Raw genomic sequence first — 164,878 nt, 5'->3', positions numbered from 1 at the left:
TCTGAGCCTCTCTTCGGCGTCTACTACATCCAGACTCAAGCAGAATTTCAGCGCCCAGAGGCTAAGGTGTTCGTCAACTGGCTTAAATCTCAGTCGCAAGTCGTATCGGCACACACGTCCAAAAGCTGATCTTGTTACAGTTGGAAACCTTCGATCCAAGCTAGGCTCGAGGCTGTCGCGTAGCTTATTTGTTCGAAGTAGAAATCAAGTGATCAACTACGTACTCCGCGTCCTCGCCCACGCCATAAAACAGGCCAGACCCTTGTGTATGCATCCAATGCAGTCCGCAGAAGTACAGGCCTGCTATATCCGTAGCACCTCGCTCATATAGCGGATAGCCAGTCTCATCGAAGACTGGCAAGTCGATCCATCCAAAATCGCGGTGAAACCCAGTTGCGTATATGACGGTTGAAACATTTGCTGCAGCCAAGTCGAAGAACGGTGGTTCAGGTTTGGGCTGCCAGTTGATCGGGACAACAATTTCCTTGGGATCATCGAGTCCATTCTCTGCAACAAACGTGTCGATGCTCTCCATTTCCGCGCGACACACATCGTCCACTGCCTTGAGCGTCTCTTCAAGTCCGCCCGCCAAAATCAGACACCCGTCTTGAACACCCTCAACCTTGCTGTGTAGTTTGACCCCGTCGAGCGCCATCTGGCGCAGATCATTAATACGACCACCCTCTCGCCCTGAGAGATGTGGATGGGCTTTGAACCGGATAGCTGTCCCTTTGGGATGGTCCTTTACCGCCATGTTCATGTACCCAGTCGCCAAGTCCCATTCAAAAATGTCGCGACCCCTATAGCGACGTGGGATGCGGCCAGCACTGCCCACTGCGAGATGTACGTCGCGCCCGGATAAGTGCAGGTCCTCAGCGACCTGACACCCTGACTGACCACTTCCAATAATGAATACCGCACCATCCGGTAGGCTCGCTGAGTTGCGATAGATACACGTATGTATGCCAGTAACCCTTTCGGGCAGATCGTAATGCCAACTTGGTATATTCGGGTGTTGATGCGTGCCGACGGTGACGATCAAGTTCTGCGCTCTGATTTCGCCATCTGATATGGTTAGTTTGAACCGACCCGGTCCTGCACTTGCCTCGATTCTAGCCACCTCGACGCCCCCTCGATAGGGCGGACCAAAACTGCTCGCATAGTCTTCGATGTACTTGACGATCTCATCGCGGAGCATGAAACCATCGGGATCATCCCCATCGTAATGGAAACCTGGAAGTCGGCAGAGTTTGTTAGGAGAGACAAGGCAGAACGAGTCCCAACGGTTACGCCATGTATCGCCAATCTGCCCGCGGTCCAAAACAACGTGATCAAGGCCAGCCTGCTTTAAGTGCCAGCTAACGGAAAGACCAGCTTGACCTCCGCCCACAACCACAGTGTCAATCAGGGTGTACATAACAGCAAACCTCTCTATGAAACTCTATCGGCGACAGCTAGTTGCTTCAATGTATCAATGTCCGCTCAGGGCTCGAACTAGACCTTCGATGCCGCTGGCGCAAATGGCGGCTTTGGGCCGTCCTCGGTGGTAGTATTATGTGAGGCGGGGTGCTTGCCGCACTTGCTCCGAGGTCTGCGATGAGCCGAGGCTGTGTGAAAACTCTGACCGGTTGGCGAAATATGTCGAAAATACCCTTTATGTGCGTTCTTCCGCGCTTCTGAGAGAGCAATTTACACAGGCGCTGAAAACGAGCTCGACAAGAGAGTTGGTGGGCCGGAGTTTTCACACAGCCTCAGCCCAAACTACCCAGATATCGCACTGCGGCGAATGTCCTGTTCTCAAACCGCAGCCAGATGTACTCCGCTTCTAGTCCGTGACGACGACCGCTATGCTGTTCGATATCGGAGGGAAGCGGTGTGACGCATCTTCAGAAACCCGTAACGGCTGATCGTACAGCTGTAGAGCGCGCGCAAGGACGGCTGACGCGTCGCAACGAAGACAGATTTGCCGAGGCAGAGCAGCAGGGTCTTTTGCTGGCCGCGAAGGTTCGAACCACAGCACTTTGTATTGTTTTGATCTGGGTTGCGATAGACACACAAAGCCGCGGTGCCAGCTTTCTCTACGATATTTCTCAGGTTGCAGTATTCGCGGTGCTTGGAATCTTGCAGTACTTTTCAGCCAAGCATAGCGCGAATGCCAGTGTAATGAACTATGTCTTCGTTGCCATCGACTGTGCTTTGCTGGCTTTCATCTCCAGCACTCCAAACCCTTTCGCTGAATACAATTTACCACCTGCGATCCTGATGAATGGAAGCCAGTTCACCTATTTCTATCTCTTCCTGATGCAGGCAGCATTCAGCTTTCGCCCAAGCCTGGTTCTCTGGTGCGGTTTTTGCATCGTTACAGCGCGCACAGGAATGCTGGTTTGGTTTGTGAGCCAACCTGGCGCCTATACCAACCTCGATCTTAGTGAGCGCACTGTGGAGGACTTTTTGATGGCGCGCTCTGATCCGAATTTCATCTTTCTGGGATTTTGGGCTCAAGAGATCATCGTTTGCTTGCTTGTTACTGCTGGCCTCGCCGCCTTGGTACGTCGCTCTCGGCGGCTTGTAGAAAGTCGAATTCGTACGGAGCGGTCACGCTCCAATCTTGCACGCTACTTTTCGCCAAACGTTGTGGACCGTCTCAGTAGTGCCGAGGACAGCTTTGGCGATGCGCGTGAACAAGACGTCGCTGTCATGTTTGTTGACATCATCGGGTTTACCTCCATGTGCGAGAACGACGCCCCTAGCGATGTCGTTGATTTCTTACGCGGGTATCATGACAGGTTGGGCAAGGCAGTTTTCGAGAACGGAGGCACACTGGACAAATATCTGGGCGACGGGCTGATGGCGACCTTCGGGACACCAGAGGCCAGTGAGAACGACGCCAGAAAGGCACTTCAATGCGCCTTTGACATGTTTGAGGCATTGAGCATCTGGAACCGTGACAGGAGTGCCGAAAGGCTTCCTCCGGTACGCATTGGGATTGGCATCCACTTCGGTCCCGTTATCTCAGGTGACATCGGAAACCAACGCCGTCTTGAATACAGTGTCATCGGCGATACCGTGAACGTCGCAAGCAGGCTTGAGCAGCTGTCCCGGAAACTAAAAGCCTCTTTGGTGGTTAGCGATTTATTGATCGAGGCAATAGATCCGACGGACAAGATCGGGCAATCTTTAATCAAAAGATTGGTTCCCGCCGGAGTGCAAGATTTGAGAGGAAGACGCGGAAAGATCGGCGTTTGGACCTACATACCGAAATAGTAAGTATTTGCTCATGGCTTTGCCATTCCCCTGAATTCAACTTTCGCAATCCATTCAGTCGGACCCACTCATTGAGCTTATCAACGCCTTCCATTTCCACATGTTCATGCAGCGTGTGATGATCGTAAAATAACTGGGATCTGGAAAGTCGACTCATCCACGACGCTAAATCGACGTGCGGCGCTTACCAGAAACCGGTTCAGCGGACCACATGGACAGAACAATTAGCGTGGTGAACGACCCGGTTCGCAGTCGACCCAATAAATATGTTCTCGATTCCCGGCTTGTGTGAGGCCAGCACTATGCAATCGATTTTGTTTTCATTTGCGAAATCAACGATCGCTCGGCCAGCGCTCCCCGAGATAAGCCGCGGTTTCGCGCCCGGTAGCTCTGCAGCGTTCCGATGTAAGCCTTCCTGAAGCTCTTTTCGCGTGTTTGCCATAACTTCCTCGGGTATCTGGGATGCCACATATGCAGGGATCGGTTCCTGCACATGGAGCACTGTGAATTCCGCATTTGCATTCGCCAGCAAACGAGCAGCTTCAAATGAGGCCTGTGTATCATGATCTTTGTCCAGCGCGACTGGTACCAGAATGTTTTTATACATATTAGCTACCTTCCATTGCTCCAGCTACGATCTTTCCGGCCTCCGCAGTGATGCGGCACACTAAACCGGTTCTGATTTCGAAGACTTACCCGCTTTCTTTGCTGTACTTGCGACATCATCTATTGTCTTTTCTACAGCTTCGGCTTCGGTTTCCGCTGCAAATGCTGCACATCGGGCAACTGTTTCGAACCATTCCTGAGCGTCAGCCACGAGGCGTTCGGCTGAATGCTTTTGCCACTCTGCTATGGATTGCAGTGCTTTCGCCGGATCAGTCGGGTCTGCAGCAGACGCCGAGCGCGCAGCTTCTAGCGCGGTTCGAACAGCCTCGTGGCGCCTCTCAAACCAATGTTGAGCAAAGGCCTCTGCCTCTTTCAGTGATTTCTCCTGCGTGTCCCAAAATTGCTCAAGCTGTGCGCCTAAAAACGGATTGGCCGTAGTAGTCGGCTGCATCTGCTTGAAAACATCAACAAGTGGGTTGGAGTAACTTGATTTTGGCTTCTCTTCAGGCATCGGAGATTCCTCCTCATCTTCCCAATGCTGAATGTTACCAAATCCCGTAGAAAATAACCTTAATGTAGATCAACCGGCGTCAACAAACGTGGGCAGTGGTCCTCTACAATCTAATGGCAGCATTTGTACCAACCTACTCGATTTGTATGGACTCAAGATAATAAATCACATTTGCCAACGGCACACCTGCGAACATTGGCTGGCCGTCAGGCATGGTCAGCGCAACTTTTTGGTCCGAATCCAAAGCTGGTCCAAAAATGGGCATTTCTCCGCCATGCGCGAGCAATGGTGCGCGACCATCAATTTGACGCGCCACCTCCTCAATCGGAAAAACACCGTCGTTTTGGGCCGCAAGCCTGGTCAGATCAGGCGTCCTTATTGCCAGCATCTCCGCCATTGGACCATCTCCAGTGGCCTCGAAACCATGGCATTGCCAGCAATAGGTTCTGTAGAGATTGTGCCCGTTTTGAAGGTCAATATCCTGCGCCAGTGCAGCACTTGCAGCAAATATTGACAAAAGAAGTCCGCGACAAACTAGCATCTGTTCCTCCTCCGAGATCAGCATTTCGAGTTGAAAATACGCGATATCGAATGAATGCTTCATTGATCTCGCTCATATTCAACCTTTGAGTACCAGCTGGGAAAAACCATCACGAAACGACGGTCGCAGCATTCGGATCCGCCTCTCTGATCAGTCTTAGCGCCTAATGATATAGATCAATGCCAAATAAAGAATTACATATCAAAGTATGAATGTTTCAGAAGGAGCTCGGCATGAGCGGTGATGAGCCCTTGGTTTATCATCGGGGTGCTTGTTTGCGGCACAGCTTCGGTAACCCGGCAATTGCCCATCAAGGAGTGAGGTGAATGCATACAGTTGATCCACCGTCCCCTAAACTCCGACGTTCTCTCACCACCCCGTTGCTTACATTATATGGGCTCGGTGTTACCGTCGGTGCGGGAATTTATGTGCTCGTCGGCGCAACCGCCGAGGCCGCGGGCCCTTATGCTGCAGTTTCGTTTCTTGTTGCAGCGCTCGTCGTTTCGCTGACGGCTTTGTCGTACGCCGAACTCGCGACACGCTATCCCGTAAGCGCGGGTGAAGCGGCATACGTTGAAGCGGGATTTCAAAGGGGCTGGATGGCGGTTCTAATCGGTCTTGCCGTTGCTGCGTCTGGGATTATTTCAGCCTCCGCTGTTGCGATTGGGGCGGCCTCATACCTTCACACCCTGACGGGGCTTGGCACCGCATTGCTTACGATCTGCGTTGTGTCGGTAATGGGGCTGATTGCACTCTGGGGCATTACACAATCGGTATTTGTGGCAGCCGTGATCACGGTCATCGAGATCGCGGGGCTTCTTTTTGTGATTGGCTGGGGCATGTCTGTGCAGGAACCGCAAGGCCATGAAATTAGTGAGATGATTCCGGGGCTCGAGCTCAGTACCTGGCGCGGTATTATGGCGGCATCTCTGCTGGCTTTTTTTGCCTTTGTCGGCTTTGAGGACATGGCAAACGTCGCGGAAGAGGTAAAAGACCCAACCCACACAATTCCAAAGGCTATCCTTTTGACGCTCGTTCTGGCGACGGGTTTGTATCTAGCGACCTCGATCACGGTCCTGCTCGTTGTTCCTATCGATACCTTGTCGACCTCGGCCGCCCCACTCACGCTGGTTTTCTTCGACGCACCCGAAGTAATCAAACAAGGGTTCGCCGCAGTCGCGGTTGTTGCAACAGTCAATGGCGTCTTGATCCAGATGATTATGGCGTCGCGGGTGATCTATGGTCTTGCCGACCGGGATCATCTTCCGAAAATACTGGCGACTGTCCCGCAGGTTACCCAAACACCGGTCGTCGCAACCCTGTTGGTAGTTGCGATAATCCTTCTGCTGACGCAAACTCTGCCAATCGGCATACTAGCGGAACGCACATCCCAGATCGTTTTGGGAGTGTTTGTTTTGGTCAACATCTCGCTGATATTGCTGAAGTCCCGGCCAGGGTCAACTCGGGAACATTTCCGCGTACCTCTTGTTGTGCCAATCCTTGGGGTGCTGACCAGCGCTCTGCTTTTTGGTGCCGGATTTCTCTGAGAGGAAAACCGACAGCACAGGGTCATCAGAACGGGGTCCGACTGACGCATGAACACTGACCGATCAACAATTGGAAGGCGGATTTCAGGCTGGTGGCACCGGACTTTCGTTGATCTGGTCGCACAATTGCAATGGTCTTACTTGCCACCATTGATGGTTTACTTTGCGGCCGGGGTTTCGGGACTAACATCCGTCGTCGGTGCGTTTTTTCTTAAAGACTATCTGAATCTATCCGCCGCCTCTGTTGCGGGATTGGCATTCTGGGCCGGGTTGCCGTGGATTCTAAAAATGCCGCTGGGTCATCTTGTTGATCTGTTCTGGCGCTGGAAATCCCTGCTGATTGTCGTTGGCGCATCCCTTATCACGACGTCATTGCTCATCATGTACAGGCTTGTGGCTGCGCCTGACCAAATGGCCGGCATTATGCCACTTGAGAATTGGTACGTCGTTGCCTTGATGTTGGCTCCTTCAGGTTATGCCATTCAGGATGTCGTTGCTGACGCCATGACAGTCGAAGCAGTGCCGCAATCGGACCGAGACGGACGCGCGTTTATTCAGGACGAAGTTCGTGCCCGGCACACCACCATGCAGACCCTCGGCAGGATTGCGATCATATCCGGGTTTGCAGGGGTCGCCGCGGTTAACATCTGGATTTTTTCGGGGGCGGAAAATCTGGAGCAAGCCGATCGTTTGGTTCTCTACGGTCGGGTCTATCTCATTGCCCTGGCTATCCCACTGTTGTCTGTCAGTGGAGTGGTTCTTCACGCTCTGATACAGCGTCGCCTCGTTCGTCGAGGACACCTTCTGCACAGACCAGATCAAACCACCGAAGTAAGGTGGCCGATACTGCTGGGCGGACTTGCGTTTGTTGTTCTCAGCATAGTGTTGGGAACCGCAAATTTTGCCTTCGCGCAAGAGACCGTTTTTGCGGTGTCGCTCACGGTCATTCTCTACCTCATGTCGCGTTTGCTGAGAGAGCTGGAGTGGAAACAGGCCAAAGTTCTGATCGGGACAGCAACTATCATTTTCGTTTTTCGAGCAGTTCCCTTGCCAGGACCGGGCCTGACCTGGTTCGAGATCGACGAGCTTGGGTTTGACGAACAGTTCCTGGCCATTCTAGCGCTTCTGACCTCACTACTTGCTCTGCTTGGCCTGATTATCCTCAGGCCGTTTATGGCAAGTCGTTCGATTGCGCAGGTTGTAGTGTTACTCACGATTGCCGCCGGAGTGCTGTCCCTGCCAAACCTTGCCTTGTACTACGGGGTGCATGAATGGACGGCCGCGCGCACAGGTGGGGTCGTGGATGCAAGGTTTATCGCCATTCTTGACACAGCCGTTGAGTCACCGCTGGGTCAGATCGCGATGGTCCCAATGTTGGCTTGGATCGCGCGCAACGCCCCAACACATCTGAAGGCTACCTTTTTTGCGGTCATGGCGTCGTTCACCAACATGGCATTGTCAGCAAGCAGTCTCGGTACAAAATACCTGAATCAGATCTTTACCGTTACCCGCGCGGTTACCGATCCCAGAACGGGTACCGTTGCCTCCGTCGCTGACTATAGCCACTTAGGGAACTTGCTGATTACCGTGGGCTTGATCTCTGTCATCATCCCACTGGCTGTGGTTTTTCTTGTGCAAAACTCGCCTTATCAGACGCGCGATTGAATATGCGGATCAATCGCTTTCATCGAGAAGTATCTTGAGGTGTGACACCGGAACGCCAATATTCGAGCCGCCAAATTCCGGTAAGATCGCGGCATTGATAGCAACCACCTCGCCGTTTCGGTTCAGGGCAGGTCCGCCGCTTCCGCCGGTTGTGGTTTCCGCATCATAAACGACCGCACCGGGGCTCGTCTGGGCGACGATCCCCCGGCTGGCCAGAGGCCTGATCTTGTTCTGCTCTGAAAGGTTTTTGGCAATCGACCAGAAATCGACGGTGCCATCGCTCTCAAGCGTTTTCAGAAAATCCGGACCGGCCTGCACAATCAAGGCCTTAAGGCCAGTCGGAAATCCAAGCAGGAAGACTTCTTCACCTGCCCGCGGCGGGTCAGGTGCCAGCGAAAGCCCAAGTCCTTGAACCCGGCTCGCATCAACAGACAGAAGCGCCAGATCGGCCGTTTTGCTTGCCCTAAGCAATACCGCTTCCATTGGCTTGGATTGCTCTGGCAGATAAGCCAGCAGACTAAGTATCTCGGCCTCAAGCCCTGCGGCCTTCAGGGCCTGCGCCCGATCCCCGGTCGTCCAGGGCAAGGCGACATGACGGTTGGTCACCAAAAGAGAGGTGTCATGCAGCAGAAACCCGGTTCCGGAGAACTGAAACTCTGCCGGCGCGCCTGTTGCATCCGGTTCAATCCATGGTTTCCCGAATGGAGTTTTTAGTTTCTCCCCGTCCGGGCCAAGCACATGCCGCAGCAATTTACCGCTTTCGGTTTGTCGCAATCCGTAGGCCCCTTGGATAAAGGCAATGGATCTCGTCGAGGCCGTGACTACCCGCCTGGACGCACCTGCACGGTCTTCCAATGTCCCAAGGCGCTGCTCGGTGGAAATTACCTGGTTGTCAAACGCCTCTCTGAGCGCGACCAGATCATCCGCCGTCAATGCATCTTCTCGTGTCTGTGCGAGCATCACGGCAACCGCCTCGATCTTGAGAGATTCCTGTTTAAGGCTGTCCGCCAGCTTCCGGTCGTTCTGAAAAAGCAAATAGCCAAAGGCAAAGATTAGAAGAAGTACACCAATAACGGTAACCCTGAACAAAACCGTGGTTTGTGAGGCCAGCCGACGCCCGCCTTCGCGCAGCGCACCGGACATTTTTCTGGCCAAGGGTCGTCGGCTGGAGCGCGTATACACATAAGCGTCACTTATTATGTCTTCGACCGTGTGATGTGCAGGGAATGAGTGGTCACACACCCTGTAGCGCGACATGGGGCCCTCTTCACCGAATTCAATCATGTCGCCATGCCCAAGAATTGTTGAAGCGGTTTTTTGACCGTTGACCCAGATTTCCCGGCCGGGCAACGCGTTTAGCGTGAAACCGCCTTGCGACCACTGAATGGTCGCCACGTCTTCGTCATGCGGGGGCAAATCCTCTTTCCGCCTGAACTTCAGGATACGATCAGGACCCACCGAAGCAGCCAAAGCGTTGCCGACAAGCCAGGTAACGGTTCCGCGGGACGGCCCCGTCAAGCTCTCCAGAAATGCACGGACATCGCCAGTTTCACTTTCCACATCGCTTTTGTCAGGCGTCCGCATCGTCCATCTCAGTTCTCTAGCGCTATTGGCACATTATCATGCCCAGCAGTGAAACCGCTATGGTGGGCAATAATGTGCTCGTTTTAAGAACACCAAGGGTCCGCGCATGCTGCCCGGACCATGATGGTTGCGCGTGCGCCTCCATTGCGCCTATTTCGATGAGACCTTAATCTTCCGGCTGGGATCCTGAGGTTCGGTTTTCGGCATCGTGACGTGCAGGACACCTTTGTCGAACGCAGCGGAAATCTCCTCGAGATCGACTGCATCAGGCAGCGTCATTGTCCGGGTGAAACTGCCAAAGCTTCTCTCGCTAACGCGCAGATCGCCCGTGTCATCATGTGTGACCTTCTTCTGGCCTCGCAGGGTCAATCTGCGGCCTTTGATTTCGACTTCGACGTCGTCTTCTTCGAGACCCGGCAATTCAGCCGTGAGAACGATCGCTGTATCCGTTTCGTGGATGTCAATCGCCGGCGAAATCGCACCCGTCATGTCCAACGACGGGAATCCCGTGCGTTGCGCGGCTGTTTCCAGCGGCAGGAATGGCGCTGCGCCCCCGAAAAAGCGCGACATCATGGATTCCATTTCGCGTCGAAAATTATCAGAGAGCGGATGTGTTCCAGCAAACAGTTGTGGTTTTTTGTCTTCAAGCATTTTCTGATCCTCCTCCTTTGGTGCGATTGGGGGGAGGCTGCATTATGGCAAAAGATGCATCTAGTTGCCTTGATCTTGCGCAACCAAGTGTCCTCGGTATCGCGTCAAGAGACATCCCGACCGTATCGGCATTCTGAAATGAAACAAGGCGTATTACCAGTCATACGTCCAGGCCAAGGGGCAAAATGATCTAACTCTATTGCGCCACCGAGCGTCTGAAAAGCATCAGGCTTGACGCCAGAAGGATTGCGCCGAGTAACGCCATCCATAAGAGCTCTGGCCAGACCGTCTCAATCCCCACACCCTTGAAGATAATGGATTGGCTGGCGGACATGTAATGGCGGGACGGGAGGACCGATGTTCCGATCTGAAGCCAGTCGGGCTGACCCTCGATCGGTGTCTCTCCCCCTGACAGCATCAGCATCGGAAGGACTGTCAGCATTACCAAAAGTGCAAATTGCGCCATTGAGCGTGCAATCGTTGCAAGAAATACCCCAAGTGCGGTCGCCGTGAAAAGAAACAGGGCGGTGCCAAAAAGAAACAACCCTTTTGAACCGGCGATGCTGATCCCCAGGGCACCCTGCATTACAAAGGTCAAGGACAAGGCTGCGGCAACCAGAACCACAGCAGCGTTTGCCCAAATCTTGGCCATCGCAATGTCAAACGGTGTAAGCGGCATCGCAAGCAGGTGTTCGATTGTTCCATGTTCACGCTCGCGGATCATTGCGGCACCGGTAAGGATCGTGGTCAGCCACATGATCTGGCCGATGAGAGCCACGATGCCGGCAAAACGAACAGTATCACGGTTGGGATTGAACGCACTGCGCATGATGATATCGACGGGCAATGACTCAGCCAGGTCCGCACCAATGGCAAAGCGACGGATCTCGGCGCTGAGGATATTGATGATATAGTTTGCGCCAATCCCGGCCTGTTCCATCGCCGTCGCATCAATCAGAACCTGAATTTCCGGCGTGCGCCCGGCGCGAACATCTTTCTCGAACCCTGGTGGCACCGCAACCACAAACAGGAAATACCCGGCATCCATCTTTTCGGCTCCGGTACCCGGTGCAATCTGGACAACGGGTTGAAACTCCGGAGGGAAGAACGCCGTGGCAAGAGACCGTGAAAGGGGCGAGCCATCCTCATCGGCAAATGCAATGGAGGCATTGTTGACCGAGTTCGAAACCCCCGTCGCCTCCATCACGGGTGCCAGGGTGAATGACCAGACCAGCAGCGCCATCATCACCCAGTCACGTCGAAGGCTCATCATTTCTTTCAAGCCAAGCCAGAAGATGCAGGACAACCGTTGCATTCACTTCTCCTGCGCTCGAAGCAAAAGGGCCGCGATCAACGTCAGCACCGGCCCGAAACAGGCCAGGGCGAGAAGATCGGGGGCAAGCGCACTCCAGCCCAGCCCTTTGGTGAAGGCACCGACATTCAGGTGCAGGAAATAGGATGACGGCCAGAGCGATCCGATTGTCTGCGCACCGCCTTCAAGCGTTGAAACCGGCTGCAGCAGGCCCGAGAACTGAATGGTCGGTACGACCGAGGCGATGGCGGTAGCGAAGGTAGCGGCCACCTGGCTCGAGGTCATGGTCGCAATGAGCAGCCCATAAGATGTGGTCGCCCAGACATACAGCAACGCGCCAATCGCCAGGGGAACCGGGTTGCCTTTGAGCGGTACATCAAAAACAAGGACCGTCATTCCGGCCAAGAGCAGGAAATTGGCGAACGCGATTGCGATATAGGGGATTTGTTTGCCAATCAGAAACTCAAGACGCGTCGTTGGCGTCGCATAGAAATTGGTGATGGTTCCCAACTCTTTCTCACGCGCGACGCTGACCGCCATCAGAACTGCCGGTAACATTATCAAAAGGATCGCTGGCATGGCCGGGGCCATTGCGGCAATACTCTCGAAACTCTGATTGTACCTGAAGCGTGGTTCGATACGGGCGATCTCGACCGGATGCACACCTTTTTGGCGGGCCATTGCCGCCAAAAAGGTATTGTGGAGCCCCGCCACATAACCTTCCACGGTCTCGCCCTTGAATGGAATTGCGCCGTCCACAATTGCAAGCACGTCCGTTGCTTCGCCAGAGCGGATCTTGCGCCCGAAATCAGGTGGGAGTTCGACAACCAGCGAGGCATCTCCTCGGGCCAGCCGTTCATGGCCCTCACCGATACTCGTCAGTGGCTGCGTTGGGTTGAAGTAGCGCGATCCTGAAATCTCTGCAATGTAGGCGCGGCTTTCTGGGCCCTGTGACAAATCCAGTACCGCGAAATCCAGTTCTTCGATGTCCAGCGTAATCCCATAGCAAAAGACCAGCATCAGGATCACCGAGCCCAGGAACGCAAACGCCAAACGCACGCGGTCGCGCAAAATCTCGATGGTTTCACGCCTCGTATATGCCAGTGCGCGCCTGATACCCCCGCCAGCGCTGTCATCAAGGGCATGAACCGATGCCTCAGGAGCTTTCACCGGTGCCGGAGGGTCAGCTGCCTTCAATACCGTGACAAATGCTTCTTCCAGACTGTCTACCTGTGCCCCGGCGATCAACTCATCCGGTGTTCCCTCAGCCAGAACACGGCCCGCGTGCATGAACGACACCCGATCACAGCGCTCTGCTTCGGCCATGAAATGGGTCGAGACGAAAATCGTCACTTCTTCATGTCTCGAAAGCTCAATCAGCAACGCCCAAAACGAGTCGCGCGCCTCAGGGTCCACCCCCGAAGTTGGTTCATCCAGGATCAGTACGCGAGGTCGGTGGATCACAGCGACCGCCAGGGAAAGACGTTGCTTGATGCCAAGTGGCAGCGCCGTGGCCAGCGTGTCCATATGTGCAATCAGGCCGAAGCGTTCCGCCAGTTCGTCGATACGCCTATCGCGGTCCGTGATCGCAAAGATGCGGGCGTGAAGCTGAAGGTTCTGCCGAACGGTCAACTCGCCATAAAGCGAGAATGCCTGACTCATATAGCCAATCTCGCGACGCATCCTCAGGTCGCGTGCATCAACCGGTCTTCCGAACAGTAGCGCCTCACCGTCACTTGCGGGCAGAAGACCTGTCAGCATTTTCATGGTGGTCGACTTGCCGCAGCCGTTCGACCCGAGGAAGCCGAAAATCTCACCACGGTTGATCGAGAATTCGACGTTATTGACTGCCGTGAAATCGCCAAAGCGCCGCGTCAATCCGCGTGCCGTGATCACTGGGTCTGCCTCACGGTGATGTGTGGGCGCTTTCCTTGGTGCGATCAGGGGATCTCCGTGCGCCTGCAACCGCCGGTAGGACGTTTCAAGATCGCTGGCTTCCCCCTTCAATTCTGCCGGAGAACCATGGAAGAGTACGCGCCCGGCATCCATCGCGACGATAAAGTCGAATTGTTCGGCTTCTTCCATATAAGCTGTCGAAACCAGTATGGAGAGGTCGGGTGAAGCCTCTCGGACCGCGTCGATCAGCGCCCAGAACTGACGCCGCGACAGTGGGTCGATGCCGGTGGTCGGCTCATCCAGAACCAAAAGCTTAGGATCATGGATCAGTGCACAACACAGCCCGAGCTTTTGCTTCATGCCGCCCGAGAGTTTTCCCATCAGCCGATCAGAGAAAGGCGCAAGCCCGGTTGCCGAAAGCAATGCTGCGATCCGGATGTCACGCTCCTGCTGCCCTTGTCCGAAGAGACGCGAAAAGAACTCAAGGTTTTCGCGCACCGACAATTCTGCATAGAGATTACGGCCCAATCCCTGCGGCATAAATGCGATCGCAGGGCAGATATGGTGACGATGGGCGCGGTCGTCGATTGGGCCTCCGAGAACATTGATTGTGCCGGATTGAAGCTTCTTCGCGCCGGTGATCAAACCCAAAAGCGTTGATTTGCCAACCCCGTCAGGCCCGATCAGTCCAATAAGCTGACCAATCGGCAGATCAAGCGACAGGTTATCCAGTGCAATGCGCTGGCGATACTTATGCGTGACACCGCTGATGCAGAAACCAGATGGGCCCGCCTGGGAATTCATTCGAACAGTTCGGGTGGAATCCGCCTTTCCAGATATTCCGGCCATACACTGTCAGAAGAAAGCCTGATCACAGTGATACCGCGAAGGCCGGTTTTCACATGTTCGATCCGTTCTGTGATCAGATCCTCAGGAATGCGAACCCGAACGCGAAAGACCAACTGTTCACGCTCGCTCAATGTCTCTACCTGCTTCGGAGTGAACTGGGCTTCGGGGGATACAAAAGTGACGGTTGCAGGAACGGCAAAATCCGGCAAGGCATCAAGTACGATGCGCGCCTCAGCCCCGATGGGCATCAACCCCGCTTCGCGTGCGGGCAGGTACACGTCCATATAGACGTTTTCTAAACTGAGAAGCGTAAGAATCGGCTCACCCGCGCCAACAACTTCACCGGGCTCAGCCAGTCTGTAAAGAATGCGCCCTGGCATAGGGGCAACAAGCGAAGCATCCTCGATCTGAGCAGTGATCCGGCGCACTTCGGCTTCGGCAGCCGCGATCTGGCTGTCCGAGGTTGCAACCCGGGCCTTGGCGGCACCCAGAACGGCGTCGGCAACCTGAAATGCGGTTTCGCGATCTTCAAAGACTGTCATCGAAATGTTTTGACCGGCCAACAGTGCCCTTGCCCGTTCCAGTTCCTGCGCCGCGCGACGCCGTTGGCTTTCTCGTTGGACAACAACAGCCTCGGCTTCGGCCTTGGCTTGACGCGCCAATGCTACTTCGGCTTTGGCGCGATCAAGCGCTGCAGACAGTTCATCAGTGTCCATCTCGACCAACAGTTCACCCACAACAACCAAGTTGCCTTCTGCCGCCAAAACCTTTGCAACCCGCCCTGCGAAGGTGGGGGCAATTTCCACTTGTTCGGCCTCTATCCGTCCATTGCCCTGTACAAATCCAACTGGCAATTCGCTGCTGTCTTCTGAAACGAATATGTACAACGCCGCACCTGCCAGGAGGAGCATTACGATGATCAGTATTGCGCGCACATTCTTTTTCATGATCTGGCGTACCGCGGTTAGAGCTACTAGGTGACGCTATCTCAAACCCCGCAAAATGCTTTGTTTTGGATCAAACAGAGCCCTTTAGAGGGTTGTTCAAGCTAAACTTGGGTAGAAAACCGGCGCAGCAGTCTGATTGTTAACCCGAATCTATGGCTCAATGCGGATTTCACGGCGTGACTTTCGATTTCGGTTGCGCCGAACTGACGGAATTGTTGCGCATGGGCAAGCATCACGCGGTCGAGACAAATGCCCAATTGTCCATCCATGGAGTCAAAGCACTTACAAGTCACGCTTCCAGCGTGCGGATGAAACCAACACTGCGTCAGTATTGCGGGTTGCCGCTCCTACTTCGGCAACATGAAGAACTCTTCCAGTACAATCTTTCTTTCTGCTACCGAATAAACTGCAATCTCGCTCAAGGCGATACGTTGTCCAGTTTCCTTCTGCTTTACGTCAGCCTTATATCGCACACTGAAGCGGTTTGGGGGATGAACATAGGGGCCATCGACGTCGAATTCGATGATTTCATGAGTTGCCAGCCAATCCTCTCTTTTCCCTTTGATAGCATCACGGCCTTTGGTGATGCGAAACTGTCGAACCGGAGGCACAACCGCTTCTATGGATTGAGCGTTCTCGGCATACATTTCATCAACATTTGTAAGGCCCCTGCGATCACGCATCGCCTGAACAAATGTTCTTCCAATATCGACTAATTCTTCCATGACAGCCCTCATTTTAGGCATCAACTGTATCACATCTTGCCTTTTCCAATCTTGACGAGGATCAATGAATTTAGATGTTGGCGAAGAATCCAGTTCGGGAACGAGAGGGCAATTAGTGCAGTGGTAAAGAACGGCCCAATTCCCGGCACCGTCATCAGCCAATGCGCCATCTCCTTGCCTCGTGGTCGGTGAGTCACCTCCGCATCCAACTCTCATATCTGACTGATCAACCGACTCGCATCCCGGTCAGCGGACTTAGGCAAGCCTGTGCCGCTTCCCCTTGTGTTGCATTATCATGCGACAACCGATATCGACCACGAAGACAACCATGCTCCTGGCATCTAGACTATTGAGTGCAGGAAAAGCTTGTTCTGGGCTGCACAATTAGACAACGCCTTGAAAACCAACTGAAACCGATCGTTTTGTTCTGGCGGGCGCAGTGATCGAAGAAGTGGGTCTTACCCTTTAGTAGCGCCAAGGTAAGCAAACCAGTAGGCCAAGGCGACTCCTCCCGCCCCGCCGACAATGTTGCCCAGAGTAACCCACAATAGATTGGTCGCCACTGAGAAAACCGGCACAGTTGCCCCCGCCGCCCAACCCTGCGGAAAGAAAAACATGTTCGCAATCGAATGCTCGAGCCCCAGCAACACAAAAGCAGTGACGGGCCACAAAACGGCCAGAACCTTGCCGGCGACGCTGCGGGCGGCAAAGGACAGCCAAACAGCAAGGCATACCAACCCGTTGCACAGTGCGCCACGGGCGAAGGCCTCCATCGGTTCCAACCCCGCTTTGGCATCGGCTATCACCACGGCGGTATTGCCCATCGGCCCCTCGAGCAGGCCGGTCAGAGAGAAGGCCAATGCAAGCCCGAGGGCGCCCGCGAAGTTTCCGGCATAGACGATGCCCCAGCTTCGAAACAGCAGTCGCAGCGGTATCTTGCGGTCGACCGCTGCGATCACCATCAAAACATTTCCGGTGAACAATTCTGCACCACCTGCGATCACCAGGATAAGGCCCAGGGAAAACACCGCGCCACCCAGAACGCGGATCGGCCCCGCAGCGCTGTCTGCCCCAGTAACCGCCATCGTATAAGCCGCTGCGCCAAACCCTATGAATGCCCCGGCCAGCATCGCAAGAACGAACATGGGTGCCATTGGCAACTTTGCCTTTGTGACCCCGGCAGTCTCAACTAACGTCGCAATTTCAGAGGGTTTATGAGCGTCGAACTGGGACGGGGTGTTCATGTCGGGCTCCAAAGTTTACACGGATCTACGTAGCAGGAAATTTACAGCCTATCTTCTGACCTCGAACCAATGCACAAATAAAAGGGGAAGTTCATCTGTTCCACCACAGTTCGGGTAGTTTCGCCTAACACAGTTTGGTCTCCGGTCATCGCCACAGGCACCCATGACCTCTGTTTCAGCCTCCGTTTTCTGCCACCGTCATGAAGCAGTGGATATCTGACTCCATTTTCACGGTCGGGAGTTCAGCGTCACGGAGTAGCCATCGAACCTTAGTTCTGTCACGAGGCTTCAATGCAAAGCTTATTGATCGTCATCGTTTTTGTGCCGATTGGGACCAAGTTTGATATTTAGGCAACGGTCAAAACCGCACAAGTGGCATTCCGACTGATGCCTTGAGAGGTGCTCCCTTGAATCAGGCTACCAATGCTTCCCAATCCGCGGCGGCCCGTCACAATCAGGTCTGCTGTGCATTGCTTGGCGCATGCGATGATCTCGTCGACCGGATCACCGCGTTGGGTATGTGTTTGCGAAACCGTCTGATTGTATTCTTTGGCAATCTCTTTACCCGCGGAAATGATCTTGTCTGCAGCCTGCTGAACCTCTTCGTCTGAAGGCATTGTCGTGACGGCGTGATAGCCAGCAACCGCGCCCATTGCGAAAGCCACGGTTTGCGGCTGAGGTGTATGGACAAGGTGAATTTGAGAGCCATATTTGCTTGAGATATCACAGGCAACGCGTAGTGCTGATTCTGACGCCTCCGATCCATCCAAGCCAACCACGATTTTATTGAACATGTCGCACTCCCTCCTTTGTGAAGGGTCACTATGGGCGAACTTGCGGCAACTGGCATTGACTCAAATCAACACTCTTCGCTGCAAATTCGAGCGTAGTCGTCCGTCCATTTCCAGAAGATTCACGGTAACCGAACCAACTTTAAGAATCGTTGGAATTGCAAACGGGTCAACCCAAAGAGGCAACAGCACATATTTATTGCGAAAAACCTTCCGCAGACGCTGCTTTTTCCAATGGGTATCAATTTAAGCCCAATGATAAAGATCAAGGGTAATGGCGAGAAGAATTGCAATTATGGACGTGCGTTACAGTTCGTTTGGTGAGGACGGCGGATTGCTTACGACACGAAATTCAATCTTATTCCAGAGGAAAACAACGATGCCCTCGTCTCCGTCTTGGGTTCGCCCAGTTGCAGTAGCCGCTGCACTCTTTGGTCTCCTTACCATTTTCTCAGGGGGAACGGCTCTATTTGGGGGTGCTGCTGCCAAAGCTGCAGTCGGAGATGCAGTTCCATTCGTGCTTTGGTTCAATTTTCTGGCTGGATTTGTCTATTTGATTGGCGCATTCGCAATCTACAAATCCACATTCTGGGTACAACGCATTGCCTGGTTGATTGGCTTATCTACACTATTGGTGTTTGCTGTTCTAATATTAGTGGCTCTTAGTGGCACGCCATTTGAATGGCGAACCGTCGGTGCAATGACCATACGCACTGGATTTTGGCTTGCCATAGCTTTTGTGCTTTCCAGAACAGTATGAGCCAGTCATTTCGACGTCGCGCCTTTACCCAGATTGCTTAGAGAGACCGGCATTTTTGATTGAAATCAAAGGCCGTGGCGAAGAGTTTCGGCATAGTAAGTTCGCTGTTTAGACCGGTTTGCGGGAGCGTCATTATGACAGTACTTATTGCCTACGGAACTATTGAAGGTCAGACCGCCAAGATTTCGCGCTTCATCAACAAAGTCACGTTAGGGGCAGGATACGAAACTAGGCTGATCGATATCGACCAACTGGCAGGTCCAGTGTCTTTGGAAGATGTAGACCACGTTATCCTTGCGGCTCCCGTCCATGAACGCCGGCACCCCAAGCCGTTCGAGGAGTTTTTAGAAAGGCACCATGACGCATTATCCTCGCGAAAATCACTTTTGCTTTCCGTCAGTCTAAAAGCTGCTTTTCAGAAAGGTCAGGAGGACGCGCGGGACTATCTTACCGAAATGCTGATGCGGACAAAATTCGAACCAGACGCGACCGCCTTGGTCGCTGGTGCCGTACGGCCTGATAATTACGGGTATTTTGAAAGAGAGATCGTCCAACACGTTGTCATGCTAGGCCAGAAGATTGATCCACGAGATGGCTTGAGAGAATTCACTGATTGGGATGCGTTGAAAACAACAGTAACAGCATTCCTGGACGATTAGGTCTGCCGTCACCTCGGAGAGCATCGAACCAATGACAGAGTTCGGCCGGCCTTTCACTGACTCGGATGAGGGCGCTGGGGTTATCCTTATATCGAGTGTCAACGCCAGATCAGGTGTACGATTGCCCAACTGCGTTTAACCTATGCCTCAACTCCGCCACAGTTTTCCCCGCGCCCCTATATCAGTTCCCCGCCATTCCCTACCGGGGAGTCGAGACTGGTTATTCGGCCAGGTCGCAGGGTGCCTGACGGCGAATCTAAGAAAATCTCGGGGAGCGCCGGGGAAGCATGGGGAGCCATTCGGGGACCGTTTTGAGGAGGTGACAACAGGGCATTTATTATTAGTATCAATAACTTAAATATAGTTATAAATTTATGGGGAGACTTGGGGATACCCTATAGCGCAGAATGTGAAAAAACGCAGAAATACACTTTTCTAGAATGCTCTAAGGAATCCCCCTCCCCCGCTCCCCGCACTTTGAAAACAGTGCACAACACCGCTGCGTTCATTGCGAAGAATCCGACGGTGTTTGTTCGCCTTCCCTCCCACGTAGTCATCAAAACCGAGCCAAGAACTCATACATTGGTCCACCGAAGAAAATCGCGGGTCCTTCCATGGCATTGTTACGTGGGTTTATTCGCGCCGTGTTCTATTGGCCGGTGCGAAAAAACTCAAAAGTGGGTTTTTGGGTTGGGGTTGTTGTCTTCGGAACAGATTTGCAAGCTTCATCATACCTAGATAGTAACCGCATAGGTTGAAGCTGGAACCAGAAGACGCCCGAGAGCGGCACCCTAGTAGTCAATTTTATAGTTCATGTCGGAAAGTCTTCGATGCGATATCAACAAAACTAGCTAGGTTTCGAATGCCCAAAGAAGATTTTGCGAGTTTCATTGCCAAGCATCGCTTTAAACCACACGATCTTTTTGCATCCGTCTCAAAGGGTGTTACCACACAGGAGTTTCAATTAGCGAAGTGTTTCTCTCAAGTCGACCTACTGAGATGGGACTTTGGAGACGGTCAGTTCGCCGAGTTAAACCGAGCGCTGACGGTCGCATCATATACTTCAGAAAGCAGCACGGATCATCCAGAGGGTTTCGCCGCATACACTTCAAAGCTGCAAGAGGAATCGTGGAATTACGCATTGCGCTTTTCCCCTTACCATAAAGTTCATACCGCACTGGAGAACTTAGAAAGGGTGCATGCCGCAATGCTGGAAGCAAGCCTTGGTTTGAATGCGGCTACGGCAGGGATGGACACCGTTCTTGAGTTCAAGCGCTCAGATAACTCTGCGTATGCTCGAGAACAATCTAAGGCAACATCCAATCTTTTAACATTCTCTGCGCTTTATGCTTCATACGTAGATGTTTGCAGACGTATCCGAAAATACTCCAAGCTGGAAAACAGTGAATCTTACACCCGGGGAATTGGAAGGGTAATCGGGAAGAACTCCGGCGCGCATAGTTTTGCCATGGGTCTAAGGAACTTTATTCTACATCATCATTTGGTGGAGCCTGGCATAACCATTTCGATGGGGGAAAGTCGCACGGTGCGACTGCTACTCGATTCAAACGCTTTGCTTTTCGCAGGTTTCAAGTGCAAAGCGGACGCTCGAGAATACATCCGTTCGGACAAAAAGCTGGATGTACTGAAAACGACCACCACTGTAGTCAAAGACGTTGCTAGACTTGTAAGGTTCCATCGGAAGATCGCAGAGAAACGACTACCGGAGGAAAAGTTCGCTCACGACACTTACCTTCACGAACGAACCAGGTTTTGACACCTCCAGAACGCGACGTTCGATCCGGGAGCAATTGTCTAACGGCGCTCAACTGTTTTAGCACGCGTTGTAAGCCCCAGCATTATGTCGGTGGCTCTAGACAGCTCCATTCCGGATGAAGAATTACGTATACTACTGACTACTCTGGCAAACCGGCATCAGAATCTTTCAAATGACAAAATGGCAGTTGTTGCCGACGAAATCGTGCAGCTATTGAAGCAGCGTTCAAGGTATCCGAACACCGGCTCATATCTTGACGGGCGGAAGGTCGAGTGACGGCGCATTCAGGCTGCGACGCGCCTGAAAGCAATCAGCGTTGCTGTGATCATTGCACCAAAATCCACTTGAACCAAAAATCGAGCATCATCCTTGATGGCGTTAAGCCAATGAACAATTTCAACCAACAATCCCGCAACATTCGCAAGCCCACGTACCGATAAAATCTCACTAAACAATTGTTATTTATCAAGAAATTTAATTCCTTTACGCAAGTTCGAAATTGGTACTCGCCTCCACTTCTTTTTCAAACACTTAGCTTTCTGCGCTGCTTTCGCAAATTCGGGCGTATACACTTGGGTATCATGTTCCTACTGGCTTCTGGAACAGCATAACCGTCGCCGTTGATGTCCGGGGTTAAATGTCGAAGCGGTTTGAAAGTAATGCCACACGTGCCAAATCTTTTCCCGCGAACAAACGGCGCGACGCACAATGCGACAGTGGTAGAGGGATGTGCTTTGTCTTTGTCGCGCCTTTGCCCGCTTCCTTAATATTGCCCAAAGGTTCGCACAGAACGCGATTGCCCAAGGCGCGCCTGTTGCGATTGCCGGTCCAGCGATTCCGTTTGCACAACCGCACTACCTGATTGCCAAGCCCGGAAGCGCTCAATCATCCGCGGCTGCGGGGCTGTTTTGCTCCTGGCTTCGTGATCGGATCGCATCGGATGCCGCTGACTGACTTCGGCTGGTCGCTTTTCTGACTTAACCGGTTTTCAATCCTCAGTCGTGCTTGACAAGCCCCCTGCCCGTGCCGCATGTCGCATGCGTTGGTGTCCATCCTCGGATGGATGAAAAGGGAATGTGCCAGCGATGTCATCGCCAAGCACAGCCGCCCCCGCGACCGTGACCGGAGAGGGTGCCCAAAGCCACTGGCCCAATAGGCCGGGAAGGCGGGACATCCGACAGGGCAAACGCTCTGACATCCGCAAGCCGGGAGACCTGCCAGCACCCGAAGTTGAAACCGGGCGGGGTGTTCCGGTGTCGGGTCCATGTCGCACACGTGGCCCGCATGAAACCCCGTCCCCCGTACAAAGGATTAGGGGGATGAGAGACGTGACCGAGACCGCACCAGTCGAATTGCTGGTCTGCACGACATGCCGCCGTGGGTTGCCCATCGAAGATGACGCTCAGCGACCCGGCACTTTGCTGCACACAGCGCTTGAACAGGCGGGTTTGCCTGACGGCGTGGACCTGAAGCCGGTGGAATGCCTGTCGAACTGTGATCAGGGATGTTCGATCGTTTTGCGTGGTGGCCCGTCCCGATGGACCTTCGTCTATGAAAACCTCGACGAGGCCGACCATGTCGAGACCATCGTCGAAGGCGTCACCAAATATCTGGCCGCTGAAGACGGTCTGGTGAAATGGCGTGAGCGCCCCGAACATTTCCGCAAAAACTGTGCGGCCCGCATTCCCCCGATTGGAGCCCTGAAATGAGCAATCTTGAAAAACTTCCCGTCACCGTGATCACCGGCTTTCTGGGCTCGGGCAAGACCACGCTGGTCAAGCACCTGATGCAGAACCCGCAGGGCAAGCGTCTGGCTGTGGTCGTCAATGAATTTGGCGATGTTGGCGTCGATGGCGATATCCTGAAATCCTGCGCCATTCCGGATTGCCCGGCGGAAAACATCATGGAACTGGCCAATGGCTGCATCTGCTGCACCGTAGCCGATGACTTCATTCCGACCATCGAGGCACTGATGGCGCTGGAGCCGCGCCCCGATCACATTCTGATTGAAACCTCTGGTCTGGCGCTGCCGAAGCCGCTGCTGAAGGCGTTCGACTGGCCGGATATCCGTTCTAAGATCACCGTTGACGGTGTGATCGCTCTGGCCGATGCCGAGGCCGTCGCCGCCGGGCGCTTCGCTCCGAGTGTCGAAGCCGTGGACGCCCAGCGCCTGGCTGACGACTCGATCGACCACGAAACGCCCCTGTCAGAGGTGTTCGAGGATCAGATCTCGTGCGCCGACATCATCCTGCTGACAAAACCCGATCTGGCGGGCGCCGAAGGTGTGGCGAAAGCCAAAGAAGTCATCGCCGCCGAAGCTCCGCGTCCGCTGCCAGTGGTCGAAGTCGCCGAAGGTGCCGTAGACGTGCGCGTCGTGCTGGGGCTGGAAGCGGCCGCCGAGGATGACATGGATGCCCGTCCGTCGCATCACGATGGCCATCACGACCACGAACACGACGATTTCGAAAGCATCATCGTCGAGTTACCTGAACAGACCGACCCGGCCCAACTGGTCGCCAATATCGAACGTCTGGCCAATGAGCTGAACATCCTGCGCGTCAAAGGCTATGCCGCCGTTCAGGGCAAACCCATGCGTCTGCTGGTGCAGGCCGTTGGTGCCCGCGTACGTCACCAGTATGACCGCCCGTGGGAACCCGGTGAAGAGCGCCGTTCGCGTCTGGTGGTCATCGCCGAACACGACGACATCAAAGAGGCCACGATCCGCGATATCCTCGTGGGCGTGACCGAGGCCGCCGAGTAAGCCATGCACGTCGTCTTCCGCGAAAGCCACGGGCTCGAGGAAACCGAGACCCCGACCGATCTGGGCCAAAGTCCGGCGGATCTGGTGGTGCTGTCCTTTTCGGACAGTGACCTTGGTGCTTTCGCGGCGGGCTGGCATCGCGGTGGCGGGGCCGAAGGGCGAATGCCGACAATGCGGCTGGCCAACCTGACAGCACTGAAACACCCGTTGTCCGTCGACACTTATGTCGAGCAAACGCTCGAGGGCGCCAAGGGCATTCTGATCCGTTTGATCGGCGGCGTGCCTTACTGGTCCTATGGCTTGCAGCAAGTTCTGGCGCTGGCGCAATCCAAGGGGATCGCACTGGCCGTCCTACCTGCCGATGGGCGTGAGGATACGCGGCTGGATGATTACTCCACCCTGCCCGTCTCAACCCTGCGGCGGCTTGCGCATCTGTGTGACACCGGTGGCGAAGTCGCGGCGCAAGCGGCCTTGGCTCAAATGGCGCTTGCGGCGGGGCTTTATGCCGGGCCGGTGATGGGCGCTAAGACCTTGCCAGAGTGCGGCGCGTGGTGCCCGGATCGTGGCGTAGTCCCGGTCGAAACAGCATTCTCGAGCGGCGCGAAGCGTATTCTGGTGACTTTCTATCGTGCTTATCTGACATCTGCAGACACCGCCCCGGTCGCAGCCCTGATCCGCCGATTGCGGGAACGCGGCATCGAAGCTGTAGGCATGTTCGCTCCCTCGCTGAAAGCACCTGCAGCCGCCGATTGGCTGCGCGAGAACATCGCCTCCCTTGAACCGTCGGCCATCATCAACGCCACCGCGTTTTCGGGCAAAGGCGCATCCGGCACCTCTCCACTGGACGCCGCCAATGTGCCGGTGTTTCAGGTTGCTCTCGCTACGTCCCGCCGCAAAGCCTGGGCCGAGGCGGAACGCGGTCTTTCGCCCGCTGATTTGGCTATGCACGTTGTCCTGCCTGAAGTGGACGGGCGAATTTCTGCAGGCATTGCTTCGTTCAAGGAACCGGGCAAGCGTGACCCGCATCTGGAGTATTCACGTTTTGCCCACCGGGCTGAACCGGAACGGATCGAGGCCATCATCGACCGTGTCGTCGGCTGGCTGAACCTGAACGACAAGCCCAAAGGGGATCAGGTGCCCGCCTTGGTGCTGTCCACCTATCCCGGCAAGGATTGGCAGATGGCCCATGCGGTAGGCCTTGATGCTTTGGCCTCGGCCGAGGCGATGCTGTCTGACCTGCTGGGCGAAGGGTATGACACCGCTCCTGCCCAGCCGATTTCTGATACGTTGTTGGACGCGCGGATTACGTGGTCGCTTGGCGAATATCTGACTGCGCTAGCAGAATTGCCGGAACAACTGCGCGCAGACCTCGAAATCGTCTGGGGCAAGCCCGAGGATGATCCGGCCTTTGCAGATGGCGCGTTCCACTTCACCGCCCTGCGCCGCGGCAAGGCGCTGGTCGCGTTGCAACCTGAACGCGGCACGCCCGAGTTGCGTGATGACGATTATCATGACCTGTCGCGTACCCCGCGCCACAGCTACGTGGCCTTCTACCTTTGGCTGCGCAAAGGTCTTAGTGCGGATGCGCTGATCCATATCGGCGCGCACGGCACGCTGGAATGGCTGCCCGGCAAGTCGGTCGCGCTGTCCAACGAATGCTGGCCCGAAGCGCTGATCGGCGACCTGCCTGTCATTTACCCCTTCATCGTCAACGACCCTGGCGAGGCCGCGCAGGCCAAGCGCCGGATCGGGGCGGTCACGCTGGGTCATATCCCACCGCCGATGAGAGAAAGCGGTACCCCGGATCGGATGGTTCGGCTGGAATCGCTGCTGGACGAATTCTCGAACGCTGATGGCTTGGACCCCAAACGTCGCGACCGCCTGCAAGAAGATATCCGGGACGAAGCGCAAGCCATCGGGCTGGAGAGCGACCTTGGCCTCGATCAGGCCACCTGCATCGCCGAGGCGATCACTCGCATCGACCGTTTCGTCTGTGACATCAAAGAAAGCCAGTTCGGCGACGGGTTGCATATCTTTGGACGTGTGCCCGAAGCCACCGCCAATTTTGACACGGCTCCTTCTGCCCATGCCGAACGCCGGGCATTGATCGACGCGCTGGCTGGCAAACGGATCGAGGCAGGCCCGTCCGGGTCCCCCTACCGCGGACGGTCAGACGTGCTGCCCACCGGGCGCAATCTGTATACCACCGATCCGCGCTCAGTCCCCACCCGTGCAGCCTATACCCAAGGCGTCAAGCTGGCAGAAGAATTGGTGCGGCGACACCTGCAGGAAGAGGGCGATTATCCCAAGGGGCTGATCGTTGATCTCTGGGGTTCAGCCACGATGCGCACGGCGGGCGAAGAGTTTGCCATGGCGCTGCACTTGCTGGGCGTCAAACCCGTTTGGGACAAAGGGTCCGAGCGGGTGTCGGGCATCGAAGTGCTGCCCATCACTGACCTCAGCCGCCCGCGTCTGGACGTGACGTTGCGTGTCTCAGGCTTGTTCCGCGATGTGTTCCCGACCCTTTCGGCGCTTTATGGTCAAGCTGTTCGCGCGTTGTCGGAACGCGATGAAGCGCCAGACTGGAACCCATATGCCGGGCAGGCCCCGGCAGCGCGCGTCTTTGGCCCGGCACCGGGCAGCTATGGCGTGAACATGACCCAGCTGTCCGAAATCTATACGGATGAGGCCCGCGCGCAGGCGGGTAAGGCATGGCTTGAGGCCAGTTCTTTCGCTTTGGAAGGCGAACACATCACACAGGATATGGACGGCATTACCCAACGGGTCACGAATGCCGACAGTTTCGTGCACCTGCAGGATCTGACCGAAACCGATCTGCTGTTGGCCAACGACTATGCCACGCACGAGGCTGGTTTCGCCGCCGCCAAGAAAGTCACTGGTGGTACGGCGCAGCTATACCATCTGGACAACACCAACCCGGATAGCCCGCGCGCCCGAACGTTGCCTGAAGAAATCAGCCGTGTGGTTCATGCGCGTGCCGCCAACCCGAACTGGATTGCAGGCATGCAAAGGCATGGCTTCCGAGGCGCTGCCGAAATTGCGGCGACACTGGATCACATGGCCTCTTTCGCCCATCTGTCAGGCACGGTCGCGCCGCATCTGTTCGACCTCTATCACGACGCCACTTTGGGCGACGCCGAGGTCGACGCGTTTTTGCAAGAGGCCAACCCGCGCGCGTATCAGGCCATGCAGGACAGGTTCCGCGCGTTGTTGGACGCGGGCCTTTGGAACACCCGCCGCAACTCAATCCGGGCCGATCTGGAGGGGCTGGGATGAGCGCCCCGGTCGTTCAGGGTTGGTGCCCCGGTGCGCATCGGCCGATGATGTCGGGCGATGGTCTGGTGGTTCGGGCGCGCCCGCGTCTGGCCCGTTTGAGCGCGGAACAAACACGTGGTCTTTGTGAGTTGGCCGAGCAATTTGGCAATGGCACGATCGACCTGACCAACCGCGCCAATTTACAGCTGCGCGGGGTAAAAGAAGACGATCATCAAGCATTGCTGGCCGAGCTGGCCGCGCTGAACCTTTTGGATGCTGAGCCCGGTATTGAAATGCGCCGCAATATCCTGGTGTCGCCCCTATACCGATCAAGTGATCGAACCGCACATCTGACACAGGAACTGATCGACCGGTTGGAGGAATTGCCGACTCTGCCCGCCAAATTCGGCTTTGCCATCGACACTGGCCCCAAGCGCCTGTTGGCGGCGGATTCGGCCGATATCCGGGTCGAGGCAGGCACTGATGGCCTCATCCTGCGCGCCGACGGGGCCAAGACTGGCTGCCGGGTCACAGAAACCAACGCAATTGACCGGCTTATCGCCTTGGCCGGATGGTTTTCCGAACGTTTCACGCCAGAAACCCGCCGCATGGCGCGGGTGGCCGCGACGCAGGATTTGCCAGCGGAGTGGCAAGGCAGCGCGCCCGGTGACATCGGCACACCGCCGCAGCCCGGCGTCTGCGATCTGGGTGTGTTGTATGGCGCGGTGTTCGGACAATTGCCGGCGCGACAGCTCTCTGACCTCATTGCAGACAGCGGGGCGTCTGCCTTGCGGGTCACCCCATGGCGGCTGATTCTGCTGGAAGGCGGGGCGGCGATACAAGCACCGGACTTTGTCATAGATGGCACCGACCCGCTGATGACAACCGATGCCTGCCCCGGCGCACCGTTCTGCCCGCAAGCTCAGGTGGAAACCCGCGAAGTTGCCCGCGTCTTGGCCGCCCAAATCCCAGGAAGTTTGCATGTATCCGGTTGCGCCAAAGGCTGTGCCCGTATGGGTCCGGCAAATGTTACACTGGTCGGCAACGACGGACGATTTGATCTTGTCAAAAACGGTCGCGCGGGGGATGAGCCGTCCCAACGCGGGCTGACACCCGAAACACTTATGACTATGGACCTCACCTGATGCCCTATGAATACGAAACCGACGGCGCAGCGATCTATAAGCAAAGCTTTGCCACAATCCGGTCCGAGGCCAATCTGGCGCGTTTTGACGCTGATGAAGAGCAGGTTGCGGTTCGCATGATCCACGCCGCCGGAATGGTCGGTCTGGAAGAATTCGTACATTTTTCGCCCGGTTTCGTGCCAGCCGCAAGGACCGCGTTAGAGAATGGCGCACCTATACTGTGCGATGCGCGAATGGTCAGCGAGGGTGTGACCCGCTTCCGCCTGCCGGCCGATAATGAGGTGATCTGCACTCTGCATGACGAACGCGTGCGCCCACTGGCGGCTGAGATGAGCAACACCCGATCCGCTGCTGCTCTGGAGCTGTGGCGTCCGCATCTGGAAGGCGCTCTGGTCGCGATCGGTAATGCGCCGACCGCTCTGTTCCACCTACTGAATATGCTGGAAGACCCCGATTGCCCACGCCCGGCCGCCATCATCGGGTGCCCGGTGGGCTTTGTCGGTGCCGTCGAATCCAAGGACGCATTGTGGGAGGCGCAGCCCGTGCCCTCTTGCATCATCAAGGGCCGTCTGGGCGGCAGCGCCATCACCGTAGCCGCAATCAACGCCATTGCGAGCCGCGCCGAATGAGCGGCGGCAAGATATACGGCGTGGGCCTTGGTCCCGGTGACCCGGACCTGATGAGCGTGCGGGCCTACCGCCTGCTGCGCAATGCGCGCCACGTGGCGTTCTTTCGCAAGCCCGGTCGCAGCGGTCAGGCGCGCAAGATCGTCAATGGGATGATCCCGGACAGCGCTGTTGAGTTTCCCATGGAATACCCTGTCACGACTGAAATTCCACTGGATGATCCGCGCTATAACGAATTGCTCTCGGCCTTTTACAAGGACTGTGCCGCGCATCTCAAAGCTCTGTCGGATCAGGGCGAGGACGTGGTGGTTTTGTGCGAGGGCGACCCGTTTTTCTATGGATCTTTCATGCATCTTTACAGCCGCTTGCGCGATCAGGCTGATGTTGAGGTCGTGCCAGCCATCACCGGAATGTCCGGCGCGTGGACCGCAACGGGTAATCCGATCACTTGGGGCGATGATGTGCTGACGGTACTGGTCGGTACCCTGCCTGAAGAAGATCTGGCAATTCGCATGGCGCAGACTGATGCTTTGGTTGTCATGAAAATCGGACGCAATATAGACAAGGTAAAGCGCGCGCTGAAAACAGCCGGTTTGTATGACCGCGCATGGATTGTCGAGTTTGCGCAGATGCCGAACCAGGTGGTGACGAAACTGTCCGAGGCATGCGAAAAGGTGACGCCCTATTTCTCGATCATCATCGTGCATGGTCAAGGACGGCGGCCATGAGCGGTTGGGTCAAGATTGCGGGTCTGGGGCCTGGTAACGAAGATCTTGTAACCCCCGAGGTTTCAGCTGCGTTGATGGATGCCACGGACGTGGTCGGCTATATCCCCTATGTCGCACGCGTGGCGGAACGCCCCGGGTTGACGCTGCATGCTAGCGACAACCGGGTCGAGATCGACCGATCCCAACACGCGTTGCAGATGGCGGCTGAGGGCAAGCGCGTGGTCGTTGTGTCCTCGGGTGATCCCGGGGTCTTCGCGATGGCCGCCGCAGTATTTGAGGCGCTGGAAAATGGCCCCGCTAAGTGGCGCAAAATTCCCATCGAAGTGCTGCCGGGGATCACCGCGATGCTAGCGGCATCCGCGCGAGCCGGGGCACCACTGGGACATGATTTTTGCGCCATCAACCTCAGCGACAATCTGAAACCCTGGTCGCTGGTTGAAAAACGTCTTCGACTTGCGGCGCAGGCGGATTTCGCGATGGCGTTTTATAACCCACGCTCGAAATCCCGCCCGGAAGGCTTTGTGAAAACACTGGAAATCCTACGCGAAGAATGTGAGCCCGAACGCTTGATCCTGTTCGCGCGCGCCGTATCCCGCGTTGATGAGGCGATCCGGATTTCGACACTGGCCGAGGCGACACCTGACATGGCCGACATGCAAACCGTCGTCATTGTCGGGTCATCCCTGACGCGCGTCATCAACCGTGACAGCGCGCCGATCGTCTATACCCCGAGGTTCACCCCGGAATGAGCCAACCAGTCCAGAACCTGCGTCACGTTCGACAATTCGGTCCTTTGCGGAAGGGGCGGCCTGTCGATCATCAACACCGGTACGCCCAGAGCGCGCGCGGCATCCAGCTTGGCGCGTGCACCGGTACCGCCAGAGTTCTTGGACACAACCAGTTCAATGCCATGCTGCAGCATCAACGCCCGGTCCCCTGCTTCGGTGAAAGGTCCGCGCGACACGATCGCCTCGCAATCGGGCAGCGGCAGTGCATCCGGTTCATCCACCAGCCTCAGCAAGAAGTGATGTTGGGACTGAGCCGCGAAATCTTCAAGATGCAGGCGGCCAACGGCCAGAAAAACACGCCGCTTAGGACCTCTCAAAGCGGCAACTGCCGCGTCAATGTCAGAAACGTGCTGCCAACGATCTCCGTCTTGCGCGCGCCATGCCGGACGGGTCAAAGCGGCCATGGGCACCCCGGCCTCGCGACACGCGGAAATGGCGTTGGTACTCATTTGCGCGGCAAAGGGATGGGTGGCATCGACTACATGAGTGATCGCGTGGTCCGTCAGGTAACGGGCCAGGCCGTCGACGCCGCCGAACCCTCCAACACGCACTGGCAGGGGCTGCGGCCTTGGATTGTCTACCCGACCGGCATAGGAATAGGTTGCCGGGATGCCCTGATCGGCCAAGGTTTTGGCCAGTGCATTGGCCTCGGTCGTGCCACCAAGGATCAGGAGGTTGGTCATGCATGAAGCTCCGTGGCTAAGCGTTTTGGGCTTGGGCGAAGATGGACTGGATGGCCTGTCACCCGCAAGTCGTCAAGTACTGGAGCGTGCCGAAATCATTATGGGCCCGCCGCGCCATTTGTCACTGATCCCCGACACAGGCGCCAAGCGCGTAGATTGGCCCGTGCCTTTTTCCGACGGCCTGCCGATCCTGACCGGGTTTCGCGGACGCCCAACAGTTGTTCTGGCCTCGGGCGATCCGTTCTGGTTCGGCGCGGGCTCGGTAATCGCGCGCAACTTCGACGCCGGAGAATGGACAGCCCATCCGGGTCAGTCCACGTTCTCGCTCGCTGCGGCACGTCTGGGCTGGCCGTTAGAAAGTACGCAGACATTTGGTCTGCACGCCGCCCCGCTGACCCGTCTGCGCCCGCATCTTTCGCCTGGATTGCGCGCCATTCTGTTGCTGCGCAACGGCGCTGCGGTGGCCGAGCTTGCGACATATCTGAACGAAACAGGGTTTGCCGATACGCAGTTGCACGTGATGGAGGCCCTTGGCGGCCCCCGCGAACGGTCGCGCAGCGTGTCGCTGACCGAAGCCCTGCTGGGCGGGTTCGACCATCCAGTCTGCGTTGGGCTTGAAGTTGCGGGTGAAGGACAGGCGCTGCCCAAGGCCTCGGGTAAGCCGGATGATATCTTCGAAAATGATGGCCAGATCACCAAACGCCCCGTGCGGGCGCTGACTCTGTCGGCGCTGGCCCCCAAGCGCGGCGAGCATCTGTGGGATATCGGCGGCGGCACCGGCTCGATCAGCATCGAGTGGCTGATGTGCGACCCGACCCTGACCGCAACCACGATCGAACCCCGCGAGGATCGCGCGGACCGCATTCGCCGAAATGCCGACACGCTGGGGCAAGACCGGCTGCAAGTTGTGCATGGCACCGCGCCAACCGCGTTGGACGGCCTTGGGTTTCCGGATGTGGTATTCATCGGCGGCGGCCTGAGTACCGAATTGCTGACCTGGTTACACACCGCCCTGCCCGCCGGCACCAGGCTGGTCGCCAATGCTGTGACGCTGGAAAGCGAAGCCTTACTGGCGCAATGGCACGAAAAACTGGGCGGAGAACTTTTGCGTATCGAACTGGCGCAGGCTTCGGCACTGGGACCTCGGCGCGGCTGGAAATCCGCATATCCGGTGGTGCAGTGGAGCGTAATCCTATGATCATCGCAGGGTTAGGGTTTTCATCAACGGCGACCGTGGACAGCCTGCGCGCCGTATTTAAGCGGGCCAGCGTTGGACGAAAGGTTGACGCGCTTGCCACTGTTGCCGACAAGGAAGGTCACGCCGCGCTGTCGGAGTTTGCCGCAGAGACCGCCCTGCCCCTGCATTTCATCGCTGCTGCCGATCTGGCGGGACAGCGCACTCTCACCTGCTCGAACCGCAGCCGTGCCACATATGGCACCGGCAGCGTAGCCGAAGCATCCGCCCTTGCCGCTGCCGGAACAGGCGCGCGGCTGACCTCACCCAGACAGATTTCGGACGACCGGCTTGCAACCTGCGCCGTCGCCATCGGAGGACAAACATGACCGTTCATTTCATCGGTGCCGGGCCCGGCGCTGCCGACCTTCTGACCCTGCGGGGGCGTGATATCATCGCGTCGTGCCCGGTGTGCCTGTATGCAGGATCGCTGGTGCCCGAGGAAATTCTGGCCCACTGCCCCGAGGGCGCAAAGATCATCAACACCGCGCCGATGGATCTGGACCAGATCATGGTCGAAATCGAGACCGCACATAAGGCAGGTCAGGACGTCGCTCGGCTGCATTCCGGAGACCTGTCCGTCTGGTCGGCTATGGGCGAACAGATCCGGAGGCTGAAAGAAATGGGCATTCCCGTCAGTGTCACACCGGGCGTGCCGTCCTTTGCGGCCGCCGCGGCCTCGTTGGGAACGGAACTAACCCTGCCCGGACTTGCACAGTCTGTCGTTTTGACCCGGACACCCGGCCGTGCATCCTCGATGCCTGAAGGCGAAACGCTTGAGAACTTTGCCCGCACTGGTGCAACTTTGGCCATTCATCTGTCGATCGGAAATCTGGACAAGGTGATCGCGGATCTGACCCCGGCCTATGGAGCAGACTGCCCGGTGGCAGTGGTATATCGCGCCAGCTGGCCAGACGAACGGATCATTCGGGCCACGTTGGCGACCCTGAAAGACGCGCTGGACGAAAGTATTTCCCGGACCGCTCTGATCATGGTTGGCCCGGCACTTGCCGGCGAAGGTTTTGACGAAAGCTGTCTCTATTCAAAAGATTACGACCGCCGGTACCGCCCGCAAAGCGCGGACAGCCCGTGGTCAAGCTGGAGCCCCGAGAATGAATGACGGGATGACCAACCCTCCGGGACTACTGATTTCTGCGCCGTCTTCCGGGACGGGCAAAACCACCGTCATGCTGGGTCTTCTGCGTGCGCTTGCCGAGGACGGCCTGACGGTGCAACCGTTCAAGAGCGGACCGGACTATATCGATCCAGCCTTTCACCGTGCTGCGGCCGGACGCGCCTCGTTCAACCTGGACAGCTGGGCGATGGCCGATCCGCTGCTGAACGCGATTTCTGCCCAGGCCGAGGGCGCGGATATCGTCGTGGCCGAAGGTTCGATGGGCCTGTTCGACGGCGTTGCCAAGCCCGGAGAGCTTGGGCACGGATCAAGCGCCGAAACCGCACAGCGTATGGGATGGCCTGTGGTCCTGGTGCTGGATGTGGGCGGTCAGGCGCAATCTGCGGCGGCCACTGCGCTGGGATTTCGGATGTACAATCCAGACCTGGCCTTTGCCGGTGTGATCCTGAACCGCTGCGCCAGCCCACGCCACGAACGCCTGACCCGGTTGGGTATGGAGCGAGCAGGATTGCCGGTTCTGGGCGTGTTGCCCCGGCGTGGAGATCTGACCTTGCCCGAGCGGCATCTTGGGTTGATTCAGGCGGTCGAGCACCCGGATCTGGAAAGCGCGATTGCCGGATACGCCACATTCCTGCGCGAGCATGTGGATCTTGAGGCGATCAAGGCGGCGGCTTCCTCAGGCCCCAAGGGGCCATCGTCAGCCGCGCTGCCGCGGCCTCCGGCACAGCGGATCGCGCTTGCACGGGATGCGGCGTTTTCGTTCACCTACCCACATTTGCTGGAAGGCTGGCGCGCAGCAGGGGCGGAAATCCTGTCGTTTTCACCGCTGGCCGACGAATCCCCGGCTGCGGATGCCGATATGGTCTGGTTGCCCGGTGGCTATCCTGAATTGCACGCGGGCACTTTGGCTGCTGCCGACACATTCCTGAGCGGTCTGCGCAAACATGCGGAGACAAAACCCGTTCATGGTGAGTGCGGTGGGTACATGGCCTTGGGCGAAGCTCTGGTCGACAAGGAAGGAGTCCGACATCAAATGGCAGGTCTGCTTGGGCTCGTGACCTCCTATGAGAAGCGAAAGTTCAATCTTGGGTATCGCAAGGCGCAATTGTTGGCCCCAATGGCAGGGTACGCCGCTGAAGCGACATTGCGTGGCCATGAGTTTCATTATTCTTCGATCCTCGAGCAACCCGACGCACCTTTGGCACGGGTGTTCGATGCTGAAGGGGTTGAAGGACCACAAACCGGATCAATTCGTGGCAACGTGACCGGAACATTCTTTCATCTGATCGCAGAGGCGCAGGCATGAGCGGTTTCGTTTCGTTCATTGGCTCTGGTCCCGGGGATCCGGAACTGCTGACGCTTAAGGCCGTGGACCGGATGCAAAAGGCAGACGCGGTGCTGTTCGATGACCTCAGCAGTGGCCCAATCCTGAACCATGCGCATCAGGACGCAGACCTTGTTGGGGTCGGCAAACGCGCCGGTCGCCCGTCACCGAAACAAGACCACGTCAGCCGCCTGTTGGTGGATTACGCAAAAACTGGCGCGCGCGTGGTGCGACTGAAATCCGGCGATGGCGGTCTGTTTGGACGTCTGGAAGAAGAACTGGTGGCGCTGCGCGAGGCCGGGATCGAATATGAGATCATTCCGGGTATCCCGTCTGCGGTCGCGGCTGCGGCAGCAGCTGGCATTCCGCTGACGCGGCGCCTCACAGCGCGTCGCGTACAATTTGTCACCGGCCATGACGTCAGCGGCAAACTGCCCGAAGACCTGAACCTTGCCGCGCTTGCCGATCCAGATGCCACCACGGTTGTGTTCATGGGCAAGCGGACATTCCCTTTGCTGGTAAAGACATTGAACGAACACGGATTGCCGCTGGATACACCGGCGCTGATGGCCGAAGCCGTCTCGACCCCGGATCAGGTGTTGCACCGATCCACGGTCGGTGAGTTGGCGGACAAGCTGGGTGCTGAGATCGGCACGGCCCCCGCCTTGATCCTTTACGGCCCGCTTGCAGAGACTGACGATGTTTGACCTGACCCTGATCGGTATTGGCACCGGCAATCCGGACCACCTGACGTTTCAAGGCGCTAGTGCCATTCGGGACGCAGACCTGATCCTGATCCCACGAAAAGGCAAAAACAAGGCCGATCTGGCCGGTTTGCGGGAAGAGATTATCGCGCAGGTGACCGACACCGCGCCACAGATCGCATATTTTGATATTCCCAAACGACGCGCCGATGATGGCTATCTGCGCGGTGTTGATGAATGGCACGACGCCATCGCTCTGCGGTGGCAAGAGGCGATCGCGGCGCACCCTGATGCAAAGCGGGTAGCTCTTTTGATCTGGGGCGATCCGTCGCTTTATGACAGTTCGCTGCGCATCGCCTCACGACTGAAGCCCCAACCGGAAACACGTGTGATCCCCGGCATCACTGCGCTGCAGGCATTGACGGCGGCGCATGCGATACCGATCAACGATCTGGGCGCGCCGTATGTCGTGACCACCGGTCGGCGCATTCGGGATGAAGGCTGGCCGCTAAACGCTTCAAAAGTGGCCGTTATGCTGGACGGCGAGTGTTCGTTTCAAAGCCTTGAGATGGCCGACTACGAAATCTGGTGGGGCGCTTATGTGGGGATGAAGGAAGAAATCCTGATCCACGGTCCTTTGGCTGATTTGGCGTCGCAGATTATCGAAACACGGGCAAAAGCGCGGGCAGATCATGGCTGGATCATGGACATTTATCTGCTGAAAAGGCGCCTGGACTGATCCGAAAGCATCCACTGCGGCTGCTACCCACGGGATTGTGACTGCGCGAAATACGAGTTTCTGGCATCAACTTCGCACCCGTACCCAAGAGGACAGCGCAATGAAGGCTATTTCGACCGTACTGTGTTTGCTGGCCTTTCCCGCGCTGGCGCAAGAAGCTCTACCAGGCTGGGCCATTCATTCGACCGCCAAAAGCTATCAAGCGTTGGTCGCGGATACGAAGGCCGCGGTCAAAGATAACGGTCTGATTGTTGTAACGCAGGCCGGGCCCACCAAGGCGGCAGCGGCCCGTGGCATCATCATTCCCGGAAACTTAGTGATCGGTGCCTTTAACAACGACTATGCAGTTCGGGTTCTGGAAACCTCGGTCAACGCAATGATCGAAGCGCCCATCCGGTTCTACGTGACCGAAAATGCGGACGGCACGGCGACTTTGTCCTACAAAACCCCAAGCCATGTCTTTGCGCCCTATGCCCAGCAAGGCGGTGAGCCACTGCAAGAAATTGCGACGGAACTGGATAAAAAGTTTCAGGCCGTGGCGGAATCCGCAGTCAATTAGTCACACTGCCGTGAACCTGCTTGCGTCCGGACGCGTCCTCCGCAATCTGCAATGACGTAGTATTTCGGAGCATAACTAATGCAGGACCTTTCGCCCCGCGCCGCGGACCTTTTTGCCCAAAGACTTTACGAGGCCGGATGCCGCCATGCCTTTGGTATGCCCGGTGGCGAGATTCTGACGTTGGTGGATGCGCTGGAACAGGCGGGGATCACCTTTCACCTGACCAAGCACGAAAACGCCGCCGGTTTCATGGCCGAAGCCGTGCATCACCGCGACGGTGCACCTGCCATTCTGGTGGCGACGCTTGGCCCCGGCGCGATGAACGGGATCAACGTGGTCGCCAACGCCTTGCAAGACCGGGTGCCGATGATCGTGCTGACCGGTTGCGTCGATGCGAATGAAGCGCTGACTTATACCCATCAGGTTATGGATCACGCACAGGTCTATCGCTCGATCACCAAAGGAACCTTTAAACTGACGGCACAGGGCGCGGATATCGTGGCAGACAAGGCCGTATCGCTGGCCAACCAGTCGCGCCCCGGGCCGGTGCATATCGACGTTCCGATCTCGGTTGCGGATATGCGTGTGTCCGGCGTCAAGAAGCGGCGACTTGTCAGGGCTGCAGCCGTCGCGCCAGAGGGCAATTGCCTTGAAAAAGCGCGCCGTTGGGTGGCTGACGCGGAACGTCCCATTGCGATTGTGGGGCTGGACGTGCTGTATGACGGGTCGCGCAATATCGTGCAGGCGTTTCTGGAACATTTTGGCATCCCCTTTGTCACGACTTACAAAGCCAAGGGAGTTGTGGCTGAAGATCACCCCCTGTGCCTTGGCGGGGCCGGATTGTCACCGCTGGCCGACAAACACCTTTTGCCGCTGGTCGAACAAGCCGATCTAGTCTTGTGCCTTGGCTACGACCCTATTGAGATGCGCCCAGGCTGGCGCGAGGTCTGGGACCCCGAAGAAAAGCGCGTTATCGACATCTCGGCTGTGATCAATGACCACTATATGCATCAGGCCAGCCTGAATATGGTCGCCGATACGGGTGCTACGTTGGAGGCCATGGCAAAGGGCAACCCTGCCCGCGATACGTGGCCGGGCGGTGAACCCGCACAGGTCAAAGCCGCGCTGGCTCAGGCGTTCCCGACCGACGAGGAATGGGGTCCCGCCGCCGTCATCGCCGAAACCCGTGCAACCCTGCCTGCCGAAACGCTGGCTACGGCCGACAGCGGCGCGCATCGTATCTTGCTGAGTCAGATGTGGGATTGTTCCGAGGAACGCGGACTGATCCAGTCCTCGGCGCTGTGTACCATGGGCTGCGCCGTGCCAATGGCGATTGGTCTGAAACTGGCCGAACCAAACCGCCCGGTTATCAGTTTTTCGGGCGACGCCGGGTTCCTGATGGTCGCCGGAGAGCTGTCGACCGCCGCCGAAATGGGCGGAAACCCGATCTTTCTGGTCTTTGTCGATGCAAGCCTCGCGTTGATCGAGCTGAAACAACGTCAGCGCCAGATGGGCAACAGAGGTGTCGATTTCGACCGCCATGACTTTGCCGCCATGGGCCGGGCGTTTGGCGGCAACGGTCACACCGTTCGAAACCGCGAGGAACTGCGCAATGCCCTGAATGAGGCGTTGAAGGCCAACTCTTTCACCGTGATTGCCGCCGAAATTGATCGTGGAGGCTATGATGGCCGGATCTGAAGGACCGCTGAAGGGCGTCAAAGTCCTGGACCTCAGTCGCATTTTGGCCGGACCGACCTGCACGCAGTTGCTGGGCGATCTGGGGGCCAGCGTGATCAAGATCGAAAACCCCACGACCGGCGGGGATGACACCCGCCAATGGGGCCCTCCTTACGTCGAAGACGCGCAAGGCAACCGGTCCGATCTAAGCGCTTATTTCATGTCGGCCAACCGCAACAAGAAATCCGTGGCTATCGACATCACCACGACCGAGGGGCAATCTGAAATCAAACGGTTGGCCTCGCATGCGGACATTCTGATCGAGAACTTCAAACCCGGCGGATTGGCGAAATACGGTCTGGACTACGCCACGTTGTCGCAAGACTTTCCCAGCCTAGTCTATTGCTCGATATCGGGTTACGGCCAGACCGGGCCAAATGCGTCTAAGCCGGGTTATGACCTGATGGCGCAGGGGTACGGTGGGATCATGTCGCTGACAGGCGAACCCGATGGCGCGCCGATGAAGGTGGGCGTGGGCATCGCCGATGTTATGTGCGGAATGTACGCAAGTGTCGGCATTCTGGCCGCCCTGCGCCACCGCGATCAGACCGGCGAAGGCCAGCAGATTGATCTGGCGCTGGTGGATGCGCAGATTGCCTGGTTGATCAACGAAGGGGTGAACTACCTGACCTCGGGAAACGTGCCCCAAAGGCGCGGCAACGGACACCCAAATATCGTGCCCTATGACGTCTATGAAACCGCCGATGGCCACGTCATTCTGGCCGTTGGCAATGACAGTCAGTTCCGACGCTTCTGTGAATGCATCGAGCACCCCGATCTGGCTGATGACCCCCGTTTCGCCACCAACCCCGCCCGGCTGGAAAATCGTGACGCATTAAACGCCGTGCTGCGTCCGGTGGTGAAGACCCACGCGTCTGAGACCATGATTGCGCATCTCGAGGCCCGCAAAGTTCCGGTTGGCCCGGCACAGACTTTGGATCAGGTTTTTGCAACCGATCAGGTCGAAGCCCGCCAGATGCAGATCGCGATGCAGGCCGAACCGGGCGACGTTCAACTGATCGGGAATCCGCTGAAACTGTCGCGCACACCTGTAACATATCGGGCTGCCCCGCCCGTCTTTGGGGCCGATACGCAGGCCGTTTTACGCGCTAAAAACCCCTTTGACGATTGAAACACTGTGCCCGTTTCGGCGGCATGTTGCTGAAACATGCCCTTGAATCGGCAGTTTTTTTCAATTTTTGTCCACACGGCATTTCACCAATTCGAGAGCAGGGCCGATACTGATACGACCCGCCCACAGTCTCTGATACATCAAGTGCTGTAGATATTCTCGATTGGATCGGAACATGAACATGAAGCAAGACGTTTTCGGACAGATGAACACCCTCAGCCACCCGGCAAGTGCCGAGGCGTGGGATGGTGTTCTGCTTGGGTTCATGGCCCATGCCGCCGTTACGCCACAGCATCTTGGCAAGGTTCTTGAGCTTGAGCCCGATTTTGCCCTGGGTCACGCGATCAAAGGCTTGTTCATGGTCCTGCTGGGCCGCCGCGAGATGATGCCGGTCGCCGTCGAAGCAATGGCAGCCGCCAACAGCGCCATGGAACGTCAGCCGGTCTCGGCCCGTGAACGGCTCTATGTCGAAGCGCTGGGTCTGTATCTGGCCGACCTGCCCACGCAAGCCATCCAAAAGTTCGAAGAGATTCTGCGGGATCACCCACAAGACTCGCTGGCCATGAAACTCAGCCACGCGACAAGATTCGTACTTGGCGACTCGGAAGGGATGCGCCGGTCGATCGAGCGCGTTCTTCCCGCTTATGAACCCGATCATGCCGGCCGCGGTTACCTGCTGGGTTGTCATTCCTTTGCATTGGAAGAGACCGGTGCCTACGAAAAGGCCGAAATCGCCGGACGGCAGGCGCTGTGGATGGTCTCGGACGATGCCTGGGGTCTGCACGCCGTTGCACACGTGCATGAGATGACAGGCAACGCGCAGCTGGGCCTTGATTGGCTCGCGGGTCGCGAAGAGGCTTGGACCCACTGCAACAACTTTCGCTATCACGTCTGGTGGCACAAGGCGCTGATGCATCTGGATCTGGGTCAGGTCGATCAGGTGATGGAGCTGTATGACAACTACATCCGTCAGGACAAAACCGACGACTACCGCGATATCTCGAACGCCACGTCCCTGCTATCACGACTTGAGCTTGAGGGCGTCAATGTGGGCAACCGCTGGGAAGAACTGGCGGATCTCAGTGCGGCACGGACCGAAGATGGTTGCCTGATTTTTGCCGATCTTCACTATCTTCTGGCCCTGACCGGCGACAATCGCCCAGAGGCGACCAGCAAGATGTTGCAGCGTATTCAGAAAGATGCGCAGCGCAATCAGGGGGACACCCCGATCCGCATGTCCGATCCGGGCATTGCGGCCGCAAAAGGACTTGAGGCCTTTGGCGAAGGCCTTTACGGCGACGCCTTCGACTTTTTATCAAGCGCTCGAGCAGGTATGCAACTGGCAGGTGGAAGCCACGCCCAACGTGATGTATTCGAGCGCATCACAATTGATTCCGGCCTGCGCGCCGGCCGCCTGGATGCTGTCGAGCGCATTCTGGATGACCGTCGCGCCAAAAGAGCCGGGGGCGAAGACAATTACGCTCTTGCGCGCCGCACATTGATCGATGCGGCACGCGACAACGGAGACGCACAAAGCGTCCCGGCTGAATAACAAAAACTAAGACCAAGAAGGACAGAATACGTATGGCGACAGTTTCGCCCGCTTCTGATTTTGCGCCAGTGGCTGCCTCTGCGGCGGCGCCTGCCCGCACGCGCGACCCGCGCCTGGATTTCTATCGCGGTATCGCGATGTTCATCATCCTGATCGCCCATATCCCAAACGATCCATGGGCAAAGTGGATTCCCGCGCGGTTTGGATTCTCGGACGCGACCGAGATTTTCGTGTTCTGCTCGGGCATGGCGTCGGCGATTGCCTTTGGCGGAGCGTTCCTGCGCAAGGGTTGGTGGATGGGCACCGCCCGCGTCTCGTTCCGTATCTGGCAGGTCTACTGGGCGCATATCTGTCTGTTCTTCTTTGTCGCCATGTCAATGGCGGCGCTGGATCAATCGGGGCTGTTTGAAAAGACCTACGTGTCGTCTTTGAATTTGCAGCACTTCTTCAACGATCCTGCGCCTCAGATCGTGGGTTTGTTTACGCTGACCTATGTTCCGAACTATTTCGACATCCTGCCGATGTACTTGGTGGTTCTGGCGATGATGCCCATGTTTATGGGCCTCTACCGGATCGGGTTTTGGGCGGTCGCCGCAGCATCTGTCGCGATTTGGCTGGTCGCGCAGACCGACGTTCTGGACCTACCGGCCGAGCCGTGGTCTGAGCGGCAGTGGTTCTTCAATCCTTTTGGTTGGCAGCTGCTGTTTTTCACCGGCTTTGCATTCATGCGCGGCTGGATACCGGCCCCCCCGGTATCGAAAACCTTGATCTGGGCGGCAGCACTGTTCCTGATCTTCTCGATGCCTTTTGGTTCGTGGAAGGTGTTCACATGGATCAACGCAGTGGCCCCAGATCTGGCTGACGAAATCCGCAAGGTCTGGCCGGTCACAAAAGAGTTCCGCGACAAAACCGATTTTGGCCTGTTCCGCTATCTACATTTCCTGTCACTCGCCTATCTGGGCTGGGTTGTCGCCGGGGAACATGGACATCGCCTGATTGCAACCGGTCAGGGTACCGCGGCCAAGGTCTGGCAGTTCCTGCTGACCGTCATCACCAAAGTTGGTCAGCAATCATTGGCAGTGTTCGTATTTTCGATGGCTGCAGCACGACTTATCGGCGTCGGTCTGGACCTGAGTGGGCGGGATGTTGCCAGTGTTTTCGTCGCCAACATGATTGGCTTTGCGATGATCATCGGCGTGGCATACATGGCCGCTTGGTTTAAGTCACAACCTTGGAAGTCTAAGAAATGAATTTTACACGTCGCGCATTTCTGGTCTCAACGTCGGCGCTTGCATTTGCGCCCGCGACCTTCGCCACCGGCGGCGAGGTCCCATTTGACCGCAATGTCGTCATTGAGATGGCCCGCGATCTGGCCAGCCGACCTTATGCGGAACGCGAAATGGTGCCGCAGGAATGGCAGGATCTGACATACCAGCAATACCGATCGATCCGGTTCCGGCTGGACCGCGCGCTTTGGTATGAAACGGAAACGCCCTTCAACGTCGATTTCTTCACACCGGGCCTGTACTTCCCGCGCACTGTTAAAGTTGAAACCGTTGAAAATGGAATGGCTACTCCGGTCGCGTTTGATCTTGAGATGTTCGACAAATCCGAGGACGTCCCGAAACTGCCAATCGACGACACTCTGGGCTTCTCCGGCCTGCGTCTGCGCACCGAAATGCACCGCCCCGGCCAGACCGATGAGTTCTGCGTCTGGCAAGGAGCCAGCTATTTCCGCGCTATTGGCCTGCATGAGGTCTATGGCCTCTCCGCCCGTGGTCTGGCCCTGAAAACCGGCGACCCGGATGGAGAGGAATTCCCCGAATTCATCCGGTTTTGGCTGGAACGCCCAAAACCCGGCCAGCGCGATATGGTCGTCCACGCGCTGATGGACAGCCCCAGCGTGACTGGTGCGTATCGGTTCAATGTCACCGCCGGTGCGGATTGCGTCATGGATATCGAAGCCAAACTATTCCCACGCGAAGAGCTGACGCATGTGGGTATCGCCCCCGGCACGTCGATGTTCCTGTTCGATCAGACCAACCACAGCCGGTTTGACGACTTTCGCCCTGCCGTACACGACAGCGATGGTCTGTTGGTGCGCAACGGTGCTGGAGAGGTTCTGTGGCGGCCATTGGCGAACCCGACCCGCCTGCAGATTTCGTCGTTCGTCGACACCAACCCGCGCGGCTTTGGCCTGTTGCAGCGCAAGCGTGAGTTCTCGGATTACGCGGATCTTGAGGCAAATTATCACAAACGCCCCAGCCTGTGGGTCGAACCCGGTGCGGATTGGGGCAAAGGTGCGGTCACGCTGGTTGAAATTCCGGCGGATCAGGAAATCTACGATAACATCGTTGCCTACTGGCGCCCTGCCGAACCCTATACGGCTGGCAGCCAGGTCGACCTGTCCTATCGCCTGATCTGGGGGGATGAGCCCCAGCGCACACCGATGGCGCGCGTGATCAACACCGCGATGGGCGACAACACGTTTGGTGAAGGGCGTCTGGCCGTCATCGATTTTGAAGAAAGCGAGCTGTTCAACGACCCAGAGGCGATGACCATTTTCGTAGACTCGCCGCATGCCGAAACATCCGAAGGTGTGCTGCAACGCAACCCCGACACAGGCGGTTTGCGGCTGGCGTTTTCGTTCGAGCCCGGCGACCGCGACCATGTCGAATTGCGCGCGCAGTTGCTGAAAGACAAACAGCCAGCCTCTGAGGTCTGGCTATACCGTTGGACCTCATGACCAGAGATCTTCATATCATGCCGCCCGAGACGCCTCTGGCCATGCCCGCGCAGGATTTCAGCGCAGGGTTTCGGGATGCACAGGTTCCTGATGCCAAACGTCCCTCGGCCGGGTTCTGGCGTGCGCTGGCGTTTTCGCCCGCAATGGCGGCGACGCTGGGACTGTTATGGGTGATGACGGACTGGTTCGACGCCGAAGGCATCAACCTGATCGAGGCCATCCTTCTGACACTGATTTCATTCAACTTCTTCTGGATCTCCTTCACGGTCTGCACTGTGTTGCTGGGCATGGTCTCCCTGTCCCGGCAGGAGCGTCCCGTACGTCAGGGTCGCGCCCAGCCGTTGCGTGTCGCCCTTTTGATGCCGGTCTATAACGAGGTTCCCTGGAACGTGCTGGGCAATGCCCGGACCATGCTTGAAGATTTGCAGGCGCGCGGTGGGCAGCATCACTATGCCATGTTCATCCTCTCGGACACGCGCGACCCCGAGATCGCCGCACAGGAGCAAGCCAGTGTCGAGGCCTTGCGTACCACCCTCGCCCCCGGGCTGGAACTGTATTACCGCCGTCGCGAACAAAACACCGACCGCAAGGTTGGCAACATCGCCGACTGGGTCAGCCGCTGGGGTGCCGAGTGGGATGCGATGCTGGTTTTGGATGCCGACAGTCTGATGACCGGTCGCGCCATCGCCCGATTGACCGATGCGTTGGCGCGCGATCCGGGCGCAGGATTGATCCAAAGCTACCCTCAGCTGATCGGCGCGCAATCGGTCTTTGCGCGAATGCAGCAATTCGCCAATGGCGTTTATGGCATCGCCTTCGCCGAGGGGCTCGCGCGCTGGTGCGGTCAGGAAGGCAACTATTGGGGCCATAACGCCATTATCCGTACCAAGGCCTTCGCAAATTGCGCGGGGCTGCCAAAGCTTCGAGCCCTGAATGGTCAGGAAAAACTGATCATGAGCCATGACTTCGTCGAGGCCGGTCTGTTGCGTCGGGCCGGTTGGGGCGTGCGGTTCCTGCCCCGCATTCGCGGGTCTTATGAAGAAACACCGCCGACACTGATTGATCACGCCCTGCGCGATCGGCGCTGGTGTCAGGGCAATTTGCAGCACCTGAAGCTGTTGGGCTCAGCCGGATTTCAATCGGTTTCACGGTTCCACATGTTCCACGGCGCAGTCGGATATCTGATGTCGCCGCTTTGGTTTGCGCTGCTGGTGATGTGGGCTTTGATCGGTCAGGGTGAGGATGCCTCTGTCCTGCATTATTTCAGCCCAGACAATCCACTGTTCCCGCAATGGCCCGAGATGACGGAAACCCGCCATGTGCTGATCATTCTGGTCATGTATGCGATGCTGCTTGCGCCAAAGGTCTTGGGTGTTCTGGCCCTGCCACTCAGCGGAGTGCGCTATGCCGAATTCGGTGGCGGGCGCAAATTCCTGACCTCATTCCTGGCCGAGGTTGTTCTGTCGATCCTCTACGCCCCTATTCTGATGGTGCAACAGATGATCGCCGTCATTCGCACCACCTTTGGTATCCAAAAGGGCTGGTCCCCGCAGGCGCGGGATGGCGGCAGCTATGGTCTGCGCACGCTGATCCTCTGCCACACGGTCGAAACGATCAGCGGCGTGGCCCTTAGCGTGGGCATCCTGTCCGGTCTTGTATCAGTCTGGTTGGCCCCGATTGCGATCAGCCTTGCCTTTGCGATTCCTTTGTCCGCGCTCAGTGGCGTATCGGCCGGAGCAGCCCGCCGTATGGTTGGCATGAAAGAGGACTATAACGAGCCCGCCATCACACGCTCGGCCCGTCGCTACAGGGATGAGCTGAAGAAGGTGATCGAGGGTAAGGGCGTGATGACTCCGGCCGAGTGATCACCCACCCGGCAGACCTTCGTACCAATCAACCATCATGTTGGCCCAGCCGTTGGGCACCATGTGACCGCCGGGAAACAGCGCAAATTCCAGCGCGCTGCCGTCGTCACACCCGCTCCAATATCGGCGCATGAAAGAGCCGGTGGTCGAGAACCCGCTGGGCTTGGTATCGACACATCCATTTGCAACGCGCCAAATCTCAAGTCCGGCAAAGATATCGCCCTGATGAAATCGGCCACCGCCCAACAAGCGCCCTTCCAGCGGCACCACGTTGTCCGTCCAGCCATGAGTGTGGAACATCCGAACCGGGCCATCGCAAGATTCAGGATCAGGGCGCCAGAACCCACCTGAAACGGGCACATAGGCCGAGAACGTATCGGGCGCGGCGCAGGCAAGGTAGTAGACCATGAACGCGCCCGCCGAGAACCCGCCCAGAACGACCCGGTCCGTATCCACGCCAAACCGATCCGCGGCATCCTCAACCGCCTCGGTCAAAAAGGCGGTTTCATCGCGTCCTTCCCAACCCGGAAAGAAGTTCCAGCTTTGTCGCCCGTTGCGCTCCGACCCTTCTGGCGCCATTACAGCGTAGCCGCGCTCCAGCAGAGGTTCCACCATGCCTCGGTTTTTCAACGTACCGGTGGCGGTGCCACCATAGCCGTGTAGAAACACCACCAGCGGAGGGTTCTCATCTTCGGGCAGTTCGATGTGATATCCACCCGAGGTGGTCTCGCACATACCCTCCTGATCGGCACAGGCGGCCAGCCCCGACTGCCCGACCAGCGCCAAACCCGTTGCCAGTGTTAATTCCCGGATCATACTGCACTCCTGTCGTAGTCGCGAACCGGCAATCCGGCGCGCACCCATCCCGGCCCGGCGGCCGACCCCAACATGCCTTCGGGCACATCAATAATATTCGTAAATCCTGCCTCGGTCAGCCGGTTGCCCAACCGCGCCGAGCGCACACCCCGCGCACAGATCAATGCAATTGCCGCGCCCTTGTCACCTTTGACGAGCTGCGTCAGAGCGGGAATGAAATCATCACGGCGCATGTCCAAAGATTGGGCGCCCTCTCCGATCCCGGTGGACTGCCACTCTTTCGGGGTTCGAATGTCCAGCAACAATACGTCTCCGGCCTCGGCCTGCGTATGTGCATCCTGCACGCTAAGTTGCCGTCCCGCATAGTCAGGCGGAATAAGCCGGTATTCGCGTATCGCAAATCCCCCCGCCGCTGCGGCACCGCCTCCGATCAATATCCACCTGCGGGATCGGTTTATGTTTCGGGCCACGTCGCACCCTCCTGACCTGACACCAGGTTTCTATCACAGCGCAGAATTGGAATCCGCGCCGAATTTATCCTGGCAGTTCAAGTTCACGTCATTTTTGCAGGCAAAAGCCGCAGCCTCGCTGTGTTGGCGCGCGGCAAATGAGTTGTATTAGCTGGACAGTAAGAAAATTATCCTTACAAAATCAGTACTACTTGACCGCCCAGAACGGAGTATCGCACTTGTCCCTATTCCTCATCGCGGCCCTTCCTTTTCTCGGCGCTGTTTTTCCAGCTCTTCTGATCAGGGCAGGACGAAATGCAGCTGCTTCTGCTGCTGGGTTGACCACATTTCTGGCGCTGATGGGTCTATTGATCCACATCCCGTCTGTGATGCGAGGCGATGTTGTGACCGCCCGGTTCGAGTGGATACCAGCCCTTGGATTGAACGCAAATTTCATGCTGGATGGCTTGGGATTTTTGTTTGCCTTGCTGATACTAGGTATCGGGTTGCTTATCATCCTCTACGCACGATTTTACCTGTCGCGCGAGGACCCGATGGGGCAGTTCTACACCTATCTTCTGCTGTTTCAGGGCGCGATGGTCGGGATTGTTCTGTCCGACAACATACTGCTTTTGCTTATCTTTTGGGAACTCACGTCGCTTAGCTCCTTCCTGTTGATCGGATATTGGAAACACCTGCCCGAAGGACGTCAAGGTGCGCGGATGGCGCTTGCAGTGACCGGCTCTGGCGGGTTGGCGATGATCGCCGGGATGCTGATCCTGGGCAATATCGTCGGGTCTTATGACCTAAGCGTAATTTTGCAGAACAAAGAGCTGATCCAGGCGTCACCCTATTACCTGCCCGCGTTGATCCTGATCCTGCTAGGTTGCTTTACCAAGTCGGCGCAATTCCCATTCCATTTCTGGCTGCCCCACGCCATGGCGGCCCCGACACCGGTTTCTGCCTACCTGCACTCGGCCACCATGGTGAAGGCCGGGTTGTTCCTGATGGCCCGGATGTGGCCCGTTTTGGCCGGCACCGACGCTTGGTTCTACATTGTTGCCACAACTGGACTTATCACCATGCTGATGGGCGCGGTGATCGCTTTGTTCAAGGATGATCTGAAGGCCCTACTGGCATTTTCAACCGTGTCGCATCTGGGGCTGGTCACCATGCTTTTGGGCTTTGGTACCAAATTCGCCGCGGTCGCCGCGGTGTTCCACATCATCAACCACGCGACCTTCAAGGCGGCCTTGTTCATGACCGCCGGGATTGTGGATCACGAAACCGGCACCCGTGACATCAAGCGGCTGGGCGGACTGCGCCATCTGATGCCGATCACTTTTACGATTGGCACAATCGCTGCGCTGTCTATGGCCGGGATTCCGCCTCTCAACGGGTTCCTGTCAAAGGAAATGATGCTTGAGGAGACCGTCCACACAACCTGGCTGAACTCGCACTACCTTGTACCGGGGCTGGCTTTGCTGGCGGCGCTGTTTTCGGCGGCCTATTCTTTCCGTTTTGTCAGCCATGTGTTCATGGGCCCCGAGCGGCACGACTATCCGGCGCATCCTCATGACCCGCCAGTTGGTTTGTGGCTGGCCCCAGCATTCCTCGTGGTTCTGGTAGTCCTGATCGGGCTCTATTCCAAGGCTATCGTCGGGCCATTGGTTGCGGTGGTATCCAGCGCGGTCATCGGCGGCGAGAAACTGCCCTACTATTCACTGAAACTGTGGCACGGCTTCACGCCTGCCCTTTACATGTCCGTGGTCGCGACGCTGGGCGGCCTGTTCCTGCTGAGCTTGCACAAGCATGAAGAAAAAGTCTGGAACTCCCTGCCGCGTCCCGAAGCCAAGGCGATCTTTGACGCGGTGATTGCGATGCTGACAAAGATCAGCCAGGTGATCACTGATACGTTGCACAACGGTGTCCTCAGCCGCTATGCGATCATCATGATCGCCTTCACGGTTGGTCTTGGTTACTACGCTTATACGAGCGGTTCGATCGGCCCCGAAACGCGTGAGGCTTTGCCCATACAGATCATTCCGCTGATCGGCTGGATCTGCCTTGTCGGCGCGACGCTCGCGATCATGTGGTTCCACCGCAATCGCCTGTTGTCGCTGGTTCTGATTGGTGTTGTCGGCCTGATCGTTTCGATGGCGTTCAACTACTTGTCTGCACCGGATCTGGCACTGACACAAATCTCGGTCGAAGTGGTCACGATGATCCTGCTGCTGCTGTCACTGAACTTCCTACCCACGGATACGCCTTGGGACAGCAGCGCTGCACGGCGGTGGCGCGATGCAGCGATCTCAGTCGTGGCGGGCATTGGTTCGGGCGCGCTGATCTATGCGCTGCTGCTGCGGGATTTTGCCTTTCCGACGATTTCCGAATTCCATCTGGCGAATTCATACAAAGGTGGTGGCGGTACCAATGTTGTCAACGTCATCCTCGTGGACTTCCGGGGTTTTGATACCTTCGGCGAAATCATCGTTCTGGGCATCGCTGCGCTGATCATTTTTGCCCTGACCGAGTCGGTGCTGGGCACGAATGTCCGCAGCTACTTGCTGAACCGGAAACCGCATTGGCCGCAGTCCGGAGACTCGCACCCGTTGATGATGGTGGTCGTCACCCGGATGATGATGCCAATCGCGCTGATGGTCGGGGCTTACATCTTTTTCCGGGGCCACAATCAGCCGGGGGGCGGCTTTATCGCGGGTCTTGTCGTCGCCATTGCCTTCCTGATGCAATACATGGCCAGCGGCTATACCTGGGCTATCGAACGTCAGAGGTTCTACTACCACGGGTCTATCGGTTGGGGTGTGCTTATCGCTGCCGCCACCGGGCTGGGTGCTTGGTTTAACGAGCGTCCGTTCCTTACCAGCGATTTTGGCTATATCCATTGGCCACCATTGGAAGAGTTCGAATGGGCCACCGCCATCCTGTTCGACACCGGCGTCTTCCTGGCTGTACTGGGGGCCGTAATGCTGGCGCTAGACAGCCTGTCCCGATTTGCGTGGCAACCGGGTATGGCGCAAGAATTCCCGATGGATATCAACCCATTGCGGGACAATCCGCCGCAAGAAGAAGAAAACAAGGAGCAGGCCTGATGGAAGCGCTCGTAGCCTCTGCCGTTGGCGTCATGACTGCTGCCGGGATATTCCTGATCCTGCGCCGCCGGACCTTCCCTGTCATTCTGGGCCTGTCTCTGCTGACTTACGCCGTGAACGTGTTCCTGTTCGCAACGGGCCGGTTGGCTTTGGACGCGCCTGCCGTTTTGAACAAATACAAAGAGGTACCCTATACCGATCCTCTGCCGCAGGCTTTGGTGCTGACGGCCATCGTGATCTCGTTCGGGATGACCGCCGTAATCGTAATGATCGCGCTCAGCGCCTATTTGTCCTCGAAGGATGACCATATCGACATGAACGCCCATGACAGCGTTGACGCGCCGGGAGAAGACGCATGAACCATTGGATCGTTGCGCCAATCGTCCTGCCCGCGATTCTGGCCCCGTTCATTATCATGGTCCTGCGCTTTCACTTGGACCTGCAACGCATCTTTTCGGTCGCTGGTGTGGTGGCCCTGTTGGGGATTGCCCTGACCGTCACCGCACAGGCGGCAGGCGGCGATATTCAGGTTTATGAACTGGGCAACTGGCCCGCGCCCTTTGGCATCGTTCTGGTGCTGGACCGGCTATCGGCCATGATGGTGCTGCTGACGGCGCTGCTGGCTTTGCCGATCGTTCTTTATGCGATCGCGTCCGGTTGGGACGACAGGGGCAAACACTTCCATGCCCTATTCCACTTTCAGTTGATGGGCGTCTGCGGCGCATTTCTGACCGGCGATGCCTTTAACCTATTCGTTTTCTTCGAAGTTCTGCTGATCGCGTCCTATGGCCTGATGACGCATGGGGGCGGTGCAGTACGGCTGAAGGCTGGGGTGCAATATGTGGCCTATAACCTGCTTGGTTCGACCCTGTTCCTGTTTGCTTTAGGCACGCTTTATGCTGTCACCGGAACGTTGAACATGGCCGACTTGGCCGTGCGGGTGGCCGAATTGCCAGCGGATGACACCGCCCTGCTGCGGGTTGGTGCAGTTTTGCTGCTGTTGGTGTTCTGTATCAAGGCCGCTGTCTTGCCGCTGCATTTCTGGCTACCCGCGAGCTATGCCAGCGCGCCCATGCCAGTAGCCGCCCTGTTTGCGATCATGACCAAGGTTGGCGCCTACTCGATTCTGCGGATGTACACACTGGGCTTCGGCCCAGAGGTCGAGGCTACGCAGGGGCTTGTTGGTGCTTGGTTACAACCCGCCGCTTTGGTGACGCTGGCCGTTGGTGCCATCGGCATTCTGGGCACACAGCATATCGCGCGTATGGTGGCGTTCTGTGCCATCACATCGATGGGAACTTTGCTGATCGCGATCTCGCTGTTCACTGAGACGGCGACGGCAGCAGCGTTGTACTATGTCTATCACTCAACCCTGGCGACCGCGCTTATGTTCCTGGTCGCCGATCTGGTGATGGAGCGTCGGGGCGGCGCGATTGCCCCAACGGCTCCGATGCCGCAAACGGGTCTGATCTCGGCTCTGTTCTTCGTGGGGGCCATTGCGCTGGCGGGTATGCCACCGCTGTCGGGCTTTATCGGCAAACTGCTGGTTCTGGATGCCGCGCGCGACGCCCCGGATGCAAACGCTATCTGGGCCGTAATCCTAATCGGTTCCTTCGTCACAATCGTGGGTTTTGCCCGGGCAGGCTCATTGATCTTCTGGAAAAGCCATGATGCCCAGCACAACACCGAAATGAATCCGGAGAACGAAGAAGAAGCCCAGCCCGTACCTGCGCCCGAGCCGAACCCCGCCCTGACCTTCACGGCCGTGTTCGCAATGGCAATAGGCCTTGTTCTACTGACGGTGTTTGCCGGGCCTGCGCTGGAGTATACCAACAAGACGGCGGAACAATTGTTCACACCCGAAAACTACATCGCAGCCGTATTGGGAGGCGACGCATGATCAGACTTCTGCACCGGATTTTTCCGCACCCGCACCTGACATTCCTGCTGACCATCGTTTGGGTCCTGCTGGCCAACAACATGACCCTGAATTCGCTGGTCTTTGGCCTGATCCTGGGGATTATCATCCCCTTTATCACCCAACCATACTGGCCTGATCGCCCAAAGCTGCGCAACTGGCCTATGGTTGTTGAATACATCCTGGTCGTACTGTGGGACATCGTGGTCGCCAACGTCACTGTCGCCCGGATTATCCTGTTCAAACGCGACGCAGATCGTCAGCCGGCCTGGATCTGTGTCCCGCTGGAATTGCGCACCCCCGAGGCGATCACGGTGCTGGCAGGTACAATCACCATGACACCCGGCACCGTCAGCAGCGATCTGTCTGCGCAGGGGCATAACCTGCTCGTGCATTGTCTGGATGCACCCGACCCTGACGCCGTGCGAGATCAGATCAAAAGCCGCTATGAGCGTCGCCTGAAGGAGATTTTCGAATGATCGACATTGCAATCGCCTTTGCATTCGCCTGCTTCGGCGCGGCCATTATGATGTGCCTTTGGCGGATCATCACCGCAGACGGCGTCGGCACCCGCGTTCTTGCGCTGGATACGATGGTCATCAACACGATCGCTCTGTTGATCCTATATGGTCTGACTCTGGGAACAGAAGTGTTCTTCGAATCTGCCATGATCATTGCCATGCTGGGCTTTGTCTCAACGGTTGCCTACGCGCGCTTCATGCTGCGTGGCAATATCATTGAGTGAGGGTGGTATGAGTTTCATCATAGAACTTCTGATCGCCTTCTTCCTGGTCGTCTCGGGCATATTCGGCTTTGTCGGCTCATACGGGATGATCAAGCTGAAAGACCCGATGTCCCGCCTGCACGCACCCACCAAGGCGACGACCCTGGGTGTGGGTGGCGTGTTGCTGGCATCGATCTGCCACTCGGTTCTGATCGAACAGCACCTGTCGCTACACGAACTTCTGATCACATTGTTCCTGTTCCTGACCGCGCCGATCACAGCCCTGTTCATTGCCAAATGGCACATTCACCGCCATGAAAAGCCCAGCGATCTGCCAGATGCGGGCGAGGATGAACTTTGGGCTACGCACGCTGTTGAGCAGGTCGAAGACGTCCCTGATCACAGCAAGTCCTGAGTTTGATGCACCACCCACCGCTGCCCCTAACCCGCGATCTGGTTTTAATCGGCGGCGGTCACACTCATGCATTGTTGCTGCGCAAGTGGGGCATGAACCCCCTGGCTGGCGCACGGGTGACGGTGATCAACCCCGGTCCCACGGCGCCATATTCGGGGATGCTGCCGGGCTTTGTCGCCGGGCACTACGCACGTCAAGACCTGAACATAGATCTGGTCAGACTAGCCCGCTTTGCCGGCGCGCGGATCATTGTGGGCGCGGTTTCCGGCATCGACCCAGAACGGCGCGAGGTTCATGTGCCAGACCGTCCTCCGGTGGCGTTTGACGTGGCTTCAGTCAATGTCGGAATTACATCGGACATGCCCGCCGTGCCGGGTTTTGCCCAGCATGCGGTTCCGGCCAAACCGTTGGGCCCGTTTGCTGCCAGATGGGTAGAATATCTGGAAAGATCAGGTGAAGCCTCGGTCGCTGTGATCGGCGGCGGGGTGGCCGGTGCCGAGCTTATCATGGCTATGGCCTTTGCCTTGCGCACCAAGGGGCGCACCGCGCACCTGACCCTGATTGACAGCGCACATGCCCTGACGGCGACTCATCCCAAATCCGCGCAGACCATTCGCAAGGCAATGGCTGATCTGGGTATCGAAGTGGTCGAACAGGCATCTGTTTCGCACATCGCCAAGGATCACGTCGCACTGCAGGATGGCCGTCAAATCGCGGCCAGCTTTGTAACTGGTGCGGCCGGTGCAAAACCCTATGACTGGATCACGAATACAGGGCTGGATCTTCAGGACGGCTTCATCCGCGTCGACGGGCACCTGCAGTCCAGCGATACTGCGATTTTTGCTGCGGGCGACTGCGCACATCTGAGCGAAAATCCCCGCCCCAAAGCAGGTGTCTATGCAGTCCGCGAGGCCCCCGTTTTGTTCCAAAACCTAAGGGCCGCCTTGGGGTCAGGTGCCATGCGGCGGTATGAGCCGCAAAAGGATTACCTCAAGCTCATATCACTAGGCGGCAAGTCTGCATTGGGAGAACGGCTGGGGACCTCGTTCAGCGGGTCGTTGATGTGGAAATGGAAAAACCACATCGATCAAAGTTTTATGGACAAGTTTCGCAATCTGCCGCAGATGAAGCCTCCGGCCTTACCCCGCCATCACGCGGCTGGTTTAACCGAAGCCTTGGGCGACAAACCCATGTGCGGGGGCTGTGGTGCCAAGGTCGGACGCGGTGCGCTGCATACTGCGCTTGCCGATCTGCCCTCCCCTGTTCGTGCGGATGTGACTCCGCTGCCCGGCGATGATGCCGCCCTGTTGCAGACCGGGGGTGCTCGGCAGGTCATGACCTCGGACCATTTGCGCAGCTTCGTGGACGATCCCGCATTGATGACGCGCATTGCAGCGGTTCACGCGCTCGGGGATATCTGGGCTATGGGAGCCCGCCCACAAGCCGCCACGGCAACGATCATCCTGCCCCGCATGTCGCCAACCCTTCAGCATCGCACCATGGCCGAGATCATGGCAACGGCCAGCGACGTCATCCGTAACGCTGGGGCCGAGATTGTCGGCGGGCACAGCTCGATGGGTGACGAGATGACGATCGGGTTCACCCTGACTGGCCTGTGCGACGCCGACCCGATCACACTGTCCGGCGCGGCACCTGGTGATTCTTTGATCCTGACCAAACCATTGGGCAGCGGCGTTCTGATGGCCGCAGAGATGGCGGGCGCGGCAAAGGGTGAATGGGTTGCGGCCGCTCTTGCACATATGGTGCAACCACAAGGCAGGGCTTCGGAAGTACTGGTAGATGCACATGCGATGACCGATGTAACGGGATTTGGTCTGGCCGGGCACCTGCTGGGCATGACCGAGGCCGCGGGTTGCGGTGCCACCCTGGATCTAGAGGCAGTTCCGGTTATGGACGGCGCGCAAGAACTGGCCGCGCAGGGCATCCGGTCAACCTTGTTCAAAGACAATCGTGCGATTACGCCCGAACTACCGACGGGCGGCAAAGCTGACCTGCTGTATGATCCTCAGACGGCCGGAGGCTTACTGGCCGCGGTACCAGCAGATCAAGAACAGATGATCTGCGAAACTTTGCGCGAAGCGGGATATCCTGCCGTAATCATTGGGCACATGACCGATGCGCCGGGGCTTCGCGTTCAAAGCTGACCCAGAATGGCTTCGATCTGCGCTGCTGTTGCAGACAAGCCAGCATCATCCAGCGCTGACGCATGGATATTTGCGATAACGTCTGACCTGCGCACACGGCTGGACTTACTATATGCAGGATCATAATGCTGTTCGATCAACGCCTGAGTCAGTGCGCGTTTGTCACCAGCGTCAATCATGTCCAGCCAACCGTCCACCACGTCATGCCCGCGGTGAAACCGCAGCGGGGAAAGGCGGTCACGGAGGCGGTCAGAGTCCGACAGAACGTCATCATAGGCGGATACCAAGTAGTCCGAACGCGCCGGAACGGACGCTGTGATCTGGATTCGCGGGGCTTGGCGCAAAGCCGCCCAAAGCGTCGGCGGCAGGATCAGAGACCCGATTTTGGACGACTCCGCTTCAACTACCACGGGGCGCGACATGTCCAGACGGCACAGCGCAGACGACAGGGCAGACTCGAACCCCTTTTGGCTGGGTTGGCCGCCGAGCATTTCACCCAGCAAGGATCCGCGATGGTTAGCCAACCCTTCCAGATCCAGAACCTGAACGCCACGTACGGCAAGATGCGCCAACAATTCGGTCTTGGCCGTGCCAGTATAGCCGTCCAACGCGATCAAACGATGCGGCAGCGGGTCATCATAAAGATACCGCTTCACCAAGCGGCGATAGCTGCGATAGCCACCCTCGACCACTTCGGCTCGCCAGCCAATCTGTTGCAGCATCCAGGTGAATGACCCTGATCTTTGCCCGCCACGCCAGCAATAAACCAGCGGCCGCCACCCGCCTTCGTGATGAGACAGGCTGTTCTCGATGTGATTGGCCGCATTCCGAAACACCAGCGCGGCCCCCAGTTTGCGCGCCAAAAATGGGCTTTCCTGAACATAGATCGTGCCGACACGGGCGCGTTCCTCGTTGTCGAGAACAGGCAGGCTGATGGCGCCGGGAAGGTGGTCTTCGTCAAATTCCGCCGGGCTGCGCACGTCGATTACCGTGTCGAATTCATGCGCGTAAAGATCGGGCAAACTGTCGAATTTTAGAACCATGTCAGAGGTCTATCCCGCAAGGCTGCGAATGAAAAGGCAGCGCTAAGTTTCGATCGGTTCAATCAATTCCGGCCCGCTGGCGCGGTTCGAATTCACGGTCGGGTCGACGCGGTGATAGCTGAGGACATCTTCGGCCCCCGGTCGCATCAGACGCGCGGCCCCTTTGCCCGCCTCGCCCAGCCAAAGGGGCCAGTCATCAGGTTCCAAGATCAGAGGCATGCGGTGATGGATTGCGCTGAGGTGACGGTTGGCCAGTGTCGTGACGATGGCGCAGGTGCCCTGTCGCGCATCTTCAGGCCCCCAATCCTGCCAAACACCGGCAAAGGCAATCGGTGCGTTGTCCTGACGGAAAATGTACCACGGCAACCGGTCGCCTTGTTCTGTCTTGGTCCATTCATAGAACCCCGTCGCAGCGATCAGGCAGCGGCGTTCCCGGCATGCAGCGCGAAAGGCGGGCTTTTCGGCAAGCGTTTCCGCCCGCGCGTTGATCAACAGAGGTCCTGCGTTTTCCGCCTTGTACCAATGGGGCAAAAACCCCCAGCGCAGCGGATCAAGCGTGCGCCCAGTTTCCCCGGCGCGCACCACATGCACCTGATTGGTCGGGCAGACGTTGAAATTTGGCACCGCAGGCAAAGTGTTAGCCGGGCGCGCCGAAAAAAGCTGCGCCATTGCATCGTTGGGAAGTGTTACGGCAAACCGTCCGCACATAGGCTTTGTCCCTTTTTCAGAAATTGTAGGTTAATGTCGCCCGCACCGATACCGAGCGGAACACCATCAAGCCGTTTCTGACCATAAGACTGAAAAGGCCGCGTCAAACGCGGCCTTTTGGGTTGAATATCGAAACAGATTTACTTCTGCTTGATCCGCCCATCCAGATAGGGCGTGTAAGGCGCGTTTTCGGCCAGGTATTCCGCCGTTACATCTGCCAAATCGGGGCCAAAGTCATAGGCGTTCTTGTCGTCGCCCGAGAACATCTTGTAGCCGTCACCGCCATTGCGGACGTAGTTGTTGGTGACCACCAGATAAGTCGCGGCCGGATCGATGGGAACAAACCCGTCTCCGTCGGCAACCATGACCTCAGCGATACGTCCTTCGTTCGGCGCAACGGCCGGGTCCCAGGTGAAGGTCAGGCCAGCAACCTGCGGAAAGCGGCCTTTGACCTCTTCCACCTGGCTGACGCCGTTTTCCAGCGCATCGATGACGCCCTGGCCGCTGATCTCAAAGGTCGACAGCGTGTTCTGGAACGGCAGAACGGTCAGCACTTCGCCCATGGTCACGTCGCCCGGATCGATCGAAGCCCGCAGACCGCCCGAGTTGGCAATCGCAATCTTAACGCCCTGATCCGCGACGCGTGCCAACATTGCGTCGGCCACAAGGTTGCCCATCTGGCATTCCTGAACACGACAAACAGCGCGGTCGCCTTCGATGGCATCGGCAGAGTTTGCAACCACTTTGTTGCGGATTTCATCCAATGGCACGGCCAGCTCGGCAATACGATCCAGCGCGGCCTGATCCTCGGTGACGGTGTTGTCCATGATCAGCGGCTCACCAGCAGCCGAGACCACGTTGCCGTCATCGTCAAAGGTCACATTCAGCTCACCCAGGAATTTGCCATAGGCGTAGGCCTGAACAATCTGAACGCCGTTGACCACAGTCGGATACGGGCCAGCGGCCTTGTCCGACGTATTCGACAGATATGTGTTCGAGTGACCACCTACGATCACGTCAACTCCGGTGGTTTCCTGCGCAACGCGCTGATCCACACCGTAGCCCGAGTGGCTGAGAACGATGATCTTGTTAACCCCTTCACCGGTCAGCTTGTCCACCTCGGCCTGAACCGCAGGCACCGGGTCCGAGAACGAGATATTCGGACCGGGCGAGGCAAGCTCGTCAGTGTCGATTGGTGTCAGGCCGATCAGGCCGATCTTTTCGCCGCCAACTTCGATCACGGTCGATTTCTTGATTTTGTCGGTCAGCAACTCTTCGTCCGCGATATCCGCGTTGGACATCAGAACCGGGAAATCGACCGAGTCGATAAAGCCGCGCAGAACCTCGGGGCCGTCGTCGAATTCGTGGTTACCCACTGTCATCGCGTTGTAGCCCAGCTTATTCATAAACTCGGCCGCGACCTTACCCTTGTAGTAGGTGTAGAACAACGATCCCTGGAACTGGTCTCCACCATCCACCAGAATCGAGTTTTCGGCACGGCCACGTGCTTCTTCGACCGCAGTGACCAGGCGTGCGGAACCACCGAAACACTTGCCTTCGGCGTTGTCTTCATCACCGCAACCGCTGTCGTACTTGTTGATCGGCTCAAAACGCGAGTGGAAATCGTTGGTGTGCAGAATCGTCAGTTTGTACTCGGCAAATGCCATGCCTGCGGTCAGGCTGAGCACCGCAGCAGATGTCAAAAGACGGGTGAGCATAGTTTAACTCCCTATTGTTAATTGCGGAGATGTTGCGACGCGCAACGCCGAGAGTCAAAGGGGGAAATCCGGCTTGATTCTACCCGTGGCCCGGTGCATCACGACCGCATGCTGATTTACAAAATTTTTCGGGCCGATGAATGGGCCACGTTACAGGCGCAAGGCGCATCAGACGGGGCGCCTATTGATGTCTCTGACGGATATGTTCATTTCTCGACTGCCAAGCAGGCGACAGAAACAGCCGCCAAACATTTTGCCGGGGTCGAAGGGCTGACCCTGCTGGCATGTGACGCCGATGCGATGGGCGACGACCTGAAATGGGAAGTCTCACGCGGTGATGCGTTGTTCCCGCATCTCTACCGGCAGATTCGTATGAGCGATATCGTTTGGTCGCACGCCCTCCCTTTTGATGGAACGGTTCACCAATTTCCGAAGGAAATGAAATGACCGAATTTGTCGATCCGGAGCGTGCCCAGTTTGAGGCCTTCAAGGACCTCGATCGAAACCACCCGATCGAAATGCTGAACCTGGTTAAGTTTCGTACCGATGCTGCGTATCCCGCAGGGCACAAACTTGCCGATGCCGGCCTGACCGGCGCGCAGGCCTATCGCAACTACGGCTCGGAAACAGCACCGATCATTGCCCGCCTTGGTGCCTCGATCCTATGGCGCGGCGAGTTTGAAACGACGCTGATCGGCCCGCAGGACGAAGACTGGGACGCTGTGTTCATCGCCCGTTATCCCTCTGCGAACGCGTTCTTGGAAATGGTGACGGACCCTGCATATCAAAAAGCCGTGGTGCACCGGCAAGCCGCGGTCATGACCTCTCGGCTAATAAGATGCGCCCCTGCCCAAGTCGGAGAGGCATTCGGATGAAACTGACGGAAAAACTGGGCCTGGCAGCCCTGCACCGCTTGGATCCAGAGACTGCACACAGCCTGTCGATCAAGGCGCTAAAAGCCGGTTTAGCTCCTGCGCCGGGTCCAGTGACGTCGCCTCGGCTGCGCACTCAAGTTGCGGGATTGGATTTGCCAAACCCCGTGGGACTGGCCGCTGGGTTTGATAAGAACGGCGAGGTACTTAGGCCGATGTCCCGCGCCGGTTTCGGGTTTATTGAGGTTGGCGCCGTGACGCCGCGCCCACAGCCCGGTAATCCAAAACCCCGCCTGTTCCGCCTGACCGAAGACATGGCCGCCATCAACCGGTTCGGTTTCAATAACGAAGGCATGGAGGTCATGGCCCGCCGTTTGGCTGATCGTCCAAAGGACGCGGTGATCGGCCTGAACCTGGGTGCCAACAAGGACAGTGATGACCGCGCAGGTGATTTCGCAAAAGTTCTGGCTCATTGCGCCGCGCATTTGGATTTTGCAACGGTCAATGTCTCATCCCCGAATACGGAAAAGCTGCGGGATCTGCAGGGCAAGGCGGCACTTTCTGCCCTGTTAAGCGGCGTGATTGAAACCCGCAACGCTCTGCCCCGTCCGCTGCCGATCTTTCTGAAGATTGCCCCCGACCTGACCGAGACCGAATTGCAGGACATCGCCAAAGTGGCCCGCGAAACCGGCGTCGATGCAGTGATTGCAACCAACACCACCCTGTCACGAGATGGCCTGCGAAGTGCCCATAAGGGCCAAGCGGGCGGGCTGTCCGGCGCACCTGTGTTCCAGAAATCAACCCACGTGCTGGCGCAGCTCAGCCAACTGACCGACGGGAAAATCCCGCTGATCGGCGTTGGCGGGATCGGGTCAGCAAAGCAGGCATACGCCAAGATTTGCGCCGGGGCATCAGCCGTACAGTTCTATACAGCTATGGTCTACGGCGGCATTTCGCTGGCAGCAGAGATTGCCCAAGGTCTGGATGACCTGCTGAAGCAGGACGGTTTCACGTCGGTCGATCAGGCCGTTGGCAGCAAAAGAGAGGACTGGCTGTGATCAAATATTGGCACAACCCGCGCTGTTCGAAATCCCGCGCCGGACTTGCATTGCTGGAAGAAAACGGTGCGACGGTCGAAATTCGGAAGTATCTGGAGGATGCGCCGTCAGTCGAAGAGTTGCGCGCAGTGCTGTCCCAATTGGGAGTTCCGGCCATCGAGATGATACGGACGGGCGAAAAGCGCTTCAAAGAACTGGGGCTGACTAAAACGACACCAGACGATGACTTGATTCAAGCGATGATGGAAAACCCCATCCTGATCGAACGTCCTCTGGCCGTGGCCAGCAATAAGGCCGCGATCGGTCGTCCGCCCGAAAACCTGCTGTCGCTGCTTTAGGCGATCTGCGCTTCCAGCTTAGGGTAACGCCATCCCAACGTGACCCCGCGCACGATGTTCAGGACCATCAGCGCGGCCCAAAGCCCATGGTTGCCGAACGTCGGCACCAGCAGGAACAGGGCCACCACATAGATCGCGACGGACTGGATCATCGCCTGCCGCATGGCGCGGGTCCAGGTCGCCCCGATATAGATACCGTCGAACATCCAGCTGGCTACGCCGATCACCGGCGCAAGGGCCGCCCAGAGCAGAAACTCCCGCGCGGCAATCCGTACTTCCGGTGAGGTTGACATCAGATCAATCAGGGATGGTCCGGTTAGAAAGAACACAAGACCCAGGGCAAACGCACCTCCGACGCCCCATTGCGAGGCCATGATCGACGCGCGCCGTACCTGGGCCCGATCACGCGCGCCGACCGCACTGCCCACCAGCGCCTCGGCAGAGAAGGCGAAACCGTCCAAGGCAAAAGCCGTGATCTCAAGAAATTGCAGCAGCACCTGATTTGCCGCCAGATTGACGTCCCCCAGATCTGAACCAACAAACAAAAAAGTGGTAAACGCGCCGGTCAAAAGCACCGAACGCACCATGATGTCGCCGTTCACCTGCATCATTCGGCGCAGACGCGCTGGGTCAAAGATCCTGGGCCAGTCGCGCCACTGATTTCCAGCGAAAGCGTCGTGGCACAACCAGAGACCAAGCGCCAACCCGGTCCATTCGGCGATGAGCGTCGCGATGGCGACACCTTCGACGCCCCAGCCAAGGCCAAGAACAAACCAGAGATCCAGAACGATGTTCAGCCCGTTCATCCAGATCTGCAAAACGAACACACCCTTGGTGCGCTCTACCGCGATCAGCCAACCTGTCACGGCAAAAAGCGCGATCGTAGCCGGAGCCCCCCAGATACGGATCTCCAGATAGGCGCGGGTCAGAGATTCAACCTCTGGACTGGCTGGAGACAGGGCGAACGCCCCCCAGAACAACCAGACCTGCGTCAATATAAAGAACAGACCCGCCGCGCCGCCCAGCAACAGCCCGCGCATCAGCAAGGCTCCGGTTTCCGCCGTGTCCCCTGCACCACGTGCCTGGGCAGCAAGACCGGTTGTCCCCATACGTAGGAACCCGAACACCCAGTAGATGGTGGCCAGAATGACGGCACCCATGCCGACAGCGCCTATCGGGGCCGCCTGCCCCAACTGCCCCACAACACCAGTGTCCACCGCCCCCAGTATTGGCACCGTCGCATTGGACAATACGATCGGCGCTGCAATCCGGAGCACCCGCTTATGCGTAATGGGTGCCGAAGCGTCCTGCATAGCGTTCTATTTTTCGTCAGTAGTGGGCTGTGGCATCAGGAAATGCCCGGAAGCCTGTGCAAAGAGCTTCGCGTGATTGTCTTGCCAGGCCTCGACCCTGACAGAGGCATAGCGACGCCCGGCCCGGCTGATGAATGCGCGCGCATAGGCATCACGCGGCAGGCCTGACCGCAGATAGTCGACGGTGAAATCGACGGTCTTTGGGAAACGTACCGTTTCATAGTCGGCGATATCACTGGCATTCAGTTCCCCGCTTTCGATCTTGGGCAGCAAGAACTCCCAACTCAGCGTGATGACAGCCGTGACTTCTAGAAACGCCGCCGTGACGCCGCCATGTAATGCGGGCAGTAACGGGTTGCCGATCAGTTTCTGGTCGAAATTCAACACGCCAGTCAGTTCATCACCGCGGCGATCAAAGCCGATGTCGAGGAACCGGATGTAGGGCACACCTTCGACTATAGCGTTCAGCGCCGCATCCCGGCGTTGTTTTACGACCTGGACGGGTTCGGGGCGAGTACGCGCCATTACAAACCCTCCACCGTGAATGACCCTGCCGCTGTGGCCACCGGAAGACCTTCGTCTTCGTCCATCGCCGTCGCGCGCACAAAGGCGACGTTCCGTGTGATGTGGTAGCATGTCGCCTGGGTCGTTATCGTCTGTCCCGGTGTTGCCGCCCGCATGTAGTCGATCCTCAGGTCAATCGTCGCCGTACCCCCTGGGGCCGACGGATGGCTCATGACGGCGGCACCACAACAGGTATCCAATGCGGCAAAAACAGCGCCGCCATGAATCACCCCGGTGCGCGGATCGCCAACAAGTTCTTTGCTGTACGGCATTGTAATACCCGCTTCGCCATTTCCGATTGAGGTCAGCTTCAGACCCAACGCCCTTGCATGCGGGATCGCCTCGATGAACTGGCGCGCAATTGCGGCTTTGTCGACCATGTACTTGAATCCGTTCTTTTGGTTTATCCCTTTATGAGCCCGTGTCCGCCAAAAGAGCAAGCCCGCCGGTTGCGCTTGCCGCTGACAGAACATAGGCTGCGCCAGAGGAGATCAGGAATGTCCGACAACCGTTTGTCATTCAAAGAGATGTGCGCCGAGTACGATGTGACTCCACGTACCCTGCGCTACTATGAGTACATCGAATTGCTGCAACCCGATCGGGAAGGCAGATCGCGATATTATGGCCCGCGGGAATGCGCACGCATGACTTTGATCCTTCGCGGCCGCAAATATGGGTTTTCGCTGGAAGATATCCGGCAGTGGCTGCTGATCTATGAAAATGAAGGCAACGAGATCCAAATGCGTGCTTTTGTCAACGTCGCGGACAAGCAGATCGTCGAACTGAACCAGCAAAAACAGCAATTGGACGAGGCAATTGATGCCCTGACCGAGATGCGCGACCAGACTGCCAAATCGCTCGAGTGATTCCGTTGGCGCACCATCGCGCACTCAAAAAATGAAGCGACTCTCGCACACTTCGGCCATGCCTTAAGGTGTGTTGGGTCGCTCTGCGGGAAATGGCACCCACAAATTCCGTTACGTTAATTCCGAAAAAGTCGGAAATCCGCGACTTGACGCGCGCGGAAGTTACGTAAACTTCTGTTGTGACGCAGCGTTCACATTACGTGAACGTCATCTACATGTTGTAACGTGCGCATCGACTGCGCAACTGACTTTCATTGACGCCAGGGACGAGAGTGCTGAAGCCATGACCGAAGATCTGATGACCATCCGAGAAATGTGCGAGACATATGATGTCACGCCCCGCACGTTGCGGTTTTACGAGGCCAAAGAGCTTTTGTTTCCGATCCGTGAAGGTCAGAAACGGCTGTTCACCAAAAGTGATCGTGCCCGCCTGAAACTCATCCTGCGCGGCAAGCGCTTTGGGTTCAGCCTTGAAGAAATTCGCCAGCTTCTGGACCTTTACCATGTCGGCGACCAACAGATGACTCAGATATCGCGCACCTATGAAATTGCGTGCGAGCGTCTGGAAGACATGGAAGCGCGCCGTGAGGAACTGACCCAGGCGATCGACGACCTGAAAGAACAGTTGCGCTGGGGCGAGAAAGTCATCGCCTCGGTCAAACAAGACAAAAAGGCTGCCGAGTAACCCCCTCGCCTGCCTACCACCCGGACATATGAATTAAAGGGAGCTTCACATGCCCGTCTACAACGCGCCAACCAAAGATACGCAGTTCATTCTGCACGACGTACTGAAAATCTCGGACTCCGACGTTCCGGGGTACAACGAGCTTGAAGCCGAATTCACAGGCGCCGTTCTGGAAGAAGCAGGCAAAGTGGCCACCAATGTTCTGCACCCACTGAACGTGGTTGGGGACACCGAAGGATGCCGGTTGGAAAACGGTATCGTATACACGCCCACCGGGTTCAAAGACGCCTTTGAGCAGATGAAAGAAGGTGGCTGGACTGGCCTCGACATGCCGGAAGAGTATGGCGGTCAGAATATGCCATACGTCCTGGGCACCGCCGTTGGCGAGATGTTCTCGGCTGCGAACCAGGCATTCGTGATGTATCAGGGCCTGACGCACGGCGCGGCGTCAGCGATCCTGGCGCACGGAACCGACGAACAGAAAGACAAATACCTGCCCAATATGGTCAGCTGCGAATGGACCGGCACCATGAACCTGACGGAACCGCATTGCGGCACCGATCTGGGCCTGATGCGCACCAAGGCAGAACCGCAGGGCGACGGCAGCTATAAGATTTCGGGCCAGAAGATATTTATCTCGTCCGGCGATCACGACATGGCTGACAACATCATACACCTGGTGTTGGCCAAGATCCCCGGCGGTCCCGAAGGCATCAAGGGCGTCTCCCTGTTCATCGTGCCCAAGTTCATCGTCAATGAAGATGGTACGCCGGGCGAGCGTAACGGAGTTTCGGTCGGCAAGATCGAAGAGAAGATGGGTATCCACGGCAACTCGACCTGCGTCATGAACTATGACGAAGCCACCGGCTGGCTGCTGGGCGAAGAGCACAAAGGCATGCGTGCCATGTTCACCATGATGAACGAAGCGCGTCTGGGTGTGGGCATGCAAGGTCTGTCTCAGGCAGAGGCCGCGTACCAGAATGCCGTCGAATACGCCAAAGACCGCCTGCAGGGCCGTGACGTGACCGGTGTAAAGAACCCGGACGGCCCAGCTGATCCGCTGATCGTGCACCCGGACATCCGCCGCAACCTGATGGATCAGAAAAGCTTCACCGAAGGTGCGCGTGCGTTCATCCTGTGGGGCGCGACCATGATCGACAAGGCGCATCGATCTGACGACAAAGATGCGGACGGACTGATCTCGCTGCTGACACCGGTCATCAAAGGCTTTTTGACCGATCAGGGCTATGACATGACTGTTCAGGCACAGCAGGTCTATGGCGGTCATGGCTACATCGAAGAATGGGGCATGTCGCAATACACCCGCGACGCACGCATCGCGATGATCTACGAAGGCGCCAACGGCGTTCAGGCGTTGGACCTTGTCGGTCGTAAGCTGGCGCAAGACGGCGGCAAGCACGTCATGGCGTTCTTCGACATGGTCAAGACCTTCTGCAAAGACAACGCTGGTAAAGACGAAGCCTATGACAAGGCCTTCATCGAACCGCTGAAGGCTGCGTCCAAAGACCTGCAGGCCGCTGGCATGTACTTCATGCAGGAAGGCATGAAGAACCCCAACAATGCTCTGTCCGGTTCTTATGACTTCATGCACATGTTCGGACATGTTTGCCTGGGCTTGATGTGGGCGCAGATGGCCAAAGCCGCGCAAGATGCGCTGGATGGCGGCGCGTCGGACAAGGAGTTCTACGAGACCAAGATCAACACCGGGCGCTTCTACATGGCGCGCCGCCTGCCCGCCACAGGCATGCATTTGGCGCGCATCCAGACGGGCGCGGACACGGTCATGGCTCTGGACGCGGCGAACTTCTGATCTCAGTCTGGGTCCGGGCGATATTGCCCGGACCCAGCTTACCGGAGGAACCACATGCCAAAGCGTTTTCGACTAACCCGCCGCTTTCCCGTCGCAATGACCGAAGACGGGTATCGCAAGCTCAAAGCATTCGCGCGTGATGCTGGATTGGACGAAGGAGAGGCGCTGTCGTTTCTGTTCGAGAATTTCAACAGCGTGATCAACGAGGACAACCTGACCCACCGCCTGCGTATCTTCAATTCGGAGCTGGATGACCGCAAGCGGTAAAAACATCAGCCACCTTCAATCAGGTGGGCGTGTTTTCAGAAAGCCAAACCCCAATGGCGCTTAGCCTTATGGTTCGTCTTTCTCGAAATACGCGAAATTCGACTTCGCACCATGCGCCTTGGGAGGGGCGATCACATGACAATCATGCTTCATTGCTTCGGAGAAAGCGGAAACAGTTATAAGGCTGCGCTGGCGCTGGAAATGTCCGGGCTGGAGTGGGAACCGGTCTTTGTCGACTTTTTCAAAGGTGTAACTCGCACGCCCGAGTTTCGCGCCGAAGTGAATGAAATGGGCGAAGCACCTGTCCTGATCGACGGTGATTTCCGCACAAGCCAGTCTGGCGCCATTCAGACCTATGTGACTGAGAAGTCAGGTAAGTTCGGTGGCAAGAACCGGGAAGAGAATTACGATGTTCTGCGCTGGGTGCTGTGGGATAATCACAAACTCAGCTCGATGGCCGGCCTGACCCGCTTCCTGATCAATTTCCTCCCGGAACAGCACCGCAATCCCGATGTGATCGCTTTCAATCAAGGGCGCCTGAAGGCCGCTTACCAAGTGTTGAACGATCATCTGAACGGCCGCGCCTGGATTGTTGGCGACGATGTCACGAACGCCGATCTCAGCTGCTGCAGCTATCTCTATTACCCCGAACCATTCGGCTTTGACCGCGCCGACTGGCCCCATATCGACGCCTGGCTGTCTCGCTTGTCCGAGCAGCCTGGCTGGAAACACCCCTATGACCTGATGCCCGGCAACCCGTCGGATCGAGCTTGAGGAGAAGACCCATGACCGAAGCTTATATTTATGACGCCCTGCGCACCCCGCGCGGCAAGGGCCGCAAGGATGGCAGCCTGCACGAGGTAACCTCGGTGCGCCTGTCCGCCCTGACCCTGAACGCGATGAAAGAGCGTAACAACCTCGAAGGCCACGCCGTAGAAGACGTGATCTGGGGCAACGTCACGCAAGTGATGGAACAAGGCGGCTGTCTGGCACGCTCGGCGGTTCTGGCCTCTGATCTGGATCAGTCGATCCCCGGTCTGGCGATCAACCGTTTCTGCGCTTCCGGCATGGAAGCTGTGAACCTCGCGGCGAACCAGGTCAAAGGTGGCGCAGGTGAGGCTTACATCGCAGGTGGCGTCGAAATGATGGGCCGTGTGGCAATGGGCAGCGACGGTGCAGCGATCGCGGTTGACCCTTCGCTGGCGATGGAGACCTACTTCGTGCCGCAGGGTATCTCGGCCGACATTATCGCGACCGAATATGGCTTTAGCCGTGACGACGCCGACGCGTTGGCGATGGAATCGCAGCGCCGAGCCGCGGAAGCATGGGCAGACAACCGTTTTGATAAATCGGTTATCACCATCAAGGATCAGAACGGCCTGACCATTCTGGACCGCGACGAATACATGCGCCCCGGCACTGACATGCAAAGCCTTGGTGGCCTGAACCCGGCCTTCCAGATGATGGGCGAACAGATGCCCGGCTTCGACAAGGTGGCCATGCTGAAATACCCGCATCTGGAAAAGATCAACCACATCCACCACGCGGGCAACAGCTCGGGCATCGTGGATGGTGCTGCGGCGGTTCTCATCGGCAACAAGGAGTTCGGCGAGAAATACGGCCTCAAGCCGCGCGCTCGCATCAAGGCAACCGCCAAGATTGGCACCGACCCGACCATCATGCTGACTGGCCCGGTACCGGTGACCGAGAAGATTCTGGCCGACAACGGTATGAAGATCAGTGATCTGGACCTGTTCGAAGTCAACGAAGCCTTTGCCTCGGTCGTGCTGCGCTTCCAGCAGGCGTTTGATGTCGACCCCGGTTTGGTCAACGTCAACGGCGGCTCGATCGCTATGGGCCACCCGCTGGGCGCAACCGGTGCGATGATCATTGGAACTCTGCTGGATGAGTTGGAGCGTCAGGACAAGGAAACCGGTCTGGCGACGCTCTGCATTGCATCCGGCATGGGTGCAGCAACCATTATCGAGCGGGTCTGATGCCCAAGCTGGATCTCTCTCAGATTCCGTTCAAGGGCGGCTCGGCCTATCCCGGCAAGCTGGCTGAAGCGACCGCAGGTCGTTTCGTTCAGCGTGTGGGCGATGCAGGCGGGCTGTCCCAATACGGGGTCAACATCGTGCGGTTGGAACCGCAGGGCATGTCTTCGCTGCGCCATTACCACATGGAGCAGGACGAATTTGCCATCATGCTCAGCGGCACCTGCGTGCTGATTGATGACGATGGTGAGCATGAGATGCAGCCCGGCGACTGCGCCGCTTGGCCCGCAGGTGAGGCCAACGGCCATCACCTTGTGAACAAAACCGATGCGCCCGCGACCTTTCTGGTGGTGGGAACACGGACCCCGACCGAGACCGCATATTACAGCGACTTAGACATGATGGTGAAGGATGATGAGAACGGATTCTCCTTCACCCGCAAGGATGGCAGCCCGTTGACGGCTGACCAGATTGGAGATGACAATGACTGATTTCACTCTGAGCAAAGACGCAGACGGCGTCGCCACAATCACCTGGGATGTGCCCGGGAAAACCATGAACGTGATGTCCTTTGACGGGCTGGCACAGCTGAGCGATCTGGTCGATCAGGCGCTGGCTGATGACGACGTCAAAGGCATCATCATCACCTCGGGTAAGGAAGGGTCCTTCGCTGGTGGCATGGACCTGAACCTGTTGGCAGTGATGAAGGAACAGGCGGGCGACAACCCGGCAAAAGGCTTGTTCGAGGGCACAATGCAGATGCACGCACTGCTGCGTAAGATCGAGATGGCGGGCATGGACCCCAAGACCAAGAAGGGCGGCAAGCCGATTGCCACCGTTCTGCCCGGCACTGCCGCAGGCATTGGCATGGAACTGCCGCTGTCCACGCACCGCATCTTTGCGGCCGAAAACCCCAAGGCCAAATATGGCCTGCCCGAGATCATGGTCGGCATCTTCCCCGGCGCGGGTGGCACCACCCGGATGGTCCGCAAGGTTGGCGCGATTGCGGCGGCTCCGCTGCTGCTGGAAGGCAAAATGCTGGACGTCAAGAAAGCCAAGGGCGCGGGTTATATTGACGAAGTCGCAGCCGACCCGATGGCCGCAGCCAAGGAATGGGTGCTGAACGCCAAGGACGCAGACATCATCAAACCGTGGGATGCGAAGGGCTATAAGATGCCCGGCGGCGCGCCTTACCACCCTGCTGGTTTCATGAACTTCGTTGGTGCATCGGCGATGGTAAACGGCAAGACCCAAGGCGCCTTCCCTGCGACCAAGGCTCTGCTGAGCGCGGTTTACGAAGGTGCGCTGGTCGATTTCGACACCGCCCTGAAGATCGAGGCGCGTTGGTTCACCTCTGTCCTGATGAACCCCTCTTCGGGTGCGATGATCCGGTCGCTGTTCCTGAACAAGGAAGCGTTGGAAAAAGGTGCCGTGCGTCCTGCCGGTGTTCCCGATCAGTCGGTCAAGAAGATCGGCGTACTGGGCGCAGGCATGATGGGTGCCGGTATCGCGCTGGTGTCGGCCCAGGCTGGGATGGAAGTGGTTCTTGTGGACCGCGACCAGGAAGCTGCGGACAAAGGCAAAGCCTATACCGAGAGCTATCTCGACAAGGGCATGAAGCGCGGCAAAGTCACGGCTGAGAAGAAAGAGGCCATGCTGGCCCGCATCACCGCGACCCCGGATCTGGACAACCTCAAAGGATGCGATCTGATCATCGAAGCCGTCTTCGAAGACGTGGGCGTCAAGGCCGAGATGACCAAGAAGGTCGAGGCGATTATCCCCGAGGATTGCATCTTTGCCTCGAACACTTCGACCCTGCCGATCACCGATCTGGCCAAAGCATCCGTGCGCTCGGATCAGTTCATCGGTATTCACTTCTTCTCACCGGTCGAGAAGATGTTCCTAGTCGAGATTATCAAGGGTAAAGAAACCGGTGATCGCGCGGTTGCCAAGGCGCTGGACTATGTGCGCCAGATCCGCAAGACGCCGATCGTGGTCAACGATGCGCGTTTCTTCTACGCCAACCGTTGCATCATTCCCTATATCAACGAAGGTCTGCGCATGATCACCGAGGGCGTCAGCCCAGTGTTGATCGACAACGCCGCGCGTCAGTTGGGCTTCCCCGTTGGGCCGATCCAGCTGAACGATGAGACCTCGATTGATCTGGGCGCCAAAATTGCTCGCGCGACCAAAGCCGCGATGGGTAATGCCTATCCGGATAACCCCGGCGATGATCTGATCTTCTGGATGGAGGAAGAGGGTCGTCTGGGACGCAAGGCAAACGCAGGTTTCTTCGACTATGACGAAAAGGGCAAGCGCACTGAGTACTGGAAGGGTCTGCAGGAGAAATATCCGCATGCCGAGGACCAGCCTGACCTGATCGAAGTACAGGAACGTCTGATGTTCGCACAGGTTCTGGAAGCGGTCCGCGCGCTGGAAGAAGGCGTTCTGGAGGACATCCGCGAAGGCGACGTGGGCGCAATCCTTGGCTGGGGCTTTGCACCATGGTCGGGTGGTCCGCTCAGCTGGCTGGACATCATCGGCACGCCCTACGCGGCCGAGCGCTGCGACCAGTTGACGGCACAGTATGGCGAACGCTTCGCCTGCCCGCCGCTGCTGCGTGAGATGGCTGAGAAAGGCCAAAGCTTCTATGGTCGCTTTGACCCCGAAGCAAAAGCTGCCTAAAAAATTGACGCTGGTGCGGGTTACCGCGCCAGCGCCATTCTTTAATCAATAGCTTAACAAAAATTAGAATATCGGTGCAGGCCGCCCCGGCCGACCAGGACGTCGCGCACCCATGACAGGCCGCGCTGGAAAAATCGGGTTCTGCATGATCGGAGCCGGTAATGCGCCCAGTGAATTCGCAAGAACAGCAATGTCCCTGCTATGCGCGACCATGTCGATCAGGTCTTCGGTCCGATCAGCATCGACCACCTTGTACGAGGCGTTCGCGGGCCGGCTGTTCGACCCAAAGCGGCCCGCAGGACAAAAGGCGCGCAAACCACCCTCGATATAGATCACTTCGTCTTGCTCAAAGAACAACGAACAAACCTCAAACAGCAATGAGGGCGCGCTGGACGAAAGTCGAAACGTTCCACTGAGAACCCGCGCAGGCACCACAGGCATGCTGATCGGCAGCGTGATCGGACCCTGGCTCAGCTTGGTGTTGTCCAACGCCACGCCCTGCTCTGGCATCAACCAGACCGGATCGCCGTTATACAAAGTGTTCGATGGCACACGGACAGGTAAGTTTTCCGACCTGGACTCGCTGGCAGCGATTGCTATGCAATCCGTCGCAACCCGCGAGACTGCCCTGAACCCGTTGTCCATCGTGCGGATCAGATCGCCTGCTTGCAGTCCTTCAACAGGCTGCCAACCGCGATCCGTCGCAATCTTAGTTCCGTGGACAAAACCACCCCGACGCGCGTTCAGCGAAATCGCAGGATTGTCCTGCACTTCCCGGTTCGGAACGGCCTCATAACTCAAAACACTCTGTACATTTAACACGTGTCGCACCCATTTCTGACACAAAAACAACTACTCATAACGACTAGCACGACTTAACCATGGGCGACTTAATTCAGACACATTGCCGCCCAATTTGCGCTCTTAAAGCCGTGAAAAACAACAATTCTTTAAACAACACTGCGCAATTGGTAAAAATTGGCAGATTTTTGGAAACTATAATTTACACCAGCGGTCATCCGTGCCGCCGAATCTGTCTGAGCCCGTCGGCTGAAATCGGGCAGGTCGTGTTACACCCATCGGTATCCGGTCTGAATGATCCCCGATTGCCCACCCAAAACAAATGGCTGGCCTCAGGATAAGGCTAAACCGGTTCTGGCCGGGCAGCCTCGCGCCCTGCTCGCCATCCCAACAGGGCACCTGCGATTGCAATCAAGCCAATCCCGCCAATCTGCATCGGCCCGATCGCCTGCCCGAAAGCCGCAAAGGCAAAGAGCGGACCAAAAATCATGACCGAGTACTCAAAGACCGCGACATAGGACGGCTCGCCCACCTGATAGGCCTTGATCAACATGAAGACGGCAATCGTGGAACCAACCGCCTGTATTGCGATCCACGGCAATGCAGGTTGCATCTGCCAGACCCAACCCCGCGCGGCGAAGCCGGCGGGACCATCCGGCGCGGCCACCGGAAACAGCTCAAGTACCAGAAGGCCAATCGCCCCGGCCGATCCCAGCGTGATGATCATCGCAGCCAGCAGCGCCACGGTGCTTTCATCGGAACAATGGCTGCGCGTGATAACGGCACTCAGCGCGTAGAACAGACCCCCGGCGACCGGCAACAGGCTGCGAGTATCGAAATCGTAGGGGTCAAGCTGCAGCACGCACAGAATTCCCGCAAACCCCAGTAGAACCGCAACAATACGCCAAGGGCCAATCCGCTGCTTCATTGCCAGGGCCGAGATCAAAAGGACAAAAATCGGCGATGTGAACAACCCGGCCAGCGCCTGCGCAATCGGCATGACCGCAAGCGATGCGAAATAGAACAACATGGCCAGGGTGATCAGTACGCTGCGCAGAATCACCGGGCCAAATCGTTTCGGGCGCATACTGCCCAGCCCCAATAGCGATAGACCGAAGATCAGCGGCAACATTAGCAACGCGCGGCTCAGGTGGAATTGCCACAGGCCAACCGTTTCCGCCAACAGGATCACCACATTGTCGATCACCCCGATGATCGCCATGGCGCTGATCATCAGCACCGATGCCAGTATCGGTGAGGTCTGAGTGTCCGCCTGCATCTTTCGCCTCGGTAAAATGGTGGGGCACGACAGGACAACCCTGCACGTGTCGTTGTATCCAGCACATTTATCGCAGATGGCGCAACTGGTTTGCGCCCTTTGAATTTACCATGTTAAGCTGGGGCAAAATAATAACGAGCAAACCTCACCTTGATGACGGCTCTGAAACAGTACCAACGGATCGAAGCCACCGGTCTGTGGCGCCCCTCGCCCGACGTGCAGCGGCGCGAGGTTGTGGTGTCGATTGGCGAAGCAACGCTGACGATTTCTGATTTCAACGACCGGGCACTGACGCACTGGTCGCTGGCAGCTTTGGAGCGGCAGAATCCCGGAAGCTATCCAGCCATCTTCAACCCGGACGGCGACCCCGACGAAACGCTGGAGCTGGAAGAAACAGAGACCACGATGATCGCGGCGATCGACCGTTTGCAAAAGGCAATTGATCGGTCGCGACCGCATCCCGGACGGTTGCGTTGGCTTAGTGTTGCGGGTGTGATTGCTGCAGTTGCCGCATTATTGCTGCTTTGGGTTCCAGCCGCGCTGCAAAACCACGTCGTTTCTGTTGTCCCCGAGATTAAGCGATACGATATCGGGGATGCGATCCTGCACCGGATTGAACGGGTTTCTGGTGTCTCGTGCACCTCAGAGGATGCGCAGGCTGCGTTGGACCAACTGGCAGCCCGAACCGGCGTGCGAGAGGTCGTTATTCTGCCCGCGGGGGTACAATCAAGCCTCGGCCTACCTGGTGGGATCATTCTGCTGAACCGCTCATTGGTCGAAGATCACGAGGACCCATCCATCGCTGCCGGTTACATCATCGCCGAACGCGCGCGAGCCGCCGCACAAGACCCATTGGACGAGGTGCTGGATCGAACTGGCCCAACCACGGCGTTCCGCCTGCTGACAACCGGAGAGCTGACGCCCGAGATCGTTGACGCCTATACCGAACAGGTCTTGTCAGAACCGCGCCCAACTTTGCCCGATCAAGCTTTGCTAGAGGTTTTTGCCCAGGCGGCGCTGCCTTCAACGCCATATGCCTATGCTGTGGATGTCACGGGGGAAGACACTCTCGGCCTGATCGAGGCTGACCCGATGGCCGGGCGCCCGCTGCCGCAAGTACTGCCGGACCGCGATTGGGTCCGACTGCAGAATATCTGTGGCGAGTAAGCCGGTTACTTGGTGCCGAACATCCGGTCGCCGGCATCGCCCAACCCAGGCATGATATACCCTTTCGAGTTCAACTCGCGATCCAGCGACGCCGTGACGATGTTCACGTCAGGATGCGCCTCTTTCATGCGGGCGACGCCTTCGGGCGCGGCCAGCAGGCAGAGGAAACGGATATCGGTCGCCCCGGCTTCTTTCAGCAAATCAATCGCCGCAGCCGAGCTGTTGCCGGTTGCCAGCATCGGATCAACCGCGATGACCAGCCGATCCTTCAGACCTTCAGGCGCTTTGAAGTAGTATTGCACAGGCTTCAGGGTTTCTTCGTCGCGGTACAGCCCGACAAACCCGACACGGGCCGAGGGGACCAGTTCCAGCACCCCGTCCAACATTCCGTTTCCGGCACGCAGGATCGACACCAGAGCCAGTTTTTTACCGGCCAGAATGGGGGCGTCCATTTCCTCCATTGGTGTTTCAATGTGCCGGGTGGTCAGCTTCAGCTCACGCGTGACCTCATAGGCCAACAGCAGCGTGATCTCGCGCAACAGCTGGCGGAACACGGCGGTCGAGGTGCCCTTATCCCGCATGAGCGTCAGTTTGTGCTGCACCAGCGGGTGGTCAACGACGGTCAGGTGTTCGCTCATGTTCTCTCCAGTCTTTTCTTCACCCGTTCGCGGGTGTCATCATCGCAGAAGGCCGCGTTCAGGGCTGTGTCGTTCAGGGCCGCAAAATCCTCGGCGTCCCAGCCAAAGGCCTGATGCAGCATCTCATATTCGCGCCGCATTGTGGTATGGAAAAACGGCGGATCGTCGGTGGAAACTGTGACGTTTACACCCTGATCGCGCAACCGGGCAATCGGATGTGCCGCAAAATCTGGGAACAGGCCCAGAACCACGTTGGAACCGGGGCAGACTTCAAGCGTGACTTCGCGGTCAACAAGTTCCCGGATCAGATCGTCGTCCTCAATGGCCCGCACGCCGTGGCCGACCCGTTCGACACCGAGGTCCCGAACAGCATCGCGAACGCTTTCGGGGCCGCCGAACTCTCCGGCATGGGTGGTCAAGCGCAGCCCAGCTTCGCGGGCACATTCAAAGGCCCATTTGAAATCGCCCTGCGTCCCGACGCCCTCGTTTCCGCCCATTCCAAATCCGGTGATCCAATTACCAGCGGTTTCCGCCGCGCAAAAAGCGCTTTGTTTTGCCTGCTCGGGTCCGAAATGACGAACACAGGTGACAACGCCGCGCAGGGAGATATCGAACTTGCGCTCGGCCTCGTCCGCCGCGTCCTGAATGGCGTTCAGATAGTCACGCCAGGCGTGCACATCCCCGCCGCCGCAGAAATCTGGGCTGAGGAAGGTTTCCGAGTAGACCACCCCATTCGCAGCGCTTTCCTCTAGAATGGCCAAAGTCAGGCGACGGAAATCCTCGGGCGATTTAAGTACTTCGCAGGCGGCCTCGTAGACGCTGAGAAAGTGGGCGAAGTCGCGGAAGTCATAACTTCCGTCTGATTTAAAGATACCGCTCAGGTCTATGCGTTTTTCATGCGCAAGCTGGCGGATGAAATCAGGCGGCGCTGCACCTTCATGGTGCAGGTGCAACTCGATTTTTGGTAGGTCTGCGACGGTCATAGAAAACTCTTCCCCGGCCCTTGTGCCGGAATGTTCAGATGGTGTGCGATACTTGCGGCGACATCGGCAAAATCGACGGCCCCGATTTGGTCCGTGCCTTGCCCGGCGATCAGAACGGGCACCTGTTCGCGCGTGTGGTCGGTGCCGATCCAACTGGGATCGTTGCCGTGATCGGCGGTCAAAAGCATAAGATCGCCCGGGCGCAGTTTTTTCAGGATCACACCGATTTCGCGGTCGAACCGTTCTAGCGCGCGGGCATAGCCGCTGATATCGCGGCGGTGGCCATAGAGGCTGTCGAATTCAACAAAATTGGCAAAGGTCAGGCTACCCTCTTCGGCCACATCGACCAGATCAGACAGGTGACCCATCAACTCGGCATCCGACCCTTTTCGCAGCGTGTCGATTCCTTGCATCGAAAAGATGTCACCAATCTTGCCCACGGCATGAACCTGACGGCCTGCGTCTTGTGCCCAATTTGTCAGAACTGGCGCGGGGGGTAGGATCGCGAAATCCTTGCGGTTGGTGGTGCGGGTAAATCCCTCTTCAGGTGTACCAACAAACGGCCGTGCGATAACGCGGCCAACTTTCATCTCATGCAATCGCGGGGCGAGCGCTTTGCACATCTCCAGCAGACGGTCGAGGCCAAAGCTCTCTTCATGCGCGGCGATCTGAAACACGCTGTCGGCGGAAGTGTAGCAGATGGGCCAGCCGGTCCGTATATGCTCGGCCCCCAAATCGGCGATAATGGTCGTGCCCGAGGCGTGACAATCACCCAGAATACCGTCTGTTCCAGCCGCCTGTGCCGCAGCCCGGCTTAGGTCGGCAGGGAATGAAGGCGTGGTATCCGGGAAATAATGCCATTCCCACGGCACCGGCAGACCGGCCAGCTCCCAATGGCCCGAAGGTGTATCCTTGCCCAGTGAATGCTCTCTCGCGCACCCCCAGCGCCCAGACGGATCGACCTCCAACCCCGGCGTTTCAGCTCCTGATGCCAACCGCGTTGCCGCCCCCAACCCAAGCGCATCCAAGTTTGGCAGGTGCAGCGCGCCTGAGCGCCCGTCTTCTGCCAGTCCTTCGGCGCAAGCTTGTGCAATATGGGCAAGTGTGTTTGCACCCGTGTCCGGCACATCGCCATTGAAAAACCGATCAGCATCCGGCGCGCCGCCGATGCCAACCGAGTCCATTACCACAAGAAACGCGCGGGTCACGGCGTAATCCTTTCGTGGACAAGGATGGGCTCTGCCGGGGCATCGGCACCTATCGTGATCGCGCCGAGAACGGTCTCCGCGGCCTGCCGCGCGGCATCCTCCCGGGACGCGTGGATTACTGCTAACGGCGCACCCTTCTCGACTTTGTCGCCTAGCCGGACGATGTCAGACAGACCCACGGCCGGGTCGATGACGTCGTCTTCAACCTGCCGTCCACCGCCCAGTGCTACAACTGTCAGGCCCAGCGCCTCACCGTTAATCGCAGTGATGTGTCCGTTGGTCGGTGCCGGAACTTCAAGGATCACGCTGGCCTCTGGCAAGTACCGGGACCAGTTGTCAACAAACTGCAGCGGCGCGCCTACGGCTGCCATCATGCGCCCAAAGCGTTCAGCTGCACGACCATCGCGGATGACATCCGTGATCTTGTCGCGCCCTTCATCGGCAGTTGCGAACATTCCAGCATCGGCCAGCAATACTCCACCTAACTCGGCCGAGATTTCCGCCAGCGGGGCATAGGGGTCTTGCGTCATGACCTTCATCACCTCGGCCACTTCCAACGCATTGCCCAGCGCAGGCGCCAAAGGTTGGTGCATATCGGTGATAACCGCCGAGGTCCGGCAGCCTGCTGCATTCGCAGTTTCCGACAAGGCACGCGCCAGTTTGCGCGCATCCTCCAACGTTTTCATAAATGCACCGCTGCCGACCTTGACGTCCAGCACCAAGGCCTCGGGGCTGGCGGCCAGTTTCTTGGACAGGATCGACGCTGTGATCAGGTCCAGGCTTTCAACGGTCGCCGTCACATCACGGATCGCATAAAGGCGCTTGTCGGCCGGGGCGATCTGCCCCGTAGCCCCGACAATGGCCGCGCCGGTCTCATGCAAAATCTGCCTGAGGCGGTCCTGACTGATCTGGGTGCTGACACCGGGAATGGCCTCAAGCTTGTCCAGTGTTCCGCCGGTGTGACCCAACCCCCGACCCGAGATCATGGGGACATAGGCGCCCAATTCGGCCAGTGCAGGGGCGAGCACGAGGCTGACACTGTCCCCGACCCCACCAGTCGAGTGTTTGTCGATTACCGGGCCATCGAAATCCCAGCTGAGCACATCACCGCTGTCGCGCATTGCGATCGTCAGATCGGCGCGCCCTTTGGTACCCAATCCGCCCATGCAGACGGCCATGGCAAAAGCGCCCGCTTGGGCGTCGCTGACACCACCATCGGCCAGTCCTTGCGCGAACCAGTTCAGCTCATCTCCGGTCGGCACCTCGTTCCGGCGCAGTTTTGCAATGATCGAACGGGCGTCCATTGGATCAGACGTCCTCCATGTGCGAGGCGTCGAAAGCGCCCGGCAGCAATTGTCCAATCGTGGTTACAAACTCGGCGCCATCCACGGTCGCCAGCGTCACCTTGACGTCCCGCTTGCCAAATTCGGCCAGCTTTTGCCGGCAACCGCCACAGGGCGGAACCGGTTGCGGACTTGAGGCAACAACATAGACCTCGGACAATTCCTGTTCGCCCGCAGCGACCATCGCAGCGATTGCCCCGGCCTCGGCACAAGTGCCTTCGGGATAGGCCACGTTTTCCACGTTGCAACCCGCGTGGACCTCGCCGGATGCGGACCGGATCGCCGCCCCAACCTTGAAGTTGGAATAAGGCGCATAGGCTTTTTCCCGAACAGACAGTGCTGCATCTTTCAAAGTCATGGCGATTCCCCGTTTTTGATCAACTGGTCAGAAAATCATACCCTAAAGGAAAGAGCGCAGGGAGTTGAACCCCCGCGCGCAAGATTCCTGGGCTAAAATCCTCTTAGCCCAGCTTGGTATTGAAGATCCCCGGAAGCGTAACCTCAAGCAATTCGACATCATCGGAAGGATCGGACAGTTTGGTGCGCATACCGGGCGGGATCACGAACGCATCCCCTTGTTCCAAACGGAACGGATCGCGCCCTTCACCTTTCAGAGTTACCTCGCCCGTCATGACGAAGGTAAAATGGATATCCGTGTCATGCGTTGCCCAGATCGGTTCACCCTGCCCTTTTCGTACGACCTGCACGCCTGCAACACCTTTGGTATTCTCGGCAATCGTCGTGTCGCGACAGATGTATCCTGGCAGGCGAAATGGTCCCCACGCTGATTTCTCGGCTTTGTTATAAACAAAACGCTGCCCTTGCCATTCGCGGTCCGGGCGGAAATTCGGCGTAGGCAGGTCCATCTCGTGGTCGATTTCGGTGACATGTTCGGCGGGAACACCGATTTCGATCACCTGAACATTATTCGAGGCTTCAAGAACCCGGTGGCGGATTTCTGGGGGTTGGATAAAGCAATCCCCAGCTGTCAGGCGCATTTTGTCGCCCTGATCCTCGTAGACGACGTCGACCCAACCATGGATGCAGAAAATCAGTTGAAACCCGACCTTGTGGAAATGCACCATATCCGGCACCGGGCCCCCATCGGGTATACGGATATGGCTGGCGATGATCGATCCACCTAGCCGATCCGGCACAAGATCGCGGTAATGCATCCCTGCCCGCCCGATGATCCATGGGGCCTGATCCTTGAGCCTGCGCACCACGAAGGAATGCACCGTTTCGGGCATCACCATCGGAGGGTTCATTTCATCAATCTCAACCCGCGTGCCGTTGGGCGCGACCAAAGTACGCTGCCCATCAGCAAAACCGTCAGGATCGTCTGTCAGGATACGGATCGTACCAGCGGCCTCGGGCGCGTCCTTCTCGACCCGAAGGCGCAACCCGTGGCCGGAAAACACGGCAACACGCGGATCGTCGGCGGGATAGATCATATCCATCTTCATACCGAGCACTTTTGTGTAGAACGGGATGTCGTCGCGCAGCTCGCCTGTCGGCAGACGGATTTCAGCGCGTGTCTGGCAGTTGTTTCTGGTTGAGGTCATTCAGCGTCTCTTCGGCATCGGATTTTGGCCATCCGATCAGAACAGAAGCCAAAATGCCAATCGAAAAGAACATCTCAAGCGTTTCTTCCAAAACAAAGAGCCGTACTGTCATAAGTGTGGACAGATCTGCCTGGTAAATTCCGGAAACTTCCTCGAGCAGCTGAGCGGTTACCGCCAGCAATCCCGCCAGCACGAAAATCACGAAAAAAGGCGCCCGTCGCTTTACCGCCTGCCAAGCCGCCGGGGCTCCATGCCATAGGGCACCTCCGATCACGATGACGGCCAGAACCACCCGGATCAGCGTCATATCAAGCAAATTATCCAAACCGTTCAGGACCCAATATGGCAGGCTGTCAACTGGATAGATTTCCGCCTCAAGCTCTCTTTCCGCCAGCAACAGACAGACCAGTGCGATGTAAAGACGAGTTATGCCGGGATAGCGCCAGAGCGCAGCCAGGCCCGCGACAAACAGCGCAGCGGCCGAGATCGTTTCGAACAATCCGCCCTCTTCGTTCAGAGCAAGGGCTAGAACCGGCCAGATACCGACGGCGGCAAGGACAAGGATGGCGATCAGCAAAACCGATATGTAAACGGCGCGATCCGGACCAACAACAACCTGGTCCGCCGGGAAGGCGGTCCCGGCCTGAAATTCATCTTTATAGCTCATTTATGGCTTTCAGTGCTCGACAGGTCTAGGTTGGCTCCAAAGTTGCCCGAATGTAAAAGCAATACGACGCTTTTCAACGGGACGTCGGTGAACTTTAGCAAAACTGTTGCAAAATGACGTAGCGTAGCCAAAGCCGGGGAAATAGTTTAACACTAAATCAAATTTTCTGAGGAGTTGAGTCGCCGATGTCGGACACACCCAGCCTGCGGCAGGCCGCGCTTGAATATCACGCCCACCCAAAGCCCGGTAAGCTTGAAATCAAAGCGACCAAACCAATGGCAAACGGCCGCGATCTGGCACGCGCCTATTCACCCGGTGTGGCCGAAGCCAGCCTGGAAATCAAAGCGGATCCTGCAAACGCCGAGCTGTATACCGCACGCGGGAATCTGGTTGCGGTCGTCTCAAACGGGACAGCGGTTCTGGGGCTGGGAAACATTGGCGCGCTTGCATCCAAACCGGTGATGGAAGGCAAGGCCGTCTTGTTCAAGAAATTCGCCGGGATCGATTGTTTCGACATCGAGGTCGATCAACCCGACCCCGAGAAACTGGCGGATATCGTTTGTGCATTGGAGCCGACCTTTGGCGCGATCAACCTTGAAGACATCAAAGCGCCGGACTGTTTCATCGTCGAAAAGCTGTGCCGGGAACGAATGAACATCCCTGTCTTTCATGACGACCAGCACGGCACCGCCATTGTCGTGGGTGCCGCGGCCAAGAATGCGCTGTTCGTTGCGGGCAAGAATTTCGAAGACGTCAAAGTGGTCTCAACCGGTGGCGGCGCAGCGGGAATTGCCTGCCTGATGATGCTGGTCAAGCTGGGCGTCAAGCGCGAGAATATCTGGCTGTGCGACATTCACGGGCTTGTTTATGAAGGCCGTGAAGAGGACATGAATCCGCATAAGGACCAATTCGCGCAAAAAACGGACTTGCGGACACTGGACGATGTGATCGGGGATGCAGACTTGTTCCTTGGCCTCAGCGGGCCGAACGTCCTGAAGCCCGAGATGGTTGAGAAAATGGCCAAGCGCCCGATCATCTTCGCGCTGGCCAATCCGAGCCCGGAAATTTTGCCGCAAGCAGCACGTGAAGTCGCGCCGGACGCGATTATTGCCACGGGCCGCAGCGACTTCCCCAATCAGGTCAACAACGTTTTGTGTTTCCCTTTCATCTTCCGAGGCGCGCTGGACGTGGGGGCGACCGAAATCAACGATGAAATGCAGATCGCCTGCGTGGACGGGATCGCTGAGATGGCCCGGGCGACGACCAGCGCCGAGGCGGCAGCGGCCTATAAAGGTGAGCAACTGACTTTTGGCCCCGATTATCTGATCCCCAAACCCTTTGACCCGCGCCTTGTCGGCGTCGTGTCCTCGGCCGTTGCCAAAGCCGCGATGGAAAGCGGTGTGGCCAAGCGCCCGATCACGGACATCGAGGCATACAAAGAGCGGTTGAATCAGTCCGTATTCAAGTCTGCCCTGCTAATGCGCCCTGTCTTTGAGGCTGCGGCCGTGGCCTCGCGCCGGATCGTGTTTGCCGAGGGTGAGGACGAGCGCGTTCTGCGCGCAGCCCAGGCCATTCTCGAAGAAACAACCGAAACCCCGATCTTGATCGGCCGCCCCGAAGTGATCAACGCACGATGCGAGCGGCTGGGGCTGACGGTCCGTCCCGGCAAAGACTTCCAGATTGTGAACCCGCAAGACGACCCGCGTTATTACGACTACTGGAACTCGTATCACGAGATTATGCAGCGCCGCGGTGTCACGCCGGATCTGGCCAAGGCGATCATGCGCACAAACAACACCGCCATTGCGGCCATCATGGTGCAACGTGGTGAGGCAGACAGCATGATCTGCGGTACCTTCGGCGAGTATCGTTGGCACCTGAACTACGTAGAACAGGTTCTGGGCGATGGCGATCTTCACCCGCATGGCGCGCTGTCGCTGATGATCCTCGAGGACGGACCGCTGTTCATTGCCGATACCCATGTTCGGCAGCTGCCAACCCCAGAAGAGCTGGCCGAGTCGACCATTGGCGCCGCGCGTCATGTTCGGCGTTTCGGGATCGAGCCTAAAATCGCCTTCTGTTCTCAGTCGCAGTTTGGCAATCAGGCTGAAGGATCGGGCAAAAGGTTGCGGGCGGCACTGGATATCCTCGACGCCGAGCCGCGCGATTTCACATATGAAGGTGAAATGAATCTGGATCTGGCCCTCGACCCTGAACTGCGTTCGCGGATCTTCCCGAACTCACGCCTGAAAGGAACAGCAAACGTTCTGATCTTTGCCCATGCGGATGCGGCGAGCGGAGTGCGCAATATCCTGAAAATGAAGGCCGATGGCTTGGAGGTCGGCCCGATCCTGATGGGCATGGGCAACAAGGCGCATATCGTGACACCGTCGATCACAGCGCGCGGATTGCTGAATATGGCGGCGATCGCGGGTACACCCGTAGCGCATTACGGTTAATAAACCTGAGCACAGTATTCAGGGCGCCAGTATCGGCGCCCTGTTTGATTCACAGCAGGCAATAATTTGCACGCCAAAATATTCAACTTTGCAAAAGTGCATTATTGATCGCAAAAAGTCAGCAAAAAGGCGATGATTTGCAACAATTTGCAGGCCAGCCTGCGGATTCCTGCAAATTTTTTGCGATAAAGTGACGCTCCGTCACAGCGCTCGCTTGTGCGGTGCCCCCTGGCCACATAACACATTTCTCAAGGAGATTTAGGAGGAGTTCACTGTGGCATATCAGGACATTTACGAAGGTTGGAAATCGGATCCAGAGGCTTTTTGGATGAACGCTGCAAAGGCAATTGACTGGGTTCAACCGCCGACCAAAGCCCTGTTTGACGATAACGCCCCTTTGTATGAGTGGTTCAGCGATGCCAAAGTGAACACCTGCTGGAACGCGGTCGACCGGCATGTCGAAAATGGTCGCGGCGAACAGGCCGCAATCATCTATGACAGCCCGATCACGCACACCAAGCGCGAGATTTCATATGTCGAACTGCGCAATCGCGTGGCCAATCTGGCCGGGGCATTGCGTGCCAAGGGCGTGGAAAAGGGCGACCGGGTCATCATCTATATGCCAATGATCCCCGAAGCGCTGGAGGCCATGCTCGCCTGCGCCCGTCTGGGGGCCGTGCACTCGGTGGTATTCGGCGGCTTTGCCAGCAATGAGCTGGCTGTCCGGATCGACGACGCCAAACCCAAGGCGATCATCGCCGCATCCTGCGGGATGGAACCGGGTCGCGTCGTGCATTACAAACCCCTGCTGGACGGGGCCATCGACATGGCTAACCACAAGCCCGAATTCTGTGTGGTCTTCCAGCGCGAGCAGGAAGTGGCGCAATTAATTGAAGGGCGCGACTACAACTGGCACGGCTTCCAGTACGGAGTCGAACCGGCCGAATGCGTTCCGGTCGATGGCAATGATCCGGCATACATCCTGTACACCTCGGGCACGACCGGCGCGCCCAAGGGCGTTGTGCGTCCGACCGCAGGCCATTTGGTGGCGCTGAACTGGACGATGAAAAATATCTACGATGTCGATCCGGGCGATGTGTTCTGGGCAGCGTCGGATGTGGGCTGGGTCGTAGGACACTCCTACATTTGTTATGCTCCGTTGATTCACGGCAACACGACGATTGTGTTTGAAGGCAAGCCCGTTGGCACGCCCGACGCAGGCACGTTCTGGCGGGTGATTTCCGAGCATAAGGTCAAAAGCTTTTTCACCGCCCCAACCGCCATCCGCGCCGTCAAACGCGAAGATCCCAAGGGCGAGATGTTGGCGAAGTATGACCTCACCTGCCTGCGCGCCCTATATCTGGCCGGTGAGCGGGCTGATCCCGACACGATCGAATGGGCGCAGGACGCGCTGAAGGTGCCGGTGATCGATCATTGGTGGCAGACAGAAACAGGCTGGACCATCGCCGGCAACCCACTGGGGATCGAGGAACTGCCGGTCAAGCTGGGTTCACCCGCCAAACCGATGCCGGGCTATGACGTGCAGATATTGGACGAAGGCGGTCATCCGATGAAGCCAGGTGAGTTGGGCGCAATTGCGATCAAGCTCCCCCTGCCCCCGGGCACCTTGCCAACGCTGTGGAATGCCGAGGATCGGTTCAAAAGTTCCTACCTGAACCAATTCCCCGGTTATTACGAGACCGGCGATGCAGGTATGGTGGACGAGGATGGGTACCTTTACATCATGGCGCGCACCGATGACGTGATCAACGTCGCTGGCCACCGCTTGTCGACCGGCGGGATGGAAGAGGTTCTGGCCGCCCACCCCGACGTGGCCGAATGTGCAGTGATTGGTGTGACGGACCAGTTGAAGGGTCAAATGCCGGTGGGGTTCCTATGCCTGAATGCGGGCTGTGACCGCGACCATGGCGAGGTGGTTCAGGATGTGGTCAAACTGGTCCGCGAAAAGATCGGTCCGGTTGCCGCGTTCAAACTGGCCGTTGTGGTCGACCGCCTCCCCAAGACACGGTCAGGTAAGATTCTGCGTGGAACGATGGTGTCGATTGCAGACAGCAAGGACTACAAGATGCCAGCGACCATTGATGATCCCGCCATTCTGGATGAAATCACCGACGCGTTGAAAACCCTTGGCTACGCTCAGTAACAGACATGCGGGCGACGATCCGTCGCCCGCCGCCTGTCTTTCTCTTGCAACCTGAAACAAGCCCCCTACTGTCATCCCAAGACAGCGAGGGCCCATGACACAAACCGATATCTGGCGTCTGAACGCCACCGACCTGACCGCCTTGACCCGCAGCGGTGAGTTGAGCGCGCTGGAGGTCACTCAAAATGCAGTCGACCGAATGCATCAGGCCAACCCAGACCTGAACGCGGTGGTCAAAGACCTGAGCACCGAGGCGTTCGAGCGTGCGCGTGAACTGGATGCGGCCGTGGCAAGCGGTGCACCCGTGGGGCCTTTGCATGGCGTTCCCGTCACTATCAAGATCAACGTCGATCAAAAGGGGTACGCGACCTCGAACGGTGTTGTTGCCCTGAAGAATGTGATCGCGCCCGACGACGCGCCGGTTGTGCGCAATCTGCAGAATGCCGGGGCCATCGTGATCGGGCGGACTAATACGCCCGAATTCTCATTCCGCGCCGATACAGACAACCCGCTGCATGGCCGGACACATAACCCGTGGGGCCGCCATATCTCGCCCGGTGGGTCTTCGGGCGGGGCCGGTGCGGGCGTGATGGCTGGGATCGGCGCGCTGGCGCATGGCAACGACATCGGTGGCAGTCTGCGGTTTCCCGCGGCGGCCAATGGCGCGGTCACGGTCAAACCCGGGTTGGGGCGTGTCCCCGCTTGGAACCCCAGCCAACAAGCCGAACGCGGAATTCTGGCACAATCCATGTCGGTGCAGGGGCTGATTACCCGCTCTGCCGCCGACTTGCATCTGTCCATGCCCAGCTTGGTCGCCGCCGACCCGCGCGATCCGTTTCACGTTTCAATGCCGTGGCGCGGGGAAGCCTTGGAAGGCCCCATAAAAGTGGCCTTCACCAAAAACACCTTCGGCTATGCGCTGCACCCCGAGGTCGACAAGGCGCTGGACACGGCCCGCGATGCGTTGGTCGACGCTGGCTATCTGGTGGAAGAGATCGACCCGCCGGATGTATTCGAGTGCGGTCGGTCTGGGTATCGCGCCTTGATGGGCGAAGTTCTGACCCTGATGCAAAGCGACATCAAGGCAGCAGGATCTGAAACCATCCGCGAAATCTTTGATGTCTATTTCCAAGAGTTCCCACCCATCGTGGACACCGACCTGATCCGGATGCTGGCCAAGCGCAGCCACTACGCCCGCGAGTGGTCACTGTTTATGGAAGACTATGCTTTGGTCTTGTCGCCCTTCCTGCCGCAACCATTCTTCAAGCCGGATCGGGACACCGAAGGTGCCGAAGGGGTGCACGAGGTTCTTGGCTGCGCCGTTTATTCCTATGCGATGAACTTCCTTGGCCTGCCCGCCGCTTGCGTTCCGTCCCGGCTGGCGGATTTGCCCAGCGGCCCGCAGCCGATCAATGTCCAGATCGCTGCCCGCCGCTGGCGCGAAGATATGGCCGTGGATGCCGCCGCTGCAATTGAGGCGCGCGTCGGTCAGATGTGCTTGCCGTTGTGGGAGAAGATGGGCACGTAGTGCGACCCAAAACGAAAATAGACCCCGGGTTTTTGTGCCCGGGGTCCGCTTACTAAAATAAGCCCAGATATCATTAACGAGCGTAGCACCACCTACCCTCGCCAGCGCGTAAACTGCGCTATCGTTCGAAAACGTCGTTTGGTGGCCACTCACTCCCACCGAGACGTGTTCTCCGGGCAAGATCAGATTAGCGGAAAGTTAATGAAGCTCATGTGAACTGCTTCACACAACTTCTAAAAAATTCGTAAGTCCCAAAATTTAGGTGAATTGCTCGGATATCAGGCGCTCTTCCAACCCATGCCCTGGGTCGAATAAAATGCGGTGCTGGATTGCAGGTTCAGAGCGGATCTCAACCCAGTCGATATCAGCGAAAGACACCGAATCTGCATCCGCCATGACCGGGCGCTTGTCCGCATCCAGCACATCAAAACGCACCTTGGCGATCTTGGGCAACAGCGCGCCGCGCCACCGGCGTGGCCTGAATGCAGCAATAGCCGTCAGAGCAAGAACATCTGATCCAATTGGCAGAATCGGGCCGTGAGCCGAGTAGTTGTAGGCGGTCGATCCGGCGGGCGTAGACAGCAGTGCACCATCGCAGACCAGCTCATCCATACGAACACGGCCATCGACGCTTATCCTGAGGCGCGCAGCCTGTGGTCCGGCGCGCAGCAGCGACACCTCGTTGATCGCCAGCGCCTCGTGCATCTTACCTGACTGATCCATCGCACGCATGGCCAGTGGGTTGATGACTTCTTCCTCGGCTTCCCCCAGACGGGCCATAAGGTCCCCCTCGTGGAATTCGTTCATCAGAAAGCCGATTGTGCCGCGATTCATGCCATAAACCGGTGTATCCAGGTGCTGCATGCTGTGCAGCGTATGGAGCATGAACCCGTCACCGCCCAGTGCAACGACCACATCGGCATCCCGCGGTGCCGCGTTTCCATAACGTTTCACCAGCACGTCGCGGGCTGTTTGGGCCACTTTGACGTCGCTGGCGAGGAAAGCGATTCTCTGGATCATTTGTTGCGGTTTCCGGTCTTGCACATTTGGTTCCGAAACAACCATACCTTTCCCCGATAAGCCAGACTTGACGCCGCAGCGGGCCAATTCGTCGCTTTAAAGCTTTTGCGCATGTACCGTTTCCGATAGGAAATCCGCAAGATTCTTACCCAGCCATGTGGAGCCCCTATGAACGCCAATCTCCGTGATACCGGATTTTTCACCCAGTCCCTGTCTGACCGTGATCCCGAGCTGTTCGGCTCGATCACATCCGAGCTGGGTCGTCAGCGCGACGAGATCGAGTTGATCGCATCCGAAAACATCGTCTCTGCCGCCGTGATGGAAGCACAAGGCTCGGTGATGACCAACAAATACGCCGAAGGGTATCCCGGACGGCGTTACTATGGCGGCTGCCAATACGTGGACATCGCCGAAAATCTGGCCATCGACCGCGCCAAAGAACTGTTTGGCTGCGGCTTTGCCAACGTTCAGCCGAACTCGGGCTCTCAGGCCAATCAGGGCGTGTTCCAGGCATTGATCCAACCCGGCGACACCATTCTGGGCATGAGCCTGGACGCAGGCGGTCACCTGACACACGGCGCGCGCCCCAACCAGTCGGGCAAGTGGTTCAATGCGGTGCAGTATGGTGTCCGCAAAGAAGACAACATGCTGGACTATGATCAGGTCGAGGCGCTGGCAAAAGAACACCAACCCAAGCTGATCATCGCCGGTGGTTCCGCGATTCCGCGACAGATCGACTTTGCCCGCATGCGCGAGATCGCCGACATGGTCGGCGCCTACCTGCACGTCGACATGGCGCACTTCGCCGGTCTGGTGGCAGCGGGTGAGCACCCCAGCCCCTTCCCGCATGCGCATGTGGCGACCACCACCACGCACAAAACCCTGCGCGGTCCGCGTGGCGGCATGATCCTGACCAATGATGAAGATATCGCTAAGAAAGTGAATTCGGCCATCTTCCCCGGCATTCAGGGCGGCCCGCTGATGCATGTGATCGCAGCCAAGGCAGTCGCTTTTGGCGAGGCGCTGCAGCCTGCATTCAAGGACTACATCAGGCAGGTCGTCGTGAACGCACAGGCGCTGTCAGACCAGCTGATCAAAGGTGGTCTGGACACGGTGACCCACGGTACCGACACCCATGTGGTGCTGGTCGATCTGCGACCCAAAGGCGTGACCGGCAACATTGTCGACAAGGCTCTGGGCCGGGCGCATATCACCTGCAACAAGAACGGCGTGCCGTTTGACCCGGAAAAACCGACCATTACGTCGGGCATCCGTCTGGGCTCCCCCGCCGGCACCACCCGCGGCTTTGGCGAGATCGAGTTCCGCCAGATTGCAGATTGGATCATCGAAGTCGTCGACGGTCTGGCCGCCAACGGCGAAGACGGCAATGGCGCGGTTGAAGCCAAGGTCAAAGCCGAGGTTGCAGAGCTTTGCGCTAAATTCCCGATCTATCCAAACCTGTAATCCACACAGGGATCACAGATCAGAACGGCGTCCAATGGGCGCCGTTTTTTGTTGGGAATGCAGTCAGATGTAACCGCGCCAGCGCAGAACAAACACGGCCAAAGCCGCCAGTGCCAGAAACCCCAAAGCAACCGCCCCCAGAAAATTCAGGAACCAGCCCCAGCGGCGATCGGCCAGGTTTATACCGCTCAGATGGGTCTGAACTTCTTCCGATGCCTTGGCCAGTTTCGGAGCGTCCAAAACCAACCGTAACTTGGGGTGCGAGGCCATTTGCTCGGCACCCGCCAGCAACATTGCCTGCTTGTATACGCGGCGCGGCAATCGGCGCTTGGCCTTGCGGACCGAAGCCGTCAGCGTCTGGTCCTTTACACCCAGTTTTTCACGCAGCAATTGCACTGTCTGCGCGATCTGGCTTTGGATATCTGTGGTTTGCGACATGACGTTGCCTCCTGCCTGCGCAATCTAACCTCAGCCCGCAGGGGCGACAATGGGGGCTGGTCGTTTCAAACGCACGCAGGTATCAAACCAGAATGCTGAACACGATCATTCACGGTGAACCGACCTCAAACCCTCCTCTGCTGATTGCGCATGGGCTGTATGGATCAGCCCGAAACTGGGGGGTTATTGCGCGCCGACTATGTGACGAAAGGCAGGTCGTTGCAGTCGATATGCGTAACCACGCCTACAGCGAATGGACAGATCAGCACGGTTATCCCGATTTGGCCGAAGATCTGGCCGAGGTGATCCTGCACCTTGGCGGCAAAGCGGATGTTGTCGGGCATTCGATGGGTGGTAAGGCTGCGATGATGTTGGCGCTGAGCCACGGAGAATTGGTGCACAAGCTGGTTGTGGCGGACATTGCGCCCGTTACTTATTCGCACAGCCAAATCCAATTCATCGAAGCCATGCGAGCCGTGGATTTTTCAACGATTGAAAGACGCTCGGACGCCGAGGGACAGTTGGCAGCGCAGGGCGTCGAAAAAGCTTTGCAGAGCTTTTTCACGCAATCTTTGGACGTCAAAGGGAAGCGTTGGCTTCTAAACCTTGACACGCTGGCGGCCGAGATGCCCAAAATCATGGGCTTTCCGGAAATTGATGCATCCTGGAACGGCCCCGCCCTGTTTTTGTCCGGTGGCGATTCCGATTACGTCCTGCCCGAACATCGCAGCACCATCCGCGCGCATTTTCCCGCCGCACGATTTGCGAAAATCCCCGGCGCAGGCCATTGGCTGCACGCCGAGAAACCTCGTGAGTTTGAAGCCGCTGTCAGGACCTACCTGAACGCCTGATCAGGCTGTGTTCTGGTACAGTTTCTTCGCCACCAACCAGGACACTGGCAAGGCCGCCACACAGCCAGCCGCGGCTGCTGAAACGATTGCAACCGTAGACACCAATCCCGCGCAATAACGCCTGACCCCGCCAGAGCGGTTGCGATCAAAGTATACAGGATGGAGGCAAGGCGTAGCATCGTCAGTTGTCCTTTTGTCAGAAGCCCGATTATCGCTTTAGACAACTGGTCTGCTATACGCCTTGATCTGCGTCAGATTTCAACGGACAGAGGTCAGAAATCAGGCCACTTCGCCGCCACCGTTGACCCAGTCCGGCAACCCACCGATGTTGTAGACCTTTTCATACCCCATATCTTTCAACAGCTTGCCCGCCAGTGCCGCACGACCACCTGCCGCGCAATACAGCACGATTGCGCGGTCCTTGCGCAGCTCGGGGTCATGGGATTTCAGCGCGTCGTCAGCGCGGAATTCAAGCATACCGCGTGGGATATGATGCGCGCCTTGCGCACGGCCGGTTTGCTGCAGCTCGACCGCGTCGCGTACGTCCAGCAATAATGCACCCTGCCCCATCAATTTCTTTGCTGTGTTTGTGTCGATCCGTTCGACGGCAGCGTTTGCTGCCTCCATCATCTGGCCTACGGTTAATGGCATAAAGCGTCCCCTCTGGTGAATCTCACCAGAGGCTAACACGGTAAACCGGGAAAGAGCAGGTCTATAGAGCGATCAGTGCTCGCGGAAGGCGCGCGACATACTGTCTGTCACAGGCTTTGCAATATAGGCCGCAAAGGTGCGTTCCTCGGTCTGGATCATGATCTCGGCGGGCATTCCGGGTGTGGGAACAAATCCACGCACGCGGTCCATCTCATCGGGTTCCAGCGAAATGCGCGCCAGATAAACCTCTTGCGGAATTCCTCCAGAATCTTCCACCAGCGCGTCCGCCGAGACATAGTAGACCTCGCCGCTCAGCACAGGAGTGGTACGCTGGTTAAGCCCGACCAGTCGAACCGTTGCTTGCTGCCCCATCACGACGCTGTCGATTTCCGTTCGGGGGATCTGCGCCTCGATAATCAGGGGGGCATCCGAAGGCAGGATTTCCGCGATAGGCTCACCAGTTTCGATAACACCGCCAGCCGTATGATAGTGCAATCGCACTACGGTTCCCGTAACCGGGGCGCGCACAACCGCACGGTCCAGAACGCTTCGGGCCTGCCGGGATTTTTCGCGCACACTTTCCAGATCAGCCGCAATCACGCTCAATTCATCCAACGCAGCCTCGCGATAGGCTGATCGCGTGCGGGAAATCTGTTCTTCGTATTTCAGAAGCATCTGGTTGATTTCAGCCGTTTCAGCCGTCAACCGCGCCAGTTGGCCCTCGGCCTCGGCCTGCACGCGGCGGATCGTGTTGATGTCGCCCTTACGCACCAACCCTTTTTTGAACAGTGCTTGTTTGGTTTCGAACTCTTCCTGCAAAATTTCCGAACGCCGAACCATACTTTCCAACTGCGCCTCGAACCCGCTTGAGCGAATTTTCAACGCTTCCATGTTGCGTTCCAGCAAAGCGATGTCGTTTAGCAACGTCTTACGGGATACATCAAAGCTTATTTTTTGCCCGTCAAGGATCGCCATCACCTCGACATCGTTCGACGCTTCAATCAGTTCCGGCGAGAACTCAAGCCGATCGCGCTCATTGTTTTCAGCGGACAAGCGCTGGGACATGGCTTGCAGGCGAATTTTGCGGATGAACAGTTCGCGTTCGTTTGACTCGGCCGAAGTCTGGTCGAGGGTCATAAGAACTTGCCCTTTGATAACGGCTTGACCCTCGATGACTTTGATATCTTCGATGATCCCACCTTCGAGGTGCTGAACAATCTTATTGCGACCTGTGGCAACAAAGCTGCCCTGCGCAATGACCGCCGCGGCCAATGGCGCACTAAAGGACCAGATGCCAAACCCGCCAAAGCAGACAACCAGCAAGATCACACCGATGGTAACAAAGCGGTGGATCGACCGCGGCACCTCGGCATACCAAACTGCTGGATCCTTGGGGTCATTGTTTACGGGTACAACTTCGTTCATTTTGGCCCCCCCTGCTGCGACTGAATACCTGGTTTGTTCCCACGCGAGGCGTTCAACTGTTGCAGCACCTGTTCACGGTGACCAAACAGCGCCACACGACCATCTGTCAGCAGCATAATTTTGTCGACAACGCTCAACAGCGTCGGTTTCTGGGTGATCACCACGACGGTAATCTTGCTTTCCTTGGCCTGTTCAATCGCCCGCGACAGCGCCTGATCACCGGCAACGTCTAGGTTCGAGTTCGGCTCGTCCAGAACCACCATGCGCGGATTGCCAAAGAAAGCGCGGGCCAGTGCGATACGCTGCTTTTGCCCGCCCGACAGCGGTGAGCCATCTGCCGCAACCACAGTTTCATACCCTTGTGGCAACGTGGCAATCATGTTGTGCACATCAGCCAGAACAGCGGCGTCGTGGATTTGCTCATCTGTCGCGTCGGCACGCATCCGGCCGATATTGTCTTTGATCGTACCGGGGAACAGCTGAACATCCTGCGGCAAATAACCGATGCTCTCACCAAACTGACGTGGGTCCCAGTTGCGGATATCCATCAGATCCAGACGAACACTGCCGGAGGTCGGCAGGATCGACCCAACCAGCGTTTTGCCCAACGTGGTTTTTCCCGCCCCAGAATTGCCGATAACGGCAAGTGTTTCGCCGGGATTAAGCGAAAAACTGATGCCGTTCAGGACAACACGTTTGGTGCCACCCGGAACATAAAGAAGGCGCTCCACATCCATGCGCCCCTCGGGACGCGGCAGGCGCAACTTTTCAAATTGCAGGGCCGAATTGGACAAAAGGTTCTTGATGCGCCCAAAAGCGGCACGTGTCAGCAGGAATGCATTCCAGCCTTCGATCGACCCTTCGATAGGTGCAAATGCGCGCCCGGCGATGATCGAAGCGGCGATGACCATACCGCCAGTGATCTCGCCCTGCAGCGCCAGATAAGCGCCCCAGCCCAGAATGGCAATTTGTGTCAGCAGGCGTATCGCACGCGAGATGGCCGCGAAGATCACGTTCCTGTCCTGCGCCCGTACTTGCCATGTCAGAGATTGTGCCGTGTCGCGACCCCAGATGCGCACCGCCTCGGGGATCATCGCCAGAGCGTTGATGATCTGGCTGTTACGCGCCATCGAGTCGAGGTGCAGGTTCGCCATTGATTGGGATCTGTTCGCCTCGGCAAATGGCTTGGCAGTCATTTTCTGGTTAATCACCGCGATAATCATCAGCAACAGCGCGGTTACGATAACGATTGATCCCAGCTGCGGATGCACCAGGAAGATCATCAAGATGAACAGCGGCGCAAAGGGGACGTCGAGAAATGAGATCAATGTGCCTGACACCAGAAATCCGCGCACTTGCTGAAGATCGCCCAGCGTCTGGTATTCCCGGCCGTTGCCGTGCAGCGACGCATGTGCTGCCGCACTTAGAACGGGCGCGCCCAATCGCGCGGCAACCTCGACCGCTGTACGCATCAGAATAAAACGGCGCACCGCGTCAAATGCCGCCTGAAAGATCACAGCCCCTGCAACAATGGCGGTCAGCATGATCAGCGTATCCAAAGACCGGCTGGTCAGCACCCGGTCACTGATTTGAAACAGGTAGATCGGGATCGCAAGGATAAGGATGTTGGTCGCGCAGGTCAGAACCAGGACAAATGCCAGATTGCGCCAGATCGCCTTTAGAGAGGTGCGCAGAGTATTTTGGAAATCCTCTGGCGGCGTGCGTTTGTGGAATGTCTGGGGTGGCCCGTTGCCGTCACCTCCGCCCGTTTGTCGGAGTTGCATCGGCTCGTTCGCCTTGGCCTCGATAGTGGCACCTAAGTGTTCACCGCCCTTCGAGCGCGTTTGGGGGGTCACCCGCGCAGTCGTTTCTGTGGCGGTGTTAGGATCGGGGCTTTGGGCTTCTTCGGCCACCCCAGCGTCGCGGCCCTGGGCATTCTGATCTTGATCGGGCTGCGACTGTTCGCGCCGGGGCGAAGCCGCGGCACGAGTTGGTGGTTCCGACCTGGTTTTGGTCGCCTGCTTTTTGGGCTTCACAGCTTTTGCGGCAACCGCATCGTCCTTTTTCGCAGTCATCTTGGGACTGTCCTCTGGATCTGGTACACGCATTTCTTTGTTCAAACGCAAACTTGGCGTCTTAGCTGCTTTTGGTAGGGATTTATCGCTGCCATGCGGCTGCGTGGGCGTGCCAACGCCCTCAATATCAAGCGGGCTGGCATCAGAAGAACGACGCGACGAAAATACAATCGACATTTTATAACTTTCGGAACACTCGTAACAAATACAGTCATTACGCTAACACGAATTGACCAAATCAGGTAGAAATTTCACGCCAGCATCGTTTGCATCGCATCATCGTTGCTAGCATTTTCAGAAGGCGTAAGGTTCGATTGTGCCTGTGCGATAGCGTTTTCGCCAATCCCAGCCGTCTCTTCCATTATTATGGCAATGACTTCATTGGCCAACTCCGAAGCGTCTGGCACTTCGGGGATGTCAATCAGTGCTGCCTGATGCAACAGCAGGTCCGAATATTCGCCGCCCGCTGCCATAATGGTTGAGTCGACACCAGTCTTGGTGATGTTGGCTGCATTCAACAGGGCGTTTCCGGCTCCGTTGACCGCGGCATCAACAGCAGCTGCTGCTTCAAGCGAAATATCGTCTTGATCCTGCAACAATGTGACCTGTTCGACCGAATTGACCTGCAAAAGATCGCCGTCGATCTTCAGTACGCGAAGCAACTCCATGCCGGCGTAGTCCGGATTGGATGTCAAAGCGTCTTCAAAGGCCTCGCGATCAATCTGCTGCAACGGCATAGCCTCGGCATGGGCCATGTCCAATTCTTCCACCGTGTCCTCGCCGGTCGTCGTCAGATTGGCCTGGTTCATAACCAGATTGTCGTCACCCTCTTCCGGCTTGCCGGCGCCATAGACGTCATCGTCCAACAGCGCGATGGTCTGGTGCAGCATATCGACCGAAATCATGTTTCCACCGATCATGATCAGATCGTAGAAATTGCCCAGTTCAACGATGTTTGTAACATTGGTCAGAATGTTGTCACCCAATGTGAACAGGCTGGTCGAAGCCGTGACTTCCGTGTTGATCTTGTCGATATCTGTGGCGTCGATCACCTGCTTGATGAAGTTCGTGACCCACAAATCGCCTTGTATCCACGTGACCGAGACAATCGGATCCGCACCCGGCTCTGCTACATTGTCGTCCTGCCACCACTGTTCGCTGGCTTCGGTCCCGATAAATGACGCCTGAACCACATTGGTGTCACTTTGAACACCGGGTTCACCCTGATCGATGTCGGACACCACCGCCACCTGACTGATCACTGTCAGGTTAACGGACTTGCCGCCCACTGCGATGACGGGCGCGTCGACCCAGGCCACAGTGATGTTAACCTCGTTGACCGCAAGGTTTCCGCCCGCGATAACCGTATGGCCCTCGCCGAACTCATCATCATCCGAGCGATCCCATTCGTCCGGGGTCATGTCTGGCGTATCGTCTTCTTCCTCGTCTTCTGTCTGGTGATGCGCGGGCAGAAGATCGTCCCAATCCGGAATTTCTTCGACCATTTCGCCATTCACAATAACGCCCAGCGCGTCCTCGCCGTGGAACTGGTGAATGGTCACGCCTTCGATTTGAGATATCATCGGCGACTGCATCTGTTCAGCCAGACTTTCGAGGTATTCCAGCGACTTATAGTCTTCAATGTTCAGAGATGGCGTTGCAATTGCGTGCATCGACAACGCGACATCCAGCATCTGCTCGCCTTGCGCAATCTGGATTTCGATATCGCGAAAATCGCCGTGACCGATGACATCGTTGTCGTTCAGGACAATCGCCTGGAACGTGTAGGTCACGGCCGAGCCGATGATGAGTGGTGGGACTTGTGGATCCAGAATTAATACTGCTGTCTGCGCCGTCCCCAACTGAACATCCGGAATATAGGGATCGGGTCCGAAGCTGGGACCGACATATATCTCTGACAACGCAAGCGCCCCATCAGGCACGGGCGGCAAAGGAAGATCGGCAGGAGGAGGCAGAAGTTTATAAGGGAGTGGATCATATTCTCCTGGTGGGAGATCTAATTCAGTAGCGATCCGTATGGATATCGGATCGTCAAGTTCATCCAGTTCGACTTTGCGCCGAAGCGCCGTGAATTCTTCGTACTGATCTCTCAGCCGGGCCTGTTCAATCGTAAGCTCAAAGGTTCCAATAAAATGCGCTATCGTTTCTGTAATACTGTCGAGAGACATATCGGTTTCCTTTTCCCCGCCCCGGCCTAAAATTTCCGCTTTGGGTTTGTTGTGCCGAGGCCACTTGTCGCGGCCTCGGCGGTTTCGTCAGAAGGTCGGGGCCCGATAATTCGGGCCCTGACTGCGACTTACACGTCGGTGTCGTCGCTTGCGAAGCTCGAATTCATCGCACCGCCAACCATCGTGGTGTCGACCGAGTTGCCAAGAACATTGGCACCCATGACGATCGACTGGTTGAAGGCCGAAGTATCGACAACTGCGGCTGCAGATGCATACGACTCGCCGTTGATGATACCGTCGCCACCGTTGTTAGAGCCCCAGGTTCCTGCGTTTCCGCCAGCTCCGCCGTCGCCCGAGTATGCGCCGGCCGAGCTACCGCCCATGCTGTCACCACCCATGGAATCCCCGGACATAACGTCGACAGTGGCCTGGCCGCTTGAGCCGCCCGTTGCCGTTCCGGCACCGCCTGCACCGCCAGCACCGCTAGTAGCAGTACCCGTGGCTTCGTTCATAGCGGACGAATCCGAGTCATTATCGGATGCCGACGCGCCGCCGTACCCGGCGATTGCTTCAGCCAAGCTGTCTGCCGAACCATCGGCTTCGAACACGGAGTCGAGTGCACCTGCACCACCACCGCCGCCAACCGCGTCAGATTGTGCTGTACCGGCGCCATCAGCGTCAGCATCAGCCGCCGAAGAGCCTGTTCCACCTGCACCACCATCACCGTCAGCTGCTGAGCTACCGGTGCCAGTTCCATCGCCGGCACCGCTAGCTGTATTGGTTCCACCGTCGCCACCATCTGCATCCGCATCAGTAGCGTTATCGGCAGCACCAGCAACGTCGCCCGAGGTCTGGTCGACATCCGGGCCAGAAGCGGATTGATCGCCTACACCCTGGCCATCGACATCTGCAGCGGCGTCTCCAGCATTGCCATCACCACCGTTGCCATCACCGGCTGTCGACGAACCGCTACCAGAATCCGCTTGGGAATTACCGGTGTCGGCATCTGCGTCGCCTCTTCCGCTTTCCGAGATTTCCTGTTGGAGGCGCGCAATGGCTTCTTCTACGAGACGCGAGAAGCCGCCTTCTCCGTCACCGCCGGCCGCCGAGGTATCGTTGTCGGATTCACCACTGCCTGTACCGTCAGCAGTATTATCACCCGCATCATTGTCACTGGCGTCGGTGTTGTTGTCGCTGGCGTTGTCAGCAGAGCCGTCTGCATCTGCGTCACCATCGCCACCATCTGCTCCGGAGGCGTCACCATCGTTGTCGGTTTCGCCGTAGCCTTTGGCTTTGGACGCGGACTCGTTGTCACCACCATCGGCTTGTGCATTCGAGTCGCTGTCGGCATCAGCAGTCCCAACTCCCTCTGCGTAAGAGTCTACATAACCACCGTCACCGCCTGCATTGTCTGCATCGTTGTCAGCGTCGGTCGAGTTGTCAGCGTTCGAGTCGCTACCCGCTTCGCCACCATCGCCACCGCCGCTTTCACCATCCGCTTCTGAATTCGAACGCGCTTTACCGGTGTTTTCATTGTCGGCATCGCCAGTATGGCCACCATAACCGCCTTCTGCGTCTGCATCTGCGTTGCCGGTCTGACCGCCTTCGCCGTACGCATCGCTACCGATGGTTTTGCCACCATAGCCGTCGCCACCGCGGCTGTCGCCGCCCATGCCGGAGCTCGCGCCATTTGCTGCGGAACCGATACCTTCCTTAGCGTTGGCTTCACCGCCATTGGCATCGCCATTCTGCTGGAAGTCGCCGTAGTTTCCGACCTCAGCGTTGTCGAGGTCGTCATTGTCTTCAAGGCTTGCCAACTGATTGCTGACAAAAGACATATCGTTTCCTTCGCCATCCAACGAAATGTTGAGGTTCATGTCGTCGCCGGGATCATAGTCAAGATCGCGACCAGCAATTATTACGTCACCCATGCTGGCGTTGTCGCCCAGATCCAGGTCGACTTGATCGTCATCACGCGGGATCCACTCGCCACCACCAAAGTCAATGTTCACAGCATTGCTGTTCGAGTTGTCGTTGCTGTCGTCACCACCGTTTTCATTTGATTGCGACTGTGTTTGATCCTGGTCTTGACCCTGATCCTGATCCTGACCCTGTTCGTTTTCGACCTTGTTCTTTTGCTGTTGTTGCTGGTTCTGTTCGTTGTCGACGCTGTTGTCGTTGGTTTGCTCTTGCTCATTTAGATTTGCGTCAATCTGAGCTTCTTCGACTGTAATATCGGCATCGATATCAACATGGGCCTCTTCGACCTCAACTTCACCGATTGCAGTAATGTCGTTGTACGGTTGGTTGCGTCTACTCATAATAGTTCTCCACTTATGAAGCGCGCTGACCGTCACTCATCTCTAAAACGGTTACTGGCGCAGTTGAATAATAAGAGCCGCACTCATGCGCAAAACGCGCGTGTGCGGTTTCGTTCAGTGAATTTTACCCACCCTCCTTTCTCGGCTTAGCCGACGCCGTGTCTGCGGAAGTAGCTCGCGGAAATGCGCGATTCGCGGACACATCAGGAATTAAGGCTTCAGAATAGAAGCGGGATCATGGTTACAGGCAGAGCGCGTCGTGAATAGCTACCTTAAAGGACTAGAACGCCCAGGGCCTTGATTTCATTACTGTAATGCTCGTGTGATCGAATAGCAGTCGCAGCAATGGCCAATCGCGCGGGTCAAATCTCACAATTTGGGAAACCCATTGTTTTCCACCACTTACGCGAGAGGAAGTACTGCCGACCTAAACGAAAGCATTAGAACTGAATTTTCGGAACGGCGCACATCATTGATAAAACTTGTACTTTCAGCTATAGTCGTGCGCCAATAGCGTAAGTTACTTTAATTCTGTTCTACCAGTACTGGTTACAATTTCGCCGTTATTTTTCGCGGCGTGGGTTAATTAAAAGGGGGCGTGGCAATGGGCATTCCGATTCAGGAAGATGCTGTTCAAAACGATTACAATCCCGAAGAATTCTCGATCAATTTCGTCGGCAAAGAACTCTTCTATTCAAATCAAACGATCCATGGTGTCCGATCCGAATTTGGCGTGATCACGCGCCGGATCGAAACAATTGACGCGCTGTCTGCGCCCAGCGGCTCGGACGTTGGGGCCGGAAAGGTCGTCGTCGTCGACCAGATGATGCTGGACGACCTGTTGAACCGACCGCAGGCCTATATGGAAGTCGCGGGATCAGGCAGCTTGGCCTTTGCTTACCGCAAGGAAGAATCTGCCCGGCTTGCATTCGAAAAGTGGGATCGCAGCAAATTCGGCGACATCGGATACCTTCCGATGAACGTCGCGCCAGATGTATGGCGATCTATTTTGCGCCTGCTGTTGCATGAAGAACTGTACCTGCCATGTTTCCTTGCGGATTGCGTGGCACATTCACCTACGCCGTCGAATGGTGCGCCAGCAGCGACTTCAAAGCCCAGCGACCTCCACCCGACATACTCCAAGCTGACACGCCGAGAAAAGCAGGTGCTGAAACTGGTGTCGAAAGGTCAAAGCAACAAGATCATCGCATCGAACCTGGGCATCACCGAACACACGGTCAAACTTCATATGCACAACGTGGCGGGTAAGATCGGTGTCAGCAACCGGACTGCAGCCGCGCAATTCTATTTCGAGGTTGCGCCGGACGAAGCGCGAGAACTGCCGGTTGACTGACGATTTCGAAGCCCGATTTGACCGCCTGATCCTGCTGGTCGGCAAGTTGAACTACATGTGGACCAACACGGAAAGCCTGTTGATTCACCTAATCGCCGGGTTGACCCGCACCAACAAGGATACCTCGGTCATTATCTTTCTGACGCTGAACACGACCCGCGCCAGAATTGATCTGGTCGAGCGGCTGGCCAAGATGGAGGGCCGCCCGCCAGATATCCGTGACCCAATCCTTGAGCACACGAAACGTCTCAGCAAGCTTTCGGGAATTCGGAACAGATACAACCATTGCATCTATTCCTTCGACCCAGACAGCGGCAATCCGAAGACAATCCTGATGCGTATTGCGGACCGGAAGACGGACATCAAACTGGGCCGCCAGGATACGGTTGACGAAGGTGCGATGAAAGAAATCGAAAAGGTGGTCGACCAACTTTCAGTGGCGAACCGGGAAATGTGGAAACTGATCAACGATCTTGGGTTTCCAGCTTAGCAATGCGCTGGTGCGGGCGGTGGGACTCGAACCCACACGGGCATACGCCCTTCAGATTTTAAGTCTGATATGTCTACCATTCCATCACGCCCGCTCAGCGTGCCAAGCCTCTGTTGGACCTCAGGAACTCAGTAAGGCCATCAGATCACGAATTCAATGCGTTTCACCTGGGAAAATTCGGCATCAAAACGTCGCGGTATCCCCCGCATTTCCCCTGCCCGTCCATCGCCGCGGCACTTCAATCACATTCTCTTGGGTTGCATGACGTTTGCTTAACCTCCACTTGGAGTTAAACTATGCTGCAGAGCAGAAAAGCAATTGAGTTAAGTCGTGAGCACCGAGCAAAAGTCCTTTGAGGATCGTATCGCCCAAATCAATAAACGCACGGAAGAAACAGCCCGGAAAAATCCCAGACCCAAAACCGATAACATCTGGAAACGCCTCGCCTATCCAGGGGCATTCTTGGGCGCATTTACGCTTGGCTCCATGGTGGTTTTTCTGACCCGTTTCATTCAGTTTCAAATGGTGGGCGTGCCAGAAGCAGGCAAAGTGAACACGCAGGACTTTATCGGCATCGCGATGGCCAGTCTGGCGGGTATGGTCATTTCGATGTTTCTCAGGGACAAGCAAAAAGAGTTCGCAAGTGCCAACACAGTTGGGGTCTTGTTGACAACTTTCACGTTCCACAATCTGGTTTGGGCCTACCCCGTTCAATTCGAACGAATGTATAGTGAGGACTGGGTTGAGTTCATGCAAAAGATTACCGAGCCCTCTAGCCTATACATCTTTGGCATCACTATCGGATTAACCTAAATATCGGGGGCCGAGGGATCGCTGCCAGCTGCAGCGGAAAAGTGAGTCGTGCACCATTCGAAGCAGAATTTTGATATCGCCCAATCAGCCACCAAATAGCAGCTAGAGCAAGCGCGCAGATAGCGCCCCAATCTGACAGAGACAGAATCGATCTGTTCGTGCAGTCATTCCGGTACCTTACTGCATCTTAGATATTGGAGAGTTAGTGGTGCCCCCACACGGACTCGAACCGCGGACCTACTGATTACAAATCAGTTGCTCTACCAGCTGAGCTATAGGGGCGCTGGGTGTCGATTACTTTCTCTTTTGACGGACTGCAAGCCTCAATTTTCATCCAAACTTAGGGATTTTGAATTTTCCTTGTGACGTGACCGATCACCTTTAGGTGGGGGGCAATATTTGACTGTCCCCAGCACAGCCTGTAACTCGACAGGCAGGTTCAGGAATGCAAGGACAAGAACCAATCATGCAGGTTGCTATCCACGCAGGCGCAGCTTTTACCGATGAAGGGCGGCTGCTCAGATCGTTGCAAACCAATGGAGCCGCTCTGGCCCAAAATAGAGTTTCTTATTTTGGCCCTCGTCGTTACCGGCAAGTATTCAAACCGGCATTCCAAGCACTAAATACACGACCGCCGTTGCCAGATGAGATTGAACGCATCCGGAGCAATCTGCCGATCCAACCAGAGGTAGCGCGAGCCATTTTTTCCAGTGAGGGTTTCATTGGTGAGAAAGATTCGGTGCTCGCGGACGGGCAATTCTATCCCTTCGCGGGCAAACGAGTGTCTGTTCTGGAAGAGGCCTTTAGCGATTGTCAGTTAGAATTGTTTCTGGCGCTCAGGAACCCCGGCAGTTTTATCCCGAAATACCTGATGTCTTTACCGGAACAGGCGCGCGAGGACGTGATCCGCAACAATGATCTTAGTCACCTCAGCTGGGTTGAGATGATCGAAGATGTTCACGACTTTGCCCCCGGGGTGCAGATTACCCTGTGGTGCAATGAGGACATTCCGCTTCTGTGGGGGGACGTTGTGCGCAGCGTCGGCGGGCTTGCTGCGGACGTTGCGATCAAGGATGAATATGACCTGCTGATCTCTTTGCTGACCGAAGAAGGTCAATCACAAGCGCAGGCGATTCTGGACCAGGTTTCGACGCTTTCACAGGCTGAGACCCGTGACGTTCTTGCAGACATTCTGGCGAACCATGCTCAACCGGACAAAATGGAAGAAGAGCTGGACCTGCCCGGCTGGAGCGATGAGATCATCGACGCATTTTCCGAACTGTACGAGCAGGATCTGACCAGGTTGGAAACGATGGCCGGGGTGAAGGTTCTGAAACCCTGACCCCAGGCGCGGCTCACATGCCCAACGCTTCCTTATACATTTCGAGTACCGCCTCTTCTTCGGCGATATCGTCCTTGTCGCGTTTGCGCAGCGCGATGACCTTGCGCATCACTTTTGTGTCGTAACCGCGGGCTTTGGCTTCGGCCATGACCTCTTTCTGTTGTTCCGCCAGATCCTTTTTTTCGGCATCCAGGCGTTCAATCCGCTCCACGAACTGACGCAGCTCGCCCGCTGTCACACGGTAGTTGGCGGCGGCCTGATCTTCGGTCACGTCTTCCATATTTATCTCTCCAAAAGGCTGCGATCTGATGCATTAGCAACGGCAGTTAGCCGGATACATTGCCGCCGCGTGAGCTGCAAGCATCCAATCCTCGATGGGCTTGTGCGCGGTCGGTCGATCCGCTAAGCGCAACCAGGATTTGCGGAAAAATGTGGGGAACCATGTTCGAAATCATCACCTGGGGCGGTGCCGCCCTGTCACTTGCAGGCCTGCTGGGTCTGGTTTGGTGTATCCTGCGTGTGATGAAAGCGCGCAAATCCGGCCTGTCGGACGATGAATTGCGCGCCGCTGTTCAAGGCGTCCTGCCGTGGAATCTGGCGTCGCTTTTTCTTTCGGTGATTGGCCTGATGCTGGTGATCTTGGGAATCTCGTTCAGCTGACACTTCGCCTCAGACCGGCATATTGTCGAACTGCGCCTCGATGACATCTTCGCACAAAGCCGCATCCAGGTGTCGCAGGCGCGATGGCACGTGCATGCCTTCCTGACGCATCCGATCAATCACTTTGGTTACACTGGGCTGAAGCGCAAGCCGGGTCTCAAAACAGGCATTCTGCAGCTTTTGCTCCAGGTGTTCGGCTTCGGAATACAAACTTTTTGCAGACATTTTATTCCTCCCAATTTCTATCACTGTCGCCGATATAGGTAACGGTTTTAAGACCTGGTTATCCTGGCGAACAAACGCGCGGAAAACTGCCTGTCGCCCACCCGGTATCGGCAACCTAAGGCAGAATGATTAAATTCTAATCGGAATTGGATTAACTTGCCTTGACACGCATCAAATCAAAGATTGCCGGTTGCATCATATTCTGAAAAACATATATGATGAGTTGCGCGCTGACGGAGAGCCAAATGACACCAATTGTGAAAGCGTTTTTCGACCCTGACACCAATACGGTCTCGTACCTCGTACAAGAACCCGAGGGGACGGCCTGCGCAATCGTCGACAGCGTTCTGGACTTCGATCACGCCTCGGGCCGAACGAAGACCGACTCGGCGGATCAGATCGTCGCTTATGTTCGCGACAATGAGCTAAGGGTCGAGTGGATTCTGGAAAGCCATGTGCATGCCGACCACCTTTCGGCGGCACCCTATCTGCAACAGGAACTGGGCGGAAAGATCGGTATCGGTGAACAGATCGTGACGATCCAGGAAACTTTCGGGAAAATCTTCAACGAAGGGACCGAGTTTCAGCGCGACGGCAGTCAGTTTGATGCTTTGTTCCGCGATGGCGACAGCTTCCATGTTGGGCAGATGCGTGGCGATGTTTTCCACACGCCCGGCCATACGCCCGCCTGCATGACATATGTGATCGGAGACGCGGCTTTTGTCGGTGACACGCTGTTCATGCCGGATTTCGGCACCGCGCGGTGCGATTTTCCCGGCGGGTCTTCGGAAATGCTGTTCGAGTCGATCCAGAAGATCCTGGCACTACCGGATGAGACACGAATCTTTGTCGGCCATGACTACAAAGCTCCGGGGCGTGATGAATTTGCCTGGGAGACAACAGTCGGAGAGCAAAAAGCCCTGAACGTCCATATCGGCCAAGGCAAATCAATCGAGGAATTTGTCGAGATGCGCGATGCCCGCGACGCAACCCTGCCCATGCCTCGCCTGATCCTGCCGTCTTTGCAGGTTAACATGCGGGCCGGGCAGATGCCGCCTGCGGATGAACAGGGCGACGTGTTCCTGAAGGTGCCGATCAACAAGTTGTGACGCAGACCCATCGGGCGAACTGAGGATAGCGAATGTACATTGAATGGATTTGGGGGCTTGCCGGTGGCTTGCTGATCGGGCTGGGCGCTGCAGTCTACCTTCTGGGCAATGGGCGCATCATGGGCGCCAGTGGGATTCTTGGCGGGCTGGTTGATGGCAGTGACCGCACGTTAGAACGCCTAAGCTTCATCGCAGGCGTCATCGCGACGCCGCTTATTTTGAGCCCCCTGCTCTCTTCTACGCCCATGACCCATCTGACCGACAATTTCACAGTGATCGTCATCGCCGGCCTTTTGGTTGGCGCAGGAACGCGCATTGCCAATGGATGCACCTCGGGGCACGGGGTATGCGGTATCTCTCGATTCTCTGTCAGGGGCATCATCGCGACGTTGATCTATATCGGCGCAGGTGGGGCAACAATTGCCCTGATGCGCCATGTATGGGGACTGATTTGATGCGGGTTCTCATATCGATGCTGGCCGGATCTCTGTTTGGTGCCGGCCTTTTGATTTCGGGCATGACCGATACCACCAAGGTTCAGGGGTGGCTGGATGTGTTTGGAAACTGGGATCCCACTCTGGCATTTGTGATGGGCGGCGCGATCCTGCCGATGCTCATCGCCTGGAGAATGACTGCCCACCGCAGACCGCTGACCGGTGGTCAGTTTCCTAAGATGAGCCCGCCCGAGCTGGACCGCCGCCTGATTATCGGTTCCGTGATGTTTGGTATGGGCTGGGGCTTGTCCGGGCTGTGTCCCGGACCCGCTATCGCGTCCATCACCTATGGCGGCCTTGGCGGCGCTGTGTTTCTGGCTGCGATGATCACGGGAATGTTTGCGGCGCCCGGACTTGGTGCGCAACTGGACAGATCCGCAAACGCGGCCTAAGCAATTGCCATGGAGATTCGACCAATAACCCCCCGCTATGCCGTCTCGCCCCAAATCACGGTCGAGGACGTCCCAGCCATCGCCGCAGCAGGTTTCGTTAAGGTCATCTGCAACCGTCCGAATACGGAAGTTCCACCAACCATGCAGTCGGATGCAATCGGACAGGCTGTCCGGGCGGCCGGGATGGAATATGAGGTTCTGGAACTGACCCACCAAACCATGACGCCTGGCAATGTCGCCCTGCAACGAGAATTGGCTGAAAGCTGCTCTGGCCCCGTCTTAGCCTATTGCGCGTCGGGCACGCGCTGCTCAGTGGTTTGGGCTTTAGGTCAGTGCGACCACATGAGCGCGGACGAGATCCTCGAGGCCACAACCAAAGCCGGATATATGCTGGACAACCTGCGCCCCGCGCTGGAGCATATGCGCGGTTCTGACGGCTAAGGACGTTTGTCACTCAGGTTAGGTTGGGTCGGGAATGTCGTCCAATCCCGTCAGACCTGCCAGTTGCGAAATCTCGGCCGCCATCTGATCCGGGCTGCCTAAGCCCAGATCGCTATCCAATTCGTTTAATGCCACTTCATCTATCGGCACGACCTCATGTGCGGGATCGATTGGCATCGGATCTTTCAGAGTGTCCGGCACTGGCGTGCTGCTTCGTGCCTCCAGAAACTCGGGCATTTCAGCTTGCTCCAGCGCCGCAGCCGAAGCACATTCGTTCAACCGTACTGCGCGCATCCCACCGCATTGCCCCAAACGTCCAATTGCAGCCCGCGTTCGACCAATTGTCAGGATTTCCGCGCGGTCCAGCCGTGATCCGGTCAACGGTAGAACGTCCCCAACTGACAGCCCGGACAGGGTTGCCAATGGCACTGACATCCTGCCGATCACCGTATTCAATTCGGCCCGGACAACCCCCGACGCTTGCTCAAGCTTCGGGCCGGCAGCAACTTGAATTTCATCATCGGCCCCCTGCTCTGTCGGTGTATCGGGCAACAGAACTGTGATCTGCCCCTGTCGCAACCCACCGCCAAGTTCTACCGTCAAGTCAAACACGCGATATGCGTCTTCGACCATGGCCAGCGACAAAGAGCGCAGATCTGCCAACCGCGCCCGGAATTCATAACCGGCAAGACTGGATTGATCGGCGGCTGTATCGACCAGCGCGACAGCCCTGGCCAAAGCGTCTTCGACCAGCGGCGCCACCAATGCGGCATCCGTATCTGTGTACTCCCGTGCCGTTGGCGGGTTCGGCATAACTTCACCAATTGTCTGCACTTGCACGATCGCTGACACGACCCCCATATCCACGCAAATCGCCGCGGACATCCCGTCCGCGTTGCCAAGGCGCAGCAGCATCCAGTTCGCATCAACCTCCTCAGCCAGCGTGTCCTGAGCTTTGAGAGACTGCTTTGCCCCGATCACGGATAACGGCAGCTGGAACCGATCCCCTGCCGTTCGCGCAAAGGCCAGTCGCAGGGCACGAAGAACGGAACGCGGCTTTTCGCCTTGTTCCTCTTGTCCTGCGGAAAGTTTGCGCGCCAAAGCTGTGCTGACAGACTGCGTCATGCCCGATACCGATTTGAGTTTCTGAACCTGGTATCCGGTCTAACCCGAGGCGGGTTACCAATGTCTTTATGCTCGTATCATTGCGCAGCTTGCCGGTGCGCCAGCGGAAGGCGGACGCGAAAGGCCGCACCGCCCTGCCCAGGAAGATAACTGATCTCGCCGCCCAGACGCTGCATGATCTCGCGACAGATCGCCAGCCCCAAACCAGCGCCACCCGCCTTGTCCCCACCGACACGGGCAAACTTTTCGAACACCATCGATTGCGCTTCGGGTGGGATGCCACTGCCGTTATCGGTGAAATCAATGACGAGCTGCCCCCCGACATCATGGGCCGAAATGGTCAGAACGGGTTCATCCGCGTCGCAATATTTCTGCGCGTTCGAAATCAGATTGATAAAGACCTGCCCCAACCGATCAAGATCAGTGTTCAACGGAATACGCTCGGACGGTCGCGAGCGGCGAATCCTGAGTTTTGGATGTGACCCCGCCAATGCGCTTGAGACCGCCCGATCCAGGATCGAACCAAGGGTATCCCCACCCATATTCAGGCTCACACGACCACTTTCCAGAACGCTCAGGTCCAGCAAATCGTCCAGCAGGCGAGTCAGTCGTAGCGCCTCATCGTGGATAATCGCGGCATAGCGCGTTTGCTCTTCGGCACTCAGACCGTCCGTATCGCGCATGATCTCGGAAAAGGCTCGGATTGAGGTCATCGGCGTCCGAAGTTCATGGCTGACCTGACTAAGGAACCCGTCTTTTTGTTCCGAGATCTGTGTCAGCTTGGTATTCGCCTCCCGCAATTGGCGCGCGGTACGGCTGAGCTCGGCGGATTTGGCCTCAAGCTGGCTGGAATACTCCAACAGTTCCGCCGACTCGTCAGCCACCGCAAGCAAGTCCTCAACCGAAACGGACGATCCACCGACAATCTGCCCGATCATCGCATGGGCCGTGGCCGCGCCGACCGAGCCGCTGAGTTCACGTTCCAGTCTTTCCAAAAAACCCGGCGTGGGTTCCGGCAAGCTTGTCCGTCCACCCTGTGCTTCGGCCTCGTGCTGAAAGAACTCCTGCGCCGGGCCAGAGCCCAGAATGCGCTGTGTCATGATCATCAGGTCTTCGCTTTGCGCAACCGACCCGGTCCAACCAGCAGGTGAGACCGAGTGGTCAAAAACATTGACGAACTGCGCGCCCTGAAGACGCTCCAACGGGCTGGGAAAGCTCAACAATGACGCGGCGCAGAACGCAGCCGTATTCAATGCCAACGACCACATGACCGAGTGGACCATGGGGTCCATTCCTTCGATCCCGAAAAGGGCCCTTGGGCGCAGCCAGCCCCACCCGAAGGGACCGTTCTGCAACACCGAGTCGGGCATTATTGCCCCGCCCATCCCCGGTAGTAACAAGGTGTAAATCCACAGCACAAAACCAACCGTCAGCCCCACCAACGCCCCGGTTCGCGTGGCCCCGCGCCAGAACAACCCTCCTACCAGCGCTGGCAAGATCTGGGAAATGCCCGCGAAGGCCACCAGCCCGATCGACGCCAGTGCAGCCCCACCGCCCGACAAGCGGTAGTAATAGTAACCCAGCGCCATGATGACCGCGATGGACACGCGCCGCGCCATCAGCACCACGTTGCGCACATCACCCGAGACCGAACCCGCCCCCCCTTGCGTGCTTAGCCAGATCGGCATGACCAGATGGTTCGACACCATGGTCGACAACGCCATTGCCGTCACGATGACCATAGACGTGGCCGAGGAAAACCCGCCGATAAACGACAGCATCGCCAGCCAGTCGTTCCCCTGCGACAAGGGCACCGTCAGCACGAACAGGTCAGGGTTCGAGCCTTCGGGCATCAAATCCAGCCCCACGACGGCGATGGGCACGACAAACAGGCTCATCAACAGCAGATATAACGGGAAAGCCCAAGCAGCGGTTCTCAGATGCCCCTCATCCGCATTTTCAACGACCATCACCTGAAACATCCGCGGTAAACAGATGAAAGCGGCAGCCGAGAGGAAGATGAAGGTCGTCCAGCGTCCGGCATCCACATTCCATTGCCCGATTTCCGAGGCATCGATGCGATCCATCATCGGGCCGATCCCACCCGCAACCCCCCAAACCACGAAGACACCAACCGCAAGCAAGGCGAACAGTTTGACGACCGATTCCAACGCAATGGCGGTGACCACGCCGTGGTGACGCTCATTCGCGTCCAGATTTCGAGTGCCAAATAGGATAGCAAATACCGCCAGGCCCGCAGCTACCCAAAACACACTGGAACCTTCTCGGTAGAGGCCCGAGGGATCAGCCTCTGCAAAGATGGAAAAAGACAGTGTAATGGATTGCAGCTGCAACGCGATGTACGGCGTTCCACCCAAAACGGCCAGAATGGTCACGCAAATGGCCAGCGTGTTGGATTTTCCGTATCGCGAGGAAATCAAGTCTGCGATGGATGTTACCCGCTGGGTGCGTCCGACCCGAACGAGCTTGCGCAGACCCCACCACCAGCTGAGCATCACCAGCGTTGGCCCAAGGTAGATCGTAACAAATTCCAACCCGGACCGCGCAGCATTTCCGACCGCGCCGTAAAAGGTCCAAGCCGTGCAATAAATCGACAGCGACAAGGTATAAATCAGCGGAGACCGCAACCACGCCCCTCGGCCAGCGGCCGCCATCCGGTCAGCGGCAAAAGCCACCCCGAACAACAGAACGACATAGCCGAGGCAAACCAGGATCAGAACGTTTAGTGTGGCCATCAATCCGACTCTGCCTCGGCATCGTCACTTACAACCATTCGTCTGGCTGCAAATCCAAAGATCAGACTGATTATGATCAGCAAAGCCCAGCACGTGAAGATATACAGAACTGCTGAAGACAGCGGCACACCATCATCAGATGAGCCTTGGCTTGGCCAGAGCAGCGGAATGGCAACAAGAGCCGCCCCCAGAATGGGCAAAAGACGCGCGGCATCCATCAACCTGCGGCGGCGATAACTTTGACGCTCGAGAAATAGCGAAGGCCGGACCCCTTGGGGTTTGCGATCTTCGCCCGAGTTCATGACCGCGTTGCCTGCGCGTGCAGGTCTCGCACCGCTGTCAGCACTTCGGCGTTGGAAAACGGTTTGGTCATAAAGCGGCTGACCCCGGCATTTTCAGCCATTTCCCGGTCGCGCGATTGCCCGCGCGCTGTCAGCATCAAAACGGGCAAATGCTGCATGCCCTCAAGCTCGCGCAGGTTGCGCAAAATCTCCATCCCGCTTTTGCCGGGCAGCATAACGTCCAGAATGACCAGATCAGGGTTTGCGCCCTGAATGACTTCTATCGCATCCGACCCTTCTGCGTGCGTTTCAACGTGCCATCCCTCGCGGGTCAGCAAAAATCGAATGGCCTCAGCGATGTTGGGCTCATCCTCAATTAACAGAACCTTACGGCTCATATGTTCCATTCCTCCCCATGACAGGTTCTGTCCGTGAACCTGTCGGCGTCAGCTTAAGCCTTCTGTCAGGAAACTGTCAAAAACCTTCGCTCAAAATCGACGGCTCTCGGCGCGATGCACAGGCGTCATTCGGGCAAACCCGGCAGCTTGGGCCGACCCGGGTCACGGATTGCGCGCTCGGAGCCCCCTCTTCCACCGCTCGGACAAGCATGACTGAATGATAGGCGGGCGCATCGTCATATCCTGAAACCGCCTGCGGCCACGCGTAGGCATAGCAGTCGAACTCGGCCGCCGTTCGCCCCAATTGCACAACGCGTTTGCGGATCGGAACCAATGGTCTGTTCAGAGCCTGAAAGATGGGCCAGAACGGGCAGGCTTCGCCAAAGCGGGGCATGGCGAAGCCAGGCACGGATTTGCTGAACAGGATACTGCCCGACGCGTCACAGACCACCAACCCGGTCGGCCGCCCTAGATATCCTTCGGGCAATGTCGCCAGCCGCCGCAGGACTGTCGGGATATCTACTGAAAACCGTGCCGCCAGAGCCAGCGGATCAGGCTCGGCCTCGGTCAGAGCCTTCTGCACGTCGTCCAGAGGCATGGCTCTGACATCTGCGGCGTAGGTATCCAGATATCCCTTGGTCACAGTCCGCGCTGCTGCCGATTCAATCGCGCTCAGGTCAATGTCCGCACCGCTTCCGCCGGCTTCGATCTGCGGGAAATGGTGGCTGTTGGCCTGAAAAAAAGCCTCAGCATCCTCCGAGGGTACACCGCGACGGTCATCGGCCGCCTCAGAATCATCCAAATATGCCACCAGAGACTTGGAACTGTCAGCTAGCCTTTCAGCATCCTGGTGCAGGTTGCGGTGAAACCGATCGCGCCACTCGGGCTCGATTTCCTGCGTGTCGGCCAGAATCCCTGCCGTTGAACGAATGGCAGCGGCCGTTGACAGCACCTCGTGCATCGACGCGGCAAGATGTGGATCATGCGTCAGTCGGTCGGACAGGGTTTCAACCGTGCGCTCAAGCGAGACGACCCGGCGATGCATCTGCGCCAGAACTCCGGCCCACCCGGGAAACCGACCTGCGAACTCTTCCAGCGCGTCCACTTCGGCCTGTTGTCCAACCGCATCTGCAGCAGCCTCGCGCAGCGCCGAAATCAGCGTCGCCTCAATCCCTTGGGTCAGCAGCGAAGGCTCAACAGACAGCGCATTGGCGATATCCACCAGCAGCTTGCCCCCGATCCGACGGCGATTGTGTTCGATTAGATTCAAATAGGACGCCGAGATCCCAACCTGCCGCGCAAGCTCGGCCTGCCGCAGACCTGAGATTTGGCGTCGCTCGCGAATGCGGCTACCCGTCAGCGTGTCGCGCATGTTCCATCACCCAGTTTGCTCCAGCCTTTTCAAAACTCCCATTAAATTTCTATAGCTTAAAGGCCAATTTTCATAGTCCGTTTACAGCATTCACAGCTGTGATTACGGATGGCCCTTACCTTCCACCCCGGCAATCGGTGCCAAATCTGCATCCACCCTCTTCTAATTTTCCCGAATTCCTTGCACGATAGCCAGATGAGCGACCCAGCCTTCGAATATGCCCCCATCGGATTGGTCGAGTTGGAAAACCGCATCATCCGACGCTGCAATCTGCAATTCGCCCGCACCTTTGGCGGCGAGGAGGCAGAGTATCGCAATATGCCCCTGCTGCACCTCTACCCCTCGGTCGCGGACTGGGAGAGGATCGGACAGCGCGGCCTGAAAGCGATGCAGGACACAGGATATTATACCGACGAACGGGTCATGCGCCGACGCGACGGGGACTTGTTCTGGTGCCGTGCACGCGGGCGATCCCTGACACCGGACGACCCGTTTCGCCATGGCATCTGGAGCTTTTCCGACATCTCAGAAGACCGCCCGCTGGTCGAACTGACCACCCGCGAACGCGAAGTTGCGATCATGTCCTGCCGTGGCCTGTCCGCCAAGGAAATCGGCGTCGAGCTGGGGCTGAGCTATCGCACGATCGAGGCTTACCGCGCCCGTTTGCTAGAGAAGTTCGGCGCGCGCAAACTGCCGGAACTTGTGGCAAAACTCTCAGGCATGCCCCTTTAATCGGTTTCCCCCTCGAAATATTGGGCAAAACCCCCATCTGACATGCCGAGACTGCGCTTTTCATGACCGTGCGCATAGCTTATAACGCTGCGTAATCAGACCAAAGCCCGCGAGAACAGACGGGCCAAAGGGGAACCGTCGAGGACACTCATGACAGATACCAAACACGAAGCGGACGTGGCATTCATCAAGGCACTGGCCGAACTGCTGCGCGAAAATGACCTGACCGAACTGGAAGTCATGCGCGAATATGGTGACGACGACAGTTTGAATGTCCGCGTCAGCCGCATGTCGCAGGTCGCGCCCGCCCCTGTTCAGGTGGCCGTACCATCTGCCCCTGCGGCTGCACCCGCAGCAGCCGCTGCACCTGTCGAGGCCCCCGCTGCTCAGGAAGATCCGGCCAACCACCCGGGTGCCGTCACTTCGCCCATGGTTGGAACCGTGTATATGCAGCCCGAACCGGGCGCACCTTCCTTCATCAGCGTCGGTGCATCGGTGTCCGAAGGCGACACTCTGCTGATTGTCGAAGCGATGAAAACCATGAACCACATTCACGCGCCCAAATCCGGAACCATCAAACGCATTCTGGTCGGTGACGGTGATGCGGTGGAATTCGGCACCCCTCTGGTCATCGTTGAGTAAGGCGGTCCCATGTTCGACAAGATCCTGATTGCCAACCGAGGCGAGATCGCCCTGCGGGTCATCCGCGCTGCCCGCGAGATGGGGATTAAGACGGTCGCCGTCCATTCCACCGCCGATAGCGACGCGATGCATGTGCGCATGGCGGACGAATCGGTCTGCATCGGCCCTCCGCCCAGCCCGCAAAGCTACTTGTCGGTGCCCGCGATCATCTCGGCTTGTGAAATCACTGGGGCACAAGCGATCCACCCCGGCTATGGCTTCCTGTCCGAGAATGCCGAATTCGTGCAGATCGTCGAAGATCACGGCATCACCTTTATCGGCCCCACCGCCGAACACATCCGCGTCATGGGCGACAAGATCACCGCCAAGGACACGATGAAAGCGCTGGGTGTGCCTTGCGTTCCGGGTTCGGACGGCGGCGTGCCAGATCTGGAGACCGCCAAGAAAATCGGCGAGGAATTTGGTTATCCCGTCATCATCAAAGCCACCGCTGGCGGCGGCGGTCGCGGTATGAAAGTCGCGATGAGCGCGGATGAGATGGAAAGCGCATTTATGACCGCGCGCGCCGAGGGCAAAGCCGCCTTTGGCAATGACGAAGTCTATATCGAGAAATACCTGACCACGCCCCGCCATATCGAGATCCAGGTCTTTGGTGACGGCAAGGGCAAGGCTGTGCATCTGGGCGAACGCGACTGCTCGCTGCAGCGCCGCCACCAAAAGGTGTTTGAAGAGGCACCCGGCCCCAGCATCACCCCGGAAGAACGCGCCAAGATCGGTAAAGTCTGCGCGGACGCCGTGGCCAAGATCAACTATATTGGCGCCGGAACCATCGAGTTCTTGTATGAGAACGGCGAGTTCTACTTCATCGAGATGAACACCCGCCTGCAGGTGGAACACCCGGTGACCGAAGGCATCTTTGGCGTCGATCTGGTGCGCGAACAAATTCTCGTCGCAGCAGGAGAAGCGATGTCGTTTGGTCAGGACGATCTTGTGATCAACGGCCACGCCATCGAGGTCCGGATCAATGCAGAAAAGCTGCCGAACTTCTCACCCTGCCCGGGCAGAATCTCGGCCTTTCATGCCCCCGGCGGTCTGGGTGTGCGGATGGATTCGGCGCTGTATGATGGGTATTCGATTCCACCCTATTACGACTCGCTGATTGCCAAGCTGATCGTACATGGCCGCGACCGGGCCGAGGCGCTGGCACGACTAGATCGCGCATTGGGCGAACTGATCGTGGACGGTATCGATACAACCGTGCCGCTGTTCCATGCGTTGCTGCAAGAGCCGGAAATCCACAACGGTGATTACAACATTCACTGGCTGGAACACTGGCTTGCGGCGAATATGGCCCAATAAAACCACAGGACCAGAGGGCACTTGCGCTCTGGTCCCCAGGTATCGCGCATGAGCCTGACCCCGGAACTATTGCTACACGGCTATTCCATCGGAATTTTTCCGATGGCCGAGCACCGCGATGACCCGGAACTGTTCTGGGTCGATCCCAAGTTTCGTGGCGTTTTTCCGCTAGATGGCTTTCATATCTCGCGCAGCCTTGCACGCCGCATTCGAAAGTCCGGTTATGCTATCAGCATCAACCGCGATTTTGCCGGAGTGGTCGATGGCTGCGCTGATCGGGCAGACACCTGGATCAATGCAGAATTGCGCCACCTTTATCAGCAACTCCACCTCGCGGGCCGAGCCCATTCGCTGGAGGTCTGGGATGAGGACGCACTGGTCGGCGGCGTTTATGGCGTTACGCTGGGTGCGGCGTTTTTCGGCGAAAGCATGTTTTCCCGTCGAAAGGATGCCTCGAAAATAGCGCTGGCTTATCTCGTGGATCGCTTGCGCCAAACCGGATTTCTCTTGTTTGACACCCAGTTTCTGACCGCTCATCTGGCGTCTCTGGGAGCGATCGAGATTCCGCGCACGCAATATCGGCACGCGCTTGAAGAGGCGATCAATGCCAGTGCGGATTTCGAGGCAGCAGTGCCTCAGTCACCAGACGCAGTGATACAGCGCATCACCCAGACGTCATAACGCGCATGGTCCAGCGCGTTCAATGCGGGCGACGTGGCAATCATCCAACCGTCAAACAGTTGATCTGTCCCGCCTTTTTCCCAGATCGTCAGGTAGGCAAACGCATCACCGGTCGGGTTGTCCGCTGGATAGCGGCAATCGCCCAAGGCCACATCCAACCCAAAAACCGGCAGTGTCTGACCATTCCGCATTTCAACATCGACGGTCTGACCGCTGACCTTGTCCAGACCACGCAGCATTGCGCCAGGACCGGATTGGGCTTTTTGCTGGGCCGAGGCCCCCGTCGCGACCAGCAACGCTACAATCAGGGCAAATCGCTTCATTCGCTTCCGTCCCCGGCCACAAACTTGACCAGCAGGGAAATCAGACTGACGGCACCTTGCGTATCTTCGACTTGATCGCCCGCTTCAAAGTAGAAAGGCGAACCACCCGGCATAACCTCGACAAAGTTGCCGCCCAACAGCCCTTCGGATGAGATGACAATCGCGCTGTCGTCCGGCACCAGAATTCCGTCAGAGATCGAGAAGGTGGTATCGGCGCGATAGGTTTCGGGATTCAGGTCTACACCGGTTACAGTGCCGATCTTGACACCAGCAAGGCGTACGTCAGTGCCGACGCCTACCCCTTCTAAGGAACGGAAAGAGGCGCCCAGTTCATAGCCGCCACTGCTTTGCGACAGGCCGGTGGATTGGCTGGCGTAAACGCCAAATGCGACGGCACAGGCTAAGACGACCCCACCGACCAGAACTTCGGTTGCATTATAACTCGACATTGCTCGCCTCGTGTTATTCCGGGCTCCAGGCCTCGTAGTCCTTACGCTCGACCGGGTCCGGGCGGCGCAAAGAACCTGCTGGTGCATAAGCCAAAGCAGAGCCTGTCAGATTTTCCTGATGCGGTTTTTCCCAGGATTTGTGTTTCAGCGGTTTGTCCGTCGGCGGCTCATCCCAGGTGCGGTGCAGCCAGCCATGCCAATCGGGGTCAACTCGGCTTGCCTCGGCCTCACCATTGAAAATAACCCAGCGTCTGCTGTCGTCGGCATTGTGATAGAACACGTTGCCTTCGTCGTCTTCACCGACCTTGATACCCTTACGCGATGTGTAAATCTGCGTGTTCAATGTGGATCCGTTCCACCAGGTCACGGCCCGCAAAAGACTGTTTAGGATTCCCATCAGCTGCCTCCGGCATTTCTGTACCCGCAGATATGGACCAAAGGCGGGCTAAGGTCCAGTGTCACAAAAACCGCACCCTCTATTGCGGCAGAGCCGCGGTCACTTCGATTTCGATGCGGTCCTCGGGTGTTATGAGATTGCATTCGATCACCGTCGCTGCCGGTGGGTTGTCACCAAAAGCTTCTACCAACAACGGCCAGCAAAGTTCGAACTCATTCATGTCCGGCAAATAGTAATTGACCCGAACTACGTCCGCAAAACCGACTCCAGCCTCGGCCAGCGCTTTTCCAATCGCCTCCAAGGACGACTTGCACTGCCCTACAATGTCCTCCGGCACGTTGTCACCTTGGGCGCAAGTCCCGGCGACAAAGACGAAACCATTTGCAACCACAGCACGACAATAGCCGATTTTGGCCTCGAATTCTCCGCCAGATGAAATGCGCCTGATTTTCATGCTTCCCTCCAAAAGAAAACGGCGCGGTCAATCCCGCGCCGTCTTGGTAATTCTTGTTGTGCCTTACCCTGCCGAAGCTGATTCCGCGGCATCCGCATAGATGATCAGTGGTTGCTTGTCAGACGACACCGCTTCTTCGTTCACCACCACTTCGGTTACGTTCTTCATGCCCGGAAGTTCGAACATGGTGTCCAGAAGGATATCCTCGAGGATCGAGCGCAGCCCGCGCGCGCCGGTTTTGCGTTCGATGGCCTTCTTGGCGATCGACTTCAGCGCATCATCAGTAAAGGCCAGCTCGGCGTCTTCTAATTCGAACAGGCGCTGGTACTGCTTGACCAGAGCGTTCTTGGGTTTGGTCAGGATTGTGACCAGTGCATCTTCGTCCAGATCCTCCAGCGTTGCCAGAACCGGCAGACGACCAACGAATTCCGGAATCAGGCCGAACCGCAGCAAATCCTCGGGCTCGAGATCCTTGAAAATCTCACCCACGCCACGTTCATCATTGTCCCGCACGTCGGCACCAAAGCCCATGGCCGAGCCTTTGCCGCGTTGCGCGATGATCTTATCCAGACCTGCAAAAGCACCACCGCAGATGAAAAGGATGTTCGTGGTATCCACTTGCAGGAATTCCTGCTGCGGATGTTTGCGCCCGCCCTGCGGCGGTACACTGGCCACGGTGCCTTCCATCAGCTTCAGCAGCGCCTGCTGTACACCCTCGCCCGACACGTCACGCGTGATGGACGGGTTTTCGGATTTGCGGGTGATCTTGTCGACCTCGTCGATATAGACGATGCCGCGCTGCGCGCGTTCGACATTGTATTCGCTGGACTGCAGCAGCTTGAGGATGATGTTTTCAACATCCTCACCCACATACCCGGCTTCGGTCAGTGTGGTTGCGTCTGCCATGGTGAACGGCACATCCAGAATGCGCGCCAGCGTCTGCGCCAGCAGCGTCTTACCGCAGCCGGTCGGACCGATCAGCAGAATGTTGGACTTGGCCAGCTCAATATCGCTGCCTGCCTTTTGCGCGTGGTTCAGACGCTTGTAGTGGTTGTGCACCGCCACCGACAGAACCCGTTTAGCGGTGGCCTGACCGATTACGTAATCGTCCAGCACCTCACAAATGTCTTTGGGTGTTGGAACGCCATCGCTGGATTTCAGGCCGCTGGCCTTCGTCTCTTCGCGGATGATGTCCATACACAGCTCGACGCATTCATCACAGATGAAGACGGTGGGGCCGGCAATCAGCTTGCGCACCTCATGCTGGCTCTTGCCGCAGAAGCTGCAGTAGAGCGTGTTTTTGCCGTCACCGCCTGAATTCGTCGCCATGTTCTACCTTTCGGGCTTCGTCCCTGCGGTCTGTGTGGAACCGCGCATGCCACATGTTGGTGCAGCTTAGGCCACCACCGGGGCGGCTACAATCTCAAAAATGGTCCCCACGCCCAAGACGTGGGGAGATATTCTTAGGCCTCGTCACCATCCATTTTGGCGCGATTTTCGACGATTTCGTCGATGTGACCCCAGTCTTTCGCCTCTTCCGGGCTCATGAAGTTGTCACGATCCAGCGCTTTTTCAACCGCCTTTTTGGTCTGGCCGGTATGACGCACGTATATGTCATAAAGGCGATCCTTCAGTTTTTGCGTCTCGGCCGCGTGAATCATGATGTCGCTGGCCTGGCCCTGATAGCCGCCACTGGGCTGGTGCACCATGATCCGGCTGTTGGGCAGCGAGAAACGCATTCCCTTCTCGCCCCCGGCCAGCAAAACCGACCCCATCGAGGCCGCCTGACCGATCACCAATGTGGAACATTTCGGCTTGATATACTGCATTGTATCGTAAATCGACAAACCGCTGGTGACGACGCCACCGGGAGAGTTGATGTAGATCGAGATTTCTTTGTTCGGATTTTCCGCCTCAAGATGCAGCAATTGCGCGACGATCAGGTGGCTCATCCCGTCGTGGATCGGGCCGTTGATGAAAATGATCCGCTCTTTCAGAAGGCGCGAGAAAATATCATACGCGCGTTCACCCCGGCTGGTCTGCTCGACGACCATGGGAACGAGCGTATTCATATAGGTGTCAACGGGATCGAACATGAGAACCTGCCTGTTTTGCTATGGATCGGGACATTACCCGAAGAAACGTTACCCGAGTCTTAGTGTCGCCACGGGGGGGCTGCAAGGGGGGCACAACAGATCGCGCTCCAACCGCCCACAATAGGGGGATAGTCTGATGTCGAACGCACAGAAACAGCAGCGGTCAAGGCCTGGTTTGACGCGCTTGTTTGTAAGTTCCCCTTTTCGCATCACGTCATTTTGATCCATGCATATGGAAATTCATGCGCAGAACGTGTAGCAATGCGAACCGCTTTAGCGAAACACTCACAAAAGTTCCCCGACACCAGGGCTCAAAAGGAAAACACCAATGGCATTGCCTCAGATTTCACAGAATATGACGTCTGACGATTTCGATCGGATGGCGGGAAATGCGACCCGCGCATCGAATTTCCTCAAGGCGATCAGTCACGAAGGCCGATTGATGATCTTGTGCCATCTGGTCTCTGGCGAAAAATCCGTGACCGAGCTTGAGGATCTTCTTTGCGCGCGGCAGGCGGCTGTCTCGCAGCAGCTGTCCCGCCTTCGTCTGGAAGGCCTTGTGATTCCGCGACGCGAAGGCAAGGCTATTTACTACCGACTTGCTGACGACAGACCGCGCCGTATGCTTGAAGTGGTGTACGAGCTGTTCTGCGGCGACCAAAAGGACTGATTTCGTTTATCTTTCCACCGCACCAGACGCGTTGTTCCAGTCTTTCCGACCCGAACATTCTAACGTTGGTGCGGCCACACCCTGCCTTCGCAATCCATGCGGTCAATTTGGTCTGCAGCTTCGTGTTTCTATGCCCCGTGTCAGCGCGGTAAAATACTGGTTCCAGCAAATAAAAACTGCTAGGCCATGCTTAGAACATCAAATGGAGGTACTGATGATCCGAGCAATTCTGGTAGGGTTGGCACTGTTTTCTCTCGCCGCGTGCGAGACTGCCAAAGGTGCTGGCAAAGATATCGAAAAAGCAGGTGATGCCATTCAAGGCGCGGCAACTGACGTTCAGCAAAATATCTGACGCGGTTCAGGATATTGTGAAAGCACAACTTCTACATACAAGATATGGTTGAAGATTACAGCCAACCAAGTTACACTCCTTGGCACAGGTGCATAGACGCGGCATTGCATATCTGACACTTCGGGGTTCTTGTGCATCCACAAGAACCCCGTTCCCGTTTTGCAGGGGCAGAGTGGCAGCCTGGAAAAACCAGAGAAAAAGAAAAGGCGTCAGGTGCGCAGACGCGGTCCATGCATGTACCCTTGCGGATACTCCTGACGCCTTGCCGGGTCGATGCATCCGAGGGACGCCACGATCCAGTTGCCCAGACCCTGTTACAGGCCACGGCCGCTGCTCGGCATCCTAAGATGCTTTGCAGCACGCATCGACCTTCTGAGAGTCTGATCATCTGACCCGGGTCTGACACCCAATTCAACTGACCATCCACCGGTAAGCCTCTGCATATAAAAGCTAATCCTAAGACTTGCCCTTATTGCCTCGACCCCCTTTGGTCTTTGCGTCCCACCCTGGTTCCTAAGAACCGTTGCGGTAATAGAACTGTTACATCCGGGTCATGTTCCGACAAGAAAATAGCACTGCAGCATGAGAATTAGACGGGGATAAAGTGTTGATATCCGCCGGGAGAAAATTGTGGATAACTCCGGAAATCGAAACGCCGTGCGGTCTTGGCAATGGAAAACGCTGAATTCGACGAAATGACTCGATTTTCCTGACTTTCTGCACCCGCAAAGGCCATTTCGTTGCCGATTGCGGGTATTCACAGCCTCAGAGCATCGAATCAGACGGATCCGCGCTTACCATTGCCTGGCCAGAGATGTTCAGAGAAACTGGGGCCGGACGGCTCTCAGACCACAAGCTAAGCCGCGCTGAAGGTTCGCGAGACCCTAAACCACATATGCCGGGGAACGCCGCAATCCGGCACCGTGTGTTCAGGACCCTGTCGCTTGCAACCAAGATGCCGCCCGACCCGTCCCCCCTGAGGAGACGCTGTATCCGTATTTGAGAAACGTTCCGACCCGACCGAGATTACCTACTACGCGCTGCAACACGGTGCAGCCAGTACCCCCTACGGCCGGCCGGGCCGGAAACGCTTCAGTTCACCTGACGTTCGAGCACAACGCTGTACGTTGTCCCGCGACGCAGGCTACGGAAATCCGCGTAAATCTTGCCGTCCTGATAGCGCGCATCCACCAGCGCATTCACACCCACCTGCGGATCGGCCGAGCTTTCGACGATGCCGATGGTGCCCGACCCATCCAGACTGATGGTGCCGGTGGCGTCAAACACGCGCCAATCTGTGCCAGCATCCGGTCGCCACATGCTGGGCCCCCAGAACAGATTGTCCTGCTGCTGCTGGATATCCAGCACCCACTCTCCCTGATGAAAGCGCGGCGCATCTCCGGTGGCCACCCGAGACGGGGAGACCTTGGTATAAGTGCCCGTCCAGGCACCGCGCAGATCAGGTGTGGTTTCGGCCATCGAAGCCGTGGCAAGGCTGAGGCTTGTCGCCAGAGCGGCTGCTCCGGCAGTCATATATCTGGTCATGGGCTCTCCTCCAAAGTTCAGGGCCGTTGCTGGCCTGTTGTACAGATTGGAAGGGAGTGCGCAGGTTGCAACTTACCTAAGGGAAACTTCACAAACCGGTAATGTTTGCCTTATGCCCAGGCCAGCGCGGTACCGAGGATCACCAGACCGATGCCTGCCGCCTCGCGATACGAAAAGTTTTCGCCGAACAGAAAGAATGAGGCGATGGCGATCAGAACAACCTCGGCCCCCAGAATACCGGTATAGATGATGCCCAACCGTTCCTCGCGCAGCGCAGCAAGTTCCAGCGTTGCCCCGGCCAGCAGGGTTGCGACGATCAGCAGGCCAAGACCCACACCGGGGAGTTTCCACCAGAACTTCATCGAGATCATGGCCACGGAATAGAGACCCGCCGACCCGAGGGCGATAAGGGGGATCATGGATGTGGACATCTGCGCCTCCTGCCGAGGTTGCCGGTGGGTCAAGTGTAGCAGGAGGGGAAGGTTGAGGCTGTGAGGTGGGTCACAGCCTTCGGCTAGAACACAATCGCGATGAGTTCGGCCAGTCCTATCAGGCAGAGCAGTGCATTCGACGTCAGGACCAGCCCTTTCAAATTCCGCGCCTTTAGCCCACGACCGAAACTGCTGTTCGCAAAAGCGTCGTCCATGTCACCGCGCAGGTTTTCGACGTCTTCAAGCGCGGTCTTGCCCGCAAGAACACCATAGACCGTCACCGCAATCACCAACACGATCAACGGCAGAGCAAGCCCTTCGGGACCAAACCCGATGATCGCGGCAAGGCCGACAAATGCAAAGATCGAGGTGCGCATGATGTCGTAATAGTGGTCGAGACGACCCATCGAAATTTGAGAACGCAGCTGCGAGTCCATAACACTTCCCCCTATGAAAAACTTGTTTGGAATGAGGGGAGTGTATCACTTATTGCGGGATTTCAGAAATTTGGGGGTTGGGCAGAAGTGATGGTTGCTCTGGTCTGAGGGGGTGAGGCCCGTCTTGGAAACGGTCCAGTGGACCGTTTCGGGCCGAACGGGCGGAGCCCCGGGGAGCAAACGCGCCGCCCGTTTTGCCGGAGGCAAACCTTCGGTTTGACGGGGGCGGGTCGAAGCGGCCCAGCGGCGACGCCAGTCGGTTAGCGCATCTAGTAGAAACCGTCTCTGTAGCTGAAGCGGCAAACCAAAAAGAAAAACTCAATGCCGTTTCATCTCAATAATTCTATCAATTTCATAAAATCTCTCAAAGGATTTATAAATTTTTGCCAACTCTTTCCCAAAATCAGATTGAGCCTTTTCGGCTTTGTAAGCAAGGTAACCAGATACATCTGCGGCCTGACACCCAAGGTCATTCTTGAGCGCGAAAAAATGTCCAACGAGGCCTTGGTAGTTAACTGTCACATTCTCCCAAGAACTCGCTTTTGCCACTTGATAGTACATTGAAAGGTGTTGATCCAAAGTGTTGAAACCTGCCCGGATACCTTCCTTGTCGGCTTCAGCAATTATCATCCAAAGCGCCCTGCTTGGTGGGTTCTCAGCCGCTCGCACAAATGCGCTTACTACGCAGAAAGAAATCCTCGCATTTCTATTTTCTAGAAAAGGAACGGTATCGTCAAAATAGCCGACGCGCCTAAACCGCCCCCCAAAATTTGTGAAGTGCAATAACAACTCTGAAACAGCACGAATTTTTTTCTCATCGCTATATTCACGAAGCAAATCGGAACCGTGCAGGGCGGGCAATAAACTAAATTCACTCTCAAGCCTTTCGGGATGCAAAACGCCTGAAAGCGAACTATAAAATGTGGATCGAAACCTATCTACCTTCTCGGCCTCAATATGAGCAATGGTTACTGCGGTAAAACGGCGACCATCTCGTTCACCTTCTTGCTCATCTAAGTAGTAAACCCGCAGCGCACTAACCTCTTATTTGAATATCAACGTCGTAATCCCACAGTGTGTGTAAGAAGTTGGCTTTGCCAACCGTTTTCGCCCGCCGAAAAAAAATGGCCAGCTTTTAGCTGTCCATTTTTAAGGCGCTAATAAACGCTTCCTGTGGGATATCCACCTTCCCGAACTGGCGCATCTTCTTCTTACCCGCCTTCTGCTTGTCCAGCAGTTTGCGTTTCCGCGTGGCGTCGCCGCCATAACATTTGGCGGTCACGTCCTTGCGCAGCGCCGAGAGGGTCTCGCGCGCGATGACCTTGCCTCCGATGGCGGCCTGGATCGGGATTTTGAACATGTGGCGCGGGATCAAATCTTTCAGCTTTTCGCACATCGCGCGACCCCGCATCTCGGCCCGGTCGCGGTGAACCATGGTCGACAGCGCATCCACAGGCTCGTCATTCACCAGCACCGACATCTTGACCAGCGCGTCCTCGGTATAGCCGGTCATCTGATAATCAAACGAGGCATAGCCCTTGGTTACCGATTTCAGGCGGTCGTAGAAGTCAAACACGACCTCGTTCAGCGGCAGGTCATAGACGACCATGGCGCGGGAGCCCGCATAGGTCAGGTCCATCTGGATACCGCGGCGGTCCTGGCAGAGTTTCAGCACGTCGCCGAGGTATTCATCGGGCACCAGAATGGTCGCCTTGATGCGCGGTTCCTCGATATGGTCGACTTTGGATGGGTCGGGCATGTCGGCGGGGTTGTGCAGCTCAATCATCTCGCCGTCTTTCATGTAGACGTGGTAGATCACCGACGGCGCGGTGGTGATGAGCTCGATATCATATTCGCGTTCGATGCGGTCGCGGATGACCTCAAGGTGCAGAAGGCCAAGGAAACCGCAGCGGAAGCCAAAGCCAAGTGCTGCCGAGGTTTCCATTTCAAAGCTGAAGCTGGCGTCGTTGAGGGCCAGCTTGTCGATCGCATCACGCAGGTCCTCGAATTCGGAACTGTCCACGGGGAAGAGGCCACAGAAGACCACCGGCTGCGCGGGTTTGAAGCCTGTCAGAGCCTCTTCGGTCCCGTTGCGGTCATTCGTGATGGTGTCGCCAACGCGAGTGTCGCGGACCTGTTTGATTGATGCGGTGAGAAAGCCGATCTCACCGGGGCCGAGGCTGTCGACCATCTCCATCTCAGGGCGGAACACGCCAACGCGGTCCACATGGTGCAGGGTGTTGTTCGACATGAACTTGACCCGCATGCCCTTTTTCAGCGTGCCGTCCATAATGCGGACCAGAACGATGACGCCGAGATAGGCGTCATACCAACTGTCGACCAGCATGGCCTTGAGCGGCGCGTCCAGATTGCCCTGCGGTGCAGGCAAGTGGGTGACGATAGATTCCAGCGTTTCGTGGATGCCCTGCCCGGTCTTGGCCGAAACCTGAATCGCCTCGGACGCGTCGATGCCGATCACATCCTCGATCTGTTCGGCCACGCGGTCACAGTCGGACGCAGGCAGGTCGATCTTGTTGAGTACCGGCACGATCTCATGATCTGCATCGATGGCTTGGTACACATTCGCCAACGTCTGCGCCTCGACCCCTTGGGTCGAGTCCACAACCAGCAGCGATCCTTCGACCGCGCGCATGGACCGCGAGACCTCATAGGCAAAGTCCACGTGGCCGGGTGTGTCGATCAGGTTTAGCACGTATTGCTCGCCATTGTCGGCGGTATAGTCGATGCGGACGGTGTTGGCCTTGATGGTGATGCCGCGCTCGCGCTCGATATCCATGCTGTCGAGCAGCTGTTCCTTCATGTCACGATCCTTGACCGTTCCGGTCTCTTGGATGAGCCGGTCAGCAAGGGTGGATTTGCCATGGTCGATATGCGCGACGATGGAGAAATTGCGGATATGAGCGAGGTCTGTCATGGGTTGGGGATATGCGTCGGAATTGGGCTGTGGTCAAGGTGGGACGACATGCGGGGAAACCCTTTGTTCCCAAGCTCTCGGCCCAGTCAGACCAAACCGTTTTTGACCAGCGCTGCATTCATCCAATGCGTCTCGCTTTGCACATGGCCCTCACGTACGTATTTAGCAAGGTGTATGGGCATGTCTTCTTCCTTGAAGGCCCCAGTGGTGCGAACGACAAACCCCTCTTGTTTTTCGAGATCGAGACCCGCAATTACATCCTTTGCGATCTGTGCCGAAAACCGCCCGCGATAAAGTTCAGGAACCGCTGTGACCCCAAGTTCGACAAAGCGCGAAAGCGTCGCGTCTCAAGGTTGAACTTCCTCAGCCTTGATCCAAGCAAATCCCAGAAAATATGTCGGCAGCTCTGAATAAGTGATGGAATGACGCGCGAACAAATACTCGCCCACAATTCGTTCACCCTCGGCAAGTAGAGGCGCTATACCGGCTGCAAATGCCTTCATCCAATCTCGCGACGGATGATATCTCGCGTCGAGGCTGCGGGGGTGACAGCCTAGGCTATGGATCGTGGTATTCTCACCGTCCATCTTTTCAGTGAACACCACTTCGTCAGCCATCTCTAACACGGCAACGCTAGACATGATTTTGTCATCACTCGTGGCGCCAGGAGATTGCGGCAAGTGAAATGTGCGTCCGTATTTCTTAAGCATAGTGGTCTCATGAGGGGTTTCTAAGCAAAGTCGGGTTAGACAACGCGACATTCGCAAACCGTGCAATCACTTTTTCTCAACGTTTGATTGATCCCCTTCCCCGTTTGATTCATACTCCTGCGAAGACCGAGAGGGGCATAAGACCCCTCCGGGCAGGCAAACATGAGGCATGAGCATGAAAAAGTTCCTCTTAATCGCATTCTGTGCCACGTCGCTGACAGCGGTGGCTCCGGTAGTGGACGCAGCACAGATCAAACGCGCCTGTTTGGCGTCGGATCGCTCAGCTGCGACGCGGGATCGGTGCAGTTGCATTCAACGGGTGGCCAACCAGGCGTTGACCCGCAGCGATCAGAAGACCGTTGCCAAGTGGTTCCGCGACCCGCATCAGGCGCAAGAGCTCAAGATGTCGAAGACCCAGCGCGACGATGCGCTGTGGGACCGGTATCGGAACTTCGGTCAGATGGCGCAGGCGATCTGCAACTAGGCTGATCAATCCTTGACCTGACCTGAACTGCGCCCCAGAAAGGCGCAGCGAAAGGGATATCTGATGGTTATGAAAGGGCTGACCCTGCGCGGCCTCGAAGTATTCGAGGCGCTGGCGCGGACGGGATCGGTGGCGCAGGCTGCCGAAATCACGGGGCTCAGCCAGCCGTCGGTGTCCCAGCAATTGCGCAATCTGGAAAAGGCAGTGGGCACCGATCTGGTGGATCACACACGGCGCCCGATGCGCCTGACCCAGGCAGGGCGCAGCTTTCTGGCCCGCGCGCAGGCGGTTCTGGCCGAGTTGCAAATCGCCCAAAGCGAGCTGACCGTGATGGATTTGGGTCACCTTGCAACCCTGTCCATCGGCCTGATTGACGATTTCGACAATGACCTGACCCCGCGACTGGCCACTCTGTTGGCCGAAAGTCTGACGCGGTCAAAGTTCAAACTGATCACACTGCCTAGCCTCGACCTGTTCGAAGAACTTGAGGCGCAGCGCCTGCAGCTTGTGGTGTCAGCCCATAGCGGCGAGGTGCTGGAAGGCGTGGTCGAATACCCATTGGTTCGCGATCCCTTCATTCTGGTGACGCCCAAAGGGGCCGAAAACGCCATGCAGGATCTGCCCTTCCTGCGCTATGCCCGCGAGCAGTTGATCAGCCGCCAGATTGAGGCCCATCTGGCGCGCCAGCAGCTGGAATTTGAAGAACGGTTCGAAATCGGTTCTCATCTGGCGCTGATGGCGATGGTCGCGCGCGGCCTCGGCTGGGCGATTACGACGCCGCTGGGCTATATGCGGGCGGCGAGATTCCATGACGGTCTTGAGGCGCACCCTGCCCCGATCGGAGACGTTTCGCGGACGATTTCCTTGTTCACCCGCACCGACTGGTCAGGTCAGGTTCCGCAAGAGGTCGCAGGCATGATGCGCCGCCTAATGGGCAGCCAGATTGTTGACCCGGCCCTTGCGCAATTGCCATGGCTGAACACTCGCCTAAAGTTGATGAGCTAGCCGCGTAGATGCGCGTCGAGACCTTCGACCGCTGCCTCGATTAGATCCAATGCTCCATCGAAGTCACGTGTATAGTATGGGTCCGGGACGTGGTCTGTGCCGATATGTGGCACAAAATCCGTCAGCAGACGCACCGGGGTTTCGTTCCCGGCTGGTCGCAGTGCCTCGATATTCGCGATGTTGTCGGCATCCATCCCGATGATCAGATCGAACCTGTCGAAATCCCTGGCCGTGAATTGCCGCGCCCGTAAATCATCCAGTTTAATGCCGCGCGACTGAGCTGCCTTTTGCATCGGCCCATAAGGTGGGTCACCGATGTGCCAGCCCGACGTCCCCGCACTATCGGTAGTATGATGCGGCGCGCGGGTGCGAAAGACACCTTCGGCGGCGGGAGAACGGCAGATATTGCCCAGACAGACGAACAAGATACGGTGGGTCATGAACCACTGTGTAACGCGAAGGGCCAAGATGGAAAAGATCGTCATTCTGACAGGGGCCGGGATTTCCGCCGAAAGCGGTTTGGGCACGTTCCGCGACGAGGGCGGTTTGTGGGCGCAGCATCGAATTGAGGACGTCGCCACGCCCGAGGGGTTCGCGCGTGATCCCGCGCTGGTGCACGAGTTTTATAATGCCCGCCGCGCACAGGCCGCCGAGGCGCAACCTAACGCGGCCCACGATGCACTTGCCCGACTACAGCGGGACTGGCCCGGCGAGGTTGTGATCGTCACACAAAACGTCGACAGCCTGCACGAGGCCGGTGGCGCGCAAGGCGTGATCCACATGCACGGAACGCTGGCCGGGGCGCTTTGCGCGGCCTGTGGCCACCGCTGGGCGGCACCGCCCGAGATGGCCGTGGGCGAGCCCTGCCCTGCCTGCGCAGCCCCCACCGCGCGCCCGGATGTGGTGTGGTTTGGTGAGATGCCTTATCACATGGACGCCATCTATGATCATCTGGCAGACGCAAGTATCTTCGCCGCCATTGGCACTTCGGGTCAGGTCTATCCCGCCGCGGCCTTCGTGCACGAGGCCATGATGTCCGGGGCAAGAACTGTCGAACTGAATCTCGAGCCGTCGACCGGCGCATCCAGTTTCGACGATGTCATACTGGGCCCCGCAACAGAAACCATTCCGCGCTGGGTCGATCAGATCCTGAACGCGCAATAGGGCGAAACCCGCAGACAAGTGGCGAATTTCCTTGCTATACTAGTGCCCTAACAACCCGAGAGGTCCCCATGACAGACCCCAAAAACCAACAAGGTGAAATCCTTGACGATGACAGGCTCGATACGCGTGGCGCCCTTGGTGATCAGCTAACGAACCTGTGGTGGACATTCTTGCTGCGCGGAATTCTGGCCGGGGCGCTTGGGATCGCAGCGCTATTCTGGCCGACGGGCAGCATCTCATTGCTGATCCGTCTGGTGGGCGTTCTGCTGGTCCTTGATGGCGGCCTGACACTGCTGGGGTTTGGCCGGCGTGGCCTGATTGGCGGTTTCGGCATCGGGGCACTTCTGATCGGACTGATCCTGCTGATCTGGCCGGAAGGCGTCGCGCGCCTCGCGTTCTTTTTGCTCGGCGCCTGGGCTTTGATTGTCGGGATAGGCTCGCTGATGGCGTGGCGGCAATTGCCCGATGCACATCCTGATGCATCCACCATGCGCAACTCCGGCATTGTCGCGCTGTTGATCGGCCTTGTTTTGTTGTTCTGGCCGGGCAGTGGCATGGTGGCGCTGGGCTGGGCGATTGCTTTCTCGGCGCTGGCCTTTGCCGCAGTAATGCTCTGGCTGGCCATGCGCTTCAAGCGCGCCCATGACCGCCTGGCGATGCGGGTGGTCAACCGCTGAACCTTTTCCACAACGACAAAAGGCCGGGAATATCCCGGCCTGACGCATGGATGACGGCCGCAGCGCGGCCCGAATTCAGGCGCAGCTCTAGTTCGAATGCGAACCGTGACCGCCGGTGTCCTTACGCTCCAAATCCACCGGAATTTCGATCTCGACTTCGCCTGCTGTCTCGAAGATCAGCGTAACGGGAACCATTGCATCCTGCTCAAACGGGGCTGTCAGGCCCATGAACATCACGTGGTCGGCACCGCGCTTCAGCATGTGCGTTTCACCCGCCGGGATGGCAATGCCCTCTTCGACATGGGTCATTTTGGCAACGCCATTTTCGTCGACAATATGGGTGTGCAGCTCGACCCGAGCCGCAGCGTCGGATTCCACGCCGATCAAACGGTCATCGGTCGCGCCGGTGTTCTGGATCATCATGAAGGCCGCGCCAGCTTTGGCCGTTTTACCCGATGATCGGGCATAAGCGTCATCGACGGTGATCGTGTCCTGCGCAAAAGCAGCCGTAGCAATAGTTGCGGCGGCAAGGGTGGTCAGCAGTCTGGATGTGAGGGACATAGCGCCTCTCCTGTAGTTTGGTGTTTGATAAGAATTGATAATGAATCAAACACTTGCAGGAGGTGCCCGGGCTGGCTGAAACGGTATAGGCAGAGCGATCAGATTCTCCGCGATACGCGATGGCATGGGTCGATCGGTGTCCGGGGCAACTGGCAGGGACGGTTCCGCAATGCTCACCGCGCCCAACAGGTTCAACGCATAATCCGGACAGAAGTGCGGGGCCTTTGTCGGCTGCCCTTCGGCATCCATATAGACCACGACCGGACCAGATCCGGTACACAGCACCATATGCCCCACCGCCCGGTCCACACCGCGCGATGCAGCAACGCCCTGCCCGGTCAAAACGACCAGCAGCGACAGCACAAACGGCAGAACTTTGTTCAGAACGGGTTTCATCCTGTCCCCGATATAGGCCAGAGACAAAACGGGCTTCAAGCGCAATCAGACACGCTTGAAGCCCAGGGCCGGGAGGACAATGTCAGCGATCCGGTTCCGGGCGCTTGACGGACCCTTTTGTCAGGCTCGTATGCAGCCGATTCACCCGACGCTGCATCCGCAGACATGCCCCAAACGTTTTGCCGAAAAAGTCGGCCAGTAGGGAGAAAGAAGGTAATGATTTGAACGACATGAGGTTGAACTCCGCCAGATGAATATGCCTAAACATAATACGGGTAGAGCAAACGGTATGTGAACAATTTCACCCAACGCGGAAATTTAATTCCAAATTGAGAACAGCACTCTGCACAAAACGAAAAAACCCTGCACCAAAAGGTACAGGGCCTGAATTCTCGCAGGAAAAAGGTCTTAGGCCGAAGCTTGCGCCTTGGCGATTTCCTTTTTCACTTTCAATGCGTTGTTGGACAGCTCATCGTCCTTGGCTTTCGCCAGGAACGCGTCCAGACCACCACGGTGGTCCACCGAACGCAGGGCAGCCGCCGAGATGCGCAGCTTGACGCCACGGCCCAGCGTTTCCGACTGCAGCGTAACGTCGTTCAGGTTGGGCAGAAAACGACGACGAGTTCTGTTTTTGGCATGGCTGACATTGTTGCCAGTCATCGGGCCTTTTCCGGTCAGTTCGCAACGGCGCGACATGGTTTCTTCCTTTGTTTCTGGAGGCCAGGCATTACACCCTCGGCCAAATCACAAGGGGCACAACCCGAAGTCGCGCCCGAAAACTGGTTGGATGCATGTAGTGGGAATCACAGACGGGGTCAAGCCATATGCCAAGGATTCACAGCACCAAGTTTTCATTTAATTCTCCCAGCCGTTTCAGGGCGTGATTTTCCAATTCAGGACGACCTGTTTTTGCCGCTGCGGCCGCCAGACGCGCCCAGTACCGGGGGCTTTTTAGTCGCGCAGCACGATGCACACGGACCATTCTTTCCGGTGACAACCGCTGACGAAGCAGCATTTTCTGTAGCCTGCCATATCCACCGGTTTGCCTTATAACTTTTGTCGCAGGATGACCAGTGAAGCAAAGCCTTACGATATTCATTGTGGGAAAGGCGTCTTGGACCATGCGGGCATTCAATAAATCGGCACGGTTGAACGGATCAATCAGAATGAGGCCGCGCACAGGATAAGAGCGACTCGGCAGCGCCCCAAGATCAGGATCGAAGTCTGTCGCCCACTTTTTGAAACGCGGGTCAAATGGCACGTGATGTTCAGAAATTGAGAACTGCGGTGAAACAGCAAGAAGATATTTCAAGTTTAGCTCTCGCGCCAAGCGGAGACCGGCGTAACCACGCATTAAAAAGCCCATCGCCGCGAAGTGTTCCATTCTCTGGGTCAGCCGCGACAGGCAGGCCTCAAGTTCAGGTGTTTCAGAGTTTACATACCAATCATTCAGCCGAGCCTGCACATGCAAATGCGCATATCCCGCCTGTATGAAGGTTGCCGCTGGCCGCGGTTCCGGAAACCGCCCCGGATCAGACACCCGGTGGCGAAAGGTGACATACAAGCGAGGCTGACCTGGATTGAAAAGCGTGGCACGCAGTCGATTTCCATCAAAAATCCGACATTGCTACATTCTTCAACTGCGCTTTTTTTGACCAGTATCGCCTGCCTGATCGGGCTATTTCATTCAATCACGTATTCAGGGCGGGTTCTACATAACTGCTTTTTTGGGGATTTAAACATCCGTGGGGCGTTCCCCTATACGTTATAGCCCTGCAGCAGTGGTTTTTCATTCTTTAGGTGCCGAGCCACGAGGCGCGCTTGTTGGGGGCCTTTAGGGATGTACCGGGCCGGGTTGGGATTGTGGTTCACATCCGCCAATTCCGGAAAGATATCGAATATTTCACGTCGGGCTTCCAGGCTAAGGGTCATGAGCGCCTCAGGCCCGGTAAACAGGCTTTCGCTTGGGGCGTTTTCGGCAAAGATAACCTCGTGACGGTCAAAAAGCAGGTGGTAATATTCGACGCTGTCCACCGTAGCATCAACGAATATCCCTGGCAGCGCGGTCAGTTTTATCGCCGGAATCAGAACTTCGGGCTCGCCAAACATTCGTTCTGCGATTTTCGACTGCACCAGCATTCTGTGCTGCCGTGATACCAACAGATCCCGTTTGGGCAACCCATTGCCCAAGGCGCCTGCCAATATGCGGACGGGGCGACGTTTCGGGTCGCCCGCCAATGCCACCGAGTCAAATTTACGGCGCCCGATCCAGCGGATCGGTTGCATCCCGTTGCCCCGCGTTGGGATCATATCCCCCTGTCGGAGATCCTGAATAAGGACCGGACCACGTTGTGCCTGAATTACTGTATCGCGGGTAAAGCACAAAAACCCTGTGCCGGATTCAAACCCGCTATAGTTGACCACGATCCCTGAGGGCAATTCGAAGCTGCCGCTGGAAAGCGAATAGGATTGCCCGACAACAACGGTGAACGTTCCGAAATTTGCGTCGGTTACAACTGTGCCCACCGGAAGGTTCAGCGCGTCCTGCCCGCCGCCGCCCTGAACATCCCCGGTGACTTGGGTTCGGATAAAGTTCAGGGTGTCATTGCCCTGCCCCAAACGGATATTGCCGACGCCTACGTCAAAAACCGTGACGGTATCCGCATCGCGACCCGCATTGATCTGCCCATCGATCTGGGCGTTGAACACGGTGATTTCATCGTTTCCGGCGTTGCCGCGTACACTCCCGGAAATAGTACTGCTTACAATCGTGATCTCATCGTCACCGCCACGGGCGCGAATATCATCAATGGGCGTGCCCTGGGGCGTACCGTTCAGCGTACCTTCGTCGCCGGTGACTTCGATATCGTCGTCACCATTTGTCCCACGGATATTGGGCATGCACGGCTATCTCCGACGCGTTCATTTGTTGACTTGCGCACCATCGAGACTATCGACTTCCCCTCGAAGCAGCACAATCAAAAATTGTATCTTTGCCCATAATACATGATTTTGGCGCACCCTCCACCTCTGACGCTAAAAGGCGTCTAGTGTGTTGCTAGGATACTAAGCATTCGTTCCGCAGCCGCCGTCGGGCTAAGATTGCCTGCGCCAACATCGGATCCAAGGCGATCCATTTCTGCGCGGGCGGTCGGCGTATCCAACCGAGATAGCAGCGCGTATCGCACTTCTTGATCGAACCAGAACCGCGCCTGCGCCGCGCGGTTGCCATCCCAATGGCCGTTTTCACGCCGCCAGCCTGACAGAGTGGTCATTTCGTCCCAGGCTTGGTCAAGCCCATGTTCCTCGACCGCGGAAACAGTCATCGCCTTGGGAAAACCCTCGGGGTCCTGCGGGCGTTTTCGCAGCAGGCGCAAAGCCCCCGCGTAGTCAGCACAGGTGCGGGTGGCCGTGGCTTTCAGATCTCCATCCGCCTTGTTCACAAGGATCATGTCGGCCATTTCCATGATTCCGCGTTTAACCCCCTGCAACTCATCCCCGCCCGCAGGCGCAAGCAACAGAAGGAACAGATCCGACATTTCGGAAACGACGGTCTCGGACTGCCCGACTCCTACAGTTTCAATCAGCACCACGTCGAACCCTGCCGCCTCGCACAGGGCAATCGCCTCGCGGGTGCGGCGGGCCACGCCGCCCAAATGGGATTGGCTGGGGGACGGACGGATAAAGGCGTTCTTCTCACGACTCAACCGCTCCATCCGGGTTTTGTCACCCAGAATAGAACCACCTGAACGGGTCGAACTGGGGTCGACAGCCAGGACCGCAACGCGGAGGCCCTGCTCGATCAGCATCATGCCAAAGCTTTCGATAAAGGTGGATTTGCCCACCCCCGGAGTACCGGACAACCCAACGCGCAGGGATTGCCGCCCGGCTTTGGCCACATGCGCCAGCAATTCAGACGCCTGTGCCCGATGATCCGCGCGACCACTTTCGACCAGAGTGATTGCCCGGGCCAGCGCACGCCGGTCTCCGTTCAAAATCTTATCACCTAGGCTGTCCATATCCATTCCGACCCCGATCTTTTGCGGCACGACTACTTGCCGCCCCAACGGGTGGTTTGTCCAGACCGGACCGCGCAGGAAACCTGCCTAAAACCTGCATTTTGCACCTATGTGTTGCTGTTGATCCTCTTTGACCGGACCGCCGCTGGCTCTATGCCGCAGCGGCGCGATCATCGTCATTGGGAAACAGCGGAACTGGACGTTGCGCCGTGGTTGGCTGATAAAGCGCCAATGACAACACGCCTGCCCATCGATGACGCCATCCCCGAATTGCTTAACGCCCTGAAGGCCAATGGCCGGGCCGTTTTGCAAGCCCCTCCGGGCGCGGGCAAGACAACGCGGGTACCTCTGGCGATGCTTGAGGCCGGGTTGTGCAATGGCAAGATCATTATGCTCGAACCCCGCAGGCTTGCTGCGCGGGCCGCGGCAGAGCGGATGGCGGAAACTTTGGGGCAACGTGCGGGTGAAACCGTCGGTTACCGCGTGCGCGGCGATGCGAAAACCTCAAAGACAACCCGCATCGAAGTGGTGACCGAAGGCATTCTGACCCGAATGCTGCAATCTGAACCGGATCTGCCAGGCGTCGGCGCGGTGATTTTTGACGAGTTCCACGAACGATCTTTGAACGCGGACCTGGGACTTGCCCTGTGCCTTGAGGTTACGGGCGCACTACGCGACGACCTGATCCTGCTGGCGATGTCCGCAACCCTGGACGCCGAACCCGTCGGCCAACTGATGGACGCGCCGGTGGTGACATCCGAAGGACGCAGTTACTCGGTTGAATCCCGTTGGCTGGACCGGCCATTGGGCGCGCAGGCAAGACGGTTGGATGCTCTGATTGATCTGGTCGTCCAGGCCGAGCATGAAACCGAGGGCGGCATGCTCGTGTTTCTGCCCGGCGAGGGCGAAATTCGCAGAGCCGAAGCCGCATTATCCAAACGATTGCCTGGCGATTGCGCAATTAAACCTCTGTTCGGCGCAATGCCCTTTGCCGCCCAACGTGCGGCGATTGCCCCGGCAGAAACTGGGCGAAAGGTGGTTCTTGCGACCTCAATCGCCGAGACCTCGCTGACCATTCCCGACATTCGTGTGGTCGTGGACATGGGCCAGGCGCGCCGGGCGCGGTTCGATCCGGGTTCTGGCATGTCGCGTCTGGTCACGGAACGGGTGACGCGGGCCGAAGCAACCCAACGCGCAGGTCGTGCAGGGCGCGTGGCCGAGGGCGTGTGTTACCGGCTGTGGTCCAAGGGGGAAGAAGGCGCGCTGGCCGCCTACCCCCCTGCCGAAATCGAAGCCGCCGACCTGACGGGCCTTGCGCTGGAACTGGCACTTTGGGGGGCCGAACCGGATGACCTGGCCTTTTTGACACCACCACCCGAAGGAACGATGGCCGAGGCCCGCACATTGCTGAACATGCTGGGTGCGTTGGATGTCAAAGGGCGGATCACCGACCACGGACGGGCCTTGGCTGCCCTGCCCCTGCATCCTCGGCTGGGGCATATGCTGGTGACGGCCGGGACAAGCGCCGCTCCGCTGGCGGCGCTGATGGCAGAACGCGATCCACTGAAAGGTGCCCCGGTAGATCTGCTGCTGCGACTCGAGGCATTGCGCGATACCCGCGCCTTTCAACGCAACCGGGTGTGGCAGATCAACATGGGCGCGCTGGAACGGATCAGAGCCGAGAGCAAGCGGCTGAAAACACGAAGCAACGAGACAGACCTGAGCCCTGCCGCGATGGCCGCCTTGGCCTATCCCGACCGAATTGGACAACGTCGCAAAGGCGATGTGCCACGTTACGTTCTGTCCGGCGGCAAGGGCGTCGTGCTGGACAACGGTGACACATTGGCGGCCGCGCCCTATCTTGTGGTGACAGATACGGACGGAAACCCGCGCGAGGCCAAGGTGCGCATGGCCGCACAAATCTCAGAGCGTGAAATCCGGGACCTGTTCGCGGATCAGATCGAATGGGTAGACAGCTGCGCGTGGTCGAAACGCGAACGCCGGGTCATTGCGCGCACGCAGGAACGCCTTGGCGCGATCACTCTGGATGACCGTATCTGGAAGGACGCGCCGGACGAGGCCATCGCCCGCGCCATGCTGGACGGAGTGCGTGATCTGGGGTTACGACTGGAAGGCGCCTCTGCGCGATTGGCCGCGCGGGTGGAATTGGTGCGCGCCGAAGGGATCGACCTGCCGGACTTTTCAATGGATGGGTTAATGGAAACGCTGGACGACTGGCTGCTGCCCATATTGTCAGGTCAGCGCAGTGCAGACGACTGGAAAAAGTTTGACCTGCTGCCTGCCCTGCGTGCCCGGCTGGATTGGGCCCAAACGCAGGAATTGGACCGTCGCGCGCCGGGATCGTTTGAAACACCGCTGGGCCGCAAGGTGCCGATTGATTATGGCGGAGCGGTGCCCGAGATTTCGGTCCGCCTGCAGGAACTGTTCGGTGTCACCCGGCATCCGGTTATCGGGGGCGAGTCGCTCAAGATCACTCTGCTGTCCCCTGCGCGGCGACCAATCCAGATCACGCGCGATCTGCCCGGATTTTGGGCCGGATCTTACGCGGATGTGCGCAAGGACATGCGGGCGCAATATCCAAAACACCCCTGGCCCGAGGATCCGACCCAGGCCGATCCAACCTTGCGGGCCAAGCGGCGGACCTGACGTTCGTTTGCTTCAGAAAATGCGTTCGTTCAATAGATGCATTGAAGCCTCGGTTTATAGTTGTTATGTCACTTCTCCTTGAACCTAAGAAAAGTACTGGCACTTAATCGATGGCATCTTGGCTGAACAATATCTGGGAAGAAGTTGGCAAACCCTTCTTCCAGCGCCCTCACAGGGTCCAGTTTGCAGCCTTGTGCGTACGCGGGACCGGCGACGACAAGCAAGTCCTGTTGATCACCAGCCGTGGCACAGGCCGTTGGGTCATCCCAAAGGGATGGCCGATTGACGGCATGGACGGGGCCGAGACTGCCAAAGAAGAAGCATGGGAAGAAGCCGGGGTGAAAGTGAAACACCTTGGCCGCAAGGCCGTCGGACATTTCACCTATGACAAGATCCTGGATGACGGCACAGCCCAGCCCGTACGCACCAATGTGTATCGCATAGATGTCAAAGATCTGGCCGAGGAATTCCCCGAAGTCAGCGAGCGTGAACGGTGCTGGTTTTCGCCGCATGAGGCCGCAGAGCTGGTGCAAGAGCCAGAACTGCGCGAAATGCTGCGTCAAATGTAACGCTTTCGCAACAAACTTCTGTGAGGCCGGTTGCAACGTGCACGGGCAACCGTTAACCGCGCCGGTTAAACCGTATCACCCACAGAAAACCGATGTCGAACACGAACGAAAAAAACCGCTGGCAGGCTCTGGACAGCGATCTGCACCGAATTTCGCGCCTTGAGCATGCAAACGTGCACGTGGCACGGCCGCTTCTTGCACCAGGTATAGCGCTGGCATTCATTGTCATGGCGGGGCTTATTGCGGCAATTCTGTTCGGTCGGGCCGATGGCGGGCTGATCGTCATCGCGGCCGCCGGTTTTGGGGCCTATATGGCAATCAACATCGGTGCCAACGACGTTGCGAACAATATGGGCCCTGCGGTTGGCGCGAACGCACTGACCATGGGCGGGGCAATCGCCATCGCGGCCGTCGCGGAAAGCGCGGGGGCTCTGCTGGCGGGCGGCGACGTCGTCTCGACCATCTCCAAGGGCATTATCGACCCAGCTTCGGTCCAGAACAGTAACGTCTTTATCTGGGCAATGATGGCGGCGCTGATCTCATCAGCGCTGTGGGTCAATCTGGCCACATGGGTTGGCGCGCCCGTTTCCACAACGCATTCGGTCGTGGGCGGCGTGATGGGCGCTGGCATTGCTGCAGCAGGTCTCAGCGCGGTTAGCTGGGGCACAATGAGTGCGATTGCTGCCAGCTGGGTGATCTCTCCGGTTCTGGGCGGCGCGATTGCTGCCGGATTTCTGGCTCTGATCAAAGCCAAAATTCAATATCAGGACGACAAGATCGCCGCGGCCCGCCGCTGGGTACCCATTCTTGTGGCCGTGATGGCCGGTGCATTTGCCACCTATCTGTCGGTGAAAGGCTTGAAGCGGATCGTGAAAATCGATCTGGAAATTGCGCTTCTGATTGGTCTGACATCGGGCTTGCTTGCCTGGGCCGTGACTGTGCCTTGGGTGCGACGCAAATCCGAAGGACTTGAGAACCGAACCAAATCGCTGAAAACACTGTTTGGATTGCCTCTGGTGATCTCGGCCGGGTTCCTGAGCTTCGCTCATGGCGCCAATGACGTTGCCAATGCAGTTGGCCCACTGGCGGCAATCGTGCATGCCGCCGAGTTCGGTGATTTCGCCTCAAAAGTCACGATCCCGACATGGGTGATGGTGATCGGAGCCTTTGGCATTTCGTTTGGCCTGTTCCTGTTTGGCCCCAAACTGATCCGGATGGTGGGCAGCCAGATCACTAAGCTAAATCCGATGCGCGCATTCTGCGTCGCCTTGTCGGCAGCCATCACGGTGATTGTCGCAAGTTGGCTTGGGCTACCGGTCAGTTCGACCCACATTGCAGTCGGCGCAGTGTTCGGCGTTGGGTTTTACCGGGAATGGAATCAGGATCGCCGGCGCAAGAAAAGCAATGATCGCCGTCCGCCCGAGCAGCGCATTGCTCGCGAAGAGCAGCGGCGGCGCAAACTGGTTCGGCGGTCGCATTTCATGACCATTGTGGCCGCATGGGTAATCACGGTCCCGGCGGCGGCGACAATGTCGGCGGTGATCTTCTGGATCCTGACTGCGTTCACCTGAACGCGGTCGGATCACTGGATAATCTGATCGGGTGACAAGCTCTCGTCCAGCTTCTGTTCAATCAATTCCTGAACCCTTGCGCAGATCGGCGTACGCCGCCCATGTTGCGCACCCAGTCGGACAATCTCGCCTTGCAGGCTGCCGATTTCCGTAACGCGCCCCGCCATGAGATCATAGGCCATCGACGTTCGCGCGCTGGGGTCGATGGTCAGCATCCGCGCGGCGATCCGGGAAAACAATGGCGTTGGAAGACGTAGGATATGTGGTGTAACCCAAGCAGGCAACGGGGTCGTCGACGTGACAGGATGACCAGCGGCCTTTAGCACGCCCAAAGCCTCGGACATCTGATCGGCCATCAAACAGCGCCATTTGCGGTCCAGCAGTTGATCCTTCAATGTCAGCCCCGACAACGCATTCAGCGCATTGTTCAGATTGATGACCAGCTTGCCCCATTGCACGGCTTCGATCTCGTCACTTTCGATCACTGGCAGATTGGTTGAACTGAGTGCCTGCCCCAAGTCACCCGGGCCGGATTGGATCACGATTTCGCCGGACGTCGCGCGGTGGAAAGTAGCAGGTTCGGGCGGCACAACATTGAAGGGCACCATTCCTGCGCGAACATCATGATCCGGCAATACTGCCTGCAGAACGCGGGCGTTTTCCATTCCGTTCTGCCACGACAGAACCGGCGCAGACGTTGGCGCGAATTGCGCAATCTGACCTGCCATACCCGCCGTGGCCGCCGTTTTGACAGTAACGATCACCAACTCAGCATCTATCAGGCAATCAGGGTTTTCCGACGTCGTTAGATTTTCGGCCGCCACATAAAGATGCAGGCCGGAAAAATCGGTAACGGTCAGGCCATTCTCGCGGATCGGGTTCAGAATGCGAGGACGGCCCAACAGGGTTACCGAGTGTCCGGCATCAGTCAGGAAAGCCCCGCAATAGCATCCAATGCTGCCGGCACCTGCGATAACGATCTTCATTGCGCCCCTCCCATTGAGACGAGGATTGCCGGTATCGCGGGTTCGGACAAGGCCCCCTGACGCTTGGTCAACGCGCCCGTCTTGGCTTAGTGCGCTCCAAGTCTTCTGAGATCGGAATAAACTCCTGATCGTCGCCGGGCGGTAGATGGAAGGCACCATTGGCCCAATCGGCGGCTTTCCATTCGCGCGTCGCGTTTTCAATCTTTTCCCTCGACGACGACACGAAGTTCCACCAAATGTACCGTTCTTCGTTTAACGTCGCACCGCCCAACAACATCAATCGCGCGCCAAGTGGACCGGCCTTAACCGACAGGTGGTCGCCCGGGCGGAACACCATCATGCGACCTTCCTCGAACATGTCACCAGCAATCTCGACCGAACCCTGAGTGACGTAGACGCCACGATCTTCATGATCGTCGGGCAGTGGAAAGGCGGCGCCGGGTTCAAGCTGCACGTCCAGATAGAAGGTATCCGACAGCATCGTCACCGGGCTGTTTTCGCCATATGCCGAACCAAGGATCAACCGGGCACTGACACCGTTGTCTTGGATATGCGGTAATGCGCCCTGTTTGTGGTGTTCGAAATCGGGAGGCATATCTTCATGCGCCTCGGGCAGCGCGATCCAGGTCTGGATGCCAAACAGGCTGTGCCGCTTGCCGCGCGTTTCTTCGCTGGTGCGTTCCGAATGGGTCACGCCGCGCCCAGCCACCATCCAATTGACCTCACCGGGATAGATCATCTGATGGGTGCCCAAACTGTCGCGATGTTCGAACTCACCCTGATACAGATAGGTCACCGTACCCAAGCCAATATGAGGGTGCGGCCGCACGTCGATGCCACCATCTGTGATGAACTCGGCGGGTCCCATCTGATCGAAAAAGATGAACGGGCCGACCAGTTGCCGTTTGACCGAAGGCAGCGCACGCCGCACTTCGAACCCGCCCAAATCGCGGGCACGGGGAATAATCAGCGTTTCCAGAGGCGAATCCTCAGGGTGTTGGGTGGGGTTCCAACTCATGACTGCTCTCCTGTGATCGGTCCGTTCAGTTCACTGATACAGAGTAGGATTGATAAACCAGCCATTCAATTTGCAGGAATGCACAGAACTGGTGCGAGCCCGGTCCTTAATTCAGACAAGACCCAGCCCGCGCGGCCAAAGCTGCGGGAAAAACGCCCCATCAATTCGATCACCTTCGCGATATCCTTCGGCTTCGAACTGCGCCCGTTCATCCTTGGCCCAATCCCCCCGATACCGAATCCTGCCATCCGGAGCGGTCATCCGCAGCGTAAACCGGCGCACCGTTTCCGTTGGGGTGACTGATGACAGCCCACCGTGCAAGGTGCGCATGTCGAAGAAGATGCAGTCGCCCAGATTCATATCCCATTGCAAAAGATCGAATGCTCCCGGATCGGCATTGACGTCAGGCGGCGGGTGATAGGTCAACCCTGCTACCTCGGTGGGTTCGTAGCTGGGATGCCCGTCGGCGAACCTGACCCGCATGAACAGCTTGTCCCACAGATGCGAGCCTTTGACGAAGGCGATACCGTTTTCTTTGGTAACCGGCTCAAGCGGCAACCACAGGACGCACATCGTGCCTTCGAAGTCGAAATAGGACAGGTCCTGATGAAACGGTGGACGCGAAGTTGATCCAGCCTCGCGCAGGAACCAGTTGTCCATGACAAGATTGATCGATGGTGCACCCAGCAACTGTGCGGCAAGCGGAGCACAAGGTGAGTTGTGAACGAATTGCGTGAATTGCGGGATTTTATTCCAAGCCCAGTAGTCCTCGAAATAGGCAGGTGCGCGAGGGTCCTTGGTATGGCGGGTGAAATTATCGGTTGGGCGGGCCAAATCCGCGTCGATGCCGTCTCGCAAAAGTGCCAGCCAATCCTCTGAGAACCTGGAGCGCAGCACAACCGCACCGTCGCGCTTGAACGCCTTGATTTCTTCGTCTGAGACAACGTCTTCGACAATCATAGTGCAGGACTCCCCGAACTGACGGATTTCAGGATGGCACCTGTGCGGGGGCACGGTCAAAGGAATTCACAATTTGTCACCCCCGCCGCGCGACCCCTCGGAAACTGAAACAATCGTGCTATCTTTCCGCTGAAAGGATGCCCGGCATTGTCGAGGCGTGGTGAAACACTTGAAAAGAGAGGTTTGCATGCCTGGTCTTACGTTCTCTCGTCGTTCTTTGGTTTTGGCGTCTGGGGCTGTTCTGGCAACGGGTGCGGCAGGCTTTTTGGTGCCCGCGCGCGCAAGTGGCGTGGCCCCCACCGCATCCATGCGCGGAGGGTCCAACAATTACCGTCCCGGCGCGCCCATCGTTGACCGGATTGGCGGCGGCGGGTTCTGGATGACCGGAACAGTGCGACGCGCCGGGGACGGTGCCCCCCTGCCCGGTCAACGCATCCAGATCTGGGCGCATACGACAGAAGGCCACGAGCGCGACCCGCAGAGCCACGGCGCAACTCTGACCGATGCCAATGGTGAGTTCCGACTGGAGATGCCGCAGATCGTACCCGCCTTCGGCCAACCACACGGCCATCTAGCTTATGACAGTGGTGAATTCGAAACGGTTTTCCTGCGCCCAATCATGGGTAGCTCCAAGGACAAAACCTTGGCCGCGCATTTCGTTCTGCAGCCTGCCTAACCACAGTGCGTCGAAGCCTAGTAATCTGGACCTTTGTGATCCTTGCCATGGCCGTACCGATTATCGCGGCCGCAGCCAGCCCTCTGCTGGCATGGCGTGAACCGATCTACATCACGGCCGGATTTGCCGGTGTTATTTCAATGTGTCTGCTGTTGTTGCAGCCGCTACTTGCGGGCCGTTTGTTGCCGGGACTGACCCCGGTTGCCAGCCGCCATTGGCATAGGTGGTGTGGGCTGGCATTAGTTGCAGCCATTCTGATCCATGTCGGTGGTTTGTGGGTCACCAGCCCGCCCGACGTTATTGACGCTCTGTTATTTGTTTCACCGACACCGTTTTCGGCTTGGGGTGTGATTGCGATGTGGGCCGCGTTCGGAGCCGCGTTTCTGGGTCTTTTTCGCAAGCGCCTTGGCTTAAGGTTTCGTGTCTGGAGGTTGGGTCATGCGAGCCTTGCGATTATCACCATTATTGGCAGCGTCGTACATGCCCTGATGATTGAAGGTACCATGGAGGTCATGACCAAGTGGGTATTGTGCAGTCTGGTCGTGTTGGCGAGCGTCGCGACGCTCGCCAAATTGCGGATTTGGCATATCAGGCGACCCACCTGAACAACACAGGGCCTGTGCCAACCCGACACTGGCTATGGTCCGGCGAGCCGTTTCGCGTAGGAAGCGCGGTTCATCTGAACGTCTTGCACTGTGATACTGCCAACCTCGGGCAAGGCCGCCGACAAAACCTTGAGAATGTCGGCGTTAAGCTCAGAGCGCGTCGCCTCGTCACGACCCTGCATCAGCAGAAGCGTGGCATGGACAAAGCTTTGGGGATCAGTGCCGATACGGTAGTATTCTACCGGAATGGCGCGGATTTTTATCGTTTCAGCGTCGAATTCACGATGTTCAGCCAGCAAGGCAAATAGCTGATCGCAAATTGCCTGAACATCATGGACCTGCTCTATGCCTTTCGAAAACTCCAGCGTGACATGAGGCATGGTGGGCTCCGTTCAGACGCCCAGACACCAGCGCATCACGGCCTTTTGCGCGTGCAGGCGGTTTTCGGCCTCATCGAAGATGACCGAGTTGGGGCCGTCCATCACTTCGGATGTCGCTTCTTCTTCGCGGTGGGCAGGCAAGCAGTGCATGAACAGCGCGTCCGATTTTGCATGTGACATCAGCTCGGCGTTGACCTGATAGGGGCGCAGCATGTTGTGGCGACGTTCCTTGGCGGACTGGGAATCGTGCATTGAAACCCAGGTATCGGCGACCACCAGATCGGCACCCTCAACCGCTTTATACGGGTCTCGTTCGACCACGATTTTCGAGCCCTTTTGACGGGCAAGCCCCATAAACTCTTCTTCCGGATCAAGCTGGGCCGGGCCGGTGAAAGTGAAATCAAACCCGAACTGACCCGCAGCATGTAGGAACGAGGCGCAAACATTGTTGCCGTCGCCGGTCCAGACTACTTTCTTGCCCGCAATCGGACCGCGGTGTTCCTCAAACGTCAGCACATCCGCCATGATCTGGCAGGGATGGGTGCGGTCAGTCAGGCCGTTAATGACTGGCACGTCCGAGTATTCAGACATCTCGGTCAGAATGGTCTCATCGAAGGTCCGGATCATGATCATGTCGACATAGCGCGACAGGACGCGGGCGGTGTCAGCGATGGTTTCACCGTGGCCCAACTGCATGTCTTTGCCCGACAGCACCATGGTCTGCCCCCCCATCTGACGCACGCCTACGTCAAATGACACGCGCGTTCTGGTAGACGGTTTTTCGAAGATCAGCGCGACCATACGGTCTTTCAGAGGCTGTTCGTCATCAAGTGCTGCCTTTGCGCGACCCAGGCGCGCCTGTTTCATAGCGCCCGCCTGATCAATCATGGTCCGCAGATCGCCCGCGTCGGTTTTATGGATATCGAGGAAATGGTTCATTTCAGTTCACTTTTCATTCGGGTGTGTCTTAGGCCGAGGCCATTGACTCTTCGACCTGCGCAGCGGCTTTGTCGAGGCGGATCAGGGCTTGTGCGATATCGTCTTCTGTCAATGTCAGGGGCGGAAGCAGGCGGATCACGTTATCGGCAGCGGGGACGGTAATGACCTCATTGTCATAACCGGCGTTGACCATGTCGATATTGGGCGCTTTGCACTTCAGGCCCAGCATCAGTCCTGTTCCGCGCACTTCTTCGAAAACCTCCGGGTGCTCGGCGATTAGCCCTTCGAGCTTCTGGCGCAGCATCCCGGCCTTGCGGTTGACGCCCTCTAGGAATGCAGGCGTTGCCACCTGATCAATGACGGCGCAACCCACGGCACAGCCCAGCGGGTTGCCACCATAGGTAGAGCCATGCGTGCCTGCCGTCATACCGCTGGCGGCGTCTTCCGTGGCCAGAACAGCACCCAGAGGGAAGCCGCCGCCGATGCCTTTGGCGACCATCATGATGTCCGGGGTAATTCCAGCCCATTCATGGGCGAACAGCTTGCCGGTACGACCTACGCCACATTGCACCTCATCGAGGATCAAAAGCAGGCCGTTGTCATCGCAAATCTGGCGCAAGGCTTTGAGCTCCGCGTCAGGGACGGGACGGATGCCGCCCTCGCCCTGCACGGGTTCGATCATGATCGCGGCGGTTTTATCGGTGATCGCATTGGTGACGCCATCGAGGTCGCCAAACGTGACATGAACAAAGCCCGGCAGCAGTGGACCGAAGCCCTTGGTCATCTTCTCAGACCCGGCAGCGGCAATACCAGCCGACGACCGGCCGTGGAACGAGCCATCAAAGGTGATGATCTCGACCCGTTCAGGCTGATCCTTGTCATAGAAGTACTTACGGGCCATTTTCACGGCCAGTTCGCAAGACTCAGTGCCCGAGTTTGTGAAGAACACGGTATCGGCAAAGGTGTGCTCGACCAGTTTGTCGGCCAGCGCCTGCTGCTGCGGGATGTGGTAGAGGTTTGAAACATGCCACAGCGCGTGCGCCTGTTCGGTCAGGGCATTGACCAGTGCGGGGTGGGCATGGCCCAGCGCATTCACCGCGATCCCCGCGCCCAGGTCCAGAAAACGTCGGCCATCCGCCTCGGTCAGCCAGGCGCCTTCACCCTTCACGAAAGTCAGGGGCGCGCGGTTATAGGTCGGCAGAACGGACGGGATCATGGGATCATCCTTTTCAGGTAGTTTGAGCCTTGTGAGTGATACACTCGGCCTGTGTTCGTCAACTGATTTGGTGGAAATTGCGCCGATTTGAACAGCGCAAATAGATCAAAGAGGCCGGTTACGCGGCGAAGCGTCGGCGTCGGAGTCGGAGTCGCAGGATATGTGCGTTTTTGATCATGAAAAGCCGTATAGCTGTGCGACCGTCCCCTGAAAACCCTGAAATTGACAACCAGTGAAAATACTTGGCGCGACGCATTTGCCGCTTGCCATTTGACATGCGCTGACGCACCGCTGACATATGTTTGTCGCCAAAGCCCACAATCCGCCTCTTGCGGCCGTGCTGATCACCGCCGCCAGTGCGTTGCTGGCCGGGACCACCCTGCTGGCCAAAGCCTTGGGAACGGACACGTTGGGTCCCGCGCTGCATCCAATGCAGATCAGCCATGGGCGGTTTCTGTTTGCCTTTATCGTGATCGTCACCGCCGTCGGCGTGATGCGGCCGCGCCTGCAGCGTCCGCATTGGGGCCTGCATATTGGGCGTACAAGTTTCGGCTGGGTCGGCATTACGCTGATGTTCGCCTCGGTCGCATTCATCCCGATCGCGGATGCGACGGCGATTTCATTTCTGAACCCGGTCTTTGCAATGGTGTTGGCAATCCCGCTGCTGAAAGAAGGCGTCGGCCCTTGGCGGTGGCTGGCGGCAGCGGTGGCGCTGGCTGGGGCGTTGATACTGTTGCGCCCGACACCCGATAGCTTTCAACCTGCCGCTCTTCTGGCACTGACCGCAGCCGCAGTCATCGGGATGGAGTTGATATTCATTAAGAAACTCTCGGGTCGTGAAATCCCAATCCAGATCCTGCTAATCAACAACGCAATGGGCCTGACGATTGCCTCTGTCGCGGTGAGCTTTGTTTTTCAGATGCCCACCTCAGAACAATGGGCGGCGCTGGCGGGTATTGGCGCGCTGATGGCCTGCGCACAGGCGTGTTTTGTGAACGGTATGGCGCGGGCGGACGCCTCATTTGTTGCCCCGATCAGCTATGCGACGCTAATTTTCGCCGCTTTCTACGATTTCGCGATATTCGGCGTGATTCCGGACGGGATCAGCATGATCGGCTCAGCCATAATTCTGACCGGCGGACTTATTCTTGTCTGGCGTGAAGCGCGGGCGCGGCAAGCCTGAAACTCCAAAAACTTTTCCTGACATGGCCCGGGGGCGACCTGTATGTCGCAAACCCGGAAGAACGCGGATTGATCCGGCGCAATGTGGTCTCAGTTGATTTGAGAGTTTACCCATGCACGAACGCCGTATCCCCGAATGGGTGCGCCATGCCCCAGCACCGTCAGTCCGCGACTTTGGTATCCTTGCCGGGTTCGAGGCGATTGTCCGCGGCATTCTGATATCGGTCTTTCCACTAGCCATGTATCGGGCGCTGGGTGATGCGTCTTCGGTATCGTTCCTGTATTTTCTGGTCGGCGTTATCTCGTTGATTGCGGGGCTGATGGTGCCGTTCCTGATCCGCTTCATACCGCGCAGATGGGCGTACACCGCCGGTTGCCTCATGTTCATCGGCGGTGCCCTTCTGGCGATTGAGGGCAGCCCGGCGGCGGTGGTCGGTGCGCTTGCCCTGAACACGGTCGCGACAGTGGTCACGTTCATTTGCTTCAATGCTTATGTCCTAGATTACATCAGCAAAATCGAGCTGGGCAAATGCGAGACCAGCCGCATGTTTTACAGCGCCCTCGGCTGGGCAGGCGGCCCGATGGCCGGCGTCTTATTGCTGGAGGTATGGCCCCCTGCCCCGTTTGTCATCAGCGCGGTGGCAGGTGCGGTCATGCTGATCCAGTTCTGGCGCATGCGGTTGGGCAATGGCAAGTTGATCACCAAGGCGCGGGGCACCGCGAAAAACCCGCTGGCCTTTCTGCCGCGCTTCTTTGCGCAACCCCGTCTGGTCGCGGGATATCTTTTCGCCATGATCCGATCCTGCGGCTGGTGGATCTACGTGGTGTATCTACCCATTTTCGCCATTCAAAACGGGCTGGGTGAGCAACTAGGCGGCATCCTTCTGTCCACCACCAACGCGATGCTGTTCGCGGCTCCGCTGATTCTGCGCTGGGTGCAGGGGCGTTCGATTCGCACAGCAGTCCGCGTGGGTTTTGCTGCCTGCGGAACCTGCTTTGTCACCGCTGGAGCCATCGCGGGTTGGCCGGTTGCGGCGGTTGTGGCGTTGGTTCTTGGGTCCATCTGGCTAATCGTTCTGGACATTTGCGCCGGTCTGCCTTTCCTCATGGCAGTGAAACCATCCGAACGCACCGAGATGTCAGCTATCTACTCCAGTTACCGCGACGTTTCCGGCATTCTGACACCCGGAGTTGCATCACTGGTCCTTCTGATCTCACCGGTCGCCGGGGTATTCGCAGTCGGAGGCTTGGCCTTGTTCGGGGCCTGGGCCGTGGCCGCAAACCTGCACCCCCGATTGGGAAAGCCCAGATTGACTTTTCAACCCGGTTCACTGGCCGAGACAAGTTAAGCCTTAAGGCGATACCCCGTTCGCAGCATCTGCCAGGTCAGCGCACCGACCAACAGCGTGGCACCGGTGCATACTGCTATTCCCAACCAAGGTGAGCTGTCGGACACACCGATCATCCCGTACCGCAGGCCGTCAATAAGATAGAAAACCGGATTCACATGACTTAGGCGGTTCAAAACCGGAGGCAGCGCCTGGACCGAGTAAAACGTACCCGACAGGAAAGCCAATGGTGTCACGATGAAGTTCGTGATGGCCGCCATCTGATCAAACTTGTTGGCAAAAATACCGGCAAACAGGCCCAAGGCCCCCATGAATGCGCCACCCAGAACTACGAAAATCAGGGCAAACAACGGGTTTTGCGGGTTAATTCCCAAAACCAGCGCAAGTGCGACTGCAACCACACATGCGATCAGAACACCACGCGCGACCCCACCTGCCAGATAGCCCAGCAGTATCTCAAGCGGGGACAAAGGTGGCATCAACGTATCGACGATGTTTCCCTGCACTTTGGCGATCACCATCGAGGATGAGGTGTTGGCGAACGCATTCTGGATCACGGTCATCATCATGATGCCCGGCGCCAGAAAGGTCAGGAACGGCACCCCCATCACATCCGGACGCCCCGGACCGATAGCGATATTGAAGATCAGCAGGAACAGCCCAGCCGTCACAAGCGGCGCCAACAGGGTTTGAGTCCAGACCGCTAGAAACCGCAGAGTTTCACGCTGGGCCAACGTGTAAAGCCCCATCCAGTTAACTGTTCCGAAACGCCGTTCGCTCTGATCTGCGGAAATCTGCATCACCTGCCCTCATCCTGATTCGAGAACCGCTTGTAACTCGGCCCGCAGTGATTAAAATAGGGGGCTGAGACGAATTCCCAAGGCGGCCCGAATCCGGGGCCGCTTTCCGCTTTTGAAAGGCAAATGATGTCCTGGACTGACGAGCGCGTAGAACTGCTGAAGAAAATGTGGGGCGAGGGCCAGTCGGCCAGCCAGATCGCCAAAGAACTGGGTGGCGTAACCCGCAACGCGGTGATCGGCAAGGTACACCGTCTGGGTCTGTCAAATCGCGCAACCGGTGCCTCGCCGGCTAAATCCGAACCCAAGGAAAAACCGGCACCCGCGCCCAAGGCCGAGGCCAAGCCGAGGCCCGCGCCCAAGACCGAACCGGCGCGCCCGGCCCCGGCACCTACTGCTGAGGCAAAGCCTGCTGTTCCGGCCCGCCGCCAGATCATTCCGGCCGGTCAACCGCTGCCGCCACAACCATCTGCCAATGAAATCAGCCCCGAGGCATTGGCCAAGGTCAACGAGGTCGAGAAAAAGGCCAAGAAGCTGACGCTGATGGAACTGACCGAAAAGACCTGCAAATGGCCCGTAGGCGACCCCGCGACCGAGGATTTCTGGTTCTGCGGCCTGCCGGTTGAAGCGGGTAAACCTTATTGCGAAGCGCATGTTGGCGTGGCGTTCCAGCCAATGAGCTCGCGTCGAGATCGTCGGCGGTAGGTGCTTTGTGGTGAACGCTGGTATTTGCGGCGTGGCACTGACAACTTGATTTCTTAACTGACCACCCATCGCAAGGCGCGTGGTTAGTTTTTTTTAACCCGAGAGATTCTGCTATTCAACCAAGGTTGAGATACAAGGCCCTATTCTTCGCCTATGCTGTGCTGATCTTTACTGCCTATATGCAGCCGTTAGATCCGCAATTGTTCGAACCACACACGGACAGAAATTCCCTGCTATTGTTCATTCAAGGCTTGTTTCTGCTCGTTTGGTTCATCCCTGCCACACCCATATGCATTGGCGGACTTGCCTTGCTGGGACTGTGTCCAATCCCGCGTCCTCTAGCGGTATTTCTGGCGATCTCGTCAGTTGTGATTGGATTGCTGCTGACACTGGCATCCGGCGTGCTCGCCCTATCTTCGGACACTCAGCTATTACATGGGATCAGCTTAACGATCGCAATTGCATCGAGTCTTCTCATTTGGTCGGGTCGTGATGGGAAGCCAAATCCATCATGGATTGCAAAAATCGGGATATCGATCTCGACTCTGATCGCGTTCTGGTCCCTGCTGACGATTCCGATGCTCTTGTTGCAAGCACGGTTGATCGCGGACGGTTCACCCTATTGCATCGCCGAACATTCAGAGAATTCTCCGATAGAAGCCCTGCACGGGCTACGTGGATTCTCATTCTACACAACAAAAACCGGGTACAAATCGACGTCTGAATGGTACTTTCACGGTTTGATGATCGTAGATCATCCCGACGATCAAAGGGTTTACAATTGGTCTCCAAGACATTGGCGTTTCGATCTTGTAGAACGCCCGGATGCACCGATCGAACCGGTCAGAAACGTCTGCGTTCCAAAGTAAGTTCTACTGCGCAGGGTGCGACGGCAAATCCGGCATCGGCACCCAGCGTGGTAATTCATCCGGCGAGACCGAGACATGGAGCTTCTCTGACCGGTCGCGGCCCACCTTCCGATGCTTCCGCAGCAGAAAAATCTTGCCCCAACCACGCCAAGTTCCAACAGAACGGGCAGAGGTATCCGTCGGGAACTGATCACGCCAGCCTTCGGGTAGCGGCAGACCATGCAGTTCTGCCTTATCCAGCATCCAGACCAAAGAGATGTTACTCAGCGGACGCGCCTCTTCGAACCCGTTCAACTGGCCACCGACATCGCCATGTGTGCCGCGAAACCAGACCTGTTCGACATGACCTTTGAATTCCGGGGTACATTTCCACAACACCGGCTCGAACACCTCACGGGTCTCGTCCAGTGCCATGGCGTGATAGCCGTGGCGCGTCGCCGGGCCAAGCTGGTGAGTGTGAAAGGCGTGACGCTCCTCGGCCCAGCGCCACAGCAGCGGCAGACGCATGCCCAGCGCTTTGACCGTGTCCCAAACCCCGACCATCTCGATCGCCACATCCTCGTGGCAGAACTGCCGCCGGAATTCGGCCGCGGCCGAGCCGCTGGCATTGCATTCATAGTGCCGATAGGCCTGCTTGATGTTGCGAACGGTCGCATGTTCAGCCTTGAGCAGACCGATCATATCGATCACGCCAGCAAGGCTGCGCACACCGTAAGCGCCGCGTGAATAGCCGATGAAATAGATACGGTCGCCGGGTTTGTAGCGTGAGGCGAGATAGCCATATGCGCGGCGGATCTGGCGGTTGATCCCGCGCCCCATCATCACGTCCAGCGAGGATTTCCAGCTTTCCCACTGTACACCGGATTCGTAGAAGACGGACACTTTGCTGCCCATTTCGCGGCACAGTCGCAGGGTCTGGCCCGCATGGGTTTCGTAGCCCGGCTCAAGCGTCGACATGGTGCCGTCCAAGATAATCACATGGCTGACGGGTTCGCGGTGAAGCGCCTCGGCGGAGTGCTCGGACCGTAAAGGCCGCCCGAGCCATCCCAGAACCTTTTTACTCAGCCGCGTTAGAACCATCGTTCAGCAATTCCCATACTTTATGAGGTGTGAAAGGCATATCCGCCTGCCGCACCCCGTAATCCCAGAGCGCATCCTGAACCGCGTTTGCCACAGCGGCCAGCGCGCCGACGGTGCCGGCCTCTCCGCATCCTTTCATCCCCATCGGGTTGGAAGTTGACGGAACCGGCGCCGAGGTAAACTTAATCATGGGTATCTCGGCCGCGCGGGGCAAGGCGTAATCCATCAACGAAGCCGTGAGCAGTTGCCCCTGCGCATCATGCACAACGTGTTCCGTCAGCGCCTGACCAATGCCCTGCACCACCCCGCCATGCACTTGCCCCTCGGCCAGCATCGGATTGATAAGGTTACCAAAATCATCAACGATAGTATAACGATCCACCCATGTTTCGCCTGTGAAAGAATCGATCACGATTTCGGCAACATGTGCGCCATTGGGATAACTCCGCGCATCCAGATTGGCGCTGGCCTCATGGCTCAGCAGGTCGGCGCGCCCATCGGCGCGGGCCATCTCCGCAGCCTCGGTGAGCGTCGGCGTCAGGTTTGATCCCGGTGCGCGGAAGGTTTCATGGTCGAAACGCACATCACTTTCCTCCTCTCCCATTTTATCCGCCAGATACGGCGTGAATGCGGCGATCATGACGTCAATTGTCGCCAGCGTGGCCGTACTTTGCACCGTGACTGAACGTGACCCGCCAGTCCCGCCACCATGTGGCAACTGATCGCTGTCACCCTGGACCACATTGATCTGGTCCATCGGAACTCCGGTCTGGTCTGACAGGAAATGCGCATAGACCGTCTCATGCCCCTGCCCGTTCGATTGGGTGCCGACATAAAGGTTCACCGTGCCATCCTCGCAGAACTCGACTTTCGCGTTTTCCGAAGGGTCACCCAAAATGCTTTCGATATAGTAACACAAGCCGCGCCCCCGGATCAGACCACGTTCCGCATCTGCAGTTTTTCGCGTCGTGAACCCTTGGGTCTGGGCATATGCACGGGACAGGACCATATCGAAATCACCCACGTCATAGATTTCGCCGGTCGCGGTTTTGTAGGGGAAGTTTTCCGGCCGGATGAAATTCCTGCGGCGCAAATCCCAAGGATCGACGTCCAGTTGGCGCGCGGCGCGATCCATGACACGTTCCAGAACATAGATTGCCTCGGGCCGCCCTGCCCCCCGATAGGCGTCGACTTGCGTGGTGTTGGTATAGAACCCCTCAACCCGCAGATACGTCGTTTGAACGTCGTAAACCCCCATTAACACCTTGCTGAAAAGACTGGTCTGGATCGCTTGCCCGAAATGACTGCTATACGCACCCAGATTTACCTTGCTGTGCACCCGGTAAGCCGTGATTTTCAGGTCCTCGTCAAAGGCGAGTTCAGCCAATGAGGTCAGGTCGCGACCGTGATGATCCGACAGCATCGCCTCGGATCGGTCAGACATCCAATGAACAGGCTGCCCGAGTTTCATCGCAGCAACTGAGACGCAAAAATACTCAGGATATGGCATGACTTTCATGCCGAACCCGCCGCCCACATCGGGGGTGGTAACACGGATCGCCTCGGGTTCCAGTTTTAGCTTTTGCGCCAACTGCCCCCGCATCGCCCAGACGCCTTGCCCACCATAGGCAAAGTGCAAACGTCCATCGACCCAATTGGCCTGACATCCCCGTGGCTCGATTGAGGTGATGATCACGCGGTTGTCGGCCACATCCAGCGAAACGGTATGCGCGGCAGCCTGAAAGGCGGCATCGGTTGCTGCTTCATCGCCCAACCCCCAATCAAAAGCACGATTGTCGGCGACCTGATCATGCAGTGGTTCGCCACCGGCTACGACATCCAGTTTTGCCGGCAGATCATCCGTGTCCATCCAGATCATCTCAACCGCATCTCGCGCCTGCAATAGCGTGTCTGCGATCACGACAGCCACAGGTTCGCCGACAAATCGGACGCGGTCTTGGGCCAGCATATGCCTGTCAGGCGCAAGGGTCTGAGAGCCATCGCGGTTCTGCACAGTTGCTGCGTTCATCACAGTGTCGATCCCCGCAGTCGAGAGATCATCCAGCGTCATGACAAGGCGCACCCCTTCCGCCTCACGCGCGGCATCCAGATCCAGCGCCGTGATCCGACCATGGGCAACCGGGCTGCGAAAAAAGGCCGCGAACAGAGCGCCTTCGGGTACATCATCGTCTATGTATCGTCCGTGCCCGGTCAGAAACCGCTGATCTTCTGTCCGTTTGACGGGCTGGCTTTTGCCGAACTTTTCCATGCGATGATCCTCCTGCGATGGCGACCGTAGCCCAGCCCAAGGCGATGTCCAGTCGAACAGACAGCTTCCCCGTATCTTGCCAGTCATTTTTTGGTTAACCTACAGGTCATGACAAGGGCACATGACAGCGTATTTCCGTTCACCGCCCTGCTGACTAGAGGCAGCGAAGCCACCCACGACGTGAATGTCGGTGGCGACGTCCGCGCGGGCATGGCACGGAAAGGCCACGGCCTAGTCATGCGCTACACCGATGACAAACTTGCCTCAGAAAGGCATATAGGCGCCCTGAAGGATGCTTTCGATGATCATCTTGAGACGGTGGAATTTGACGGCAACGACCACTCATTGCTGACGCTGGATTTCCATGAACCGGCCTACCAGCGTGTTCAGGTCTACTTTCGCGCGCGCTTTGCCCGGGCTGAATAACATACAACCCTTCCCCTTCCCTTACGCATTCGCTATTGCAGGCGCTGACCCGAATTTGTTGACGCAGGACGCATCCTATGGCGATGGAAAAGACATTCAACGCGGCCGAGGCCGAGGCCCGCATTTATGAGGCCTGGGAACAGGCCGGGGCCTTCAAGGCAGGCGCGAACAGATCGCGCGACGAAAGCTTTACCATCATGATCCCGCCGCCCAACGTAACGGGCGCATTGCATGTGGGCCACGCGTTCAACAACACCTTGCAGGATATCCTGACCCGCTGGCACCGGATGCGCGGCTTCGACACGCTTTGGCAGCCCGGTCAGGACCATGCCGGTATCGCCACCCAGATGCAGGTGGAAAAGATGCTGGCCGCCACCCAACAGCCCAGCCGAAACGAGCTGGGACGTGAGGCGTTTCTTGACAAGGTTTGGGAATGGAAGGGCGAATACGGCGGCACGATCATCGAGCAGCTGAAACGTCTCGGCTCATCCTGCGACTGGTCGCGAAACGCCTTTACCATGGCGGGCGCACCGCGTGATCCGCGGACCGGGCACGAGAACTCGGCCAACTTCCACGATGCCGTCATCAAGGTCTTCGTCGATATGTACGAAAAGGGCCTGATCTATCGCGGCAAGCGGCTGGTCAACTGGGATCCGCATTTTGAGACCGCGATCTCGGACCTTGAGGTCGAGAATATTGAGACGCCCGGTCATATGTGGCACTTCAAGTACCCTCTGGCTGGTGGTGAGACCTATACCTACGTCGAAAAGGACGAGGATGGGAACGTCATCCTCGAAGAGGAGCGCGATTACATCTCGATCGCCACGACCCGCCCTGAAACCATGCTGGGCGACGGCGCGGTGGCCGTTCATCCGTCGGATGAACGGTATGCGCCAATCGTTGGGAAACTCTGCGAAATCCCGGTTGGTCCGAAAGAGCATCGCCGCCAGATTCCGATCATCACCGATGACTACCCCGATCCCGATTTCGGCTCGGGCGCGGTGAAGATCACTGGCGCGCATGACTTTAACGACAACATGGTCGCCAAGCGCGGCGGCATTCCGATGTACCGCCTGATGGACACCAAAGGTGCGATGCGGGCAGATGGCGCGCCTTACGCCGAAGAGGCGGACAAGGCGCAGGAATACGCACGTGGTCGCGCGTTCACCGAGAACGAGATCGACGCGATTAACCTCGTTCCCGACCATCTGCGGGGTCTCGACCGGTTCGAGGCGCGCGCGAAAGTGGTCGAAGAGATCAACGCCGACGGTCTGGCTGTGATGACCCGTGCGGATGACCCGGTTCTGGGCACCAAGCTGGGCGAAGATGACGACCCGTCTGCACTGGTGCCGCTGGTCGAGAGCAAGCCGATTATGCAGCCCTTCGGCGACCGCTCGAAAGTTGTGATCGAGCCAATGTTCACCGATCAGTGGTTCGTGGATGCCGAAAAGATCGTCGGCCCCGCGCTGGATGCGGTTAAGGACGGCACGGTCAAGATCATCCCTGAGTCGGGCGAGAAGACCTATTACCACTGGCTGGAAAACATCGAGCCCTGGTGCATCTCGCGCCAGTTGTGGTGGGGGCACCAGATACCGGTTTGGTATGGTCTCGACCTGTCCGCAGAAGACTTCATCGATGACGAAGATGATGGTGACCTGGATCTGGTTGAACTGGGCCGGTTGCTGAATGAAGGTGGCATGCTGCACCGTGGCAATGTCATGGAATGCGCAACCAGCTTGGATGCAGTCACCGAGAAATTCCTGGACGACAACGCCAACATTCCCAGCCCGCTGAGCCACGCATCTGTTGTTGAAGTTTCAGACAAACACGAGGCGATCCATCGGTTTGCTGAAAGTCTCGCTCAGTATGCGGTCGAACAAGACCCAACCAATCTGATCTATCCGGTCTGGCGCGACCCCGACGTCCTCGACACCTGGTTCTCCTCCGGCCTCTGGCCGATCGGCACGCTGGGATGGCCCGAACAGACCGAAGAGATGGAGCGCTATTTCCCGACTGATGTGCTCATCACCGGCGCAGATATCCTGTTCTTCTGGGTCGCCCGGATGATGATGATGCAACTGGCCGTGGTAAACGAGATACCGTTCCATACCGTCTACCTGCACCAGCTCGTTCGCGACGAGAAGGGCAAGAAGATGTCCAAGACCACCGGCAACGTCATCGACCCGCTTGAGATCGTGGACGAATTCGGCGCCGACGCGCTACGGTTCACCAACGCCTCGATGGCAGCAATTGGCGGTGTGCTGAAGCTGTCCCGTGAACGCATCACCGGCTATCGCAATTTTGGCACCAAGCTGTGGAATGCTGTCCGCTTTGCCGAGATGAACGAGGTCTTCACCGACGCCGTTCCTCAACTGAACGTGGCTGACCTGAAGCCCAAAGCTGCGGTGAACCGCTGGATCATCGGCGAAACCGCACGTGTGCGGGAAGAGGTCGACGCGGCGCTGGAAAGCTATCGCTTCAACGACGCGGCCAACGGGCTTTATGCCTTTGTCTGGGGTAAGGTTTGCGACTGGTACGTGGAGCTGTCCAAGCCACTGCTGCAAGGGGACGATGCCGAGGCTCAGGCCGAAACCCGCGCCACGATGCGTTGGGTTCTGGACCAATGCATGGTCCTGCTGCACCCGATCATGCCGTTCATCACCGAAGAGCTGTGGGGCTTGACCGGCGACCGCGCCAAAATGGCCGTCCACGCCGATTGGCCAACCTATTCTGCGGTCGACCTGATCGACGCGGATGCGGATCGCGAGATGAACTGGGTGATCTCGGTGATCGAAAACACCCGCTCGGCCCGTGCACAGATGCGGGTTCCAGCCGGCCTCTATGTGCCGATGCTGGTGACCGAGATCGACGCCAATGGCCAAGCCGCGTGGGACCGCAACGAGGCGCTGATTAAACGTCTGGCGCGGATCGACAGCCTGACCAAAGCGGATGAGCTGCCTAAAGGTACGATCTCGATTGCCGCCCCCGGCGCATCTTTCGGCCTACCATTGGCGGATATCATCGACATTGGCGCGGAAAAGGAACGGCTGGAGAAAGCCAAGGGCAAACTGGCCAAGGAACTGGGCGGTCTGCGCGGGCGTCTGAACAACCCGAAATTCGTGGCCTCGGCCCCGGAAGAGGTTGTCGCGGAAGCCAAAGCCAACCTTGCCGCCCGCGAAGAGGAAGAGGCGAAACTGGACGAGGCGCTGGCCCGTCTGGCCGAGATCGCCTGATTTTCCTCTTTTTGTAGGTTCTCGAATTCCCCAAACCCGCCGTTTGCTCGGCGGGTTTTTGTTATGCGGTGACGCATTTCAACTTGTTTTCATCCGCTTCCAATTGTTAGCAAGTTCTGCAGACAGCTCCGAGGACTTCATGGCGCGCCCTTTCCCTCCTGTGCAGACAATTTCGACCGGGCTTGTGGTGGCGGTCGTAGGGTTTTTCAGCTCTTTCCCGATTGTGCTGCAGGGCCTTGTTTCAATGGGTGCTTCAGAAGCTGAGGCTGCATCCGGTTTGATGATGGCAGCAGTTGCAATGGGTGTGACGGCGATCGTGGTCAGCCTTTGGTACCGGCAGCCGATCAGCGTGGCATGGTCAACACCCGGTGCCGCCCTTCTGGCGGTTTCGGCGACCCCATTGGTCGGGTTTTCTGATTCGGTTGGTGCATTTCTTTGCGCCGGAGCCCTGACGGTTGTTGCCGGAATGTGGCGTCCACTTGGACGGCTTGCGGCCGCTATCCCGACAACACTTGCGCAGGCCATGCTGGGCGGGGTTTTGCTGCCCTTGTGCATCATTCCCTTCAAGGCGGCAGTTGAGCTGCCCTGGCAAGCGCTGCCGGTCATTCTGACGTGGTTTATCGCCGGGCGGATCAATCGGTTGATCGCAGTTCCTGCCGCAGTGGTTACCGCGGCAATCGTCGTTGTATTGAACGCCGTTGACGGTTCGGTCCAGCCCGAACATCTGGTCGCCGCCCCTGTCTGGACCATTCCAACATTCTCGGTCGCATCGGCGATCGGGATCAGCATCCCGCTGTTCATCGTCACCATGGCTACGCAAAACATACCCGGCATCGCCGTCATGCGCAGCTTTGGGTATGCGCCAATTGCTGGCAAGTTGTTCTCAGCCGTCGGAGGAGCCAGTATTCTGTCTGCCCCCTTTGGCGCTCCGGCCACGTGCCTTGCCGCGATTACCGCTGCGATGTGTTCAAACGAAGACAGCTACCCGGACCCGAACCAGCGTTACTGGTCAGCGGTTATGGCAGGCCTATTTTACTGCGTCTTTGGCGTCTTTGCCGTGGCGATCACCGGGTTCGCGGCCCACGCCGACCCATTGCTCATGGGCACTCTGACCGGCATTGCCCTGATCGGTGTGATGGCAAATGCGACCTTTGCTGCATTAGAAGTTCCCGCCGAACGCGAAGCGGCGATTCTGACATTCGCCATAACCGCATCAGGAATCACCGTCTTCGGCCTGGGCGCTGCAGTCTGGGGTTTGGCCGCAGGTGGTATCGCCTATCTGGTTACCAACCGATCCAGATGACAGCTTTCCCCCGCTGTGCTGGTCGAGTAGTATGAACCTATGTTTGGATCGCTCGGAAAACTGGTCGAACGCCAGATCAAAAAGGCGCGAGCCGAAGGTCAGTTAGAGGGGCTGGAGGGCGAAGGCCAGCCGCTGCCTGACCGTTCGTCCGAGGCACAGACCGATCCGGCCGTCGCCGCCGGTCATCGGATCATGGCGCAAGCAGGCGTTCTTCCCGAAGAGTTCAGCATCAAGAAAGAGTTGGATGCCGCGCGCAAAACCTATGCGTCGCAGTCCGACGCTGACGAGCGTAAGGTGACTATGGCTAAGATCGCCGAGCTTGAGATGAGATACAATATGGCCCGCGATGCACGACGGGCTTTTATGCGTTAATTGCCGGGCGTAAATGCCTTGCTTGACACGGAAATCGAGTTTCCCGACGGATCCTTGGCATTCGCGAAACTGTAGCCGTCCGCCGTGTGGATCGAACCAAATTTCAGCCCGTGCTGCGCGGCTTGTCTGCAAAACCCAGCAACGTCCACGACATCAAAAACAATTTTGACCGCTGCTTACCCCTGCCGGGCGGCCTTGCTGGCCGGATGCAACAACAAGCGCAAGCCGTTTTCGTCCGGCACAAGCTCTACAATCCGGTCCCCTTCGAGTTGGCGGGCAGCATAACCAAAATGCGTCTCATAGAAATGCACCATCTTGTCGATATCCTTGGCGTACAGGATTAACCGTGTGACAGATGGCCAAATCATTTGAACTCTGGCTTGCGACCTTGCAAATTCGCCGCAATGACCTCAATCTGGTCGGGTTTGCCGATCAGCTCGGCCTGCTCTGACGACTCTTCCAGCAGCACCTCTGTGCGGGGTTTGGCTTCCGCAACCTCGATCAGGCGCTTGGCCGCGCGGATGGCCGAAGGACTTTGGCCCGCGATGTCCTCAGCCAAGGCCAATGCCTCGGTCAGCGGGTCATCCGACAGCTTGGTAACCAGCCCCCAATCCGCTGCCTGCGCGGCACCGATGGGGCGGGCCGAATAGGTCAACAGGCGTAAGACGTCCGACCGGACCAGCTTGGGCAACAGAACCATCCCGCCCATGTCGGGGATCAGGCCCCATTTCATCTCCATCACGGCAAGTTTTGAATCGGGGTGTGCAATACGAATGTCTGCGCCCAACGCAAGTTGCAAACCGCCGCCATAAGCAACACCCTGAATGGCACAAATGACGGGAACGGGCACGCGTTGCCAAACCAGGGCAACTTCCTGCACCTCATTGGCGTCCTTGTGGCTGCGGGTCATCAACCATTCGGTCGGGTCCGTTTGCGCCATGCTCGCAAAGCTGGCCATGTCCAGACCCGCGCAAAAGCTTTTGCCTTCACCCGATAGCACCACCGCGCGCGCATCCGAGGCTGCCACCTCCTGCCCCGCAGAAATGATGGCCTTTATCATCGCATCATCCAGCGCATTCATCTTTTCGCCGCGCGTCAAAGTTACGTGCGCGATGTGATCTTTGTATTCAACGGATACGCGTGACATCTCAGGCCTCTCAATTCCGGTTTGGGGTACCATGCCCGGAAGGTCCGGACAGTTCCACCTCAACGTTAGGGCAGATTTGCCGCAGGCATGCGCCCGAACCAGGGCGAATCCAGTGTCATGACATAAAAATATTCCCCGGCTATCTTGCCACCCGTGGTAATGCCCAGCCGACCGCCGGGGTCTTGCAAGGTCTGCAAGATGTTCCCGTCGCCGTCAAACTGCACCATCATCCCGCGATGGATCGGCGCAGGCCGCACCGTCGGCCCCAGTCGCCAGATCACCTTGCGCAGGAATGGGTACGGCATCAGTGCCTCGCTCGCCACGCGCGGGCTGGCAAAGGCCATCCAATACGTACCATCGCCCTGTGCCTCGATGTTGTCGGGATAGCCAGGGAGATTGTCCATCAGGACCTCTTGCTGCCCGGCCTTTGGGCCTGTCAGCCAAAGCTTGTGCACCCGGGCGCGCCCGGTTTCGGCGATCAGCAGAAAATCCTCACCCGGCGACAACGCGACGCCGTTCGTATAGACAAAGCCTTCGGCCAGTTTCTCGGTCGTGCCATCGGGCGCGTGGCGGGCAACGTAACCTGTGTCCGATTGCTCCCAGATGGTCAGTACCGAAGTCGGTTTGGTCCCGCCCATCGTTTCGGGATCGAACCGATCGGACGAGTTTGAGAAATAGATCGTCCCGTTCTTCGCCACGTCCAATTGATTTGCATAGATCACCGGCGCGCCGTTTATCTCGGACACCACTGGCTGCAGCGTACCGGGGCCGGTCCATCGCATGATGCCGCGGAAGCTGTCGGCTATGTAAAGCACCCCATCCGGACCGACCGTCAGGCCCAAGGGACGACCACCGAGGTCGTCAACTTTCACCGGGGCTTCACCGTCTATTCGGTACAGCGCCCCAGATAAACTGGTCGTGTACACGGACCCGTCAGGCAGGATCGCAATATCCTCGGGGCCTATCTCACCGTCAGGCAACGAGATCAGCTCCAGCTGGTCCAACGCATTGTTCTCCGCAAAGTCACCAGTGAAACCCGGTGCTTCGGGTGGGGTCCATGCCACCGGTTGAACCGGGACCGGCCAGAAAACCAGATAGGCGAGGCCGACAATCAACAAGCCCAAAACAATGCGCATGCGCGCTCCTCCCTTTAATCGTTACGCGAACAATGCGGAGCAGCATCCTGCAACGCAAGCTTGCCTGTCGTATGACCTTACGTTTATCTGCCCCCATGACAGAGCCACGCTATACCCCGCTTGCCCAATCCCTGCCTGCAACCGTGCCGTTTGTTGGCCCCGAAACGCAGGAACGCCAGCGCGGCGCGCCTTTTGTGGCGCGGCTAGGCGCAAATGAAAGCGTGTTTGGACCTTCACCGCGCGCCATAGCGGCAATGGCAGAAACGGGGATCTGGATGTATGGCGATCCGGAAAACCACGATCTGCGCGTGGCATTGGCGGATCACCATGGAGTCGGGTCGGAAAACATCGTGGTTGGCGAAGGCATTGACGGACTGTTGTGTTACCTGGTGCGGCTACTGGTCGGATCCGGAGACGCGGTTGTCACCTCAGATGGGGCATACCCGACCTTCAACTACCATGTGGCAGGGTTCGGCGGAACGCTCCACAAAGTGCCGTATCGCGACGACCACGAGGACCCGGCGGCGCTGTTTGCCAAGGCACGTGAAGTGGATGCCACGCTGGTGTATCTGGCCAATCCTGACAACCCGATGGGTAGCTGGCATTCCGGAGCGGATGTCGTGGCGGCGCTAGACGATCTGCCCGACGGGTGCTTGCTTGTATTGGACGAGGCCTATGTGGAATGTGCGCCTGAAGGCACCGCCGCCCCTGTGGCAGCAGACGATCCGCGGGTGATCCGGATGCGAACTTTTTCCAAGGTGTACGGCATGGCGGGCGCGCGGGTTGGCTATGCCATCGGCGCACCCGGCCTGATTTCAGCCTTCAATAAGGTGCGCAACCATTTCGGAATGAACCGAGCCGCGCAGGCCGGTGCGCTGGCCGCACTGAATGATGCCGAGTGGCTAAATCATGTTCAGACCAAGATTACCGAAGCGCGTGACCGGATTGGCCATATTGCACGAGAGAGTGGGTTAGCTCCCTTGCCCTCGGCCACCAACTTCGTTGCCATTGATTGCGGGAAGGATGGAGCCTTTGCCAAGGCGGTTCTGGACTCATTGGTCACGCAGGGCATTTTCGTGCGAATGCCCTTTGCCGCGCCGCAAAATCGCTGCATCCGCGTCAGCTGTGGCGAGGCAGCCGATCTGGATGCCTTTGCCACAGCATTGCCAAAAGCGCTTGCCGAGGCGCGGCGTTAGGCCGTCGACGCAAGCACCGCAGCTGCAGCTTCTAACGCGCCTTTGCCGCGAGGGATATCCAGCGCGGCCATCGCTGTTTCCACACCGCCCAACGTAGCCATAACCATCTGGCCGTTGACGTGACCCATATGGCCAAGGCGGAAGCATCCGTCCCAGTCGTCCATCCCCAGACCAATACCAAGGGTCAACCCCAGTTGGTTTTCAGTGAACTTGCGCAACGGCGTGCCGCGCCCCTCGGTCAGTCGCAAGGCGGTGACTGCGTGGCTGCGATGTAGACGATCAGCGACATTCAGATGCAGTGCGCCACCTTGCGCCCAAATTTCACACGCTTCCCAGATCGCCTTAGCTAGGCGTTCGTGACGCGCCCAAACCTGCTCCATCCCCTCGGCATGGATCATGTCCAGCGCCGAACGCAAACCGTAGAGGTGATGGGTTGGCGCGGTGCCGTTGAAATACTGATAGAACAGCTCGGGGTTGGATCGTGGCTGCCAGTCCCAATACTGCGAAACACGTGGCATAGCGGCCCGTTTGGCCTGTGCTTTGTCATTGAAAAACACGAATCCGGTGCCAGCGGGTGTCATCAGCCCCTTCTGACAGGCCGTAACTGTGACGTCGACG

The 164,878-nt window shown here is 57.5% G+C and carries 161 protein-coding genes, 2 tRNA genes and 1 riboswitch (1 of these 164 running past the window's edge); of the genes, 84 read left to right on the top strand and 79 right to left on the bottom strand.

Annotated features, from left to right (window positions below; genetic code table 11):
• Nucleotides 1-184 precede the first annotated feature (184 nt).
• Nucleotides 185-1,417, bottom strand: a complete 1,233-nt coding sequence (locus tag AC2FFH_RS16230) for a flavin-containing monooxygenase (RefSeq protein WP_496844807.1) — start codon at nt 1,415-1,417, stop codon at nt 185-187.
• Between the two features lie 572 nt (nt 1,418-1,989).
• On the opposite strand from AC2FFH_RS16230, the gene AC2FFH_RS16225 reads away from it, so the two are divergent.
• On the top strand, nt 1,990-3,264 hold the full coding sequence (locus AC2FFH_RS16225; protein ID WP_496768405.1) for an adenylate/guanylate cyclase domain-containing protein: 1,275 nt from the start codon (nt 1,990-1,992) through the stop codon (nt 3,262-3,264).
• A 199-nt stretch (nt 3,265-3,463) separates the two neighbouring features.
• Here AC2FFH_RS16225 and AC2FFH_RS16220 read toward each other — a convergent pair whose 3' ends face one another.
• The 3 genes from AC2FFH_RS16220 to AC2FFH_RS16210 all read right to left on the bottom strand — a co-directional run bounded on the left by AC2FFH_RS16220 (nt 3,464) and on the right by AC2FFH_RS16210 (nt 4,985).
• Complete coding sequence (locus tag AC2FFH_RS16220) at nt 3,464-3,871, bottom strand: universal stress protein (protein ID WP_496768403.1); 408 nt, start codon at nt 3,869-3,871, stop codon at nt 3,464-3,466.
• A gap of 60 nt (nt 3,872-3,931) precedes the next feature.
• Nucleotides 3,932-4,381 (bottom strand): phasin family protein, encoded by a 450-nt coding sequence (locus AC2FFH_RS16215; protein WP_271952496.1) that lies wholly within the window; start codon nt 4,379-4,381, stop codon nt 3,932-3,934.
• A 133-nt stretch (nt 4,382-4,514) separates the two neighbouring features.
• Nucleotides 4,515-4,985, bottom strand: a complete 471-nt coding sequence (locus AC2FFH_RS16210) for a c-type cytochrome (RefSeq protein ID WP_496844805.1) — start codon at nt 4,983-4,985, stop codon at nt 4,515-4,517.
• 263 nt (nt 4,986-5,248) lie between these two features.
• Here AC2FFH_RS16210 and AC2FFH_RS16205 point away from each other — a divergent pair, with 263 nt between their 5' ends.
• Together AC2FFH_RS16205 and AC2FFH_RS16200 are read left to right on the top strand one after the other, a co-directional pair.
• Nucleotides 5,249-6,469 carry an APC family permease gene (locus tag AC2FFH_RS16205; protein ID WP_480647919.1) on the top strand — a complete coding sequence of 407 codons (1,221 nt, stop codon included), beginning with the start codon at nt 5,249-5,251 and terminating at the stop codon, nt 6,467-6,469.
• 48 nt (nt 6,470-6,517) lie between these two features.
• Complete coding sequence (locus tag AC2FFH_RS16200) at nt 6,518-8,134, top strand: MFS transporter (RefSeq protein ID WP_496844804.1); 1,617 nt, start codon at nt 6,518-6,520, stop codon at nt 8,132-8,134.
• A 9-nt stretch (nt 8,135-8,143) separates the two neighbouring features.
• Here AC2FFH_RS16200 and AC2FFH_RS16195 read toward each other — a convergent pair whose 3' ends face one another.
• From AC2FFH_RS16195 to AC2FFH_RS16160, 8 genes are all read right to left on the bottom strand, one after another.
• The gene (locus tag AC2FFH_RS16195; protein ID WP_496844803.1) at nt 8,144-9,718 is read right to left on the bottom strand and encodes a trypsin-like peptidase domain-containing protein; all 1,575 of its coding nucleotides are present in this window, start codon (nt 9,716-9,718) and stop codon (nt 8,144-8,146) included.
• A gap of 150 nt (nt 9,719-9,868) precedes the next feature.
• On the bottom strand, nt 9,869-10,369 hold the full coding sequence (locus tag AC2FFH_RS16190) for an Hsp20/alpha crystallin family protein (RefSeq protein WP_496782527.1): 501 nt from the start codon (nt 10,367-10,369) through the stop codon (nt 9,869-9,871).
• A gap of 196 nt (nt 10,370-10,565) precedes the next feature.
• On the bottom strand, nt 10,566-11,684 hold the full coding sequence (locus AC2FFH_RS16185) for an ABC transporter permease (RefSeq protein ID WP_496768375.1): 1,119 nt from the start codon (nt 11,682-11,684) through the stop codon (nt 10,566-10,568).
• Nucleotides 11,685-14,381: a ribosome-associated ATPase/putative transporter RbbA gene (rbbA, locus tag AC2FFH_RS16180; RefSeq protein ID WP_496768373.1), complete on the bottom strand. Its 2,697-nt coding sequence runs from the start codon at nt 14,379-14,381 to the stop codon at nt 11,685-11,687.
• On the bottom strand, nt 14,378-15,337 hold the full coding sequence (locus tag AC2FFH_RS16175; protein WP_496844802.1) for an HlyD family secretion protein: 960 nt from the start codon (nt 15,335-15,337) through the stop codon (nt 14,378-14,380). The genes rbbA and AC2FFH_RS16175 overlap by 4 nt, the downstream gene beginning before the upstream one ends.
• 383 nt (nt 15,338-15,720) lie before the next feature.
• A complete protein-coding gene (locus AC2FFH_RS16170) occupies nt 15,721-16,260 on the bottom strand; it encodes a SnoaL-like domain-containing protein (protein ID WP_496741379.1) in 540 nt (179 codons plus the stop codon).
• A gap of 296 nt (nt 16,261-16,556) precedes the next feature.
• Entirely contained in the window at nt 16,557-17,342 is a 786-nt protein-coding gene (locus AC2FFH_RS16165; protein ID WP_496768369.1) for a formate/nitrite transporter family protein, read from the bottom strand.
• 347 nt (nt 17,343-17,689) lie between these two features.
• The gene (locus AC2FFH_RS16160) at nt 17,690-18,136 is read right to left on the bottom strand and encodes a universal stress protein (RefSeq protein WP_085824830.1); all 447 of its coding nucleotides are present in this window, start codon (nt 18,134-18,136) and stop codon (nt 17,690-17,692) included.
• Nucleotides 18,137-18,407: 271 nt separating this feature from the next.
• Between AC2FFH_RS16160 and AC2FFH_RS16155 the strand changes: the two genes are divergently transcribed.
• From AC2FFH_RS16155 to AC2FFH_RS16145, 3 genes are all read left to right on the top strand, one after another.
• On the top strand, nt 18,408-18,893 hold the full coding sequence (locus AC2FFH_RS16155) for a hypothetical protein (RefSeq protein ID WP_496768365.1): 486 nt from the start codon (nt 18,408-18,410) through the stop codon (nt 18,891-18,893).
• Nucleotides 18,894-19,027: 134 nt separating this feature from the next.
• Nucleotides 19,028-19,552, top strand: coding sequence for a flavodoxin domain-containing protein (locus AC2FFH_RS16150; protein WP_496768363.1), 525 nt, complete (start codon nt 19,028-19,030; stop codon nt 19,550-19,552).
• Between the two features lie 862 nt (nt 19,553-20,414).
• Nucleotides 20,415-21,329: a hypothetical protein gene (locus AC2FFH_RS16145; protein WP_496844801.1), complete on the top strand. Its 915-nt coding sequence runs from the start codon at nt 20,415-20,417 to the stop codon at nt 21,327-21,329.
• 284 nt (nt 21,330-21,613) lie between these two features.
• Here AC2FFH_RS16145 and AC2FFH_RS16140 read toward each other — a convergent pair whose 3' ends face one another.
• On the bottom strand, nt 21,614-21,784 hold the full coding sequence (locus AC2FFH_RS16140) for a hypothetical protein (protein ID WP_496726135.1): 171 nt from the start codon (nt 21,782-21,784) through the stop codon (nt 21,614-21,616).
• Between the two features lie 571 nt (nt 21,785-22,355).
• Nucleotides 22,356-22,565, top strand: a riboswitch (cobalamin riboswitch).
• 83 nt (nt 22,566-22,648) lie between these two features.
• Between AC2FFH_RS16140 and AC2FFH_RS16135 the strand changes: the two genes are divergently transcribed.
• From AC2FFH_RS16135 to cobJ, 7 genes are read left to right on the top strand one after another with little or no spacing between them, the layout of a single operon-like run.
• Nucleotides 22,649-23,038, top strand: coding sequence for a DUF1636 family protein (locus AC2FFH_RS16135; RefSeq protein WP_496726134.1), 390 nt, complete (start codon nt 22,649-22,651; stop codon nt 23,036-23,038).
• Nucleotides 23,035-24,090 carry a cobalamin biosynthesis protein CobW gene (cobW, locus tag AC2FFH_RS16130; protein ID WP_496768359.1) on the top strand — a complete coding sequence of 352 codons (1,056 nt, stop codon included), beginning with the start codon at nt 23,035-23,037 and terminating at the stop codon, nt 24,088-24,090. The genes AC2FFH_RS16135 and cobW overlap by 4 nt, the downstream gene beginning before the upstream one ends.
• Before the next feature lie 3 nt (nt 24,091-24,093).
• Nucleotides 24,094-27,387 carry a cobaltochelatase subunit CobN gene (gene cobN / locus AC2FFH_RS16125; protein ID WP_496844800.1) on the top strand — a complete coding sequence of 1,098 codons (3,294 nt, stop codon included), beginning with the start codon at nt 24,094-24,096 and terminating at the stop codon, nt 27,385-27,387.
• Nucleotides 27,384-28,511 carry a ferredoxin-like domain-containing protein gene (locus AC2FFH_RS16120; protein WP_496739706.1) on the top strand — a complete coding sequence of 376 codons (1,128 nt, stop codon included), beginning with the start codon at nt 27,384-27,386 and terminating at the stop codon, nt 28,509-28,511. The genes cobN and AC2FFH_RS16120 overlap by 4 nt, the downstream gene beginning before the upstream one ends.
• Nucleotides 28,511-29,140, top strand: a complete 630-nt coding sequence (locus AC2FFH_RS16115; RefSeq protein WP_496768353.1) for a precorrin-8X methylmutase — start codon at nt 28,511-28,513, stop codon at nt 29,138-29,140. The genes AC2FFH_RS16120 and AC2FFH_RS16115 overlap by 1 nt, the downstream gene beginning before the upstream one ends.
• On the top strand, nt 29,137-29,865 hold the full coding sequence (locus tag AC2FFH_RS16110; RefSeq protein ID WP_496768351.1) for a precorrin-2 C(20)-methyltransferase: 729 nt from the start codon (nt 29,137-29,139) through the stop codon (nt 29,863-29,865). The genes AC2FFH_RS16115 and AC2FFH_RS16110 overlap by 4 nt, the downstream gene beginning before the upstream one ends.
• Nucleotides 29,862-30,614, top strand: a complete 753-nt coding sequence (gene cobJ, locus AC2FFH_RS16105) for a precorrin-3B C(17)-methyltransferase (RefSeq protein ID WP_496768349.1) — start codon at nt 29,862-29,864, stop codon at nt 30,612-30,614. Before AC2FFH_RS16110 ends, cobJ begins: the two co-directional genes overlap by 4 nt.
• Here cobJ and AC2FFH_RS16100 read toward each other — a convergent pair.
• Nucleotides 30,587-31,336, bottom strand: a complete 750-nt coding sequence (locus tag AC2FFH_RS16100; protein ID WP_496844798.1) for a cobalt-precorrin-6A reductase — start codon at nt 31,334-31,336, stop codon at nt 30,587-30,589. The genes cobJ and AC2FFH_RS16100 overlap by 28 nt on opposite strands.
• Between AC2FFH_RS16100 and cbiE the strand changes: the two genes are divergently transcribed.
• The 13 genes from cbiE (at nt 31,335) to mdoH (ending at nt 46,063) form a co-directional block, all read left to right on the top strand.
• On the top strand, nt 31,335-32,534 hold the full coding sequence (cbiE, locus tag AC2FFH_RS16095) for a precorrin-6y C5,15-methyltransferase (decarboxylating) subunit CbiE (protein ID WP_496777485.1): 1,200 nt from the start codon (nt 31,335-31,337) through the stop codon (nt 32,532-32,534). The genes AC2FFH_RS16100 and cbiE overlap by 2 nt on opposite strands.
• Nucleotides 32,531-32,899 (top strand): cobalamin biosynthesis protein, encoded by a 369-nt coding sequence (locus AC2FFH_RS16090; RefSeq protein ID WP_496844797.1) that lies wholly within the window; start codon nt 32,531-32,533, stop codon nt 32,897-32,899. The genes cbiE and AC2FFH_RS16090 overlap by 4 nt, the downstream gene beginning before the upstream one ends.
• Nucleotides 32,896-33,690, top strand: coding sequence for a precorrin-4 C(11)-methyltransferase (gene cobM / locus AC2FFH_RS16085; protein WP_496844795.1), 795 nt, complete (start codon nt 32,896-32,898; stop codon nt 33,688-33,690). Before AC2FFH_RS16090 ends, cobM begins: the two co-directional genes overlap by 4 nt.
• A complete protein-coding gene (locus AC2FFH_RS16080) occupies nt 33,683-35,011 on the top strand; it encodes a cobyrinic acid a,c-diamide synthase CobB (protein ID WP_496844794.1) in 1,329 nt (442 codons plus the stop codon). The genes cobM and AC2FFH_RS16080 overlap by 8 nt, the downstream gene beginning before the upstream one ends.
• Complete coding sequence (cobA, locus tag AC2FFH_RS16075; protein WP_496844793.1) at nt 35,008-35,736, top strand: uroporphyrinogen-III C-methyltransferase; 729 nt, start codon at nt 35,008-35,010, stop codon at nt 35,734-35,736. The genes AC2FFH_RS16080 and cobA overlap by 4 nt, the downstream gene beginning before the upstream one ends.
• Nucleotides 35,729-36,472 (top strand): precorrin-6A synthase (deacetylating), encoded by a 744-nt coding sequence (gene cobF, locus AC2FFH_RS16070; RefSeq protein WP_496777476.1) that lies wholly within the window; start codon nt 35,729-35,731, stop codon nt 36,470-36,472. Before cobA ends, cobF begins: the two co-directional genes overlap by 8 nt.
• Nucleotides 36,473-36,572: 100 nt before the next feature.
• Complete coding sequence (locus AC2FFH_RS16065) at nt 36,573-37,031, top strand: DUF302 domain-containing protein (protein ID WP_496844792.1); 459 nt, start codon at nt 36,573-36,575, stop codon at nt 37,029-37,031.
• A gap of 78 nt (nt 37,032-37,109) precedes the next feature.
• Nucleotides 37,110-38,729, top strand: coding sequence for a thiamine pyrophosphate-binding protein (locus AC2FFH_RS16060; protein ID WP_496844791.1), 1,620 nt, complete (start codon nt 37,110-37,112; stop codon nt 38,727-38,729).
• On the top strand, nt 38,716-39,900 hold the full coding sequence (locus AC2FFH_RS16055) for a CaiB/BaiF CoA transferase family protein (protein WP_496768330.1): 1,185 nt from the start codon (nt 38,716-38,718) through the stop codon (nt 39,898-39,900). Before AC2FFH_RS16060 ends, AC2FFH_RS16055 begins: the two co-directional genes overlap by 14 nt.
• Before the next feature lie 181 nt (nt 39,901-40,081).
• Nucleotides 40,082-41,452, top strand: coding sequence for a tetratricopeptide repeat protein (locus AC2FFH_RS16050; RefSeq protein WP_496844790.1), 1,371 nt, complete (start codon nt 40,082-40,084; stop codon nt 41,450-41,452).
• A 32-nt stretch (nt 41,453-41,484) separates the two neighbouring features.
• Complete coding sequence (locus tag AC2FFH_RS16045; protein ID WP_496768327.1) at nt 41,485-42,702, top strand: OpgC family protein; 1,218 nt, start codon at nt 41,485-41,487, stop codon at nt 42,700-42,702.
• On the top strand, nt 42,699-44,198 hold the full coding sequence (locus AC2FFH_RS16040; protein WP_496844789.1) for an OpgD/OpgG family glucan biosynthesis protein: 1,500 nt from the start codon (nt 42,699-42,701) through the stop codon (nt 44,196-44,198). The genes AC2FFH_RS16045 and AC2FFH_RS16040 overlap by 4 nt, the downstream gene beginning before the upstream one ends.
• Nucleotides 44,195-46,063: a glucans biosynthesis glucosyltransferase MdoH gene (mdoH, locus tag AC2FFH_RS16035; RefSeq protein ID WP_282169204.1), complete on the top strand. Its 1,869-nt coding sequence runs from the start codon at nt 44,195-44,197 to the stop codon at nt 46,061-46,063. Before AC2FFH_RS16040 ends, mdoH begins: the two co-directional genes overlap by 4 nt.
• Here mdoH and AC2FFH_RS16030 read toward each other — a convergent pair whose 3' ends face one another.
• Both AC2FFH_RS16030 and AC2FFH_RS16025 read right to left on the bottom strand, forming a co-directional pair.
• Nucleotides 46,064-46,879: a CE1 family esterase gene (locus AC2FFH_RS16030; protein WP_496844787.1), complete on the bottom strand. Its 816-nt coding sequence runs from the start codon at nt 46,877-46,879 to the stop codon at nt 46,064-46,066.
• Complete coding sequence (locus AC2FFH_RS16025; RefSeq protein ID WP_496768318.1) at nt 46,876-47,349, bottom strand: rhodanese-like domain-containing protein; 474 nt, start codon at nt 47,347-47,349, stop codon at nt 46,876-46,878. The genes AC2FFH_RS16030 and AC2FFH_RS16025 overlap by 4 nt, the downstream gene beginning before the upstream one ends.
• Nucleotides 47,350-47,567: 218 nt before the next feature.
• Here AC2FFH_RS16025 and AC2FFH_RS16020 point away from each other — a divergent pair, with 218 nt between their 5' ends.
• Genes AC2FFH_RS16020 through selD form a run of 7 tightly spaced genes read left to right on the top strand, consistent with a single transcriptional unit; the run spans nt 47,568 to nt 55,660 of the window.
• Nucleotides 47,568-50,438 (top strand): monovalent cation/H+ antiporter subunit A, encoded by a 2,871-nt coding sequence (locus AC2FFH_RS16020; RefSeq protein ID WP_496777462.1) that lies wholly within the window; start codon nt 47,568-47,570, stop codon nt 50,436-50,438.
• The gene (locus AC2FFH_RS16015; protein ID WP_108860216.1) at nt 50,438-50,797 is read left to right on the top strand and encodes a Na+/H+ antiporter subunit C; all 360 of its coding nucleotides are present in this window, start codon (nt 50,438-50,440) and stop codon (nt 50,795-50,797) included. Before AC2FFH_RS16020 ends, AC2FFH_RS16015 begins: the two co-directional genes overlap by 1 nt.
• On the top strand, nt 50,794-52,338 hold the full coding sequence (locus AC2FFH_RS16010; RefSeq protein ID WP_496768315.1) for a monovalent cation/H+ antiporter subunit D: 1,545 nt from the start codon (nt 50,794-50,796) through the stop codon (nt 52,336-52,338). Before AC2FFH_RS16015 ends, AC2FFH_RS16010 begins: the two co-directional genes overlap by 4 nt.
• A complete protein-coding gene (locus tag AC2FFH_RS16005) occupies nt 52,335-52,835 on the top strand; it encodes a Na+/H+ antiporter subunit E (protein WP_496768313.1) in 501 nt (166 codons plus the stop codon). Before AC2FFH_RS16010 ends, AC2FFH_RS16005 begins: the two co-directional genes overlap by 4 nt.
• Nucleotides 52,832-53,101, top strand: coding sequence for a K+/H+ antiporter subunit F (locus AC2FFH_RS16000; protein ID WP_058274196.1), 270 nt, complete (start codon nt 52,832-52,834; stop codon nt 53,099-53,101). The genes AC2FFH_RS16005 and AC2FFH_RS16000 overlap by 4 nt, the downstream gene beginning before the upstream one ends.
• A gap of 7 nt (nt 53,102-53,108) precedes the next feature.
• Entirely contained in the window at nt 53,109-53,495 is a 387-nt protein-coding gene (locus AC2FFH_RS15995; protein ID WP_282119930.1) for a Na+/H+ antiporter subunit G, read from the top strand.
• A 5-nt stretch (nt 53,496-53,500) separates the two neighbouring features.
• Complete coding sequence (gene selD / locus AC2FFH_RS15990; RefSeq protein WP_496844786.1) at nt 53,501-55,660, top strand: selenide, water dikinase SelD; 2,160 nt, start codon at nt 53,501-53,503, stop codon at nt 55,658-55,660.
• Here the strand turns inward: selD and mnmH are convergent.
• From mnmH to AC2FFH_RS15975, 3 genes are all read right to left on the bottom strand, one after another.
• On the bottom strand, nt 55,651-56,703 hold the full coding sequence (gene mnmH / locus AC2FFH_RS15985) for a tRNA 2-selenouridine(34) synthase MnmH (protein WP_496777455.1): 1,053 nt from the start codon (nt 56,701-56,703) through the stop codon (nt 55,651-55,653). The genes selD and mnmH overlap by 10 nt on opposite strands.
• A gap of 42 nt (nt 56,704-56,745) precedes the next feature.
• Nucleotides 56,746-57,411 (bottom strand): SOS response-associated peptidase, encoded by a 666-nt coding sequence (locus tag AC2FFH_RS15980; RefSeq protein ID WP_496726107.1) that lies wholly within the window; start codon nt 57,409-57,411, stop codon nt 56,746-56,748.
• Between the two features lie 140 nt (nt 57,412-57,551).
• Complete coding sequence (locus AC2FFH_RS15975) at nt 57,552-59,129, bottom strand: bifunctional metallophosphatase/5'-nucleotidase (protein WP_496768305.1); 1,578 nt, start codon at nt 59,127-59,129, stop codon at nt 57,552-57,554.
• A 108-nt stretch (nt 59,130-59,237) separates the two neighbouring features.
• Between AC2FFH_RS15975 and AC2FFH_RS15970 the strand changes: the two genes are divergently transcribed.
• The 4 genes from AC2FFH_RS15970 to arsC are packed head-to-tail and all read left to right on the top strand — an operon-like array spanning nt 59,238 to nt 61,397.
• On the top strand, nt 59,238-59,576 hold the full coding sequence (locus tag AC2FFH_RS15970) for a DUF952 domain-containing protein (RefSeq protein ID WP_496768302.1): 339 nt from the start codon (nt 59,238-59,240) through the stop codon (nt 59,574-59,576).
• Nucleotides 59,573-60,004 carry a DUF1330 domain-containing protein gene (locus AC2FFH_RS15965; RefSeq protein WP_496844785.1) on the top strand — a complete coding sequence of 144 codons (432 nt, stop codon included), beginning with the start codon at nt 59,573-59,575 and terminating at the stop codon, nt 60,002-60,004. Before AC2FFH_RS15970 ends, AC2FFH_RS15965 begins: the two co-directional genes overlap by 4 nt.
• Nucleotides 60,001-61,059, top strand: coding sequence for a quinone-dependent dihydroorotate dehydrogenase (locus AC2FFH_RS15960; RefSeq protein WP_496844784.1), 1,059 nt, complete (start codon nt 60,001-60,003; stop codon nt 61,057-61,059). The genes AC2FFH_RS15965 and AC2FFH_RS15960 overlap by 4 nt, the downstream gene beginning before the upstream one ends.
• On the top strand, nt 61,056-61,397 hold the full coding sequence (gene arsC / locus AC2FFH_RS15955; RefSeq protein WP_496844783.1) for an arsenate reductase (glutaredoxin): 342 nt from the start codon (nt 61,056-61,058) through the stop codon (nt 61,395-61,397). The genes AC2FFH_RS15960 and arsC overlap by 4 nt, the downstream gene beginning before the upstream one ends.
• On the opposite strand, the gene AC2FFH_RS15950 is transcribed toward arsC, so the two are convergent.
• From AC2FFH_RS15950 to AC2FFH_RS15940, 3 genes are read right to left on the bottom strand one after another with little or no spacing between them, the layout of a single operon-like run.
• The gene (locus AC2FFH_RS15950; protein ID WP_496739735.1) at nt 61,394-62,710 is read right to left on the bottom strand and encodes an MATE family efflux transporter; all 1,317 of its coding nucleotides are present in this window, start codon (nt 62,708-62,710) and stop codon (nt 61,394-61,396) included. The genes arsC and AC2FFH_RS15950 overlap by 4 nt on opposite strands.
• Nucleotides 62,711-62,716: 6 nt before the next feature.
• Nucleotides 62,717-63,235 carry a PaaI family thioesterase gene (locus AC2FFH_RS15945; protein ID WP_496768296.1) on the bottom strand — a complete coding sequence of 173 codons (519 nt, stop codon included), beginning with the start codon at nt 63,233-63,235 and terminating at the stop codon, nt 62,717-62,719.
• Nucleotides 63,235-63,654 carry a PaaI family thioesterase gene (locus tag AC2FFH_RS15940; RefSeq protein ID WP_113790396.1) on the bottom strand — a complete coding sequence of 140 codons (420 nt, stop codon included), beginning with the start codon at nt 63,652-63,654 and terminating at the stop codon, nt 63,235-63,237. Before AC2FFH_RS15940 ends, AC2FFH_RS15945 begins: the two co-directional genes overlap by 1 nt.
• 117 nt (nt 63,655-63,771) lie before the next feature.
• Here AC2FFH_RS15940 and AC2FFH_RS15935 point away from each other — a divergent pair, with 117 nt between their 5' ends.
• The 8 genes from AC2FFH_RS15935 (at nt 63,772) to AC2FFH_RS15900 (ending at nt 71,602) form a co-directional block, all read left to right on the top strand.
• Entirely contained in the window at nt 63,772-64,140 is a 369-nt protein-coding gene (locus tag AC2FFH_RS15935; RefSeq protein ID WP_496736253.1) for a MerR family transcriptional regulator, read from the top strand.
• Nucleotides 64,141-64,423: 283 nt separating this feature from the next.
• Nucleotides 64,424-64,825: a MerR family transcriptional regulator gene (locus AC2FFH_RS15930; protein WP_058274210.1), complete on the top strand. Its 402-nt coding sequence runs from the start codon at nt 64,424-64,426 to the stop codon at nt 64,823-64,825.
• A 49-nt stretch (nt 64,826-64,874) separates the two neighbouring features.
• Nucleotides 64,875-66,656: an acyl-CoA dehydrogenase C-terminal domain-containing protein gene (locus AC2FFH_RS15925; protein WP_472724143.1), complete on the top strand. Its 1,782-nt coding sequence runs from the start codon at nt 64,875-64,877 to the stop codon at nt 66,654-66,656.
• A 54-nt stretch (nt 66,657-66,710) separates the two neighbouring features.
• The gene (locus AC2FFH_RS15920) at nt 66,711-66,923 is read left to right on the top strand and encodes a hypothetical protein (protein WP_058274212.1); all 213 of its coding nucleotides are present in this window, start codon (nt 66,711-66,713) and stop codon (nt 66,921-66,923) included.
• Between the two features lie 135 nt (nt 66,924-67,058).
• A complete protein-coding gene (locus AC2FFH_RS15915) occupies nt 67,059-67,697 on the top strand; it encodes a glutathione S-transferase family protein (protein WP_496768290.1) in 639 nt (212 codons plus the stop codon).
• 11 nt (nt 67,698-67,708) lie between these two features.
• Entirely contained in the window at nt 67,709-68,920 is a 1,212-nt protein-coding gene (locus AC2FFH_RS15910) for an acetyl-CoA C-acetyltransferase (RefSeq protein ID WP_496768289.1), read from the top strand.
• Nucleotides 68,920-69,408, top strand: a complete 489-nt coding sequence (locus AC2FFH_RS15905; protein ID WP_496768287.1) for a cupin domain-containing protein — start codon at nt 68,920-68,922, stop codon at nt 69,406-69,408. The genes AC2FFH_RS15910 and AC2FFH_RS15905 overlap by 1 nt, the downstream gene beginning before the upstream one ends.
• Nucleotides 69,401-71,602, top strand: a complete 2,202-nt coding sequence (locus AC2FFH_RS15900; protein WP_496768286.1) for a 3-hydroxyacyl-CoA dehydrogenase NAD-binding domain-containing protein — start codon at nt 69,401-69,403, stop codon at nt 71,600-71,602. The genes AC2FFH_RS15905 and AC2FFH_RS15900 overlap by 8 nt, the downstream gene beginning before the upstream one ends.
• A 63-nt stretch (nt 71,603-71,665) precedes the next feature.
• Here AC2FFH_RS15900 and AC2FFH_RS15895 read toward each other — a convergent pair whose 3' ends face one another.
• A complete protein-coding gene (locus AC2FFH_RS15895; protein ID WP_496844781.1) occupies nt 71,666-72,403 on the bottom strand; it encodes a Hint domain-containing protein in 738 nt (245 codons plus the stop codon).
• Between the two features lie 343 nt (nt 72,404-72,746).
• Nucleotides 72,747-73,682: a DMT family transporter gene (locus AC2FFH_RS15890; RefSeq protein WP_496844780.1), complete on the bottom strand. Its 936-nt coding sequence runs from the start codon at nt 73,680-73,682 to the stop codon at nt 72,747-72,749.
• 153 nt (nt 73,683-73,835) lie between these two features.
• On the opposite strand from AC2FFH_RS15890, the gene AC2FFH_RS15885 reads away from it, so the two are divergent.
• Nucleotides 73,836-74,849: a hypothetical protein gene (locus AC2FFH_RS15885; RefSeq protein WP_496844779.1), complete on the top strand. Its 1,014-nt coding sequence runs from the start codon at nt 73,836-73,838 to the stop codon at nt 74,847-74,849.
• Nucleotides 74,850-74,854: 5 nt separating this feature from the next.
• On the opposite strand, the gene upp is transcribed toward AC2FFH_RS15885, so the two are convergent.
• The 7 genes from upp to AC2FFH_RS15850 form a co-directional block, all read right to left on the bottom strand.
• Nucleotides 74,855-75,487 carry a uracil phosphoribosyltransferase gene (gene upp, locus AC2FFH_RS15880; protein WP_058274218.1) on the bottom strand — a complete coding sequence of 211 codons (633 nt, stop codon included), beginning with the start codon at nt 75,485-75,487 and terminating at the stop codon, nt 74,855-74,857.
• On the bottom strand, nt 75,484-76,470 hold the full coding sequence (locus tag AC2FFH_RS15875) for an adenosine deaminase (RefSeq protein ID WP_496844778.1): 987 nt from the start codon (nt 76,468-76,470) through the stop codon (nt 75,484-75,486). The genes upp and AC2FFH_RS15875 overlap by 4 nt, the downstream gene beginning before the upstream one ends.
• The gene (locus tag AC2FFH_RS15870; RefSeq protein WP_496844777.1) at nt 76,467-77,678 is read right to left on the bottom strand and encodes a phosphopentomutase; all 1,212 of its coding nucleotides are present in this window, start codon (nt 77,676-77,678) and stop codon (nt 76,467-76,469) included. Before AC2FFH_RS15870 ends, AC2FFH_RS15875 begins: the two co-directional genes overlap by 4 nt.
• Complete coding sequence (locus tag AC2FFH_RS15865; protein ID WP_496844776.1) at nt 77,675-78,982, bottom strand: thymidine phosphorylase; 1,308 nt, start codon at nt 78,980-78,982, stop codon at nt 77,675-77,677. The genes AC2FFH_RS15870 and AC2FFH_RS15865 overlap by 4 nt, the downstream gene beginning before the upstream one ends.
• A 4-nt stretch (nt 78,983-78,986) precedes the next feature.
• Nucleotides 78,987-79,379: a cytidine deaminase gene (locus AC2FFH_RS15860; RefSeq protein WP_108860194.1), complete on the bottom strand. Its 393-nt coding sequence runs from the start codon at nt 79,377-79,379 to the stop codon at nt 78,987-78,989.
• A gap of 103 nt (nt 79,380-79,482) precedes the next feature.
• The gene (locus tag AC2FFH_RS15855) at nt 79,483-80,586 is read right to left on the bottom strand and encodes a cupin domain-containing protein (protein ID WP_496768273.1); all 1,104 of its coding nucleotides are present in this window, start codon (nt 80,584-80,586) and stop codon (nt 79,483-79,485) included.
• Entirely contained in the window at nt 80,549-81,253 is a 705-nt protein-coding gene (locus AC2FFH_RS15850) for a hypothetical protein (protein ID WP_496768271.1), read from the bottom strand. The genes AC2FFH_RS15855 and AC2FFH_RS15850 overlap by 38 nt, the downstream gene beginning before the upstream one ends.
• 185 nt (nt 81,254-81,438) lie before the next feature.
• Between AC2FFH_RS15850 and AC2FFH_RS15845 the strand changes: the two genes are divergently transcribed.
• The 3 genes from AC2FFH_RS15845 to AC2FFH_RS15835 all read left to right on the top strand — a co-directional run bounded on the left by AC2FFH_RS15845 (nt 81,439) and on the right by AC2FFH_RS15835 (nt 87,404).
• Nucleotides 81,439-83,712: an NADP-dependent malic enzyme gene (locus AC2FFH_RS15845; RefSeq protein ID WP_496768269.1), complete on the top strand. Its 2,274-nt coding sequence runs from the start codon at nt 81,439-81,441 to the stop codon at nt 83,710-83,712.
• Nucleotides 83,713-83,986: 274 nt separating this feature from the next.
• A complete protein-coding gene (gene prpE, locus AC2FFH_RS15840; RefSeq protein ID WP_496844775.1) occupies nt 83,987-85,876 on the top strand; it encodes a propionate-CoA ligase PrpE in 1,890 nt (629 codons plus the stop codon).
• Nucleotides 85,877-85,970: 94 nt separating this feature from the next.
• Complete coding sequence (locus AC2FFH_RS15835; RefSeq protein ID WP_496844773.1) at nt 85,971-87,404, top strand: amidase family protein; 1,434 nt, start codon at nt 85,971-85,973, stop codon at nt 87,402-87,404.
• 258 nt (nt 87,405-87,662) lie between these two features.
• On the opposite strand, the gene AC2FFH_RS15830 is transcribed toward AC2FFH_RS15835, so the two are convergent.
• Nucleotides 87,663-88,424: an NAD kinase gene (locus AC2FFH_RS15830; RefSeq protein WP_496768265.1), complete on the bottom strand. Its 762-nt coding sequence runs from the start codon at nt 88,422-88,424 to the stop codon at nt 87,663-87,665.
• A 168-nt stretch (nt 88,425-88,592) separates the two neighbouring features.
• Between AC2FFH_RS15830 and glyA the strand changes: the two genes are divergently transcribed.
• A complete protein-coding gene (gene glyA / locus AC2FFH_RS15825; RefSeq protein ID WP_496844772.1) occupies nt 88,593-89,888 on the top strand; it encodes a serine hydroxymethyltransferase in 1,296 nt (431 codons plus the stop codon).
• A gap of 63 nt (nt 89,889-89,951) precedes the next feature.
• Here glyA and AC2FFH_RS15820 read toward each other — a convergent pair whose 3' ends face one another.
• Nucleotides 89,952-90,326, bottom strand: a complete 375-nt coding sequence (locus AC2FFH_RS15820; RefSeq protein WP_496844771.1) for a hypothetical protein — start codon at nt 90,324-90,326, stop codon at nt 89,952-89,954.
• 92 nt (nt 90,327-90,418) lie between these two features.
• Here AC2FFH_RS15820 and AC2FFH_RS15815 point away from each other — a divergent pair, with 92 nt between their 5' ends.
• Nucleotides 90,419-91,177 carry an alpha/beta fold hydrolase gene (locus AC2FFH_RS15815; protein WP_496739758.1) on the top strand — a complete coding sequence of 253 codons (759 nt, stop codon included), beginning with the start codon at nt 90,419-90,421 and terminating at the stop codon, nt 91,175-91,177.
• Between the two features lie 279 nt (nt 91,178-91,456).
• On the opposite strand, the gene AC2FFH_RS15810 is transcribed toward AC2FFH_RS15815, so the two are convergent.
• The 5 genes from AC2FFH_RS15810 to AC2FFH_RS15790 form a co-directional block, all read right to left on the bottom strand.
• On the bottom strand, nt 91,457-91,828 hold the full coding sequence (locus AC2FFH_RS15810; protein ID WP_496739760.1) for a rhodanese-like domain-containing protein: 372 nt from the start codon (nt 91,826-91,828) through the stop codon (nt 91,457-91,459).
• A 72-nt stretch (nt 91,829-91,900) separates the two neighbouring features.
• Nucleotides 91,901-93,253: an HlyD family type I secretion periplasmic adaptor subunit gene (locus AC2FFH_RS15805; RefSeq protein WP_496768256.1), complete on the bottom strand. Its 1,353-nt coding sequence runs from the start codon at nt 93,251-93,253 to the stop codon at nt 91,901-91,903.
• Entirely contained in the window at nt 93,250-95,328 is a 2,079-nt protein-coding gene (locus AC2FFH_RS15800) for a type I secretion system permease/ATPase (protein WP_496844769.1), read from the bottom strand. Before AC2FFH_RS15800 ends, AC2FFH_RS15805 begins: the two co-directional genes overlap by 4 nt.
• A gap of 251 nt (nt 95,329-95,579) precedes the next feature.
• Nucleotides 95,580-97,517, bottom strand: coding sequence for a type I secretion protein (locus tag AC2FFH_RS15795; protein WP_496844768.1), 1,938 nt, complete (start codon nt 97,515-97,517; stop codon nt 95,580-95,582).
• A 128-nt stretch (nt 97,518-97,645) separates the two neighbouring features.
• Nucleotides 97,646-99,838: a hypothetical protein gene (locus AC2FFH_RS15790; RefSeq protein WP_496768249.1), complete on the bottom strand. Its 2,193-nt coding sequence runs from the start codon at nt 99,836-99,838 to the stop codon at nt 97,646-97,648.
• 604 nt (nt 99,839-100,442) lie between these two features.
• Here AC2FFH_RS15790 and AC2FFH_RS15785 point away from each other — a divergent pair.
• Together AC2FFH_RS15785 and AC2FFH_RS15780 are read left to right on the top strand one after the other, a co-directional pair.
• Complete coding sequence (locus AC2FFH_RS15785; protein WP_496844767.1) at nt 100,443-101,192, top strand: helix-turn-helix transcriptional regulator; 750 nt, start codon at nt 100,443-100,445, stop codon at nt 101,190-101,192.
• The gene (locus tag AC2FFH_RS15780) at nt 101,185-101,682 is read left to right on the top strand and encodes a hypothetical protein (RefSeq protein ID WP_108862396.1); all 498 of its coding nucleotides are present in this window, start codon (nt 101,185-101,187) and stop codon (nt 101,680-101,682) included. The genes AC2FFH_RS15785 and AC2FFH_RS15780 overlap by 8 nt, the downstream gene beginning before the upstream one ends.
• A gap of 8 nt (nt 101,683-101,690) precedes the next feature.
• On the opposite strand, the gene AC2FFH_RS15775 is transcribed toward AC2FFH_RS15780, so the two are convergent.
• A tRNA-Leu gene (locus AC2FFH_RS15775) sits at nt 101,691-101,776 on the bottom strand.
• A gap of 236 nt (nt 101,777-102,012) precedes the next feature.
• On the opposite strand from AC2FFH_RS15775, the gene AC2FFH_RS15770 reads away from it, so the two are divergent.
• Entirely contained in the window at nt 102,013-102,495 is a 483-nt protein-coding gene (locus AC2FFH_RS15770; RefSeq protein ID WP_496844765.1) for a hypothetical protein, read from the top strand.
• Between the two features lie 206 nt (nt 102,496-102,701).
• Here AC2FFH_RS15770 and AC2FFH_RS15765 read toward each other — a convergent pair.
• Nucleotides 102,702-102,777, bottom strand: a tRNA-Thr gene (locus AC2FFH_RS15765).
• 457 nt (nt 102,778-103,234) lie between these two features.
• Between AC2FFH_RS15765 and AC2FFH_RS15760 the strand changes: the two genes are divergently transcribed.
• Entirely contained in the window at nt 103,235-103,837 is a 603-nt protein-coding gene (locus tag AC2FFH_RS15760) for a hypothetical protein (protein ID WP_496844764.1), read from the top strand.
• Between the two features lie 13 nt (nt 103,838-103,850).
• Here the strand turns inward: AC2FFH_RS15760 and AC2FFH_RS15755 are convergent, their stop codons facing one another.
• The gene (locus AC2FFH_RS15755; protein WP_058272185.1) at nt 103,851-104,117 is read right to left on the bottom strand and encodes a DUF2312 domain-containing protein; all 267 of its coding nucleotides are present in this window, start codon (nt 104,115-104,117) and stop codon (nt 103,851-103,853) included.
• A 161-nt stretch (nt 104,118-104,278) separates the two neighbouring features.
• Between AC2FFH_RS15755 and AC2FFH_RS15750 the strand changes: the two genes are divergently transcribed.
• Entirely contained in the window at nt 104,279-104,497 is a 219-nt protein-coding gene (locus AC2FFH_RS15750; protein ID WP_170565420.1) for a hypothetical protein, read from the top strand.
• A 9-nt stretch (nt 104,498-104,506) separates the two neighbouring features.
• On the opposite strand, the gene AC2FFH_RS15745 is transcribed toward AC2FFH_RS15750, so the two are convergent.
• The gene (locus AC2FFH_RS15745; protein WP_496726068.1) at nt 104,507-104,722 is read right to left on the bottom strand and encodes a hypothetical protein; all 216 of its coding nucleotides are present in this window, start codon (nt 104,720-104,722) and stop codon (nt 104,507-104,509) included.
• Between the two features lie 245 nt (nt 104,723-104,967).
• Between AC2FFH_RS15745 and AC2FFH_RS15740 the strand changes: the two genes are divergently transcribed.
• From AC2FFH_RS15740 to AC2FFH_RS15725, 4 genes are read left to right on the top strand one after another with little or no spacing between them, the layout of a single operon-like run.
• Nucleotides 104,968-105,831 (top strand): MBL fold metallo-hydrolase, encoded by an 864-nt coding sequence (locus AC2FFH_RS15740; protein ID WP_496768242.1) that lies wholly within the window; start codon nt 104,968-104,970, stop codon nt 105,829-105,831.
• Nucleotides 105,832-105,863: 32 nt separating this feature from the next.
• Nucleotides 105,864-106,286, top strand: coding sequence for a YeeE/YedE family protein (locus AC2FFH_RS15735; protein WP_496768240.1), 423 nt, complete (start codon nt 105,864-105,866; stop codon nt 106,284-106,286).
• Nucleotides 106,286-106,717, top strand: coding sequence for a DUF6691 family protein (locus AC2FFH_RS15730; protein ID WP_496768238.1), 432 nt, complete (start codon nt 106,286-106,288; stop codon nt 106,715-106,717). Before AC2FFH_RS15735 ends, AC2FFH_RS15730 begins: the two co-directional genes overlap by 1 nt.
• Nucleotides 106,718-106,726: 9 nt before the next feature.
• Nucleotides 106,727-107,158, top strand: a complete 432-nt coding sequence (locus tag AC2FFH_RS15725) for a protein tyrosine phosphatase family protein (protein WP_108861797.1) — start codon at nt 106,727-106,729, stop codon at nt 107,156-107,158.
• 18 nt (nt 107,159-107,176) lie between these two features.
• Here AC2FFH_RS15725 and AC2FFH_RS15720 read toward each other — a convergent pair whose 3' ends face one another.
• The 5 genes from AC2FFH_RS15720 to AC2FFH_RS15700 form a co-directional block, all read right to left on the bottom strand.
• Nucleotides 107,177-108,283, bottom strand: a complete 1,107-nt coding sequence (locus tag AC2FFH_RS15720; protein ID WP_496844762.1) for a FliM/FliN family flagellar motor C-terminal domain-containing protein — start codon at nt 108,281-108,283, stop codon at nt 107,177-107,179.
• A 77-nt stretch (nt 108,284-108,360) separates the two neighbouring features.
• Complete coding sequence (locus AC2FFH_RS15715) at nt 108,361-111,039, bottom strand: ATP-binding protein (protein WP_496768233.1); 2,679 nt, start codon at nt 111,037-111,039, stop codon at nt 108,361-108,363.
• Nucleotides 111,039-111,341 carry a hypothetical protein gene (locus AC2FFH_RS15710; protein WP_282169166.1) on the bottom strand — a complete coding sequence of 101 codons (303 nt, stop codon included), beginning with the start codon at nt 111,339-111,341 and terminating at the stop codon, nt 111,039-111,041. The genes AC2FFH_RS15715 and AC2FFH_RS15710 overlap by 1 nt, the downstream gene beginning before the upstream one ends.
• Nucleotides 111,338-111,718 (bottom strand): response regulator transcription factor, encoded by a 381-nt coding sequence (locus AC2FFH_RS15705; protein ID WP_113788253.1) that lies wholly within the window; start codon nt 111,716-111,718, stop codon nt 111,338-111,340. Before AC2FFH_RS15705 ends, AC2FFH_RS15710 begins: the two co-directional genes overlap by 4 nt.
• A 76-nt stretch (nt 111,719-111,794) precedes the next feature.
• Complete coding sequence (locus AC2FFH_RS15700) at nt 111,795-113,090, bottom strand: helix-turn-helix domain-containing protein (protein ID WP_496740497.1); 1,296 nt, start codon at nt 113,088-113,090, stop codon at nt 111,795-111,797.
• Between the two features lie 195 nt (nt 113,091-113,285).
• Here AC2FFH_RS15700 and AC2FFH_RS15695 point away from each other — a divergent pair, with 195 nt between their 5' ends.
• From AC2FFH_RS15695 to aat, 4 genes are all read left to right on the top strand, one after another.
• Nucleotides 113,286-113,822, top strand: coding sequence for a LuxR C-terminal-related transcriptional regulator (locus AC2FFH_RS15695; RefSeq protein ID WP_058272193.1), 537 nt, complete (start codon nt 113,286-113,288; stop codon nt 113,820-113,822).
• Between the two features lie 150 nt (nt 113,823-113,972).
• Nucleotides 113,973-114,464 carry an acetyl-CoA carboxylase biotin carboxyl carrier protein gene (gene accB, locus AC2FFH_RS15690; RefSeq protein ID WP_496736839.1) on the top strand — a complete coding sequence of 164 codons (492 nt, stop codon included), beginning with the start codon at nt 113,973-113,975 and terminating at the stop codon, nt 114,462-114,464.
• A gap of 9 nt (nt 114,465-114,473) precedes the next feature.
• Entirely contained in the window at nt 114,474-115,823 is a 1,350-nt protein-coding gene (gene accC / locus AC2FFH_RS15685; RefSeq protein ID WP_496844761.1) for an acetyl-CoA carboxylase biotin carboxylase subunit, read from the top strand.
• Between the two features lie 48 nt (nt 115,824-115,871).
• Entirely contained in the window at nt 115,872-116,504 is a 633-nt protein-coding gene (aat, locus tag AC2FFH_RS15680) for a leucyl/phenylalanyl-tRNA--protein transferase (protein WP_496844760.1), read from the top strand.
• Here the strand turns inward: aat and AC2FFH_RS15675 are convergent.
• From AC2FFH_RS15675 to AC2FFH_RS15650, 6 genes are all read right to left on the bottom strand, one after another.
• Nucleotides 116,459-116,827: a DUF2155 domain-containing protein gene (locus AC2FFH_RS15675; protein WP_496844759.1), complete on the bottom strand. Its 369-nt coding sequence runs from the start codon at nt 116,825-116,827 to the stop codon at nt 116,459-116,461. The genes aat and AC2FFH_RS15675 overlap by 46 nt on opposite strands.
• Nucleotides 116,824-117,276 (bottom strand): outer membrane lipid asymmetry maintenance protein MlaD, encoded by a 453-nt coding sequence (gene mlaD / locus AC2FFH_RS15670; RefSeq protein ID WP_058272198.1) that lies wholly within the window; start codon nt 117,274-117,276, stop codon nt 116,824-116,826. The genes AC2FFH_RS15675 and mlaD overlap by 4 nt, the downstream gene beginning before the upstream one ends.
• A 13-nt stretch (nt 117,277-117,289) precedes the next feature.
• The gene (locus AC2FFH_RS15665; protein ID WP_058272199.1) at nt 117,290-117,673 is read right to left on the bottom strand and encodes an NADH:ubiquinone oxidoreductase subunit NDUFA12; all 384 of its coding nucleotides are present in this window, start codon (nt 117,671-117,673) and stop codon (nt 117,290-117,292) included.
• Between the two features lie 79 nt (nt 117,674-117,752).
• Nucleotides 117,753-118,127: a RidA family protein gene (locus AC2FFH_RS15660; protein ID WP_496736832.1), complete on the bottom strand. Its 375-nt coding sequence runs from the start codon at nt 118,125-118,127 to the stop codon at nt 117,753-117,755.
• Nucleotides 118,128-118,190: 63 nt separating this feature from the next.
• Complete coding sequence (clpX, locus tag AC2FFH_RS15655; protein WP_058272201.1) at nt 118,191-119,456, bottom strand: ATP-dependent Clp protease ATP-binding subunit ClpX; 1,266 nt, start codon at nt 119,454-119,456, stop codon at nt 118,191-118,193.
• A gap of 134 nt (nt 119,457-119,590) precedes the next feature.
• On the bottom strand, nt 119,591-120,223 hold the full coding sequence (locus tag AC2FFH_RS15650) for an ATP-dependent Clp protease proteolytic subunit (protein WP_108861785.1): 633 nt from the start codon (nt 120,221-120,223) through the stop codon (nt 119,591-119,593).
• A gap of 328 nt (nt 120,224-120,551) precedes the next feature.
• Between AC2FFH_RS15650 and AC2FFH_RS15645 the strand changes: the two genes are divergently transcribed.
• Both AC2FFH_RS15645 and AC2FFH_RS15640 read left to right on the top strand, forming a co-directional pair.
• Nucleotides 120,552-120,893: an ArsR/SmtB family transcription factor gene (locus AC2FFH_RS15645; RefSeq protein ID WP_496844757.1), complete on the top strand. Its 342-nt coding sequence runs from the start codon at nt 120,552-120,554 to the stop codon at nt 120,891-120,893.
• A gap of 214 nt (nt 120,894-121,107) precedes the next feature.
• Entirely contained in the window at nt 121,108-121,245 is a 138-nt protein-coding gene (locus AC2FFH_RS15640) for an entericidin A/B family lipoprotein (RefSeq protein WP_199913560.1), read from the top strand.
• 1,092 nt (nt 121,246-122,337) lie between these two features.
• On the opposite strand, the gene AC2FFH_RS15635 is transcribed toward AC2FFH_RS15640, so the two are convergent.
• The 6 genes from AC2FFH_RS15635 to AC2FFH_RS15610 form a co-directional block, all read right to left on the bottom strand.
• Nucleotides 122,338-122,790 (bottom strand): hypothetical protein, encoded by a 453-nt coding sequence (locus tag AC2FFH_RS15635; protein ID WP_496707118.1) that lies wholly within the window; start codon nt 122,788-122,790, stop codon nt 122,338-122,340.
• A gap of 110 nt (nt 122,791-122,900) precedes the next feature.
• Complete coding sequence (locus AC2FFH_RS15630) at nt 122,901-123,221, bottom strand: hypothetical protein (RefSeq protein WP_496707120.1); 321 nt, start codon at nt 123,219-123,221, stop codon at nt 122,901-122,903.
• An 83-nt stretch (nt 123,222-123,304) separates the two neighbouring features.
• The gene (locus AC2FFH_RS15625; RefSeq protein WP_496844756.1) at nt 123,305-123,658 is read right to left on the bottom strand and encodes a hypothetical protein; all 354 of its coding nucleotides are present in this window, start codon (nt 123,656-123,658) and stop codon (nt 123,305-123,307) included.
• 318 nt (nt 123,659-123,976) lie between these two features.
• Nucleotides 123,977-124,519: a hypothetical protein gene (locus tag AC2FFH_RS15620; RefSeq protein ID WP_496844755.1), complete on the bottom strand. Its 543-nt coding sequence runs from the start codon at nt 124,517-124,519 to the stop codon at nt 123,977-123,979.
• A gap of 274 nt (nt 124,520-124,793) precedes the next feature.
• Nucleotides 124,794-126,593 (bottom strand): translation elongation factor 4, encoded by a 1,800-nt coding sequence (gene lepA, locus AC2FFH_RS15615; RefSeq protein ID WP_496844753.1) that lies wholly within the window; start codon nt 126,591-126,593, stop codon nt 124,794-124,796.
• Nucleotides 126,594-126,940: 347 nt separating this feature from the next.
• Complete coding sequence (locus AC2FFH_RS15610; RefSeq protein ID WP_496844752.1) at nt 126,941-127,234, bottom strand: RNA ligase family protein; 294 nt, start codon at nt 127,232-127,234, stop codon at nt 126,941-126,943.
• Between the two features lie 244 nt (nt 127,235-127,478).
• Between AC2FFH_RS15610 and AC2FFH_RS15605 the strand changes: the two genes are divergently transcribed.
• Nucleotides 127,479-127,787: a hypothetical protein gene (locus tag AC2FFH_RS15605; protein ID WP_496780242.1), complete on the top strand. Its 309-nt coding sequence runs from the start codon at nt 127,479-127,481 to the stop codon at nt 127,785-127,787.
• A 63-nt stretch (nt 127,788-127,850) separates the two neighbouring features.
• Nucleotides 127,851-128,792 (top strand): LysR family transcriptional regulator, encoded by a 942-nt coding sequence (locus AC2FFH_RS15600; RefSeq protein WP_496780244.1) that lies wholly within the window; start codon nt 127,851-127,853, stop codon nt 128,790-128,792.
• Here AC2FFH_RS15600 and AC2FFH_RS15595 read toward each other — a convergent pair.
• The gene (locus tag AC2FFH_RS15595; protein ID WP_496844751.1) at nt 128,789-129,232 is read right to left on the bottom strand and encodes a low molecular weight protein-tyrosine-phosphatase; all 444 of its coding nucleotides are present in this window, start codon (nt 129,230-129,232) and stop codon (nt 128,789-128,791) included. The genes AC2FFH_RS15600 and AC2FFH_RS15595 overlap by 4 nt on opposite strands.
• A 28-nt stretch (nt 129,233-129,260) precedes the next feature.
• Between AC2FFH_RS15595 and AC2FFH_RS15590 the strand changes: the two genes are divergently transcribed.
• Nucleotides 129,261-129,956 (top strand): NAD-dependent deacylase, encoded by a 696-nt coding sequence (locus AC2FFH_RS15590; protein WP_496844750.1) that lies wholly within the window; start codon nt 129,261-129,263, stop codon nt 129,954-129,956.
• Nucleotides 129,957-130,024: 68 nt separating this feature from the next.
• Nucleotides 130,025-130,633 (top strand): HdeD family acid-resistance protein, encoded by a 609-nt coding sequence (locus AC2FFH_RS15585; protein ID WP_496844749.1) that lies wholly within the window; start codon nt 130,025-130,027, stop codon nt 130,631-130,633.
• Between the two features lie 87 nt (nt 130,634-130,720).
• On the opposite strand, the gene AC2FFH_RS15580 is transcribed toward AC2FFH_RS15585, so the two are convergent.
• The 6 genes from AC2FFH_RS15580 to meaB form a co-directional block, all read right to left on the bottom strand.
• The gene (locus tag AC2FFH_RS15580; protein WP_496844747.1) at nt 130,721-131,194 is read right to left on the bottom strand and encodes a copper chaperone PCu(A)C; all 474 of its coding nucleotides are present in this window, start codon (nt 131,192-131,194) and stop codon (nt 130,721-130,723) included.
• A gap of 45 nt (nt 131,195-131,239) precedes the next feature.
• Nucleotides 131,240-131,635: a hypothetical protein gene (locus AC2FFH_RS15575; protein WP_496844745.1), complete on the bottom strand. Its 396-nt coding sequence runs from the start codon at nt 131,633-131,635 to the stop codon at nt 131,240-131,242.
• A 363-nt stretch (nt 131,636-131,998) separates the two neighbouring features.
• Nucleotides 131,999-132,286, bottom strand: coding sequence for a 50S ribosomal protein L28 (gene rpmB, locus AC2FFH_RS15570; protein ID WP_058272217.1), 288 nt, complete (start codon nt 132,284-132,286; stop codon nt 131,999-132,001).
• Between the two features lie 139 nt (nt 132,287-132,425).
• The gene (locus AC2FFH_RS15565; protein WP_496844744.1) at nt 132,426-133,154 is read right to left on the bottom strand and encodes an alpha/beta hydrolase; all 729 of its coding nucleotides are present in this window, start codon (nt 133,152-133,154) and stop codon (nt 132,426-132,428) included.
• Nucleotides 133,155-133,348: 194 nt separating this feature from the next.
• Nucleotides 133,349-134,491 carry a Hint domain-containing protein gene (locus tag AC2FFH_RS15560; protein WP_496768212.1) on the bottom strand — a complete coding sequence of 381 codons (1,143 nt, stop codon included), beginning with the start codon at nt 134,489-134,491 and terminating at the stop codon, nt 133,349-133,351.
• 146 nt (nt 134,492-134,637) lie between these two features.
• The gene (gene meaB, locus AC2FFH_RS15555) at nt 134,638-135,615 is read right to left on the bottom strand and encodes a methylmalonyl Co-A mutase-associated GTPase MeaB (protein WP_496768414.1); all 978 of its coding nucleotides are present in this window, start codon (nt 135,613-135,615) and stop codon (nt 134,638-134,640) included.
• Nucleotides 135,616-135,840: 225 nt separating this feature from the next.
• On the opposite strand from meaB, the gene hrpB reads away from it, so the two are divergent.
• From hrpB to AC2FFH_RS15540, 3 genes are all read left to right on the top strand, one after another.
• A complete protein-coding gene (hrpB, locus tag AC2FFH_RS15550; protein ID WP_496844810.1) occupies nt 135,841-138,276 on the top strand; it encodes an ATP-dependent helicase HrpB in 2,436 nt (811 codons plus the stop codon).
• 110 nt (nt 138,277-138,386) lie between these two features.
• The gene (locus AC2FFH_RS15545; protein WP_496740516.1) at nt 138,387-138,845 is read left to right on the top strand and encodes an NUDIX hydrolase; all 459 of its coding nucleotides are present in this window, start codon (nt 138,387-138,389) and stop codon (nt 138,843-138,845) included.
• A gap of 92 nt (nt 138,846-138,937) precedes the next feature.
• A complete protein-coding gene (locus tag AC2FFH_RS15540; RefSeq protein WP_496844742.1) occupies nt 138,938-140,416 on the top strand; it encodes an inorganic phosphate transporter in 1,479 nt (492 codons plus the stop codon).
• Nucleotides 140,417-140,427: 11 nt separating this feature from the next.
• Here AC2FFH_RS15540 and AC2FFH_RS15535 read toward each other — a convergent pair whose 3' ends face one another.
• From AC2FFH_RS15535 to AC2FFH_RS15525, 3 genes are all read right to left on the bottom strand, one after another.
• Nucleotides 140,428-141,402 (bottom strand): 2-dehydropantoate 2-reductase, encoded by a 975-nt coding sequence (locus AC2FFH_RS15535; RefSeq protein WP_496768209.1) that lies wholly within the window; start codon nt 141,400-141,402, stop codon nt 140,428-140,430.
• A gap of 67 nt (nt 141,403-141,469) precedes the next feature.
• Complete coding sequence (locus AC2FFH_RS15530; RefSeq protein ID WP_496844741.1) at nt 141,470-142,420, bottom strand: pirin family protein; 951 nt, start codon at nt 142,418-142,420, stop codon at nt 141,470-141,472.
• Between the two features lie 111 nt (nt 142,421-142,531).
• Entirely contained in the window at nt 142,532-143,380 is an 849-nt protein-coding gene (locus AC2FFH_RS15525) for a phytanoyl-CoA dioxygenase family protein (RefSeq protein WP_496844740.1), read from the bottom strand.
• A gap of 187 nt (nt 143,381-143,567) precedes the next feature.
• Between AC2FFH_RS15525 and AC2FFH_RS15520 the strand changes: the two genes are divergently transcribed.
• Nucleotides 143,568-144,056: a twin-arginine translocation pathway signal gene (locus tag AC2FFH_RS15520; protein ID WP_496844739.1), complete on the top strand. Its 489-nt coding sequence runs from the start codon at nt 143,568-143,570 to the stop codon at nt 144,054-144,056.
• Between the two features lie 47 nt (nt 144,057-144,103).
• Nucleotides 144,104-144,661 (top strand): ferric reductase-like transmembrane domain-containing protein, encoded by a 558-nt coding sequence (locus AC2FFH_RS15515; RefSeq protein WP_496768204.1) that lies wholly within the window; start codon nt 144,104-144,106, stop codon nt 144,659-144,661.
• Nucleotides 144,662-144,693: 32 nt separating this feature from the next.
• On the opposite strand, the gene AC2FFH_RS15510 is transcribed toward AC2FFH_RS15515, so the two are convergent.
• The 3 genes from AC2FFH_RS15510 to AC2FFH_RS15500 are packed head-to-tail and all read right to left on the bottom strand — an operon-like array spanning nt 144,694 to nt 147,196.
• Nucleotides 144,694-145,041 (bottom strand): 5-carboxymethyl-2-hydroxymuconate Delta-isomerase, encoded by a 348-nt coding sequence (locus tag AC2FFH_RS15510; RefSeq protein ID WP_496844738.1) that lies wholly within the window; start codon nt 145,039-145,041, stop codon nt 144,694-144,696.
• Nucleotides 145,042-145,053: 12 nt separating this feature from the next.
• Nucleotides 145,054-145,980, bottom strand: a complete 927-nt coding sequence (gene argF / locus AC2FFH_RS15505) for an ornithine carbamoyltransferase (protein WP_496844737.1) — start codon at nt 145,978-145,980, stop codon at nt 145,054-145,056.
• A gap of 28 nt (nt 145,981-146,008) precedes the next feature.
• Complete coding sequence (locus tag AC2FFH_RS15500) at nt 146,009-147,196, bottom strand: aspartate aminotransferase family protein (RefSeq protein WP_496768199.1); 1,188 nt, start codon at nt 147,194-147,196, stop codon at nt 146,009-146,011.
• A 298-nt stretch (nt 147,197-147,494) separates the two neighbouring features.
• Here AC2FFH_RS15500 and AC2FFH_RS15495 point away from each other — a divergent pair, with 298 nt between their 5' ends.
• Together AC2FFH_RS15495 and AC2FFH_RS15490 are read left to right on the top strand one after the other, a co-directional pair.
• Nucleotides 147,495-148,379 carry a DMT family transporter gene (locus AC2FFH_RS15495; RefSeq protein ID WP_496768198.1) on the top strand — a complete coding sequence of 295 codons (885 nt, stop codon included), beginning with the start codon at nt 147,495-147,497 and terminating at the stop codon, nt 148,377-148,379.
• A 112-nt stretch (nt 148,380-148,491) separates the two neighbouring features.
• Complete coding sequence (locus AC2FFH_RS15490; RefSeq protein WP_496844736.1) at nt 148,492-149,727, top strand: MFS transporter; 1,236 nt, start codon at nt 148,492-148,494, stop codon at nt 149,725-149,727.
• Here the strand turns inward: AC2FFH_RS15490 and AC2FFH_RS15485 are convergent.
• Nucleotides 149,724-150,527, bottom strand: coding sequence for an ABC transporter permease (locus AC2FFH_RS15485; RefSeq protein WP_496844735.1), 804 nt, complete (start codon nt 150,525-150,527; stop codon nt 149,724-149,726). The two genes, AC2FFH_RS15490 and AC2FFH_RS15485, sit on opposite strands and share 4 nt — an antisense overlap.
• 126 nt (nt 150,528-150,653) lie before the next feature.
• Between AC2FFH_RS15485 and AC2FFH_RS15480 the strand changes: the two genes are divergently transcribed.
• Both AC2FFH_RS15480 and AC2FFH_RS15475 read left to right on the top strand, forming a co-directional pair.
• On the top strand, nt 150,654-151,229 hold the full coding sequence (locus tag AC2FFH_RS15480; protein ID WP_496844734.1) for a GcrA family cell cycle regulator: 576 nt from the start codon (nt 150,654-150,656) through the stop codon (nt 151,227-151,229).
• 125 nt (nt 151,230-151,354) lie between these two features.
• A complete protein-coding gene (locus tag AC2FFH_RS15475) occupies nt 151,355-152,098 on the top strand; it encodes a hypothetical protein (RefSeq protein WP_496844732.1) in 744 nt (247 codons plus the stop codon).
• 3 nt (nt 152,099-152,101) lie between these two features.
• Here the strand turns inward: AC2FFH_RS15475 and AC2FFH_RS15470 are convergent, their stop codons facing one another.
• Nucleotides 152,102-153,178, bottom strand: coding sequence for a T6SS phospholipase effector Tle1-like catalytic domain-containing protein (locus tag AC2FFH_RS15470; protein ID WP_496768192.1), 1,077 nt, complete (start codon nt 153,176-153,178; stop codon nt 152,102-152,104).
• The gene (locus AC2FFH_RS15465; protein ID WP_496768190.1) at nt 153,156-155,447 is read right to left on the bottom strand and encodes a xanthine dehydrogenase family protein molybdopterin-binding subunit; all 2,292 of its coding nucleotides are present in this window, start codon (nt 155,445-155,447) and stop codon (nt 153,156-153,158) included. Before AC2FFH_RS15465 ends, AC2FFH_RS15470 begins: the two co-directional genes overlap by 23 nt.
• A gap of 108 nt (nt 155,448-155,555) precedes the next feature.
• Here AC2FFH_RS15465 and AC2FFH_RS15460 point away from each other — a divergent pair, with 108 nt between their 5' ends.
• From AC2FFH_RS15460 to AC2FFH_RS15445, 4 genes are all read left to right on the top strand, one after another.
• The gene (locus AC2FFH_RS15460; protein WP_496768188.1) at nt 155,556-155,873 is read left to right on the top strand and encodes a hypothetical protein; all 318 of its coding nucleotides are present in this window, start codon (nt 155,556-155,558) and stop codon (nt 155,871-155,873) included.
• A 77-nt stretch (nt 155,874-155,950) separates the two neighbouring features.
• The gene (locus AC2FFH_RS15455; protein ID WP_496768186.1) at nt 155,951-159,106 is read left to right on the top strand and encodes a valine--tRNA ligase; all 3,156 of its coding nucleotides are present in this window, start codon (nt 155,951-155,953) and stop codon (nt 159,104-159,106) included.
• A 139-nt stretch (nt 159,107-159,245) separates the two neighbouring features.
• Nucleotides 159,246-160,409: a benzoate/H(+) symporter BenE family transporter gene (locus tag AC2FFH_RS15450; RefSeq protein ID WP_496768183.1), complete on the top strand. Its 1,164-nt coding sequence runs from the start codon at nt 159,246-159,248 to the stop codon at nt 160,407-160,409.
• A 39-nt stretch (nt 160,410-160,448) separates the two neighbouring features.
• Entirely contained in the window at nt 160,449-160,781 is a 333-nt protein-coding gene (locus tag AC2FFH_RS15445; protein ID WP_496726024.1) for a DnaJ family domain-containing protein, read from the top strand.
• Nucleotides 160,782-160,957: 176 nt separating this feature from the next.
• Here AC2FFH_RS15445 and AC2FFH_RS15440 read toward each other — a convergent pair whose 3' ends face one another.
• The 3 genes from AC2FFH_RS15440 to AC2FFH_RS15430 all read right to left on the bottom strand — a co-directional run bounded on the left by AC2FFH_RS15440 (nt 160,958) and on the right by AC2FFH_RS15430 (nt 163,064).
• Nucleotides 160,958-161,149, bottom strand: coding sequence for a hypothetical protein (locus tag AC2FFH_RS15440; RefSeq protein ID WP_496844730.1), 192 nt, complete (start codon nt 161,147-161,149; stop codon nt 160,958-160,960).
• Complete coding sequence (locus AC2FFH_RS15435) at nt 161,146-161,928, bottom strand: crotonase/enoyl-CoA hydratase family protein (RefSeq protein WP_496844729.1); 783 nt, start codon at nt 161,926-161,928, stop codon at nt 161,146-161,148. Before AC2FFH_RS15435 ends, AC2FFH_RS15440 begins: the two co-directional genes overlap by 4 nt.
• 65 nt (nt 161,929-161,993) lie before the next feature.
• The gene (locus tag AC2FFH_RS15430) at nt 161,994-163,064 is read right to left on the bottom strand and encodes an SMP-30/gluconolactonase/LRE family protein (RefSeq protein WP_496844728.1); all 1,071 of its coding nucleotides are present in this window, start codon (nt 163,062-163,064) and stop codon (nt 161,994-161,996) included.
• Between the two features lie 95 nt (nt 163,065-163,159).
• Between AC2FFH_RS15430 and AC2FFH_RS15425 the strand changes: the two genes are divergently transcribed.
• A complete protein-coding gene (locus tag AC2FFH_RS15425; RefSeq protein WP_496844727.1) occupies nt 163,160-164,260 on the top strand; it encodes a pyridoxal phosphate-dependent aminotransferase in 1,101 nt (366 codons plus the stop codon).
• Here AC2FFH_RS15425 and AC2FFH_RS15420 read toward each other — a convergent pair.
• Nucleotides 164,257-164,878: the 3' portion of a pyridoxal-phosphate-dependent aminotransferase family protein gene (locus tag AC2FFH_RS15420; protein ID WP_496844726.1), read on the bottom strand. 575 nt of this gene lie beyond the right edge of the window; 622 of the gene's 1,197 nt are visible here — the last part of the coding sequence; its start codon lies beyond the right edge, outside the window; it ends in the stop codon at nt 164,257-164,259. The two genes, AC2FFH_RS15425 and AC2FFH_RS15420, sit on opposite strands and share 4 nt — an antisense overlap.

The sequence above is a fragment of the Ruegeria sp. YTSC003 genome (assembly GCF_059609785.1).
The sequence above is the reverse complement of the archived record's forward strand: the minus strand, read 5'-3'. Positions and strand labels throughout refer to the sequence as shown.

Coding starts and splice junctions, on each gene's coding strand:
- AC2FFH_RS16230 (WP_496844807.1), bottom strand. CDS start 1,417: ATGTACACCCTGATTGACACTGTGGTTGTGGGCGGAGGTCAAGCTGGT.
- AC2FFH_RS16220 (WP_496768403.1), bottom strand. CDS start 3,871: ATGTATAAAAACATTCTGGTACCAGTCGCGCTGGACAAAGATCATGAT.
- AC2FFH_RS16215 (WP_271952496.1), bottom strand. CDS start 4,381: ATGCCTGAAGAGAAGCCAAAATCAAGTTACTCCAACCCACTTGTTGAT.
- AC2FFH_RS16210 (WP_496844805.1), bottom strand. CDS start 4,985: ATGAAGCATTCATTCGATATCGCGTATTTTCAACTCGAAATGCTGATC.
- AC2FFH_RS16205 (WP_480647919.1), top strand. CDS start 5,249: ATGCATACAGTTGATCCACCGTCCCCTAAACTCCGACGTTCTCTCACC.
- AC2FFH_RS16200 (WP_496844804.1), top strand. CDS start 6,518: ATGAACACTGACCGATCAACAATTGGAAGGCGGATTTCAGGCTGGTGG.
- AC2FFH_RS16195 (WP_496844803.1), bottom strand. CDS start 9,718: ATGCGGACGCCTGACAAAAGCGATGTGGAAAGTGAAACTGGCGATGTC.
- AC2FFH_RS16190 (WP_496782527.1), bottom strand. CDS start 10,369: ATGCTTGAAGACAAAAAACCACAACTGTTTGCTGGAACACATCCGCTC.
- AC2FFH_RS16185 (WP_496768375.1), bottom strand. CDS start 11,684: ATGCAACGGTTGTCCTGCATCTTCTGGCTTGGCTTGAAAGAAATGATG.
- rbbA (WP_496768373.1), bottom strand. CDS start 14,381: ATGAATTCCCAGGCGGGCCCATCTGGTTTCTGCATCAGCGGTGTCACG.
- AC2FFH_RS16175 (WP_496844802.1), bottom strand. CDS start 15,337: ATGCTCCTCCTGGCAGGTGCGGCGTTGTACATATTCGTTTCAGAAGAC.
- AC2FFH_RS16165 (WP_496768369.1), bottom strand. CDS start 17,342: ATGAACACCCCGTCCCAGTTCGACGCTCATAAACCCTCTGAAATTGCG.
- AC2FFH_RS16160 (WP_085824830.1), bottom strand. CDS start 18,136: ATGTTCAATAAAATCGTGGTTGGCTTGGATGGATCGGAGGCGTCAGAA.
- AC2FFH_RS16155 (WP_496768365.1), top strand. CDS start 18,408: ATGGCGAGAAGAATTGCAATTATGGACGTGCGTTACAGTTCGTTTGGT.
- AC2FFH_RS16150 (WP_496768363.1), top strand. CDS start 19,028: ATGACAGTACTTATTGCCTACGGAACTATTGAAGGTCAGACCGCCAAG.
- AC2FFH_RS16145 (WP_496844801.1), top strand. CDS start 20,415: ATGCCCAAAGAAGATTTTGCGAGTTTCATTGCCAAGCATCGCTTTAAA.
- AC2FFH_RS16135 (WP_496726134.1), top strand. CDS start 22,649: ATGAGAGACGTGACCGAGACCGCACCAGTCGAATTGCTGGTCTGCACG.
- cobW (WP_496768359.1), top strand. CDS start 23,035: ATGAGCAATCTTGAAAAACTTCCCGTCACCGTGATCACCGGCTTTCTG.
- cobN (WP_496844800.1), top strand. CDS start 24,094: ATGCACGTCGTCTTCCGCGAAAGCCACGGGCTCGAGGAAACCGAGACC.
- AC2FFH_RS16120 (WP_496739706.1), top strand. CDS start 27,384: ATGAGCGCCCCGGTCGTTCAGGGTTGGTGCCCCGGTGCGCATCGGCCG.
- AC2FFH_RS16115 (WP_496768353.1), top strand. CDS start 28,511: ATGCCCTATGAATACGAAACCGACGGCGCAGCGATCTATAAGCAAAGC.
- AC2FFH_RS16110 (WP_496768351.1), top strand. CDS start 29,137: ATGAGCGGCGGCAAGATATACGGCGTGGGCCTTGGTCCCGGTGACCCG.
- cobJ (WP_496768349.1), top strand. CDS start 29,862: ATGAGCGGTTGGGTCAAGATTGCGGGTCTGGGGCCTGGTAACGAAGAT.
- cbiE (WP_496777485.1), top strand. CDS start 31,335: ATGCATGAAGCTCCGTGGCTAAGCGTTTTGGGCTTGGGCGAAGATGGA.
- AC2FFH_RS16100 (WP_496844798.1), bottom strand. CDS start 31,336: ATGACCAACCTCCTGATCCTTGGTGGCACGACCGAGGCCAATGCACTG.
- AC2FFH_RS16090 (WP_496844797.1), top strand. CDS start 32,531: ATGATCATCGCAGGGTTAGGGTTTTCATCAACGGCGACCGTGGACAGC.
- cobM (WP_496844795.1), top strand. CDS start 32,896: ATGACCGTTCATTTCATCGGTGCCGGGCCCGGCGCTGCCGACCTTCTG.
- AC2FFH_RS16080 (WP_496844794.1), top strand. CDS start 33,683: ATGAATGACGGGATGACCAACCCTCCGGGACTACTGATTTCTGCGCCG.
- cobA (WP_496844793.1), top strand. CDS start 35,008: ATGAGCGGTTTCGTTTCGTTCATTGGCTCTGGTCCCGGGGATCCGGAA.
- cobF (WP_496777476.1), top strand. CDS start 35,729: ATGTTTGACCTGACCCTGATCGGTATTGGCACCGGCAATCCGGACCAC.
- AC2FFH_RS16065 (WP_496844792.1), top strand. CDS start 36,573: ATGAAGGCTATTTCGACCGTACTGTGTTTGCTGGCCTTTCCCGCGCTG.
- AC2FFH_RS16060 (WP_496844791.1), top strand. CDS start 37,110: ATGCAGGACCTTTCGCCCCGCGCCGCGGACCTTTTTGCCCAAAGACTT.
- AC2FFH_RS16055 (WP_496768330.1), top strand. CDS start 38,716: ATGGCCGGATCTGAAGGACCGCTGAAGGGCGTCAAAGTCCTGGACCTC.
- AC2FFH_RS16050 (WP_496844790.1), top strand. CDS start 40,082: ATGAAGCAAGACGTTTTCGGACAGATGAACACCCTCAGCCACCCGGCA.
- AC2FFH_RS16045 (WP_496768327.1), top strand. CDS start 41,485: ATGGCGACAGTTTCGCCCGCTTCTGATTTTGCGCCAGTGGCTGCCTCT.
- AC2FFH_RS16040 (WP_496844789.1), top strand. CDS start 42,699: ATGAATTTTACACGTCGCGCATTTCTGGTCTCAACGTCGGCGCTTGCA.
- mdoH (WP_282169204.1), top strand. CDS start 44,195: ATGACCAGAGATCTTCATATCATGCCGCCCGAGACGCCTCTGGCCATG.
- AC2FFH_RS16030 (WP_496844787.1), bottom strand. CDS start 46,879: ATGATCCGGGAATTAACACTGGCAACGGGTTTGGCGCTGGTCGGGCAG.
- AC2FFH_RS16015 (WP_108860216.1), top strand. CDS start 50,438: ATGGAAGCGCTCGTAGCCTCTGCCGTTGGCGTCATGACTGCTGCCGGG.
- AC2FFH_RS16010 (WP_496768315.1), top strand. CDS start 50,794: ATGAACCATTGGATCGTTGCGCCAATCGTCCTGCCCGCGATTCTGGCC.
- AC2FFH_RS16005 (WP_496768313.1), top strand. CDS start 52,335: ATGATCAGACTTCTGCACCGGATTTTTCCGCACCCGCACCTGACATTC.
- AC2FFH_RS16000 (WP_058274196.1), top strand. CDS start 52,832: ATGATCGACATTGCAATCGCCTTTGCATTCGCCTGCTTCGGCGCGGCC.
- AC2FFH_RS15995 (WP_282119930.1), top strand. CDS start 53,109: ATGAGTTTCATCATAGAACTTCTGATCGCCTTCTTCCTGGTCGTCTCG.
- selD (WP_496844786.1), top strand. CDS start 53,501: ATGCACCACCCACCGCTGCCCCTAACCCGCGATCTGGTTTTAATCGGC.
- mnmH (WP_496777455.1), bottom strand. CDS start 56,703: ATGGTTCTAAAATTCGACAGTTTGCCCGATCTTTACGCGCATGAATTC.
- AC2FFH_RS15980 (WP_496726107.1), bottom strand. CDS start 57,411: ATGTGCGGACGGTTTGCCGTAACACTTCCCAACGATGCAATGGCGCAG.
- AC2FFH_RS15975 (WP_496768305.1), bottom strand. CDS start 59,129: ATGCTCACCCGTCTTTTGACATCTGCTGCGGTGCTCAGCCTGACCGCA.
- AC2FFH_RS15970 (WP_496768302.1), top strand. CDS start 59,238: ATGCTGATTTACAAAATTTTTCGGGCCGATGAATGGGCCACGTTACAG.
- AC2FFH_RS15965 (WP_496844785.1), top strand. CDS start 59,573: ATGACCGAATTTGTCGATCCGGAGCGTGCCCAGTTTGAGGCCTTCAAG.
- AC2FFH_RS15960 (WP_496844784.1), top strand. CDS start 60,001: ATGAAACTGACGGAAAAACTGGGCCTGGCAGCCCTGCACCGCTTGGAT.
- AC2FFH_RS15950 (WP_496739735.1), bottom strand. CDS start 62,710: ATGCAGGACGCTTCGGCACCCATTACGCATAAGCGGGTGCTCCGGATT.
- AC2FFH_RS15945 (WP_496768296.1), bottom strand. CDS start 63,235: ATGGCGCGTACTCGCCCCGAACCCGTCCAGGTCGTAAAACAACGCCGG.
- AC2FFH_RS15940 (WP_113790396.1), bottom strand. CDS start 63,654: ATGGTCGACAAAGCCGCAATTGCGCGCCAGTTCATCGAGGCGATCCCG.
- AC2FFH_RS15935 (WP_496736253.1), top strand. CDS start 63,772: ATGTCCGACAACCGTTTGTCATTCAAAGAGATGTGCGCCGAGTACGAT.
- AC2FFH_RS15930 (WP_058274210.1), top strand. CDS start 64,424: ATGACCGAAGATCTGATGACCATCCGAGAAATGTGCGAGACATATGAT.
- AC2FFH_RS15925 (WP_472724143.1), top strand. CDS start 64,875: ATGCCCGTCTACAACGCGCCAACCAAAGATACGCAGTTCATTCTGCAC.
- AC2FFH_RS15920 (WP_058274212.1), top strand. CDS start 66,711: ATGCCAAAGCGTTTTCGACTAACCCGCCGCTTTCCCGTCGCAATGACC.
- AC2FFH_RS15915 (WP_496768290.1), top strand. CDS start 67,059: ATGACAATCATGCTTCATTGCTTCGGAGAAAGCGGAAACAGTTATAAG.
- AC2FFH_RS15910 (WP_496768289.1), top strand. CDS start 67,709: ATGACCGAAGCTTATATTTATGACGCCCTGCGCACCCCGCGCGGCAAG.
- AC2FFH_RS15905 (WP_496768287.1), top strand. CDS start 68,920: ATGCCCAAGCTGGATCTCTCTCAGATTCCGTTCAAGGGCGGCTCGGCC.
- AC2FFH_RS15900 (WP_496768286.1), top strand. CDS start 69,401: ATGACTGATTTCACTCTGAGCAAAGACGCAGACGGCGTCGCCACAATC.
- AC2FFH_RS15890 (WP_496844780.1), bottom strand. CDS start 73,682: ATGCAGGCGGACACTCAGACCTCACCGATACTGGCATCGGTGCTGATG.
- AC2FFH_RS15885 (WP_496844779.1), top strand. CDS start 73,836: ATGACGGCTCTGAAACAGTACCAACGGATCGAAGCCACCGGTCTGTGG.
- upp (WP_058274218.1), bottom strand. CDS start 75,487: ATGAGCGAACACCTGACCGTCGTTGACCACCCGCTGGTGCAGCACAAA.
- AC2FFH_RS15875 (WP_496844778.1), bottom strand. CDS start 76,470: ATGACCGTCGCAGACCTACCAAAAATCGAGTTGCACCTGCACCATGAA.
- AC2FFH_RS15865 (WP_496844776.1), bottom strand. CDS start 78,982: ATGGACGCCCGTTCGATCATTGCAAAACTGCGCCGGAACGAGGTGCCG.
- AC2FFH_RS15860 (WP_108860194.1), bottom strand. CDS start 79,379: ATGACTTTGAAAGATGCAGCACTGTCTGTTCGGGAAAAAGCCTATGCG.
- AC2FFH_RS15855 (WP_496768273.1), bottom strand. CDS start 80,586: ATGACCTCAACCAGAAACAACTGCCAGACACGCGCTGAAATCCGTCTG.
- AC2FFH_RS15850 (WP_496768271.1), bottom strand. CDS start 81,253: ATGAGCTATAAAGATGAATTTCAGGCCGGGACCGCCTTCCCGGCGGAC.
- AC2FFH_RS15845 (WP_496768269.1), top strand. CDS start 81,439: ATGTCGGACACACCCAGCCTGCGGCAGGCCGCGCTTGAATATCACGCC.
- AC2FFH_RS15835 (WP_496844773.1), top strand. CDS start 85,971: ATGACACAAACCGATATCTGGCGTCTGAACGCCACCGACCTGACCGCC.
- AC2FFH_RS15830 (WP_496768265.1), bottom strand. CDS start 88,424: ATGATCCAGAGAATCGCTTTCCTCGCCAGCGACGTCAAAGTGGCCCAA.
- glyA (WP_496844772.1), top strand. CDS start 88,593: ATGAACGCCAATCTCCGTGATACCGGATTTTTCACCCAGTCCCTGTCT.
- AC2FFH_RS15820 (WP_496844771.1), bottom strand. CDS start 90,326: ATGTCGCAAACCACAGATATCCAAAGCCAGATCGCGCAGACAGTGCAA.
- AC2FFH_RS15815 (WP_496739758.1), top strand. CDS start 90,419: ATGCTGAACACGATCATTCACGGTGAACCGACCTCAAACCCTCCTCTG.
- AC2FFH_RS15810 (WP_496739760.1), bottom strand. CDS start 91,828: ATGCCATTAACCGTAGGCCAGATGATGGAGGCAGCAAACGCTGCCGTC.
- AC2FFH_RS15805 (WP_496768256.1), bottom strand. CDS start 93,253: ATGAACGAAGTTGTACCCGTAAACAATGACCCCAAGGATCCAGCAGTT.
- AC2FFH_RS15800 (WP_496844769.1), bottom strand. CDS start 95,328: ATGACTGCGAAAAAGGACGATGCGGTTGCCGCAAAAGCTGTGAAGCCC.
- AC2FFH_RS15795 (WP_496844768.1), bottom strand. CDS start 97,517: ATGTCTCTCGACAGTATTACAGAAACGATAGCGCATTTTATTGGAACC.
- AC2FFH_RS15790 (WP_496768249.1), bottom strand. CDS start 99,838: ATGAGTAGACGCAACCAACCGTACAACGACATTACTGCAATCGGTGAA.
- AC2FFH_RS15785 (WP_496844767.1), top strand. CDS start 100,443: ATGGGCATTCCGATTCAGGAAGATGCTGTTCAAAACGATTACAATCCC.
- AC2FFH_RS15755 (WP_058272185.1), bottom strand. CDS start 104,117: ATGGAAGACGTGACCGAAGATCAGGCCGCCGCCAACTACCGTGTGACA.
- AC2FFH_RS15750 (WP_170565420.1), top strand. CDS start 104,279: ATGTTCGAAATCATCACCTGGGGCGGTGCCGCCCTGTCACTTGCAGGC.
- AC2FFH_RS15745 (WP_496726068.1), bottom strand. CDS start 104,722: ATGTCTGCAAAAAGTTTGTATTCCGAAGCCGAACACCTGGAGCAAAAG.
- AC2FFH_RS15740 (WP_496768242.1), top strand. CDS start 104,968: ATGACACCAATTGTGAAAGCGTTTTTCGACCCTGACACCAATACGGTC.
- AC2FFH_RS15735 (WP_496768240.1), top strand. CDS start 105,864: ATGTACATTGAATGGATTTGGGGGCTTGCCGGTGGCTTGCTGATCGGG.
- AC2FFH_RS15730 (WP_496768238.1), top strand. CDS start 106,286: ATGCGGGTTCTCATATCGATGCTGGCCGGATCTCTGTTTGGTGCCGGC.
- AC2FFH_RS15725 (WP_108861797.1), top strand. CDS start 106,727: ATGGAGATTCGACCAATAACCCCCCGCTATGCCGTCTCGCCCCAAATC.
- AC2FFH_RS15720 (WP_496844762.1), bottom strand. CDS start 108,283: ATGACGCAGTCTGTCAGCACAGCTTTGGCGCGCAAACTTTCCGCAGGA.
- AC2FFH_RS15715 (WP_496768233.1), bottom strand. CDS start 111,039: ATGGCCACACTAAACGTTCTGATCCTGGTTTGCCTCGGCTATGTCGTT.
- AC2FFH_RS15710 (WP_282169166.1), bottom strand. CDS start 111,341: ATGAACTCGGGCGAAGATCGCAAACCCCAAGGGGTCCGGCCTTCGCTA.
- AC2FFH_RS15705 (WP_113788253.1), bottom strand. CDS start 111,718: ATGAGCCGTAAGGTTCTGTTAATTGAGGATGAGCCCAACATCGCTGAG.
- AC2FFH_RS15700 (WP_496740497.1), bottom strand. CDS start 113,090: ATGCGCGACACGCTGACGGGTAGCCGCATTCGCGAGCGACGCCAAATC.
- AC2FFH_RS15695 (WP_058272193.1), top strand. CDS start 113,286: ATGAGCGACCCAGCCTTCGAATATGCCCCCATCGGATTGGTCGAGTTG.
- accB (WP_496736839.1), top strand. CDS start 113,973: ATGACAGATACCAAACACGAAGCGGACGTGGCATTCATCAAGGCACTG.
- accC (WP_496844761.1), top strand. CDS start 114,474: ATGTTCGACAAGATCCTGATTGCCAACCGAGGCGAGATCGCCCTGCGG.
- aat (WP_496844760.1), top strand. CDS start 115,872: ATGAGCCTGACCCCGGAACTATTGCTACACGGCTATTCCATCGGAATT.
- AC2FFH_RS15675 (WP_496844759.1), bottom strand. CDS start 116,827: ATGAAGCGATTTGCCCTGATTGTAGCGTTGCTGGTCGCGACGGGGGCC.
- mlaD (WP_058272198.1), bottom strand. CDS start 117,276: ATGTCGAGTTATAATGCAACCGAAGTTCTGGTCGGTGGGGTCGTCTTA.
- AC2FFH_RS15665 (WP_058272199.1), bottom strand. CDS start 117,673: ATGGGAATCCTAAACAGTCTTTTGCGGGCCGTGACCTGGTGGAACGGA.
- AC2FFH_RS15660 (WP_496736832.1), bottom strand. CDS start 118,127: ATGAAAATCAGGCGCATTTCATCTGGCGGAGAATTCGAGGCCAAAATC.
- clpX (WP_058272201.1), bottom strand. CDS start 119,456: ATGGCGACGAATTCAGGCGGTGACGGCAAAAACACGCTCTACTGCAGC.
- AC2FFH_RS15650 (WP_108861785.1), bottom strand. CDS start 120,223: ATGTTCGATCCCGTTGACACCTATATGAATACGCTCGTTCCCATGGTC.
- AC2FFH_RS15645 (WP_496844757.1), top strand. CDS start 120,552: ATGGCATTGCCTCAGATTTCACAGAATATGACGTCTGACGATTTCGAT.
- AC2FFH_RS15640 (WP_199913560.1), top strand. CDS start 121,108: ATGATCCGAGCAATTCTGGTAGGGTTGGCACTGTTTTCTCTCGCCGCG.
- AC2FFH_RS15635 (WP_496707118.1), bottom strand. CDS start 122,790: ATGACCAGATATATGACTGCCGGAGCAGCCGCTCTGGCGACAAGCCTC.
- AC2FFH_RS15630 (WP_496707120.1), bottom strand. CDS start 123,221: ATGTCCACATCCATGATCCCCCTTATCGCCCTCGGGTCGGCGGGTCTC.
- AC2FFH_RS15625 (WP_496844756.1), bottom strand. CDS start 123,658: ATGGACTCGCAGCTGCGTTCTCAAATTTCGATGGGTCGTCTCGACCAC.
- lepA (WP_496844753.1), bottom strand. CDS start 126,593: ATGACAGACCTCGCTCATATCCGCAATTTCTCCATCGTCGCGCATATC.
- AC2FFH_RS15610 (WP_496844752.1), bottom strand. CDS start 127,234: ATGTCTAGCGTTGCCGTGTTAGAGATGGCTGACGAAGTGGTGTTCACT.
- AC2FFH_RS15605 (WP_496780242.1), top strand. CDS start 127,479: ATGAAAAAGTTCCTCTTAATCGCATTCTGTGCCACGTCGCTGACAGCG.
- AC2FFH_RS15600 (WP_496780244.1), top strand. CDS start 127,851: ATGGTTATGAAAGGGCTGACCCTGCGCGGCCTCGAAGTATTCGAGGCG.
- AC2FFH_RS15595 (WP_496844751.1), bottom strand. CDS start 129,232: ATGACCCACCGTATCTTGTTCGTCTGTCTGGGCAATATCTGCCGTTCT.
- AC2FFH_RS15590 (WP_496844750.1), top strand. CDS start 129,261: ATGGAAAAGATCGTCATTCTGACAGGGGCCGGGATTTCCGCCGAAAGC.
- AC2FFH_RS15585 (WP_496844749.1), top strand. CDS start 130,025: ATGACAGACCCCAAAAACCAACAAGGTGAAATCCTTGACGATGACAGG.
- AC2FFH_RS15580 (WP_496844747.1), bottom strand. CDS start 131,194: ATGTCCCTCACATCCAGACTGCTGACCACCCTTGCCGCCGCAACTATT.
- rpmB (WP_058272217.1), bottom strand. CDS start 132,286: ATGTCGCGCCGTTGCGAACTGACCGGAAAAGGCCCGATGACTGGCAAC.
- AC2FFH_RS15560 (WP_496768212.1), bottom strand. CDS start 134,491: ATGCCCAATATCCGTGGGACAAATGGTGACGACGATATCGAAGTCACC.
- meaB (WP_496768414.1), bottom strand. CDS start 135,615: ATGGATATGGACAGCCTAGGTGATAAGATTTTGAACGGAGACCGGCGT.
- hrpB (WP_496844810.1), top strand. CDS start 135,841: ATGACAACACGCCTGCCCATCGATGACGCCATCCCCGAATTGCTTAAC.
- AC2FFH_RS15545 (WP_496740516.1), top strand. CDS start 138,387: ATGGCATCTTGGCTGAACAATATCTGGGAAGAAGTTGGCAAACCCTTC.
- AC2FFH_RS15540 (WP_496844742.1), top strand. CDS start 138,938: ATGTCGAACACGAACGAAAAAAACCGCTGGCAGGCTCTGGACAGCGAT.
- AC2FFH_RS15535 (WP_496768209.1), bottom strand. CDS start 141,402: ATGAAGATCGTTATCGCAGGTGCCGGCAGCATTGGATGCTATTGCGGG.
- AC2FFH_RS15530 (WP_496844741.1), bottom strand. CDS start 142,420: ATGAGTTGGAACCCCACCCAACACCCTGAGGATTCGCCTCTGGAAACG.
- AC2FFH_RS15525 (WP_496844740.1), bottom strand. CDS start 143,380: ATGATTGTCGAAGACGTTGTCTCAGACGAAGAAATCAAGGCGTTCAAG.
- AC2FFH_RS15520 (WP_496844739.1), top strand. CDS start 143,568: ATGCCTGGTCTTACGTTCTCTCGTCGTTCTTTGGTTTTGGCGTCTGGG.
- AC2FFH_RS15515 (WP_496768204.1), top strand. CDS start 144,104: ATGGCCGTACCGATTATCGCGGCCGCAGCCAGCCCTCTGCTGGCATGG.
- AC2FFH_RS15510 (WP_496844738.1), bottom strand. CDS start 145,041: ATGCCTCATGTCACGCTGGAGTTTTCGAAAGGCATAGAGCAGGTCCAT.
- argF (WP_496844737.1), bottom strand. CDS start 145,980: ATGAACCATTTCCTCGATATCCATAAAACCGACGCGGGCGATCTGCGG.
- AC2FFH_RS15500 (WP_496768199.1), bottom strand. CDS start 147,196: ATGATCCCGTCCGTTCTGCCGACCTATAACCGCGCGCCCCTGACTTTC.
- AC2FFH_RS15495 (WP_496768198.1), top strand. CDS start 147,495: ATGTTTGTCGCCAAAGCCCACAATCCGCCTCTTGCGGCCGTGCTGATC.
- AC2FFH_RS15490 (WP_496844736.1), top strand. CDS start 148,492: ATGCACGAACGCCGTATCCCCGAATGGGTGCGCCATGCCCCAGCACCG.
- AC2FFH_RS15485 (WP_496844735.1), bottom strand. CDS start 150,527: ATGCAGATTTCCGCAGATCAGAGCGAACGGCGTTTCGGAACAGTTAAC.
- AC2FFH_RS15480 (WP_496844734.1), top strand. CDS start 150,654: ATGTCCTGGACTGACGAGCGCGTAGAACTGCTGAAGAAAATGTGGGGC.
- AC2FFH_RS15470 (WP_496768192.1), bottom strand. CDS start 153,178: ATGGTTCTAACGCGGCTGAGTAAAAAGGTTCTGGGATGGCTCGGGCGG.
- AC2FFH_RS15465 (WP_496768190.1), bottom strand. CDS start 155,447: ATGGAAAAGTTCGGCAAAAGCCAGCCCGTCAAACGGACAGAAGATCAG.
- AC2FFH_RS15460 (WP_496768188.1), top strand. CDS start 155,556: ATGACAAGGGCACATGACAGCGTATTTCCGTTCACCGCCCTGCTGACT.
- AC2FFH_RS15455 (WP_496768186.1), top strand. CDS start 155,951: ATGGCGATGGAAAAGACATTCAACGCGGCCGAGGCCGAGGCCCGCATT.
- AC2FFH_RS15450 (WP_496768183.1), top strand. CDS start 159,246: ATGGCGCGCCCTTTCCCTCCTGTGCAGACAATTTCGACCGGGCTTGTG.
- AC2FFH_RS15445 (WP_496726024.1), top strand. CDS start 160,449: ATGTTTGGATCGCTCGGAAAACTGGTCGAACGCCAGATCAAAAAGGCG.
- AC2FFH_RS15440 (WP_496844730.1), bottom strand. CDS start 161,149: ATGATTTGGCCATCTGTCACACGGTTAATCCTGTACGCCAAGGATATC.
- AC2FFH_RS15435 (WP_496844729.1), bottom strand. CDS start 161,928: ATGTCACGCGTATCCGTTGAATACAAAGATCACATCGCGCACGTAACT.
- AC2FFH_RS15430 (WP_496844728.1), bottom strand. CDS start 163,064: ATGCGCATTGTTTTGGGCTTGTTGATTGTCGGCCTCGCCTATCTGGTT.
- AC2FFH_RS15425 (WP_496844727.1), top strand. CDS start 163,160: ATGACAGAGCCACGCTATACCCCGCTTGCCCAATCCCTGCCTGCAACC.